This is a genomic window from Jiella pacifica (assembly GCF_010500815.1).
Classification (GTDB): Bacteria; Pseudomonadota; Alphaproteobacteria; order Rhizobiales; family Rhizobiaceae; genus Jiella; species Jiella pacifica.
This window is the reverse complement of the sequence record NZ_JAAAMG010000003.1, coordinates 55,070-285,755: the sequence shown is the minus strand read 5'-3', so window position 1 is coordinate 285,755 and position 230,686 is coordinate 55,070. Positions and strand designations below refer to the sequence as shown.

Genomic DNA, 230,686 nt, shown 5'->3' with positions numbered 1-230,686 from the left:
GTGGCGGGATCCCGCCCCTCAGCCAACCCGCTCGCAGCCTCCTTGGCGGTCATTTCTCCGGACGCGCGAGCGACCGCACCAACCGGACCGGCCAGTGCCGGGAACCGGGCGGCAGCGATCCGCACAGGCTCAACACGCGTGAAACGCATCGTCCCGATCGTCCTTGCCGTCGCGCTGTTCATGGAGAACATGGACTCGACCGTCATCGCGACGTCGCTGCCGGTCATCGCCGACGACATCGGAACCAGCCCGATCGCCCTGAAGCTCGCCTTGACCAGCTACTACGTCGCGCTGGCGATTTTCATCCCGATTTCCGGGCGAATGGCCGACCGCTTCGGCGCGCGGCTGATCTTCCGTCTGGCGATCGGCGTGTTCATGGCCGGATCGCTCGCCTGCGCCACGGTGAATTCGCTGGAAGGCTTCGTCGCCGCGCGGTTCCTGCAGGGCATGGGCGGGGCGATGATGACGCCGGTCGGCCGGCTCTTGCTGGTGCGCGCGGTGCCGAAGTCCAATCTCGTCGACGCCATGGCCTGGTTCACCATTCCGGCGTTGATCGGCCCGCTGCTCGGCCCGCCGATCGGCGGCGCCATCGCCACCTATGCGGACTGGCGCTGGATCTTCCTGATCAACCTGCCGATCGGCATCACTGGAATCTACCTCGCCGGCCGCTATCTGCCCTGGATCGAGACGCTGCCGTCGATGCGCTTCGACATCCCCGGCTTCCTGCTCTCCGGCTTCGCCTGCGCCGGTCTGGTCTTCGGGCTCTCGGTCGTCTCGCTGCCGGCGCTGCCGCCGATCATCGGCGTCGCGATGGCGACGGCGGGGCTCGTCGCGGGCGTCTTCTTCGTCCTGCATGCGCGGCGCGCGGCCGATCCTCTGCTGCGGCTGACGCTGCTGAAGGTTCCGACGCTGCGGGCGGCGATCGTCGGCGGCTCGATCTTCCGGGTCGGTTCGGGCGCCGTGCCCTTCCTCCTGCCTTTGATGCTGCAGATCGGCTTCGGCTACACGCCGCTGCAGTCCGGCCTGACCACCTGCCTGTCGATCGGCGGGGCGATGATGATGAAGTTCCTCGCCAAGCCGATCCTCAATCGTTTCGGCTTTCGAACCACCCTCGTCGCGACGGCGCTGATCGGCGGCGGCATGACGGCGCTGATCGGCTTCTTCCGGCCCGACACCGCCATCGTCCTGGTCCTTCTGGCGCTGCTGGTCGGCGGCTTCTTCCGCTCCTTGTTCTTCACCTCGATCAACACCCTCGCCTTCGCCGACGTCTCGAACCGGGAATCGGGCGATGCCACCGCGATGATTGCGGCGATCCAGCAGGTTTCGGTGGCGATGGGCGTGGCGCTGGCGGGCGGCGTGCTCGAGGCGGGCATGGTGCTCGCCGGCAGCGACACCGTCAGCCTGGCCGACTTCACCCTCGCTTTCGCCGTGGTGGGCGTGGTCACGGCCGCCTCGGTCTTCGCCTTCCTCGCCCTTCCGGCCAATGCCGGCGACGAAGTCGCAGGTCGGCGCGTCGCCGCCGAATAGCGCCGCGCCTCAAGCACGGCCGAAGCTCCGCCGCCGGGTGGAGACGTCAGCCGAGCGGGCCGGCCTCCTCGTCGTCCTCGGCGATTTCCTCCGCCGGCTCGTCACGGGCGAGATTGAGGCCCTTGAAACCCTTGGCGAGGATATAGAGCTCCACCGAGCCCTCGCGCGACGCCGGCGGCTTGACGTGATGGATCGAGGTGAAGTTCCGCTTCAGCAGCGTCAAAAGGTCGTTCTCGGTCCCGCCCTGGAAGGTCTTGGCGAGGAAATGCCCGCCGGGCTTCAGGGTGCGGATGGCAAAATCCGCCGCGACTTCGCACAGATGCATGGTGCGAAGGTGATCGGTGCGCCGATGCCCGGTGGTCGGTGCCGCCATGTCGGAGAGGATGACGTCCGGCGCTCGGCCGAGGGTCTCGATCAGCTTCTCCGGCACGCCGTCGTCGAGGAAGTCCAGTTCGAGGATGACGGCACCGGTCACCGGCTCGACGGGCAGATAGTCGATGCCGACGACCGAAATATGCTCATTGGTCGACTTCACCCGGTCGACGGCGACCTGCGTCCAGCCGCCGGGAGCCGCGCCGAGATCGACCACCGCCTGGCCGGGCTTGAAAAGCTTGTAGCGGTCGTCGATCTCGATCATCTTGTAGGTGGCGCGCGAACGGTAGCCGTCGGCCTTGGCGCGGCGAACATAAGGATCGTTCAACTGCCGCTCGAGCCAGCGCCGTGACGAGGCCTTCACGCCGTGCTTCTTCTTGACCCGGACGGTCATGCCCCGATCGTCGCCGCGTCCCGCCATCAGTTGGCCCGCCTTCCGTCGCGCCGACGCCAGACCCCGTCGGCGACCATCATTTCGGTCAAGATACCCTCCCTGAGGCCGCGATCGGCGACCCGCAGCGCCGGCGCCGGCCAGACCCGGCGGATCGCTTCGAAGATGGCGCAGCCGGCCAGCACGAGATCGGCCCGGTCAGAGCCGATGCAAGGGTTGGCGACGCGCTCTTCGAAGCTCCAGCCGGCGATCGTCTTGACCAGCGTGTCGGACTCCTCGTCGGTGAGCCAGAGCCCGTCCACCTGGCGCCGGTCGTAGCGCTCGAGACCGAGATGGACGCCGGCCAGCGTGGTCACCGTGCCGGAGGTTCCCAGGAGGTGGAAATGCTCGGTGCCGACCAGATCGGCCAGTTGGTCCCGCCCCGGGAATGCCTCGATCATCGCCACGGTCTCGGCGACCATCGTCTCGAAGAGCTCAGGCGTGACGTTGCGCCCGCCATGGCGTTCGGCAAGCGTCACGACGCCGACCGGCAGCGAGGTCCAGGCGACAATGCGGCTGGCCAGCCGCCGCGTGTACGGGCCCCTGAGATCGAGAAGCGCGATCTCCGACGACCCGCCGCCGATGTCGAACAGGACGGCGCCCCGCGCCTTGCGGTCGATCAGCGAACCGCAGCCGGAGACGGCCAGCCGCGCCTCGGTCTCACGCGGGACGATGTCGAGGGAAAGGCCGGTGCGCGCGGCGACTTCCTCGATGAACTCCGCTCCGTTCGCCGCCGCCCGGCAGGCCTCGGTGGCGATCAGCCACGAGCGGTCGACCTCGCGCGCCGAGATCTTCTGGGCGCAGACGGCGAGTGCCGCGGCCGCCCGGTCCATCGCGCCGCGCGACAGGCTTCCCGTCCGTCCCAGCCCTTCGCCGAGCCGGACGATGCGCGAGAAGGCATCGATCACCCGGAATTGCCCCGGCCGGGTCGGAACCGCGATCAGCAGTCGGCAATTGTTCGTGCCAAGGTCGAGCGCCGCATAGACCGGCGCCGGGTTGGCCTCGCGTCTCGCTTCGGTTCTTGAATCAGAAGGGCTGGTCCGCGCGGGCTTCTGCGCTGCGTAGGACACAGCTTTCCCGGCCGCGCCCGGTGCTTCCGGGCGGTTCTGGGGCGATGCATCACCGGCGGGCGAATCGCTGCGTCGGATGCGCCGATATTTTCGGGCACCGCGCGGCGTCGCGACCGGGCCGGACGTCTCCGTCTGGACTGGGGCTGCGGCAACTGCGCCAGACTTCTTCCGCCCTTTGCGGCGACGCCGGCGCTGCCGCTTGGTCAGCCGCGCCTCGTCCTCCTCCTTGGGCTTCGTCGTCTCGTGCTCGTGGCCGTGCGTCGCGCCGCCGCCCGGCTCGCTGGACGGCTTCTGGTGATGCTCCGCGCGACCGGCGCCGCCGCCACGCCGATTCTCGGCGTCGACGGCAAAACTTTGACGAGCTATGCGCGGCTGATGCCGATATCTCCCCGCTTCATCATGGTCACTCACACGATCTCTCCGGCGCGGAACTGCCTCTGGAGCGTTCCTCGGCGCCTTTCGTTACTTACGTCACCGCCAGTGTAACAGCCGATAGGGGAAGCACAAGGGCGGCAGGCGCCCCCCCCCCGCCTCGTCGTCCGGGGATCGACGAGCGCGATGCGCCGCCGGCGGCAACCCGAACATTCGGTCAGATCTTGTGCGGCGCCGAGCCGATCTCTTTGCTCAGGCATCCAATGACTTGCCCCGGCATGATCGGGCCGCGGATCGGGCCCATTCGACGAATCGCGCGGCAAGGTGCGAATCGATGCGGCTCGGCCTACAATCCCCGGCCATGGCACCCAACATTCTCTCGATCCCGCCCGGCCGGCCGTTCCTCAAGACCCTGGCGGCAGGGCTGCTTTCGGGACGGATCGTCGAGAGCTTCCGCTATGACGGCGATCCGCTGGCGCTGGCCGGGGTCACCGTCTACGTGCCCAGCCGGCGCGCGGCGCGCAGCCTTTCCAGCGCATTCACCCAGGTGCTCGGGGAGAGATTCGGCGTCCGCTCGGCGATCCTGCCGAAGATCCGGCCGATCGGCGAGGGCGACGAGGCGGCGATCTTCGCCACCAGGGAGAGTTCGGCGGGCACGATGCTGCCGGCGATGCCCGAGCTGGAGCGCCGGCTCGCCCTTGCCCGGCTCGCCCGCCAATGGCGCCGCCTCGCCGAGAGCGCCGCCACAGCGGCGCTTTCCGGCGAGCCGGCGGAGGCACTGTCGGAGCGCCCCGCCTCCGCGGCAGAGGCGCTGGCGCTCGCCGGCGATCTCGGCACCCTTCTCGACGAGATCGAGACCGAAGGCACCTCCTTCGCCAAGCTCGCCGGCCTTGCCCCGGACGCGCTGGCCGCCTGGTGGCAGACGACCCTGTCCTTTCTCGAAATCGTCACCGAGCACTGGCCGGAGCATCTGAAGCAGCGCGGCGTTACCAGCGAGGCCGCCGCCAAGAACGTCTGGCTGCGGTCCGAGGCCGCGCGGCTTCTGTCGGGCGAGGCCAAGGGCCCGGTGATCCTCGCCGGCTCGACGGCAACCGCGCCGGCGACGCTCGACCTCATGCATGCGGTGGCGAACCTTGCCGAAGGTGCGCTGGTCCTGCCCGGCCTCGACCGGCACATCGGCGAGGTGGGCTTTGCGGCGATCGATCGCGACGTCTCGATCGCCGCGCCCGGCCATCCGCAATACGGCCTGAAACGGATCCTGACGCGCTTCGCCCTGCCGCCCGAGGCCGTGCGGCATCTCGACGAGGACCTCTCGCCGGCCCTGGCGCGGCGCGAAGCCTTCCTCGCCAGCGCCCTTCGCCCCGCCGAGACGACGGCGCTCTGGGCCGAGGAGGCGCCGGCATTCGGCCGGGATGCCCTAGGCCGGGAGGTTCTGGACGACGTCGCCTTGATCGAGGCGGGCGAGCCGCGGATCGAGGCGCTCGCCATCGCCGCCGCCATGCGCGAGGCCCTGGAGCAACCCGAAGCCAAAGTCGCGCTGATCACCCCGGACCGGCGGCTGGCACGGCGCGTTCTCGCCGAACTCGAACGCTTCGGCATCACCGCCAACGATTCCGCCGGCCGGCCGCTCGGCACGACGGCGCCCGGAAAGCTGCTTTCGGCGGCCTTGAAGGTGGCGCTGGAGCCCGGCGATCCCGTCGCCCTGCTCGGCCTCCTCAAGCATCCGCTCTGCCGGCTCGGCTGCAAGGCGATCGATGCCCGCAACGCCGCCCGCGCCATCGAACTGATCGCCATTCGGGGAACCGTCGACGTCGCCGACGGCGCAAGGCTCGGCGAGATCGTCAACCGCCGCATAGAGGCGATCGAAACGCTCCCCGCCGGCGAAGTCGGGCGGCTTCTGACCCGCCCTGCCCGCAACGTCAAAGCCGCCGAATACGAGGCCGCCCGGCGCTTCGCCGAGGATTTCGCGGCGGCACTGAGGCCTCTGGCGGCGCTTCGTGGCACAGAGCCACGCGAGATCGCCGACTACGCCGTGCCTCTCACCGAAGCCCTGGAGGCCTTGGCGCGGGACGAAAAGGGCGCGCCGAGCGAACTCTATGCCGGCGAGAACGGTGCGGCGCTGGCGGAGTTTCTGGCAAAGCTCGTCGCCGCGCCGCAGACGGGCTTCGCCTTTCCGGCCGAGGAGCTTCCCGACGCGGTCGAGACGTTGATCTCCGGCGTCACGGTGAAGCCCCGCGGCGGCCTTTCGGCCCGGGCCTTCGTCCTCGGCACGCTGGAGGCGCGGCTCGAAAGCGTCGACGTGGCGATCCTCGGCTCGCTGAACGAGGGGGTGTGGCCGGCCGGGGCGACGAGCGGCGCCTTCCTGTCGCGGCTGATGCGCCGGGAGATCGCCCTCGATCCGCCCGAGCGTCGTGTCGGCCTTGCCGCCCACGACTTCTGGATGGCGATGGGCGCCCGGCACGTCGTCCTCACACGGTCGCGCCGCATGGACGGAGCGCCGACGATCGCCTCGCGGCTGCTGCAGCGGGTGACGACGCTCGCCGGCGCCGACGCCACCGGCAAGATGAGCGAACGCGGCGAGGCCTATGTCGCGGCGGCCGAAGCGCTGGAGACGGCAGATGATCGCCCGCGCATCGCCCGGCCGCAGCCGCGCCCGCCGGTCGAGACGCGGCCCCGGCGCTATTCGGTCACCGAGGTCGAGACGCTGATCCGCGACCCCTACGCCGTCCATGCCAGGCGCATCATGAAGCTCGACGCCCTGCCGCCGCTGATGCGGGCGCCGCACGCGCGTGAGCGGGGCGAACTGATCCATGCCATCGTCGCCGATTTCGTCCTCAAGGCGATTGATCCGGAGGAGCCGGAGGCGGCCGAGGAGCTGCGGCTGATCGCCGAGGAGCATTTTGCCCGCGCAGCCCTGCCGGGCGACGTCGCCGCGGTCTGGTGGCCGCGGATCATCGGCACGACGGCGCGGTTCCTCGAATGGGAGAAAGAGCGCAATGCGGCGGTGCGCGAACGGCTTGCGGAGCGCTCGGGGCGAAGCGAGTTTCCCGCCATCGGCGTGACGCTGTCCGGCCGCTCGGACCGCATCGACCGACTGGCCGACGGATCGATCGTCATCCTTGACTTCAAGACCGGCACCAAGCCTTCGGTGAAACAGGCGCGCACGCTCCTGTCACCGCAGCTGGCTCTGGAAGGCGGCATGGCGATGCGCGGCGACTTCGAGGGCACGAGCCCCGGCGAGACCATCGCCGACCTCGTCTATGTCCGCTTGCGCGAGCGCGAACTGAAGAGCGAGGGGCTGGAAACACCCGGCACGAAAACCACGCTGCCTTGCGATCCCACGGAGCTGTCCGACAAGGCGATGCGGCGCTTCGAGGGGCTGGCGGCGCTGTTCCTCAAGGAGGAAACCGCCTTCGCCTCGCGCACCCGCCCCATCCTCGCCGGCGACTTTACCGGCGATTACGACCATCTCGCCCGGGTGAAGGAATGGTCGGTCTCGGGCGGGGAAGACGACGAGGGAGAAGCCGAATGACCGGTTCCGCAAACGCTCCTCTCGGCTTCTATGTTGATGCCGAAACCAAGCGGCGGCAGGCGATCGCCTCGGACCCTGAGCGCTCGGTCTTCGTCTCGGCCAATGCCGGCTCGGGCAAGACCCACGTCCTCACCCAGCGGGTGGTGCGGCTGCTTCTGTCGGGCGTCGACCCGTCGAAGATCCTCTGCCTCACCTTCACCAAGGCGGCGGCGGCGGAAATGTCCGCCCGTGTCTTCGCGAGGCTCGGCGCGTGGGCGACGATGCCCGGCGAGGCGCTGGCCGAGGTCCTGGCGAAGCTGGAAGACGGCCGGCGGCCGGACGTAAGGAGGCTCGGCGAGGCGCGCCAGCTCTTCGCCCGCGCCCTGGAGACGCCGGGCGGGCTGAAGATCCAGACGATCCACGCCTTCTGCGAGGCGATCCTCCACCAGTTCCCGCTGGAGGCTGACGTTCCCGGCCATTTCGCGGTGATGGAGGAGGCCGAGGCGGCAAGGCTCCTCGCCGAGACGCGCAAGCGGCTTCTGACGGGCTCGGCACGATTGCCGCAGCCGGAGGCGCGGCGGCTCGCCGACGCCTTTGCCGAGGCGCTCCAGACCGGCGGCGAGTTTGGCCTCGACAGGCTGCTCGCCGACATCGCCTTCAAGCGCGACGATCTCGCCCGGCATCTGGAAGAGGCCGGCGGGCTGGACGAAGCGATCGGGCTGTTGGCCCGCGCGCTCGGCGTCGACGATGCCGAAACCGAAGAGCCGATCCTCCTTTCGGCGCTGGACTGCCCGCATCTCGATCGGGCAACCTGCGAGACCATGAGGATCGCCGCGCTGGCCTCGAAATCGACCTCGGACGCTAAGTTCGCCGAGCGGCTTCAGCTCCTCGTCGACGCGCGCGCGGCGCCCCAGGAGCGCTTTGCCGCCTATCGCGCCTTCGGCCTGGATTCGAAGGGCGAGGTCCGCGGTTCTCTTCGAGGCCTCGTCACCAAGGCCGTCGCGGAATTCGTCCCCGATTTCCTGGAGCGCGTCCAGGCGGCGGGCGGGCGGGCGAAAGTCATCGAAGAGCGCCTCGCGACGCTGAGGCTCTACCGCGCCAGCCGCGCGGCGCTCGTGATTACCGACGCCTTCGAACGGGAATATGCCGCTTTGAAGCGCCGTCGCGGGCGGCTCGACTTCACCGACCTCATCGCCCACACCGCCGATCTCCTGTTGCGGTCGGAGGCGGCGAGCTGGGTCCACTACAAGCTCGACAAGGGGATCGACCACATTCTCATCGACGAGGCGCAGGACACCAGCCCGCGCCAGTGGCAGGTGATGCGCGAACTCGCCGAGGAGTTCTTCGCCGGCGTCAGTGGCCACAATCGCCAGCGCACCCTGTTTGCCGTCGGCGACGAGAAGCAGTCGATCTATTCCTTCCAGGGCGCCTCGCCGCACATGTTCGACGAGGAGCGACGGCGGGTCGAAAGGCGGGCCGGGGGGGCCAGCATTCCCTTCGAGGCGATCCAGCTCAACCGCTCCTTCCGCACGGTGGAGACGGTGCTGGCCGCCGTCGACCGGGTGTTCGCCGATCCCGCCAACCGCAAGGGCCTGTCGGCCGGCGACGAGGCGCCCGCCCACTCCGCGGCGCGGCGCGACGGGCCGGGTCTCGTCGAGGTCTGGCCGGCCTTTCAGGCGAGGACGCAGGAAGAGCCCGACGACTGGACGAAACCCCTCGACGTCGAGCCGGAGAGCTCGCCCGCCCACCGCCTCGCCGGCCGGATCGCCGACCAGATCGCTGCCTGGCTCGGCGATCCGATCACGGTGAAGGGCGAGCGGCGCGCTCTGACCCCCGGCGACGTCATGGTGCTGGTCCGAAAGCGCTCCGGCTTCGGCGCGGCGCTGGCGGCGGCGCTCAGGGACCGGCATGTCGCCGTCGCCGGCACCGATCGGCTGGCCATCACCGACCACATCGCCATCGAGGATCTGATGGCGCTCGGCCGGGTGGCGGCGAATTTCGACGACGACTTGTCGCTCGCGAGCGTCCTGAAGAGCCCGCTCTTCGACTTTTCCGACGACGAGCTGATGGCTCTGGCTCTGTCCCGCGACGGCTCGCAGCCGATGTCGCTGGCCTTGCGTCTTCTCGCCGACGAGGCGAAGGGGCCGGCCCGCCTGCCCGGCTTCGTGCCGGACGGCGCACCGGCGACGGCGCTGCTCGCTAAAGCCCGACAGGCAATTGCCCGGCTCGACGAATTGCGCGCCCGGGCGGGCTTTCAGGGCGTCTTCGAATTCTACGCGCGCATTCTCGGGCCGGAGGGCGGGCGGCGGGCGCTGGTCTCGCGGCTCGGCCGCGACGCCGGCGAGGTGATCGACGCCTTCCTCGATCTCGCTTTGGCCAAGGAAGAGGCGGGCGTCGCCGGTCTCGACGCGTTCCTCGCCGAACTCGCCGACAGCCCGCCGATCCTGAAGCGCGAGCTCGGCCACGGCCGCGGCGAAGTGCGGATCCTGACGGTGCATGCCTCCAAGGGGCTCGAGGCGCCGGTGGTCTTCCTGGTCGATCCGGGGTCGGCGCCGTTCTCGGCCAGCCACGGTGCCAGCCTGATCGCCTGGGAGGCGATGCCGGGCGTTCATCACGGCGGGGCGCCGGGCTTCCTCTGGTGCCCGACCAAGGAGCTGCGCAACGCCGCGGTGGGCGAGTTGAAGGCAACGGAAAAGGAACGCGCCGAGGACGAGTATCGCCGGCTTCTCTATGTCGGCATGACCCGGGCCGCCGACCGCCTGGTCGTCTGCGGGCTCGCCCCCCAGCGCGGGCCGAACGAAGCGACCTGGCTGCAACGCGTCGCATCGGCGCTGGAAAGCGAGGCGGAAAGCGTCCTCGACGCGTCCGGCGAGACGATCGCTCTGCGGCTCGGCGCAGCGCCCGGCGGCGAAAAGCTCGCTCCCGAACGGCGGGCGTCGCCGCCCGTCCCAGACTTGCCGCTGTCGAAGCTGCCGGCGGAGGTTCTGCCGCCGCGCCCGCTCTCGCCTTCCGTGGCCGGCACGGCTGCGGAGCTGTTGCCCGAGGCGGACATCGGCCCCGAGCCCGACGAAGAGGCCGAAGCTCCCCCGGCGGCGCCGGCGCCTTCGCCGGTTCTCTCAGTGAGTGCCGCCCCGTCTTTCGCGATCCGCCGCGGCCTCGCCGCCCACCGCATGCTGGAGCTTCTGCCCGATGTCCCGGCAGTCGAGCGCGACGCCGCCGCCCGGCTGATCCTGTCCGCCCTCGCCCAGGATCTTCCGGCGAAGGACCGCGAGCAGCTGGCCGAATCGGTCCTGGCGGTCATGGCAGAGCCGGCCTTCGCGCCGATCTTTGCCGCCGGCAGCCGGGCCGAGGTGGCGGTCGCGGGCGAGGTGGAACTGCGCGGCCGGACCTTCACCGTCAACGGCACGATCGACCGCCTTGCCGTGACCGGGGACAGGGTTCTGATCGTCGACTACAAGACCAACCGGCCGCCGCCGGAGGAACTCTCGGCCGTGCCGCAGCCCTATATCCTGCAGCTCGCGCTCTACCGCGCGATGATCGCCCCGCTCTATCCGGGACGGCGCGTCGAGGCGGCACTGATCTTCACCGAGGCGCCGCGGCTCATCGCCGTCCCCGCCGAGCGGCTCGACGCGGCCCTCGCCGGCCGGGCCGCCGTTTCCCATGCGGCGACACCGCGTTCGCCGAACGCGGACCTTGCTTGAATTGCCCTCCCGCGAGGGCTACCTAGGCAATGAAACATTTGACAGGAGCCGAACATGGCGACGAAGAAAGTCGATACCCAGAGTTTCACGACCGACGTCCTCGAAAGCGGCAAGCCGGTGGTCGTCGACTTCTGGGCCGAGTGGTGCGGGCCTTGTAAGATGATCGGGCCGAGCCTCGAGGAAATCTCCGAGGAGATGGCCGACATCGAGGTGGCCAAGGTCAACATCGACGAGAACCCCGACCTCGCCGCCAAGTACGGCGTGCGCTCGATCCCGACGCTGCTTCTGTTCAAGAACGGCGAGCCGGCGGCGGTGCAGGTCGGCGCCCAGTCGAAGTCCAAGCTGGTCGACTGGATCAAGGGCGCGGCTTAAGCGCCTGAAACATTTCGGTGAGTGCCGAAGAGGGCTCGCGCGACAGGCGCGGGCCTTTTTGTCACAGTGCATTCAGAAATTGCAGGGCTAGCGGCAGAACCGTTTAAAATCCTCGAAGGTTACCCCTTCTTCCTGAATGCCTAGACCTCCTGCGATAATGGGGTCTCCAGTTTCTGGATAAAATACGATCGACGTGAAGAGCCGTCGAATTGTGATATCACCGGTCGGATGTGTCACGAAAACGTACCCGCAGACCGCTCCAGCATTTCCGTCTTTTCGATTGGACAGGAACTCGACACTGGTCGGGAACTCGAGTGCATCCTTCAACTTCCGCTCGATAACGCGTTCAGCTCTTTTCTGACTCCCGACAGTAGAACGAGATTGCTTAGCCGCGGAAGATGCACGGTCGACGCTGCTTTCTACCGCTGCGGCTTCGCGGCCAACCCCCACATCCCCTTGCGTTCCGTTTGAGAAGTTTGCCGTTCCTCGTGCGGAGGTCAAGTCAGCCTGCAACTTCGCCGTGAAGCTCGCGCTGCGCCCGTCGGAGCATCTAACGGCTGGGGCACGAATGGTACGATACTGATCAGTGGTGTAGCGACCGGCGCATGTCGTTCCTCGCTCAGACTGAAGCCGAACCTCACCGTTGAATGGCGGACCGTAAGTGGAGCCCGTAAAAAGCTCCCCCTGAGTGGTTCGCACGGAGACAGGAAGTGATATCGGAGAAGCGCAGGATGCAAGTGACGCGACGCTGAGGAGCAAGCAGAGTTTGTTGATACGCATGATCACGAGATGGACGAATTGATGCCTGAATCGAGCCATAATTCGAGTGGCGCGACATTGAAAGCCCGAGTGACCGGCGACGTGGCGTTTTGGTCGATGCGAGTTGCAATGATACCGCTTCTGGCCCTGGGGATAGTCACCGTGGAGGGTCGGCTGGCTGCGGCGGCCCCCCTCCCGCGTTACGATCCTCCAGGCTACTGTATGCAGGTCGCGGATGTCGTCGGTGGTTCCTCACAGATCCTGAATACGTGCATCGGGCAGGAACAGGAGTCCTATGACTGGCTGAAGGCGCGATGGTCTGGCATCCCAGAGCGCATGCAGGCCTATTGCGATGATGTCGCTCGCGCTGTCGGGGGCACGTATCAGATCCTGGAGACTTGTCTCGAGCAGGAGGCGGAAGCCGATAGATCGATGCCGAAGTTTGAGTTCTAGCAAAGAGAGGGAGCGTCGTCTTCGGCGTCGAGGCGAGCGGCGGGACACCGACGAGGGCGTTGCAGACAAGCACTTTCGCCTGCCAGGAAGAAAGTGGAGTACGGTAACGTCGATGCCTCCGTCCTGTCGTCCCTGACCTCGGTCACATGTGCCGTCAATGCAGGGGCATTTCTTCAGCACAGGATTGCGCGGCGACCTCCATCGCTTTGCCGGCGGACAGTGATGTTGTGCCCGTTTAGCCGCCCTAGATTGTACGAGATTTGGATTACCCCTCGCCCTTCTGGAGGACGAAAATCTGTCCGCCTTCCTCGCCCGCGTCTTTGCCGCGCTCTTCGGCGGCCTCCTGTTCAGCCAGTCGGCTGAGTTCAGCCAGCAATATCTGCAGCGACTCGGCGGCGCGGCGGACGAGATGAAGGTCGTCGTCGAACGGTTCGAGGAGAGTGCGCGGGCCGCCGATCTCGCCCCGGAGGCGGCAATCGAGCGGCTGAAGCGAAACGCCGACGACATCGCCGCGCGACAGGGCACGGATGCCGAGGCGAACCGCGAACGCTACGCCGCCCTGGAGCGACGCTACCGCGATCTCATCGGCACCACCCCGCTGTTCCGGCCGTTCGAGATCGTCGTCGATCCGGACTGGTCGATCGCCGGGCGGGCGGCCGAGGACTATCGCCCGGCCATTCCCGCGACCGGCGACGGCATCATCCTCGCTCTCGCCGGCTTCGTCCTCGGCTGGGGGTGCGGCGGCGGCGCCCATGGCGCCGCGGCGATGGCGAGGCGCCGTCGGGAGAAGCGCGCTTCGGCGGCCGATTCGAAGGCCGACATCATCGCGTGAGGGTCGTCTTGCCGCGGCCGAGTTTCGAAAGCCGGTTCTATCGCGGCGCCATGCCGTTTTTGCCGAGCACCTCGCCGACGAGATAGAGCGAGCCGCAGATCAGGAAGCGCGGCGCGGGCGTCGCCTGCCAATTGGCCGAGACGAGGCGGATCGCCTCCTCGACCGAATTGGCGGGCTCGGCGTCGAGGCCCGCCTCGATCGCCGCGTCGGCGAGTTCGTCGGGATCGATGCCCGCCTCGCTCATGGTGATCGGCACGGTGAAGACCCGCCGCGCCATGCCCGAGAAGGCCGAGAAGAAGCCCACCGGCTCCTTGGTGTTGATCATCCCGGTGATCAGGAACAGCGGCCGCTGCACCCGCTCCTCCATGTCGGCGAGGGTTTCGGCGATGGCGACGCCGGCGCCGGGATTGTGGCCGCCGTCGATCCAGATCTCGGCGCCCGCAGCGGCGATCTGAAGGAGCGGCCCTTCGGTGATGCGCTGCATCCGGCCGAACCATTCGACGCTCGACAGCCCCTCTTCCACCGCAGCGTCCGAAGGCGGAAACGGCCCCTTGCGCAGGGCGGCGATGGCGGTCGCGGCATTGCCGATCTGGTGGCGACCCGGCAGACGCGGCAGCGGCAGGTCGAGAAGGCCGTGCTCGTCCTGATAGACCATCCGGCCATGCTCTTCGTAGGCGAAGAAATCCTGGCCGTAGACGGAGACCGGCGCGCCCTTGCGATCGGCGATGCTGGTCAGGACCTCGAGCGCCACCTCTTCGGCCTGCTGCCCTATGACCACGGGGACGCCAGGCTTGATGATCCCGCCTTTTTCGGCGGCAATGAGCTCGACCCGGTCGCCGAGGAAGGACTGGTGGTCGAGCGAGATCGGGGTGATCACGGTGAGGGCAGGTCTGGCGATGACGTTGGTCGCATCGAAGCGCCCGCCGAGCCCCACCTCGACGATCGCGAGATCGGCCGGATGCTCGGAAAACAACAGGAAGGTCACGGCCGTCAGGATCTCGAAGACGGTGATGGGCTTGCCGGCATTGGCCTTCGCCGCGACCTTCACCGCCTCGGCCAGCACCTGGTCGTCGACGAGGCGAGAACCGCCCTCGGGCGCGGCCAGCCGATAACGCTCGTGCCAGTTGACGAGATGCGGCGATGTGTGGGTGTGGACGCCCCGGCCGTCCGCTTCGAGGATTGCCCGCGCGAAGGCCGTGACGGAGCCCTTGCCGTTCGTGCCCGCCACATGGATGGTCGGCGGCAGCCGCAGATGCGGATCGCCAAGCACCGTCAGAAGCCGGGCGATCCGCTCCAGCGTGAGGTCGAAACCCTTGGGATGGCGACCGAGAAGCGTCTCGATTTCCGCCGCGGCAAGTGAAGTCGTGGTCATCGCGGCGTGTTACGCCAGACCTTTCCCGGATGCAAAAGGATAGCTCAGTGGGCGGGTGCGTGTTCCGTCTGCTCCGCCCCGGATCGCGTCTCGTCGGTCTCGGCGCCAAGCGTCTCCGCCGTGTCGGCGCCGTTCTCGATGCGACCGGCGACCTCCTGCGCGGGGGCCTTGGTGAGGAGCTTCAACAGCGTGGCGATGCGGCTCTTCAGCTGATGGCGCGGCACCACCATGTCGACCATGCCGTGTTCCATCAGATATTCCGCCCGCTGGAAACCGTCGGGAAGCTTCTCGCGGATCGTCTGTTCGATGACGCGGGCGCCGGCAAAGCCGATCACCGCGCCGGGCTCGGCGATGTGGACGTCGCCCAGCATGGCGTAGGAGGCCGAAACGCCGCCCGCCGTCGGATTGGTCAGGACGACGATGTAGGGAAGCCCGGCCTCCTTCAGCATCTCCACCGCGACCGTGGTGCGCGGCAGCTGCATCAAGGACAGGATGCCCTCCTGCATGCGCGCCCCGCCCGAGGCGGAGAACAGGACCAGCGGCCGGCTCTCGGCGATCGCCGTCTCGAAACCCTTGATGATCGCCTCGCCGGCGACCATGCCGAGCGACCCGCCCATGAAGGCGAAATCCTGCACCGTCGCGACGATCGGCAGGCCCTCGATCGACCCCTTGCCGACGATGACGGCGTCATCCATCTCGGCCTTGGCCCGGTTCTCCTTCAGCCGGTCGACATAGCGCTTCTGGTCCCGGAACTTCAAAGGATCGACCGCCGCCGTCGGCAGTTCGACGAGGTCGTAGGCGCCATCGTCGAAGAAGTGGTTCAGCCGGTCCTTGGCCCTGATGCGCATGTGGAAGCCGGAAGACGGCACCACCCACTGATTGGCTTCGAGATCCTTGTGGAAGACCATCTCGCCGGTCTCGGGGCATTTGATCCAGAGGTTTTCCGGCACCTGACGAGCGGCCAGAAGGCTGGAGATCTTCGGGCGGACGTAGTTGGTGATCCAGTTCACGGGCGATGATCCGTTTTCAGGTCTTCAAAAATGGCGGGGCAGCAGCCCTTCAGATGGCCGCGCGATCAGGCCTTGGCAAGGCGGGAGGTCCTGACGCCTTCCGCGAGCCTTGCGACGATGTCGGTCACGGCCTCCACCGCCGGCGTGCCGCCCGGCTGCAGCGAGGCCTCGATCGCCGAGACCAGTGCGGAGCCGACGACGACGCCGTCGGCGCCGCGGCCGATCTCGGCGGCCTGCTCGGCGCTGCGGACGCCGAAGCCGACGCAGACCGGCAGGTCGGTGTGGCGCTTGATCCGCTTGACGGCGGAAGCGACCTTGCCCGCATCGGGCGCAGCCGCCCCGGTGATGCCGGTGATCGAGACGTAATAGACGAATCCGGAGGTGTTCTTCAGAACGGCCGGCAGGCGCTTGTCGTCGGTGGTCGGCGTCGCCAGGCGGATGAAGTTCAGCCCGGCGTCGAGCGCCGGCAGACAGAGCTCGTCGTCCATCTCCGGCGGCAGATCGACGACGATCAGCCCGTCGACGCCGGCCGCAAGCGCATCGGCGACGAAGGCGTCGACGCCGTAGATGTAGATCGGGTTGAAATAGCCCATCAGGATGATCGGGGTTTCGCCGTCGCCTTCGCGGAAAGCCCTCACCAGCGACAGCGTCTTCTTCAGGCTCTCGCCGGCCTTGAGCGCCCGCAGGCCGGCCTTCTGGATCGCCGGCCCGTCGGCCATCGGATCGGAGAACGGCATGCCGAGCTCGATCAGATCGGCGCCGGCACCGGGAAGCGCCTGGACGATCTTCAACGCCGTCTCGTGGTCCGGGTCCCCCGCCATGACGAAGGTGACGAGGGCGGGCCGGGCTTCCTCTTTCAATCGGGCGAAACGGGCTTCGATGCGGGTCGTCATGGAAATCTTTCGACAGGGGCGTCCGGCAGCGGCGATCGCCGGGCACCCGACATTTTGAAAATCGTCCTCGATGTGAGGGGCGTTCTTACGCCATCCGGCAAGGCCCTGCCAAGCGGGGCGGCCAAGCCGTCGCCGCCGCCGCGGCGGAGCGACCGACGATTGGCGCCGGCCGGGGTGCATTGCGATCGCTCGCTGGGCGCCGAGCCTTCCCGCCACTCAATCCGCCCGACAGGATTCCGCCACCCAGGCCGCCGTCGCCTCGTCGGCGAAATCGACCTTGAAACCGAAGATCGCCGGCGTCTCGTAGGGATGCGCCGCGCGGATCGCGCTCGCGCAGGCGTCGAACAACCCGGCCCGCGTCTTGACGATCAGCCGCCACTCGTCCTGGCGCTCGCGCTTGCCCTCCCACCAGAAGCGGCTGTCGACCTCCTTGACCGGGATGTTGCAGCAGGCCGCCAGCCTCTCGTCGAGCAGCTTGCTGGCGATCTCCCTCGCGTCGAGCAGCGAGGGACAGGTGACGTGGATTTCGACGATGTCGGTCAAAGTGCACTCCCGGAACGGGTTTCCTGCTTTATTCTACGGCCAGTCCTCGGACCGGCCGGCGCGCTGGTCCCACACGCGGATGATCTCGACCCTGTCGTTGCGCACGACGTACACGAACATGAACGGCGTTCGTCCGACAAGAATCTCACGGGTGCTTTCTTCGCCCTGCCGGCCAGCGAGCGGATGGTCCCGCAGCGTTTGAAGCGTCTTTTCGAACTGAACGCGGGCCTTCAGGGCACCGTCCGGAAAAAACCTGCTCATAGTAGCGCCGAAACCAGCCGAGATCGGTCACTGCGCGCGGCAGGAAGACGACGTCCATCAGCGCGGGAAGATATCAGGCTCCGGGGGCGGAAGTTCGTCCGCTGTTCCCCAGCTTTGCACCCATTGCGAGACGGCCTTCTCCGAAACGAAAACGCCATCCTCAGCCTCCTTCAAGGCCTGCCGGATGGCTTCGCGCTTGAGCTTTCGCCGAGAAAGATATTGCGCGATGGCCGCCTCGGCGATTTCGGCCGCCGTCTGGTTGGACAGGCGAGCTTCCGCTTCGAGGTCCGCCCTCACGGCCGGCTCGAGCGGAACGGAGAAATCGGCCGATGCCATCGAACACCTCCTTCCAGGTGCGGGTCGCGGGCCAGAATGGCGGCCCCGTCCCCGCGTCTGGATATCGTTACAGCTCCATCCCGAGATGCTTGGCCACCGTATGCACGTCCTTGTCGCCGCGGCCGCAGAGGTTCATCACGATGATCTGGTCGCGGCCCATCTTCGGCGCGCGCTTGATCACCTCGGCGAGCGCATGGGCCGGCTCCAGCGCCGGGATGATGCCTTCGGTGCGGGTCAGCATCTGGAAGGCGGCAAGCGCCTCGGTGTCCATGATCGGGACGTATTCGACCCGGCCGGAATCCTTCAGCCAGGAATGCTCCGGGCCGATGCCGGGATAGTCGAGGCCGGCCGAGATCGAGTGGCCTTCCTTGATCTGGCCGTCGCCGTCCTGCAGGAGATAAGTGCGGTTGCCGTGGAGAACGCCCGGCGAGCCGGCCGTCAGCGAGGCGCAGTGCTCCTCGCCGTCGAGCCCCTTGCCGCCCGCCTCGACGCCGACGATCGCAACGTCCTTGTCGTCGAGGAAGGGGTGGAACAGGCCGATGGCGTTCGACCCGCCGCCGACGGCGGCGACCAGCATGTCGGGCAGCCGGCCTTCGGCTTCCAGCATCTGCTCGCGGGCTTCCTTGCCGATGACGCTCTGGAATTCGCGGACCAGCTCCGGATAGGGATGCGGGCCGGCGGCGGTGCCGATCAGGTAATAGGTCGAATCGACATTCGTCACCCAGTCCCGCAGCGCCTCGTTCATCGCGTCCTTCAGCGTGCCGTGGCCGGCGGTGACGGGGCGGACCTCGGCGCCGAGGAGCTTCATGCGGAAGACGTTCGGCGCCTGCCGCTCGACGTCGGTGGCGCCCATATAAACGACGCAGGGCAGGCCGAACCGGGCGCAGACCGTCGCCGTCGCGACGCCGTGCTGGCCGGCGCCGGTCTCGGCGATGATGCGCGTCTTGCCCATCTTGCGGGCGAGCAGGATCTGGCCGAGGCAGTTGTTGATCTTGTGCGAGCCGGTGTGGTTCAGCTCGTCGCGCTTGAAGTAGATTTTCGCGCCGCCCAGCTCCTCGGTCAGCCGCTCGGCGAAATAGAGCGGCGACGGCCGGCCGGTGTAGTGCTTGTTCAGCCCGTCGAGCTCGGCCTTGAAGGCCGGGTCGCTGCGCGCCGTGTTCCAGTGCTCCTGTAGGTCGAGGATCAGCGGCATCAGCGTCTCGGCGACGAAGCGCCCGCCGAAGATGCCGAAGCGGCCCTCTTCGTCGGGGCCGGCGCGGAAGGAATTGGGCAGTTGCTGGTTCACGGCTTTGAGCCTTTCTGGCTGGCGATCCGGTCCAGCTCGTCGAAGAAGGTGTTGATGCGGCCGACGTCCTTGATCCCCGGCGCGCTTTCGACCCCGGAGGATACGTCGATGCCGGAGGGCCGTGCAACGCGCAGCGCCTCGGCAACGTTCCCGGCGTCGATCCCTCCGGAAAGCATGTAGGCGAGATCCCGGTCAAGTGCGCCGAGCAGCGTCCAATCGAACGAAACGCCGTTGCCGCCCGGCAGGTTCGAGCCCTTGGGACGCTTGGAGTCGAGCAGAATGCGGTCGGCGACGCCGCGATAGGCGGCGACGGCATCGAGATCGGCGGCTTCTGCGACCGGCAGCGCCTTCATCACTTTCAGTCCTGTCCGCGCCTTGATCTCGCCGACGCGCTCCGGCGTTTCCTTGCCGTGGAGTTGCAGCCAGTCGGGCCTCACCTCCTCGGCAAAGCGCGCAATCAGCGTGTCGTCGGGATCGACGGTGACAATGACGGTTTCGGCGCGTCCCGCAACGAGGCGCACCATCTCGGCCATCGGTTCGACGTCAAGATGCCGCGGGCTCTTGGCGAAATGCACGAAGCCGACATGGCTGGCGCCCCGCGAAAGCGCGGCCTCGAGGGTCTCGGGCGTAGACAGGCCGCAGATTTTGACGTCGGGTTTCATGAGACGGCAAGTGGCATCAAAGCGTCGCGATGTCGAGGATATTGCGCCTTCTACCCCACCCCGACCGCATGCAGCCCCGACCCGTGCCGCTTCAGCCAGGCCTTGCCCGCCTCCATCTCCGGGCAAAGCTCGCGGCAGAGCGCCCAGAACTTCGACCCGTGGTTCATCTCGCGAAAATGCGCCACCTCGTGGGCGGCGAGGTAGTCGAGGACGGAGGGCGGGGCCATGACGATGCGCCAGGAAAAGGCGAGGCGCCGGTCGTGGGTGCAGGAGCCCCAGCGGCTGGTCGTGTCCTTGATGGTGATGCCGCGGGGCTCCAGGCCGACCACCGCCGCGTGAGTCTTCACGGCCGCTTCGAGATCGCGCCTCGCCTCGCGGCGGAGATAATCCAGAACGCGGCGGGAGAAATGCTCCGGCGTGCCGCCGACGAGAAGCTGCTGATGCGGGTCGGTCGGGGCGCGTTGGCCTGCTTCGGACACCAGGGCCTCCAGCCGGGTGACAAGCCTGCCGCCGCGATGGACGAGCAGGGTCGCCTCCCCGCGAAGGGGGACGATGGCGCCGGGTGCGATCACGACGCGATCCGGTGCCCGCGACACCCGCTCCTCGACCCAGCCGCGATGGCGGTCCAGGAACTCGCGGATCTTGCGGGCCGCCATGCCCCGCGGCACGGTGACGACAAGGCCGCCCCCGCCGGGGGCGATGCGCATGATCATGCGCTTGGCCCGCGGGTTCTGCCGGACGGTCAGCGGCAGCGGGCCGCCCGCCACGTTGATCGTGTCGGGCAGCGGCGGCTCTGGTTTGCGGCGCAGGAGCTGAGGCATCGAGGACGGCGATCCGGCTTGGGTCTCACGTCGGAAATGGAGTGGGAAACCGCTTGCGCGGCTCGTGCCCGCTCCAGTCGCCGACGGAACCAGTCTAGCTCACAACGCAAGGCGGCGGCACCCCGAAGGATGCCGCCGCGCAGCTCAATCAACAATCGCTATCGACGATGACGGCCGGCAATCACCACGTCGTCTGTGAATGCTGGCAAGACCGCATGGCATCGCCATGCCGGCAGTTCAGGCCGGATGGCCGTCGACGATCGGTCGATCGTTGCCATTGTCGCGGGTGTCGCGGGACCTGCGGTCGCGCATGAAGCGGTCGAACTCTTCCTGGTCCTTGGCCCGGCGCAGTTCACGGGCGTAGGCTTCGAACTCGGCGGCCGCCTCGTTCAGCTTGCGGCGCTCCTCGTCGAGCCGGCGCAGCTCGGTGTCGCGCCAGTCGTCGAAGGCGACGTTGCCGGTGCGCTCGGCGGCGAAGGGCTGCTTGAAGCCCGAACGTTTCATCGAATACATGAACTTGTCCGTCGTTGTGTTGACATCGCGCTTGAAGCCTTCGAGCCGCTCACCCCAAAGGATGTAGGCCAGCATCGCCAGACCGAGGGGCCACCAGAGGAAGAACCCGCCGACCATCACGGCAATCGTCACCGGCGTCCAGGCCGGGCGTATCAGGGCTTGTGAAGTCATCGCAGTCACGTTCCTTTCGAATATGGCCGCGACGGCAAGCATCGCGGGAGAGCAACCTCTCGTTTGTTTCCGATAACAAACAGATGGTGAGAGATTTTTCGCCGTTCAATGGTTTTCCGGCGAAAATCGATCGCTCCAACGTCGATTTTCAAAACGGCTTGCCGTCCGGGCCCTGGCGGGTCTACGCGCCGTCGAAAGCCAAGGCCGCGCCCACCGCCCACTCCCTTGGTCTACTCGGTCCGGCCGGCCGGTGCTTCGCTACCGCCCGACGACGCCCAGTCCGGGATTTCACCGACGGTCACGCCGAACAGCGTCGTCAGGGCGAGATAGCCGACTGTCGAGATAACGACGAGGGCCGCGAGATTGTGGAACGCGCCGTAGCGAACCATCTGCGGGATCGTCACCTTGCCGGAGGCAAAGACCAGCGCGTTGGGCGGCGTCGCCACCGGCAGCATGAAGGCCATGGAGGCGGCAAGCGCCGCCGGAATGCTGAGCATCAGCGGGTTCTCGCCGAGATCGAGGGACAGCGCCGCGACGAGCGGCAGGAAGGTCGCCGCCGTCGCCGTGTTGGAGGTGAACTCGGTCAGGAGCAGAATGACCAGCGCGACGACGAGGACGAGGCCGATCAGCGGCAAAACGCCGGCGAAACTGCCGAGCGCCTCGCCGATCCATTCGTCGAGGCCGGTGCTCGACACCGCCTTGGCGAGGCTGAGACCGCCGCCGAAGAGAAGCAGGACGCCCCAAGGAATGTCGGCGGCGGTCTTCCAGTCGAGCACCGCGCCGCCTTTGGCCCCGGCAGCCGGGACGAGGAACAGGACGAGCGCGGCGCCGATGGCAATGCCCGTGTCGTCGAGGCCGGGGATGATGTCGTCCAGAAAGGACCGGCCGATCCACAGAAGCGCCGCAAGGACGAAGACGATACCGACGATTGCCTCGCCCCGCGACCAGTTGCCGAGCTCGGCGATTTTCTCCGAGATGAGCTGCGAAGCCCCGGCGATCTCGCCGCGGTCCAGCCTGACGAGAAAGCGCGTCAGGAGCAGCCAGGAGATCGCCAGCATGATGACGGCGACGGGCAGGCCGATCAGCATCCAGCGGCCGAAGCCGAGATCGTAGCCATATTGCTGGGAAAGGCTGCCGGCGAGGAGCGCGTTGGGCGGCGTGCCGATCAGCGTCGCGACGCCGCCGATCGAGGCGGCATAGGCGACGCCGAGGAGCAGCGCCAGCGCGAAGCTGCCGATGTCCTTGCCCGAGCCGGTCTCGCCTTCCAGCAGCCTCGCGACGGAGAGCGCGATCGGCAGCATCATCACCGTCGTCGCGGTGTTCGACACCCACATCGACAGGAACGCCGTCGCCAGCATGAAGCCACCGACGATCATGTGCTGCCTGGAGCCCGTCCGGGCGACGATGTTGAGGGCGACACGGCGATGGAGGTTCCACTTCTCCATGGCCCGGGCCAGCATGAAGCCGCCCATGAACAGAAAGACGATCGGATCGGCATAGGGCGCCGCGGCGGCGTCCATCTCCACCGCCCCGAGCAGCGGAAACAGGACCAGCGGCACCAGCGCCGTCGCGGCCACGGGGATTGCCTCGGTGATCCACCAGACGATCATCAGGCTGGCGACGGCGACCACCCGCCAGGCCTCGATCGACAGGCCCTCGGGCGACGGAAGAAGCAGAAGGACGACGAAGACGGCGAGCCCGGCCAGCACCGAAAGCGGCTTCAGTGTCGGTGCTGTATCCTCGCTCGTTCCTTCCGCCTGCGATTTTCCGCTGCTGCTCATGCACCCCAACTCCCAGAACCAATCCCGCCCGACCTGCCGGTGGCGCGACCCGGCCCATCCATGACCGCTCCCGCCGAAAGCCCGATGTCCTGATCGTCACCGGCCCGGTTGATCTGGCGGCCGCTAACGCGAGGGCAAGCCGCGCGAATTCCCGTTCTGCCGTCGACACCGAAAAGTCTCGGACCTGTCGCCGCGCCGTCGCCGGTATCCGTTAGTGTCGCCGGGCATAATCCACGAACTCCAGGAGACGTCGTGATGCCGAGACTTCAGCGCGCCATCCTTCTTGTCGGCAGCCTCGCCGCCATGGCCTTCCCCGCCGCCGCGCAGGACGGCAATCTGCCGCCGGCTCCCGAAGCCGCCCTCGTCGGCGTCCGCCCGCTCGCCCTCCTCGACGCCCTCGAGGACGGCCCGCTGAAGGAGAAGCTGGCACAGTGCGTCGGCCAGCCGATGCAGGTCAGCGACTGGTCGATCGGCCACCGCGGCGCCCCGATGCAGTTTCCCGAACATTCCCGCCAGTCCTATCTCGCCGCCGCGCGCATGGGCGCCGGCATCATCGAATGCGACGTCGCCTTCACCAAGGATCGCGAACTCGTCTGCCGCCATTCGCAATGCGACCTGCACGCGACCACCGACATCCTGACCCGGCCGGGCCTTGCGTCGAAATGCACCCAGCCCTTCACGCCGGCGGATGCGGCGACGGGCACGGAGGCAAGCGCCAAGTGCTGCACCTCGGACCTGACGCTGGCCGAATTCATGTCGCTGAAGGCCAAGATGGATTCGTCCGACAAGACCGCGACGACGGCCGAGGCCTATCAGGGCGGCAACGCCACCTGGCGCACGACGCTCTATGCGCCGGGCACGGTGATGAGCCACAAGGGTTATATCGAGCTGATCAAGTCCCTCGGCCGCAAGTTCACCCCCGAGCTGAAGACGCCGGAGGTCGCGATGCCCTATGAGGGCGACTACACCCAGGAAGCCTATGCGGCGCAGATGATCGCCGACTACCGGGACGCCGGAGTCCCGGCCTCCGACGTCTTCCCGCAGTCCTTCCGGCTCGACGACGTCAAGTTCTGGATCAGGAACGACCCCGAATTCGGCAAGCAGGCGGTCTATCTCGACGATCGCGACGAGACGCTCGAGGGCTTCGACGCGATGAACCCCGAGACCTTCAAGCCGACGATGCAGGAACTGGCCGATGCCGGCGTCAAGATCGTCGCCCCGCCGCTGTGGATGCTGGTGAAGAGCGGCGAGAACGGCGCCATCGTGCCCTCGCCCTATGCCGAAGAGGCCAAAAAGGCCGGGCTTCAGATCATTACCTGGTCGCTGGAGCGCTCCGGCCCGCTCGCCGGTGGTGGCGGCTGGTACTACCAGAGCATTTCCGACGTCGTGAACGACGACGGCGACATGCTGCGCCTCCTCGACACGCTGGCGAGCGATGTCGGCGTCATCGGCGTCTTCTCCGACTGGCCGGCGACCACCACCTTCTTCGCCAACTGCATGGGCCTCGGCGGCCAGCGGGCATCGATCGACCGGAACTGACGCCGGTCGGGTTCATTTCGTCGCAGGCGCAATGGACAGGGCCGGCCAGATCACCATAATCCCAGGGGCCGCGGTGACGAGCTGCGGCCTTTTCGTTTTGCAGTTCCTGGAAGCCCGATGACCTCCTCCGTGATCCCCACCCTCCGCTATGCCAATGCCGGGGCGATGATCGGCTGGCTGTGCTCGGTCTTCGGCTTCGAGCGCCGCGCCGTGCATGAGAGCGAGGACGGCGGTATTCTCCATGCCGAACTCGTCCATGGCGACGGGATGGTGATGATCGGCGATGCCCGCGACGACGGGTTCGGCGCGCTCCAGGCGCCGCCGCCGGCCGGTGGCAAGGTGACGCAGAGCCCTTATGTCCTCGTCGAGGACATCGACCAGCTCTATGCCGCGGTGAAGGCGGCCGGGGCGACGGTGGTGATGGACCTCGAGGACAAGGACTACGGCTCGCGCGAATTCTCCTGCCGCGATCCGGAAGGCCATCTGTGGAATTTCGGGACATACGATCCGTGGCGGACCGGCGCGTGACGATTTTCGACCACGCGAACGGCTGAAGCGGACAAGAGCATGGATTGGTCGGCCTCGATCGACGCCTATTGCGAGCGCACGAGCGCGCAATTCTGGGCCGAGCCCCTGAATGCCTGGTCCAACCTCGCCTTCATCGCCGTCGGGCTCGTCGGCCTCAGCCTGTGGAAGATGCGCGGCGGCCGCGATCTTCCCGCCTATGCGCTCTGCATCCTGGTGCTGGTGATCGGGGCCGGCTCGTTTTTGTTTCACACCTTCGCGACGAGCTGGGCGAGTGTTGCCGACGTTTTACCGATCGCCGTCTTCATCTACGGCTATTTCGCCCTCGCCCTCAGTCGCTTCCTGGGTCTGTCGAAGCTGATCGCAGGCCTTGGCACCGCCGGCTTCCTGGCAGCCTCGATTCTCGTCGAGCCTGCCTTCTCGACGCTGGTCGGCTCGTCGGCCGGCTATATCCCGGCGCTGTTCGCCATGCTGATCATCGGCGGCATTCTCGTTTACCGCAAAGAGGAGCCCGGCCGTCTCGTCCTCGTCGCCGGGGCGACCTTCCTCGTCTCCCTGACCTTCCGCATGCTCGATGCGCCGCTCTGCGAGATCTGGCCGCTCGGAACCCACCCGCTCTGGCATCTCCTCAATGCCGCGACGCTCGGCCTGCTTCTCGCCGCGGCGATCGACGCCGATCGCCTCGTTCCCCGGCAGCCCGTCGCGGGCGCCCCGTCTGTTGCCGGCCGATGAAGTGAGCCCCTCCCGGGGGCACGGTCAAACCGGCGGCGGCGCGGCGAGGAGATCGTCGACGCGCCGGTCACGAAGTTCAGCGACATTGTCGACGTCGGCGATGTCGAGCACGCGCAAGATGCCCTTCAGGATGCGGGCCGGCAGATGCGGCCCGCCATAGACGAGGCCGGTATAGAGCTGGACGAGATCGGCCCCCGCCTCGATCTTCATGATCGCTGTTCGGGCATCCTCGACGCCGCCGACGCCGATCAACGGGAAATCCGGCCCGACGGCGCGCCGGAACCGGGCAAGCACCCAGGTCGAACGGCGCATCAGCGGCCGGCCGGAAAGCCCGCCGGCCTCCGCCGCGGCCCTGTGGCGCTCGACGCCGTCCCGCGCGAGCGTGGTATTTGAGACGATCAGCCCGTCGACCCCCCGATCCCTGGCCACGTCGGCGATCTCCTCGATCTGGTCCTCGGTGAGATCGGGGGCGACCTTGACGAAGATCGGCTTGCGGTTCGTCGCGGTGATCGCCGCATAGCCGTTGCGGGCAGCCACCACAGCCTTGAGCAGCTTGCTGAGCTCGTCGCCGGACTGGAAACTCCTCAGCCCCGGCGTGTTGGGCGAGGAGATGTTGACCGCCAGATAGCTCGCGAAGCTCTCGAAGACGTTCACGCCTTCCACATAGTCGGCGATCCGATCCGCCGAATCCTTGTTGGCGCCGATATTGACGCCGACGATCCCCATCTTCCCCGCCCGTGCCGCGAGCCGCTCGGCGGCATCGGCATGGCCGTCATTGTTGAAGCCGAGCCGGTTGATCACGGCGTGGGCTCCGGGCAGCCGGAAGATCCGCGGCCGCGGGTTTCCCTCCTGGGGCCGCGGCGTCAGCGTGCCGACCTCGACGAAGCCGAAACCGAGCCGCAGGGCCTCGTCCGGCACCTCGGCGTTCTTGTCGTAGCCGGCGGCGAGCCCGATCGGATTGGGAAAGCGGATGCCGGCGACCTCGACGTGCAGGCGCCCATCCACGGGAATGTCGAGGTCGCGGATGAGGCCCCGCTTCAGCGCCCGGACAGACAGTCCGTGGGCACGCTCCGCCTCGAGCCGGAACAGCGCCGGCCGCGCCAGCCGGTAGAGCAGGCTCATGATCGGGAAAATCGCGCGAACGAGGGAATGCTTCTCACCGCATCGCGCCCGGAAACAGGTGATGACCATCCGGACCGATCGGCAGGTCCTCGACCCACAGCACCGCATTCACCGGAAGGCTGGCGTAGAGATGCGGAAACAGCGCGCCGCCGCGGGATTTTTCGTATTTCAGCGCGTCGCCGAGCGGCACCGGATCGACCGCGACGAGCACCAGATCGTCGACCCCGCCGAAATGCTTTGCCGCCGTCTCGCGCACCTGGGCGCTGGTCGAGAAATGGATGAAGCCATCGGCGAGATCGACTGGCGCGCCATCGAGCCGGCCGTTCGCCTTGGCCTCTTCCCACAAGGGACGGGGCAGGATTTTGTAGATCGTCTGGGTCATGGCACTTCGGTGCCAAACAATCGGGGAAAAATCAATTCCGCCGTCACATCGAGGCCACCGAAAGCTGCAAAGCCTGTTCGTCCGGCGGACACCCGATCGCCGGCCGAACGCTTCAGGCCGCCCGCGCCGGAACGGCAAGGCCGTGATCTGGAGCACGCCGGAACCGGCAAGACCACGTGAGGGGAAAAGCATGGCACGAGAGATCTCCGTCCGGAGGCTGGCGGCAGCGATCGCCCTTGCTCCGGCGCTGCTGGCGGCGCCGACCGCGAGCGCCCAGTCCGGCCTCGGCCAGATCGAGACCGGGGAAGCGGCCGGCCGCTACCAGATCGTCAGGATCGACGGCGTCGTCGCCCGCCTCGACACGGCGACCGGGCGGCTCGCCCCCTGCCGGGTGGTCGGCGAGACGATCGACTGCGGCGACGACGGGACGAGTTCGGCGGCCCCCTCCGACGCGCGGGGCGGCTCGGCCCTCACCGGCAGCGACGAGACGGACATCGCCATCGAGCGGATGCAGAAGCTGTTCCGCGGCTTTGCCGACATCGTCAAGGAGCTCGACGACGACCGCCGCGACGATGGCGGGGCGAACGGTCCGGAACCGGGGCGGACCTGACGGCCGCACGAATCGTTACCCGACGTCCCGCTGCCCCCGCGGGCTCCGCCCCGGCAGCGCCACATGGGGATGGCCCGGATGGAGCTCGGCTCCTTCGCGGTGAGCGCTGGACCGACCCGGCAGGCAGCGCTCTCGGACACTCCTGCACAGCATTCGGAGAGCGGAACATGGCTCGCGCCCGGAGGTTTTCGCGCCATCAAGGCTGGCGGCTCGCGGCGCGTCTGGAAATCGGGGCTTGAAGCGAAGCGCGTTCTGTCATATTCCCCCGCCGTTCGAAGATGGTCCGGCATGTCGGACCCGGGCGCTTCATCCGCAATGGCGAGCGTCAAGTTTCGACCCGACAACGGCCCGAATCGGCCGCGGCCGGGCCGGTCGCGTCAGCTTCGAACGATGGTGAGGTGGCCGAGTGGTTGAAGGCGCACGCCTGGAACGCGTGTATACGGGAAACCGTATCGAGGGTTCGAATCCCTCTCTCACCGCCATTCCCGATTTATTTCTATAACCCTCTGTAATCGTTGACTTTTTGGTGGCCGAGATTTTTATCTCAGACCAATGATTCAGACCAATGTGGGCATCTTCATACGTTGCAGCGGACGCGAGCCTTTCGACCCGCGCCCTGCTGACTGACAGCGCTCCCGATCGGGCTCAGTCCTTCACCGGCTCCCAGCGAACCGACTTCTCACTGGCGGACCAAGTGACGACCGGCTTGACCGTGCGCGGGGTGGCGAACGGGTTCCAAGTCGACGTCTTCTGCTGCCAGCGGCCGTTGAGGGAGTCGTAGTAGATGTTGTCGGCCTCGGCCTGCCGCTTCACGTAGGCGTCGACCGCGTCCTGTTCCTTCTTGTCGGCGAGGAACTTCTTGGCCTGATCCGGGGTCATGTTCGAGCTGCGGACCTCGAAGCCGTTTAGGCCCCAATTCAGCACCGCACGGGCGTAGCCTTCCGACTTCACCTGCCGGCCCCACTCGGCCTCCTTGACGGCCTGCTGGTCTTCCTTGTGGGCCCTGAAGCCCTCCAGGTCCTTGAACGTCACGACATCCATGTCCGCGATCCCCGCCTTATTCATGATCACGAGGCGGTCGGTCCCGTCGTTCATGCCGACAAGATAGAGGTCCTCGCCGGTCGCCTCGGGGTCCCCCGTCTTCGTCTGAGCGAAGTGCTGGAGGTAGCCCTCGGCCAACTCGCCGAAGTCCTTCGGGAACACCCGGCCGGTCTGGAGGAGCGCCACGCCGTTCACGTAGACGGCCCGTTCCTTCATCTCCTCGGAGGCCCGCTTGACGGCCTTGTCCTTGCCCATGCCCATGCGGGCGTATTTCTGAGCCAGGTCGATCGCCATGCGGAGGTTCTGGGGGTTCTGGCGGTAGTCGCCGTCGATGCTCGGCCCGAAGAACCAGCCCTCCTTCATCGCGTCGTCGACCACGTCCTCGGCCTCTTTGCGCCCCATGACCGACATTCGGCGCTCCTCAGGGGTCCGATTGGCGACCCTTGCGGCTTCGAGAAGGGCGTCCTCGTGGGACATCCCCTTGCCGATGGTGAGGTCCGACCGGGCGTCGGCGTAGGTGTCGAGGAATTCCTCTGCCCGGCTGTCCTTGACGTGCGCGGCGGCCAGCGCCGGGTTGAGCTGCTTGAGGCGGAAGTAGTCCTCCGCGACCTTGCCGAGGCTCTGGGAGACCTCGCCCTTCTCGGCCATGCGGGTGGCAGCGCCGACGATCGCCGAGGCGTTGAAGACGTTCTCCCACTCGGGGTTCGAGATGCCGTTGTCGGAGAAGAACCGAACCTTCTCCCGCATGACGACCTCATGGGCCTCCTCAGGGGAGCGTCCCTCGGCCTGAAGCTGCTGCTCCTCGCTCGCCCACCGCTGCCGGTAGACGTCGAGGGCCTTGGCCTGAAGGTCGGCCTTGGACATGGTGCGGGTGCCACCGCTCGGGGTGGCGACCTCGACGTCCTTGAGGCGAGCGCCGCCGGCCACCGTGGTCATCTGCTGCACGGCGTTGGCGACGGCCTGCTGCTCGGAGCGTGTGGCCTCTTGGGCGAGCACCTGCTTGGCGTCGAACTTGGCCTGCTTCTCCTCGGCCACGCGGCGGTTGTTCGTAGACTGCTGGACCCACGAGGAGACCTCGGAGGCCCGCTCCTTGAGCCACGGGTTGGCCTCCATGTACTCCTTCGCCTTCTTGTCGGTGAAGGAGCCCTCGGCGATCTGCCGGTCGATGTCGACCCGGAGGTCGAAGGCCTGCTCGGAGGCGGTCTTGTTCTGGAGGTTGCCGGCGGCCTCGACGAGTTGCGCCGACTTGACCGCATACTCGGCCGACTTGGAGACGGCGCCGACGCCGCCTCGGTCGTTGTCGAGGATCGCCTTCACCACGTCCGGGCGCCCCTGAAGCGCATATTCCTGCGCGAGGGCGTAGAGCGTGGCGTTCTGATCCTGCCCGTTCAGGCCCCGGAAGGACCTGTTCATGCCCGACTGGCGGACCACCTGATCGGCGATGGTCTTGGCGTCGAGGCCCTTGGTGAGACCGTCGTCCACGATCATGCGGAACTCGGAGACCACCGCGTCATTGCGGGCCGACTGCGCCTCGCCGATCTTGCGTTCGAGGTCCTTGCCGATGACCTGTTGCGTCCACCCTTCGGTGCCCTTGAAGAAGGACGCTCGGGCGGCATCGTCAGGAAGCGATCCGGCGAACTGCTGCCGGCGCTGCTCCAGCTCGGCGGCGAAGTCGCCACCGTTCTTGTCGAACTCCTCCTCGTACCAGCGGACGGTGTCCTGCCGGAAGTCGGAGGCGGCCTTGGACCCGAGGAGCGTCTTCAGCCCGTCCTCTTGGATGAAGTTCGCTTACTCTCCGTTCTGGGCCATGAGCTGGAGGTCCGCAACCGACTTGCCCGGCAGGCTGTCGAGGAACGCCTTGTTCTCCCGGTTGTCCGGGTTGCGGGACTGCTGGTCCTTGACGTTCGCGTAGTTCTGGAGCGCCTGTGAGAGCCCCGAAAGGCTCCTCGCGAGGGCCTCTGCGTTGCCCCCTGCGGCGACCTGCTGCGGCCGGACGAACGTGGAGCCCGGAAGGGGCCCCGGCTGGATCGGCACGGGGTTGATGGAAGGGGCCGCTTGGGCGGTCCCGAAGAGTCCGTTGGTGTTGTTCGGCATGTTGTTTCCTTGGTGCTGTGGGAAATGAAAAAGGGCCCACGAGGGGCCCTAGAGGGAGTGGTGGAAGCCGGGGAATGTGACGCGCAAGGTGCGCCTCCGCCGGGGATGGTCGTCGCTTCAGGCGGCGAAGAGGCTGGCGAACTGCTGTCGGCGGGCTTCCTCCTGGGCCAGTTTGTCGGCCGCTACGTTCCATCGAATGCCCGAATGGCCTCGCACCCACGTCCATTCGATATTTCGGCCGTGCGACAGCGCCTCCAGTTCCAGCCACCGCTCCCGATTGGCGACCGGCTTTCCATCGGAGGTCTTCCACCCCCGCCGCTTCCAGCCGGAGAGCCATTCGGTCATACCCTTGACGAGGTATTGGCTGTCGCTGACAATCTCGATTGACTTGACAGACACCGCCTTCAGCGCCTCGACCGCGGCCGCCATTTCCATTTGGTTGCTTGTCGTCTCGGAGGCCCCGCCGACGATCGTTCGGGGTGCCGACGCCTCGCCGTCTTGGCCGACCTCCCGGATCACGAGCGCCCATCCGCCCGGTCCCGGGTTGCCGACGCAGGCCCCATCAGTATGAACGACCACGTACTCGTGGCCGCATTGATCGTGTTGCAACTATCATCCTTTGCGTTTTTGAATTGTGGAATTACGGACGTACCTATGCGCGAGCACATACAGAGCGGCGCATAGGCAAGCGGTCAGAACGGCAGGTCATCGAACTCCGACAGGAGCCCCGAGTGGTCCGCGATGGACTTCACGAAATCCTCGCCCCACGTGCGAGCGAGCGCCTCGGCGAAGACATCGGCCCGGTTGATCATCCGCCCCCGCCGCCCGAAGGTCTTCACGAGGCTCGCTCCGATCCTTTCGATCTCCACTTCACGCATCTCGTCGGTGAACTCGCCCGGCCGACGCCCTTCCTGAGCAGCCACGGCCTCCCGGTAGGAGCCCCATTCGCCCGCCGGGTCGTTCTCCAGAAGTTCCCGGAGGAGCCTCCGCAGCTTCGCAATGGTCGACTGCGACACGCCGCAAGCCTCCGCCTGCTGAGCCTTGGAATGCGAGGCGAGGCAGACCAACCGCCACGCGGCATCCATCCGCTCGGCGTGGGTGAGCGGCAGGACGACCTTCGTGTTCGCCTCGATCGCCGCCGAGATGGCATCTTCAAGGCTCCCCTCAAAGAATGTGACGGGCACCGAATGCGTGAGGCCGTGCGTTTGGTAGGCCGCGATCCGGTAGTGTCCATCGATGCAGTAGAAGCGGCTGCCGATCGCGGTGACGAGGATCGGGTCTAGGAATGGCCGCTCCTCCGGCTTGCTCTGAAGCGCCCTGACGAGGTCCTGAAGATGCCGCTCATCGACGCCGCCTTCCTCACCCGCCCGCTCCCGCACTTGGAAAACCTCGGGAGAGAGCGCAATCTCGTCGAGGTCAAGCCGGGCGGGCCTGTCTGGTCTGGTCCCCGCGTGCTGCTCTTGCCGGAGCCACGCGAGGGCTTCCTTGAAAGAAGCCATCTTCAGGCAGCCAAATCCATCGCCCGGCAGTACCCCGCGTCGTACCGCTTCGCTTTGCCCGGCTCGACAGTAAGGTTGCGCCTGCGAAGGTCGAGACGATCACCCGAACGATAGGAGACGATCTCGCCGGGACCTGCCCCCATGATCACCCGAGCGACCATGACGAGGCCCCCCGAAGCCGCGCTGCTATGCGCCTTGACGTAGCTCCAGCGCTTCTTCGGCCCCGCCGAATTATAATGCCACGTCAGGCCGAGGCCCTCAGCGACGACTTCGTCGAAGTCGGCCGCGTCGAGCGTGGCCCATTTCTCGCCCCTCGCGTCCACCGGGACACGGACGATCGGCTTTCCTTGTTCGTCGACTCGCCTCTCCGGCGCGGGACGCTGCTGTTTCCTCATAGATTTCCTTTCGTTTGGTCTGATGATTGCCGGCCGGCTGTCGCCAGTCCGGGCACGAAAAAGCCCGCCTGGAGGGGCCAAGCGGGCGATGCAGGGTTGTTGTTGTTCGGGGGCTCGGCAGGGGCGCCGAGGCGGTCACCTGAAGGTCGATGGCAGCCACCGCGCACCGCGCATTGCCGCCCCCCGATCCTGCCGGACAGGCGCGAAGGGGTCCTCGTGCCGCTTCTTGCCCTTTGCGATCCTGTCGCGGATGGTCTGGTAGCGTCGAAGGTCGTTGAGTGCCGCCCGACTTCCCGCCACCGCGTCACGCCATCGGGTTATCAGGGCCGCATCGTCCAGCGGCTCCTCGCATTCCGCCGAGTTGCCCCATTCGTCGGGGCCGTCTGCGACCTCCAGCATCTGTTGCGCCATCGTGGCCTCGATATCGGCTTCGTCAGTAAAGCCTGCGTTTCGAAGGTCGAGCAATGCCCGCAGTCGCGCAATTTCGATGTCCCGCATCACGGTCTCCCGCAGGGATCGTTCGAGTTCGGCTAGGAGCATGGCAACGGTGTCCGTGCGGGGATTTGGGAGTTCGGGAGGCGTCTCGATCATGATCTTCCTTTCGTCTTGGGGGTCAATTCGTCGGGCCGCTCCCGCCCCTACATCCCTAAAAATAGATAGCCTGGCGAACGAGCCGGCGGGGCGCGGGGTGAAGGGTGGAGTGCGAGGACTACATGCGGGACCTAGAGGATGGGGGAATGCAAAACGGCCCCGCCGATGAAAGCGAGGCCGTCGTTTCAAAATGCCCTGACTGCTGGAGTCCGAAGGTCAGCTCGCCCGGGCCGCTTTCCGACGCCTGACGGCAGCCTTCGACGGACGCTCCCCTAGGAACTCGGAAAGCAGCCTTTGCGCCCATACGGCGGTCTCGCGCACCCTTGGGTGAGCTGGCGGGCAACCGATCGCCATCATCCGGGCCGATGCCGCGGCGAACTCGATCGCATTCAGCAGGCCCAGAATGGCGTCCGCATGGGGATGTGGCTCGATTGGTCTATGCGGTTCTTGCTCCGTCACGTGGTGCCGCCCGTAAGCGCCTCGACGGCCTCTTCGTCGTCATCGTCGGCAGCCGACCACGCGCCGTAGATCGAGAGATCGGGATGCGGCAGCGCGGCGGACGCTTCGCGAAGGAGCACCTCCTTGCATGTCTCCAGCCTTTCGAGGGCGTCGTGGAGCTTGCTGGCGAAATGCCCAACTGTTCCGTCCGCTCTTCCGAGTTCGCCCATCCCGGCGACGAGGTGCGCCGTGGCGCCATAGACGATACCTGTCACGGCACCGCGGAGTTCGTCAGTGATCGGAGCTTGAAGAGCTTGCCGCCTTGCGAGCGTCCTGCCGATGACTGCGCAATGATCGACTTCCATTTCTCGGGTCCTTTCCCTCTCAGGTTCATTCCTGCGCCCACGAGAAAGCACGGCCCGGATTCCTCTGTCGAGCCGCGTGAAGCGATGAAAGTCATGGTCTTTCAGTGACTTAGTTCCTTTGTGGGGACGACTTCGGCTGGTCATGCAACGCCCCTTGAGGAAGGCCCGACGAACCTTGGAGCATCAGCGGTGCTCCGCTGCCGCGGTGCGGCGAAAGACCGTCCCCACGAGGGGAATCAACAATTATTTCACGGTGAGGACGGTGCATGGCAATGCGGCGCTGCTGTCACGTCACTCGTGTTGAAGCGGCCCTATTTGTGCCAGAACCACTTGATCAGCAGATAGACAACGCCGGGGCCCGAACAGAGCAGGCAGGCGGCGATGACAACGATTGTCTCGGCCGTCATTGTGCGACCCCCTGTTCGGACGCCGAGGTGGTGGCGTCGGCGAGGACACGATAGACGCTCGCCCGTGCGATCTTTAGTCGCTTTGCGATCTCTGAAGCGCCTACGCCCTGTGCCTTCAGCCGCTTTATCTCCTCGCCATCGATCTTTGCAGGCCGGCCCTGATAGACGCCACGCGCCTTCGCGCTCTCGATCCCCTCCATCTGGCGTTCCCTGCGGAGGTTGGTCTCGAACTCGGCGAAGACCCCGAGCATCTGGAGGAACGCCTTGCCGGCGGCGCTGGCGGTGTCGACAGGTTGATCCGTTGCCTGAAGAGCGGCCCCCTTCTCACGAACCGCTTCAACGATCTTGAGGAGGTCCGAAAGGGACCGCGCGAGGCGGTCGATCTTCGTCACGACGAGGACATCGCCGGGGCGGATGAAGGACAGAACAGTGTCCAGTTCCTCGCGTCCCCTGGTGCTCGTCCCGCTTCGCTTCTCACTTCTGATCACGTCGCATCCGGCCCGGCGCAGCGCTTCTTCCTGAAGGCTGCAATCCTGGTCCGTCGTGCTGACACGCGCATAACCGATCTTAGTCATTGGATGGACTGTCTCATTTGGGTTTAGACCTTGAGACGATGATGTCTCGAAAGCCGAAAGTCAACCCAAAAGAGACGATTAGAACGTCTCCGTGCCCTGTCCCGTTGAGGTATACCTTTTGAGACTCGGCATCAGAGTTCGGCGGAACCATCACCCACTGTGGGCGCACCGCCGCCGACCCTGTCCCTCGTCAAGTCACGATAGATGGCCGCTGCTTCGTGGTGAAACCGCGTCCGTTGCGAGCGGCAGTGGGACCAAGGAAGGGCAAACCTTGAGGCCGCCGCTAAGGCTGAGACGATCTTCAAATTTCCCCCGCCTTCTGGTTCGATCACTCCAGGCACCGCCATCACGGCCCCGATGCCGGCACGATCGGGTTCGTACCTTGGCGGCGGGAAGCGCCTGGCTGCCGCCTCTTCGGCCTGTCGCATCGCTTCGCGGTCGTACGTCATCCGAGTACCCAAGATGTTGCCGGTGAGAGGAGCCGTTCTAAGCCGGCACGGCATCCGCGCCAGGCCGCGTCTGGCTTGCGAGAGGGGGGACCGGGGGGGGGACTTTTGCATTCTCGTCGTCGAGGGGGGCGCCTCGAATTTTTCTGGTATTTTTGAAGCGCTCTGCAAACTTCTTAAAGTCCCAACACTGTTGAAATCGGGCTATCCTTTCCAAGGAAATACATAATCATCCACAACGTCCATGTGACTGGCCAAATCATTGCAAGGAACGCGTCTATCGATAAAGCTATCAATATCTTGACGAGTACAGACGCGTTACCTTGCCATGTGTCGATGACACCTATTATGTATGTGATTGGTCCAGCAAAAAGAAACAAAACCCCTAGTGGTCCATGCAAAATATAACGCATCTCAACTCCAGACATCGCTCTTAGGCTGTCATCATGTCAAGCTTGTGCTTGAGTCGCCCGAGAACGATATACAAGCACAACTTTCGCCTGTGCGCTACGTGGTGGGTTTACGCAGGCGAAGGCGGACAGCGTCCGTGCCGAAGCGCAGGCTGCGGCCGAGGCAACCCGGCTCAAGGGTGACGCCGAGGCGGCAGTGATCGACGCCCGCGGCAAGGCCCTCCGGGACAACCCGCAGGTGGTCGAGCTGATCCGCGCCGAGCGTTGGAACGGACAGCTTCCGACGACCATGGTGCCCGGCGGCACGATCCCGTTCGTCAACCAGTAAGGGGAACCTACATGAAGACCAATCTCTCCCCCTTCGACTTCAACGGCAACGGTCTGCGGGTCATCGACCGGGACGGCGAACCGTGGTTCGTCGCGGCTGATGTTTGCCGGTCTCTCGGCTTCAAGATCGGCAATGACGGTTCCGCCAGATACCTCAAGGCCATCGGGTCCGACGAGAAATTTGTCGTCCGGCGAGGGGAGGACCCCCGCGATCTGTTCGAGGGGGTCGGTCGGAGGTCCAGCCACTACTCCCTCATCTCCGAAAGCGGCCTCTACAAGCTCGTCATGCGCTCCGACAAGCCGGAGGCGAAAGCCTTCCAGGATTGGGTGACGAAGGAGGTCCTACCGGCGATCCGCAAGGACGGACGGAAAACGACCGCCATCTTATTCATTCCGAATGAATTTCACTCTTTGATCGAAGTACAGGTCTGCTCCTCTGAACTATCTGAACCGTGGGAAGCCTCGGGAGCGTCATCCTCAGCACCCAAAAGACCGTCATGTTCCGGATAGTATGAAGCTTCAGGCCACTCCCTTTCGCGCAACCAGTATCCGACATTTCGCAGATGAATGACGCCGTGTTCCTCGCGTGTGCGCCACAGCATCGTATTCAGGACACCCTCCGGGTCGGCTCCCTCGACTCGAAGACCGGCTTTGGTGAGAGCATCGTGAAGCTCATTCCGGGGCACGGGGCGCCCTTCATCTTCGATGACGGCACGAGACATTTTGGCGACGTCCTCCTTTGAAGAGTTCCGTCGCGCTTGTTTCGTCCGCTCATTGTTCGCAGATGCCACGGCGCCCACAGTGTCTCCCATCTCGCTTGGAGACGAGCCTGCGGCGAACACCTCCCAATCCGCCAGAAACCGGTCAATTCGGTCTATCCTGCGTCGCCAGTCGTCCAGTTTTTGCTGGGTTTCGTTGACACGTTGGGCGAGCTCTTCTCGCTGGCGACGAGCATTCTCAACAGCAGCGTCCGACATTCGGAAGTTCCCCCGTTGTTCCGATCCATGCTGTTCATTACAAGTTTCTGGGGAAGGTGTCACGGTCCATTCAGGCGCACTTGAATGAACGAAAGGAATCGGCTACGGAAATATTGAGCCGCCGGAAATAGAACGGCCCCCAGAGGTGTTTGCCGCACCTAAGGGAGCCGATTCCGGTCCCGCTGAGGATTTTGAGACTCAGTCAGCGGGGAGAAGGGAAACTGCGCTTCCCGTTCCGCGTAATTTTAGCGCAAGTCTCTTATTGGTTCAAGAGTCCTCCTTTAAAGGAGGCACGCATGGTTACTCGGTGTTGCCACTGGGTTGCCCCGTACTGCCGCGTCCGCTTTGGACGACTGGAGTACGTGTGCGGTCACTGGCGCTGCTGCTGACGGCTAGCCGTTAGACGATGGCGTCGATGCATCTGCTTGACGGCGCAGCCGTTTGGCGGTGCCAAGGCCGCCGGGACAAGGTCTCGGCGGTCGACCACTCAAGCCTGCGGCGATTGAGTCCAGCTCAACGGTGGCGCGAATTAGCGCTTGCCAAATCGCTTTTCTTTCTGCGTCCATTATTGGGAGTATCATGCAGAGAAGCGCTCCCGCCTATGACGCCGCACGAGTTCATCAAGAAGTGGTCCAACTCCAAGCTGAAGGAGCGAGCGGCGGCGCAGGAGCATTTTCTCGATCTCTGCCGCCTTTTGAATGAACCGACACCGGCCGAGGTCGATCCGTCGGGGGAGGACTACGGCTTCGAGGTTGGCGCCACGAAGACCACTGGCGGCCGGGGGTTCGCCGATGTCTTCAAGCGCGATCATTTCGGCTGGGAATACAAAGGCACCCATTCAAACCTCGACGCCGCCTTTGCGCAGCTCCAGCGGTACGCCGTCGCCCTCGACAATCCGCCCCTCCTCATCGTCTCCGACATCGGCACGACGATCCGCATTCACACCAATTGGACCAACTCGGTCTCCAAGAAGTACGTCATTCCAATCGTCGATCTGGAGGACGCCGAGAAACGCCAGTGGCTGAAATGGGCCTTCAGTGAGCCCGACCTCCTCCGCCCCAAGAAGACCCGGCAGGAGCTGACTGAAGAGGTCGCGGGGGAGTTCGCCGAGCTGGCGAAGTCGCTGCGCTCGCGCGGCCACAAGCCCGAAGAGGTAGCGCATTTCATCAATCGCCTCGTCTTCTGCATGTTCGCCGAGGACGTGAAGCTTCTGCCCAACGGCATCTTCACCAAGATGATCGAGCGAGCCCTCGAGGAGCCTGAACAGTTCGAGGACTTCGCTCGCAAACTGTTCGTCGCGATGAAGAGCGGTGGTCGGATCGATTTCGAAAAAGTCGCATGGTTCAACGGCGGCCTGTTTGACGACGACCTTGTGTTCGCGCTGACGAAGGAAGAGCTGGGAATCGTCCATCGGGCTGCCGTCCAGTATTGGGGCGACATCGATCCCTCGATCCTCGGCACTCTCTTTGAACGTGGTCTCGACCCGGACAAGCGCAGCCAACTCGGGGCGCACTATACCGACCGCGACAAGATCATGATGATCATCAATCCGGTTATCGTGGAGCCGCTGACGGCTGAATGGGAGGCGGCGAAGGGAAATATTGCAAGACTCCTTTCGCGGGCCAATTTGCTCCAAGGCAATTCCGAGCGCGTTCGAGGGCGGGCGGGCAGCATTATGCAAGCTCAGGCTACAAAATCAAAAAATGATGCTCAGGCCATACTTGATAAATATCTCCAGCGGCTCGCCGATTACCGCGTTCTCGATCCCGCCTGCGGCTCCGGCAATTTCCTCTATCTCGCTCTTCGTGCCCTGAAGGACCTGGAGCACCGGGCGCAGGTGGAAGCCGAGGCCCTTGGCCTGCCCCGCCGATTCCCGCAGATTGGGCCGGAGGTCGTCAAGGGAATCGAGATCAACCCCTATGCGGCCGAACTGGCGCGGGTGTCTGTCTGGATCGGTGAAATCCAGTGGATGCTTCGGAATGGGTTCGCCGCCTCAGCTAATCCCATCCTGAAACCTCTGGAGACCATCGAATGTCGGGACGCGCTAATATCCATTGCGGGAGGGGGTGCTGTTGAAGCCGATTGGCCGAGGGTAGACGCCATCATAGGCAACCCGCCGTTTCTCGGCGGAAAGATCATGCGCTCGGAGCTTGGCGACGAACTCATCGAGCAGCTATTCAGGCTATATCGAGACCGCGTCCCTGCCGAAGGCGATCTAGTAGTCTATTGGCTGTCGAAGGCCGCAGAGGCAATAACCTCGGGACAAGCGAGGAGGGCCGGACTGGTCACGACCAACTCCATACGCGGCGGAGCAAACCGTCATGTCATGGACCGCATAGCGGAGCACATTGGCTTCGTATCTGCATGGGCTGACGAACCATGGACGGTCGAAGGGGCGGCGGTTCGGGTTTCGCTTGTGGCCTTTGGGTCAAGGCTGAAGGATGAGACGCCGCATCTAAACGGTCTGCCGGTTGAGCATATCAATGCTGATCTCACCGGTACGGCCATCGATCTGACGAAGGCCATGCGCATCAAGACGAACGCCGCGACCGCCTTCCAAGGCCCGGTCAAAGTCGGATCGTTCGAGGTTTCGGAACTGCAGGCGCGTGAATGGCTGCTTGGAGGATACAACCCTCACGGAAAGCCGAATTCTGACGTCCTTCGCCCTTGGGCAAACGGTATGGATATCGCTCGAAGGCCGTCACATAGGTGGATCATCGACTTTGGCGATCTGTCGGCTGAAGCCGCCTCTCTATATGAGAAGCCCTTCGAGCACGTTCGAATTCATGTTCGTCCTGTCCGAGAAGCCAACCGCGATGAGCAACGGAGGCGAAACTGGTGGCGGCTTGGTCGCTCAGGCAGCGATCTGAAGAAGGCCACAGCTCCGCTTTCGCGAATTATTATAACACCGAGAGTGTCAAAGCACCGTATTTTCGTCTGGGCACCCGGGCGCTTGCTGCCAGATAGCCGCCTTGTTGCGATCTCACGCGACGACGATACGGCGTTCGGAATTCTGCACTCTCGTTTCCACGAGCTTTGGTCTCTGCGCTTGGGGGGATGGCATGGGGTCGGTAACGATCCACAATATACGCCCTCTCAAGGCTTCGAGACCTTTCCGTTTCCCGAAGGGCTCACCCCGGACATCCTTGCTGCCGACTACGCCGACGATCCCCGCTCCATCGCCATCGCGAAAGCTGCCGCTCGCCTGAATGAGCTTCGCGAGAGTTGGCTCAATCCCGCGGATCTCATCCGCCGCGAGCCCGAGGTCGTTCCCGGCTTCCCCGATCGCATCCTACCAGTGGACGAGGAAGCCGCCGCGATCCTCAAGAAGCGGACGCTGACGAACCTCTATAACGAGCGGCCGGCATGGCTTGACAATGCCCACAAGGCGCTCGACGCCGCCGTTGCGGCTGCCTACGGGTGGCCCGCTGATCTCTCCGACGACGAAGTCCTCGCCCGCCTCTTCGCCCTCAATCAGGAGCGAGCGGCGGCACAGAAGGGCGACTGACGGGCCGCTGACGAGCGCGAGGAGTGGGCCCTAAGCGACCCCCTCCGGCAACCGCACGGCCTCGACACAAGACCGCATTTGCGCCTCCGATGGCCCTCCCCGGTTATAGACGCCGAGTGTGATACCGTCCCGGCCCTCGGCATGTCCAACGACCCATGACACGACGTGCTGGGGAATCTCTGCCCTGATTGCGTTCTGGACGAACCGCCGCCGGAAGGAGTGAAAATTGACCTTAGACCGGCGATGCCCTTCCCGGATGTCCGCGGCGCCAACAGCCCGAATGAAGCGTCCGAATTGTTTGCTGAGGGGGTCCGAGAGGGAGACGCCCCTTCCCCTGACGTCCGAGAACAGGCGCTCGTCGTCCGCCTTCCCTTCACAACGCCTCTCCACGAGAGGGACCAGCGCCGAGTGAATTGGGAATGTACGAGAGGCGGCAGCAGTCTTCCCCTCCCGGATCGTGAAGTTACCGCCTCGGCAATCCTCTACAGTTAGCCGACAGATTTCCTCGATCCGCATTCCTGAGAGTGCGGCAACTCGCATGGCGTCGCCAAGGCGAGACGCGTTTTTGCCGCCCGCTTTCGATAGCCGGTTGAAGAGTTGCCGGATTTGGTCGTCTGTGAATTCCCGCTCGGCGTCCGGGCCTTTCGCGGCGCTCGAATTTCGCCGCTAGGGGAACCGAAGGCGCTCCCATGGGCTGTCTTCGAGATAGAAGTCTCGCTCGATCAACCATCGCCAGTAGGCTTTGATATTCGAGAACTTCGTCTCGGCGGTCTTGCGGTTCATCTGCAGCAGGACCTCGGCGAAGAAATCCGCAGCGGCCCGCCTGTCGATCGTCCGAACCGTCGATCCTCGCTTTGTGGCCCATGCGGCAAAGAGCAAGATATCCGCCCGCCGCCCTTGGATGGTCTTCGGCTTCAGGTCGAGTTCTGAGAGATATGTCTCGACGTGCTCTTCAACTGTGGTGCGATTGTGCAGGCGGTCGAGAAAGCGCCCCTTCGCGACTTCGCCTTGCTCAGTGCCAATGCTCTCGATTTCGTACTCTATGACATCGTGCGGGCTAAGTACGTCCTCTTCCCGATCGACGACTACGCCCGCTTTGGCGGACCAAGCGATCGGGTCGTTCTGGTACGCTGCGATCTCCTCTTTCCACCGATCGGCGATTTCTTCCACACGCCCCATCGGCTTCGAAAGCCGCCCGTTGCGGGCTTCCTCGAACAGTCGATCCGTTTCTCTGACAAACTCGTCGCGGCGCCTCTTGGCGACCTTCGTGTCAGACGTTTGCAGCGGCTGGATAATTGCGGTCTTGCCGTCGAAATGGTCGCGAAGCGCGACAGGGATTTCACGACGAAACTGGTACTTGTCACCACGCCTCTTGAGGAAGCGTTCGCTGCTGCTTCTCGCCATTCAGACCAATCTCTCCGACCAACATTAGGCATTGAAAGCACTGATCTGTATGAGAAACAACGCGCCATTTCAATATGCCGGACAGTCCCTCTCTCACCGCCACAAAACGCCTTGTCCGCCCCAAGCGCGGGCGCCAAACCTCTGACGAACATCGAGTTTCGGGAACCCGCGCGCGCGATGGCGGCGGCTTCATCGTTTGCGGAATGATACGAGCGCGATGTGCTGGTTGAGCGTTGCCCAGTGCGGGCGGACGATCCAGGCTCCTTCAACCGAACGGAGCCTTCCCATGACGAGCCTTCAGTTTCCCTCGCTCCGATCAGCCCGCTGCGCCAGCGACTGATCGACGACATGACCATGAGGCGTTTCTCCCGGGAGACGCAGCGCAACTATCTGGGTGATATTGGCCGCCTTGCCGCCTTTCTCGAACGCTCGGCCGATACGGCTAGCACCGAGGATCTGCGCCGCTTTCAGGTCGCCATGCAGGAGGGCGGTGTCGGCGTGCCGACGATGAACGCCGTCGTCTCTGCCCTGCGCTTCTTCCTCGTCCATACGCTCGATCGGCCCGATCTGGCCCGCAAGCTGGTGCGGTTGCGCTATCCACGGACCCTGCCGGACGGCGCCCTCAGCCGCCCGGCTTGGCGGCGCGGATCGCATAGCGGTGTTGGATCTGGCGGGCGAGGCCTTTGACGAGCGGCATGGCCCGGGCCTGTGCCCGGTGGATCGGCCCGAGCCGACGATCGATCACCACATCGGCGAAACCGGCTTCTGTGAGCATCCGCGCGACCTCGTCGGCGCGGGCGCCGTCCTTGAAATGCACCCGCGAGAGAATGCTGCGGTGGCGCTCGGCGAGATCGCCCGGCAAGGCGGGACCGGGCGCGCCCCCGCGCCGCTGTACGAGCCGCTCGAGCCTCGCGATCAGTCGCTCGAGCGGTCCTTGGCTGACGAAGTCGCCGTCGATGACGAGCAGCGTCCCGCCGGGCTTGAGCACCCTGAGCCACTCCGAAAAAGCGATCTTCGGGTCGACCAGCGTCCAGACGAGGTGGCGGGTGACGACCACGTCGATACTGCCATCCGTCTCGAGAATGCGCTCGGCATCACCGAGCCGGAAGGTGATCCGTCGCCCGCGCGAGGCCGCCTTGGAGGCCGCCCGCTCCAGCATCGCCTCCGACCAGTCGAGCCCGGTGACGTCGAAGCCGAGATCGTCGAGGAGATGGGAGACGACACCCGTCCCGCTCGCAAGATCCAGCGCGCTGCGGCCACCGGCCTCGCCGAGATGGCGTTCGAAGAGCGCGTGCCAGGCGCGGCGCTCCTGCTCGGTGAAGATTTCGTGCCCGGGGAACTGGTCGAACGTTTCCGCCCGTTCCGACCAGAACTCGCGGATTTCGTCACGCAAGCCGTAGTTTGCCCCGCCTGTTCCCGCGCTCATGCCTGCCCTTTCTGGATTGCCTCTAAAAGATATTTCTTGACCGAACTACTCATGAATTCCAAGAGGGCTTCGTTCGTCATTCAGGGGATCAAGACCATGCGGGCCCTAACCCATCTCGTGGCTGTTGCAGCATCATTTCTCGTCTTGACGGTCGCTCGAGGTCACGCCGAGACGGTCACCGTCACCGACGTCACCGGGCGCAAAGTCGAGGTGGAGACGCCGGTCGAGCGCGTCATCCTGGGCGAAGGCCGCCAGATCTATTTCGTGGCCGCTCTCGATCGCGATGCGCCCTTCGGCCGGATCGTGGGCTGGCGCGACGATCTGCCGAAGGCCGACCCCGAATCCTACGAGGCCTATCGCTCGCTCTATCCTCAGGTCGCCGACCTGCCGACCTTCGGTGGCATGAAGGATGGCACGTTCGATGTGGAGCAGGCCGTCTCGCTCGATCCCGACGTGATCCTGATGAATGTCGATGCCAAGACCGCGACCGAAGAGGCGGGCTACATCGAGACCTTGGAGAAGGTCGGCATTCCGCTCGTCTACGTCGACTTTCGGGAGAAGCCGATGGTCAACACCGAGCCGTCCATGCGCCTGATCGGCAAGCTCTTCGGAAAGGAACAGGTCGCCGAAGACTTCATCGCCTTCCGCCAGAAGAGCATCGCCGCGGTGACCGACGTCCTGGAGCGCGAGAAACCCGAACGCCCGCTCGTCTTCATGGAGCGCGCCGGCGGCTATTCCGACGATTGCTGCATGTCCTTCGGCGACGAGAACTTCGGCAAGATGGTCGAAATCGCCGGCGGCATCAACATGGCGAAGGATATCATCCCTGGAACCTTCGGAACCGTGAATCCGGAGCAGATCATCGCCTCCAACCCGGATCAAGTCATCGTCACCGGCGGGAACTGGGAGGGCTACGTCCCGGGCGGTAACTGGGTCGGCGTCGGCTATGGAGCGGACGAGGCGGAAGCGCACCGCAAGCTGGAAGCCCTGACCAAGCGACCCGCCTTCACCGGGATCAAGGCCGTCGAGAACGGGAAGGTGCACGCGATCTGGCATCAGTTCTACAACAATCCCTATCAGTTCGTGGCGATCCAGGAGATGGCCAAGTGGCTGCATCCCGACCTGTTCGAGGACCTCGACCCGGACGCGACCTTCCGGGAACTCCACGCCCGCTTCCTGCCGATCGAATACAAGTCCGGCTACTTCGTCTCGCTGTCCGAGCCAGAATGACCAGCGTCGCGGCCAGGGCGAGCGTCCAGGAAGGTCGGGACCGCTATCGCGGTCTCGCCCTTCGGCGCATCTTTCTCCTTGCAGGGCTGAGCTTCGCGCTGTTTGCGAGCGTGTGCGTCGACATGGCCCTCGGCCCGGCGAACTACACGATCGCCGAGGTTCTGAGGGCGATGTTTGACGCCGATGCCGTGAGCGACCAGCTCCGGGTCGTCGTTTGGGACATTCGCATGCCGATCGCGCTGATGGCGGTGACGGTCGGGGCCTCGCTGTCGGTCGCCGGCGCGCAGATGCAGACCATTCTCGCCAATCCGCTGGCCAGCCCCTTCACCCTCGGCATTTCGGCTGCTGCTTCGTTCGGGGCGGCGCTGGCCCTGGTGGCCGGGACGGCACTCGTGCCGATTGCGGTGAACTACATGGTGCCGATCAACGCCTTCGCGATGGCGATGATCGCGGCGCTCTTCATCCATTTCGCCTCGACCATGCGCGGCGTCACGGTCGAGACCATCGTTCTCCTCGGCATCGCCCTGGTGTTCACCTTCAACGCGCTTCTCTCGCTGCTGCAATATCTTGCCTCGGAACAGGCGCTGGCGGCCGTCGTCTTCTGGACGATGGGCAGCCTGACCAAGGCGACCTGGCCGAAGGTGGCGATCACCGCGGCGGTGCTGGCGGTCACCGTCCCGTTGTTCGCCCGGCAGGCCTGGGCGCTGACGGCGCTGCGGCTCGGCGAGGACAAGGCGGCGAGCTTCGGCGTCAACGTCCGGCGCCTGCGCCTGTCCACCATGATGACCGTCAGCCTTCTTGCCGCCATTCCCGTCTCCTTCGTCGGCACGATCGGCTTCATCGGGCTGGTCGGCCCGCATATCGCCCGCATGCTCGTCGGCGAGGACCAGCGCTTCTTCCTGCCGGCTTCGGTTCTTTGCGGCGCGCTTCTTCTGTCGGTGACCTCCGTCGTCTCCAAGACGCTTCTGCCGGGCGCCATCCTGCCGATCGGCGTGATCACGGCGCTCGTCGGCGTTCCGTTCTTCTTCGTGCTGATCTTCAGCAGCCGGAGGCGCGCATGGTAGCCATTGCACTGGACGATCTGGGCGCTGCCTATGGTCGCCGCACGGTCCTGTCCGGCTTCTCGACGCCCATCCTGGAGGGCGGCGCGCTGACGGCGGTGATCGGTCCGAACGCGGCCGGAAAATCCACCCTCTTCAAGCGCATCGCCGGCCTGATCAAAGGGCCGGGCACGGTCCATCTCACGGAGACGGCGCGGGGCCGGGACGCCGTCCGCTACATGCCACAGGATACCGGTGGCAATGCTGTCCTGACCGTCTACGAATCCGTGCTCCTGGCTGCCAAGCAGGGTTCGGGCTGGCGCGTCAGCGATGGGGAACTGGCAGAGATAGATCAGATCCTGGCCGCGCTCGATCTTCATGATCTGGCGTTTCGGGGCCTCGGCGAATTGTCGGGAGGTCAGCGCCAGCTCGTCGCCATCGCGCAGGCGCTCGTGCGCCGGCCGGAAGTGCTCCTGATGGACGAGCCCACATCGGCGCTCGATCTCTACCGCCAGATCGAGGTGCTCGCCTTCATGCAGCGCCGGGCGCGCGCCTCAGGAATGGCGGTGCTGATTGCCTTGCACGATCTCAACCACGCCCTGCGCTATTGCGACAACACGATCGTCGTCGCCAATGGCGCGATGCAGGCGGCCGGACCGACCAGCGAGGTGATCACGGCCGAAATGCTCCGTGAAGTCTACCGTGTCGACGGGCGTGTCGAGCGCTGCTCTCGCGGGCGTCCGGTGCTGATCGTCGACAGCACCGCCACTTGAGCGGCGACGCCGGCCCATCGGCAGGTGGGCTCGTGCGGAGATGGATGCCCGTCCGAACGATTTGTCGAGACGGACGGGAAGCATCTCGGCCTTCAATGCGCACAGGCGCGAGTTGATGTGCCCTTGGTCGGGGCCGCGCTTCCGGCAAAATCGAGTTCGAGGGACACGCCGTCGACCACGATCTTGACGGTGACCCGCAAGGGATCCTCGGAGAACCCGCCTTTCGCCTGTGTGAAAAGCGTACATCCGGCAATTCATCTCGCGCAATTCAATAAATTTGCTTCTTTTCGGCGATTTGGTTGACGAAACAAGACCGCGAGAAACGACCCCTCTTCGCCTCGCCGAACGTCGTGCCCCGTCTTGCTCCCGGACCAGCCGCCGCCGGCGGCCGCGCAAAGCTGCGGGCCGTTCACCGATGCGAATATGGGAGCCTGTTCAAACGACCGCATCGATCCTTCCTTCGGAAGTCTCTTGCTGACCGCAACGACGAGCGCGTGCACCCCGCTCGGCACGCGCTCGAAGACCGAGGCTGCCGGCCCCGACGCAGCCGATCCGGGAGAATTTCTACAGGAAGGTTCCCGGATCGACGGCTTCCATGCCGTGCGCCTCGGCGACCGGCGCGCAGGTCACGCGCCCCTCGCAGACATTGAGGCCGTTGCGCAGATGCGCATCGTCGCGGAGTGCCTGGCGCCATCCTTTGTCGGCGAGTGCGACGATGAATGGCAGTGTCACATTGCCGAGGGCGAAGGTGGAGGTGCGGGCGACCGCGCCGGGCATGTTGGCGACGCAATAGTGGACGACGTCGTCGATGACGTAGGTCGGATCGGCGTGGGTCGTGGCGCGGGACGTCTCGACGCAGCCGCCCTGGTCGATTGCGACGTCGACGATGACACTGCCGGGCTTCATGCCGCTCACCATCTGTTTCGTCACGAGCTTGGGCGCCGCTGCGCCCGGAATGAGGACGGTGCCGATGACGAGGTCGGCCTCCCCGACCAGATCCTCGATCGCCGTGCGGGTCGAGAACTGCGTACGGATCCGGGCGCCGAAGTGGGACGAGAGCCGCTTCAAGGTCTCGGCCGAACGGTCGACCACGGTGACATCTGCGCCCATGCCGACGGCGATCGTCGCCGCATGGGTGCCCGATACGCCGCCGCCGAGGACGACGACATTGGCCCCCGGCACGCCCGGCACACCGCCGAGAAGGACGCCGCGGCCCCCTTGTGACTTTTCCAGCGAGTGCGCCCCGACCTGCGGCGCGAGCCGGCCTGCGACCTCCGACATCGGGACGAGGAGCGGCAACGAACCGGTCGGCGAGGTGACCGTCTCGTAAGCGATCGCGACCGCTCCCGAGGCGACGAGATCTTCAGTCTGGGGAAGGTCCGGGGCGAGATGGAGGTAGGTGAAGAGAATCTGGCCAGCCTTGAGACGCTTCCTCTCCTCGGCGAGCGGCTCCTTGACCTTGACGATCATCTCGCAGGCGAAGACCTCGTCGACATGGCCGGCGATCGTAGCGCCGGCGGTCCGGTAGCTGTCGTCGTCGAGCCCGATGCCGGCTCCGGCATTCGTCTCCACAACCACCTGATGGCCACGATGGACGAGCTCGGCGACCGCTCCCGGCGTCATGCCGACGCGGTATTCGTTGTTCTTGATTTCCTTCGGAACGCCGATGCGCATGCTTTGTCTCCAGCAGTCGTGTTGCAGTGCCGCGTCAGGCAGCGGCTTCGATGGCGGCGCCGAGGATCTCGACGATCTCGCCGATCTGTCCGCGCTCGACGATGAGCGGCGGCGACAGGGCGATGATGTCGCCCGTCACGCGAATGAGAAGTCCCTTGGCGAAGCAATCGACGAAGACGTCGTAGGCGCGGGTGCCGGGCGCCCCTTCCCGCGAGTCGAGCTCGATTCCGGCGATGAGGCCGATCGTGCGGATGTCGGTGATGTGCGGCAGGCCCTTCAGGGAATGGATCGCCGCGTCCCACTCGGCCTGGATCTGCTTCGCCCGGCCGAGAAGACCCTCGCTCTCGTAGATGTCCAGCGTGGCGATGCCGGCGGCGCAGGCGGCGGGATGACCCGAATAGGTGTAGCCGTGAAACAGCTCGATGGCCCCTTCGGGCCCCTGCATCAGCGCGTCATGGACCTTCCGGCTGGCAAAGACGGCGCCCATCGGCAGCGCGCCGTTGGTCAGGCCCTTCGCCGTGGTGACGATGTCGGGCACGACCCCGAAGAAATCGGTGGCGAAGGGCGCGCCGAGGCGGCCGAAGCCGGTGATGACTTCGTCGAAGATCAGAAGGATGCCATGGCGGTCGCAGATCGATCGGAGACGCTCGAGATACCCCTTTGGGGGCGGCAGAACGCCGGTCGAGCCGGCGACGGGCTCGACGATGCAGGCCGCGATCGTTTCGGCGCCGTGGAGGGCGACGAGGCGCTCGAGATCGTCGGCGAGTTCGGCCCCGTGCTCGGGCTGGCCCTTCACGAAGCCGTTGCGGACGGGATCGAAGGTGTGGCGCAGGTGATCGGTGCCGGGAAGCTGTGGGAAGACGCGGCGGTTGTTGACGAGACCGCCGACCGAGATGCCGCCGAAGCCGACGCCGTGATAGCCCCGCTCACGCCCGATGAGGCGCGTCCGCGTGCCCTGGCCGATGGCGCGCTGGTAGGCGACCGCGATCTTGAGGGCGGTGTCGACCGACTCCGAGCCCGAGCCGGTGAAGAAGATGCGATCGAGCTTGGCGCCTTCCGGCCCCGGGGCGATCGCCGCCAGGCGCTCGGCGAAGTCGAAGGCGATGGTGTGGCCCATCTGGAAGGACGGAGCATAATCGAGCGTGGTGAGCTGGCGTTCGACCGCTTCGGCGATCTGACGCCTGCCATGACCGGCATTCACACACCAAAGGCCGGCAGTTCCGTCGAGGACCGTCCGACCATCGACGTCGGTGTAGTGCATGCCTTGCGCCGAGGCAAAAAGTCGAGGCGCCTTCTTGAATTGCCGGTTCGCGGTGAAAGGCATCCAGTAGCTGTCGAGCACCGGGACGTTGGGCTTGGCGTGAAGGTTCATCGGGGACCTCTGAGAGTGATGCCGAAAGGAAGCGCTCGATCGAGGTCGCAAACAAGTCCTTTTCTTTTCGTCTGCAACGGATTGACGAAGATGGGCCACGATGGCGAAGTGTTGCGGATTTCGAACAGGAGAAACGGGCGACATGAGCGATGGGGCGATGGTGGATGTGGGCGGCAGGCTGCGGTATCTGCGCATGGCGCGCGGGCTGTCGCAGCGCCAGCTCGCGAAGAAGGCGGGCGTCACCAATTCGACCATCTCGCTGATCGAGGCGAACGCGACGAACCCGTCGGTCGGCGCGCTGAAGCGCATCCTGGACGGGTTGCCGATCGGCCTCGCCGAATTCTTCGCCTTCGAACCGGAGCGGCCGCAGCGGGTCTTCTATCAGGCGGAGGAACTGGTGGAGATCGGCAAGGGGGCAATCTCCTATCGTCAGGTCGGCGAGAGCCTCTTCGGCCGGGCGCTGCAGATCCTGAAGGAGTGCTATCAACCCGGCGCCGACACGGGAAAGGTGCCGCTGTCCCACGAGGGCGAGGAAGGCGGCGTCATCCTGTCGGGACGGCTCGAGGTCACCGTCGACGACGAGCGCCGCATCCTCGGCCCCGGCGACGCCTACTATTTCGAGAGCCGAAGGCCGCACCGTTTCCGCTGTGTCGGATCGAACCCCTGCGAGGTCGTCAGCGCCTGCACGCCGCCAAGCTTCTAACACCCGGCCGCCCGCGGAAAGCCGATCTCCTTGAGAGAGCGCTCTCCACGCAGTGTGACGTTCGATTTCGATCCCGCTCCTCCGGAAAACCCGGAACGCTTCAGAGCTTCAAAAGCTTCCCGGACTGTCCTCGACCACCGCTTCCATTGCCACGTAGCTGGCGGTGGAGCTGAGATAGGGCAAGGCGGAGATCTTCTCCGCCATCACCTGCCGGTAGTGGGCCATGTCGCGCGAACGCAGCTTGATCTGGTAGTCGAATCCGCCGGCGATCATGTAGCATTCTTCCACTTCGGGAATCAGGCGAACGGCCGCGTTGAACGCTTCGAGCGCCTTCTGCCGCGTGTCGGACACACGCACCTCGACATAGGTGACGTGCTGCAGGCCCAGCTTGAGCGGCGAGAGGATCGCCCGGTAGCCGGTGATCAGACCGATGTCCTCCATGCGCTTGATCCGCAGGGAGACGGGCGTCTTCGACAGGCCCACCTTCTTCGACAATTCCGCGATCGATATCCGGGCGTTGATGACCAGCGCTTCGAGAATCTTGCGGTCGATGGCGTCCAGAGTGTCGTTCATCCTAAAAGCCTTCGAAATTTTGGTCTTTCCGTCCATGCCAACGCGCATGTTTGAGCGATCCGGCTAATCCTGTCGCGGTATATCAGGTCGAGCAACGTCGCGATGGAGATCTGCGTGGCCGCCTGTGATTTTCCTGCCCTCGATTTCTCTGCGAAGTTCGCGCCGGAACGCCCCTTGCTGGAGGCGCTGATCGCCGAAGCCGATCTCGACGCCGCGATCCGGCGGCGGATCAGCGATCGTGCCGCCGTTCTCGTCGAGCGGATCCGGACCGAGGCCCCGCCGACGCTGATGGAGCACTTCCTGGCGGAGTACGGATTGTCGACGCGCGAGGGTGTGGCGCTGATGTGCCTCGCCGAGGCGATGCTGCGGGTGCCGGACAATTTCACCATGGACGCGCTGATCGAGGACAAGATCGCGCCGTCGGAGTGGAACAAGCATTCCGGCGCCGCCGCCTCGTCGCTGGTCAACGCCTCTACCTGGGCGCTGATGCTGACGGGCAAGGTGCTCGACGATCGGCAGCCGGGAATGGCGGGCGTGCTGCGCGGCGCGATCCGCCGCCTCGGGGAGCCGGTCATCCGCACCGCCGTCGGCCGTGCCATGAAGGAGATGGGCCGCCAGTTCGTCCTCGGCGAGACGATCGAGGGCGCGCTGGAGCGCGGCAAGATCCGCGAGCGCCAGGGCTATACCCATTCCTTCGACATGCTGGGAGAGGCGGCGCGAACCGAAGCGGATGCGAAGCGCTATGCCCGGGAATACGCCAACGCCATCGCCGCCGTCGGCAAGGCCGCGACCCATGAGAAGATCGTCGACAATCCGGGCATCTCGATCAAGCTGTCGGCTCTCCATCCGCGGTACGAGGTCGCCCAGGAAGACCGTGTCATGGCCGAGCTGGTGCCCGTCGTCCTGCGGCTGTCCCGCCAGGCGAGCCAAGCCGGCATCGCGCTTCACATCGACGCCGAGGAGCAGGATCGGCTGGCGCTGTCGTTCAAGGTGATCGAGGCGGTCCTTTCCGACCCCGGGCTCGCGGGCTGGGACGGATTCGGCGTCGTGGTGCAGGCCTATGGCAAGCGCGCCGGACCGGCAATCGACGCGCTCTACGAGATGACACGCCGCCACGACCGCAAGATCAATGTGCGGCTGGTGAAGGGCGCCTACTGGGACACCGAGATGAAGCTCGCCCAGGTCAACGGCATGCCCGATTTCGCGCTGTTCACCTCGAAGCCTGCGACCGACGTCTCCTATATCTGCCTGGCCAAGAAACTGTTCGGCATGGGCGACCGGATCTTCCCGCAATTTGCCACGCACAATGCGCACACCGTCGCGGCCATCCTGGAATTGGCCGAAGGGCGGCCTTACGAGTTCCAGCGGCTGCATGGCATGGGTGAGGGCCTCCACGACATCGTCTTGAAGGAGACCGGGGGCAAGTGCCGCATCTACGCGCCGGTCGGCGCACATCGCGATCTCCTCGCCTATCTCGTGCGGCGCCTCCTCGAAAACGGCGCCAATTCCTCCTTCGTGCACCAGATCGTCGACAAGGCCGTGCCGGCGACGAAGATCGCCCGCGATCCGTTCGAGGCCCTGAGCACCGCCAAGGCGCCCTCGGCCCTTCGCGCGCCCGCCGCGATCTTCGGGGAGAAGCGGCGCAACTCCAAGGGCTTCGATCTGTCCGACCGGGGCGTTCTCGCCGCGATCGAGACCGAACGCACCAAGCCCTTGCAGACGGCCCATCCGCTGACGGTGTCCGATCCATCGGGTGCTGAAAAGCCGGTGACCAACCCCGCGACCGGGGAAGTCGTCGGCACGGTCGTCGAGGCGGATCCGGCGACGGTGGCGCGGGCGCTGGCCGACGCGCGGGTCTGGGACGCGCCGGCACCGGAGCGGGCCGCCGTCCTCGAGCGGGCCGCCGACCTCTTCGAGGAGAATTTCGGCATCCTGTTCGCGATCCTGGCGAAAGAGGCCGGCAAGACGCTGCCCGATGCGGTGGGAGAGCTGCGCGAGGCGGTCGACTTCCTGCGCTACTATGCGAGGGAAGGCGAAGACGTGTCGCGCGGTCCGCGCGGCATCATCGCGGCGATCAGCCCGTGGAACTTCCCGCTGGCGATCTTCACCGGCCAGATCTCCGCCGCGCTTATGGCCGGCAATGCCGTTTTGTGCAAACCGGCGGAGCAGACGCCGCTCGTCGCCTTCAAGGCGGTCGAGCTTCTGCATGAAGCCGGCATCCCGAAGAGCGCCCTTCAGCTTCTGACGGGGCGCGGCTCCGTCGTCGGCCAGGCGATCACCGCCGATCCGCGGGTGAAGGGCGTCGTCTTCACCGGCTCGACCGACACCGCGCAGCGCATCGCGCGCACGATAGCCGAGAACCTGGCGCCGGGAACGCCCTTGATCGCCGAGACCGGCGGTCTCAACGCGATGATCGTCGACTCGACCGCTTTGACCGAGCAGGCGGTACGCGACGTCGTCGCCTCGTCTTTCCAGTCGGCCGGGCAGCGGTGCTCTGCCCTGCGCTGCCTCTACCTGCAGGAGGACACCGCTCCGCATGTGATCGAGATGATCAAGGGCGCGATGGACGAGCTCGTGATCGGCGATCCTTGGCTCCTGCCGACGGATGTGGGCCCGGTGATCGATGCGGATGCCTGCGACGAGATCGCGGCCTACATCGCCAACAATGCCAATGCCGTGCTGCATCAGGTCGACGTGCCTGGAGGCGGATTCTTCGTCCCGCCGACGATGCTGCGGGTCGACGGGATCGCCGATCTGGAGCGCGAGATCTTCGGCCCCGTCCTGCATGTCGCGACCTTCAAGGCGAGGGAGCTCGATCGCGTCGTCGAGGCGATCAATTCGCGCGGCTTCGGCCTCACCTTCGGTCTCCATACCCGCATCGACAGCCGTGTCCAGCAGATCGCCGAGGCGATCCGGGTCGGCAACATCTACGTCAACCGCAACCAGATCGGCGCCGTGGTCGGCTCTCAGCCTTTCGGGGGCGAAGGACTTTCAGGCACGGGGCCGAAGGCCGGCGGCCCGCTCTATCTGCCGCGCTTCTTCGCGCCGGACCCCGCGCCGGCGGGGGCGGACGCCGCCCCGGGCTCCGGCGCCGGCGACGCCAAGCCGGAGGCCGCGCTGTCGAACGCTGCGGCCGAGCGTCGGCTCGAGGACCGGCTCATGCCCGGACCGACCGGCGAACTCAACCGCCTCGCCTATTACAGCCGCCCACCGGCGCTGTGCCTCGGCCCGGGCATGGAAACGGCATTGGAACAGGTGGCAGCGGTCGAGGCGCTCGGCGGCAGCGCCGTTGCGGTCGAGGGTGATCTGGCGCCCGAGCGGCTCGTCGATCTCGAAGGCTTCTCCGGCGTGTTGTGGTGGGGCGACGAGGGGCAGGCGAAGGCCTACGCCAAGGCGCTGGCATCGCGCGATGGCCCGATCGTCCCGTTGATCACGGCAAGGCCCGATCGGGCGCATGTGGTGCACGAACGCCATCTGTGCGTAGACACGACCGCCACCGGCGGCAATGCCGAACTGCTCTCCGGCGGCTGATCGGAGCACGGGAAGAGCGGGCGCTCGTCTCGTTGACGGGTGCCCCGCTCCCCGGCGCGTCGCCGGAATGCCGGCGTTCCGCGGGCATCTCCGCCCACTTTCGATCGGGCCTTCGTCAGTTCTGTACGGCCTGGACCGAGCCGCCGTCGACGCGAAGGTTGGCGCCGTTGATGAAGGAACCACGCTCCGAGACGACCAGCGCGATCGCCGCCGCGACTTCCTCGACACGGCCGCGTCGCTTCAGCGCGATGCCCGGTCGCTCCTCGTCGAGGAAGCTTTCCACGGCTTCGTCGAAGGAGACGCCCATTTCCTTGGCGCGCTTTTCCATCATCCCGTCGGTCATGTCGGTCTCGATGAAGGCCGGCGAGACGGTGTTGCACAGGATCCCGTACTTGGCCTCCTCGTAGGAGAGGTTCTTGACGAAGGCGGCGAGCGCCGCCTTGGCGGTGTTGTAGGTCGCCTCTTCCCAATAGGGCTGGACGGCGTTTTCCGAGGTGATGCAGACGAAGCGGCCCCAGCCCTTCTCGCGCATCGCCGGGAAGGTCGCGCGGGCCATGCGCACGGCGGACATGAAGTCGATCTGCCAGGCCTCCAGATAGTCCTCGTCGGTCATTTCCAGCGGGTCGCCCTTTGCGCCGGTGATGCCGGACGTGTGGACGACGATGTCGATCGCGCCGAATTTTTCACGACCCTGGCGGGCGAGCGTGTCGACGGCGGACTGGTCCGTGACGTCGGCTGCGATGCACAGCACCTCGGTCGGAAGCGCTTTCGCATCTTTTTCCAGTTGGTCGATCTTCAAATCGGAAAGGACGAGCTTCACCCCCTCCTCGGCGAGGATCTTGGCGGTGGCAAAGCCCATGCCACCCGTCGCCCCGGTGATCAGCGCGACCTTGTTTCGGATCTGCAAATCCATGAAACGTCCCTTTCGAATGAATGGATGATTGCGGCGACAACGGCGCGCCGCGCCTTAGGTTGCGGTGCGAGAGGAAGCGAGACGAAATGCCCGACTACGACTTCAACAGCCCCAGGCTCTTCGTCGCGGACGCCCTGACCGCGGGCGGTACGGTTTCCCTCGATGCGACCCAGGCGAACTATCTTCTCGCCGTGATGCGGCTTGCCGACGGCGCAAACGTCCTCGCGTTCAACGGCCGCGACGGCGAATGGCGCTGCCACATCGCAAGGACGGCGAAGAAGAAGGCCGATCTTGTCGCCGAGGAGCGGCTGCGTCCGCAGACGCCCGCCCCGACGCTCGCCTATCTCTTCGCGCCGCTGAAGCACGCCCGGCTCGACTACATGGTGCAGAAGGCCGTCGAGATGGGCGCCGGCATCCTGCAGCCGGTGATGACCCAGCACGTCCAGGCAAGCCGGGTGAATGTCGAGCGCATGCGGGCGAACGCGATCGAGGCGGCCGAGCAGTGCGGCATCCTGTCGATCCCGGAATGCCGCGAGCCGATGAAGTTCGACGCGGCGCTTCAGGCCTATCTGCCGCGCGGGCCGTTCATCTTCTGCGACGAGCGCGAGGACGCCGAGAGCCCGATCGAGACGCTTCGCCGCCTGGAAAAGGGACCGCTGTCGCTCATGATCGGCCCCGAGGGCGGGTTTTCCACCGAAGAGCGGACACGGCTTCATGCCGAGACGGGCGTCACCGCAATCTCCCTCGGACCCCGGATCCTCAGGGCCGACACCGCCGCCGTCGCGGCACTGGCGGTGGTGCAGGCGGCAATCGGGGACTGGAAATGTGTCTCCTGAGCGAGCCGCCCTTCGCCCACTGGCCGCACCGTCAACCGATCCAATCTTGCGCCCTCGGCAAATTCGGGGCACCACGCGATTCGTGGAATGGCGGGTTCCGCGCGCCGGAGGGACGGCGCTTGCGCAACGAATGGAACGAGAACAATGGCGCGCGATACGACCGATCTGGCCCCCATTTCGTCGATGGACGATCTCGTCGGGCATATGAAGGGCGGCGAGAAGCCGGCCGAAAACTTCCGCATCGGCACCGAGCACGAGAAGTTCGGCTATTATGTCGACGATCTCTCTCCCGTTCCCTACGACGGTGAGCGCGGCATTCGCGCTATACTCGACGGCATGCGCTCGCTCTCCGGCTGGGAGCCGATCGTCGACGACGGACGGCTGATCGGCCTCTACAGCGAAGAGGGAATGGGCGCCATCTCGCTGGAGCCCGGCGGCCAATTCGAGCTCTCCGGCGCGCCGCTCGAGACGATCCACGCGACCTGCCGGGAATCCAACGCCCATCTCGCCGAGGTCCGGGCTGTCGCCAAGGAGCTCGGCATCGGCTTTCTCGGCATCGGTTCCTCGCCCTCCTGGACGCTCGCCGAAACGCCGATCATGCCGAAATCGCGCTACGACATCATGCGCCGCTACATGCCCAAGGTCGGCACCCGCGGCCTCGACATGATGCTGCGGACGGCGACGATCCAGGTCAATCTCGACTTTTCCGACGAGGCCGACATGCGCCGCAAGATGCGCGTCGGCATGAAGCTGCAGCCGGTCGCCTCGGCGCTGTTCGCCCATTCGCCCTTCACCGAAGGCAAGCCCAACGGCCTCGTCTCCTGGCGCTCGGAGGTCTGGAAGGACGTCGACAACCAGCGTTCGGGGCTCCTGCCCTTCGTTTTCGAGGAGGACTTCACCTATCGCCACTACGCCGAGTGGGCGCTCGACATTCCGATGTATTTCGTCACCCGGAACGGCCGCTATCACGACGCGACGCATGTGACCTTCCGTCAGTTCATGGATGGCGCGCTGAAGGGCGAGATCGACGATCCCGAGCCGCAGATGGGCGACTGGACCAACCATCTGTCGACGCTCTTTCCGGACGTCCGGCTGAAGCGCTTCCTCGAAATGCGCGGCGCCGACGGCGGGCCGTGGCGGCGCATCTGCGCCCTGCCGGCCTATTGGGTCGGCCTGCTCTACGATCCGGCGACACTCCAGGCGGTCGACGATATGACTGCCGACTGGAGCTTCGAGGAAGTCCAGGCGATGCGGGACGCCGTTCCTCGGGATGGTTTCCGCACGAAATTCCGTGACGGCGTCGTGCTCGAACTCGCCCGGGCCACGGTCGAGCTCGCCAGCAAGGGGCTGAAGGCGCGCGGCCGGCTCAACGAGGAGGGCAACGACGAGAGCTTTTTCCTCGCCCCGCTGGAGGAAGTGGTCGCCAGAGGCACCACCTCCGCCGAAGAGCTGGTGCGGCTCTATGAGGGTCAGTGGGAGCGCTCGATGCCGCGGCTGTTCAAGCATCTGTCCTACTGAGCGCGCCGTCTCGCCGGCCGGCGGCCCGGCGCCGCCTCCCCGGTCCGCCGGGCATCGGACGGCCTCCGCCGCTCCGAGGGAGCTTCGCCGCCAGGGAGCCTATCGCCGGCGAAATCGCATTCCGGCGTGAAATCGCCCCTTTCTCACTACGCATTCCCGCCGACCGCCCTATTCTTCCGCGATCAGTCACGCACTGATTTTGCTTTCGGCGGAGATGCGATAGCATCGAACCGTCGAGTGGATGGGCATCCAGCCGGCAGGGCCGACCATGACGGACTTTTTCGACTGGCTGACGGCGAGCGACTCGGGCGTCGCGGCCGACCGGCTCGCCGACACCTTCAAGCTCAGTCACGAAGAGCTGCGCAAGACGATGACGGCGCTCGCCCCGGCCTTCGCGCTGGCCCTGCAGCGGGCGATGATCGTACCGGGCGCCTGGAGCGAGATCTCCCGTCACTACCAACCCTTCGTCAAGAGCGAGGCTTCTGATCTGTCGGTCGGTGCGACCAACAGTCCGCTCGGCCGCGATCTGTCCAACGCGCTGTTCGGTTCGAAGGATCTCGTCTCAAGCGTGGCGCGCCACGTGTCGGTGGCGAGCGGCGTCGCGCCGGACACGGTCGAAATGATGATCCGCAACGTGTCGGTCATGACCATCGGCACGATGCTGCGGATGATGATGGCCAATCTGACCCGTGGCCAACCGAAGGAACTCGCCGAGGGCGACTATCCTGGCGCGATGGCCGAGATGCTGAGGCGTAGCGCCAACGCCGTCGAAGCGATGGGCCGGCCGTCGAGCGAAGCATCCCGCCGCGCGCCGCCGCAACTGCCCGGTTCGGATTATCTCGCCCGGCTCTTTTCCGACGCGCTCACCGGCACGGTGCCCTGGCTTCCGCCCGAAACGGCGCCCAAGGCCAAGCCCCCCAAGCCGGCGGCGGGCAAGCCCGACGAGCAAGCCGGCAAGGCGTTCTTCTCGCTCTATCCCACCTTGATGGAGGAGTTTGCCCGCGGTTTTGCGCCCGGAACGTCTCCATCGGCCGGCGGTCCATCGGCGAACGCGGCGCCCGCCGGCAACGTTCACTCGACACCCGCTTCCGCTTCGAAAGCCGAGGGTGACGCATCGCCGGCCGCCGTGGACGAAACCATTGCGGAAGCGGCACTGGCCTACCATAGGGACTATGCGCGGCGGATGATGGCGATTTTTTCCCCGCTTGCGGCCGGCAAAGTGGAGACGAAAGACGGCTGATACCCTGCGGACGTGGGAAAGCTTACTCGAGGATCATTTCCCGACCCTCTCGAAAGGAAACGGCCGGAGCCCAGAAGCTCCGGCCATTTTTATTTCCAACGGTCCATCCAGGACTTGGGTCGAAAGGCTATTGCGTCAGAATTTGTAGCTGACGTGGGCCGACACGGTGTGCAGGTCGACGTCCTGATCGCGGTCCGTAAAGGTCGCGTTTCGCGACAGGTAATCGGATTCGCCGAAGTCGTAGTAGCGGTACTGCGCACCGACGATGATCGCATCGGTCACTGCGTAGTCGAGGCCTGCGCCGACGGTCCACCCGACGTGGTTCTCGTCCTCCGAGAAAGAAGTACCGAGAGCGTCCTGGCTCGTATCGATATTGGCGAAGGCGATACCGCCCGTGCCGTAGAGCAGGACCCTGTCCCATGCATAGCCGAGCTTGGCATTGGCCGAGCCGAACCAGTTGATGTCGGTGCCGATGACGTTTCCGGGTTGGACTTCGTCGGTTCCGCTAATGTCGGACCAGTTCATTTCGCCCTCGACGCCGAGGACCACCGAACCATACTGCCACTGAGCGCCGACCACGCCGCCGAGAAAGCCGCCGTCGATGTCGAAGGTGGTGTCGAGGCTGGAAAGTCCATTGTCGTCGACATTGGAGTCGCCCCAGCCCCACCCGCCTTGCGCGCCGATATAAAGGCCCGACCAGTCGTAGACGCTCGCCACCGGAGCAACCGGGGGCGCGGGTTCGTAGGATACGACATCGGCAGCGTTGGCGGCCGAGGCGGCAGAACAACCGATTATGGTTGCAAATAGCATCCGTCTCATTTGCTGAATCCTCATTTCTCTCCAGCTGATCTTAATTCTTCTTAGGCGCATTTACTCATGTAACCCGGTGATGAATACATCAGGCCTTCGCGTGAAACCGTCACGGGCCGACACCCAAAGCACTGCCAGCTCGCAGGGCATTCAACGTCATCAAGTTTGATTGGCACTTTGATGAACCACCAGGATAACCCTACGATATTTTTCGCAGAACTCCTGTATTAAATTCGCAACATTACTCTGGGCAAGTCCATTCATCGCGAACAATCGTCTCAAATTCTAAAGTTGAAAAAATTAACCATATATTTTTTCAATCATCTTGTCTTGCCACGACCGACTGAAGGAACTGCGGCGAGGTCGTCGCGGTTGCCCTTGGGCGGCGAGACCGGCCGGCCCGGCAAGCAGGCATGCCGGTGCGCGAAGCATCACCGGTCCCGTAGCACTCGCTGCGATGCCCTCTGTCGCCTGCCGCAGCGCGCCTATATATCCGCTTCTTTGCGTCCCTCGGAAACCGGCGAAAGCCAATACCGCTTGGGCGACCCCGTTAGTTCAGGATTACCCTTGCTCTTCGTCAACGCCGCCATCGTCTTCGCCCTGATCGTCCTCAACGGCTTCTTCGCGATGTCGGAACTCGCGATCGTTTCGGCGCGAAAGAGCCGGCTCGAACAGATGTCGCGAAAGCGCCGGCACGGCGCGAAGGCGGCACTGAAGCTGGCCCAGAATCCCACCACCTTCCTCTCCTCGGTGCAGATCGGCATCACCCTCGTCGGCATTTTCGCCGGCGCCTTCGGCGGGTCGGTCTTCGCCGGTCCGCTGGCCGAGGTCATGGTCGACTGGCCGGTCGTCGGCCCGGTCGCGGACGATCTCGCCTTCGTCCTCGTCGTCGTCGTCATCACCTATTTCTCGCTGGTCGTCGGCGAACTGGCGCCGAAGCGCTTCGCCCTGTCGCGGCCGGAGGCCGTGGCCTGCTTCGTCGCGCCGACGATGCGGCTGGTGGCGATGATAGGCCGGCCACTGGTCGCCCTTCTCGAAATCTCGACGCGAACTTTGACCGCCATCTTCGGCCTGACCGAGGACGAGAGCGACAAGGTGACGGAAGAGGACGTCCGGGCGATGATCGCCGAGGGAACCGAGACCGGCGTCTTCAAGGAGAAAGAGCGCGAGATGTTGGAAGGCGTGATCTCGATCGCCGACCGCAACGTCCGCTCGATCATGGTCCCGCGCCCCGACGTCGACTGGCTCGACGCCGGCGACCCGGCCGAGGAATCGATGGGCGAAATGGTGAAGACCGGCCACTCGCGCTATCCGGTGCTCGATACCGACGAGGATGCGGTCGTCGGTATCGTCCAGACCAAGGACATCCTCGAACAGCAGCATGTCAGCGGCAAGGTCGCACTCGGCGAAATCATGCGCCAGCCGCTCTACGTCAATGAAAGCATGCCGATTCTGAAGCTGCTCGAACGGTTTCGCGCCCATGGGGTGCACATGGCGATCGTCCTCGACGAGTACGGCTCTTTCGAAGGCATCGCGACGCCGCAGGACATTCTGGCCGCCATCGCCGGCTCGCTGCCCGAGGGCAACGAGGACGAGGTGCCCGAAGCGTTCCTGCGCAAGGACGGGTCCTGGCTGGTCGACGGCTCGATGGCGGTCGACCGGCTGGCGCTGAAGATCGAGGAGCTCTCCTTTCCGGTCGAGCGCGAATACGAGACCGTCGCGGGCCTGGTGCTCGACCAGTTCGGACATATTCCGGAGATCGGCGAGCGGATTCAATATGCCGATTTCGAGATCGAGGTCGTCGATCTCGACGGGCGCCGCATCGACAAGCTGTTGTTCACGCGGCTGACCCGGCCGGAAGACGAGAATGAGGAAGCGGCCGAGACCGAGGCTTGAGTCGGTCGCTTCCGAGCCTGCCGCTGGCTGCAAGAGGCCGGCCGGACACCTTCCAGCAGCGCCGCAAACGGTTGCGGCCGGCCAGGGGGAATGGCCGGCCGCATGGAAGGGCATCGATGGCCGGCGGGGCGGATTGCCGCCGGGCTTCGGGGGGTCAGCCTTCCAGGGTGCCGCGGCGCCGCTGCGCCGCGATGAGCGCCAGCTTGTAGCTCGGATCCTCGCGCCACTCGGCGCCAAGGGCGACGGAAATGTCGTCGCGCCGGATGCCGATGTCCTTCAGCACATAGTCCGGCATGTCGGCGAGCCGATGGACCCGCCGGCGGTTGATCATGGTTTTGACGATCGCGCGGGCGGCGGTGGCGAAGACGCGGGTACCGGCCACGAGGCGTCCGGCGGCGGGATGGGTGGTCGTCTGTCTCGCAGTGATCGTCATGGCTTGATCTCCTTTCGCAGCCATCGTCGGGAAAAAGCGGGGCCGCTCTTCCCATCGCGTGATGCGATGGGCAGCAGCGACCCCCGAATTGTTCCTGACTTGATCACCTTACGTCTGTGACATTGATCACACCAACGAATGTTCGTAATGTGTGAGATCAGTTTCGTTCATAGGTGACCCTAATGGTCTCTCCGCTCGATCTCGACCAGCTCCGTACCTTCGTCGCCATCGTCGACACCGGCAGCTTCACCAAGGCGGCCGAGGACGTCTTCAAGACCCAGTCCGCCGTGTCGATGCAGATCCGCCGGCTCGAGGAGCGGCTCGGCACCTCGCTGTTCGAACGCAACGGCCGATCCATTCTGCTCACCGATGCGGGCTCCCGCCTCCTCGCCTATGCGCGGCGGATGCTGACCCTCAGCCAGGAAACCCTGTCGGCCTTCGATCAGCAGGCGATGCAGGGCCATGTGCGGATCGGCCTGCCGGACGATTACGCCGAGCGCTTCCTGCCGGAGATCCTCGCCCGCTTCACCCGCTCCAATCCCCTGGTCGAACTGCAGATCGCCTGCGAGCCGTCGTCCAATCTCGCCGATCATGTCGACAAGGGCCGGCTCGACGTCGCCCTCGTCGCAGATTGCGCGATCAGCCAGGTAGTGCCGGAAATCGTCCGGCGCGAGCCTCTGCATTTCATGACCTCGGCGGCCCACGACGTGCACGAGGAAGAGGTGCTGCCGCTGGCGCTCGGCCGGCCGAACTGCTGTTGGCGCGCCGAGGGGCTGAAGGCGCTCGACGACTCGGGGCGGCGCTACAAGGTGCTGTTCTCGTCCTGGTCGGCGCAGATCGTCGCCTCGGCGGTGCTCGCCGGGCTCGCCGTCGGCGTCCTGCCGGAATGCGCCTTGCGGCCCGGCATGCGGGTGCTCGGCGAGGCGGAAGGCTTTCCGCTGCTGCAGGACAACGAAATCGGCGTCATTCGGGCGCGCAACGCGGAAAGCCCGGTGGTCTCCGCCCTCGTCGATCACATCCGCGACAGCCTCGCGAACCTGCCGCCGTCGGAGATGACGGCCAAGCCCTCGCACCTTCCCGATACCCGGCTGGTGCGCCCGCAGCGGCCGAGGCCCGTCCGGGCGGGCATTGCCGCGGAGTAGGAAGGCCACCGAGGTATGGGCGTGGCGGGCCGACGGCGCTGGCGGCCGACCCGCTATTTCGTGCCGGTTCGAAGGTTCTTCGAGGCACCGAGGAGACCGCCCAGCGCCGCCGAGCGAAGATCGGCGTCGGTGAAATCGGCGCCTTCGCCATTGGCACCGTCGAATTTCGCTCCGGCGAGTTCGGCGCGCCGCAGGTCGACGCCCTGGAGATTTGCGCCGGAGAAATCGGCGAATTCCGCCGCCGCCCGCGACAGGTTGGCGCCGGAAAGATCGGCCCCGGTCAGGTCGGCCGAATTGAGGGTGCCGCGCATCATACCCATCGACTGGTTGCGCATGTCGGCGGAAAGGTCGGCGCCCTTAAGATTCGCGCCGACCAGACTGGCGCGTGAGAGATCGGCGACGAGGCGCGTCTTCGACAGATTCGCGCCGCTGAAGTTCGCGTCCATCAATTGCGCCTGGAAGAGATTTGCGCCGGCAAGATCGGCGTCGGTGAAGTCGGCCTTCAGCCCCCAGACCTGATCGAGCTTGGCGCCGGAAAGATCCGCACCGGAGAAATCGGTGCCGTTCACCGTGGCTGCCGTCAGATCGGCGCCGGCGAGATTCAGGCCGGAAAGATCGAGACCGTTGAGCGCCTTGCGGGACAAATCGATCGGCTTGCCCTGGCCGGCCGCTGCGATCAGCGCCTCGACCTCGGTCCGGCTCATCTCGGCCTTCGTCATCCGCGGCGAGGTCATGTCGAGCCCGCTCAACATGCCTTGCGCGAAGAGCGGCATTGGCATCAAGGCCGCGAGAACGAAGGTGGCGGCGGCCACGATCGGCAGACGTTTTGGCGGCATGGCTTATCCTCCCGGGGTCCATCTCCGCGGACCTCGTTACCCTCCTAACGATCTCGGTGGCGGCGGGCAAAACGCGAGGCCGTGATCCCTTTCCGCAACCTCGATGCCGTGGCTTTGCGCTTGCCGAGACTTGCCCGCCGCACGGCCTCGCCCCACACTGGGGCCCATGAGCCTCGTGTCCGAATCGATCCCGCAGAGCAACGTCGCCGAATATACGGTGTCGGAAATCTCCGGCGCGCTGAAGCGCACCGTCGAGGAGACCTTCGGCCATGTGCGCATCCGCGGCGAGGTCTCCGGCTATCGCGGGCCGCATTCTTCGGGGCACGCCTATTTCACCCTGAAGGACGACAAGGCACGGATCGACGCGGTGATCTGGCGCACGAGCTTTGCCAAGCTCGCCTTCAAGCCGGAGGAAGGCCTCGAGGTCATCGCTACGGGGCGGCTGACCACCTATCCAAACTCGTCGAAATACCAGGTGGTGATCGAGGCGATCGAGCCGGCTGGCGCCGGCGCCCTGATGGCGCTCCTCAACGAGCGGCGGCTGAAACTGGAAGCCGAAGGGCTGTTCGCGAGCGAGCGTAAGCGCCGACTGCCCTTCCTGCCGCGGGTCATCGGCGTCGTCACTTCGCCGACCGGCGCCGTCATCCGCGACATCGTCCACCGCATCTCCGACCGCTTTCCGGTGCATGTGCTGGTCTGGCCGGTCCGGGTGCAGGGCGAGACGAGCGGGGCGGAGGTCTCGGCAGCGATCGAAGGCTTCAACGCCATCGAGGCCGGCGGCAAGATCCCGCGGCCCGACGTCGTCATCGTCGCGCGCGGCGGCGGCAGCCTCGAAGACCTCTGGGGCTTCAACGACGAGGCGGTGGTGCGGGCGGCGGCAGGATCGGCGATCCCGCTGATCTCGGCGGTCGGCCACGAGACCGACTGGACGCTGATCGACCACGCCGCCGACGTCCGGGCGCCGACGCCGACGGGCGCCGCGGAGATGGCCGTGCCGGTGCGCGCGGAACTGCTGGCGCAGATCGCCAGCCACAATGCGCGGCTGTCGGGGGCGGTGTCCCGCCGGCTCGACCAGGAAAAGAAGGGCCTTGCCGCCCTCGCCAGGGCGATGCCGGGCATCGACGCGCTGCTCGAACAGCCCCGCAGACGGCTCGACGAGGCGACGACGGGGCTCGGCGGCAATCTCCGCCATGCCGTCGGCGAAAAGCGGCGGCTGTTCGCCGGCGCCTCGGCGCGGCTCGTCCCCGCGACGCTCGACGCCGCGCTCCGGGACAAGCGGGCGACGCTGCGCCACCACGCCGTCCATGCCGACCACGGCATGCGGGTGCGGCTCGATGCGGCGCGGCGGCGGTTCGACCGGGTGGCAGCGGACCTGAAGCCGCACACGCTGCGGGCCCGCAGCGAGGCGGCACGACTGTCGCTCGTCCAGCTGTCGGAGCGGCTGGAACGGACCGAGGCGCAGGAGCGGGCCCGCCGGCGCCAGCGGGTCGAGACCGCCTGGCGGCTCGCCTCCAGCCTGTCGCCGCTGAACGTCCTGGAGCGCGGCTACGCAATCGTCCGCGACGAGGCGGAGCATGCCTTGACGCGGGCGGACGAACTCTCCGCCGGCATGGCGGTGACGCTGGAATTCGCCGGACGCCAGAGGCGCGGGGCGGTGGTCACCGACGGCGAGGCGTCCCCCTCGCCCCGCTCCGCCGGGCCAGCCTCCGGCGATCTCGGGCCCGGCGGCACCGAGCAGCCCGGCCCCAGGCCCGCCCCGGCGAAACCGCGCAAGCCGCGGACGAAGCCCGTTGTCGAGGGCCAGGGCACGCTGTTCTGAGAGGCGCCCGCTACGGGTGCCTCGCTGGATCGGTCCTTCGCCGACGATCCGCCGCCGGCACAGCCTCTCCTCGCCGTCCCTCGAGGCCCGGCTGACACCCTTCGTTACACATCGATACCGGCCGCGCATGGAAGCAGCGGGCCCGAACATCTATCTTCGGTGGTGTCCCGAAGATGCCGACGAGTATGTGCGCCGATGAGATTCCTTGCGAGCAGATGGAGCCTTTTGTCCGTCGTGATCCTGGCGGGCCTCGTCGTGCTGGCCGGCTCGATCGACTTTTCCCGGAAGAACGGCGAGCGGGAGGCCGCGGCCAGCACCCCTGCTGTGATCACGAGCCCGCAGAGCCAGCCGGCGAACCTTACCGTCACCACGGACACCGTGCGCCGCGACACCCTCGGCCGGACGATCGTCGGCAACGGCGTCGTCATGGCTCATCGCGAGGTCATCGTCGGATCGGAAGCGAGCGGCCTGCGTCTCACCGACGTTATGGTGAAGCAGGGCGATCGTGTCGAAGAGGGGCAGGTGATCGCGCGGCTCGACGATGCCCTCCTCAAGGCCCAGCTGGCCGAGCAGGACGCGGCGATCGACAGCGCCGAGGCAACGCTCGCCAATGCCGTCTCGACCAGCGAGCGCAGCCAGCGCCTCGTCGAGTCGGGCACCGTCTCACGTGAGACCGCCGAGCAGAACGCCACCACTGTCGCCACGGCCCGCGCCGCCCTCGCCCAGACCCAAGCCGCCCGCAAGACCCTCGAAGTCCAGCTTCGGCGCACCGAAATCCGTGCGCCTTTCGCCGGCATCGTCTCGGCGCGGCCGGCGGTTCCCGGCATCATCGTCCAGGCCTCCACCGAGATCGCCCGCATTCAGGAGAATGGCGCGCTGGAGGCGCGGATCGACCTGCCCGAACATACCGTCTCCACCCTCCAGCCGGGGAGCGAAGCGGTCGTCACCGCGCCCGATGGGAGCCGGATCGACGCCAAGCTGGCCTCGATCGACGAAGTCGTCGACATCGACACCCATCTCGCCCTCGCCGTGATCCCGCTGCCGGAAGGGACGGGGCTGAAGGCCGGCATGTTCGTCACCGCCGAGATTTCGATGGGTGGCGCCGAGAGCCTGACGGTCGCCGATAAGGCGCTCACCTGGCAGGAGGGCAAGACGGCGGTCTTCCGCGTCGGCGCCGACGACACCGTCGCCGCGGTGCCGGTCGAGGTCGGCCTGCGCAGCGAGGGCCGCGTCGCGGTCGCCGGCGATCTCGCCCCCGGCGACCGGGTGGTGACCAGCGGCGCCGGCTTCCTCCAGGACGGCAACAAGGTGCGGCTCGTCACCGAGCAGGCAGCGACGGAAGGAGAGTCCCAGTGAGCAACATCTCCGCCTGGGCGATCCGCCACCCGCTGCCGACCATCGTGCTGTTCCTGGCGCTGGCGATCGCCGGCATGTGGGGCTTCACGCAGCTGCGCATCAACAACATGCCGGACATCGACTTTCCGATGGTCCGGGTGACGATCACCCAGACCGGCGCCTCGCCGACGGAGATCGAGACCCAGGTCACCGACCTCGTCGAAAACGCCGTCGCGTCGATCGCCAACGTCGAAAGCGTCACCTCGACGATCAGCGAGGGGGCCTCGGTCACCGCGATCGAGTTCCAGCTCGGCACCAACCTGATCGAGGCGACGGACGACGTCCAGAACGCCATCGACGGCATCCAGAGCCAGCTGCCCGACGCTGCGGAAACGCCGATCGTCTCGCGGGTCAACGTCGGCGACAACGCCATCCTCACCTATGTCGTCGATGCGCCCGGCATGAGCCCGGACGAATTGTCCTGGTATGTCGACGACGCCCTCTCCAAGTCGCTCCTCGGCGTCGAGGGCGTCTCGAAGATCGAGCGCTCGGGCGGCGTCAACCGGGCGATCCTGGTCAAGCTCGATCCGACCCGGATTGACTCCTACGGCACCACCGTCGGCGCGGTGACGACGGCGCTCGCCGCCCAGAACCTCAATCAGGCCGGCGGGCGCACGATCATCGGCGGCACCGAGCAGTCGGTGCGCACCCTCGGCAGCGCCGGCTCGATCGCCGAACTCGCCGACACGCCGATCGCCATCGGCTCCGGCAAGTCCGTCCGGCTCGCCGATCTCGGCGAGATCGTCGACGGCTGGGAAGACCCGCGCAACCGGGCCCGGCTGGACGGCAAGGAAGTCGTCGCCTTCCAGGTCTACAGCGCCAAGGGTTCGAGCCAGATCGGCGTCACCGAGGCGGTGCGAGAAGCCGTGAAGACGATCGGCGCGAAGAACGCCGCGGTGAGCTTTTCCGAGGTCACCTCCTCCTCGGACTTTGTCCAGGAGAGCTACGACGCGGCGATCGAGGCGCTGTGGCTCGGTGCGCTGCTTGCGGTCGCCGTGGTATTCCTGTTCCTGCGCGATCTGCGCGCCACACTCGTCGCCGCGACGGCCCTGCCGATGTCGCTGGTCCCGACCTTCTTCGTGATGGAGTGGCTCGATCTGTCGCTCAACAACATCACGCTGCTCGCCCTCTCGCTGGTCGTCGGCATCCTCGTCGACGATGCCATCGTCGAGATCGAGAACATCGTCCGGCACATGCGCGAAAGCGGCAAGAGCGCCTATCAGGCGGCGATCGAGGCGGCCGACGAGATCGGCCTTGCGGTCGTCGCGACGACGGCGACGATCATCGCCGTGTTCGTGCCCGTTGCCTTCATGCCCGGCATTCCGGGCCAGCTCTTCGTCTCCTTCGCCATCGCCGTCTGCGTCTCGGTGCTCTTTTCGCTGATCGTCGCCCGGCTTTTGACGCCGCTGATGGGCGCCTATCTGGTCAAGGCCGGAAGCGGCCACTCCGAAGACGACGCGCCGCGCTGGGTGCCGGCCTATCTTGCCGTGTTGCGCCATGCCCTGCGGTTCCGCTGGCTGACAGCGCTTCTCGGCATCGCCTTCTTCGCCGGCTCCGTTTATGTCGCGGTCGGCCTTCCGACCGAGTTCATGCCGGCCTCCGATCGCGGCCGCTCCCTCGTCTCGGTCGAACTCGTTCCCGGCTCGACGCTGGACGATACCGATGCGGTGGTGCGACAGGTCGGCGAAATCCTGCAAAAGCAGCCGGAGGTCGCAAGCGTCTTCGCCTCGATCGGCACGGCATCCGAAGGCGGCGGCGGCCCGCAGCGAAGCACCACGGCGAGCGTCAATTCGGCGACGGTGACCGCCAATCTCGTCGCCCGCGATCAGCGGGACGTCTCCCAGCAGGAATTCGAGAAGCGTCTCGCCGACGTCTTCGACGGCATTGCCGGCGCCAGGATCCAGTTCGGCGCCGACAACCAGTCGGGCTCGAAGGTCAAGATCACGCTTGCCGGGGCGGATAGCGAGAAGCTCTCCGAGACCGCCAACCAACTCGCCGCCGAGATGCGCGCGGTGCCGGGCCTTCTCAACCCGATCTCGGACGCGGCGGCGGCCAAGCCCGAACTCGTCGTCAAGCCGGACAAGCAGCGCATGGCCGAACTCGGCATCACCGCCAGCGACGTCGCCAGGCTGCTGTCTGTCGCCACCATCGGCGCCAACGACGCGGCGCTCGCCAAATACAGCCTCGGCGACCGGCAGGTCTATATCGTGCCGACCCTGACCGACGACGCCAGGGGCGATCTTACCCGGATCGAGGCGCTGAAGATCGCCGGCACCTCCGGCACGGTGCCGCTCGGGGCCATCGCCAGCTTCGAGTTCGGCGCCGGGCCGACGACGATCACCCATTACGGCGGCGACCGCACCGCCAGCGTCGAGGCGGAACTCTCCGGCCTGACGCTGGGCGAGGCGCAACAGGCGATCGCCGCCCTCCCCGCCATGAAGACCCTGCCGGACGGCATCTACGAAAAGGCCCAGGGCGACACCAAGCGGATGAACGAGATGTTTTCCGGCTTCGTGATGGCGATGGCGACCGGCGTCCTCCTGATGTTCGCGACGCTGGCGCTGCTGTTCAATTCCTTCCTGCAGCCGGTCACCATCCTGACGGCCCTGCCCCTGTCGATCGGCGGCGCCTTCGGCTTCCTGTGGCTGACGGATTCGGCGGTGGCGATCTCGGTCCTGATCGGCGTCCTCCTCTTGATGGGCATCGCGGCGAAGAACTCGATCCTCCTCGTCGAATACGCCATCGTCGCGCGCCGCGGCGGCCAGGACCGGTACGGCGCCCTGATGGACGCGGCGAAAAAGCGCGCCCGGCCGATCGTCATGACCTCGATCGCCATGGCCGCCGGCATGGCGCCGCTGGCGCTCGGCCTGGGCGCCGACGCAGAGACCCGGGCGCCGATGGCGATCGCCGTGATCGGCGGCCTCGTCTCCTCGACGCTTCTGTCGCTCGTCTACGTGCCGGTGATCTATACGCTCATGGACGACCTGGAGCGGGTGCTGGGGCGCTGGCTGGGCAAGCTATTGCCGAAGGAGAGAGCCGTGACTACGCTGAATGCCGAAACTGACCCGGCAAACGGCACCAATGAAAGTCTCGTATGATGCCGCGAAGCGGTCGACAACTTTGAACGCACGAGGACTGGACTTCGAAGATGCGGCACTGATCTTCGAAGGCCCGACATTGACGATTGCAGACGACAGGCGCGACTACGGAGAAACGCGGTTTCAAACCTATGGCCTGTTCGAGAACCGTCTCGTCATGATCGTCTGGACACCGCGGCCACCGGCGCGCCACGTAATTTCGATGAGGCACTGCCATGAACGGGAAGCCCGAAAAGTCCGACCAAGACTGGTTCGACCCGGATGACGGAATTGAACTGACCGAGGAGCAACTCGACCGCGCGGAATACGCCATCGGCGACAAGATCATCCGTCCCGCGAGGGGAACCCTCACGCAAACCTACGCCACCGCGACCGTCCCCGCTCGCGAAGAGATCAGCCTGAGTGTCGACCAGGACCTCGCCAATGCCCTTCGCGCGACAGGGCCGGACTGGCAATCGAAAGCTGCCGACGCTCTTCGAGAGTGGCTGGATCACCGCAGGTCCTGATCGAATGGCCGACCGGGCGGATCGATGCGTCGGCGAGCTTCCGCCCGCGCCATCCGGCCCTAGCTTCTTTCGGGCAACCGCGAAGGAGCCGCACGTGACGCCAATTCGCTCGACCCTCGCCGCCGTCCTCGCCGGCTTCCTCGTCACCACCACGGCCTTAGCCCAGCAGGCGGCGGACAGCGTTCAGCCGGAAGCCGCCAGCGGCATGCGGTCGGCGACCGCCGAGCCCGCCAGGGCCAAGAAGTTCATGGTCGCGGCCGCCAATCCGCTGGCCGCCGAGGCCGGTGTCGCCATTCTGAAAAAGGGCGGCAACGCCATCGACGCGATGGTGACGGTCCAGCTCGTCCTCAATCTGGTCGAGCCGCAGTCCTCCGGCATCGGCGGCGGCGCGTTCCTCGTCTATTTCGACGCCAAGGCCGGCCACCTCACCACCTTCGACGGCCGCGAGACGGCGCCGGCAGCCGCCGGCCCGACGCTCTTCCTCGACGAGGCCGGCGATCCGCTGACATTCTACGACGCGGTGGTCGGCGGCCGCTCCGTCGGAACGCCCGGAACGCTCCGCCTTCTCTACGACACCCACGAGCGCTTCGGCGCGCTCGACTGGGAGAGCGTCGTCCAGCCGGCGATCGACCTCGCGCGCACAGGCTTCGAAGTGTCGCCGCGACTCGAGCAACTCGTTTCCGAGGACGCCCAGCGGCTGAAGCGCTTTTCCGGCACGCGGGACTATTTCTTCGACAGCGAAGGCGAGCCGCTGAAGGCCGGGAGCGTCCTGAAGAACGAGGCCTTCGCCGAAACGCTCCGGACCATCGCCGAAGCGGGCGCCGAGGCCTTCTACGACGGCCCGCTCGCCGAGGCGATCGTCTCCACCGTGCAGGAGGCGGAGGGAAATCCCGGCCGCCTCGCTCTCTCGGACCTTCAGAATTACCGCATCGTCGAGCGCGAACCGGTCTGCATCACGTACCGCGTCCACGAGGTCTGCGGCATGGGCCCGCCGTCATCGGGGGCGCTCACCGTCGGCCAGATCCTCGGCCTGATCGAACCCTTCGACTTAGCTGCGCTCGGGCCGGAGAGCGCGAAGGCCTGGCGGCTGATCGGCGACGCCTCGCGCCTCGCCTTCGCCGATCGCGGCCGCTACATGGCCGACGTCGATTACGTGCCGATGCCGATGAAGGGTCTCCTCGACGCGGACTATCTCGCCGAGCGCTCGAAGCTTCTCCAAGGGGAGAAAGCCATGACCGAGGATCAGGTCCAGCCCGGCACGCCGCCCTGGGACCATGCGATGCTGCTCGGTGACGACACCGCCATCGAGCTTCCCTCGACCAGCCATTTTGCCATCGTCGACGGCGCCGGCAACGTCGTCTCGATGACGACGACGATCGAGAACGGCTTCGGCTCGCGGCTGATGGTCGGCGGGTTCCTGCTCAACAACGAGCTGACCGACTTTTCCTTCGAGACCCATGACGAGGCGGGCCACGCCATCGCCAATGCCGTCGCGCCGGGCAAGCGGCCACGCTCCTCGATGGCACCGACGATCGTCATGCGCGAGGGCAAGCCGGTCCTTGCCGTCGGCTCGCCGGGCGGCAGCCAGATCATCGGCTATGTCGCACAGGCGCTGATCGCCGTCCTCGACTGGAACATGAACGTCCAGGAGGCGGCGAACCTGCCGCATCTCGTCAACCGGTTCGGCCCCTTCGAGATCGAGGCCGGCACCGGCGCGACACAACTATCGGATGCATTGCGCGACGTCGGCTTCACCGTCAAGGAGACCGACCTCAACTCCGGCATCCATGCCATCGCACTGACACCGCAGGGCCTCGAAGGCGGCGCCGATCCGCGCCGCGAGGGTGTCGCTCGAGGCGAGTGACATCGAAGAAAGCCATTGATCTTCAAAGTCCTATCGTCGCGCCGCAGCCGCACGACCATGATCGCGGTGGAAGGCCTGCTTGCCGTCGATTTTCTTTACCTTTCATTGACCGACTGTGGTCAATGTCCCGTCTCGCGACGCAACCTTCGGAAGCGTCTCCGGCTTTTTGCTGAGGACAGCGAGGATGCGTGCACATGGACAACGATCTGAGGGACGCGGCGGCCCCGCAGGACGGCCCCTCGCACGACATCAAGCCGCTCCCCGCCGCCCGGGTCGAGTTCGATCCCGACGGTAGGCTTCTTTCCGCCTGCGACGAGTTCCTCCGGCTGACCCAGTATGAAAGGGAGGACGTTCTCGGCCGTCCGGAAGCGATGCTGCTCTGGCCCGAGGATCGCGACGACCCGCAGTATCACGCCCTATGGGAGCTTCTGCGCTCGGGCGAAGTCGTCCAGCGGGAGCTGCGCCGGATGACCCGCAACGGCCAGGAACTCTGGCTGCAGGGCAGCTACGATCCAGTCCTCTCCGAGGACGGGAAGGTGACGGCAATCCGGCTGATCGCCACGAACGTGACGGCAAAACGGCGACAGGCGACCAATCACGAGAACATCCTGGCGGCGATCTCCCGCTCGACCGCGATGGTGGAATTTGCCATGGACGGCACGATCATCGCCGCCAATGCCAATTTCGCCTCCCTGCTCGGCTACGACGTCGACGAGCTTCTCGGGCGCAATCATCGCGAATTCGTCGCAGCCGAAATCGTCGAAAGCCCAAGCTACGGCGCCTTTTGGAACCGGCTTCGAGCCGGCGAATTCGTTCAGGCGGAATTTCCCCGTCTTGCCAGATCCGGACGGACGATCTGGCTGCAGGCGAGCTACAACCCAGTCGTCGATGCCGCTACCGGCCGGCCGACGAAGGTGGTGAAGATCGCCACCGACATCACCGAACGAATGCATCAGAACGCCGAAGCCGAGCGCCTCGCCCTGCTCGATCCGCTGACGGGTATATCCAACCGGCGCGGGTTCGATCTGGCGCTCGCCGCGGCTCTGGACGACTTCAAGCGGGGCCGTGAACCGATCTCGCTCATTTTTCTCGACGTCGATCACTTCAAGTCGTTCAACGACATCTACGGCCACCAGATCGGCGATCGCTGCCTGCGCAGGGTGGCGAAGGCGGTCGAGCGGAGCGTGCGACATCCCGAGAGTCTGGTGGCCCGCTATGGCGGCGAGGAATTCGCCGTCCTGCTGCCAAACACGACCCGCCTCGAAGCGGCACGGATCGCCGAAGCCGTGCGTGCCGCCGTCCAGGGCCTCGGCATCGACCATCCCGGCAACACCGGCTGGGGCACCGTCACCGCCAGCCTCGGGCACGTGACCTTCGAGGCCGGCCGCGACGAGCGCTTCCACACCGCGACCGAACTCGTCACAGCGGCGGACCGGGGGCTCTATACGGCCAAGCGGCTCGGTCGCAACCATGTCGCCGATGCGGTCGATCCGCGCGCGAACGAGCCCTTCGCGGTGTTCCGGATCTTGCCCGGCGACGAGCTTTTCGGACCGGAGCCCGAAAGCGCCGCCGCGCGTCAGATCAGAAGATCGGCGACGATCTGATCCTCGGTGATGTCCTGATAGCGAATGCCGCCGGCCTCGAACCGAGCGAGCAGGGCCGGGAAGTTCGCCGGGTCGCGGGTCTCGATGCCGAGCAGGATCGAGCCGAAGTCGCGGGCGGACTTCTTCAGATATTCGAAGCGGGCGATGTCGTCGTCCGGCCCGAGAAGGTTGAGGAAGTCCTTCAGCGCGCCTGGACGCTGGGCGAGCCGGAGGATGAAATACTTCTTCAGCCCGGTGAAGCGGAGCGCCCGCTCCTTGACGTCCGGCAGGCGCTCGAAGTCGAAATTGCCGCCCGAGACGACAAGTACGACGGTCTTGCCGTGAACCTCGTCCTTCAGGCTTTCGAGGGCATCGATCGCGAGCGCTCCGGCCGGCTCCAGCACGATGCCCTCGAGATTGAGCATTTCGAGCATGGTGTTGCAGAGCCGGCCTTCCGGCGCCAGCACCACGTCGTCGGGCCGGAAGCGCCGCAGCGCCTCGAAGGGGATGGTGCCGATCTGGGCGACCGCGGCCCCGTCGACGAAACCGTCGACCTGCGGCATGCGGGTGAGTTCGCCGTTTTCGAGGCTGGTGCGAAGGCTCGGCGCACCGAGCGGCTCGACGAACTTGAAGGCCGGCGGGCTGCCAGGCTCCTCGGCGAAGAAGCGCGTCATGCCCGAGGCGAGGCCGCCGCCGCCGACCGGCATGACGACGAGGTCGAGCGTCTCGCCCGCCAACTGCTCGCGGATCTCCCGGGCGACGCTCGCCTGGCCCTCGACGATGTCCTCGTGATCGAAGGGCGGCACGAATTCGGCACCCTCGGCCAGCGAATAGGTCTTGGCCGCCGCATAGCAGTCGTCGAAGAAGTCGCCGGTGAGTTCGATCTCGATGGCCGCACCGCCGAAGACGCGGGTCTTCTCGATCTTCTGCTGCGGCGTCGTCACCGGCATGAACACCCGGCCCTTCACGCCGAAATGCTTGCAGGCGAAGGCGAAGCCCTGGGCGTGATTGCCGGCCGAGGCGCAGCAGAACTTGCTGCTCGCGCTGCCCGCCGCCATCGTCTTGCGCATGAAGTTGAAGGCGCCGCGGATCTTGTAGGAGCGCACCGGCGTCAGGTCTTCGCGCTTCAGGAAGATGCGGGCACCGTATTTCTTCGACAGATGCTCGTTGAGCTGCAACGGCGTGGCAGGGAACAGGTCGCGCAGCGCTTCTTCGGCTGCAGCGACGCGAGCGGTGAAATCGGTCTCGGTCATGGATCGTCTCGTCTTTCGTCTCGTCCGGTCGGCCGCTTCGGGGCTGCGGCGCCTCACGCTGGTTGATGGCGGGGCGGTGGGACGCACCGGGACCGGAGCAATGCCGCGCTAGGCGCGGCGGAAAATTGCGTGAAATCGTCGGCGAAGCGGTCGGAGGCGCTGCGCGGGACGGCCGGTCGCGGCCGGGCGATCAGTTCGTGAACGAACCGTCGGCCCGAGCGGCGCCGGCGCCGATAATCGAAATGAGCGCGATGATGATCTGGAGCGAAACCTCGTTCGCGAACCGACCAACCGTCATCGCAGGCGCTCCTTTCCTCGGGCGAAAGCCGAATATCGTCGCGGCGGTTGATGCGCCAGCACGACCGATTTGTCAAAGCCTCGCCCGCCGGACGGGTCTGGAGCCGAGGACCAGGCCGCCGACGCGTCCTCCGGCGAATAACCCAGCCCAAGCGGGGGCGCGCCCCGAGAGTCTTCATGACAGGAAGGAGCGAGACCAAACGGCGTTCGACCTTCGGCAGCGCCCTTCCGGCACTTCACCGGCGTTCATCAGCGTCTGACCGTTGCCGTAACAATGACGAAACAATGGCGAGGCTGCGGCGCCATCGCCGCGAAACATGGCGGGGCTAACCTTCTCCCATCGCAGCCACCACATCCGCCCAGGATGCCGCATACGAAGTCAAAGGCTGCACAAATCTGCCCGGAACGCATGCCGCTGCGATCCGGGATGGACGGCTCCGACGATCAACGCCCCAAATCGTCGGAGCCGCCGCCTTTGTTTCGTTTCCGCGACGCGCGGCGATGCAAGCGGCGATCCTCTCCCTGAAATCCGGGAAAGCGCCCGGTCGACGCCAGGCGTCCGCCTTCGCCTGGCGCCGTCATCGCCACCGGCCTCGCCGCCACCGCGCGGAAAAGGCGGCCACCTCAAACGAACAGGTCGACGATCCGAAAGTTCTCGCTGTCGACGATGCCCTTGTCCGAAATGCGCAGGGCCGGAATGACCACCAGCGCCAGCAGCGAGTGCTGCATGTAGGCGTTGTTGAGGCCGCAGCCGGCTGCGCCCATCGCGGCGATCAGCCGATCCGCCTTGGCGGCGACGATCTCGGCCCGCTCGTTCGACATCAGGCCCGCAATGGGCATCTCGATCAGTGCCTTCTCCTCGCCGTCGGCGAAGAACACCACGCCGCCTCCGACCTCGCCGAGACGATTGGCGGCGAGTGCCATGTCCGTGTCGCTGGTTCCGACGACGATCATGTGGTGGCTGTCATGAGCGACGGTCGAGGCCATGGCGCAGTGCCCGCGATAGCCGAAGCCCGAGACGAAGCCATTGGTGAGCGCACCGCTCGCCCGGTGCCGCTCGACGAGCGCGATGCGGCAGACGTCGGCGTCCGGATCGGGCATGACAATGCCGTTCTCGACCGGCACATGCGCCGTCATCGCCCGGGTCGGCGCCTGGTTCTCGACGACGCCGATAACCCGCACCTCGGCGCTGTTCGCGTCGCCCTCGGGCGCCTTCACCCGGAAGTCCTCGGCGACGAGTTCGCGCCCGAGCTTCACCGTGTCGATCGCGCTCTTCGGATAGGCATGGGCCGGCATGTCCGCCTCGAGCCGGCCTGCCGAGGCGAGGCGAACCCCGCGGCCGTAGACGGCGTCGATCGAGAATTCGGCAAGGTCGGAAACGATCAGGAAGTCGGCGCGGCGGCCCGGTGTCACCGAGCCGATCTCGCGCTCCAGCTTGAAATGCTCGGCGGTGTTGACGGTCGCCATCTGGATCGCCGTCATCGGCCTCAGCCCCTGCGCGATCGCATGGCGCACCACCCGGTTCATGTGGCCGTCGCGCACCAGCGTGCCGGAATGGCAGTCGTCGGTGCAGAGAATGAAGTGGCGGGAATCAAGGCCCATCTCGGTGATCGCCTTGACCTGCGCGGCGACGTCGTACCAGGCCGAGCCGAGCCGCAGCATCGCCTTCATGCCCTGGCGCACCCGCGCGGCCGCATCCTCCATCCGCGTGCCTTCGTGGTCGTCCTCGGCGCCGCCCGCCACGTAGCCGTGGAAGGCGAGACCGAGATCGGGCGAGGCAAAGTGGCCGCCGACGGTCTTGCCGGCCGCGCGGGTCGCGGCGATTTCGCCGACCATGGTCGGATCGTTGGCGGCGACGCCGGGAAAATTCATCACCTCACCGAGACCGATGATCAACGGCCAGCCCATCGCCTCGGCGACCTCCTTCGGACCGAGCGTGGCGCCGCCCTCCTCCAGCCCCGGGGCCGAGGGCACGCAGGACGGCATCTGTACCCAGACGTTGACCGGCTGCTTCGCCGCCTCGTCATGCATCAGCCTGACGCCCTCGAGGCCGAGGACGTTGGCGATCTCGTGCGGATCGACGAACATCGACGTCGTGCCGTGGGGAATGACCGCGCGGCAGAATTCGGTCACCGTCACCATGGAACTCTCGACATGCATATGCGCGTCGCAGAGCCCCGGCACGACGTAGCGCCCCGCCGCATCGACGACCTCGGTGCCGGGCCCGATCGCGTGGGAGGCGTCGGGCCCGCAATAGGCGAAGCGGCCGGCGACGACGGCGATGTCGGTTCCGGGAATGATCTCGCCGGAATGGACGTTCACCCAGCGGGCGTTCCGGACGACGAGATCGGCCTTGGCGCGGCCCATGGCGACGTCGACGAGCCTCGGCGCCGCCGCCTCGAAGCGTTCGATCCCACTGTCGTTTCGCATTTTCGCCATGACCGTTCCCCGCTGACATTCGCTGTTCTGTCGTCATGGATAGTCGACGGGCGAGAATTTGCCATCCACTTTACCCCCCGCCGAATGCTGCAAATTCGAGATCGGCGCGAAAACGTGGCTTTTCGGAGCGCCAGGTTCACATCCATGGCCGGTCCGCGAAAGCCATCCGTTTCGACCGTGCGACACCGAGAATCTCGCCAGGATCCCGGACCAGAGAGATCAAAACCTCTCCGCCGGCGAGTAGCTGGATGCGGACGGGGCTGGCGCCCAAAAGAGTGCCGCGAGCCCCGGACGCAGGAGCGGCCGGTCACCGGCGCTTTGCGGAGCTTGCACCGCAGGTCGGACGAGAGAGGAAGGTCATGTGCACTCTGGTCGATCCCAGAAGAAATACTTCTGCAAGAACCAGAGCTGATTGGTTACAAATACAATCGAATAGACCGTTGATCCAGACGACGGACCTCATTGTGGAGATGGTCTGTGATCGTACAGAAACGATTTTTTTATTCATCTAAGCAAATATTATCGCAAACTCCCGCAAGTGCGGCGCCCGGCTGCTCTGCGCGATCTCAAGATCTCAGTCGTATCCATTCCATCGACAGGTTTTCTCGATGCTCAGATCCAGCCTCTCGGCCAAAGTCTCCGCCATGGTTCTTGGCGCGATCGCGATCGTTGCCGTCATCCTCTCCCTCGTCGCCCTGATGGAGGTGCGAAACGACGGTTCGCAGAGAGCGGCGGAACGGCAGGAAGCCAACATGCGCGTCGCCTGGGACGTGATCAACCGCTACGGCAGCTTCTTCAAGATCGACGGCGACAGGCTCTATGCCGGGTTTCAGCCTCTGAACGACTTCAACACCCCCGTCGACCGCATCAAGGAACTCGTCGGCGGAACGGCCACCATCTTCATGGGCGACAAGCGAGTGGCGACGAACGTCACGAAACCCGATGGTGACCGGGCGACCGGGACGACCCTGGCGAAAGGTCCCGTCTACGACACCGTCATCACGGCGGGGCAGCCCTATCGCGGCGAAGCCGACATTCTCGGCACGTCGTTCTTCACCGCCTACGACCCGATCAAGGACAAGGACGGGGCGACCATCGGGATTCTCTATGTCGGCGTCCCGAAAGCCGAATTCCTGTCCTCGGTCGACGCGCTGCAGCTTCGCTTCGGCCTCATCGCCATCCTCGTCGCGCTGGTCGTCGGCCTGCTCGCGCTCGTCGTCTCGCGCCGGATGTTCCAGCCGCTCGAAAGCCTGGCGAGAACCATTACCAACGTCGCGGCAGGCCAAACCGACGGCCGTGTCGAGGGTCTCGACCGCAACGACGAGATCGGCCAGATGGCCCGTTCCGTGGAAAGCCTCCGCCACGCCGTCGACGAGCAGCAGAGGCTCAAGCAGGAAGCGGCCGAGGCCGCGGCGCAACAGGAGATCGAGCGCCGTCAACAGGAAGAGATGGGCGAGAGCTACGTCAAGGCGCACGAATTCTTCATGGCGCAGATCCAGGCCGGCTTCGGCAGGCTGGCCGCCGGCGATCTCACCGTGCGCCTCGATAAGGCTTTCTCCGTCGACTACGAGGGCGTCCGCAAGCTCTTCAACGACAGCGCCTCGGCTCTGGAACAGGCCTTCGGCGAAGTCATGCGGCTGATCGACTCCAATCGGACCGGCATCTCCGAAATGATCGTCGCGACCAACGACATCGCCCAGCGGACAGAACAGCAGGCCGCAAGCCTCGAGGAGACCGTCGCGGCCCTCGGCGAGGTGACGAGCGCCGTCAACCACACCGCCGAAGGCGCCGACCATGCCCGCAAGACCGCTGACGGCGCGCGCCAGAAGGCCCAGACCGGCGGCGAAGTCGTCGCCGAGGCGATCACCGCGATGGGCGCCATCGAGGGGTCTTCCCAACAGATCAACCAGATCATCGGCGTGATCGACGAGATCGCCTTCCAGACCAACCTGCTCGCCCTCAATGCCGGGGTGGAGGCAGCGCGGGCCGGCGAGGCCGGCAAGGGTTTTGCCGTCGTCGCCCAGGAAGTCCGTGCGCTGGCCCAGCGTTCGGCCGAAGCCGCCAAGGAGATCAAGGGGCTGATCACCGCATCGTCGGAGCAGGTCGATCGGGGCGTCAAGCTGGTGACGGCTTCCGGACGATCCCTGGACGAGATCGTCGCCGAAGTCGCCGCAGTCAGCCGGATCATCGCCGACATCGCGGCGAGCGCCGGCGAGCAGGCGACGAGCCTGAAGGAGGTTTCGGTGGCGGCCGACCAGATGGACAAGGTCACCCAGCAGAACGCCGCCATGGTCGAACAGGCGACGGCGGCCTGTCAGGCGCTCGGCAGCGACACCGACAGGCTGGTCGCCATCGTGGCGAAGTTCCAGATCCGTGACGATCGGTCCTCGGACGCCCCTCGCAGGTCCGCAGCGTCGAAGCCGAAGGCCGTCGCGCAAATGCGCAGCGGCACCTCGGCCAAGGCAGCCGTCCCGGCTCCTGCCAACGACGAGGAGAGCTGGGAAGCGTTCTGACCGCCGATCCCGGATGGCGATCCTCACGAGGGTGAGGATCGCCGCCGCAGGCCTCGTGAACGACGGCGTAGCCCGCAGGCATGGCACCACCGACCTGGTTTTCCGCCGCGAGCGAACCGGAACGGCGGCTGAGATCGAGAGAGCCGACGCGCTTGCTCCGGGTATGATGCCGCGATTTCGCCATGCCTCTGGCTCGGCAACGCCGACCGCGACGGAGTCTGCCGCCGAACGTCTCAGCGTGCCCACTCGTGACACGGTCTTTCCACGCGCCGCGAAGCCTTGCCGCTCCGGCGATCCCGGGGGCCACTCTCGCCACTCGCGCCCGCAGGGGACGAGGGCGCCCTCGAAGCCGGGTGAGCCGCGGCGGCGCAATCCGGCCGCTGGCACCCTTCCCCAGTGCCGCGTCGCCAGCGGAACGCTGCCAGTGTTCGGAAAGGCGCGAAGCGCTCGTCCACGCCACGCGGCAAGCCGCAGCAGCGCCCGATGCAACGCGGCCGCCGAGCGATAAAAGGCTGCCTCGGTCGCGTCACGCTCGAAAGGGGCTCGATCTTCGCTTGGACGTGCCGGCCTACTCATGAAGCGGTGCTTCGCTGCGCAAGCCGAGACGGGCCCGGTTGCCGACCGCAAGACGGAAGCTGCGAGAAGGCTCCGGCGTCGATGTCTTGCTGTCGCCGGAACACTGGCCGGCGTTCGGGAGCCCCCTTTGCCGGCCGTGGCGTCGGCGCGGCTGCCGAGGCCGAGGTCGGTCAGCCCATCCTGGTGGCGTGCACGATCCCCGGGGCTGCCAGCGGGCCTTCGACGGGTGCCGGTCGGCCGAGGTAGAAGCCCTGAGCGAAGGGAACGTTCGCTTTCTTGATGTAGTCCATCTGCTCCTGCGTCTCGACACCTTCGAGGACGACCGACAGGCCGCGATTCCTGACGAGCTGCAGAATGTCCTGCAGGAACTTCGCCCCCTCCTCGGTCTCGCAATTGTGCAGGAAGCGCTGGTCGATCTTCACCAGGGTGAACTCGACCGCCTGCAGCCAGGACAATCCCGCATAGCCGGTGCCGAAGTCGTCCAGCCAGATCTCGACGCCGATCCTTTGCAGCGCCGACACGGTCTGCAGGACCTTCGAATCGGACGCGATGTCGAATCCTTCGGTGATCTCGAGCGCGAGAGCCGAGGGAGCCAGCTTCATTTCGGTGAGGACACCGGCGACGAACAGCGCGAAACTGGCCTCGCGAAGCTGGACCGGCGAGACGTTCACCGACACCTTCTTGGCGACACCGGCGGCGAGGATCTCGGAACAGGCGGTGCGGATCGCCCAGCGACCCAGCTGGATGATCGCGCCGGTCCGCTCGGCGACCGGGATGAAGATCGCCGGCGAGATCGCCACGCCGTCCGGGCCCCGCAAGCGCATCAAGGTCTCCACCGCGTGGACCCCGCCCCGCTCGACGTCGACGATCGGCTGGTAGACGAGGGAAAGGTGATCGCGCTCCACCGCCTGTTCCAGAATGACCGCCAGGTTGCGGTCTTCGTTGTCGGTCAGCGAGGCTTCCGCATCGAAGACATGGGTGCCGTTCCGGCCGTTCGCCTTGGCCGAGTAAAGCGCGTTGTCGGCCTCGCTGCACATCCGGTCGAGATGGGAATTGGCGTCGGTGCGGGTGATGCTCGCGCCGATGCTGACGGTCACAACATTGCTGCTGTCGCGTCGCTGGGAATGCGGCAAGGCGAGCGCCTCGACGGCTTTGCGAAGCGACTCTGCAAACTGATACAGCTCGTCGGTATCGGAAACATGCGTGAAGGCGAGGAATTCCTCACCGCCGTAACGGCCGAGTATTCCGCCCGCCTTCGCGGCTGCGGCCTGCAGGGCGTGCCCGACATCGATCAGACAACGATCGCCCGACTGGTGGCCGTAATGGTCGTTATAGGCCTTGAAGTGGTCGACGTCGACGAGAAGCACGCCGATCGCCTTGCCGTCCCGCAGCCAGCGTTCGCGGAATGAGTCGTATTCCTGGACGGCGGCGCGGCGATTCTTCAGCCCCGTCAAATGGTCGGTGTTGGCGATGCGGGCGAGCTGCAGCCCCTTCTCGCGGTCGGCCATCTCGTTGAGTTGCGCGCGCGTCGCATTGAGGAATGTGACGTATCGCTCGGCCGCCAGCTGCCAGGACAGATACAGTGCAAGCCCGAGAAAGTTGAAGAAGAAGACGACGAGAATGACCTTGAAGCTGACATCGACATCGGCGTTGACCGCTGCAAACGCAAACAACAAGGTGATCAGCGTCGAACTCGAGGCAGCGACCGAGAACCGGATCCGGAAGAACAAGCTGGAACTGAGGACGAATACCGTACCGAACACCATGAAGTTCGCAAAGTTCGTCTGGTGGCTGGTGTGACTGACGACCAACAGCCAGCAAAGCGCCGCCACAGCGAGACTTGATGCGCAGGTGGCATTGATGGTGCGCATGCTGCGCTCGTGCGAGACCTGCCATTCGACGATGGCCAGGAACCCGAGACCAACCGTCATCCGCGTCAGAACGCCGTAGAGCCCGACGTCCGGAAACAGCCACAAATCGAAGCAGCCGAAAAGCAGAAAGCAGGCCACAGCCGCTCGCATGCCGAACCGCACCGATTTGCGGTCGACCAGATCATTGCTCTCCTCGAACTCCCGATAGAGGATCGGAAGGGCTCGCCCCCACCGCCGCTGAGAAAGGGCCAACTCGACCTTGTTGCGAAGTTCCTCCTCGTCTTGGATCATTCAGATCGCCTTTTGTCTTCCAGAGAGGAAAGTCGCAAAGGCCGATATCGGCGCGACCGCCCGCGCGAGCGACGACTGTCACCAGTCAGGCTGATCATAACGAGCGAACCTTACCGACCGTTGAACGGCCGGAGGGGTCGCGCCTCGTTGGGACGATTTTAACCATTTTCCATATTAATGCTTCCTTAAATATGTAATTCAAGTTTTAATCAATTGTGCCCTTGCCGTTTTGGAGAGCCACCATGGTCGCAGCAAAGTCTTTGGTCAATTTCGACGAACATAGCCTTATCACCAATGAGCTCTTCAACCGTCATTCCCTCGATGCGATTGAAGCGGCTGGGGACGACGATCTCCGTGAAGCGGCTGGTCAACTTTCAATTATTCTTGAGCTTGCTCGGCAGAGCTTCGAGAAAAGCACCCCAGCTGTCAAAATCGTCCCCAAGCTCGTGGCCGATTTGCACCGCGTGCGCGGATCCTCCTCTACGGCAGTTTGGCAGAAGCTGGTGCCGTTCGTCCAAAATCACGCCGTCGGGCAGTTCCTGTTCCAGGATCCGCTGACGCACTGGTCGTTCACCAAGCCGCGAGGCTATTCGGGAGACGCCAGCCTTCTCGATATCTATTACAAGCACCCGAGCATGAACGAGCATATCGGCGAAGCGTCGGCGCTCGGCAAGGAAATCTACGCGTGTACGGTCAACGATCCGGCCTGCGCGGCCGGTCGCGAACGCTGTGAGATCCTCGCACGCACCGTCGACGAGACGGCGGAGCGCACCGGCGGGACGGCGGAGATCCTGGCCGTGGCCGCCGGCCATCTGCGCGAGGCGCAGATCTGCCGGAGCCTTTCCGCCAATCGGATCAAGCGCTGGGTGGCGCTCGACCAGGATCCTGTCAGCGTCGGCACCATGACCCGGGACGTCGGCGGAGCGGTGGTCGAACCGATGATCGGCTCGGTGCTCGGCTTGCTCAAGCGCTCATACGATCTCGGCCAGTTCGATCTCGTCTACGCGTCGGGGCTCTACGACTATCTGCAGCAGAAGATCGCTGTGAAGCTCCTGCAGCGCCTGGCCGAGTTCCTGCGCCCGGGGGGGCAGTTCCTGTTCGCCAATTTCAGCGACGAGGTGACCTCAGACGGCTATATGGAAACCTTCATGGACTGGCAGCTGATCCTGCGCTCGGCCGACGACATGTGGGAGATCATCAACATGAGCGTCGATCGCAATCAGTTCGATTGCGACGTTTTTTACGGCGAGAACCGGAACATCGTCTACGGGACGCTGCGGCGGAAGTGACGCGCCGGCGCTCGTAAGTCGGCTCCGGAAAAGCGCGGCCTTTAGAGTTTCGCCGCTCCGCCGGCCGCAGCGCGATCACCTCTCCGGCTTGGTTCCGCGAGACGTGAATGCAAAGGCCCCGAAGATCGGTGACGATCTCAGGGGCCTTTTCGATGCGACGTTCCGGTGCCGTGACTTCGAGCCGGAAGCAGCGGGAGCCGGAAGCAGCGGCCGCCGTTTCAGGCTCGCCGCCGCCGTCAGCCGTAATGGTTGCGCACCAGCGCGTTGGCGATCTCCTCGCGACCGATGATCCCGACGATGTCCTCCGGCCGGGGCAGACCGCGGCTCTCGCGCACGACGATCGCATAGGTTCGGCCCCGCCGGTTCATCCGGGTGATCACGGTGTTGAGGTTGTTGCCGTTGGACGCGATGATGAACTCCGACGAGGCGATGTCGCCGAGCGTCTGCCGAGCGAAGCGATCGGCCTGATAGGCGATCGTGCCGAAGCGCACGAAGCCGGTGATGCGGGTGCCGTCGGTGGTGATGACGCGGGTCTTGTGGACCTCGATCTGCTTCAGCGCCTCGGTGACAGTCATCGAGCCGGGCAGGACGACGAAGTCGCGATACATCACCTCGCTCGCCTGGCGCACCAGGAACATGTTGGTGGTGCGATCGGTCGGGATCGGCTTGCCGCGGTTGCGCAGCTTGATCGTGTAGATGTCGGCGGTGGTCAGCGCCCGGCGAACGCCGATCGCCAGCGCGACGGAGAGCACCAGCGGCAGGATGATCTCGTAGTCCCGCGTCATCTCGAAGATCATCACGATCGCCGTCATCGCCGCCGAGGTGGCGCCGCCGACCATGGCCCCCATGCCGATGATGGCGAAGGTCGTCGGCGTGATGCCGGCGCCCGGAAGCAGTGCCTCGCCGACCACCCCGACCGCCCCGCCGAGCGTCGCGCCCATGAACAGGCTCGGCGAGAAGATGCCGCCGGAGGCCCCCGAGCCGAGGCTGAGGCAGGTGGCGAAGAGCTTGCCGACGAACAGCAGCAAGAGCAGCCAGGCGGTGGTCATGCCGCCGCTGAGAACGTCCTGGATGGTCGAATAACCGACGCTGTAGACGTGGTAATGGCCGGTGAACTGCAGGAAGCCGTAGCCGAGGAGGCCGACGGAGAGCATGCCGATGACGTTCTGCAGATAGGGGTTGATGCCCGATTCCTCGAACACGTCCTCGGCTTTGGCGAGCAGTTTGACGAAGGCCCAGGCCGCCAGCCCCATGAGGACGCCGAGAAGCGCTGCCAGAAGCAGTTCCGCGCCGTTGACGACATGCCCCTGGGCGAGCCCGTCGAAGGGCACCACGAAGGCCGATTCGACACCCATCACGGCGCGGTAGACATAGGTCGACGTCGCCGTCGCCACGACGACGGGCAGGAAGGTGCGGGTGGAGACCTCCGGGAGCAACACTTCCGAGGCGAACAGGACGCCGCCGAGCGGGGTGTTGAAGGTCGCCGCGATGCCGGCGCCGGCGCCGGCCGACAAAAGCGTGATCTTCTGATGCTGGACGAGGTTCAGCGCCCGGGCGAAGGTCGAACCGAAGGACGAGCCGATCTGGATGATCGGCCCCTCGCGGCCGACCGAGGCGCCGGTGCCGATCGAGATCGCCGAGGCCAGCGACTTCACCAGGGCGACGACGCCGCGGACGTTGCCGTTCTGGTGGTAGATCGCGAACATCACCTCCGGCACGCCGTGGCCCTTGGCCTCCGGCGCGAAGCTTCGCACCAGCCAGACGACGACGAGGCCGCCGATCACCGGAACGAGGATAATGCCGGCGCCCCACGGGCTTGGCGGCCCGTAGGCGTTCGGATCGAGGTGGAGGGTGAAGACGCCGTAGAAGGCGAGGTTGTAGATGACCGCGATCAGATATTTGAAGAAGATCGCACCGACGCCCGCGACGATGCCGACGACGAGCGCAAGAACCAGCATGACCTTCAGCGTCACCTCCCGCTCGGGCGGCGCCTCCGCCTCCGATGCGGTGGTCGCAGCGGAAGAAACGGGAGAATCGACGACGGACATGAGGCTGGACTGACTTGCGGCTGGGAGTTCACGGAGGCCCCCTCTATTTCATCCTTCGCCGCCAAGCGGAAGGGCGAAGCGGCAAAAACTGGCCGTTCCCGTCAGTTATTTCCACGATCTGCCGGACGGACCGGTGCTCGGCCGTCGATACGGTCCCGCTCCGCCTGCCGCGCACCGGGCCGCCGCCGCAAAGTCCGGGCCCGCGGTCTCGAAGCCGCCCCGATCCTCAGTCGCGCCAGGCGGCGAGCGCCCCGGGCGCCTCACCGCTGACGGGATCGCGATCCGGCAGCGTCAAGGTCGCGATCTTTCGCTCGGCCTCGTCGATCGCCATGCCGCCCGCCTTGGTGATGGCGCCGCTCTGGCCGGGCGGGTATGCACCCACGACCTGGAAGCCGTCGCCGCCGGACAGCCGCTTGTGGCCGACCCCGGCCGGAATGATCACCACGTCGCCGGGCTTCATCGCGATCTCGGCTCCGCCGTCGCCGTCGCCGCCGAAGCCGATGACCGCCTCGCCGGAGACGCAGGCGAGAACCTCGTGGCCCTCGGCGTGGTAGTGCCAATAGTCGAAGACGGTGTAGACCCAGGTGCCCTGCCAGCCGTTCTGCTGAAGGCGCGCCATCACGGCTTCGGGCTCTGCCGCCTCGGGTGCGATCGCACCCGGCAGGACGACAAGCGGCAACGGGTTGTTGGGGATCGTGTCGGTCGGGGAAAGCTCGATCGTCTGCATCACGCAGCCTTTCGTTCCGACATCGTCTCGGCGCTTACCATGACGCCTGGCTTCAGCGCGCCTCGATCCGCAGCGCCTGGCCGGCGACCTTGGCGAACTGCTGCAGCCGGCCTTCCGGCCGCTCGCCGATGAGATCGGCGAGAGCTGGCGGGATCGCCAGAGTGAAGCCGCCGCGTGGATCCTGCACCCATTTGAACTGGTCGAGGACGCCGGGCATCGACGCGGTCAACAGGTAGGTCACACGGAACAGGAGGGCGAGGATCTGGGCGCGCCTGAGCAGACGGTCGCCGGCAAGCGTTTCCAGCTCGGGAATGTGCTGCTGTTCGAGGCTGCCCTCGTGGCGGTAGAAATTGGTGAGGCCGAGAAAGGCCCGGCCGCGGTGATCCACCGCCGGCATCGCCGCATGGGCGATGATCGACAGCGCCTGCTTGCCGCGATAGTCCGGATGGGCGCGCCAGCCGATGTCGGCGAGAAGACAGGCGGCGATGCGCAAGCGCTCCTCCTCCGGGGTCTCGTCGATGCCAAGCGCCTCGAAGCTGCGGCGGCTCCAGTCGACCAGCTCGCGCGCATGCTGAGGCGAGCGTGACCGCAGGATGGCGAGTTCCAGGGCGCTTTCGAGTAGCGGGTCCTTGGCGCGCTCCTCCTCGCTCAGCTTGGCGTAGAGGAACCCCTCCCGGAGGCCGAGGGCCGACAGAACGATCCTGTCCGGTTCGACGAAGCGGATGACGCTTCGCAGCGTCACGGCACCGAAGGCGAGAAGCGCCCGCCGGGACTTCGAAACCGCCGCGATGCCGGGCAGCTTTTCCGGATCGGATTTGACCACGGCATCGAGGAAGCCGTCGAGCCCCGCCGTCGGGATCTCATAGGCGTGCATCACGTGCAGCGGGTAGCCCTGCTGCTCCATGTGAAGCTTGGCGAGGTTCCGCCAGGTGCCGCCGACGGCGTAGAACGGCCGGCCCACTCCCCTGCCGGCGAGGCTCGAGGAGGAGATGTGGCTGTCGGCGATGCTCTGGGCCTTGGCGAGGTCGCCGCCGGACAGATCGCGCAGACGAAGCCCGCCGAGCGGCGTCGTGATGCCGGTGCCGAGGCCCTCCACCGTCAGTTCGATCAGTTCGAGGCTGCCACCGCCGAGGTCGCCGACGATGCCCTCGGGCCGGTGGAAGCCGGCCAGCACGCCATGGGCCGCCCCGTCGGCCTCGTCGGACCCCGATAGGATGGTGATCCCGCGACCGAGCGCGGCCTCGGCCGCCTTGATGAAGTCCGGCCCGTTCTGCGCCTCGCGGGCGGCAGCCGTGGCGATCGGATAGACGTCCTCGACGCCCGCCTGCTTGGCGAGCAGGGCGAAGCGGCGCAGCGCCGCAAGGGCGCTTTCCACCGCCTGGCCATCGAGCCGGCCGGACTGGGCCAGCCCCTTGCCGAGACCGCTCAGGACCTTCTCGTTGAACAGCACCGTCAGCGAGCGCGCCAGACCCTCGTAGATCACCAGACGGACGGAATTGGAGCCGATGTCGATGACTGCGACCGGCTTCATTCCAGGCAAGCGACCGAGAGCGGGAAGCTCAGTCAAAGCGGCCGTGCTCGGCCTTTTGTCTTGCGATGAGTCTTGGAGCATCCGTCTTCAGCGCTTTGCCCCGGCCCGACAAGCTCGGGTTGGTCATGAAGTAACGTTGGGCATTGAACGGCTGTTCCCCCGGCGACGCGACGATGCGGCGCGATGACCCGTCCGCAGCTACCGACCAGCTCTGCTGATTGTCAAGGATATTGCCCAGCATGATCTGCGACAAGACCTGGCTGTGGACCGTCGGGTTGGTGATCGGCACCAGCACCTCGACCCGCCGATCGAGATTGCGCGGCATCATGTCGGCCGAGCCGAGATAGACGATCGCCTGTTCCGATGGCAGACCGTGGCCGTTGCCGTAGCAGAAGATCCGGCTGTGCTCGAGGAAGCGGCCGACGATCGACTTGACGCGGATGTTGTCGGACAAGCCCGGCACCCGCGGCTTCAGGCAGCAGATGCCCCGCACCACGAGATCGATCTCGACGCCCGCCTGGCTCGCCCGGTAGAGTGCGTCGATCACCGCGCCATCGACCAGCGAATTCATCTTCATCCAGATCTGGCCCGGCCGTCCGGCCTTCACATGGGCGATCTCGTCCTCGATGTGGCCGATGATCTTCGAACGCATCGTCACCGGCGAGACGGCGAGCCGCTTCACCTCGGAAGGCTCGGCATAACCGGTGATGTAGTTGAAGACGAGACCGACGTCGTGGGCGATGCCCGGATCGGCCGTGAAGTAGGACAGGTCCGTGTAGATCTTCGCGGTGATCGGATGATAGTTGCCGGTGCCGATGTGGCAGAAGCTGACGAGCCGCCCCTCCTCCCGCCGGATGATCAGCGACAGCTTGGCATGGGTCTTCTTCTCGATGAAGCCGAACACCACCTGGACGCCCGCCCGCTCCATGTCGCGGGCCCAGCGGATGTTCGCCTCCTCGTCGAAGCGCGCCTTCAGCTCGATCAGGGCCGTCACCGATTTGCCGGCCTCGGCGGCGTCGATCAGGGCGCGGACGATCGGCGAGTCGTTCGAGGTGCGGTAGAGCGTCTGCTTGATGGCGATGACGTTGGGATCTGCCGCCGCCTGGCGGACGAACTGGACGACCACGTCGAAGGATTCGTACGGGTGGTGGACGATGATGTCCTTTTCCCGGATCGCCGCGAAACAGTCGCCGTTATGCTCCCGGATCCGCTCGGGGAAGCGCGGGATGTAGGGAGGGAACTTCAGATCGTCGCGCGGCAGCTTGCACAGCTGCGACATGGAATCGAGCGCCAGCATGCCGTCCATCACCGAGATGCGCGCTTCCGGCACTTCCAATTCGGCGGCGACGAAGTTGCGCAGGGTCTCCGGCATCACCGAATCGAACTCGATGCGGATGACCGAACCCCGCCGGCGGCGCTTCAAGGCGCTCTCGAACAGCCGCACGAGGTCTTCGGCCTCTTCCTCGACCTCGATGTCGCTATCGCGGATGATGCGGAAGGTGCCGGATCCCTTGACCCGGTAACCTGGGAAGAGCTTGCCGATGAACAGGGCGACGACGCTCTCGATCGGCACGAGCCGCGCGACACCCGCATCCGTCACCGGCATCTCGATGAAGCGCTGCAGGGCGACCGGCAGACGCAGCAGCGCGTTCATGCCGGCGGAATCACGCTCGCGCACCAGGGAGAGGGCGATCGAGAAGCCGAGATTGGGGATGAAGGGAAACGGATGGGCCGGATCGACCGACAGCGGCGTCAGGATCGGGAAGATCCGTTCCTCGAAGACGCGCTGCAGCCAGGCGCGGTCCTCGCCCTTGAGGTCACCGGCGCCGACGATCATGATCTTCTCGGCCCGCAGCGCCTTCATCAGCCCGGCGAGGGAGGCCTGCTGCTCGCTCTGCAGCTCGCTGACCGCCTCAAGGATCCGGTCGAGCTGTTCCTGCGGGGTCATCCCGTCGATCGAGCGCACCGGCACCTTCTCGCGCACCTGCCCGGCGAGGCCGGCGACGCGCACCATGAAGAACTCGTCGAGATTGTCGGCCGAGATCGACAGGAACCGCACCCGCTCCAGCAGCGGATGGGATTCGTTCTGGGATTCTTCGAGAACCCGGCGATTGAATTGCAGCCAGGACAGTTCGCGGTTGATGTAGCGGTCCGCCGGCAGTTCGGCGTCGCCGCCGGCCGGCCTGTCGGACTGCTGATTCGCTGCGGGAACGTCGGCGAGGATCATCGCGGCTTCGGAGACCAGCGCCGCGGTCGGATCCGTCGTCTCGTGCATGGCCGGCTCGATGTTGATGGCCACGGCTGCCGAGCGCCTGTCGGCGTCGGGCTCGGCCTGTTTCGCCTTGGATGCGGCGGCGGCGGAGGTCCGGGTGCGAGTGCGGGTGCGGCTGGCGGCAGGGGCCGATCGCTGGCGCCGCGGGGCCCGCTTGGCGGGGGCCTCGGGCTGCGAGGCTTCGCTCGCCGGCGTCCCCTCCGCCGAGGTCTCTGCCGGGCTCTCCGGGGTGCGGGTGCCGTCCTCGTCGCTCATCGTCTCATCCCCTTCATCTGCCCCTCGCCTAACCATCGGGCAAGACGGTTTCATGACATGGCGATCAGCCCGTATGCCAGCCCCCCTGCTCCAGAACGCGGCGCAGCAACGGCCGCGTGACCCGCCGTTTTTCGGCCAGCGCCTCCCGGTCGATCGCCGCGACGATTTGCCGGGCCGCGTCGAGCGAGCGTTCCATCCGGGCGACGAGATAGCCCAGCGCCGCCGCCTCGACCTCGATCTGCCGATCGGCGAAGAGCTTTGCCAGGACCCCGGTAAGCAGCGCGTCGTCGGGCGCTCCGAGGCGGGCGGTCGTCGCGGCGGCGAGACGCGAGCGCAGGTCGGGCGTCGCGAACGGGATCGCCGACGGCGCGATCCGGCTGGTCAGAAGCAGCGACCCGCCGCCGAGCCGGGCGGCATTGACCAAAGCGAACAGCGCCGGCTCGTCGAGGTTGCCACGATCGACGTCGTCGACGACGACACGAAAATCGCGCTGCGACAGGATCGATCCGACGGCGTCGCGGCCCGCAGCGACGGCCCCCGCCTGCCCGGCCCAGACCGCGGCGAGATGGCTTTTGCCGGAGCCCGGCGGACCCGAGACGAAGAGCACCGGATGCGGCCAGGACGGCCAGGCGTCCACCGCCTCGACAGCCAGGCGGTTGGCCGCCGACAGGACGAGATCGTCACGCGAATGGGAGGGGCTGTGCGGAAGATCGAGCGGCAGTTGCCTCGCCATCGTCCGCCTCAGACCGGCCGGTCGACGCCGGCGGAGCCGGGCCGCCCGGGAATAGCCGGCGGTACGATGTCGTTGTCGATCATCACCGCCTCCTCATGGGTCGGCTCGCGGCCGAAATACATGGCGCTCTGCAGATATTGGGTGAGGGCGAAACGGACGAGGACGCCGACGGCGGCCGCCGAGGGAACCGCGATCAGGAGCCCGACGAAACCGAACATCGCGCCGAAGGCGAGCAGCGCGAACATCAGCCAGACCGGATGCAGCCCGACGGAGGCGCCGACCAGCTTGGGCTGCAGGATGTTGCCCTCGAAGAACTGGCCGACGAAGAAGATCGCCGCGACGGCGACGATCCACGGCCATTCCGGCCAGAACTGCACCAGCGCGACACCGACCGAAAGCAACAGGCCACTGATCGAGCCGACATAGGGAATGAAGGAGACCAGGCCGGCGAAGAGGCCGATGAGCAGCCCGAAATTCAACCCGACGAGCGACAGGCTGACGCCGTAGAAGGTGCCGAGGATGAGGCACAGGCTCCCCTGCCCGCGCAGGAAGCCGGCGACGGAGCGGTCGATGTCGCGGAACAGGCGCCGCACCGTGCCGACGTGCTGGCGTGGCACCCAGTCGTCGATCTTGTCGACCATCCGGTCCCAGTCGAGCAGCATGTAGAAGGCGACGACCGGCGTCACGACGAAGAGCGAGACGAAATTGACGACGGCGAGCGACGACGACCAGAGCGAGGCGATGAAGGACGAGATGATCCCCGATCCCTCACTGAAGAGAGTTGCGAGATCCTGCTTCAGGTTCGCCTCGCCCTCCGGCAACAGCCATCCGATCGAGCTCGAGCGGATGCTCTCGATGATCGTCTGGATCCGGTCCACATATTCGGGGACGCGAGTGGCGAGGCCGCCGATCTGGTTGGCGATCACCGGCACGAGAATGACGAGAACGCCGGCAAAGATCAGCACGAACAGGCCGAGAATGAGAACCGTCGCCCAGAGCCGCGAAACCCCGCGCCGCTCCAGCCAGTCGGCCACCGGATCGAGGAAATAGGCGATCACCATGCCGAGGACGAATGGCAGGAGAATGCCGGAAAACAGCCAGAGCAGCAGCACCGCCACGAAGGCCGCGACGCTCCAGAACAGAACCTGACGCTTGATCAGCGCGCTCTGGTCGGTCATGGGTCCTGGTGTCCTGATCTGGAGAGTTCGTGAGAGGGAATGCCTGCCCGACTGGCGGATCCGCAGGACATTCGTCGGACATATGGCGGCATGCGGGCTCGAAGTCGAAGGTCTCGCCAAGCTCCCGGGCGGATGCGACGAATCTTGAACCCGCTCCACTCGCCGTCTTTGCGTTCTAGCCGTTCCGGCGTTCAGGCCCGCCTGGCGAGGCCATGTGCCGGAGCCAGTCGAGGAGATAGGCAACCGCGGAGGCGACGGTCAAGATCAGCGTCACGACGAGAAGAATATCGGTGACAAGTCCGAGGTCGATCCCGAACGCCGCTTCGCCGAGAACGGTGGCGGCCAGAACGATCTGCGCCGCCGTGGTCGCCTTGGAGACGAAGAGCGGGCGCACCTCCATCGGCCATCCCATGACATAGGAGAGCAGGAAGGCCGAGACGATCAGCACGTCGCGGCTGACCACCGCGATGGCCAGCCAGTCAGGCAGCCGCCCGAGGACGCCGAGGCTGATGAAGACGGCGGCGAGCAGCGCCTTGTCGGCGATCGGGTCGAGATAGAGGCCGAGCGTCGACTGCTGGTCGAAATGCCGGGCGATGGCGCCGTCGACCGCATCGGATATGCCGGCGACGACGAAGATGACGAAGGCGAGGCCGAATCGGCCGTCGATCAGCGCCCAGATCATCACCGGGACGGCGAACAGTCGGGCGATCGAGATGAGGTTCGGGATGGTCATCGGGCGCCTCGGTACGGGTGATCGTTCGCCGCCTGCCGCAGCACCCTCGACCGCTGCGTCCTCACCCGCTGCGCCGCCCCCTCCGGCACCGCCCGCCGCGGCGTCGACCACCCTTGCAGAGCGGGCATTCCCGCCGGCCGCGACAGCGGGCGGGCCCTTGGAGCCACTGCCAAAACACTGCTTGCGAGAGCCTGGACCATCCTGCGGGTCTTGCTCGCAGCTTTCGATCGTGTCAACTCCCGTCCAAAGGGGCGCGGAGCGAGATGGCAGACAAGCGCAATTCATTGACCTATCGCGACGCCGGCGTCGATATCGATGCGGGCAACGACATGGTCCGGCGGATCAAGCCCTTCGTGCGTTCGACGGCGCGGTCCGGCGCGGACGGCGAGATCGGCGGCTTCGGCGGCCTGTTCGACCTCAAGGCGGCGGGCTTTGCCGATCCGATCCTGGTCGCGGCGAATGACGGCGTCGGCACCAAGGTGAAGATCGCCATCGAGACCGGCCGGCACGAGACGATCGGCATCGATCTCGTCGCCATGTGCGTCAACGACCTGGTCGTCCAGGGCGCCGAGCCGCTGCTCTTCCTGGACTATTACGCCACCGGCCGCCTCGATCCGGCGGAAGGCGCCGCGATCGTCAAGGGCATCGCGGAAGGCTGCCGGATCGCCGGCTGCGCGCTTCTGGGCGGCGAGACGGCGGAGATGCCGGGCCTCTACGCGAAGGGCGACTACGATCTCGCCGGCTTTGCCGTTGGCGCCGCAGAGCGCGGCGGCCTGCTGCCGCAGACGGAGCTGCTGGCCGCCGGCGACGTGATCCTCGGCCTTGCCTCCTCGGGCATTCACTCCAACGGCTATTCGCTGGTCCGGCGCATCGTCGAGACGAGCGGCCTTGCCTACGACGCACCCGCCCCCTTCGAGGCCGGCCGCAGCCTCGGCGAGTCGCTGCTCGAGCCGACCCGGATCTACGTCAAGCCACTGCTTCAGGCGATCCGGGGCGGCGCCGGCATCAAGGCGCTCGCCCACATCACCGGCGGCGGCTTCACGGAAAACATCCCGCGCGTCCTGCCGGACCATCTCGCCGCCGAGATCGATCTTGCCGCCCTCGCCATGCCGCCGGTGTTTTCCTGGCTGCAACGAACGGGCGGCATCGCCACGCCGGAGATGCTGCGCACCTTCAATTGCGGCGTCGGCATGATCGTCGTCGTCACTGAAGCCGACGCGGCCACCGCCGCCGCCATGCTGCAGGGTGCCGGCGAGAGCGTCGTCTCGCTCGGCCGGCTGGTGCCGCGGGACGGCGAAGGTGTCGTCTTCACCGGCGAGCCGTCGGCGCGATGAGCCGGACCGGACGCAAGCGCATCGCGGTGCTGATCTCGGGCCGCGGTTCCAACATGAGGGCGATCATCGCCGCCTGCATGGATCCGGACTTTCCGGGCGAGGTGGTGCTGGTGATCGCCAATCGGCCGGATGCCGGCGGCCTCGAGATGGCCAGGCGCCACGGCATCGCCGCCCACGCCATCGACCAGAAGGCCTATGAGAGCCGCGAGGCCCACGAGCGTGCCGTCCTCGACGTGCTTGAGGCGGCGCAGCCGGACGTGATCTGCCTCGCCGGCTACATGCGGCTCCTGACGGACGACTTCGTGCGCCGCTTCGAGGGCCGGATGATCAACATCCATCCGTCCCTCCTGCCGTTGTTTCCCGGTCTCGACACCCATGCCCGGGCGCTTGCCGCCGGCATGCGCATCCATGGCTGCACGGTCCATTACGTGACCGAGCGCATGGACGAGGGGCCGATCATCGCCCAGGCGGCGATCGCCGTCGAACCGGGCGACACCGCCGAGATGCTGGCCGAGCGGCTGCTGCGGGCCGAGCACCGGCTCTATCCGCACGCCTTGAGGATGGTGCTGAACGGCGAGGTGAGGATGGTCAACGGCCAGGCCGCCCATCGCCGGCGGGCGCAGTTGCCGCCCGACGAGGAGGAACCTGCGCGGATGCCGCAGATCCTGCTGTCGCCGGATGCGAGACGAAACTGACGCGCGACCGGAACAATTGCCCGGTTCGCGGCTAGACCATGACGTCCGTAGTTGCAGAGGTTTGCCGGAACGATCGAACCGGATCGCTCGAGCCGGACCGACCGGGCCGCCGAGCTGCCACCCGCGGCGACATGAAGACGAGATGAAGACGCAAGCACGCGAAGCGACAGGAGAGGCCCCATGCCGAAGCCACTAGCCACCGCCGCCATCATCATGATCGCCCTTGCGAGCGGCGCCTGTTCGAGCACGGACCGGCGTCCCGCACCGCTGCCCACCGCCGGAGCGCCGCTTTCCCCTGCCGGCAGTTCGACGCTCGGCGGGCAACCGGGCGGCAGTGTCGCACCACCGGCAGGACAGGGCGCCGCGCTCGGCGGAACGGGCGGCAGCTGCAATGCCTCCGCCGCGAGCTTCGTCGTCGGCGAACTCGCCACCAGCGTCACGGCCGACCGGGCCAAGGAGGCGACGGGGGCCGAGGAGGTGCGCATCCTCTTCCCCAACCAGCCGGTCACTCAGGAATTCCTTCCCGGCCGCCTGAACCTCGACACCAACGACGAAAACAGAATCACCAGCGTCCGCTGCGGCTGAGCACGCCACTTTCAGCGCACGGCGCGACCGGAAGTTGGCGGCCGTGCAGGCGAGCGCGGCCCCAAAGCCCCCGCCATCGACGCGCGGCCGCAAGAGGATTGCGGCCGTCTTCGGATCTTTGGCCTTGAGTTACCACCGCGCAGAACGACCCCGCCTCCCGGCTCATGATGTCACGAGGTCGCATATTGCCCGGCGGTCGGCCAGGCGCATTGGGCGGCGAGGTCGGCATAGAAAAGATCGGCGAGACGTCGACGCTCGGCTTCGATCAGCGGACCGTCGACGGCGATTTCCCGGCAGCGGCCGTGCTGGCCAGAGGGGATCAGATCGGGATCGGCAAGCACGTCGTCGAGATCGTCGTCGAACCAGCCGCGCGAGCCCATGTCGAAGAAGCTTTCGGCCGGCAGGCCGTCGGCAAGCAGGATGTCGTGCTGGTCGAGTTCGACATGCCAGTAGGTCACGGATGGCATCGACGTCCGCTCGATGGTCGTGCCGTTGATCAGATTCATGATCGGGACGAGCACCTCGACATCCCCCTGCCTCACCAGCACGGGATGGCCGGGCGACACGAACACGTCGCGCTTTGGAACGCCTGCGCCGAAGGCCCCTGCCCGGACCCGGACGGGAGCCCTGTGGGCGTTTTCACCGGTGCAGTCGATCGTCCGCCGGCCGATCCAGAGAATGGGACGCTCCGCCGCACCGGCGGTCACGGCCATGTCGCCGACAAGCAATCGCTCGACGGGAACCTCGCCGCGCGCCGTCGCAATTTTGGTGCCCGTCGTGAAACACTGGATGGTGAAGGGTTGGTCGAGCACCGAAATGGCCTGACCGGACGGGTAATCGGAGTAATATTGAAAGAGATAGTATTTCCCGTTCCCGGTGAACTTGCCGATGAACCCGTCGCCGTTGGCCGTCGCTGCGACATAGGTGAAGGTGAAGGCGGTATCGGACGCCGAGACGGCGACGAAGGACTCGTCGGCGACGTCACCCAGCTGCGTGAGGGAGTCGGTCGCGTCCTCCTGGACATTGTCGCTGACGGTGTACCAGGCGATGCCCGTGGACGCGGTGAAGGATCCATCCGGATTGACGATCGCGGCAGCCAAGTAGATTGGTTTGGTCTCGGCCATCACCCACACTCTCAGGGAGGAACGGTTCACCTGAGATACTATAAGCGAAAATTACCTTCAATCGGAAAGCGACTGCCCGCAGGGTAGGAGGTATGCCCCCTCGCAGCCCATCGCAGACCTCGCGGTCGACGCCGTGACCCGAATGAGCGGTGATGCGCGGTGAAACCAGCGAAGCGAAGGACGACGGTCAGAGTGGGTACGAGCCGCCGTCAGGGACGTCGATGGGCGGTTCGAGAGAATGGGCGGTTCAGGAGCGGGTCGATCACGGACGATGGGAACGGCGACCGATCGATGGGCCGGACCCGGCCCATCGAAGCTGACGGTGCAGGGCACGTCACCTTCCAATGAACGACAGGTTTAGTTGTCCGTGTCGATGCGGAAGTCCTCGTGGCAGCCCTTGCAGTTCTGCGCGACCATGCCGAAGGCCTGCTTGAAGGTGTCGACGTCCTGCGGCGCGGCGTCGACCGCTGCCTGGGTGTCTTCCTGATATTTGGCGAGGGCGGCCTTGAACGCCTCCGGCTTTTCCCAGATGGCGGGCGCGGCCTCGGTCTTGCCGCCGGTCTTGGAATCCTCCGGGAAATAGTCGCCGAACTTCACCGAGATCTCGTGCATCTGCGTGAAGATCTCCGTCGCCTTGTCCGGCGAGAATTCGGCCTCACCCTTCAGAATCGCGCCGGCCGCCTTGGCGGCCTTGCCGTTGTCCTTCATCAGCTGCTGGCGCTTTTCGATCGCGTCGAGATTTTGCGCGAGCGCCGGGACGGCGAGCACCGCAGCGCCGCAAAGGGCGAGGACGGCGAGGCTGAAAGGGCGTCTGTTCGTCATGTCTGGAAGCTCCTCGGCTACACCGCGTCATCTGCGGCACCGTGGCAGAATTTGGAAGTCTTCCAGTCTGCGGCAACGGGGGAAGGACGAAGAGCCGGCTCACGAACGCTTGTCCGGATCCGGACGGGCGCCTGCGTCGGTCATGGGGGGCAGACAGTCAGGAACGTTTCTCTGCGTCTGCCCCGGCGCCACCGACGTCTTTCGACCGAGACATTCCGTGGGGACGCGATGCCAGAGACGAACGATCCGCCTTCCCCTTCAAACCCGTCCTGTGAAGCGAAAACGGCCCCGGCGATAACGCCGGAGCCGTTGCGACATCAGGAAAGCTGCGGGACCTGCCCCGCCGGCAGCAGCCTCAGCCGGCCGCCTTCTCGTAGCATTCGAGGACGTAGTCCCAGTTGACGAGGTTGTCGACGAAGGCCGAGAGGTACTTCGGCCGGGCGTTGCGATAGTCGATGTAGTAGGAATGCTCCCACACGTCGACGCCGAGGATCGGCGTCGCGCCATGGACCAGCGGGTTCTCGCCATTCGGCGTCTTCATGATTTCGAGCTTGCCGTTCTTGACCGCGACCCAGGCCCAGCCCGAGCCGAACTGGCCGGCGCCGGCGGCCTCGAAATCGGCCTTGAACTTGTCGTAACCGCCAAGATCCGAGTCGAACGCGGCCTGCAGCTTGCCGGGCAGGCTCTTGCCGCCGCCGTTCGGCTTCATCCACTTCCAGAAGTGGATGTGGTTGTAATGCTGGCCGGCATTGTTGAACAGCGCCTGGTCGGTGCCGTAGGACTTCTTGACGATCTCTTCCAGCGAGAGATCGGCCATGCCGGCCTTCTCGGCGAGCTCGTTGCCCTTGGTCACATAGGCCTGGTGGTGCTTGTCGTGGTGGAACTCGAGGGTCTCCTTCGACATGTAGGGGCCCAGCGCGTCATAGGCGTAGGGAAGCTCGGGCAATTGGAAAGCCATGGTCCGTCTCCTTCTGAAGTGATTGGTCTTTGCGGGGCACCCTCACGAAGGCGCATCCGCTTTGGGGAGAAACATAGGTGGCGATGATTGTCCGTCCACCGCTCGTCGGCCACTCGGAAGCACTTCGGGCCTCGGGTGTTCGAGAGGCCGGCCGTCGGCGGGATCGGCGGCTCAGTGGCCCTTTCGGGCAAAGGCCATGTAGGCCTCGCGGGCCTGCCGGTAGACCGGCCCGGGCTGCAGTTCGCGGCCCTCGATCCGGCTGATCGGCACGACCTTGGAGTGATTGCCCGTCGAGAAGACCTCGTCCGCCGCCATGAACTCGGCTGGTGTCAGGCTCTTCTCGATTACCTCGCGGCCGGCCTCGCGCAGGAGCGCGATCACCCGCTGCCGGGTGATCCCGTTGAGAAAGCAGCCGTTCGGGATCGGCGTATAGACGATGCCGTCCTTCACGCAGAAGACGTTCGACGTGCCGGTCTCGGCGACGTTGCCGAGCATGTCGAGGACGAGGGCGTTGTCGAAACCGCGATCCCGGGCTTCCAAGATCGCCCGGGCGTTGTTCGGGTAAAGGCAGCCAGCCTTGGCGAGCGTCGGCATCGTTTCCGGCGTCGGCCGGCGGAACGGCGAGACGGTGACGGAAAAGCCGGCCGGCTCGAGCATCGGCGTCTCGTAGAGGCAGAGGCAGAAGCGCGTCGAATCCGGATCGGCGGTGACGCCCATGTAGCCGCCGGCCTCGGCCCAGTACATTGGACGGATGTAGACCGCCGTCTCGCCGGAAAAACCTTCCAGGCCCTGTCTCGCCAGCGCCTCGATCTCCTCGGCCGCGACGGTGGCCTTCAGGCCGAGCGCCTCGGCCGAGCGGTTGACCCGCCGGCAATGGCGGTCGAGGTCGGGGGCGACGCCGTCGAACCAGCGGGCCCCGTCGAACACCGAGGAGGCCATCCACATGACGTGGCTCTTCGGGCCGACCAGCGCCGGGCTGCCATCGTGCCAGGTGCCGTCGACGAAGGTGCGGGTGCGAAGCTCCGAGGCGTTGGACGCGTGCGACATCGGTATCTCTCCTCTCGGCCCCCTTGTGCGGCGGCGCGTCGACCTCTGCAGGATTTCCTCGCGCGCAAACCGCTTCGGCGACGATGAGCGCCCGGGCCATGGTATCGGCGTAGCGCCGACAGCGTGACTTTTCAATCGCCGTGCCGTGGCGACAAACGACCCCTGCACCATCTTCCCGCTGCAACCTCCCGCCGCCAGCCGAAAAGGGACCTCGCCTTGCATTCGGTCTATGTCTTCGACGCCTACGGAACCCTGTTCGACACCGGCGCCGCCGTCGCCAAGCATGCCGGCGAGATCGGCGAAGCCGGCCGCGAACTCGCCGAGGTGTGGCGGCGCAAGCAGCTCGAATATTCCTGGGTTCGGGGGCTGATGGGCGACGGCAGCCGGAATTTCTGGCAACTGACCGAGGACGCCCTCGATTACGCGTTCGAGAAAGTCGGAGGCGTCGATCCGAAGCTCCGCGCACCGCTCATCGAGGCCTATCGCGATCTCGACTGCTACGAGGAAGTGCCAGGAACGCTGCGCGCGCTGAAGGAGCGCGAGGCGCGCGTGGCGATCCTCTCCAACGGGTCGCGCGACATGCTCGCCCGGGCGGTTCGCTCCGCGGGTCTGGAAACCCTGGTCGACGAGATCTTCTCGGCCGAGGACTGCGGGACCTACAAGACGGCGCCGGCCGTCTACGAGATGGTGACGACGCATTTCCGCCTCTATCCGGATGCCGTGTCCTTCCAATCATCGAACCGTTGGGACGTCGCCGGCGCCAGACGCTTCGGCTTCCACACCGTGTGGATCAACCGCCGGAGCGAGCCCGACGAATATCTCGACCTTGCACCCGACGCGATCCTGCCCGATCTGAAGACCTTGCCTGCAAGGCTCTGACATCGACCGGCGGGCACGGACCGCCCGCTCCGGCTGCAGCCGCCGAACCCGCAACCTCCCCACCTGTCCGCAGTCATGGCATCACTGCCACACCAACGATTGAAGTCCCGCAATTTCAACGGTCTGTGATCGCGGAACCGAACGGCCCGATGATTGTTCGTGTAGAATGATTTGCTAAAGGCTCGGCCCTACGATGGCCGAGATCCCAACAAGAAGAATTAGGCTGGACAAATGACCGCAAACAACGATCGTGCCCTGTCGCGGCGCGGCTTCCTTTCGATTGCCGGCATCGGCGCATTGGCTGCTGCCTCCGGCTGCTCCAGTTCGACGCGCGCCCGCATCGCGTCCCTCACCGCCTTCTCCGGCGGCGGAACCTACGGGAGTTCGCGCTACCAAGCCATGTATGGCCGGATGGTCGACAATGGCGAGGTCATTCCGGCCGTCAACCTCAACCGCGTCCCCGAACAGTTCCTGCGCCGCGAAGTCGCTGACCCCACCGGCGAAAAGCCCGGCACCGTCGTCGTCGATACCGATGCGAAGTTCGCCTATTACGTGATGCCCGGCGGCCGGGCGATGCGCTACGGCGTCGGCGTCGGGCGCGAGGGCTTCGGCTGGAGCGGCCGCGCGGACGTGCGGATGAAGCGGATCTGGCCGACATGGACCCCGCCGCGCGAGATGATCCAGCGCAAGCCGGAACTTTCCGAATATGCGGGCGGCATGCCCGGCGGCATCATGAACCCGCTCGGCGCCCGGGCGCTGTACCTCTTCCAGGGCGGGCGCGACACGCTGTATCGGCTGCACGGCTCGCCGGAATACTGGACGATCGGTACCAACGAGTCCTCCGGCTGCATCCGCTTCATGAACCAGGACATCATCGACCTGTACGATCGCGTGAAGGTCGGCTCCCCGGTGCTGGTGCGGGCTGGCGTCTACGTTTAAGGCGCCGGCGAAACAGCGTCCGACGACGAGCGAATGACGACAGGCGAGCGGCTCCGGCAGCTCGCCTTTTTCGTTCGCCGCCCTGTCTCGCCGCTTGGAACCCCCGGCCAGCGGCACCGTTGGCTTCGAACCATTCCAGACAGACAGGACGGGTTCGATGCAACACGACGTCGCCGCTTTTACCGACCTTGCCGAGGACGGCCTTCACGAAGTCGAGGCCGGCGGGATCAAGATCCTGCTTGCCCGCGATGGCGACCACGTGTTCGCCACCGGCGCCCATTGCACTCACAAGGGGGCGCCGCTGAAGAACGGCACGCGCGTCGGCAACCGCCTCATCTGCCCATGGCACCACGCCAATTTCGACCTTGCGACCGGCGATCACATCGAGCCGCCCGGCCAAGGGTGCCTCACCGGCTTCGAGACGGCGGTGATCGACGGCCGCGTCCTCGTCGAGTTGCCGGAAGGTGCCGGCGAGCATCGGCCGGAGGTCGATCCCTCAGAGCGCAGGGCCGGCGGCAACCGGATCTTCGCCATCGTCGGCGGCGGCGCGGGCGGTCTCGCCTGCGCGCAGGAACTGGTGCGCCAAGGCTTCGACGGGCGCATCGTGATGTTCTCCGACGACGGCGAGACGCCCTACGACCGCACCGCGCTGTCGAAGACCTATCTGGCGGGCAAGACCTCCGACGACGATCTTCCCCTCGTCGGCACAGGAGGGCTGGACGCGATCGGCGTCGAGCGGATCACCGAGAAGGTCGAACGGATCGACGCGGAGAACCGCACCATTCACTTCACCGGCAAGACGGGCGTCGGTGAGGGCCTCGTCTATGATCGCTGCTTCGCCGCGCCGGGCAGCGATTCCGCCAGCCTCCCCGTCAAGAACGCCGATCTGCCGAACGTCTTCACCCTGCGCACCCATGACGACGGCAAGAAGCTGAAGACGGCGGCCGATGCAGCGCAGGCCATCGTCATCGTCGGCTCCGGCTTCATCGGGATGGAGGCCGCCGCAGGCTTCGCGTCAAACGGCAAGACCGTGACGGTGGTCTCGCAGGAAACGCTGCCGTTTGCGAGCAAATGGGGCGACGCCGTCGCCGGGCAGATCGTCGGCCAGCACCGGGCCAAGGGCGTCACCGTCAAGACCAACACCGGCGTCGCGGCATTCGAAGAGAAGCGCGGCCATCTCAGCGCCGTGCATCTTTCGAGCGGCGAGGAGGTGCCGGCCGACATGGTGCTGATCGCCGTCGGCGCCAAGCCGCGGCTGTCGATCTTCGGCGAGGCAGCACAAGTGGCCGGCGGCGTCGACGTCGGGCCGGATCTGTCAGTGGACGCCAGCCTCTATGTCGGCGGCGACGTCGCGAACTTCCCGCTGCACGGGCGCGATTACGCGACACGGATCGAACACTGGCGTGTCGCCGAACAGCACGGCCGCCATGCCGCCCGGGCGATGCTCGGCGAGACCAGCCCCTTCACCGGCATCCCGTTCTTCTGGTCGGCGCAATACGGGCCGATCCACTATGTCGGCCACGCCAAGGACTATGACGAGTGCCATATCGAGGGCGATCTCGACGCCGGCAGCTACACCGCCTTCTACATCAAGGACGGCCGGGTAATCGCCGCCCTCGGCCGCGGCAAGGCCGACGTCACAGCCGACCTCCACGGCCTGATGCTGACGTCGGACCCGACCCCGTCGAAGACCAGCCTCGACGCGGTCGGGTGGCAGCCCAAGCAGCTGCTTTGAGGACGGCGTTGCGGGAGGCGATCCTGCCTCCCACGCCTCAGAGCCCGTCCGGAATGGCCTTCTGGTCGGCTGTGCGGCGCTCATCTTCAGCCGAGGACTTCCTGGACGGACTTTCGGGTCAGATGGGGCGCGTTGCGGGCCCGCCGCTGCCGGACGGCCGCTTCATCAGCAGCACGTCCAGCGAAAGCCTGCCGCCGCCATAGACGACCAGCGCGAGGGCCATCGCCGCCCAGGGCAGGTGAAAGTTCGCCCAGCCGTCAGGGATGGTCAGTTGGATCACCACTGTCATCGCCATGATCGCCACGGCGGCAAAGCGCGTGCCGAGGCCGAGGACGAGAAAGATCGGCAGGACGATCTCGGCGATGCCGGCGAGCGATGCCGAGACGAGCGGCAACGGATAAGCGAACTGGCCTCCGAGGATGTGGAGCTTGAACTCCTGCTGAAACAGGTATTTCGCGCCGGGATGCAGCTGCAGGAAGCCGTCCCATCTGGTCAGGTCCGACTTGAAGAAGGGGACGGCGAGGGCGAAGCGCCTCGCTCGAAATTCCGTTACGACGTCACCTTCCCTTCACGCGCAAGTGAAGGCAAAGCGATGCCAGCAACGAAAAAAATCGGCATGCTCGAAACAAAGTCCCGGACCGCTTCGAAAGTACCCCAATGCAGCCTGCCTCCTCGTCAAAGCTTCAGGGGCTCGACGACCTTCTGCGGCGCGCGCTGGCGGGCGACGAGAAAGCCTATCGGACGTTTTTGACCGATGCGGCGATCATCGTCCGGCGGTTTGCCGCGCAGCGCATGCCGCGCCATTCGGCCGGCTTCGACGTCGAGGACCTCGTCCAGGAGATCCTCCTGGCGGTCCACGCCAAGCGCCACACCTGGCGGCCGGGCGAGCCGGTGGGACCGTGGCTCTTCGCCATCGCGCGGTACAAGGCGATCGATGCCTACCGCCGGCGGGGCAAGCGAATCGAGATCGACATCGCCGGGATGGGCGACGTGTTCGAGGATCCCGCCGGCGCGCCGACCGCAGTCGCCCATGACGTCAGCCGGGCGGTCGCCTCGCTGGGCGGACGGCAGCGGGCGGTGGTGTCGGCGCTGTCGGTGGAGGGCAAGTCGATCAGCCAGACGGCCGAGGAGCTCGACATGAGCGAGGGGGCGGTCAGAGTGGCGTTTCACCGGGGTCTCTCGGCGATCGCCAGGAAATTCGGAAGAAATTGATGCAGACGGACCAGTTGATCGCGGATCTGGCAGGCCAGGCGACCCGCCGCAGACAAGAGCTCGCACTGCCGCTTTGGCTTGCGGCCGTGCTAGCACCATTGCTCGCCTTCGCGGTCTTCATGCCGATGCTCGGCCCGCGGGCCAACTTCGTCGCATCGCTCTCGACGGTCCGCTTCGACATGAAGTTCGTCTTGGCGGGGCTCCTCGCTGTGGCCGCGCTGGCAGTCCTCGCCGCTCTCGCTCGGCCTGGCCGGCCGGTTTCGTCCCGCATGAAGTGGCTGGCGATGCCGGCGCTGGTGCTCCTGATCGCCGTCGGGGTCGAACTCCTCGTCGTGCCCGAGGCATTTTGGCCGGCGCGGGCGATCGGCCGGAATGCGATCAACTGTCTGATCGCCATTCCCACGATGGGAGCGCCCGTCCTCGTCCTGTTCCTCTACGCCCTGTCGCGGCAGGCGCCGACACGGCCTGCCATGTCAGGCGCCGTGGCCGGGCTGGCTGCATCGGGCATTTCCGCGTTCTTCTACGCCGCGCACTGCTCGGACGACTCGCCGCTCTTCGTCGCCATCTGGTATCCGCTGGCGACCGCGATCCTCGTGGCTGCTGGTGCGTTCGCCGGCAGCCGGCTCCTGCGCTGGTAGCGCCCCCGGGCGCACTCCGCCCGGGACGACGAACCCGCCTCAGGCCTCGCCTTTCGGCTCCATCTGGCCGAAGGACGGCATCTCGTCGCGGATGCGGGACAAAACGCCGACGAAGGCGCGCGCGAAGCCGTGGAAGCGGTCGCCGACCTCTTCGCGATCGGCCACCCGCATCGCGTCGCCATCGGCGTTGAGCACGGCGAAGAACACCCGCCCACGGCTCTCGCCTGCCTCGCCCATATGGATGGCGGCGATCTCGCTGGCATCCTCGAAGGAGCCGTCCGTCGGCATGGCGAAAAGGAACTCGCCGCCGATCATCTCGGCAGCCCGCCGCACGCAGTCCTCGAAGCCGGTTTCGCCGACATCGCCGGCGCCGAGCGCCAGTTCGAACTCGACCGCCTCGACGCCCTCGCCGGCCTCGAACGGATCGCCCTCGACCGCTTGATCCATCTGCATGTCGAACCCTTCGTGTTTTCCGACCCTTGACGGCGGTTGTGACGGCGGGAGGTGTCCAAACTTTGTCCACCTGAGCGCGACTGGACAAGGCGCTGCAATTCGCCACACTCTGCCGGGAGGAGAAGCGGGGCCGGGAGAGCCTTGCATCGAACGGGGAGGAACAAGCATGCGCGGACTGATGCAGGACTGGCCGCTTCTGTGCTCGAAGGTCATCGACCACGCGGCGAACGAGCACCCGCTGCGCGAGGTCGTCAGCCGCTCGGTCGAGGGGCCGATGCACCGGACCAACTATCGCGAGGTGCGCGGACGGGCGCTCAAGATCGCCCAGCTCCTGGAGCGCGAGGGGTACGGCCTCGGCGACCGCATCGCCACCATGGCCTGGAACACCTGGCGGCATCTGGAATGCTGGTACGGCATCATGGGCATCGGGGCGATCTACCACACGCTGAACCCGCGGCTGTTCCCCGAGCAGCTCGCCTGGATCATGAACGACGCCGAGGACAAGCTCGTCTTCGTCGACCTGACCTTCCTGCCGCTGATCGAGGCCCTGGCGCCGAAGGTGGCCAGCCTGAAGAAGGTGATCGTCCTCACCGACGCCCAGCACATGCCCGAGACGAAGCTTCCGAACGCCGTCGCCTACGAGGAATGGCTGAAGGGCGCCGACGGCGACTTCGCCTGGAAGGAGTTCGACGAAAACACCGCGGCCGGCATGTGCTACACCTCCGGCACGACGGGCAATCCCAAGGGCGTCGTCTATTCCCACCGCTCCAACGTCCTGCATTCGATGATCGCGCAGGCACCGGACGCGATGAACATCTCCTCGTCCTCGCGCATGCTGCCGATCGTGCCGCTGTTCCATGCCAATGGCTGGGGCATCGCCCTGACGACGCCGATGACCGGGGCGACGCTGGTCATGCCCGGCCCGAAGATGGACGGCGCTTCGGTCTATCAGCTGCTCACCGAAGAGCGGGTGACCTGCACCGCCGCGGTGCCGACCGTCTGGCTGATGCTCCTGCAGCACCTCGAAGCCCATGGCGGCGAGCTGCCGGACCTCGAACGCGTCATCATCGGCGGCTCGGCCTGCCCGCGCCGGGTGATCGAGGCCTTCCAGAACCGCTACGGCGCGCAGGTCGTCCATGCCTGGGGCATGACCGAGATGAGCCCGCTCGGGACGCTCTGCGCCATCAAGCCGGAATATGCGGGTCTGACCGGCGACGACCTCCTCGCCGTCGAGGAGACGCAAGGGTTCCCTCCCTTCGGCGTCGAGATGAAGGTGACGGACGACGAGAACCGCACGCTGCCACGCGACGGCAAGACCTTCGGCCGGCTGAAGGTGCGCGGGCCGGCCGTCGCGAAAGCCTACTACAAGGACCAGGGCGCCGAACTCTTCGACGACGAGCGCTGGTTCGACACCGGCGACGTCGCCCATATCGACCAGCACGGCTACATGAAGATCACCGACCGGGCGAAGGACGTCATCAAGTCCGGCGGCGAGTGGATCTCGTCGATCGAGATCGAGAACGTCGCCGTCGGCCATCCGGACGTCGCCGAGGCGGCGGTCATCGGCCTTTCTCATCCCAAGTGGGACGAGCGGCCGCTGCTCGTGTGCGTCAAGCGGGAGGGGCGGGAGCCGACCAAGGAGGACGTGCTCGGCTTTCTGAACGGCAAGATCGCCAAATGGTGGATGCCGGACGACGTCGTCTTCGTCGACGAGATCCCTCATACGGCGGCCGGCAAGATCCGCAAGACGGCGCTGAGGGACGAATTTCGCGACTATGTCCTGCCCACGGCGTGATTGGCGGCGGCTGGATGGGGAAGCGCCGAGGCGCGAGGAGGAACGATCCGTACGCATGATTCCGGCGCGTGTCCCGGTGCAACTGGTTCCCACGTCCGGCAGTCATGGTCTAGAATGGCCCCCATGAACTTCCACGGGCGCGTCCGATGACGATGGCATTCGCCAATCTGCCGGTTTCCGGCCATTACGTGCACAAGCGGCTGAAGCTGGCAGGCTTCGCCCGCTGGCTGGCGCTGTTCGCGATCGTCGTCGTCGTCGCCGGTTTCGCCGTCTTCCGCTTCGGCGGCATCGACCCGCAAGGCCTCGCGGGCCTCCTGCTGCTTTCGGCCGTCATGGCCGCCGCCGCCTTTCTGATTGCCGTCTACAGCCTTGTGCGGGTGTGGTTCTCCGGCCTCCTCGGCGGCGGCAGGGCGATCGCGGCATTTGCGCTTTCGCTCGTCGCCCTCGCGCCCTTCGCCCTCGCCGCCTGGCTGGCGGCCGAAAATCCCCGTGCCAACGTCGCCTATACGGAGGGCATGGAACCCGACGCCGTCGCCTTGGTGATCGATTCCCCAAGCCAGACCGTGCCCCGCTGGCAGCGGGCGATCAGCGCCGAGGATCCGCCGAGCGTCGTCACCGGCCGGCGCTATCTCGCCGCCGCCCCGGAAATCTACAAGGCGGTCCGCCTCGTCCTCGCCGACAAGACATGGAAAGTCGACGACGTCGCCCTCGGCGATCCGAACGTCCCGGAGAGCGAAACGGAAACCGGCGATCTCGGCGTCAGCGGGACGGTGGACGTGCCGCTCCCGACATTCCGCGAACAGGCCGAGCAGCTGAGCGCCGCCGATCTCGTCGGAACGCGCGACAGCGACCAGTACACGATCGTCGCGACGGCGCGCGATTTCCTCCTCGGCCTGCCGAGCACGGTGACCATCCGCGTCGTCGAGGACGGCAACGAGACCTTCGTCGATGCCCGCTCGACATCAAGGGACATGGACGTCGACTTCGGCCAGAACCGGCGCTTTCTCGAAGGGCTGTTCGCCGATCTCGACGAGGCGCTCTCCGGCCAGGTGTCGACCTCCCCCTGAGCGTGCGGCCCCGGCTCGGCCATCACGTGGCGGCGAGACGGTAGATCCGCTCGTCGATCGTGGCCGCTTCAGCCTTGTCCTCTCGTACCGTCCCCTGCTTTTCGAGTTCGAGGAGATGCGCCAGTACGGACAGACCGGCGGCGCCGAAGAGCCTGGGGTCGAGGCGGGGATAGATCGCCGCGACGACGGCCGGGATCGTCTCGTCGCCGGCTTCGAGGCGCCTGAGGATCGCCGCCTCGCGCATGCGCCGATGGTGGATCAGCCCGCGGACGAAACGCTCCGGCCGCTCCACCGGCCCGCCATGGCCCGGCAGGTACCGGCTCTCCTGCCTCGCCAGCAGCCTGTGAAGCGAAGCCATGTAGTCGCCCATCGACCCGTCCGGCGGCGCGACGACGCTGGTCGACCAGGCCATGACGTGGTCGCCGGACAAAAGGATGCCGGCTTCGGAGAGCGCCAGCGCCACGTGGTCCGAGGCGTGGCCTGGAGTCGCCACGACCTCGACGGCAAGGCCGCCGAGAGAAAGCGTCTCGCCGTCTTCCAGATGACGCGAATAGGCGATGCCGCTCTTGGCGGGCGCGTCCAGACGGTGGACGGCCTCGCCCGCGGCAACGGCGGCCGGCCGCGCGCCGAGGAGCGGCGCCGAGACCTGCGAGGAAAATTCGTTCGCCGACGCCGAATGATCGGCATGGCCATGGGTGAGGACGACCGCTTCGACCGGCCGGCCCCCGACGGCGGCGAGCAGTGCGGCGAGATGCACCTCGTCCGCCGGGCCCGGATCGACGACGAAACAGCGATCCCCGTCGCCGACGACGTAGCTGTTCGTTCCGGCGAAGGTGAAGGGCGACGGGTTGTCCGCCGTCACCCGGAGGATGCCGGGCGAGACCTCGACGGCGCGGCCGTAGCGAGGGTCGAAGGCGGTGGTGAATTCCGGCTCCGGCGAGCCATCGGACGATGCGTCGGTCATGGGGTGAGACTACCAGAAGAATGAGGCGGGCGCTCGATGCAGGGAGGTCGTCGCAGCGAGGGGCTATGACGTCGGAGCCGGTCGGCGGAAGGGGTGTCGACGGTATCCTAGAGTTGCCGTTGGAGCCGATCCGCAATAGATTTAGGGAGCGGGAGCCGGAGCGCTAACTCCGCCCCCCTGTGCTTACCGGAGAAGTTGGACCCGGATCTCGACAGCCCAGCCGGTCCGGATCCTTTCGAAACTAAGCACGACGGTCAGCGGAATCATCCGCATAGCCGTCACTCCTTCGAGAGCAAAGCCGTTGCCTCGGCCGCGGTGGCTCGTCCTCCGCGGTCCGCGGGCTGGGACGCGGCGTTGCTTCTGCCCTCTTTACAATTCATGTCGCGGGAATACCGGGCGACGCAACTTCTAATCAGCCGCATTCGGTCAGACGCAGCGCACGGTCTTGGCGATCGGAAAGGACGTCAGACAAGTCCGGGTCGAAAGCTCGACAACCACTTCTCGCCACGATCGGCGAAGCGCGGGCGGCGGCCCCGGGCGCGATCCCGATCATCCCTGCAGATCACGCCGCAATGTCGGCAGGCCGATGCCGGCGGCGTCGAAGCCGCCGTCGACCCCGAGAATCTGGCCGGTGATGTAGCTCGCCCGCCCCGAGCAGAGATAGAAGATCGCGTCGGCGAGTTCCTCTTCCAGGCCGTAGCGCTCCAGCGGGATCGTGTCGCGGTAGTCGGCGCGGATCGCGTCGCTGTGGACGGCCTTGGCCATCGCCGTGTCGACCGGCCCGGGCGCCACGGCGTTGACGCGGATGCCGAGATGGGCGAGCTCCACCGCCTGCTGCTTGGTCAGGTGCTTCAGCCCCGCCTTGGAGGTGCCGTAGGCGACGCGCAGGGTGGAGGCCCGGAAGCCGGAGATCGAGGTGATGTTGACGATCGCCCCGCCGCCGGTCTTCGCCATGACGGGCGCACAGGCGTTGGTCATCAGGAATGGCCCACCGAGATTGACGGCAAGCACTCGCTGCCACTCCTCGTGGGTGGTTTCGAGCAGCGGCTTGAAGACGGCGGTGCCGGCATTGTTGACGAGGGCGTCGATCCGGCCGAAGCACGCCTCGGTGGCGGCGACGGCGCGCGCCACGGCTCCCGGATCCGAAACGTCGGCGGTGATCGCCATGGTGTCGTCGGGCCGGCCGAGCGCCTCGACGGCCGCCTCCTGCGCCTCGCCGTCGATGTCGAGCAGCGCGACCTGCCAGCCTTCTTCCAGAAAGCGCTTCGCCGTGGCGAGGCCGATGCCCCGCGCCGCGCCGGTGACGAGCGCGACCTTGGTGGATTGTGTCATTTGATGCTGTCTCCCTGTAATTTGGCGCAGACCGGAAACGCTGCGCATCCGGTTACCCCCCTCTGCCTGCCGGCATCTCCCCATAAGGGGGGAGATCGATCGTGTTCGAAGCCTCATGCCATTTCGGACACGACATTTCCGTGCATCCAATCTTCGCCCCGATGACCAGCAGCTCTCACTATGGGTTGCCACTGGCGAAGCTGCCGATCTCCCCCCTTGTGGGGAGATGCCCGGCAGGGCAGAGGGGGGTGCCTCGGCACATCCACCACCCCGCCACGCCGCACCGACGCCCTCACCCCTCCGGCACCACCACCAGCTCGAAGGTCACGCAGACCGGATTGTCGCCCCGCGCCAGAACGCCGTCGAAGATCGCCCCGTCCATGGCGACGACGGCGACGTCCAGCCGCACGCGCTCGTTCTCCTGTCGCCCGTCGCGGATCAGGAGTTCGGAGGCGTAGGAGCGCATCGGCGGGCCGTCCTCGAACCGCGCCTCGTTGAGGCTCCCAATGCCGTGGATGCGGGCGCGGGTGATACCCGCCTCGGCGCAGACGGCCTCGATGGCGTGGCAGACGTCCTGGTTCGGCCGGAGCGTCAGGGCCAAAGCTCGGGAACCGCCCGATACTTGGCGAGCCTCGTTGTTCAGATCGATATCGGCCGGCTCGGCGGCGAACAGGCGAAAATTCGTCTCGTCGTCCTGCCGCGATTCGAACGCCGCGCCGCGAAGGCCGATGCCCGTGACCCGGACCGGCTCGGCGGCGCGGCTGTCGGGCGGCAGCATGTGGCCCATGGCGAGCGGCTCGCCTTCCGCCTGCCAGAGCCCATGACAATGGACGAAGGGGGCGCCGTCGCGGCGGCCGACGATGGCGCCGGCCTCGGTCACGGTGACGACGCCTTCGGGCGCGAAGGTCCGGGAGTACCAGGCCGCATGGCTCGGGCCCGGCGAGCCAGCCGGCATGACATAGCGGAACGGGTCCAGCCGCGCGCCTTGCAGGGAGACATAGGCGGCCTCGCAGCCGGCTTCCGCCACGCCGCGGCCGAGGCCCGCCTCCATGGTCTCGCCGGGCGCAACGGTGAAGTTGAGGGCCACCGCCTCGCCCCAGGCCTTCGCATGGCGGATCGGCGCGACGGGGCCGGGATGGCGGATCGTCCGCATGGTGGCCGCCATCTCAGGCGGTCGCCCGGGCGGTCAGGACGCCGCGCTCTTCCAGTGCCTGGCGCACCAGCTTCTTGGTGATCTTGCCGTAGGCCGACTTCGGCATCTCGTCGAAGAATACGAAGCGCTTCGGCATCTTGTAGCGGGAGATCTTGTCGGCGAGGAACGCGCCGATCTCGGCTTCCGTGACCGTCTCGCCGGGCACCGCGACGAGGACGGCAATGCCGACCTCGCCCCAGTCGGGATCCGGCACGCCGACGATGGCGGCTTCCGAAATCTTCGGATGGGCGAGGATCTTCTCCTCGATCTCCCGCGGATAGACGTTGGAGCCGCCGGAAATGTACATGTCCGATGCCCGGCCGGTGATGTAGAGATAGCCGGCCTCGTCCCTGTGGCCGAGATCGCCGGTGCGGAACCAGCCATTGCGGAAGGCTTTCGCATTGGCTTCGGAGTTGTCGTAGTAGCCGGCGAAGACGGCCGGGCCGGCTACGCAGATCTCGCCCGTCTGGCCGAGCGGCAGCTCGGCGCCGGCCTCGTCCTGGATCGACAGCTCCATCCCGGTGCGTTCGAAGCCGCAGGTGCCGAGGCGGGCGGCCTCGTCGTCGAGGCTGTGCTCGCCGCAGGGCAACACGGTGATGTTGCCGGTCACCTCGCCGAGGCCGAAATACTGGACGATGACGGGACCGAGCTTCTCCAGCGCCCGCTTCTGGTCGGCCCGATACATCGGCGCGCCGGCATAGATGACGTAGCGCAGCGAGGAATGGTCGAAATCGTCAACCGAGGGATGCTCGACCAGCCGTTTTACGATGGTCGGCACGGTGAACATGTTGGTGACCTTCAGGCGCTCGACGAGGGCCCACGCCTCCGCGACGTCGAAGCGCTCCGACGGCAGGAGCACCGTCGTCGCCCCGGCCGCCACCTGGGTCAGCTGATGGACGCCGGCCCCGTGGGAGAGCGGCGCGACGACCAGCGAGACGTCGTCCGGCCCGGTGCCGGGCATCAGGTCGTTGAGGTGGTTGACGGCGACGAAGGCCATCTGTCCGTGGGTCAGCACCGCCGCCTTCGGTCGCCCCGTCGTGCCGGAGGTGAAGAAGAACCAGCACGGGTCGTCCCGGTCGACAACGGTATTGGGAACGTCCTGACCGAGATGGGCATCGACCAGCGCGTCGTAGTCCTCGCCGAACGCCGCTTCCCCGATCGAAAGGGTGAAGCCCGGCGCGCGCGCCGATCGCTGGCAGGCCTCGGCATGGGCCGGAAAGCTGGCATTGCAGATCAGGCCGCTCGCCCCGCTCGCCTCCAAGAGAAAGGCGACCTCCTCCGGCGTCTGGCGGAAGTTGGTCGGCACATAGACCGCCCCCAGCCGGAAGCAAGCGAACATCGCCTCGAACATCTGGTTGCAGTTCTGCGACTGAACCAGGATCCGGTCGCCCTTGGTCACGCCGAACCGATCCTTCAGGGCCACCGCCATCGCGCTGACGCGGGCGTCGAAATCACGCCAGCTCCAGGTCTTGTCGCCCCAGACGAGGGCGGGCCGGTCGCCCAGCCGACGCGCCGCCCTTGTGACGAGATGGGCGAGGTTGGAAACCCGGGTCGATTGCGGCGCGACGCCACCTTTCGGGTCGCCCGCGATCGCGTCGGCTGCCATCCGGTCGGCGTCGATCACTTCACGCGCTCCAGGATCGAGACGTAATTGGCCACCGCCGCGCCGCCCATGTTGAAGACGCCGGCGGTCCTGGCGTCCTTGATCTGCATGTCGCCGGCCTCGCCCATCAGCTGCATCGCCGCCATGACATGCATGGAAACGCCGGTCGCGCCGATCGGATGGCCCTTGGACTTGAGCCCGCCCGACGGATTGACGGGAAGCCGGCCGTCCTTGCGGGTAATGCCCTCGCGGACGACCTTGTAGCCCTCGCCACGTTTCGCCAGCCCCATGGCCTCGTATTCGATCATCTCGGCGATGGTGAAGCAGTCGTGGGTCTCGACCAGATCGAGATCGTCGAGGGTCAGCCCCGCCTCCTCCAGCGCCTTCGCCCAGGCCGTGCGGGCGCCGGCGAATTCGGTCGGGTCGCGGCGCGAGATGGCGAGAACGTCGTTGGCGTGGCGCCGCGCCCGGAAGGCGATCGCCCGCTCCAGGGTCTCGGCGGTCTCTTCGTCGGCGAGAACGATCGCCGCCGCCCCGTCGGAAACCAGCGAACAGTCGGTGCGCCTGAGCGGCCCCGCGACATAGGGGTTCTTGTCGGAAACGGTGTTGCAGAAGTCGAAGCCGAAGTCCTTGCGCATGTGGGCAAAGGGATTGGCCATGCCGTTGGAATGGTTCTTCGCGGCGATCATCGCCAGCTCTTCCGAGCGGTCGCCGTATTTCTGGAAATAGGTCTGGGCGATGCGGCCGAAGATGCCGGCAAAGCCGCCTTCCACCTCGGCCTCCTCCTCGCGGTAGCTGGCGCCGAGGAGGATGTCGCCGACCTCGACGGTCGGGATCGCGGTCATCTTCTCGGCGCCGACGACGACGGCGATGCGGCCCCGGCCGGATTCGATGAAGTCCATCGCCGTATAGAGCGCCGCCGAGCCGGTGGCGCAGGCGTTTTCCAGCCGCACCGCCGGCACCTGGCCGAGCCCCTCATGGGCCATGCCGACGAGGGCGCCCTGAAAATCCTGCTTGGAAAAGCCGTTGTTCATGACGCCGACGAAGATGCCGTCGACGTCGGCCGTCTCGATGCCGGCATGTTCGATGGCGGGGCCGACGACCTCGCCCATCAGGGCCTGGGTCGAGGGAGCCTCGACCTTGCCGAAATGGCTGTGCGACCAGCCGACGATGCGTGCCTTGCTCATGATCCGATACCTCCCAGAAAAACGGTTTGGCGGGGCGCCCCGGCGGGCGCGATTTCGGCTGCCGGCCGAGCGTTCGCCGCAGGCGGCGCAAAGCGTCGCCGCAGTCGGGCCTCGACCTTCGCGACCTCGGCTCCGAGATGCCGAAAGAGTTCGCTCTGGCGCGGCTCGCTCATCCGCCCGTCGATCGCGGCGATGGACAAGGCGCCGGCGACATGGCCGTCCGGATAGCGCACGGCCATGCCGATCGCCCAGGAGTTGGTCAGGACGCGGCCCGGATTAAGGGCATAGCCGCAGTCGCGGGCGAAGGCGATGTCGGCCTGCACCGCATCGGGCGTATAGGCCGGGTATCCGTCGGCGAGAGCGTCGGCGTTGGCGGCAAGGATACGCCCGATCTCCCCATCGGAAAGCGCCGCCAGCATCGCCATCGCGCCGGCGCCAACGCCCAGCGGATGACGGTGACCGGGCAGCAGCGCATGGGTGCGGATCGGGAAGGCGCCCTCCTCCCGGTGCAGGCAGACGGAAAAGTCGCCGCGCCGGACGCAGGCGAAACTCGTGTCGCCGCTGATCCGCGACAGGTTTGCGAGGCTCTCGAGCGCGCAGTCGAGAAAGCCGAAGCGGTGCGAGGCCAGAACGCCGAGGACGTAGGCCTCCTCGCCGAGGAAATAGCGGCGCGTCAAGGCGTCCTGCTCGACGAGGCGCGAGCGGATCAAAGCGAGGACCAGCCGGCGCGCCGTCGGGCGGTTCAACCCGCTCTCCTCGACGATGGCGGCGAGCGTCGCCCCCTTCTCGCAGTGGCGGCCGATCAGCGACAACAGCGTCAGCGCCCGGTCGACGCTCTGCGCCCCGCCGCTCTCCATCGTGGCCTTCTCCAGCGTATCCAAGCACCCACCGTCCAGATTGTGGACATCTATTTGCCGCGATCATTGTCGCGGAACCGAAATGAACTTGCAAGCGCCGGGCCGGGATGGCAACTTGCGCCACCTTGGCGACATCGGCTGTCCACATTGTGGACCTCTGGAGGAGAGCTGGCCGACGTCGCAGTCCGCATTTGCCCGGCGAGGCTTTCATGCACGCCGGGCAGCTGTCCATTCTGGGAGGAAGCCTATGAAACTGAAGCATCTCACCGCCGCCGCGGCCGTCGTCGCCGCCTTCGCGACGACCGCACTGACGCCGGCACTCGCCGAGACGTTCCGCCTGTCGCACAACACCAACGACACCACGACCTGGCAGAAGGGCGCCGAGAAGTTCAACGAGCTGCTCGAGAAGGGCTCGAACGGCGAGATGGACGTCAGGATCTTCCCGAACGCCCAGCTGACCGGCGGCGACCAGATGAAGCAGGCCGAGATGGTCGGCCGCGGCGCCCTCGACTTCGTCGTCACCTCGGCGATCAACGTCACCCCGCTGGTGCCCGAGATGGCGGTGTTCTCGCTGCCCTACCTCTATTCGGACTATGACGACGTCGACGCGACCACGGCGGGCGAGCCGGGCGAGCGGATGACCGAGATCATGGCGAAGAAGGGCATCGTCGTCCTCGCCTGGGGCGAGAACGGCTTTCGCGAGGTGACCAACAACGTCCATCCGATCAAGGCGCCCGCCGACATGAAGGGCCTGAAGATGCGCGTCGCCGGGCCGATGTATATCGACGTGATGAACGCGCTCGGCGCCAATCCGCAGCAGATGCAGTGGACCGAGACGTTCTCGGCGCTGCAGCAGGGCGTCGTCGACGGCCAGGAGAACCCGATCGGCGCGGTGATCATTCCGCAGCGGGTCTACGAGGTGCAGAAGTACATCACGCCCTGGCATTACTCCTACGACCCGATCTTCATCGGCGTTTCCCAGAAGCTGTGGGATAGTTGGGACGCCGAGAAGCAGGCGATGGTCCGAGACGCGGCCGAGCAGGCGATGACCTACCAGAAGGAAGTCACCCGCGAGGACACCGCCAAGGGCCTGGAGTTCCTGAAGGAAAAGGGCATGGAGGTCTACGAGCCGAGCGCCGAAGAGATCGACGCGTTCCGCCAGGCGACGAAGCCGGCCTTCGACACATGGGCCGCAAAGGTCGGGCCGGATCTCGTCGCGCTGTTCCAGGACACGATTTCGGCCGGCGACAAGCCCGCCAACTGAGGCAGGTAGCGGCGGCGACCGGTCGGCCGCCGCCGCTTCTCGGCCTTAGGACCCCGTGGCTTCGCCGCAGAGACCCGACGGGGCCGGCGAGGCCCGACTTTCACCAACCCGAGAAGCCATCATGCGTCACCTCCTCGACGAGGCGGAAAAGATCGTCTGCGCCGGCATCTTCCTCGCCATGACGGCGCTCGGATTCGTCAATGTCGTGGTGCGCTATCTGACGAGCTACTCCTTCGCCGCGACGCAGGAGCTGCTGCTCGACGGCTTTCTGCTGATCACCGTCTTCGGCGCGGCCATAGCGGCGCGGCGCGGCGAGCATCTGGCCGTGACGCTCGCTACCGACCTCCTGCCGCCGGGCGGCCGCCGGGTGGCGGTGGCGTTCTCGGCGGCGCTGTCGATCCTGCTGCTCGCTTTGTCGGCCTGGTACACGTTCGATCTCGTCCAGAACCAGTATCAGAGCGGCGTCACCTCCTCGGGCATGCAGATTCCCGAATGGTACGTTTCGCTCGGCCTGCCGGTCGGATTCGCGCTGATCGCCATCCGTCTCGTCCAGGCGGGGATCGCCGAGTGGCGCGCGGCCGGCGCCGCCCGCGAATACGGTCGCGGCGACGGCAAGGGGGAGATCTGACGATGCTCGGACTCGATCCCGGCACGGCGATGGTCGTCCTGTTCTTCGTGCTCCTCGCCCTGCGCGTGCCCGTCGCCTTCGCGCTCGGCCTCTCCTCGCTCTGGGCCATGTGGGAGATCGGTTTCGGCCTCGACCTCGTCGGCGACCTCCTGGCCAGCGGCATCGCCAAGTTCTCGCTGCTCGCCATCCCGTTCTTCATCCTCGCCGGCGCCCTGATGGGCACAGTCGGCATCGCCGAACGGATGATCCGCTTCTTCCGGGTGCTGGTCGGCGACCTGCCCGGCGGCATGGGCGTCGTCGGCACGGTGGTCTGCCTGTTCTGGGGCGCCGTCTCCGGCTCCGGCCCCGCCTCTGTCGCGGCGATCGGCCCGCTGATCATCCGCGGCATGGAGGAGGACGGCTATCCCCGCCCCTTCGCCGCCGCCCTCGTCTGCACCGGCGCGGCTTTGTCCATCGTCATTCCGCCCTCGATCGGTCTCGTCATCTACGGCGTCATCGCCGAGACGTCGATCGCCGAACTCTTCATCGCCGCCATAATTCCGGGTCTCGTCATGGGCCTGTTGATGATCGCGACGCTGCCCTTCGCCGGCAAGGCCCGCCACGCAGCGGCGCGCGCGGCTTCCGGCGGCGGCCTCGCCGCCCTCGCGCCAAAGCCCTATGCGGGTCTGTCCTATCCGGCTCGACTCGGCCGCGCCTTCTTCGATGCCTTCTGGGGCCTGCTCACGCCGGTCGTCATTCTTGGCGGCATCTATGCCGGCGTCTTCACGCCGACGGAGGCGGCGATCGTCGCGACGGTCTATGCGCTCTTCGTCGGCCTCGTCATCTATCGCAGCCTGACGGTGAAGACGCTCTATACCGCCCTCGTCGAGGCCAGCGCCTCCTCCGCCGTCGTCATGCTGGTCGTCACCTTCGCCAGCCTGTTCGGCTGGGTGGTGACGGTCGACGATCTCGTCGGCAAATATTCCGGCGCCCTTCTGGCGATGAGCGACAACCAGTGGGTCATCCTCGCCGTCATCATGGTGGTGGTGCTGATCGCCGGCATGTTCATGGACGCGATCACCATCATGTTCATCGCCCTGCCGATCTTCCTGCCGGTGGTGCGCGAACTCGGCTGGGATCCGGTGTGGTTCGGCGTGGCGCTGATGGTCAATCTCGCCATCGGCCTGTTCACCCCGCCGGTCGGGATCAACCTCTTCGTCGCGGCCAACATCACCCGCATGTCGCTGGAGAAGATCGCCCTCGGCGCCATCCCCTTCCTCATCACCAGCCTGGTCGGCCTGGCGATCATCGCGGCCTTCCCGGAGATCTCGCACGTCCTCCTGCAGTTCATGCAGTGAGGCGGGCCGGGCCGCGGGCGCGGCCAAAGAACCCCGGTCCGAGCCTCGGAAAGCGGACTCCGCGGGTCGGACCCTCGGAAGCACCCTCCCGCCGGGGTGGAATCAGCTGACGATGCGCAGCTTCTTCACCCGCTCGGCGATGTCCTGGAAGACCGAACTCAATTCGTTCGCGTTCTTGACCGAGTAGTAGTGGCCCTCGTCCGTGGCGCACTGCTTGAGCAGCGTCTCGTTGCCGTCGATCACCCGGATGGAATAGAGTTCGAGGTCGGTCCCGTCGGGATTTTTCATCGCCTTGGCATTGCCGCAGGCGATCTCCGTCCGATCGTCGATCTGAGAGGCGTTCGAGCTGTCGTACCAGCGGTCCTCTGTGTTGTCGCCGTCGGTCAAAACGACCATGATCTTCTTCGTCCGGCCGTCGATGTTGGCGCCCACGAGGGGCGATGCGCCTTCGAGCGCCTCCATTCCCCATTGGACGCCGATGGCGATATTGGTGTTGCCGGAGGGTTTGAGCGCCTTCACGGCGGTCCTGAGGGTGTCGAAGTTCTCGGTCAGAGCGACGACCGGCTGGAGCGTGCCGCTGCATTCGGCGGCGCGGGTATAGAGCGTGTCGACGCTGCTCGACACGGCGGCGTCGGACTGCGTGTCGTAGGGCTGAAAACGGTCGAGGATGCAGCCGGAATAGCTTCCGGTGACCTTCGTCTTGGTGATGCTCCGACTATAGATCGTCGACGTCGAACTCGAGCACTTCTTGTAGGATGCGCTGGGGCAGCTGTCCGTCCTGCGCGTGACCGTCAGCACCTGTCCCGGCGTGTCCTTCGCCTCGTAGACATACTGGATGTAGCGTTTCGACGAACTGTCCTTGCCGAGTTGGTAGGTCTTGGAGGTGCCGAGAAGGAAGCCCTTCTCGTCGTCTTTGCAATTGGCCTTGTCGGGCGAAGACAGATAGTCGCACTGGGCTTTCGGCGTGGCGAGCATGGTCATGCTCGCATTCTGGATCTTGATCTGCGTGTCGAAGGGGATCATCGCGACCTGGATCTTCGCTGCCCCCGCGGCGTCCTCGAAATTGTCGAGAAACAGTTGCACCGCCGCCTGGAGCTGCGCCATCTTGCCGTAGTTCTGCATCGACCCGGTGGAGTCGAGAACCAGCACGATGTCGAGGGGAGTATCCGACTGCTTGACCGCCGACTGGACCGACATGTCGAGCTTCTTGACGTCCATCAGCCCGAGAAAGGTCGTGGGCATGGAAAAGCTCGCATCGTACACCCACGAACCATCGACCTTCTTGAGGGAGGTCGACTTGATGTCGATCTCCGCATCGAGATTGGCCTTGAAGAACATGTCGGCCCGCGCCGTGCGCGCTTTCTCGTCCGTTCCCGAAAACTTCGCGGCACTGAGGGCGGCGGCATCGGCTGCCGCCTGGACGCCCGCCTTTTCCCGCAGCGCATTGGAATAGTCGATCGCCCCGCCGATGGCGACGATCAGCGGGACGGCGGACAGCCCGAGAATGATGCCGAAATTGCCGGCGTCGGCCTTCGCAAGGCGCCGCATTGCCCCGAGCACGCCTCGGCGCGAACCCATGCCATTTTGACGTAAGGTCATCCAAAGTGCTCCGGTCGGGCTGACGATCGCCGGAAACGATCCCAGATATTCCCTAAGGAAGACTTTGCGAAATGCTTCGATTTGCGCTGAAGGGCGACGAAACCTCCGCACGGACGGGAATCTCGTCGCAGTCCGGCCGACAAGCAGCAGCTTGGTCAATCCTGTCTTCGACGCGGCCCAAGAAGTCCCGTCACTTCGTCCAGTAGGCCGAGATATAAGTCTGTTCCAAGGGTACACCGAGCCCGTCGCGGAAATGCAGACGCGCCTTGCGGGCGACGTCCCGCTCGGCGGCGATCCACACGAAGCGGCTCTCGTCCGCACCGGGAAACGGCACGGCGAGGACCTCGTCCCACAGGCCCGGACCTTCGCCGCGGGTGAGCCACGTGACCTGCATGCCGGCGGGCGCGGCGATCTCGATCCGATCGGCCGGATCGCCGAGTTCGACGAAGACCCGCCCGCGCCGGCCAGCCGGCGAGCACTCGAGGATGCGACGGATCGCCGGCAGCGCCGTCTCGTCCCCGGCGATCAGCAGAAAGTCGCCCGGCGGCAGATCTCCACCGCCCGGTCCGGCGACGCCCACCTCCTCGCCCGGCCGAGCGGACATGGCCCATGTCGTCGCGAGCCCGCCCTCGTGAAGATAGAGATCGAAGGAAAAGCGTCCTTCGTCCGGATCGATCTCGACGAAGGTGTAGGCCGGGCGATGCAGCGCATCCTCGCCCTTCGGCCAGACGGTGCGGCCGCCCGCGTCGAGGCGCGGCCAGACCGGCGCACGGTCCTTCGGCGGGATCGCCAGGCGGAAATGCATGCCGCCGCCCCGGAGGCCGGACGCGACCTCACAGCGGAGCGTCAGGCGCAGGAAGTTCGGCGAGATCCGCTCCCTTGAGATGAAGCGCGCCGTGCGGAAGTTCGGCGGGAAGATGCCGCTCGGCAGATCACCGCGCCAGGACATGCGGTCCGACAGCTGCGGGGCCGCGTGGTCGAGGAGATGCAGGAGCGCCTCGCGCATCTCGTGGATCTTGCCGACGTCGGTGGCCGCGATCAGGACCTCGAAGTCGTTGCCGCTCACCTTCGCTTCGATCCGCCCGACCGGCAGGGCGACGGCAAGGGCATCCTGCTGCCGGGTGAGGGAGTAGCCATGTTCGGCGATCTCGGCGGCAAGATCGCCGATCAGGGTCTCCGGAAACGGGCGCGTCGCCTGGCCGGTCGCAGTGGCGGGAAACGTCATCTTCTTTATCCTTCGAACATCGACAAGGAGCGACGATGGGTGTTTCGAGCCGCGGTCGGCTCGGGCTTCAGGTCCGGTTGCGTCTTCATCGGGCGCCTGCCCGCCTCTCCTGGCGTCCGGCCAGAAGAATGAAGCCGAGACTGCCGAACAGCCCTGCGACGAGACCGCCCGGCAGCTGCCAGGGGCTCATCGCCACCCGGCCGACGAAGTCCGACGCGACCATGACGATGGCGCCGAAGAGGACCGTGGCGACGACATGCTGCGCGAACAGCCGGGTCCTGAACAGCCGGGCCAGATGCGGCGCGATGAGCCCGACGAAGCTGAGCGGCCCGATGACCATCGTCGCCGCGCTGGCGAGCAGGGCGGCGAGGATCAGCGTCGCGGCCTGGACCGCGCGCACCTTCAGGCCGAGCGACTGCGGCAGTTCGGCGCCGAGATCGAGCAGCGCGATCGCCCGGCTGCCGGCGAGGACGAGGCCGAGCGCCAGCGCCAGGAAGACGGCGAGCCAGAGCGTTTCGGGCAGCGAGACCAGTACCGTCGAGCCGGACAGCCAGGTGAGCAGCGAGACCGCCTGCATCGAGGCGTTGGCCAGGGCGATGCGGACGATGGAATCGAGGAAGACGCCGAGGGCGATGCCGGCAAGGAGGACGGCGGCGATCTGATCCCTGTGCCGGCGGGCGAACCACAAGACGATGAGCGTCGCGCCGATCGCGCCAACAAAACCGCAGAGAAGCAGCGTCGTCCGCGACAGGACGCCGAGGGTCAGGGCGGCGAGGACGATCGCCGCCGCCGCGCCGCCGCTGATGCCGAGCAGCTCGGGGCTCGCAAGGTCGTTGCCGACGATCTTCTGGACGAGGAGGCCGGACAGCGCGATCGCCGCGCCGGCGAGGCCTGCGCCGAGGACCCGCGGCAGCCTGGCGAGGAGCAGCGTGCCGTCGCGGGCGGGATCGAGCAGCTCCCAGCCGGCGCCGGTCCGGCCGATCGTCAGGGCGGCCAGGGCGAGGAGACCGAGGACGATCGCGAGTTGCAGGAACAGGCCGGGGCCGGCATCGTGGAACGTCCCGACCGAGATTTTCGCCGCCGGCTTCGGGCGGCTCGCGAGCCGCGTGCGGGCAAGCAGCAGGAACAGGACCGGGGCGCCGAACAGCGCCGTCACCGCGCCGGCCGGAACGAGCCGGCCGCTCGACCCGGACAGAAGCTGGGCGAGCGCATCGGCGGCAAACAAGGCGAGGGCTCCGAGGCCGGCCGAGGCCAAGAGCGTCACGGCGACCGAACGCGGCCGGCAGAGCCGGACGACCGCCGGGATCGCCAGCCCGACGAAGCCGACGATGCCGACCTCCGCCACCACCGCGGCGGTCAGCGCCACCGCTACGATGAGGATCGCAAGGCGCGCCGTCTCGGTCTTCAGGCCAAGGCTTTCGGCCAGCGTGTCGCCGACGGCGAGCAGCCCGATCACCCGGGAGGCCGCGACGAGCGCGGCGGCGGCGAGGAGGAAAGCGGCGAAGAGAACGACGACGCCCGTCCAGTCCGACTGGGCGAGATGGCCCGATCCCCACAGGAACAGGAAGGCGAGCTGCTGCTCGTTGAACAGGACGAGCGCGGCGGAGGCGGCGGAGAGGAACAGGCTGATCGCCATGCCGGCAAGGGCGAGCCGCGCCGGCTCGAAGTCGTGCCGCTTGCCGATCAGATAGACGAGGCCGCCGGCACCGATGGCGCCGATGAAGCTCCAGGCCTCGCGGGGCAGGAACGCCGCCGCGGGGCCGGCGAGCGCTGCCAGCGCCAGCGCAAACTGGGCTCCGGTGGCAACGCCGAGCGTGGTGGGCGATGCCAGCGGATTTCTCAACACCGCCTGCATCGCCGCGCCCGCCAGTCCGAGCGAGGCGCCGGCGAGCAGCGAGACGACGAGCCGCGGCAGCGTCGCATAGTGGAACATCACCGCCGCGAAGACGTCGCCCGGCGGGTCGAACAAGCCGAGCCGCACGACGTCGAGCGTCACCCGCGGGTCCCATCCGGCCGCAAGCGCAGCCGCGCCCAAGACCGCCAGCGCCAGGGCGACGCCGGTGATCCTGGCCGCAGGTGCCGAGGGTGCGGAGGTGGTCAGCGGCCCGTCTCCGTCAAAGCGGCGGCGATCGCCTCCGCCATCGTCTTGGCGGAAGGAACTCCGCCGAAGGTCCAGGTGACCGGCAGATCGTAGACCCTGCCCGCCCGGACTGCCGGCAGAGCCTTGCCGAGCGGCGTGTCGAAGACGGACGCCATGGCCTCGTCGGTCACCGGCCCGGCAACGACGATGGCGGCCTCCGGATCCTCGGCGAGCGCACTCGGCTCGAGGAGGGCGAAGCCCCATTCATTGACCTCCCCGGTATAGGCATTGGTCAGGCCGAGCCGCGACAGAACCGTATCGGCGACCGAGCCTTGGCCATGAACGCGGAGCGCATTCGGCCCGATGATCCGGACGAAATAGACATGGCGGCCGGCAAGGCCCGCCGATCGGAGCGCCTTTGCCGCCTCCTCGAACGTCGCGTCGGCAGAGGCGACCAGCGCCTCGGCCTCCGCCGTCTCGCCGAGCAGGTCGCCGATCTTGCGCGTGCCCTCGACGACGGTCGCGTAGGCATCGCCGCCGGTGCCGTTGAACGTCACCTCCTCCACCTTGGCGAGCGCGGCGAGCTTTTCCTTCAGCGGCTTGAGATGCACGTGGGACAGGATGAGATCGGGTCTCAGCCGGGCGATCTCCTCCAGATTGGGTTCCTGGCGCGAGCCGACCTCGGCGACGTCGGCGGGAAGTGCCGGCTCGCCGACCCATTCGCGGTAGCCGCCCGCATCGGCCGCGCCCACCGGGGGATGGCCGAGAGCGAGCAGCGTTTCGAGCGCCGCCCACTCCATGACGACGATCCTTTGCGCCGATGCGGTCTCGGGCACAGAGCCGGTCTCGGCTGTTTCCTGCGCCTGGCCGGACGCCGGAGCGCCGGCGAGCATGGCCGCCAGAAGGGCGCCAGCGGCGAGGCGGATCGGGGAAGACAATGTGAGCATGGTCGTCGGCCCTGTCTAAAGCGGGTAGACGACGGTCGGCCCGCTTTCCTGCGGGCGAACCGTCGCGATCGGAAGGTCGAAGATCTCGGACAGGATGCCGGGCTCCGTCAGGGCCTCGGGCGCGCCGTCGAAGACCGGCCGACCATGTTTCAGCGCGATCAGGTGGTCGGCGAAGCGCAGCGCCATGCCGACGTCGTGGATCGCCATGACGATCGTGAGATCACGCCGCGCCCCGAGGTCGCGCAGGAGCCGCAGCACCTCGATCTGGTGCCTGAGGTCGAGGGCGGCGGTTGGCTCGTCGAGCAGGAGGCAGGACGGTTCCTGGGCGAGCAGCATGGCGAGCCAGGCGCGCTGACGCTCGCCTCCCGAAAGGCTGGTCATCGCCCGTTCGGCCATGTGTGTGAGGCCGACCTGATCCAGCGCATCGGCGACGGCGCGGAAATCCTCTTGCCGGTGACGGGCGAAGGCGCCCCGCCAGGGATAGCGGCCGAGCCGGGCGACCTCGGCCACCGTCATGTTCGCCGCCTCGGGCGGATGCTGCGGCAACCAACCGACCCGCCGGGCAAAATCCCGCGTGCCGTAACGCGAGACCGGCTCCCCGACGAAGGAGATCTCCCCCTCGCTCGGCTCGATCTGGCGCGCCAGGAGCGACAGGAGCGTCGACTTGCCCGAGCCGTTGTGGCCGAGCAGCGCGACGAAGCGCCCGGCCGGAATGGTGAGGTCGAGAGGCGACAGGATCCGCGTGCCGCCGACGGCATAGCCGGCGCCTTTCAGCCGAAACAGGTCGACGCCCGCGGCTGGAGGACCCGCGGGCGTCGTCTCGCCGGTGATGGAAGCGATCTCCATCTGCGGTCAGAACTCCTTCGTCATCGAGACGGTGAAGGTGCGGCCGCGGCCCTTGTAGTCGAATACTTCCTCGCTGGCGTAGGCGCCGTAGAAGATCTTGGCGCGCTGGCCCCAGATCGTCGTGTAGTCCTTGTCGAAGAGGTTGAGGACGCCGAAGTTGACGGTGAGATCGGCCGGCTCGTATTTGTAGGAGCCGACGAGGTCGAACAGCGTGTAACCTTCGAGCTCCAGGTCGTCGTCGTCCTCGTAGTCGAAGATGTGCTGGCCGTTGAGCGCCACCTTGAAGATCTCGTTCGACCAGCCGATGTGGCCGCCGAGCGTCGAGGTGCTGGCGTCGGTGACCGCGGAAGCGACCCAGTCGCCCCCATCCTTGACCTCGGAGCGGACGTAGTGGCCGATCACGCCGGTGTCGAAGCCGTGCGGCAGCTTCACGTCGAGCTTGCCTTCGACGCCGTAGACCCGGCGTTCCTGATCGATAAGCGACAGCAGCAGCGAGGTCCGGTCGTAATCGACTGTCTTGTCGGACAGCGAGTAGTAGCCGGCGATCTGGCCTTTGAACGTGTCGTCGGCATAACGATAGCCGAGCTCGTAGGAGTCAGTCTTGATCGCGCCGAGGGCGGAATCATCGACATTGATCGACGAAAGGAGGACGTATCGTCCACCAGAGAGAGCGTAGTTGCCCTGGCCGTAGTACTTGGCGGGATCGGGAAGCTCGAAGCCCTGGCTGAAATTGCCGTAGACCTGGCTGCCGCCGCCGACGTCGACGGTCGCGCCGACGTTGAAGAGGTTGGCGGAATAGTCGACCGACCCGCCCGGAATGCTGTCGGCGCCGGTGGCGAGGCCAAGTGCGATCGCCGCCTGCTGCGTCGTGGCGACGAAGTCGTCGATCTCGGTCTTGGCGTATTGATGGCGATAGCCGCCCGACAGCGTCAGCCAGTCGGTCGCCTCGTAGCTCGCCTGGACGAAGCCGGATACCGTCGAGACCTTGATGCCCGGATAGCGACCGATCGTGGCGAAGTCTTCCAGCTCCATCGCGCCGGTGGCGGCCGACAGAACCGGATCGAAGATCGTCTGGCTGGCGGAGAAGTCGTCGACGTCGCCGTCGGTGCCGAAGGTCAGCTTCAGCCCGTCCAGCGGCTGGGTGACGAGCGCCGCCTTGTAGCCGTAGAAGTCCGTCTCCTGGCTGGAGGCCGAGAAGAAGCGGGCGCTACTGTCCGGAAACGGGTTGAAGTCGAGGGTCTCGGAGCGCCAGAAGCCCTGCAGGATCAGCTGCTGGCCGAAGAGATCGTCGTTCGAGTAGTTCGCGGTGACCATCTTGCGCTTGGTCGCCGGATCGACGTCGGACGAATAGCCGTCGCGGATCTCGATGTCGTCCGGGTTGCCGCGCAGGCCGGAATAGTTGGTGCCGAAATAGAGGCCGTAAGGGCTGTCCTGGCCGCTGTCGTAATATTGCGCGGTGATTTCCAGCCGCTGGTTGGCGTCGATCTGCAGGCCGACATTGCCGAAGAGGTCCACCACGGTATTGAACTGGGTGGATGTCTGGGTGATGTCGGGGACGATCATGTCGCCGTTGCCGTCGAAGAAGGCTTCCGTATCGGCCCCGGCGATCGACAGGCGCATGTCCCATGTCTCGTCGTTGTAGGTGACGGCCGCGGCGCCGTTGAGGTCGCGGTCCTCGTCGGAGTTGAAGCCGGACCCGATGCCCGCCTGGACCTCGCCATGCAGGCCGGGCGCGGCGTCCCGGCCCTTCTTGGTGATGATATTGATGATGCCGCCGGAAGCGTTGCCGCCATAGAGCGACGTCGCGCCGGAGAGAACCTCGATGCGGGCGATGTTGAACGGATCGATCGAATCGAGCTGCCGGCTGATCGCCCGGGCAGAATTCAGCGATACGCCGTCGATCAGCACCAGGGCGCTGCGGCCGCGCAGGTTCTGGCCGTAATTGGTGCGGGTGCCGCGGCTGCCCGGATCGAAGGCCGGCACTTCCTGGCCGAGAATGTCCTTGAGAGACAGGCCGGCGCGCGCCTCCTCCCGGATCGTCTCCTCGTCAACGACCGTGATGGTGTTGGCGATCTCCGAAATCCGCTGCGGCGCGCGTGACCCGGTGATCACCACGGTGTCGAGCGAGATCATCTCACCCTCTTCCTGGGCCGCTACCGGCGACGCCGCCGCCACCAGTGCGGCTGCGAGCGCGCTCGAGCCGCAGAGGATGACGCGAAGGGTCGGTGCTTTGACACGCATGATGATGGCCTGTGTGGGGCGGCCGAAAGCGATCCCGCATGCGCGGGGCCGCTCGGCAAGGGGTTGAAGGCGGCGACCATTTCAACAGACATTCCAAAGAGATGCAGGAAAGTCGCGAGGGTCTCGACGGACAGTGCTATTTATCATGACAAGCGGAGTCAACAAATCATCGGCCGCTTTTGAGCCGCATTTCCCCTTGCGACTTTTTTGCAACGGGTTTTAGAAATGCTCGAAATTTCAAGGCCGGCGGAGACCGCGCGACGAAGTGGCCGCGGATCGACTTTACAGCCGGACCGTGGGATGCCGCTGTTGCGGCAACCGTCGAACCTGGGAAGACTGTTCATCGGGAAAGTCGGAGACCGTCGCTTCCGGATGGCGTCGGTGATCGACATCGATCACGCGTGGCTGGTTGCTGTCGCGACGGCCCGCATCGGTTCCGTCTGCCGTCGTGCTTCGTTGGGATGAAAGGGGTGTCGAGGAGGTGGCCGGGTAAAGTGTCAACCGAAGTTTACTCTCCAGCAATCCTCTCTTCCTAAAATTCCGTTTGCCGTTCCGTCAAAAGCGAAGGCTTGCCGTGTCCAACCTCCCCAACATGCAGATGAAGGATTCGCCGCCGGCAGAACCCGGCCAGATGATCGCTCTGCCCGTCGTCTCGAAACGGCCGATCGCCAAGATCACCGCGTTGGAGGCTAGGATTGCCGAGCAGGAAGCGGTGATCGGCCAGTTGAAGGCGGAGGTCGCGCACAGCCGGAAGATCTTCGATCGCGCCTCCGCCGCCGCTAGGATCGGCGTCTGGGAATGCGAGCTCAACGATTGCAGCCTGCGCTGGAGCGACGTCGTCTACGACATCTTCGATCTGCCGCGTGGATCGGCTCTCGACCGCGGGCGGACCCTCGAATGCTATCCGCAAGCCACCCGCGACGAGTTGGAGACGATCCGCTCGAAAGCCATCGAGGACCGGACCGGCTTTTGCCTCGACGCCGAAATCGTCACCGCGCGGGGCACCCGGCGCTGGATCCGCATCACCGCGTCGGTCGAATGCGTCGACGGTGAGCCGGTGCGCATCTTCGGCATGAAGCAGGACATCACGGCCGAAAAGGCGGCGACGCTACGCCTTCGCTATATGGCGGAATTCGATTCCCTCACCGGCCTCGCCAATCGCAGCCGCTTCCAGGCGCTGATCACCGGCGAACCGGCGGATGGCGTCGAGGCTTTCCCGGCGGGCGCCGTCATGCTGATCGATCTCGACCGCTTCAAGGAGGTCAACGACGCGTTCGGCCATCTGGTCGGGGACGACTGCTTGAAGGAAGTCGGGCGGCGACTCTCCCTCCTCGGCTCCCGCAGCGAATGCGTCGCGCGGATCGGCGGGGACGAGTTCGCCGTGGTTTTCGGCCCGCAGACGCCGCGCGCGACGATCAGGCGCCTCGGCGCGGCGGTGGTACGGCTGATGCGGCGGCCGATGCCCATAGGAGGGCGACGGGTGGACATCGGCGCTTCCGTCGGCATCGCGTTCTCGAACGGCACGATCGGGGACACGCTCTACTGTCAGGCCGACGCGGCACTCTATGCCGCAAAGGCTTCCGGCCGCGGGACGGTGAGCGTCTTCGACGGCCGCCTCTCGATCGAGAGCCGCGCGCGGCTGACGTAGCGCCCGCTTCCCACAGCCCTGCTTTCAGCGCCCCTCGACGGCACCGACCCGCAGCGCCGGCTGTAAATCGGCCGCATGGCCCGGCAGCTCCTCGTCCTCGAAGAGCTCCGGAAAGGCCTTGGCGAGCCGCGGCAAAGCGAGCAGGATCTCGCGCAGATGGATGCGCACGGCCGCCGCCGCGCCGTCGGCATCGCCGGCCCGGATGGCGCGAAGAATGTCGCGATGCTGGTCGATCAGAAGCGACATCGGCGAAGCCTCGGGAAGCGAGAGATAACGCACCCGGTCCATCTGCGCCTTGCCCATCTCGATCACCCGCCACGCCTCGCTGCAGCCGATCGCCTCGGCGAGACCCTTGTGGAATTTTTCGTCCAGCGCGAGGAAGCCGGCATGGTCGTTCGCCGCAGCGGCCTCTTCCTGGCCCGCAACGACCTGCTCAAGCGCATCGAGCGCTGCCGCGCTCGCCGACAGGCAGCAGTGCCGCGCCACCGCCACCTCCACCGCCTCGCGCACGAAGCGCGCATCGGCCACCTGGCGGGGCGAGACCTTGACGACGAAGGTGCCGCGCTGCGGCAGGATGCGGACGAGACCGGCCTCGGCCAGCTTGATGAAGGCCTCGCGCGCCGGCTGCCGGCTGGAGCCGAAGCTGAGGGCAATCTCCTTTTCCGAAAGCGCCTGCCCGGGCTTCAGGGCCATGGTGATGATCGCCTGGCGGAGCGCCCCGTAGATCTGCGGCGCGACGGCCCCCTTTTCGTCGATCTTCAGCATGCCGAAAATTCCACTTGCCAATCCGGCATTCATACTACCATACTAGCCAGATCAGGCAAGCGACCGGAGGGAGAAGTCCGCCGCTGCCATGAATCGGGAGGTTCCTCACCATGTTTCGAACGGCTTTCGCCGCGGCGGCTCTCGTCGGCTGCCTCATCGTCGGCTCGGGGCAGACTGCCCTCGCCCAGGACTACCAGCTCAACGTCAACACCGCCCTGACCCAGCAGGACCCGATCTACAAGGGCCTCGAGACGTTCCGCGACAAGGTCGCCGAGCGCTCCGGCGGCAAGGTCGAGATCCGCATCTTCCCGAGCTCGCAGCTCGGCAAGGACGAGGACGTGCTCGAACAGGCCCGCGCCGGCGCCAATGTCGCCGTGCTGGTCGATCCCGGCCGTCTGGCGGTCTTCGTCAACGACATCGGCGTCCTCGGCGGTCCCTATCTCGCCAGCGGCTTCGACGAGTATCGCAAGATCACCACCTCCGATCTGTTCAACGGCTGGGCCGAGGAGCTCAATTCGACGGCAGGCCTGAAGATCCTGTCCTTCAACTGGTGGCAGGGCGCCCGCCATCTCGTCACCCAGAACGCCGTGTCGAAACCGGCCGATCTCGCCGGCGTGCGCATGCGCACCCCCGGCGCGCCGGTATGGATCGAGACGATCAAGGCGATGGGCGCGACCCCGACGCCGATGGGCTGGACCGAGGTCTATCCGGCCCTGCAGCAGAACGCCATCGACGCCGCCGAGGCGCAGGACACCGCCGTCTACGGCGCCAAGCTGTTCGAAGTCGCCAAGCACCTGACCAAGACCGGCCATATCGGCCTCCTCACCGGCCTCGTCACCTCCGGCCAGTGGTTCGACTCGCTGCCTGACGATCTGAAGACCATCGTCTCGGAAGAGGCGCTCGCCGCCGGCGACGTCGCTTCCAAGGGCACCGAGGACGCCATCGCCAGGGTCGATGCGGAGATGGAGAAGGCCGGTATGTCGATCGACGAGATCGACGTCACGCCCTTCAAGGAAGCCACCGCCGGCGTCTACGAGACCCTCGGCTACGCCGATCTGAAGAAAGAGGTCGACGCGGTTCTCGCCGGCAACTGAGCCGACACTCCTCGACACCGGGATCCGGCGGCGTCCTTCGGGGCGCCGCCAACTCCTCGCCCTCTTCGAACCGGCGCAATCACCCCCATGTCCGCATTCGTCACCCGCCTGGAAGACGCCATCGGCCGCGTCCTTCTCGCCGCCGTCGTCGTCCTCGTCTTCACCGGTGCGGCGTCGCGCTTCGTGGGGCATCCGATCATCTGGTCGGTCGACATGGCCCAGGCCGCCTTCGTCTGGCTCTGCTTCTTCGGGGCGCTGAAGGCGATGCGCCGCAAGGCCCATATCGGCGTCGACTACTTCGTCGCCAAGCTGCCCTTCCCGGCCCGCCGGGCGATCGAAATCCTGCTTTCCATCCTGGCTCTCGCCTTCCTCGCCACCATGGGCTGGTTCGGCATCCAGCTGACGCTGCTCAACACGGCGCGGATCTTCGGCGACAGCGGCATCTCCTATGCATGGGTCACGGCCGCCGTCCCGGCCGGCTGCATCGCCCTCGCCCTCATCCTCCTCGCCCAGCTCGTCCGCGCCATCCGCTCCGGCGGCCTCGTCTATTCGCCCGAGCCGCGCAGCGACGCCGGCGAGACCCCGGACGACGGCCACGCCCCGAGCGTGCGCACCGCCGGCGAATTGTGAGCCAAACCCCATGCTTCTGCCGACCATCCTGTTCTTCGCGCTGATGCTTCTCGGCATGCCGATCGCGTTTGCGATCGGAATCGCCGGCTTCAGCTTCTTTTTGACCAGCCAGTTCATCCCGGTCTCGATCGGCATCCAGCAGGTCGCCACCGCCTCGCAGAGCTTTCCGCTGCTGGCCGTGCCGCTGTTCCTGCTCGCCGGCCACATGATGAACAAGACCGGCATCACCCGCCGGCTGATCGACTGCTCCAACGCCCTCGTCTCCTGGATGGCCGGCGGCCTCGCCCAGGTCTGCATCCTCCTGTCGACCTTCATGGGCGGCGTCTCCGGCTCGGCCGTCGCGGACGCTGCGATGGAAGCTCGGATCCTCGGGCCGGAGATGATCCGCTCCGGCTATGGCAAGGGCTTCACCGCCGCCACCATCGCCGTCGGCTCGCTGATCACCGCGACCATCCCGCCGAGCCTCGGCCTCATCCTCTACGGCTTCGTCGGCAACGTCTCGATCGGCCGCCTGTTTCTCGCCGGCGTCATTCCCGGCCTGATGATGATGGTCGCTCTGATGGCGACGGTCTGGATCGTCGCCAGGAAGCGTGGCTACGGCGCCGAGACCAAGGAGCTCCCCAGCTGGCGCACGGTCGTCGCGACGCTGGTGGATGCGATCTGGGCGCTGCTCTTTCCGGTCGCCCTGCTCGTCTCCATCCGCAGCGGCGTCTTCACGGCCTCGGAAGTCGGCGCCTTCGCCGTCGTCTATGCCATCGTGGTCGGCTTCTTTCTCCACCGCGAGCTGACCTGGGAGGGCTTTCAGGATGCCTTGGGCGAGACTGTCGTCGACGTCGGCGTCATCACGCTGATCATCCTGTTTTCCGGCATGGTCGGCTATGCCATTGTCTTCGAACGCGCGCCCCAGACCATCGCCGAACTGTTGCTCGGCCTGTCGAGCGAACCGATCGTCGTCGTCTTCCTGATCCTCCTCTTCGTCTTCCTCTGCGGCCTTTTCATCGAGGCGACGGTGCTGGTCCTGCTTCTGACCCCGATCGTCCTGCCGATCGTCCAGCCGCTGGGGGTCGACCCGGTGCATTTCGGCATCCTGATGATGACCATCGTCACCCTCGGCGGCATGACGCCTCCCGTGGGTGTCGCCATGTATGCGGTCTGCAGCATTCTCGACTGCCCGATCGAGGACTACGTCAAGGAATCGCTGCCCTTCGTGGCGGCCATCCTCATTGTCGTGACGATCCTGGCCTTCATGCCCGGGCTCGTGCTCTTGCTGCCAAACCTATTGATGTAAGCCGGCGCAATCCCGGCTTTTCAACCCAACCTGAGTGAGGAGAAACGATGCGGCAGACCTGGCGTTGGTTCGGCCCCGGCGATCTCGTGAGCGTCGACGACATGCTGCAGGCCGGCGTCGAGGGCGTCGTTTCGGCGCTCCACCACGAGCCGACCGGCAACGTCTGGACGCCGGAGGCGATCGCAAGGCGCCAGCGCGAGATCGCGACGCGCAAGGACCGCTCGCCCTCCGGCATCGCCTGGGAGGTGGTCGAGAGCCTGCCTGTCTCGGAAGACATCAAGAAGCAGACCGGCGATTTTCGCACGCATTTCGAGAACTACCGGACCAGCCTGAAGCATCTCGCGGCGGCCGGCATCGAGATCGTCTGCTACAATTTCATGCCGGTGCTCGACTGGACCCGCACCGACCTCGCCTATCGCGTCTCCCATGGCGGGACGGCCATGCGCTTCGACCTCGTTGACTTCGCCGCCTTCGACATCTTCATCCTCGAGCGCCCCGGCGCCCGCGAGAGCTTTCCGGAAGCGGTCGCCGCGGATGCCGAAAGGCGCTTTGCCGAGATGGACGAGGTCCGGAAGGCGAAGCTCGCGGAAAACGTCGTCTTCGGCCTGCCTGGTGCTGCCGAGCATTTCACGCTGGCGGACGTTCGCGCCCATCTCGCCGAATACGGCCCCATCGGCGAGGACGGGCTGCGGCGGCATTTCGTCGACTTCCTGTCCGAGGTCGCGCCGCTCGCCGAAGAGCTCGGCATCCGGCTGTGCTGCCATCCCGACGACCCGCCCTTCCCCCTCCTCGGCCTGCCGCGCATCATGTCGACGGAGGCGCACTACCGGACGATCATGGACGCGGTCGACGTTCCCGCCAACGGCATCACCCTGTGCTCGGGCTCGCTCGGAGTGCGCCCCGACAGCGACCTGCCCGGCATGATGGAGCGGCTGGGCGACCGGGTGCATTTCCTGCACCTGCGCAACACCATCCGCGAGGGCGACGCCCTGCCCGCCTCCTTCTACGAGGCCGAGCACCTGTCGGGCGACACCGACATGGTGGCGCTGGTCGCCGCGGCGCTGAAGGAAGAGGCGCGGCGCAAGGCGGCGGGCCGCGCGGACGTTTCGATCCCGTTCCGACCGGATCACGGCCAGGACATTCTCGACGACCTGTCGCGCAAGGCCCAGCCGGGATACCCGGCGATCGGGCGACTGAAGGGGCTGGCGGAACTGCGCGGGGTGATCGCGGGGCTGGGGTACCGGGCGGGGTGAAGATCCTGCGCGATCGACGCCAGGCGGGCGTACGGCTCGCGTCTTTCGCGACGGGGCGGCGAATGGCAAGCCGCCCTCTCTCCCCCTTGTGGGAGAGAAGGTCATTCCAAGGAGTTGGTCCTCGGCCTGCCGAGGTCCAAACCTTGAGAATGACAAGAGAGGGGTTTCACCGTTGACGCCGCCACCGCCGGCTCGGTCAGGCGCCGGGACCTTCTGCAATGCCGGGACGGAGGGAACCGGTGAACCCCTCTCTTGCGATTTCTATCGCTTGGCTTCGCCAAGACGATGAAATCGCTTTCTCTCCCACGAGGGGAGAGAGGGCGCCTCCGCCGTTCCCGTCACCGCTCTGGACCTGCGCGAATCCTTCCGACTTTGACAAGGAGGAGGATGTCCCTCACCCCGCCCCATCCCCCAGCGCCGTCTGTGTTCGCGCGGCGCCGAGTTCGATGACGGTGCGCATCGTCGCCCGCGCCCGGTCTTCGTCGCCCGAGGCGATGGCCTCGACGATCAGGCGGTGATTGTCGGCGCATTCGCGGATCATCTCGGCATCCTCGGCCGGCGAGGATAGCCGCAGGACGCAGGCGAGCGCCGCCTCGATCAGACCGCTGGTCGCGCGCATGAAGGGGTTTTGCGAAATATCGGCGACGGCGAGGTGGAACTTCAGATCCACTTGGGCGATCGAGGTGCGGTCGTGGCCGGGATCGCCGAGTTCCTCGACGATCCGCCCGAGCCTTTCGATGTCCGCCGGCCCCGCCCGCCGGCATGCGAGCGCCGCCGCCTCGGGCTCGAAGGCGAGCCGCATCGTCGCCAGATCCTCGATGAAGCGGGCGTCGAGGCCGGTCTCAACCCGCCAGCGCAGGACATCGGGATCGAGGAAGTTCCACTGCTCGCGTTCGAGCACCTTCGTCCCGACCCGGGTCTTCGCCTCGATGAGCCGCTTGGCGGCGAGCGTCTTCATCGCCTCCCGCAGCACCGTGCGCGACACCCCGAAGACCTCGCCGAGCTCCTTGTCGCCCGGCAGGATCGAGCCCGGCGGAAAGCGCCCGCCGACGATCTCGCGGCCGAGGGTCGCCACCACATGGCCATGGCTCGAGCGGATCGTCCGCCCGGCGCCGGTGATGGCGAGGAGGCCGGTCATGCCGGCATGGCGGCGCCGCGGCGACGCGCGCTGAGCCAGACGAGGCCGCGCTGCAGGGCGATGAAGCTGAACAGAAGCAGGCCGATGACGATCTTCGTCCACCAGCTCGACAGCGTCCCGTCGAAGACAATGTAGGTCTGGATCAGCCCCATGATCAGGATCCCGAGCAGCGTCCCGGCGACATAGCCGGACCCGCCGGTCAGAAGCGTGCCGCCGATGACGACGGCGGCGATCGCGTCGAGTTCGACGCCCACCGCCGCCAGTGAATAGCCGGCTGACGTATAGAGCGAAAAGGCGATCCCGGCGAGGCCGGCGAGGAAGCTCGACAGCGCGTAGATGAGGATGGTCGTGCGGGCGATCGGCACGCCCATGAGCTCGGCCGACTGCCGGTTGCCGCCGATGGCGTAGACGTTGCGGCCGAAGGAGGTGAAATGGGCGATCAGGATGCCGAGGAGGACGACGGCGAGCATCGACAGGCCGACGAAGCTCAGGCGCCCGCCCCCCGGCATGCGGAAATAGAGACCCTGCAGCGTATCGTAGAGCTCGACCCTTATCGGCACGGATTCGATCGACAGCAGGAAGGCCATGCCTCTGGCGAAGAACATGCCGGCCAGCGTCACGATGAAGGGCGGCATGGCGAGATAGTGGATCATCGCCCCCATCACCGCGCCGAAGGCCGTGGTCAAAACGAGGACGATCACCAGGGCAAGGACCGGCGGCAGGCCCCAGTCGCCCATCGCCACGGCCAGGAACACCCCGGTAAAGGCGATCACCGAGCCGATCGACAGGTCGATGCCACCGGACAGGATGACGAAGGTCATGCCGACCGCGGCGATGCCGAGAAAGGCATTGTCGGTGAGGAGATTGCCGACCACCCGGGTCGACAGCATGTTGGGGAATTCGGCGATGCAGAGGCCGTAGGCGATGAGGAAGATGACGAAGGTCGTCGCCAGCGGAAACAGTCTCGACGAGGTCATCGCGCGGCCTCTTCCTTGGTCTTGGCGGCGGGTGTCGGAGCCCCGATGGTGCGGCCGGGACGGTTCTTGACGAAGGCAAAGAGCGTGTGGCTCGCCGGCGACTGGACGACGAGAATGACGACGATGATCGCCGCCTTGATGACGAGGTTGAACTCCGGCGGGAAGCCGGCGAGCAGGATGCCGGTGTTGACCGACTGGATGATCATCGCGCCGATCAGCGAGCCGGCGATCGAGAAGCGCCCGCCCATCAGCGAATTGCCGCCGACGACGACGGCGAGGATGGCGTCGAGCTCCAGCCACAGGCCGGCATTGTTGGCGTCGGCGCCGCGGATGTCGGCGGCCGCGACGATGCCGGCCACGGCGGCGCAGAGGCCCGATGCCGCGTAAACGGCGAGAAGCAGCGCCGAGGTGCCGATGCCGGCCAGCGCCGAGGCCCGGCGGTTGATCCCGATCGCTTCCACCAGGAGCCCGAGAGCCGTCGTGCGGAAGATGAGCGTCGCAGCGATGCCGAGGACGACCCACAGGATCACCGGGAAGGGCAGGCCGAAGACCGAGCCGCTGCCGACGAAGATCAGGCCTGGGACGTTGAAGGTGAGGATGACGCCTTCGGTGATCAGCTGGGCGATGCCGCGCCCTGCCACCATCAGGATAAGCGTCGCGATGATCGGCTGGATGCCGAGGAACGCGACGAGGGCGCCGTTCCACAGCCCGCACAGAATGCCGACGCCGAGCGTCATGAGGATCGTTGCCGGCAGCGAGTGGTCGCTGGTGATCAGCGCCGCGGCGACGGCGCCGCAGATCGCCATGACCGCGCCGACGGACAGGTCGATCCCCCGGGTGGCGATGACGAGGGTCATGCCGATGGCGAGCAGCGCCACCGGCGCGCCGCGATTGAGGATGTCGATCAGGCTGCCATAGAGCCGGCCATTGGCATAGGCGATGTCGAGAAAGCCCGGCGCGATCGCGGTGTTGAGCGCCAGGATGACGAGGAGCGCGATCAGTTGCGGCAGAACCCGCTTGAGCGTGGCAGGCATGGTCACGCGGCGCCCTCCGCCATGATTTCGGTGGCGCGGCCCTGGCCGCCCCGATCGCCCGGCGTCTCGTCCTCGCCAGCGGCGATCGCCCGCATGATGGTGTCGGGGGTGATGGCGCCGGCCTCGAGCTCGCCGGTGTGACGCCGGTCGGCGAGCACCCGCACCCGCGTCGCATAGGCGACGAGTTCTTCGAGTTCCGAGGAAATGACCAGCAGCGACATGCCGCGCTCCCGAAGTTCACCGATCAGCCGGATGATCTCGGCATGGGCGCCGACGTCGATGCCGCGGGTCGGCTCGTCGAGGATCAGCAGTCGCGGGTCGGTGGCGAGCCAGCGGGCGAGGATGACCTTCTGCTGGTTGCCGCCGGAAAGGAACTTGATCGGCTTTTCCCGGTCGCTCGTGCGGATGTCGAGGGCGGCGATGTAGCGGTCGGCGATCTCTTCCTGTTCCTTTCGCGACAGGGGCTTGGCCCAGCCGCGCCGGGCCTGCAACGCGAGGATGACGTTCTCGCGCACCGACAGGTCTTCGACGATCCCGTCCAGCTTGCGGTCTTCCGGGCAGAAGCCGAAACCGTGGCGAATGGCCTCGCGGGGCGAGGAGAAACTCACCGGGCTGCCGTCCACCGAAATCCGGCCCTCGTCGGGCTGGGCAATGCCGAACATCAGCTCGGCCGTCTCGGTGCGGCCCGAGCCGAGCAGCCCGGCGACACCGACCACCTCGCCGGCATGCATCGTCAGATCGAACGGCGCGATCCGCCCCCGCTTGCCGATGCCCTGAAACGACGCGATGACGGGTTTTCGGGAATAATCCACCGGTTCGGCGGCATGCGCCTCCTGTTCCTTCAGCTCGCGGCCGAGCATCATCGAGACGAGCTCGAGGCGCTCCAGGCCCTCGATCGGCCGCGTCGCCACCTTCTGGCCGTTCCTCAGGATCGTGACGCGGTCTGCGATGCGATAGACCTGATCGAAGAAGTGGGTGATGAAGACGATGCCGAGGCCCCGCGCCTTGAGGCCTTCGAGAATGGCAAAGAGCCGCGTGACCTCGGCGGCGTCGAGGCTGGCCGTCGGCTCGTCGAGGATCAGCACCTTGCCGGACAGATCGACCGCCCGCGCGATGGCGACGATCTGGCGCACCGCGACGGAATAGGTCGCGAGCACCGCCGTCACGTCGATGTCGAGCCCGTATTGCGAGAGGATCTCACGCGAGCGGCGGTTCGCCTCGCGGTGGCTCGTCAGGCCGAAGCGTTTCGGCTCGCGGCCGAGAAACAGGTTCTCGGCGACGGTCAGATTGGGCAGGAGGTTGACCTCCTGATAGACGGTGCCGATGCCGAGCTTCTGCGCATCCTTGACGTCGGCGGGATCGACGGGCTCGCCTTCGAGCGTGATCTTGCCGCGATCGCGGCGATAGGCGCCGGTCAGGATCTTGATCAGGGTCGACTTCCCGGCGCCGTTTTCGCCGACGAGGGCGTGAATCTCGCCCGCGGCAAGCTCGAAGTCGACATTCGAAAGCGCCGTGACGCCGAAGAATTCCTTGGTGACGCCTTCTGCGCGTAGCAGCGGCTCGCTCCTGGCCATAGCCTTTTCCATAACGATGGAAGGCGCCGCCCACCGCCAGGCGCGCCCGAGCCGTTGCGCGTCAGGCCTGCCGTCGGGCGGCGATCTCTCCCGGAAGGTTGCATCGAGGCGGCAGCATCGGGCGCGGCGAACCTCGCCGCAATCAGGGGCTTCCGGCCGGAACCCCTGCCCCGGCCGGAAACGCGCGAATAAAAAACGTCGGCCGGCCTATGTCCAGAATGCCGGCCGGCCGACGGAACCAATGATGGCTCAGTAACCCTGGTTCTTCTTCTCTTCGTAGACGGCCTTCGGATCGTCCGACTGGGTGAAGAGCTTCGATTCCGTCTGGATGAACTTCGGCGGCATGGTGCCGTCCTTCTTGTAGGCTTCCAGCGCATCGAAGGCCGGGCCGGCCATGTTCGGTGTCAGCTCGACGGTGGCGTTGGCCTCGCCCGCGGCCATGGCGAGGAAGATGTCCGGAACCGCGTCGATCGAGACGACGAGGATGTCCGAGCCCGGCTTCAGGCCGGCTTCCTTGATCGCCTGGATGGCGCCGACGGCCATGTCGTCGTTGTGGGCGTAGAGGGCGCAGATGTCCTTGCCGCCGTTCTCCGCCTTCAGGAAGCTCTCCATGACTTCCTTGCCCTTGGTGCGGGTGAAGTCGCCGGTCTGCGAGCGGACGATCTCGATGTTGTCGTGGCCCGCGATCGCCTTTTCGAAGCCCGCCTTGCGCTTGATCGCCGGCGAGGAACCGGTGGTGCCCTGCAGCTCGACGACGTTGCAGTCCTTGTCGCCGACGTTGTCGACCAGCCACTGGCCGGCGACCTCGCCCTCATGCTCGAGATCGGAGCCGACCGCCGTCAGATAGAGATCGTCGGACGAGTCCACCTGCCGGTCGAGCAGCACGACGGGGATCTCGGCGTCCTTGGCCTCTTCCAGCACCTGGTCCCAACCGGTTGCGACCACCGGCGCGAGCAGGATCGCATCGACGCCCTGCGCGATAAAGGAGCGGATCGCCTTGATCTGGTTTTCCTGCTTCTGCTGGGCGTCGGCGAATTTCAGGTCGATGCCGCGCTTCTCGGCCTGCTCCCTGGTCAGCGTCGTCTCGGCGGCGCGCCAGCCGGACTCCGATCCGATCTGCGAGAAGCCGACGGTCATGTCGGCGGCGACGGCCGATCCGGCCATCAGGCCAGCCATCGCCACGGCGCCGGCAAGCGTCTTCAAAATCTTCATGAATTCCTCCCGAAAACGTCCGGCCTCCACCGGATGTCCGCAAGGATACTATTATATGATAAATGATGTCCAGTGGTCTCGCGCACGCCTCTCGCCGGTTTTCCAGCGCGCCGGCTACCCGCATCGATTGCGGGCAGAACCGCGCCGTCCGGACAGGTGCCGGACGCGGAGCCAGACCGACCGTCGCCCGATCCCGTCAGGTTTTGCTTCTGCGGCAGGAGCCAGGCCGCCACAGGACGGCCAAGAGGATCACGCCACTGCAACGCCAGGATGATCGGTCCGGCGATGCAAGCCGTTCCTGCGTCGGCAATCTCCCACCAGCGCCGCGTCAGCGCGCGGCGGCGCGGCCGACGAAACGCGCCGGCGACGCCCCACCGGAGGACGCGGACGGCACGTCGAATGTGACCAGGATGGGCAGGTGGTCGGAGGCAGTGGCCGGCTCGGTCGCCACGGAAACGAGGCGTACCCCGTCCGAGGCGAGGACGTTGTCGAGCGGCAGACCGACGAGCCGCCGCAACGGGGCGGGCAGTGCGCTCGGCAGCCATGTCGGACCGATGCCGGTCGCCGGCGTGGTGCGGGAGGCTCCGGCATAACGCTGGACCGTCGCACTCCAGGGCGCGGCGTTGAAATCGCCGGCGATCAGCAACGGCATCTGGAGCTTCGGCAGCACCTCTTCGCCGAGGGCGGCGACCTGCCGGCCCTGGCGAAACGGCCAGGGCCAGGCGAGATGTTCCGATACCACCGTCAGCTCTTGGCCATTGCCGAGATCGAGGCGGCGGGAGACGAAGCCGTCGTCGACCCGGCAGGCCGCATCGGCCTGGACGAACGGGACCCGCGACAGGATCGCGACGCCGCCGACGGCCTCCCCGACGCCGCAGAAAGCGGCATAGGGATAGCCCGAGCGCAAAGGTTCGATCGCCTCCACCCAGCGGCGGTTGATCTCCTGCAGCGTCAGGACGTCCGGATCCAGCCGGGCGATGGTGGTGACGGCAGGCACGGGATCGGCGTTGAAGCGAAGGTTCATCTGCAGGAGCTTCAGCGGCCCCCGCCCGACCAGCGCGGTATTGGCGGGCGCCACCCGATGCGGTTCGCCCGCCGGGCGCGGCATCAGGAAGGGCGACACCGAAACCGCCGCATAGGCGGCAACGATCGTGGCGACGGTCGCCGCCGCGACGGAGCGCATGACGATCAGGAGAAGCGCGAGCACGAAGAGCGCGACGGTGAGATGGGCGCGGAACTGCGCCAGGGAATCGAAGAACGGCACCGTCCTGCCGAAGAAGCCGGCGACGAGAGCCGCCGCGGCGACAAGCGCCACGCCGATGATGATGCTTGCCGCGATCCGGGAGAGCGAAGTCTTCAACAGAGGGGATCCGCCGTCACTGGAAGGCCGTCTCGAAGAAGGAGCGCAGCTTGCGCGAATGCACCCGCTCCGACGGCAACTCGCTCATCAGCTGCAGCGCCCGCATGCCGATCTTCAGATGCTGAGAGACCTGCCGCCGATAGAATTCAGTCGCCATGCCCGGCAGCTTCAACTCGCCATGCAGCGGCTTGTCGGAAACGCAGAGCAGCGTGCCGTAGGGAACGCGGAAGCGAAAACCGTTGGCGGCGATCGTCGCCGATTCCATGTCGAGGGCGATCGCCCGCGACTGCGACAGCCGCTGCACCGGCTCGCGCTGGTCGCGAAGCTCCCAGTTGCGGTTGTCGATGGTCGCGACCGTGCCGGTGCGCATGATCCGCTTCAGATCGTAGCCGGAGAGGCCCGTCACCTCCTCCACCGCCTTTTCCAGCGCCACCTGCACTTCGGCCAGCGCCGGGATCGGCACCCACAGCGGCAGGTCTGCGTCGAGGACATGGTCCTCGCGCACATAGGCATGGGCGAGGACGTAGTCGCCGAGCGCCTGGCTGTTTCTGAGGCCGGCGCAGTGGCCGAGCATCAGCCAGGCATGCGGACGCAACACCGCGACATGATCGGTGATCGTCTTGGCGTTCGAGGGGCCGACGCCGATGTTGATCATGGTGATGCCGCTGCCATCGGCGCGCTTCAGATGATAGGCCGGCATCTGCGGCAGTCTGAGCGGCGCCGTTCCCGACACCGGCTGCTCGAAGCCCGCCGGCGTCACCATGTCGCCGGGCTCGACGAATTCCTCGAATCCCTCGCCGCCGCGGCGCATCATCTCACGCGCCAGCATGCAGAACTCGTCGACATAGAACTGGTAGTTGGTGAACAGGACGAAGTTCTGAAAATGCAGCGGCCGCGTCGCGGTGTAGTGGGAGAGCCGGTGCAGCGAATAGTCGACGCGCTGCGCCGTGAAGGGGGCGAGCGGCAGACGTTCGCCCGGGTATGGCTCGAAGGTGCCGTTGACGATCCTGTCGTCGGTGGCGCCGAGATCGGGAACGTCGAAGATGTCCCGCAAGGGGTGGTCGAGCTTCTCCGCCATCCCGCCGTCGACATGGACACCGTCGGGCAGCGCGAAATGCAGCGGGATCGGCGTCGTCGAATCGCCGATATGGACCGGCTGCCCATGGTTCTTCAGGATGAGATCGAGCTGCTCGGCGAGATAGCGATCGAAGAGATCGGGCCGGGTGACCGTCGCGGCATAGTCGCCCGGCAGCGGCACGTGGCCGAAGGCGAGCCGCGAATCCACCCGGGCGTGGGTGCGGGTCGTCACCGAGACTTCCGGATAGAAGGCCCTGTAGCGCCGCGAGGCGCTCGCGCTCGAAAGGACCTCGTCGAAGCTCTTCGAGAGAAAGGCGACCGAACGCTCGTAGAGGCGCCGCAACTCGGCCACCGCTTCGTCGGCATTGCCGAACGGTCGGGGGGGAGCGGCCTCGGGGGAGACGATCGGCAGGTGTTCGGTCGGGGTGTCGAAGACTGTCATGGCATGAGCTGTAATGCCGGTCGATGGCGCCGGTAAGACGGGGGAAGCGTCAAAATTTCGCCTGCACGCCGGGTCCGGCGCGATTGATGCGGCAGAGCGTTCCGGAGGAATAGTCGCAAGTGCCGCCCGAAACCGAAGCGACGAAGCTGGTGGACGTTGCCGGGGCAGGCCGCTGGACGAGGTAGCTCATGCCGAGACCGAACAACGCGATCAGAATCGTCAGGACGGTAAGGCGTGTGTACATCGTGTGATCCGCTTCTTCGTACCAGATGTTGAAGGGTTCACCACCCTCTTCGGGCCATAGGCCAGTTCATGGCCGAACGCGACCCGTCCGATTGCGCCCGACGAGGGCGCCGAAACCGCCGACCGTCGCATGTTCGTTGCGCTGCACGGCATCAGCGGCCTCTCCTGCAGCGGCAAACTTACGCGAAGATTGCGCCCGGGTCGACCACTCTGCCGCACTGCGAGACCAGCGGCGCGCGGGGAACTGCCCCGGCGGAGAGCGATCGGCTCCGGCAGGGCTCGGCCGAGGGCGGCGAAACTGCCGGATGCGGGAGTGGTTTTCGCGTCCTTGATCGGCCGTCGGGCGCCATGGCTCGCCCGCCGTGGGCGTCCGGCGGGCGTCTCGCTGACATCGGCAGAACGGAAAGAGAAAGAGGCCCGGGAGCGGCGCCCGGGATGTAAAGTCGGCCACCGACGAACGGCAATCGCCGTCGCGCACCGAGACGGCGCCGATCCGAACCGGACGGCCGGTCGCATGGTCTAGCCCAGTGAAGCACGGATCGACCGGAAAGCCCCATCCGTTCGAGCAGGAACGGATCCGCCGCGCCTCTGCAGGGGCGCCGGCCCTAAGGGCGGCACCAATGCGGATCGCGGCCGGAAAAAAGAGGGTGGGAGGCTGGCACGATGACCCGTGCCATAGCTCGTTGGGGCTGCTTCCTTCCGGACCTGACCCGGTTGGCGAGTGGCTCGTCCACCACCAACCTCCCGGGGCTCCATATCGGCGAAAAGACGCCTAATTGCAAGCGGGGTACCGAAAAGGACCGACGGGAGGCACGCGACCCCATGCACCAGTTCCAACTCGACCCGCGACTTGCGGCCGACACCGTGGAGGTCGCCACGCTCGGCCTCTGCACGGTCCGCCTGATGAAGGATCGCCGCTGGCCGTGGCTGATCCTCGTTCCCCAGAGGGATGGAATCACCGAGTTGCACGATCTCACCCCCCTCGACCAGACGACCCTGACCTTCGAGACCTGCATGGTCGCCAAGGCGCTGAAGGGCTTCGCCGGCGCCGACAAGATCAATGTCGGCTCGCTCGGCAACATGGTGCCGATGCTGCACGTCCACGTCATCGCGCGGCGCGCCGGGGATCCTGGCTGGCCGGGGCCGGTCTGGGGCTTCGGGCAAGCCGAGCCCTATGGGGACGAAGCCCTGGCGACGACGCGGGACGGGCTTGCCAAGTCGTTGCATTCGGAGAGATAGCAGCGCTACGACACGGGTGATCGCCTCGGGGTGATCCGGTTCCGACACCAGGGTTCACGTCGCTCGAAGGCACAAGCCGGGTGCCCGGTGCCCCCAGCAGAGTGATTTTCCGCTGGCGCCTACAGATTTGGCCGCCTTACGGCCGGATCGCGGGGCCGGCATCGATGACAAATGACGAATTCACGCCACCAGCGGAGACCACGGATGAGCGAGATCGAGGGGCAAACCGCCTTTTCGGAGGTCAGCACGCGGACCGGCTTTTCCGGCAACACGCTTCGCCGCGACGGCGAATTGCGAACGGCCGAAAGCCTTGCGGACGCCCTCGCCCATGGCGAAGCCGGCCTTTATCTCTCGGCCGGCGGAAAGTGGCTGGTGAAGACCGAGGGGTCGGCGCTCGATGCGAGGTTTTCGGTTTTGGAGGCACGGGCGCTCGCTGCCGATCTCGGCGAGGCAATCCTGCTCGGCTTCGATGCAGCCGGCCGGCCGGCGCTCGCCGCGCTCGTCGCATCCGCCGACGACGATACGCCGGCCGGCGTCGCGGCCGTGGATCTTCGCGGCATCGCCATGGAGGGGCGGCTGGATCCCGATACGGAGGGCCGTCTGGCACAGGGCGCCCATCTGATCGGCTGGCACGCCAAGAACCAGTTCTGCGGCGTCTGTGGAAAGCCGACCCGCTCGGCCGCGGCGGGCTATCGACGCGAATGCACGGCCTGCGACAACGTCATCTTTCCGCGCACCGATCCGGTGACGATCATGCTCGTCCATGACGGAGAGGGGCGCTGCATCCTCGGCCGCCAGCCGCGATTTCCGGAGAACTTCTGGTCCTGTCTCGCCGGCTTCGTCGAACCGGGGGAGACGCTGGAGGATGCGGTGCGCCGCGAAACCATGGAAGAGGCCGGCGTCGCCGTCGGCGAGATCACCTTCCTCGCCTCCCAGCCCTGGCCGTTTCCCTGCAATCTGATGATCGGCTGCCTGGGGCTGGCGACCAGCCGCGACATCACCTTCGACACGACGGAACTCGAGGACTGCCGCTGGTTCTCCCGCGACGAGGTCCGGGCCATGCTGGCGGGCAACCATCCGGATGGGCTGATGGTGCCGAAGCCCTTCGCCATCGCCCATCACCTCATCAAGGCCTTCGCCGATTCTTAGAGGTGTCGAAACCCTTGGGGGCGACGTTCCGGTACCGCTTCTCTTCCGACTGCCGCCCCGGCCTCAGGCACCCTTCTTGTCGTCCAGCGCCTCGAGCCGCTCCTGCATGCGCTGGAGCTGCTCGCGCATCGCCTTGAGATCGTCGTCGCGATTTTGACCGGTGCTGCCGTTGCTGCGCGGATCGCCCGCCTCGCCCCCCGGTTCGACGTCGCCCATCGCACCGGCGACGAAAGGATTGAACATCATCATGGCGCGGCGGAACATCTCCGTGTTGCGCCGCACCTGGGCTTCCATGATCTTGATCGGCGTCTGGGTGATCGCACCCGTCACCTTGTCGCGGAACGCTTCCTGCTCCTTGGCGAAAGCCGACATCGAATGTTCGAGATAGCCCGGGATGACCGCCTGCATCTGGTCGCCGTAAAAGCGGATCAGCTGCCGCAGGAAGGCGATCGGCATCAGATTCTGGCCGCCCTTGTTCTCCTGCTCGAAAATGATCTGGGTCAGCACCGAACGGGTGATGTCCTCGCCGGTCTTGGCGTCCTGGACGACGAACTCCTCGTTGTTCTTGACCATGACGGCAAGGTTTTCGAGGGTCACGTAGGTGCTGGTTCCGGTGTTGTAGAGCCGCCGGTTGGCGTACTTCTTGATGACCGTCACTTCGTCGTTTCTGGCCATTGGCAACTCCTTCGAACCCGCCGAGACTTGGAAACGCCGCACTTTTGTGCGGACGCTCATGTGCGCCGCATAAAGGATAGGCACAAGTTGCGGCATAATCCAAATGGTTCCATGGTTCATGGGCGCTTCGCAAGCGCGAAAGAGCGAAGCACCGGCTGCCATCCGCCCTCGTCTCGGCGGCGGCCCGCCACGGTGGCTCCCGAGATCTGACCGTGCGTTCGGAGGGCGTGATGTCGGCCGGCCCCGACCTTCGCGCCCTCGCCCGCCAACCGGGGCCTTCCGGGCAAGCGGCGCGCTTCGACCCCGCCCCCGGCTTGACGAATGCCGCCCCTTTTGCCTTCGTGCCTCAGCCCTATCTGAAGCGCGAAGACGCGAATGCCGGAGGAAATGACAATGAGCAATACGCAATCCGTGGTGATCGTCGGCGCTGCGCGTACGCCGGTCGGCTCGTTCAACGGCGCCTTTGCGCAGGTTCCGGCCCACGAACTCGGCGCGGCCGCGATCAAGGAAGCCCTGTCGCGGGCGAATGTCGAGGCCAGCGATGTGGACGAGGTCATTATGGGCCAGATCCTCACCGCCGCCGAGGGCCAGAACCCCGCGCGGCAGGCGGCGATGGCCGCCGGCTGCCCCAAGGAGACCACCGCCTGGGGGCTCAACCAGCTCTGCGGCTCAGGCCTTCGCACCGTCGCCATCGGCATGCAGCAGATCGCCATGGGAGACGCCAAGGTGATCGTCGCCGGCGGCCAGGAATCCATGTCGATGGCCCCGCACGCCGCCTATCTCAGGGCCGGCCAGAAGATGGGCGACCTGAAGATGGTCGACACCATGCTGAAGGACGGGCTGATCGACGCCTTCAACGGCTATCACATGGGCAACACCGCCGAGAACGTCGCGCGGCAGTGGCAACTCACCCGCGAGATCCAGGACGAGTTCGCGGTCAAGAGCCAGAACAAGGCCGAGGCCGCCCAGAAGGCCGGCCGCTTCCAGGACGAGATCGTCCCCTTCACCGTCAAGGGCCGCAAAGGCGACACGGTCGTCGACAAGGACGAATACATCAAGCACGGCGTCACCATGGAGGGCATCGCCAAGCTGCGCCCGGCCTTCGACAAGGAAGGCTCGGTGACCGCCGCCAATGCATCGGGCATCAATGACGGCGCGGCCGCGACCGTCCTGATGAGCGAGGCCGAGGCGGAGAAGCGCGGGCTGACGCCGCTGGTGCGCATCGTCTCCTGGGCGACGGCCGGCGTCGATCCGGCGATCATGGGCACCGGCCCGATCCCCGCTTCGAAGAAGGCGCTGGAAAAGGCCGGCTGGTCGGTCGACGATCTCGATCTCGTCGAGGCCAACGAGGCCTTCGCGGCCCAGGCCTGCGCCGTCAACAAGGACCTCGGCTGGAACCCGGACATCGTCAACGTCAATGGCGGCGCGATCGCCATCGGTCACCCGATCGGCGCCTCCGGCAACCGCATCCTCAACACGCTGATCCACGAGATGATCCGCCGCGACGCCAAGAAGGGCCTCGCGACGCTGTGCATCGGCGGCGGCATGGGTGTCGCCATGTGCTTCGAACGGATGTGATCCGAGCCGCGTATATCTGAAAGGAGCCGGAAAGGAGCGCCTGACTTGGTCGACGCCCCCTTCGAACAACTCGTCTTCTCCGGCGGCGGCACCCGCTGCTTCTGGCATGGCGGCTTTCTCGACACGGTGCGCCGGCCGCTCGATCTGAAGCCGGAGCGCATCGCCGGTGTGTCCGGCGGCGCGCTGGCGGCCGCCTGCTTCATCGGCGGGCGGGACGAGAAGCTGCTCGAGGTGATGGGCACGGCCTTCGACCGACGCGACTGCAACGTCTCGATCGACTGGGACGAGTTCGAGGAAAACGGCCTCACGCCGCACCAGCAGATGTATCGCGAGGTGGTGCGCGAGACCCTCGACGACGAAGCGGTGGCACGGATCGCTGACGGCCCTTGTTTCGAGGTGCTGCTCGCCCATCCGCCGCATAGCGGCTTTCCCAAGCTGACGACCTTTCCGATGATGGTCGCCTATCTCGCCGATCTCGCCATCCGCTCGACCCCCCACGTGATCTTCCCCGAAAAGCTCGGTGCCCACCAGCAGCTTGTCGACGCGCGGCAGGCGGCCCGGGACGGGCTCATCGTCGACCTCATCTGCAATGCCGCGGTCATTCCGCCGGTGTTCAACCTGCAGGGCTGGAACGGCCGGAAGGTGATCGACGGCGGCATGACGTCGAAGGCGCCGATGCCGAGCGGCAACCGGGGCCGCACGCTGGTGCTCCTCACCCGCAAGTTCCGCAACCTGCCGGACCACCCCGATCGCGTCTATGTCGAGCCGTCGCAAGCCGTGCCGGCCGACAAGATCGACTTCACCGACCGCGGCAAGATCGTCGCCACCTGGAACGCCGGCGTCGAGGACGGCAAGGCGTTTCTCCACGCCTTCGGCGCGACTTCCCATCTCGTTGCGGCAGATTCCGCGGCCTTTCGGGCCGATCGGGCGAATTCCGGCTAGCCACGGCCACCCGCCGCCCCTAGTCTTTCATGGAAGGTTACCGCCGGCATCGACCAACCGCCCGGCGGATCCATCGAAAGGGAGGAAAAATGGCCAGAACTGCAATCGTCACGGGTGGCTCGCGCGGCATCGGCGCGGCGATCTCGAAAGCTCTGAAAGCCGCAGGCCACACCGTCGCCGCCACCTATGCCGGCAACGACGAGCGGGCGAACGCCTTCAAGGAAGAGACCGGCATTTCGGTCTATAAGTGGGACGTCGCCTCCTACGACGCCTGCGCCGCGGGCATCGCCAAGGTCGAGGCCGAACTCGGCCCGATCGACATCCTCGTCAACAATGCCGGCATCACCCGCGACGCCATGTTCCACAAGATGACGCCGGAGCACTGGCAGGCGGTCATCAACACCAATCTCAACGGCCTCTTCAACATGACCCGGCCGGTCTGGGACGGCATGCGCGCCCGCTCTTTCGGCCGGATCGTCAACATCTCGTCGATCAACGGCCAGAAGGGCCAGATGGGCCAGGTGAACTATTCCGCCGCGAAAGCCGGCGACATCGGCTTCACCAAGGCGCTGGCCCAGGAAGGCGCCCGCAAGAACATCACCGTCAACGCCATCTGCCCCGGCTACATCAACACCGACATGATGGCGACCATCCCGCCCGAAGTGATGGAAAAGCAGATCGTCGCGAACATCCCGGTGGGCCGGCTCGGCGAGCCCGAGGAGATCGCCCGCTGCGTCGTCTTCCTGACCTCCGACGACGCCGGCTTCATCACCGGTGCGACCCTTTCGGCCAATGGCGGGCAGTATCTGGCCTGAATGCCGGCGCAGGCGGTATCGGATCGTCCGATGCCGCCGGCCACGCGTCGCGCCGACCGCTCATGCGCCATCCATAACCGCCTGCCGATTCCGCCGCCACGATGGGCAGGCCGCATCGATCATCCGCCAATTCACAGCGGAACCATTCGCAAAATCAGCAGTTTATCCTCCACTTTCACGCAGCGACAAGCCGGCGAGACCGACGGCGGAGGAGACTGAACATGCGCAGATCATATTGGACCCACGGCATGATCGTGGCAGCTGCCCTCGCGGTCGCGACACCGGCACTTTCGCAGCAGATCCAGATCGGCCGCGACGGTGTCAGGATCGTCCCGCAGGAGGACATGCGCCGGGGTGGCGACCGCGACTATCGGCATCGCCGGGACGAGCGGCGCGACGTGCGCGAAGGCGTTTCCGAGCGCGAGGCCATCCGCATCGCCCGACGCCAGGGATTGCGCGAGGTCGGAGCGGTGACGAAGACTCGCCAGAGCTACCGCGTGGCCGGCACCGATCGCCGCGGCCGCAGGATCCGGGTGGACATCGACCGCGACAGCGGCGCCGTCATCCGCGTCCGCTGACGGCCAAGACGAGCAAAGGCGATGACAGGCGGTGGACCGATGCGTTCATCGCCTGTTTCTTTGCCGGCCATCGTCGCTCGACCATGAGACCTGAGTGGCGCGAGCCGGTCTGGCGAAAACAGTCGGCGTGAACGACCCGTGAGGACGAGTCCGACGTCGCTCGCGTCGCGCTCTGCAGCGCCCACGCATCTCTGCCGGGCAGATGTCGCCCATCCGGCGATGATCAGAGGTAGGAGGACGAACTGCCGAGGATCGCCAGTGCCGGGCTGCTGCTCGAACTGGTGTCGTTGGCCAGATCGTACATGGCGAGGAAGCGGTTGAGCATCCGGTCGACGTATTTCGGATCGGACAGCTGTTCCAGATCGACCTTTTTTTCGAGATTGCGGGCCTGGACGTCGATGTTGCTCGAGGAAAACTCGTCGGGCAGGCCGAAGGTCGTCTTGACGAACTCCAGCAGGGCGTCGTCGGCGAGGAACTCGTAGATGTTGGTGATGTCTTCGGCCGAGCGCTTGAAATAGAGGGCGAGGCGCACGCCGTTGCTCTCGCCGCCGGCTTCCTCCTCCATCTTCTGGCGAAGATAGAGATCCTGCGTGGTCAGCATGGCGGTCACGGACTGGACGCGCATGGCGTCCCGTTCGATCGTGCCATCGGTGTCGAAGTTGAAGGCGGCGGCGAATTCGAGGTAGCGCTTGTCGCCGTACTTCCCGGCGACGCTTTCGGAATCGGACAGATCGCTGGTCAGAATCGCTCGGATGTCGGCCGTCGACAGTTTCTCGCCGTCGAGGTCGAAGGCCTTCAGGGCGAAGTTCACCACGTCGCCATCGGCGAGGAAATCGTCCATCGTCGCGACGCTGGGCAGGGCGACGTTGTAGGCGAGAATCCCGCGGGCTGCCTCAATGAGGTCGGTATTGGCGCTGCCGAGCACCTTGCCGAAATAGGTGTCGATCATGCGCGAGCTGCCGTCGTCGTTGGTGGCAATGGAGATCTTGCCATAGGCGTCGACGTCGAAGGCCGAGGCGAGCGCCGTATAGGCCGGAATCTTCAGCTTGTTGACGAAGCTGTTCGGATCCGAAAGGTCGCTCGTCACCACCCGGCGGATGACGTCGGCGTTCTGGGTGTCGGGATTGAAGCCGATCGCCTTCATCGCGTAGTCGAATGCCGTCTCGTTGGCGATGAATTCGTCGACGGTGGAGATCGACCGCATGGCCGTCTTGAAAGCCTGCGAATCCTGGACGGCGGTGGTGACGGCGGCCTTGCCCTCGTCGTCGTCCTCGTCGATGCGCTCCAGATAGCGGTCGATCGTGTCGCCCTGGGCGGTCTCGGTCTGGACGCGGCGCATGTCGGCGAGCTTGCCGTCGCTGCCGAAGTTGAAGGAGGCCGCCAGGCGGATGTACCGGTCGTCGCCGAGCTTGGCGGCATAGCTCGCCGGATCCGACGGATCGCTGCGCAGAACCCGCATGATCGTCGACTTGCTGGTGGTCTCGGGGTCGAGGCCGACGGACTTCAGCGCATAGTCGTAGACGGCGGCATTGGCGAGGAAACCGGTGACGGTCGTGACGTTCTTGACGTTCGCCGCATAGAGCGACGCGCTCACCTTGTCGGCGGAGGCCGTCGCATTGGCGTATTTTTCCAGATAGCCGTCGGTCAGCGCCTCGACCGCCTCGGTGGTCTGGGCGCTGTCGCCATCCGCCAGGCTGCCGTCCGTCTGGAACTGGAACATCTTGGCAAGGGCGATGTACTGCTCCTTGCGCGTCTTGTCGGTGGTGGTCGCCTCGGACATCTTGTTGACGACGCTCTTCGGGTTCGAGAGGTCGCTGGTCAGGACGTTCCAGACGAAGGCGGAGGATTCGATCTCGGGGTTGAGGCCGACGGCTGTCAGGGCGACGGAGGCCAGCCGCGGATTTTCGATGAGATCGTCGGCCGTCTCGACATTGCCGATCTCGGCTTCGTAGTAGGAAACCTGAAGCGCGGCGGCCTGCGGCGAGTTCTCGAGGCCCTTCCTCTGATAGTACAAATAAGCCGTGCTGTTCCTCTCCGAAGCCGATTGCAGGCCCTCGGCCGGTGCCCGTCCAATCTCGTCGAAGGGCAGCATCGCCGCCAGAAGCAGATAGCGATCGTCGCCCTTCTTCGACATTTCGTCGGCCTTGGTGCCGGTGAGGACGTCGCGGATGAAGCTGACCGAAGCGACCGAAGCGTCGATGCCGGCGGCCTCGAGCGCGACGGTGAACAGCTTCTCGTCGGCCAGGAACTGGTTGACGGTCTTGACCGTGCCGATGGTCTCCATGAAGTGGTTGGCATTGGCGGCGCTTGCCTGACCGGCCTTGACCCGATGCTCGGAATAGCTCTCGACCATCACCTGCATCTGGGCGTTGGTCTGGGCGGCAGGATCGGTCTTGGTGCTCGTCGCGTTGAAGCTGAAAGCCTTGGCGAAGTCGCGATAACGCTCGTCGGAGAGCTTGTTGGCAAAGCTCTTCGGATCCTCGAGGTCGCTTTCCAGCACCTTCCTGATCAGCGCCCGGGAATCGATCTGGTCTTCCAGACCATAGGCCGTCATCGCGTAGGAATAGAGCTTGTAGTCGCCCATGAACTCGTCGACGGACGTCACCTTGCCGATGTTCTCGCGATAGTAGCTCGCGAGCCGCGTGTTCACCGGATCGGCGGCGATGCGGTCGATCACCCGGGACTGATCGCGCGTATAGAGCTGATAGGTCGTGAAGGTCGAAAGCATGGCCGCCCCGTTCGCGCGAGGCGCGTCGCCGACCGGCGGGCGCATCCCGTCGGTTCGAAGACATACGGAATCATGCTTAACGTTATGTTAAGACCAGCCGAAAGCCTGAAGGGATGCTTTCCGCAACGTGAACGGGCGCCGTTCCACCAGCCGCGCGCATCGGCGGCGCCTGGTGCGAAGCGGACGGCGGACGCCGGCGGCGTTACGCGGGCCGCAGCACCACCGGCAGCATCCGCCGTTCGGCATCGGAAACGAAAGCGAGGTCGAGCAGCTTCTGCACCTCCGCCGCATGGCGGAAATCCGGCTGGCCGTTGACGCCGGACAGGAGCGCCAGCACGAAGCGCTCGGCATTGAGCGGCGTCGGCGGGCATTCGACCGGGCGCCAGGTCTGTGTGTGGATGTCCTCGTCGAGACAGGCTTCGAGGCTGGACTCGGTGGTGTTCGACCAGATCTTGAGGGCGCCTTTGGTGCCATGGATCATCAGGTCGAGATCGTTGGCCTTGCCGGTGGCATAGCGGCTCATGTGGACGACGCCGAGGGCGCCGTTGTCGAACTCGACGGTCATCGCGCAGCTGTCGTTGGCGTCGAGCGTATAGGCGCCGATCGCTCCGCCCTCGGCCTTGTCGAAGGTCTTCAGCCGGGCCTGCAGCGCGGCGATGCCCTGCCCCGACCCGTAGGTGACGAAATCGAGGATGTGGACGCCGATGTCGCCGAGGACGCCCTTCGAGCCGTGCCCGGAAGACAGCCGCCAGAGCCAGCGCTCGTCGGTGTGCCAGTCGCCCCAATGGGTGCCGGTCAGCCAGCTCTGCAGATAGCTGGCATCGACATGGCGGACTTCGCCGATCTCCCCCGCCTCGACCATGCGGCGGGCCAGCTGGATGGCATGGGCGTTGCGATAGGTGAAGTTGACCATGTTGATCAGCCCCGCCCGTTCGGCCGCCTCCACCATCTCGAAGGCGTCCTCGGCGTTCAGCGCCAGCGGCTTTTCGCAGAAGATCGCCTTGCCGGCCGCGATCACCTGGAGCGACGTCGCCTTGTGCACCTGGTCGGGCGTCGCGTTCACCACGGCATCGAACTCGCCCCAGGCGAGCGCCTCGGTGAGATCCGCGAAGGCGCGGTCGATGCCGTGTAGCGCGGCGAAGGCCCGCGCCCGCTCGGCATTGACGTCACAGGCCGCGACGACCAGGCAGCCGGGGATCGAGATGAAATGCTCGGCATGGCGGTGGGCGATCGCGCCGGTGCCGAGGATCATGATCCGCTTTTCGCCGGCGGGGGTGGCGCCCCCCTCGGTTGATACTTCACTCATCATTGCGGGTGTCACTCGTTGGTATGTCGATGCCGTGCAGCTTCCGGCTCCGCCGTTCGGCCGGGTCGATCGCCGTTTCGGCAAGCGAACGTCGAAAGCCCCTTTCCGCGCCTAGCGGTAGCCTTGCTCGCCCGGCTTGTGCAGCGAGCCGCCCTTGCGCTCGATCTTCTCCGGCGCCTTGTCGACGGGCACGTTCGGCGCGGCCGCGACGTCCGTCCATGCGGCGGCCGGATTGTGGGCCCAGCGCACGGCATTGACGATGACGCGCTGGATCTGCGGATGGTGATAGATCGGATAGGTCTCGTGGCCGGGGCCGAGATAGAAGATCTTGCCCGCACCGCGCTGATAGGTGAGCCCCGAACGGAACACCTCGCCGCCCTCGTACCAGGAGATGAACACCGTCTCCAGCGGCTCGGGGACGAGGAAGGGCTCGCCATACATCTCGGAATTGGGCAGTTCGATCGAATGGCCGATCCCTTGCACGATCGGATGGGAGCGGTTGACCGCCCACAGCCGCTCGCGCTCGCCGGCCTCGCGCCAGCGCAGCGAACAGGGCGTTCCCATCAGGCGCTTGAACGGCTTGGAAAAGTGCCCCGAGTGCAGGACGATCAGGCCCATCCCCTGATGCACGCGCTCGGCCACCCGCTCGACGATGGCGTCTTCCACCTGGCCGTGGGCCTTGTGGCCCCACCACAGGAGCACGTCGGTCTCGTCGAGCCTTTCCTGCGGCAAGCCGTGCTCTGGCTCGGGAAGCGTCGCGGTCGACGCCTCGATGCCCTCCTCCTTGCCGAGGAAGTCGGCGATCGTCCGGTGGATGCCGTCGGGATAGATCGCCTTGACGGTTTCATTGTGCTGTTCGTGAAAGAACTCGTTCCAGACGAGTGCGCGAATGGTCATTGTCGTCTTCCCACATGACGAGCGCTCCGATCGGGCCGGGGCGACATCAGCTTCGCTCCGGCCCCTGTCGGGGCGACCCTCACAGCGCCTCGAGGATGGCAACGGGCAGGTCCTTGAACACTGCCGCCATGTCGAAACCGCTCGTCGGCGCGATCGTTTCGCCGGTGAAGATATTGCGCCATCCGCGCATCGCCACCCCCTCCGGCAGCGGCAGGGCCGTTCCCTCCCAGCCGGTGACCGCCTGGCGCAGATCCTCGGCGTCGTCCAGAAGCGTCAAGGTCAGGCGCGGCGCGATGACGACCACGGTCTTGCCGCTCCCGTCCTCGAGATCCTGCCGCGCGAAGGCGACGAGATGGGCCGCCCGCGGACCGGCGGCCGACAGCGGCACATAGGCGGCCTTGGCGAAGAACTCCGGCATCCTGCCGCGAAGCGCCAGACCTGCCGCCGTCATCCGCGCCTTCAGCGCGCCGGAGCGCCAGTTCGCCAGATCCTCGGCGAGGCTCCCCTCGGCGCCGATCACCGCGTTGCAGGCGTCAAAATCCACCGGCCGGCGATTGTCCGGATCCACCAGCGAGAAGTCGTAGAACTCGGTGCCCTGATAGATGTCGGGGACGCCCGGCGCCGCGAGCTTGATCGTCGTCTGCGACAGGGAATTGAGCGCCCCGGCGGCGACGAAGGGCCGGGCCGCCTTCCAGAACGTCTCGATGAACGGCGTCTCTCCGCCGCCCTCGAGCATCGCGGCGACAAAATCTGCCAGCGCCTTCTCGTAGGTCTCGGCCGGCGAGGTCCAGCTCGTCCAGCGCTTGGCTTCGCGCACCGCCTTCTCGGCGAAGGCTGCCAGCCGCCCGGCGACTTCCTCGCGCAAGGCATCGTTCGCCGGGTCGAAATCGGCTGGCAGAACGCCCAGCAAGGATTGATAGAGGCCCCATTCGGTCTCGGGATCGGGCGAATGGACGCCGGTATCGATCTCGATCCGGTAGCGGCTCATGGCTTCGGAGAATTCGCCGACCAGCGCAGCCCAACGCTCCGGCGCCTCCGACAGGGTGTAGAGCCGCGCCCGCGCGTCTTCGCCGCGCTTGGTGTCGTGGGTGGACGTGGCGAGCATCCCGTCCGGCTGGTCCTCGAGCCGGATCTGCATCGCCTCGTGGAAGGCTTCGAGGTCGGCGCCGTAATGGTCCGGCTCGCCGCCGACCTCGTTCAGCGCGATCAGCCGATTGTAGCGGTAGAACACCGTGTCCTCGACCGCCTTGGCCATGACCGCGCCGGTGGTCTGCTGAAATCTTCGGGTGAAGTCGAGCGCGCCGGCAATGTCCGCGCCATCATCGAAATCGAGCTTCAACAACCGGCCGATGAACTGGATCGGCTCGTCGGCCTCGACCTCGCGGGAGGTCATGGCCCGGTCGACCGCCTCGTCGATGATGGCGATGTCGCGGCTCGGCACCCCGTCGACGGAAACATAGGTGCGGTAGACCGGAAGCGCCGCGGCCACCTCGACGATCGCCCGCGACATGGTATCGGGGCCGAGATCGCGGGTGGAGAGCCCGCGCGAGGCGACGGAGAGGGCAAGGCCCGTCAGGGCGGTCAATTCGCCGGCCAGATTGCGCTGGAAGATCGAGCGCTTCTGGCGAAGGATCATGCCGCGCAGATCCTGCTCCTCGCCGATGAAGCCGTGATAGGCCGCGGTCATCGCCGCTTCCTTCTCTGGATCGACGTAAAGACCGGACAGCGCGGTGATGAACTCGTATCCGGTCGTCCCCTCGATCTCCCAGCTGGTGCGCAGGCGCTCGTCGCCGGTGAGGATCTTCTCGACGTGGATGGTCGGTGAGCGGCGCACCGACTGGAAGGCCTGGCGCAGCTGTTCGAGATAGCCCTTCGGATCGGCGAGGCCGTCGACATGGTCGATGCGGATACCGTCCAGCCGGCGTTCGCGGGCAAGGCGGATGATCAGCTGATGGGACTCGCGGAACACCCGGCGCGATTCCTGGCGCACGCCGATGAGGTCGGCGATCTCGAAGAAGCGGCGATAGGTGAGCTTCTCGCGCGCCGTCCGCCACCAGGCGAGGCGCCAGGCCTGCGCCTCATGAAATTCGTGCAGCGCCCCATGGTCGGCATTGATGGTGTCGACGGCCCGCCTGAGAGCGACGGCGAACTCCTCGTCGGCGAGGTGTTCGAGCAGGCGTTCGACGAGTTCGTCGGCTTCCGCCGGCGTCGCCACCGAAAAGCGCCGCACCAGCCGGTCCTTCTCGGGATGATCGAGCAGGCCGAAGACGTGGCCATAGGTGCGCGGGTCGATCGGCAGGCCGTAGCCCGAGGCGTCGAAGCGCAGCGCCCCGGACTTCTCGTCCAGCCGCACCGACAGATCGCTTGCCTCGAGCGCCTCGCCATAGGGCTTGCCGAGGACCGGGACGAGGATCTTCTCGGCCTCCCAGGCGATGTCGAAATTCGGCGCGTAGCGGCTTTCCGAGCCCCAGCGCAAGACGTCCTCCCACCAGTGATTGGCCGGAGAGACGCCCATGTGGTTCGGCACGAAGTCGAGCAAAAGGCCGAGATCGGCCGAAGACAGCGCGTCGCTCATCGCGGTGAAGCCGGCGACGCCGCCGAGGCCCTCCTCGAGGGTGTTGTAGTCGGTGACGTCGTAGCCGTGGGTGGAATTGTCCGCCGCCGCGAAGATCGGCGCGGCGTAGAGATGGCTGACGCCGAGCTTCTTCAGATAGGGCGCCAGCGACGCGGCCGTCTGGAAATCCGTGCCTTCCCGGAACTGCAGACGATAAGTGGCGACGAGCGAATGGCTCATGAAGCTTTCGGCCTTTCTGCGCGCATGGCCGCGGCAAGCCCGAGAAAGCGGCTGTTTTCGCCGAGTTCGTCGAGGCTGACGGGCGTCCGGATGCGCCAATTGGGATATTCGTCGGTAGTGCCTGGCAAATTCGCCTGGCGGCGCGAGCCGATCATGTCGTCGAGCTGAACGGCGAACAGCAAGGCGGCGCTCTTTGCCAGATGGCGGTGGATCGCAGCGGCGAGGTCCTCGGAGAGGTCCGCCGGCATCGCCACGTCACCGCGCTCCTCGGCCTCGAGCTCGTCCGGCAAGAGATCTGCGTCGACCAGCGCCCGGAGCAGCATGCGCTTCTCGTTCTGCCGGGAGGCGTGGTCGCGGCTGGTCGCCGCCTCGTCCTGGGTGCCCGCCTCGAAGCGCAGGGCGACGTCGCTCCCCGTCCACCAGCCGGCGAGGGTGGCGAGGTCATGGGTGGAGATGCAGGCGAGCGACAGGCGCGGATAGGCGTCGGGGGCGATGAAGCTGCCGTCCTGGTGGCGCTCGAAATAAAGGACGCGGTAGGAGAAGACGTTGGCCGCGGCCATCACTTCGCGAAAGCCCGGCGGCACCGTGCCGAGATCCTCGCCGATAACCAGGCACCGGTTTTCATTCGCCGCCCTGGCGACGGCGTCGATCATCCGGCCCAGATGGTAGCGGACGTAGCCGCCGCCGGCCGAGCGCGCCTCGTTGGGGATCCACCACAGCCGGGCGAGGCCCATCGCGTGATCGATCCGCACCGCGCCGGCATGCCGCGTCAGCGCCATGAAGGCGTCGAAGAGCGGCTTGTGGTCGCGCTCGGCGAGGGCCTTCGGGGAGAGCGGCGCGAGGCCCCAGTCCTGGCCCTGGCTGTTGAACATGTCGGGCGGCGAGCCGACGCGCGCGGAATTGACGGTCAGCGCCGGATCGGCCCAGGTCTCGGCCCCGTCGGGCGCGACGCCGACGGCGAGGTCGAGATAGAGGCCGATCGCCATGCCGGCCGCCTTGGCCCTGGCCTGGGCGCTGGCGAGCTGCTCCTCGGCCTCGAACTGCAGCCAGAGATGATAGAGGACGCGCTCGCCCTTTTCCTCGGCGAAGCTTGCGACCTCTGCCGAATCCCGATCCTTCAGCGCCTCCGGCCAGTGATGCCAGCCGGCATGACCGCCAGCGGCGACCTGATGCTCGGAGAGCGCCTCGAACAGGGCGAAGCCCTTCAGCGCTTCCCCGCCGTCCTGAACGAAGCGCTGGAACGCCTGCTCGTCTTCGAGCTCGGCCTTGCGGCTTTCGAACACCGCGGCGAACAGCGCCCGCTTCAGGCGGCCGACGCCGACATAGTCGACGAGGTCACCGTCGCCCGTGTCGAACAGTTCGGGCGACCGTTGCCGCAGGGCCGCGATCGCCTCGGGGCCGCGCTCCATATGGTCGACCGCGATGTAGAGCGGATTGAGAAACCGCCGGGTCGAGGGCGAATAGGGGCTGTAGCGAGAGGGGTCGGCCAGAAACAGCGCATGCAGCGGATTGACGCCGACGAAGGCGGCACCCTGCCGGCCGCCGAGGATCGCCAGCTGGGCAAGATCCTCGAAATCGCCGATCCCGAGATTGCGGGAAGAGCGCAGCGCATAGAGCTGGCAGGCGATCCCCCAGTGGCGATGGCCGGCGACCGACTCCGGCAACGGGCAGGCGAGCTGCGGCCGCTCCAGCCCGTCGTGGAAGTCGCCTTCGGCGCCTTCGTCGGGATCGACGCCGAGGGCGGACAAGAGCGCCCGCTTGGCCGCGTCGTCGATCACCTTGTTTTCGCCAAGCTCCGAGACATAGGCAATCTGGATCCCATGGCTTGCCGCGAGGCGGTCGAGGCGACCGGTCATCGGCCGGCCCCGGCGAGCAGCTTCTGGCCCTCGAGGCGGAAGACGACGGAGGGGCCGGGCAGGACGCCGGACTTCAGCGTCTCTTCGGCGTCCTTCGGGTGGGCGTGGAGCAGTTCGCCGCAGGTGAGGTCGCCGGTGACGACGTCGGACGGAAGCGCCCATGGCTCGTCGTCGAGATTGGCGAAGAGATGCAGCACGGCGCCGTCCTTCAGATGCCAGGCGACGACGAAGGCGAGGGTGTCGTCGGAGACGTGATACTCGCCGCTCTGGCCCGGCAGTTCGCCGCGAAGCAGCGGCACGATCAGTTTCTGACGCTTTTCGAGCAGCCGCTTCACCATTTCCAGGCGCCGCCGATAGGTCGGCCGCGAGATCGCCGACCAATCGAGCTTCGAGGCCTCAAATGTGGTCTCGGCGTTCGGATCAGGGATCAGCTTGCGGGCATCCTCGTCATGAAAGGCCGCGAACTTCTTGAACTCGGCACGGCGCCCCTCGCGCACGGCGGCTCCCAGCTCGCCGTCGAAGTCGGTGAAGAAGCAGAACGGATCGGTGGCGCCGAACTCCTCGCCCATGAACATCAACGGGATCTGCGGTGACAGCAGCAGGATCGCCTGCAGGCACTCGACCACCCGGCGCGAGGCGAGATCGGCCAAACGGTCGCCGAAGGCGCGGTTGCCGATCTGGTCGTGATTCTGCAGGAAGTTGACGAAGGCGGTCGGCGGCAGATGGGCGGAGGAGACGCCCACCTCCCGTCCGCGATGCTTCGAATGCTCGCCCTGAAAGACGAAGCCCGTGGCCAGGGCCTTGGCCATCTGGGCAACGGATTTCTTCGAATAGTCGGCGTAATAGCCCTCTTCCTCGTGGGTCGCGACGACATGGGCGGTGTGGTGGAAATCGTCGTTCCATTCTGCCGACACGAGGGCCGGCTGGCCGCCTTCGCGCTCGATGTGCCAGGTGATGTTGCGGTCGTCCTCGGTGGTGAGATGGACGTGGCGGCCCGGAAAGGCCTGCCGCACCCGGGCGGCGAGTTCCTTCACCAGCGGCGTATCGGTCGTGTCCTTGATCGAATCGATCGCATCGAGACGCAGCCCGTCGATGCGGAATTCCTCCAGCCAGAACAGCGCATTGTCGATCATGAACTCGCGCACCGGCTGCTCGTCATAGGCGATCGCCGCGCCCCAGGGGGTGTGGATCTCCTCGTGGAAGAACTCCGGCGCATAGGCCCCGAGATAGTTTCCGTCCGGGCCGAAGTGATTGTAGACGACGTCGAGGAAGACCATCAGGCCGCGCTCGTGAGCGGCATCCACGAGGCGCTTCAGCCCCGCTTCGCCGCCATAAACCTCGTGCGGGCAGTAGAGCAGCACGCCGTCATAGCCCCAGCCGCGACGCCCGCCAAACTGGGCGACGGGGAGCAGCTCGATGGCGGTGATGCCAGTCTCCTTCAGATAGTCGAGCTTCTCGACGATGCCGCCGAAATCTCCGCTCGGGCTGAAGGTGCCGGGGTGGAGCTCGTAGAAGACGGTTTCTTCCCAGGCGCGGCCATTCCAGTTGGCGGTTTTCCATTCGTAGTCCGTCGGATCAACGAGGACCGAAAGGGAATGGACGTCGCCGAACTGCCGGCGCGAGGCCGGATCCGGCACGACGAGGCCGCCTTCGAGGCGAAAGCCGTAAGTCTCGCCCGGCTTCACCCGGTCGGTGACGATCCGCCACCAGCCCTCAGCATCCTTCTCCATCGGCAGGAAGTCGGCCGGCTTGCCGGCCGCATCGCCGAGGGCGAGCTCGATCGACGGCGCGGACGGCGCCCAGAGGCGGAATTCGGTCCCACCTTCGACGGGCCGCGGGCCCCAATGCGTCTCGAATGCGTAGCGATCGGCAGTTCGTGCCATGTGGTCAGTCCCCGTCGTGTGTGGCTTTTTCGCCGTGCGGGCACTCGTCCCTTCGAGGCCGAGGGCGCTCATCTTGCGTGAATCGCCCATGCACTTGCCCTTAACTAAAGCTGCGGCCGCCGCTTCCAGCCCTCAGGCGGGATGAAATTTCGTTGTACGGCTTTGCTGATGGGGAAACCCATCTGATCGGACAGGAGAATTGCAAGTTGTAGACCTTGTCCGGTGTTCCTGAACTTTCGCAAGCGCGTCTGCATGAAAATCGCGGGTGTCGACTGAGACTCAGGGAATTGGCTCAAATATGGAAAACGTGTGATCCAGGCGGACATCGAAACCGCCTTGTTCACGATGACACTGCGCGTCGGTCGCTCGAGCGACCATGCAGATGCCGTTTCGGCAATTCGAAGCCATCAAGTCCGAAGCGGCGCTGCGGGGGATAGAGTATCCGCGTTTCATGCGCGAACTGCTCGACCGCGGCTTGCGGTCATTGCGCCCCTGACGGGTCATGAACCAGATGCTGTTCCGGCGACTTGACGACCCAGAACAGCGATCGAGGATCCCTCAGCTCCCCGCCCTGCCCCGCACCAGATCGTGGATAAAGCCGAGCTTGTCGCGGACCGTCGCCGAGATGACGAAGGGGTAGAGGTCCTGATGGCCCATGGAGCGGTTGAAGGAGTTGAGCGCCGCGGACAGCGCCAGCCAGGCTTCGTCGATGTCGCCGATCACCGCCTGGCGGTCGAAGACGTCGAAGTCGATCGTCGTCGTCAACAGCCCGGAGTCGCGCACCCGGGGGTCGACGGAGACGCCCCACCAGTGGCCGGTCTCCAGCGTGTCGACGATGTGGAGATAGTGCGCCCAGGTCTCGGCGAAGTCTTCCCAAGCATGTGCGCCGGCATAGGACGAAACGTATTCGTCCTGCCAGTTCGCCTTCGGGCCGTTCTGGTAGTGCCGTTGCAGCGCCTCGCCGTAGTCCTCGCTGTCGTCGCCGAAGATCGCCCGGCAGGCTTCGAGGGCGCCGGGATTGCCGTCGCGCACCAGCCGGTCCCAGTACCAGTGGCCGACCTCGTGGCGGAAATGGCCGAGCAGGGTGCGGTAGGGCTCGCCCATCGAGGTACGCCGCTTCTCGCGCTCGGCGTCATCGGCCTCGGTGAGGGCGATGGTGATCAGGCCGTCGTCGTGACCGGTCATGACATGCGGCTCGCCCGGCGTCTCGGCGAGGAAGTCGAAGCCCAGCCCGTCGGGATTTTCGTCGCGGGTGATCAGCGGCAGCCCGAGACGGATCAGCGTATAGATCATCCGCCGCTTGGCGATCTCCATCCTCCGCCAGCGCGCGACGTTGTCCGGGTCGGAAGTGTCCGGCACGGTGACGTTGTGGCTGCAGGCCCGGCAGAACGGATCGACGCTGTCGCCGGCGACCAGCCAGTTGCAGACGCCGTACTGGTAGTTGGCGCAGTATTTCCAGCGTGAGCCATCCGAATGGGTGCCGGCGGAAACGAAGATGCCGTCGTCGGGCTCCAGCGCCAGCATCCGGTTCGTGTCGGGCTCGTAGCCGAGGGCATGGCCACAGCGCTCGCACAGAACGTTCTCGAAGAACACGACCTGGGAACAGGCGGGGCAGGAAAACAGCTTCATCGAAACCTCGGCGCGCGCGCACCGCGCGAAAAACGTTGCGCCTTTCAATGTTTGGAAGGGTGGCTGGTTCCGGCCAAAAGCCCGGCCGACGCGAATATCGCGGCGTTACGTCCGCCCCTCGTCCGCCCCGTGGCGACGTAGAAGCGCGAAGACGCCTTGCCGCACCGCAAGATGACGGTAAGCTTACGGGGGAAACGAAACGGGACGTTCCCCGAAAAGACGAAAGCGACCATGTCGATACTTGCCGCGCTCAACCACCTGACGCACTACAAATACGACCGTCCCGTCACCCTCGCCCCACAGGTCATCCGGCTCCGTCCCGCCCCCCATTCGCGCACGAAAGTGCCGTCTTATTCTCTGAAGGTCTCGCCGGAAAACCACTTCATCAACTGGCAGCAGGATCCGTTCGGCAATTATCTCGCCCGCTTCGTCTTCCCGGAAAAGGCGACGGAGTTCCGCATCGAGGTCGATCTCCTCGCCGACATGACGGTCTACAACCCGTTCGACTTCTTCGTGGAAGAAGCCGCTGAGGCCTGGCCGTTCGAATACGACCCCATCCTGAAGAGCGATCTCGCCGCCTATCTGGTGCCCGAGCCGATGGGCCCGCTGGTGGAGCGGTTCCTGAAGGATCTCGACCGCTCGGAGAGCCATACGGTCAACTTCCTCGTCGGGCTGAACCAGGCGATCGCCAACCGCGTCGAATATCTGGTGCGCATGGAGCCGGGCGTGCAGACGCCCGAGGAGACGCTGGAGAAGGGCTCCGGCTCCTGCCGCGATTCCTCTTGGCTGCTGGTCAACGTCATGCGGCATCTCGGCTTCGCCGCACGCTTCGTCTCCGGCTATCTGATCCAGCTGAAACCCGACAAGGTCGCCCTCGACGGCCCGGCCGGCACCAGCGTCGACTTCACCGACCTGCATGCCTGGGCGGAGGTCTATCTGCCCGGCGCCGGCTGGATCGGCTTCGACCCGACCTCCGGCCTCCTCACCGGCGAAAGCCACGTGCCGCTCGCCGCGACGCCGCATTATCGCTCCGCGGCGCCAATTTTCGGCGCCGTCGACTATGCCGAGGTCGAATTCGATTTTGCGATGACGGTCACCCGCGTCGCCGAGCGGCCCCGCGTCTCCTACCCGTTCACCGACGAGAACTGGGAAGAACTCGACGCCCTCGGTGCCAGGGTTGATGCGGAACTGAAGGCCGCCGACGTCCGCCTGACCATGGGCGGCGAGCCGACCTTCGTCTCCATCGACGATTTCGAGGCGGCCGAGTGGAACGCCGACGCGACGGGTCCGACCAAGCGCGGGCTCGCCGACGATCTCATCCGCCGGCTCCGGGATCGCTTCGCGCCGGGCGGCTTCCTGCATTTCGGCCAGGGCAAGTGGTATCCCGGCGAGACGCTGCCGCGCTGGACCTTCTCGCTCTACTGGCGCAAGGACGGCGCGCCGATCTGGCGGAATCCGCAGGCGATCGCCCGCGAGACCGACGCGGCGCCCGTCGGCGCCGCCGAGTCCGAGCGCTTCACCAAGGCCGTCGCCGAGGCGATCGGCGTGCCCTCCGAAAACGTGCTTCCCGCCTTCGAGGACGCCGGCTACTGGCTGCTGCGCGAGGCCCAGCTGCCCGAAAACGTCGAGCCGACGGATTCCAAGCTCGAGGACCGGGAAGAGCGGGCCCGGCTCGCCAAGGTGTTCGAGCGCGGCCTGCCCAATCCGACCGGTCACGTCCTGCCGGTGCAGGCCTGGCAGGCGCGGGCGCGGCGCGTTCGCTGGCTCTCCGAGCGCTGGTCGACCCGGCGCCGGCATCTCTTCCTGGTGCCGGGCGATTCCGCCATGGGCTACCGCCTGCCGCTGGCGGCGCTGCCGCATCTCGGCCCGGCCGATTTTCCCTTCATCCATCCGGACGACCCGACCCAGCCCTTCCCGCCTCTGCCGCCCCAGAACCGCCAGCAATGGGGCCGCGTGGAGATGCAGCAGCACATGGGCGGACCGACCGACGCGCCGCAGGACGGCGCCGGCGGTGTGACCCAGTCGATCGGCGGGATGTCGCAGAGCGCCGACCGTGATGGCGGCGGGCGCCAGAGGATGCAGCCGCTCGGCTCTCTGCCTGCGGGCACGGCAGCCGGCAGCGCGGCGTCTTCCGGCGGTCCTGCCTCGCCTGTCGTCGGCGAGATCGTCGGCCATGTGCGAACCGCCCTCTCCATCGAGCCGCGCGACGGCAAGCTCTGCGTCTTCATGCCGCCGTTGGAATCGACCGAAGCCTATCTCGACCTTCTCGGTGCGATCGAGGAGATCGCCATCCGGGAAGACCTGCCGGTCCAGATCGAGGGCTACGCACCGCCGACCGATCCGCGCCTCAACGTCATCCGCGTCGCCCCGGACCCCGGCGTCATCGAGGTCAACGTCCACCCTTCCGCGTCCTGGGAGGAGGCCAAGGCGATCACCATGGGCGTCTACGAGGACGCCCGGCAGTCGCGGCTCGGCACCGACAAGTTCATGATCGACGGCAAGCATGCCGGCACCGGGGGCGGCAACCACGTGGTCGTCGGCGGGGCGACGCCGCTGGATAGCCCTTTCCTGCGCCGGCCGGACCTTCTGAAATCCCTCGTTCTTTACTGGCAGCGCCATCCCTCGCTGTCCTACCTGTTCTCCGGCCTGTTCATCGGCCCGACCAGCCAGGCGCCGCGCGTCGACGAGGGCCGCCACGACCAGCTCTACGAGCTGGAGATCGCCATGGCGCAGGTGACGCAGGACCAGTTCTCCACCCCGCCCTGGCTCACCGACCGGCTGTTCCGCAACCTTTTGATCGACGTCACCGGCAACACCCACCGGGCCGAGATCTGCATCGACAAGCTCTATTCGCCCGACGGGCCGACGGGCCGCCTCGGTCTCGTCGAGTTCCGCGGCTTCGAGATGCCGCCCGAACCGAAGATGAGTCTCGCCCAGCAGCTCTTGATCCGAGCCCTGATCATGAAGTTCTGGAAGGAGCCGGAAGAGGGCCGGTTCGTGCGCTGGGGCACCGAGCTGCACGACCGCTTCATGCTGCCGGAATTCGTCTGGGCGGATTTCCAGGGCGTCCTCGCGGATCTTTCCCGCTCGGGCTATCCGATCAAGCCGGAATGGTTCGAGGCGCAGTCCGAGTTCCGCTTTCCCTTCTGCGGCCGGATCGAGCGCGAGGGGATGACGCTGGAGCTGCGCCAGGCGCTGGAGCCGTGGAACGTCATGGGCGAGACCGGGGCGATCGGCGGCACGGTGCGCTTCGTCGATTCCTCCGTCGAACGGCTGCAGGTAAAGCTGTCGGAGTTCATCCCGGCTCGCCACATCGTCACCTGCAACGGCCGCGAGGTGCCGATGATGGCGACCGGCCGCGGCAAGGAGGCGGTCGCGGGCGTCCGCTTCAAGGCCTGGCAGCCGGCCTCGGGCCTCCACCCGACGATCCCCGTTCACGCGCCTTTGACCTTCGACATCTACGACCGCTGGTCGAAGCGCTCGCTCGGCGGCTGCGTCTATCACGTCGCCCATCCGGGCGGCCGCAGCTACGAGACCTTCCCGGTCAATTCCTACGAGGCGGAGGCAAGGCGCCTCGCCCGCTTCGAGGACATCGGCCACACGCCGGGCTCCTACGAGCCGATCCGGGAGATCCCCGATCCGTCCTTCCCGGCGACGCTGGACCTCAGGCGGCCGGCGGGGCTGGCGGTGATGTGACGCAAAGCCGAAGAGAGAGAGAGGGAGAGAGGATTCGGGCGTCGCAAATGACGTCCTTGCGGCCGCGTCACAGCGGCGTTTCTCAACGCGTCACTGTCTTGCGCTCGCCGCTCGCAACTCCGCGATCTCTGCGCGCATCGCTTTCACCTCGGCGAGGATTTCCAGATTCTCGTCGTGGCGGTGCGACTGTTCCGCCTCGGCATTCGCCAGCTGTTCGTCCTGCATCGCCGAGACGATGACACCGATGAAGAGATTGAGCACCGCATAGGTCGTGCACAGGATGAAGGGCACGAAGAACAGCCAGGCCGTCGGATGCGCCTCCATCACCGGCCTGACGATGCCCATCGACCAGCTTTCGAGCGTCATCACCTGGAAGAGGGTGTAGAAGGACGCGCCGAGCGTGCCGAACCAGTCCGGAAAGGTCGGCCCATAGAGCTTCGTCGCCATCACGGCGAAGATGTAGAAGGTCAGAAGCAACAGGCCGATGATCGAGCCCATGCCGGGAAGCGCCGCGACGAGGCCGCCGACGACGCGGCGCAGCGACGGGACGACCGAGATCAGGCGGAGAACCCGCAGGATGCGCAGCGCCCGCAACACCGTCAGCGGCCCGGTCGCCGGCACCAGCGCGATGCCGACGACGAAGAAGTCGAACAGCGACCAGGGCTGCGTGAAGAACCGCCAGCCGAAGGCATAGATGCGCAGGGCGATCTCGACGACGAAGAGCCCGAGGATGAAGGTGTCGAGGGCGATCAGGACATGGCCGAAGGAAGCCATGATCGAGACGTCGGTCTCCAGGCCGAGGATCACTGCGTTGACGATGATCAGGGAGACGATGAAGCGTTCCCAGGGGTTCGACAGCAGAATGGTCTTGAGGCGCGCGCGCATGCGATTTGTACTCTATGATCGACGGGTCGGCAGGCATGTAGCATAGCCGACCAACAGTCATCACGCGGATTCACGTGCTCTCCGAACCCAATCTCCTCCGTCGCTATGCCACCCTCGCCGCCAAGGGCCTGGACGAGATGATCGCGCCGGACGGCAAGGTCCGGCCGCATTACGCGCCGTTGATGGCAAAGCTCGGGACCATGCCCGGGGCAGAACTTGCCCGCCGTTTCGCCTCCTCGCGGCAATATCTCTCCGAGGCGGGTGTCTTCCACCAGGTCTATGGCGAGGGCAGCGAACAGAGCCACGACTGGCCGCTCGGCCATCCGGCGCTTCTCATCGACCGGGGCGAATGGGCCGAACTCAGCGCCGGCCTCGTCCAGCGCGCCGGCTTTCTCGAAGCGCTGCTCGCCGACCTCTACGGCGAGCGACGGGTGGTCGCGAGCGGGGTCTTGCCGGGCATTCTCGTCGGCCGCAATCCCGAGTTCCTGCGGCCCCTCGCCGACCAGGCAAGGCTCGGCGCGCCGCTCCTCTCCTTCATCGCCGTCGATCTCGGCAGAGGGCCGGACGGGCGTTGGTGGGTGCTTGGAGACCGCACCCAGGCGCCGTCCGGAGCGGGCTTTGCGCTGGAAAACCGCGTCGCGACCTCGAAGGCCTTTCCGGACGTTTCCAGAGCCCTCAACGTCGAGCGCCTCGCCGGCTTCTTCCGCAGGTTCCGGGAGATGCTGTTCGCACTCGGCGGGCCGGAGCGGGCCCGCATCGGCCTTTTGACGCCGGGCCCGCACAACGAGACCTATTACGAACACGCCTACCTCGCCCGCTATCTCGGCCTGCTGCTCCTCGAAGGCGGCGACCTCGTCGTCCATGGCGACCGGGCAGAAGTGCGGACCGTCGACGGCTTCCAGCCGATCCGCGTCCTGTGGCGGCGGCTCGACGCCGATTTCTGCGACCCGCTCGAACTCTTCGGCGGCTCGCGCATCGGCACCCCCGGCCTCGCCCGGGCGGTGCGCTCCGGCGCCCTGACGCTGGTCAACGCTCTCGGCTCCGGCATTCTCGAAACCCCGGCTCTGCTCGCCTTTCAAAAGCCGCTGGCACAGGCCCTGATCGGCGAGGACCTGAAACTGCCGACCATCGCCACCTGGTGGTGCGGGCAGGAAAAGATCCGCCGCTTCGTCGAGGAGAATGCCGCGCGCCTGCAGCTCGGCCCGGCCTTTCCCGGCGCCCCGCATTTTCCGGTGATGGGCGAGACCGCGACCCGGCCCGGCGCGGGGGACCAGACGGTTCCCGCCTCGACCCGCGAGGGCGTCACCCTCGTCGGCCAGGAGATCGCCGCTCTGTCGACGACGCCGGTTTGGGGTCAGAAGGGGCTGGAGCCCCGCCCGGTGACGCTGCGCGCCTTCCTGATGCGCGACGAGGAGGGCTGGCACGTCATGCCGGGCGGCTTTGCCCGGGTCGCCGATTCGCGCGATGCGCGGGTGATCTCGATGCAGCGCGGCGGCGGCTCGATCGACGTCTGGATCTCCTCCGAAACGGCCGCAAAGCCGGTGACGCTGCTCGGCCCGAAGGGGGACCGGTTCTCGCGGCGCCTGCCCGGCGCGCTTCCCGCCCGGGCGGCGGACAATCTGTTCTGGCTCGGCCGCTATGCCGAGCGCGGCGAGGTGGCGGCGCGGCTGTTGCGCCTCCATGCCGGCCGCGCCGGCGAGGGCTGGAGCGAGGGCGAACTCGAGACGCGCATCGCGACGATCCTCGAGGACTACGGCGTCGAGATCGACGGCGGGCATCCCGAACGCGGCCTTCTTGCCCTCGCGCGGCAGGCGGCCGACACCGCCTCGCGCATCCGCGAGCGCTTCTCACCGGACGCCTGGCGCACGCTGAAGGACATCGTCGCCCTCATCCTCGACGCCATCGCCGAGAAGGACGGTGACGTCGTCGGCCTGACCAGCGCCATCCTCACCCATCACTCGGGCTTTGCCGGCCTTGCCCACGAAAACATGTACCGCTTCACCGGCTGGCGCTTCATGCAATGCGGCCGGGCGCTGGAGCGCGGTCAGGCGACGGCGGCGACCGTCTCGGCGCTGCTTTCCGAAGAGCCGCCCGCCGGAGCGCTGGAGGCGCTTTTGACCTTTACCGATTCCTCCGTCACTTATCGCCGGCGCTACTCGGTGGACCTGTCGGAGGAGACGGTGGTCGATCTCGCCGTCCTCGACCCGCTCAATCCCCGCTCCCTCGCCTTCCAGGTCAACACCCTCGCCGAGGTCACCTCGGCACTGCCGGGCGTGCATCTCGGCGAGACGCCGGACCTGTTGTTCCGCCGCCTCGCCCGGCTGAAGGTGCGGCTGCAGACGGCCGACGCCGTCGAGGTCGACAGCGCCTTTCTCGATCGCATCGTCGGCGATCTCGCGCTGATCTCCGACCTCCTGACCCAACGCTATCTTTTGTCGAGCCCACGGGCGGCGGCCGAATGGAGCGGGGGACCGGAATGAAATACGCCATCCGCCTGAAGATCACCTACGACTATCCCTCCGCCGTCAGCGACGCCCGCCACCTTTTGCGCGTGCGCCCGCGCGACGGCGGCGGTCAGACCCTCCAGAGCATCGACGTGGCCATCGCGCCGCGCCCGGGCGAGCATGCGCGGGAGACCGATTTCTTCGGCAACGGCGTTGATGCCATCGCCTTTTTCGCGCAGCAGACCGAATTGTCGGTCGTCATGGAGGCGAAGGTTACGGTCGACCGGCCCCCGGCGCCCCTCGACGCCTCGCCGAGCCTCGACGCGGTCGCCGACGAGGCCCTGCATGGCCGCTCGGCCGAAGGCGCCTCGCCGATCCACCATCTCGGACCCAGCCGACGCATCGCCCCGCTCGCCGCATTGACGGCCTATGTCGCCGAGACGTTCGAGACGGCGAAGCAGCCGGCCGGCGCGGCCGTGATGGCGCTGACCAAACGCATCCGGGCCGATTTCGCGTACAAACCCGGCTCGACCAGCGTCGGCACCACCGTCGCCGAGGCCTTCGCCCAGAAGCGCGGCGTCTGCCAGGATTTCTCCCACGTGATGATCGCCGGGCTGCGGGCGAACGGCATTCCCGCCCGCTATATCAGCGGCTTCCTGCGCACCGAGCCGCCGAAGGGCCAGCCCCGCCTCGAGGGCGCCGACGCGATGCACGCCTGGGTCGACGCCTGGCTCGGCAACGACATCGGCTGGGTCGGCTTCGATCCGACCAACGGCATCCTCGCCGGAAACGACCACATCGTCGTCGCCGTCGGCCGGGACTATTCGGATGCGCTGCCGATCGCCGGCGCCTTCGTCACCGCCGGGCCGCAGGCGACCGATCATTTCGTCGACGTGGTGCCGATCGGCTGACGACACCGAATCCCGATCCTTAGAGTCGGGGCACCCGGCGCGAACAGCGGAAAGACGCCCACCCGCAGCCGGGCTGGCCGGTTCGTTGCTGCTGGCTGCGGAGCACCGACCGGCCGGCTTAAAGCTTTCTAGAGACATGCGGCCGATGATGGCGGCAAGACTTCGATCGCGCCAGTGAGATGGCTTTCGCGCGCGAGCATGCAGGCGTTGCAGTCGTAATTCTTCCCGGGCGCTGGGTGCCGTGCGGCCCCAGGTTCCGGCGCTTTCGTTGAGCACAGATGACACCATGATCGGCAACGCTCAGTTCATCTTTCTTCTCGGGATGGGGACCTTCGTCATCGCTGGGACGGCGCTGTTTTACGAATGGCGGCGATCTCGAGATCCGGCTGCTGCATGGTGGAGTTTCGCTTTCCTGGCGTGCACGATCGCTGCCGGCACCTTCCCGCTGCGCCAGTTCGACGGCCTGGACGTCGTTTCGATCGGCCTGGCAAACGCCATGTTTCTTCTGTCCTACAGCGCTATCTGTGCCGGGATCTGGAAATATTACGGCCGGCGAGTGAATGGTGCCGTTGTGGTCGCACCGAGCGTCTTGTGGCTGCTGTTCTGGTCCCTTTGTCCGCTCGCTTCCGATTTCGACATGCGGGTCGCCGTCGGGTCTTTCCTCGCGGCAGTCGTGTCGCTTGTCACCGCCCGGGGGGCGCTCTTCGGCAAGGCCAGGATGCTGGGCCGGGCCCTCGTGCTGCTGATGGCGTTCCGCACCGGTTTTTTTGCGGTCCGCGCCATCTGGGCGAGCACGATCCTCGGGCCGATCTCCGACGCTGAAAGAGCGATCGGTTTCGAGATCGTCCTCGTTGAAGGCCTTTGGAGCTCGGTCATCTCGGGCTATCTACTGCTCGCGCTGCTGCGCGAGAACCGCGAGCGCTTGCTCGTCAAGTTGTCCGAAACCGACTACCTGACCGGCGCGGACAACCGCCGGGCCTTCCAGTTGAAAGCGGAAGCCGCTTGGCAAAACTCCAGCGATCGCCGGGAAACGACGCTGTTGATGTTTGATCTCGACAATTTCAAGCACATCAACGATGCCCACGGCCACGCCTTCGGTGACGGAGTGCTCAAGGACTTCGCTGCAATCGTCAGCGCCCGGGTCTGTGCCGGCGACGTTTTCGCAAGACTCGGCGGGGAGGAGTTCGCTCTCCTGCTTCCCGGGCGCGACGCTGCCGCAGGAGCGCGTTTCGCCGAAACGCTTCGAGCCGACTTCGCGGAGGCCATGCTGGCGCGCACGGTGGACAAAGTCCGCGTAACGGTCAGCATCGGCATCGCTTCGACCCGCCATGCGACGAGCCTTGATCGTCTCCTCGGCATTGCCGACGAAGCGCTCTACCGGGCCAAGGCGAACGGGCGCAACCGCATCGAATGTGGGCCATGCTCGCAGAAAGTCGTGGCGGCGCCGGCCTACGGCACCGCCATCGCCTGCTAATCCTTGGCCAGATCGCGAGCGCAGTCTCGGTTACGAAACACCGCCTGCGCCGGCCCGGGTCAGCCCTCGTGGACCATGACGACGGTCGCCAGCGGCGGCAGCGTCAGGGAGATCGAATAGGGCCGCCCGTGCACCGACGGTTCCTCGGCCGTCTTGCCACCCATGTTGCCGACGTTCGAGCCGCCATAGATCTCCGCGTCGGTGTTGAGGCGCTCGGTCCATGTGCCCGGCTTCGACACGCCGACGCGGTAGCCGTGCCGTGGGATCGGCGTGAAGTTCGAGACGATCAGCACCTGCCGGCCCTCCCGGTCCTTGCGCAGGAAGGCGATGACGCTCTCCTCGACATTGGCGGTGTCGACCCATTCGAAGCCCGCCGGATCGCAGTCGAGCTGATGCAGCGCCGGGATCTCGCGATACATCGTGTTGAGATCGCGCACGAGGCGCTGGACACCGGCATGGTTCGGCTGTTCGAGGAGATGCCAGTCGAGCGACTGGTCGTGATTCCACTCCGCCGCCTGGCCGAACTCGCAGCCCATGAACAGGAGCTTCTTGCCCGGGTGGCTCCACATGAAGCCGTAATAGGCCCTCAGATTGGCGAATTTCTGCCACTCGTCGCCGGGCATCTTGCCGAGCAGCGAGCCCTTTCCGTAGACGACCTCGTCGTGCGAAAGCGGCAGGATGAAGTTTTCCGAATAGGCGTAGACCATCCCGAACGTCATGTGGTGATGGTGGTAGCGCCGGTTGACCGGGTCCTCCTGCATGTAATGCAGCGTGTCGTGCATCCAGCCCATGTTCCACTTGAAGTGGAATCCGAGACCGCCCGCATAGGTCGGCTTGGAGACGTCCGGGAAAGCCGTCGACTCCTCGGCATGGGTGGTCGCCCGGGGGAAATACTCGCCGATCCGCTCGTTGGCGTCCTTCAGGAAAGCGATTGCCTCGAGGTTCTCGCGCCCACCATGGATGTTGGGTTCCCATTCGCCCTGATTACGCGAATAGTCGAGATAGAGCATCGAGGCGACGGCATCGACGCGCAGGCCGTCGATATGGAACCGGTCGAGCCAGTACATGCCGTTGGCGACCAGGAAGTTCTTCACCTCTGGCCGGCCATAGTCGTAGATCAGCGTGTTCCAGTCCTTGTGGAAGCCGCGGCGCGGGTCGGGATGCTCGTAGATCGCCGTGCCGTCGAAGCGCACGAGGCCGTGGACGTCGGTCGGGAAGTGGCCCGGCACCCAGTCGAGCAGGACCCCGATTTCCGCTTGATGCAGCGCATCGACGAGGCGGGCGAAGCCTTCCGGCGAGCCCCAGCGCGACGACGGCGCAAAGAGGCCGATCGGCTGGTAGCCCCAGGAGCCGTAGAACGGGTGCTCGGAAACGGGGAGGAACTCGACATGGGTGAAGCCCATGTCCTTGACATAGGCGACGAGTTCACTCGCGAGATCGTCGTAATCGAGCACCGCATTGTCGGCGCCCCGGCGCCATGAGCCGAGATGCACCTCGTAGATCGAGATCGGTTTCTCGCGGTTCTGCCACTCGGCCGACTGTGAGCGGAACGCATCGTCCTGCCATTCGTGCTCGACCAGGCCATCGACGACCGAGGCAGTTGAGGGCGCCGTCTCCTGCAGGAAGCCGACCGGATCGGCTTTCAGCGGCTGGATGTTGCCGTCGGCCCCGATGACCTCGAACTTGTAGACCTCGCCGCGGCCGAGATGCGGCACGAACAGCTCCCAGACGCCGCATTCGTGACGCTTGCGCATCACCGAGCGGCGGCCGTCCCAGGAATTGAAGTGGCCGACCACCGAGACGCGGCGCGCATTGGGTGCCCAGACGGCGAAGGCGACGCCGGGCGTTCCGTCCATCGTCGCCGGATGGGCGCCGAGCTTTTCATAGAGGCGGTAGTGGCTGCCCTCGGCGATGAGATAGACGTCCTGGTCGCCGAGGATCGGGCCGAAACGGTAGGGATCCTCCTCGTCCCAGCCGGCGCCACCGCCATGGCTGTAGCGCATGCGGTAGGCTGACGTGCCATCGAGGCCGGCGACGTAGCCGGTGAAGAAACCCTCCGGCCCGAAGGGCTCGAGGGCCGCCAGCTCCTTGCCGGCGCCGTCGATCACCGTCGCCGAATGGGCGCCGGGACGATAGACCCGCACGATCGCGCCGCCTTCGACGCCGAACCGGCCGAGGACGGAGAACGGATCGCCATGGACGCCGCGGCCAATCTCCCAGGCTTGATTCTCGTCGGGGCGATGCTCGATGCCGGCAGGGGATGTGGCGGGTGTGGAGATCATTTCAGAACCTGTCGTTTCTCGAGGAGGGCGACGATGCCGCGCAGGGGAATCGACAACCAGGCGGGCCGCATGGCGGCCTCATAGCGAAGTTCGTAGAACGCCTTTTGCAGGACGAAGAGGTCGAGAAGCTGCCGCGTCGGCTCGTCGAGGGGGATGTGGGAGGCCTCGCTCCAATGCTGGAGGAACTGCTCCGTCACCTCGTCGCGCCAGCTCGTCGCCATCTCGCGCAGCCGCTCGCCCGTCGTCTCGTCGACGGGCCCGGCCCGATCCCGCGCAGCAAAGGCGGCATAGTCGAAGGACCGGACCATGCCGGCGACGTCGCGCAGCGGCGAGGTCTTGGCCCGACGTTCCTCCAGCGAGCGTCCGGGCTCGCCTTCGAAGTCGAGGATCACCACGTCGTTCTTGGCGACGAGGATCTGGCCGAGATGGTAGTCGCCATGGATGCGGGTGCGATGGGCGCTCACCTTCAGGCCGCCGAAGCGATCGAACCAGGTGAGGATGTCCTTCTCCGCCCCGAGCAGCCGCTCGACGTTCTCCAGCTCTTCCGACGGCAGGTTCGGCTTGGCCTTGGCGAGCACCGCCAAGGCGTCGCCGGCGTCGTTCTTCGCCTCCCCGACGATCGTCATGTAGCTCTCGTCGTCCAGCGGCTCGGGATCGAAGGCTGCATCGCCCGTCGTCGTCGCGAGTGCGGCATGCATCTCGCCGGTGCGCCGGCCGAGAACCTCGGCCGGGTCGATCTGGATCTGCAGCTTCGGCTCGCTCGACGCGCCGACTTCCAGGTTTTCGTCGGCCATCGGCGGCTGGGTGTAGGCATGGTCGCGCAGGTAGCGGGCCAGCGCCTCGACGATCACCGTCCAGGCATCACCCTGATTCTGCACCTGCTCGAAAAGCGCGGCGATGGCCGTGCGCGTCCCGTCTGGCCGCACCAGCTGGATCGAGCCATAGAGAGCGGGCGCCGCCTCGAAGTCGGTCTTTTCGGTCAGGAACCGGGTGACCTCGAGTTCCGGCTGAATGCCGTCGCGCAGCCGGCGGTAATATTTCAGGATCGCAACGGCGCCGATCAGCAGCGACGTGTTCGACTGCTCGCCCGAAAGAACGCGGATCGCGTCGGTATCGACCAGCAGCGCCTGGGCGAGACCTTCGCGCTCGGTGTCCGATGCCTCGACCACGAGCTGCCCGCCGGCGAGCTCGACGTTCACATTGGCGGCGATCAGCGCGATCATCACCTTGGCGAAGTCGGCGCTGCGGGTCCCGTCGATCAGCGCGCCGATGCGCGGACCCTGCCGGACCTTGGCGATCGTGTAGGGCAGGTCCGGATCCTGCGACGACAGATGCTGCTCGCCCCAGCGCACCGACAAAGGCAGGAGATAATTCTGCGCCCCATCGGCGGTTTCGACCGTCAACTCGGTCAACAGATGCCGCCGGCTGTCCGGGGTCGGCGGGCCGAGCACCGCGACGTCGCGCACGCGCGGCCGGGCCGCCTTGCCGGCAAACCAGCGCTGGTTTGCGACATAGCTCGGCAGGTCGGCTTTCAGCTCGGTCAGGTTCCGCCCGCCGATCGTCGCCTTCAGGTCGCCCTGCGCGACCAGGGTGGAAAACGCCGGCAGCGGCGTTGGAGCACTGCTGTAGCGCTGCTGCGCCGTGCCGCCATCGGCCAGGTCGAACCAGAAGAAGCCATAAGCCGGGAGTGTCAGCACATAGGGGGTCGTGCCGATCGGCGGAAAAGCGGAAAGGCCGAGCATCTCGATCGGTACGCAGCCGACATGGTCGGACAGATCGAGTTCCACCGCCTGGGCGGAGCCCGACAGATTGGCGACGCACAGCACCCGCTCGTCGGCATGTTCGCGTAGATAGACCAGGATCTTGCGGTTCGACGGCAGGAGGAAGTTGATCTCGCCGCGGCCGAAGGCTTCCTTGGTCCGGCGCACCTGGATCAGCCTGCGCATCCAGTTGAGCTGCGATGCCGGATTGTTCGACTGCGATTCGACGTTGACCGCCTGATAGCCGTAGACCGCGTCCTGGATCACCGGCAGATAAAGCCGCTGCGGATCGGCCCGCGAAAATCCGCCATTGCGGTCGGCCGACCACTGCATCGGGGTGCGCACGCCGTCCCGGTCGCCGAGATAGATGTTGTCGCCCATGCCGATCTCGTCGCCGTAATAGACGGTGGGCGTGCCGGGCATCGACATCAGGAGCGCGTTGAGCAGTTCGACCTTGCGCCGGTCGTTGCCCATCAGCGGCGCAAGCCGGCGCCGGATGCCGAGATTGATGCGGGCCCGCGTGTCGGCCGCATAGGTCGACCAGAGATAGTCGCGTTCCTCCTCGGTGACCATTTCCAGCGTCAGCTCGTCATGGTTGCGCAGGAAGATCGCCCACTGGCAGTTCTCGGGGATCTCCGGCGTCTGGCGCATGATGTCGGTGATCGGATGCCGGTCTTCCTGAGCGAGCGCCATGTACATGCGTGGCATCAGCGGGAAGTGGAACGCCATGTGGCATTCGTCGCCGTCGCCGAAATAAGGCCGCGTATCCTCCGGCCACTGGTTCGCCTCTGCCAGCAGCATCTTGCCCGGATAGTGCTTGTCGAGATCGGCGCGGATCGCCTTCAAGACGTCGTGGGTCTCGGGCAGGTTCTCGTTGTTGGTGCCCTCGCGTTCGACGAGATAGGGAATCGCGTCGAGCCTCAGCCCGTCGACGCCCTTGTCGAGCCAGAAATGCATGGTCGAGAGCACTTCCTCCATCACCTTCGGATTGTCGAAGTTGAGATCCGGCTGGTGCGAGAAGAAGCGGTGCCAGAAATACTGTCCGGCCACCGGGTCCCAGGTCCAGTTGGAGGTTTCGGTGTCGGTGAAGATGATGCGGGTGAGGTCGTAGCCCTTGTCGTCGTCGGCCCAGACGTAGAAATCGCGCTCGGGCGAGCCCTTCGCCGCCCGGCGGGCCGCCTGGAACCAGGGATGCTGGTCGGAAGTGTGATTGATGACCAGCTCGGTAATCACCCGCATGCCGCGCTTGTGCGCCTCTTCGATCAGCCGCTCGACGTCTTCGAGGTTGCCGTAGGACGGGTTGACCGAGCGATAGTCGGAGATGTCGTAGCCGTCGTCGCGCAGCGGCGATGGATAGAACGGCAGGAGCCAGATCGCCGTGACGCCGAGCTCCTGGATATAGTCGAGCCGCGACAGGAGGCCCGCGAAATCGCCGACACCGTCGCCGTTAGAATCGACGAAGGTCTTGACGTGCACCTGATAGATGATCGCGTCCTTGTACCAGTCCGGAGCATTGAGATCCGGCCCTGAGGACGTTTCGGGCGTGACGATGGTGGCAATCTCGTTCATGGAGCTGATGCGCTTTCGGCGTTCTTGGTTCTATCGCGTGAGCTTGAAGACGGCGTAGGGCCGATCCTGCGGATTCAGCCACCAATGCTGGATCTTGCCGGTCCAGTTCAGGATGTTGCCGCTCACCATGTCGGTCGCCTGGATCGTCCCGTCGTCGGGCAGGCCGAACTCCCAGAGCGGCACTTCGAAATGGCCGCCCTGATCGTGGTGCGGATCGAGGTTCACCATGAAGAGGAGATAGGAGGAGAGGTCCTTCGTCCGCTTGCCGAAATAGAGGACCTGCTCGTTCCAGAAATTGAAGAAGGCGAGCGATCGGAAATCCTTCATCGCCGCTTCGTCGTTGCGCAGCTTGTTGAAGAAGGCGATGTCCTCGCGAATGTTCCCTTCGGCGTGCCAGTCGAAGGCGCGGACCTCGTATTTCTCCGAATTGAGATATTCCTCCTTGCCCGGCACGGGCAGGAACTCGCAGAGCTCGAAGCCGGAATAGACGCCGTAATTGCCGGCGAGACCGGCTGCCAGCGCCAGCCGCGTGCGAAAGCCCGGGCGGCCGGAGGTCTGAAGATAGAGCGGGTTGATGTCCGGCGTGTTGACGAAGAAATTCGGCCGCATGTATTCGGCGCATTCCTCGGTCGTCAGCTCGGTCAGATATTCCGTCAGCTCACCCTTGGCGTTCCGCCAGGTGAAGTAGGAATAGGACTGGTTGTAGCCGACCTTGCCGAGCCGCTTCATCACCTTCGGCCGGGTGAAGGCCTCGGCGAGGAAGATGGCGCCGGGATCGACCTTGCGCACTTCCGCGATCATCCACTCCCAGAAGGGAAACGGCTTGGTGTGCGGATTGTCGACCCGGAAGATTCGGACCCCTTTGTCCAGCCAGAACAGGACGATGTCGCGCAATTCGTACCAGATCGAGGGCAGCGCGCCGCGATAGAAATGGACGTTGACGATGTCCTCGTATTTCTTCGGCGGATTCTCGGCGAACTTGATCGTCCCGTCCGGCCGCCAGTCGAACCATTCGGGATGCTGCTTGATCCAGGGATGGTCGGGCGAGCACTGGATGGCGAAGTCGATGGCGATCTCGAGCCCGTGCTTCTTCGATTCCTCGATCAGCCGGGCGAAATCCTGAAACGAGCCGAGCTCGGGATGGATCGCGTCGTGGCCGCCCTCCTTCGAGCCGATCGCATAGGGGCTGCCGGGATCGGTCTCGCTCGGCGTCAGCGTGTTGTTCTTGCCCTTGCGATTGGTCTTTCCGATCGGATGGATCGGCGGGAAATAGAGGACGTCGAAGCCCATCTCCTGGATGTCCGGCAGACGCGCGATGACGTCGTCAAAGGTGCCATGGCGGTTCGCGTCGCCAGATTGGGAGCGCGGAAAGATCTCGTACCACGCGGAAAAGGCTGCCCGTTCCCGATCGACCCACACCGGAATGGCGCCGGGATAGCGCGACAGATTGGTGCGCACCCCGGCCGCTTCGAGAAGAGCGATCGCCTCGTCCGACTGCATCAGCGCGTACTGCCCGTCGGCGTCGCGCTTTTCGGCGAGCTTGTCGAGCCTTTCGCCCAGCTTGGCGAGGCCGCGCTGATCCGCCTTGGAGCCGCGGCCCGATCCCGCCGCCGCCTTGACGAGTTCGCGGGCCTCGATCAGCTCCAGATCGGTCAGCTTGCCGGCGTCGCGCTTCTTCTTCGCCTCGTCGCGCCACGTCGCGTAGAGATCGCGCCAGGCGATGATCGAGTAGCGATAGGGCCCCGGCCGATCGAAGGTGACCGTGGCCGCCCAGCGATCGTTCTCGACGAACTCGAACTTCACCTCGGACCATTTCGACGGATCGACCTCGGCGGGGCCAAAGATCAACGCCGCGTCGATCTCGTCGTGACCGTCGCAGAAGATGTCGGCTTCGACCGTCAGCGGCTCGCCGACGAAACGCTTGACCGCAAAGCGGCCGCCGTCGACCTCGGGCTCGACACCTTCAATGGCAACGCGGTTCTCCGCGAGGGCCATGAGCAGCGCTTCGCTTTCGGGATTCCGAGCCTTCGCGGGTTTTTTCGGCTTCTTGGGCTGCAGATCGGCATCGGCCATGCACGAACCTTCTTCAGAGGTTTCGGGTCAGGTGAAGACCGCCATTCGAAACGCAAGCGGTCGCTGAGCACAGGGTTAAGGGATAGGCGGGCTGGATCGCATGTCCAGTCGCAACGCCCCAGCGCCGGGGAAGTTCAGGCCGAGGTGCGGAAAAAAGGATTGCCGAGCAGCCCTTGATATTGCTTCGCGATCCCTGGCGAAGGGCGTCGGACGGAAGCGAGGTCGGAGCCGCAGATTTTTACCGCACGGGCGAAGCGTGACGACCTTATTGGGCGCTTTCGCCGGCTTGCGGGCCTTTCGGCGGCGGCGCCTGGTCGAGCTTCGGCGCCAGTTGCCGCGGCCCGCCTTGATAGCGGTCGTAGATCCGTCTTCCAGCCGCATAGGTCGCGACGGTCGTCCGCTCGTCCCCGAGGATCATCAGGGCGAAGAGTTCCTCGGCCCGGGTCTCCACCCGCTCCATCCGCCGTCTGAGCGGCGCCGTCGCCCGGCTGTCGAGCACGACGAAATCGGCTTCGAGGCCCGGCGCCAGACGGCCCACCTTGCCATTGATGCCCATGGCTTCGGCATTGCCGGCGGTCAGCATGTGAAACGCCTCGAAAGCCGGCCATTTCTGGCCCTGCAGCGCCAGCACCTTGTAGCCTTCGGCCGCCGTCGTCAGCATGGAATAGGACGTGCCGCCGCCGATGTCGGTGGCGATGCCGGTCTTCAGGCCGAGCGCGCGAGACGCGGCGAGGTCGTAGAGCCCCGAGCCGAGAAACAGGTTCGACGTCGGGCAAAAAACTGCCGAGGCACCCTTCTCTGCGAGCACCTGCCGCTCTCGTTCGGAGAGATGGATGCAGTGGCCGAACAGCGCCCGAGGCCGCACGAGGCCGTAGCGCTCGTAGACGTCGGTATAGTCCTTCGACCAGGGGAACGCCTCGGCGACATAGGCGATCTCGGCGGCGTTCTCCGACAGATGCGTCTGGATCGGCAGGTCCGGATGCTCGGCGGCGAGCGCGGCCGTCGCCTCCAGTTGTGCCTCGCTGGAGGTCGGAGCGAAGCGCGGGGTGATCGCGACTTCCAGCCGCCCGCGCCCGTGCCAGGCGGCGATCAGCTCCTTCGACTGCTCGTAGCCGAGTTCGGCGGTGTCGAGCAGGCCCTCCGGCGCGTTGCGGTCCATCATCACCTTGCCGGCGATCATCCGCAGGCCCCGCCGCTCCGCCTCGGCGAAGAACGCCTCGGCGCTCACCGGATGGGTGGTGCAATAGACCGCCGCCGTGGTCGTACCGTTGGCCGCCAGCGTATCGAGGAGGAAGCGCGACGCCTCCCCCGCGACGGCGCTGTCTCCGTAGCGCAGCTCTTCGGGAAAGGTGTATTTCGCCAGCCACTCCATCAGCTCGGCACCGTAGGAGGCGATCACCTGCGTCTGCGGCAGGTGGAGATGCGGGTCGATGAAGCCCGGCAAGACGAGATGCGGCCGATGGTCGACGAGCGGCGTGCCGGGATCGAGCCGCCGGACGATGGCGGGCCCTTCACCGACCTCGACGATCACCCCGTCCCTGACGACGACGATACCATCCTCGATGAAGCGAACGGCCTCCGCCTCCCCCGCGACTGCCGGATCGGCGTCGAAGGAGAGGAGCCGTCCGCGAATCGCGATCGTGCCGGTTCTTGCTGTCATCGGCGCGAAGATAGCGCCGTCCGCCGCATTCTCACAGCCCCCTGCCGAGGCCCGGCGCCGCGCCATCGGCGAGCCAGCGGGCGAGGGTTTCGCGTTCGGCAGGTTCGAGGCCGGTGACGTTGCCGGGCGGCATGGCATGGCTGCGCACCGCTTGGCGCTCGATTAGCGCCGCGTAGTGGACGAGGTCATCCGAGGTCTCGAGCGGGATGTTCTTCGGCGGGTGGATCATGCCCGGCCAGAGCGGCTCCCTGGCATGGCACATGGAACAGCGCGACAGGACGATCGCCTCCGCCGCCTCGAAATGCGCCGAGTTGGCGAGGGCAACTTGCGGATCGCCGCGCCAATCGCGCTGCGTGGTCTCGGCGTCCGCCGTTCGCCAGCCCGGCGCGCCGGAAAGCGTGATGACGACGATGAAGCAGATGCCGGCGAGCGGCCAGCACCACCAGAGTTTTTCGCCCGTCGCATGCATCGTATTGAAGAAATGCCGGACGATGGCGCCGATCAGAAGCACCAGCCCGGCGATCGCCCAGTTCCACTCGGTCGCAAACGTCAGCGGATAATGGTTGGAGAGCATCAGGAAGATGACCGGCAGGGTCAGGTAGTTGTTGTGCAGCGAGCGCTGCTTGGCCGCCTTGCCGAGCGCCGGATCCGGGCTCTTCCCCGCCTTGAGGTCGGCGACGACGATCTTCTGGTTCGGAATGATCAGAAGGAAGACGTTGGCCGTCATGATCGTCGCGATCAAAGCGCCGGTGTGGAGCATCGCCCCGCGGCCGGAGAACACCTGGGCGAACAGATAGCTGGAGACGACGACATAGACGAAGAGGATGGCGAGCAGGGCCGTGTCGTTGTTCTTCAGGGGCGACTTGCAAAGTGCGTCGTAGACAACCCAGCCGAGCGCCAGACCGGCGATCCCGATGAGGCTGGCACCCCAGACCGGCAGGTCGGCGATCTCAGGATCGATCAGATAAAGATCGGCCTGGACGTAATAGAGGAGGAACAGCAGCGCTGCGCCGGAGAGCCAGGTGGAATAGCTCTCCCATTTGAACCAAGTCAGTTCGTCCGGCATCTCGGGCGGAGCGACGGTGTATTTCTGCATGTTGTAGAAACCACCGCCATGCACCTGCCAGGCTTCGCCCGAAACGCCCTCGGGCAGCTCCCGCCGGCGCCGGAGGCCAAGGTCGAGGGCGATGAAATAAAAGGACGAGCCGATCCAGGCCATGGCGGTGATCACATGGATCCACCGCACCGCGAACTGCAGCCATTCGGAGAGGTATGTCCACATGCGGGGTCGGATTCCTTGGGTGGGGACGGCGTTCGGGCAGGCACTGGGTGTTTATTTCAAGCAGGAAGCGCCGCGCCTCGGGAACCCCCCTCTGTCCTGCCGGACATCTCCCCCTCAAGGGGGGAGATCGGCAGCTTTGCCAGTCGCACCTTTATCCCAACGGCTGCTGCAGGTCCCGGCATTGAAGGTTGGTTGAAGCGCGTCCGCAGGTTCGATCTCCCCCCTTGAGGGGGAGATGCCCGGCAGGGCAGAGGGGGGTGCCTCTGCACGAACGCTGCAGAAGACCGGGGTGCACTGCCCCCTAGCCATTCGAGACTAAGCCAATCTGTCGACCGGCTTAGTCTCTCGGGAAAAGACCGACGCCTTAAGTCCCGCTTCTCAGCTCTGCACGCCCTCGACGTACCAGTCCATCTTCAACAGGTCGCCCTCGGGGACAACCTCGCCCTCGGGCACCTTGACCTCGCCGGACTGGTCCTTGATCGGGCCGGTGAAGACCTCGTAGGTGCCGGCCTTGGTCTCGTCGACGATCTTCTGGGCGGCTTCCTTCACGTCCTCGGGCATCTTGGCGTTGAATGGCGCCATCTCGACCTCGCCCTCCTTCATGCCGAGCCAAACGTTTTCCGCCTCCCAGGTGCCGTCGAGCAGCGCCTGGACGCGGCCGGTGTAATAGGGGCACCACTGGTCGACGATCGCCGTCATGTGGGCGTTCGGCGCGAAGCTCTCCATGTTCCAGGCCTGGCCGAAGGCGATGGCGCCGGCCTCTTCCGCGGCCTGCAGCGGCGCCGGGGAATCGGTGTGTTGGGTGATGACGTCGGCGCCCTGGGAGAGCAGCGCCCGGGTGGCGTCGGCTTCCTTGGCCGGATCGTACCAGGAGTTCACCCAGACGACCTGTGTCTTGAAGTCCGGATTGACCTTCTGGGCGGCCAGCTGAAAGGCGTTGATGCCCATCACGACTTCCGGAATCGGGAAGGAGGCGACATAGCCGGCCTTGCCTGACTTCGACATCTTGGCAGCGATGGTGCCGAGGACGGCGCGGCCCTGGTAGAACTTGGAATTATACAGGCCCATGTTCTCGTTGCCGCCGGTGGTGTAGCCGGTGGCGTGCTCGAACTTCACGTCCGGAAACTGCTTGGCCACCTTGATCGTCGGGTTCATGAAGCCGAAGGAGGTGGTGAAGACGATGTCGTTGCCGTCCTGGGCGAGCTGGCGGATGACGCGCTCGGCGTCCGGCCCCTCGGCGACGTTCTCGACATAGCTGGTCTCGACCTTGTCGCCGAGGTTCTTTTCCAGGCACTGACGCGCCTGGTCGTGGGCATAGGTCCAGCCATAGTCGCCGACCGGCCCGACATAGACGAAGGCCGCCTTGACCGTCTCCTTGCCGTCCTGGGCGAAGGCCGGCGCGACGGACGTCGCGGCGAAGCCGATGGCGGCGCCGGCGGCGAGAAGCTTGCGTCTCGAAAGTTCGAACATCGAATGTCTCCTGGTATGGTCTGGATCAGGCCGTCGCCCGGAAGGATTTTCCGAGACAGGCCGGGGCGTTGGCGCCGCCGCGCTTGGCGGCGGAGATGATCGCGAGGACGGCGATCGTCGCGACGTAGGGAAGCGCCGCGAGAACCTCGGGCGCGAACATGTTGAAGCCGGCGGCCTTGGCCTGCAGTTCCATGGTCATGACGAGGCCGAAGAGATAGGCGCCCGCGAGCATCCGCCCCGGCTTCCACGAGGCGAAGACGACAAGCGCGATGGCGATCCAGCCGCGCCCCGCCGTCAGTCGCTCGGCCCACATCGGGGTGAGGACGAGCGAGTAATAGCTGCCGGCGAGCCCGGCCATCGCCCCGCCGAAGAGGACGGCGAGATAGCGAACCTTGAGCACCGGATAGCCGATCGCATGGGCGGCGGTGTCGGATTCCCCGACCGCCCTGAGGATCAGCCCGGCCCGGGCCCGGTTGAGGAACCACCACACGGCGAAGGTGAGGAAAAGGCCGAAATAGACCAGCGGCGAGTGGCCGAAGACGAGGCGCAGGAGCGGCGAGGCCGTCAGCGCCTCGGGAAAGATCGGGCCAAGGGTCGGCGTGGTGATGCCGACGAAGGGCGCGCCGATCAGGGCCGAGACGCCGGTGCCGAAGATGGTGAGGGCGAGCCCCGTCGCCACCTGGTTGGCCATCAGCGTGAGGACCAGGACGGCGAAGATCGCCGCAGCCAGCGCCGCCGCGCCCATCGCCGCGAGCGCGCCGAGGACTGGCAGGCCGGTGGAGGTGGCGACGGCAAAGCCGGTGACGGCGCCGATCAGCATCATGCCCTCGACGCCGAGATTGAGGACGCCGGATTTTTCGACGACAAGTTCACCGAGCCCGGCGATGAGCAGCGGCGTTGCCGCGCCGGCCACCGTCATCAGGATGGCCACGAGAAGGTCGAGACTCATGCCGCCACCGCCTTTCCCTTGCCGCCAGCCGCCGTTTCGGCCTCGCTCTTGCTGGCCGGTGCGCCGAGAGGCGCCGCACGGCCGGAGACGAGGCGATACCGCACGAGGATGTCGGTCGCCAGCAGGAAGAACAGCATCATCGCCTGGAACACGCCGGTCGCCGCCGACGGCAGGCCGATCGTCGTCTGGGCGCTTTCGCCGCCGACATAGGTCAGCGCCAGGACGAGGGCCGCGAGGAGAATGCCGAGCGGGTTCAGCCGGCCGAGAAAGGCGACGATGATCGCCGTGTAGCCGTAGCCGGTGGGAAATTGCGGCACCATCTGGCCGAACGGGCCGGCGGCTTCCAGAATGCCGGCAAAGCCCGCGAGGCCGCCGCCGACGAGCATGGCGATCCACACCGTCGAGGCCGCGCCGAAGCCGCCGAAGGCCGCCGCCTTGGGGGCAAGGCCGACCACCTTCATCTGAAAGCCGGTGACCGTGCGCGCCATCAGCAGGAAAGCGGTCAGGGCGACGGCCGCCGCAAGCGGCACGCCGAGATGGATCAGCGTGCCGGGCACCACCATGGGCAGCGTCTGGTCGGACGAGAACATCGCGGTCTGGGGGAAGTTGAACCCCATCGGATCCTTCCACGGTCCGCGCATCAGGTAATAGAGGATCTGGATCGCGACGTAGTTGAGCATCAGGCTCGACAGGATCTCGTTGACCCCGAGCGCCGTCTTCAGCGCGGCCGGGATCGTCGCCCAGGCCATGCCGCCGAGAATTCCGGCGGCGAGCATCAGCGGCAGGATCCAGGAGCCGGTCATGTCGAGGGTCGCCAGCGCGACACCCGTCCCGGCGAGGCCGCCGAGAATGTACTGCCCCTCGGCGCCGATGTTCCAGACATTGGCCCTAAAGCCAATGGCGAGGCCGATCGCGATGATCGCCAGGGGCGCGGCCTTCACCAGGAGATCCTGCCAGCGATAGGGGTTGAACAGCGGCTTGACGAAGATCTCGAAGATCGCGCCCAGTCCGTCATGGCCGAGCAGGGTGAAGAGCACGGCGCCGACCAGCAGCGTCAGGGCCACGGCGATCACCGGCGCGGCCAGCATCATCACGCGGCTTTCCTGCCGCCGGGGCTCCAGCCGAAAAAGGCTCACAGGGCAGGCTCCGGCTGCTTCACACGGCCGGTGGCCGGGGCGCGTGCCTCCTCCGGCTCCGCGCCCTCGCCGGAACCATGGATGCCGCCCATCAAAAGCCCGACCCGCTCGATCGATATTCCCTTGACGTCCATCGGCTCCGACAGGCGCCCCTCGTTGATCACCGCCAGCCTGTCGCAGAGCTCCAGAAGCTCGTCGAGATCCTGGCTGACGACGACGACGGCCGCGCCTTTGGCGGCGAGATCGATCATCGCCTGGCGGATGAAGGAGGCGGCGCCCGCATCGACGCCCCAGGTCGGCTGGGAGACGACGAGGACGGCCGGGTTCTGCATGATCTCCCGGCCCATGACGAATTTCTGCAGGTTGCCGCCGGACAGGCTGCCCGCTGCGGCTCCCGGCCCGGTCGCCTTCACAGAGAAGGCGTCGATGACTTTCGCGGCATAGTCCCGCGCCGCCTTCGCCCGGATGACGCCGCCGGAGGCGAGCCCCATACGGCTGCGGGCGGACAGGATGGCGTTGTCGGCAAGCGACATGGCCGGCACGGCGGCATGGCCGTTGCGCTCCTCCGGCGAAGAGGCGAGCCCTGCCCGCCGCCGCGCTCCGACCGAAAGACGGGAGAGTTCCGCTCCGTCGAGGCGGATCGAACCCGAGACGCCTCGCTGGTTTTCGCCCGATACCACGGCCAGAAGCTCGTTCTGTCCATTGCCGGCGACACCGGCGATGCCGAAGATCTCGCCCGAGCGGACGGCGAAGGAGACCTCCTTCAGGCTGGTGCCGAAGGGCGGCTCGCCCGGCGCGGACAGCGAGGCGACGACGAAGCGGTCGTCGCCATAGGTGCAGTTCGACTTGTCGGAGAGATCCTTCAAACTGCCGCCGATCATCATCTCGGCCATGGACCGTGCCGACTCTTCCCCCGGATCGCAGGTCGCGACCACCTTGCCGCCGCGCATGATGGTGGCGGACTGGCAGAGGGCTTTGATCTCGTGCAGCTTGTGGGAGATGTAGAGGATCGAGCAGCCTTCCGAGGCAAGGCGCCGCAGCGTCGTAAACAGCTGCTCCACCTCCTGGGGCGTCAGCACCGAGGTCGGTTCGTCCATGATCAGCAGCTTCGGCTGCTGCAGCAGCGCCCGGACGATCTCGATGCGCTGGCGCTCGCCGACGGACAGGGTGTGGACGTGGCGGTAGGGATCGAGCGACAGGCCGTAGGTGTCCAGCACCTCGCGCACTCGCATTTCCAGTTCACGGCGCGGCGGCGGCTCGTCCATGCCGAGCGCGATGTTCTCCAGCACCGTCATCGCCTCGAACAGCGAGAAGTGCTGGAACACCATGCCGATGCCGAGCGCCCGGGCTTCCCGCGGCGAGGCGATCTGCACACGCTCGCCGTCGAAGACGATCTCGCCCTCGTCGGCCTGCTGCACCCCGTAGATGATCTTGACGAGGGTCGACTTGCCGGCGCCGTTCTCGCCGAGCAGCGCGTGGATCGCGCCAGCCGGGACTCCAAAGGAGACATGATCGTTCGCGACGACGCCGGGAAAGCGCTTGGAAATGCCCTTCAGCTCCAAACGTGGCGCCCTCGCCTTTACCACCATGGATTCCTGCCTCGCCTCAGCCTTCCGACCCGCCGGACTATGGCATCCGAGGACGCCCCCTGCCAAGCTTCACGGCAGGGATTATTCCTGATGTTTTAACAGGCATGTGGCGACCTCCGCGGCCGTCAGTGCCGCAATGACTTCCGGGCGCTTGTCGCGCAGCTCCGATCCGCCGATCGGCAGAGTCAATCGCGCGGCCTCGGCCTCGCGTCCTTCCTCGGCCAGGTGGCGGCGGAAGCGCTCGCGCTTGGTCGCCGAGCCGATCATGCCGACATAGGCGGCGTCGCTTCTAGCCAGCGCCGCGGCGGCGACGAGGAAATCCAGCGCGTGGTCGTGGGTCATCACGACATAAGCGGCGCCGGCCGGTGCCTCCTCGACGACGGCTTCGGGCATGGCGGCGGCAACACAGCGCACGGCTTCGGGCAATCCGGCGAGAGTCTCAGGCCGCGAATCGATCAAGCTGACGGCGAGCGGCAGCGGCGCGAGCGCGGCGGCCAGCGCCCGCCCGGTGTGGCCGGCACCGAAGATCATCACGGCAGGCAGCGTTTCGCGCTCGCGCTCAGCCTCTCTCGCAAGCTTTTCGAGCAGGACCGCATCGACGCGCCGAAACGACAGGTGAACCCTGCCGCCGCAGCACTGGCCGATCTCCGGCCCGAGGGGCACGTCGCTGGCCCCGACCGCCTCACCCGCCTCAATCATCCGGCGCGCCTTGTCGATCGCATCGAATTCCAGTCGTCCGCCGCCGATCGTGCCGGAGACGGCGTTTGCCTTGACGAGCATGCTCGCCCCGGCCTCGCGCGGGGTGGAGCCGAGGGCGGTCTCGACGGTGACGAGGATGGCGGGTTCGGCGTGCTTGGATGCGGCGCGGGCGGTGTCGTGGAGGGTGGTCACGCAGCTGGCCCCGAGTCGACGCCGAACCTGACGCGGCGGCCTTCTCGCCTGTCGGGCATCCGTGCCCCGCGGTACCCCCCTCTGTCCTGCCGGACATCTCCCGCACAAGGGGGGAGATCGATCTTGCGCCGACGCAGCGCTCTTCCTTCGATTGATGAGGCCTGCTGCAGAATCGGTTCCCATGGCTCGAACGGATATGAGGACGCACCGAACTGCCAAGCTGCCGATCTCCCCCCTTGTGGGGGAGATGTCCGGCAGGACAGAGGGGGGTGCCTCGCGGCCATCGGTTCAAGTTTCCGAAGCATCCAGCGCTCCAGGCTGCCACCCGCCCCGCACGGCTTCCACCGCCCACAGCACCCGCTCCGGCGTCGCCGGCGCGTCGAGCCGCGGGAACGCCTTTCCCTCCCCCGCAGCACACACCGCGTCGGTCAGCGCCGAGAACACCGAGATCGCCAGCATGAAGGGCGGCTCGCCGACGGCCTTGGACCGATAGACGGTCTCGGAGCGGTTCTCGCCCTTCTCCCAGATCCTGATGCGGAAGTCGTCCGGCCGGTCGTTGGCGGTGGGGATCTTGTAAGTGGAGGGGGCGTGGGTCTTCAGGCGGCCCTTGTCGTCCCACCAGAGCTCTTCCGTGGTCAGCCAGCCCATCCCCTGGATGAAGCCGCCCTCGATCTGGCCCATGTCGATCGCCGGATTGAGCGACTTGCCGACGTCATGGAGAATGTCGGCGCGCAGGAGCCGGTATTCGCCGGTCAGCGTGTCGATCACGACTTCCGAACAGGCCGCCCCATAGGCGAAGTAGTAGAACGGCCGGCCGCTCGCCGCCTCCCGGTCGTAAGTGATCTCGGGGGTGGCGTAGAAGCCCGTCGAGGACAAGGAGATGCGGGCGAGATAGGCCTCGCCGACGAGGTCGGAGAAACGCTTCTCCATGTTGCCGATCAAGACGCGGTTCGGCTGGAACACCACCTGGTCGCGCGGCACGTGATAGCGCTCTGCGGCAAAATCGATCAGCCGGTCCTTGATGGTGCGGGCGGCGTTCTGGGCCGCCATGCCGTTGAGGTCCGAACCCGAAGAGGCGGCCGTCGCCGAGGTGTTCGGCACCTTGGCCGTCGTCGTCGCGGTGATCTTCACCTTCTCGAGGTCGATCTGGAACTCCTCGGCGACGACCTGCGCCACCTTGACGAACAGCCCCTGCCCCATCTCGGTGCCGCCGTGGTTCAGATGCACCGAGCCGTCCTTGTAGACATGGACGAGGGCGCCGGCCTGGTTGAGATGGGTGGTGGTGAAGGAGATGCCGAATTTCACCGGCGTCAGGGCGAGACCCTTCTTGAGGATGGCGTTCCGGGAATTGAAGGCCTTCACCGCCTCGCGCCTCGCGCGGTAGTCGGACGAGGCTTCCAACTCGTCGACGATCTCGCCGATGACGCTATCGGTGACGGGCATGTGGTAGGGCGTGACGACGGGCTCTTCTCCGGCGCCGGGATAGAAGTTGCGCTTGCGCACGTCGAGCGGATCGAGCCCTGTGAGGAAGGCGATCTCGTCCATCGCCCGCTCGATGCCGACCATCCCCTGCGGCCCGCCGAAGCCGCGGAAGGCGGTGTTGGAGACCGTGTGAGTCTTCAGCCGACGGGAATGGATGCGCGCCGCCTTCAGGTCGTAGGCGTTGTCGGCGTGGAACATCGCCCGGTCGGCGATGGCGGCGGACAGATCGCGCGAATAGCCGCAGCGCACGAAATGGGAGAAATCGGCGGCGCGGATTGTCCCGTCTTCGCTAAAGCCGAGATCGTAGTCGATCCTGAGCTCGTGGCGCTTGCCGGTCATCTCCATGTCGTCGTCGCGGTCGAGCCGGCATTTCGCCGGCCGCCCGGTCTTGACCGCCACGAGAGCGGCGACGGCGGCAAACAGCGCCGGCTGGCTCTCCTTGCCGCCGAAGCCGCCGCCCATGCGCCTGAGCTCCACCGTCACCGCATGGTCGGGCCGGCCCAGCATCTTGGCGACGTTGTGCTGGACCTCCGAGGGATGCTGGGTGGAGGAGCGCACGAAGACGTCGCCGTCTTCCATCGGCGCGGCCGTGGCGATCTGGCCTTCGAGATAGAAATGATCCTGGCCGCCGATTTCGATCCGACCCTTCGCCCGCATCGGCGCCGCTTCCAGCGCTGCGGCCGCATCGCCGAGCCTCATCTCGTAAGCCGGCAAAAGATCCTCGCCGGCGGCATCGGCATGGGCGACCGCGTCGTCGATCGAGATCGCCGCCGGCAGGTCCTCATAGTCGACCACGGCAAGCTTCGCCGCAGAGCGGGCCGCGCGCTCGGTCTCGGCCGCCACGGCGAAGATCGGCTGGCCGACATATTGCACGACCGCCCCGTCCCCCGTCAGCGGCGGAAAGATCGGGTCGTCGCCGAAAACCGGCGAATAGTCGTTCTGGCCGGGAATGTCCTCGGCGGTGAGCACGGCGGCGACGCCCGGGGCGGCCCGCACCGCCGAAACGTCCAGCCGGACGATGCGCGCATGGGCGTGCGCCGACATGGCGATGAACACCTGCAGCGTGCCCGGCAGTTCCGGCTCGTCGTCGGCGTAGCGGGCGGCGCCGGTGACGTGCTTCATGCCGCTGTCATGGGCGATGGCCGCCGCGACGCCGCCCCTGATCTTCGCCTCGTGGGTCGGCGGCCGCTCGTTCAGTTCGGCAAGAGCCGGCTGGCCGGCGCCGGAACGGTCCTGGATGCGAGTCTCGTCCATCATGCCGCCCCGCCGATCGCCTGAAGGTCGAGCGCCTGCGGGCCGATGACGGCGATGCGGCCGGAGACGGCGCCCGCCTGTTCGAGCTGAAAGCGCTTCAACAGGTTCTGCGCCGTCTTCAGCCGGTATCCGCCGGTCGCCCGCATGTCCGTCAGCGGCGAGAAATCCCCCGCCATCGCGGCCATGGCGTCACCAGCCGCCGCCGCGTCGAACGGCCGGCCGACGAGCGCCGCCTCCGCCTCCCTGGCCCGCTTCGGGACGCCCGCCATGCCGCCGAAGGCGAGCCGTGCCTCGCGGACAACGTCGCCGTCGAAGGTCAGGCAGAAGGCGGCCATCACCGCCGAAATGTCGCTGTCGAAGCGCTTCGAGATCTTGTGGGCGAAGAAGCGCTGGTCGTCGCCGAGCCGCGGTACCTCGATGGCGGCGACGAACTCGCCTTTCGCCCGGTCCTGCCGGCCGTAGTCGATGAAGAAATCCTCCACCGGCAGGATGCGCAGATCGTCGCCCTTCCTCAGGAACAGCCGTGAGCCGAGCGCGATGAGACAGGGCGGCAGGTCGCCGATCGGCGAGCCGTTGGCGATGTTGCCGCCGATCGTCCCGGCATTGCGGATCTGCGCGCCGGCAAACCGCCTGAGCATCTCGCCGAGATCCGGATGGATCGATCCGAGAACCGCCTGGGCCGCCCGGTGGGTGACGGACGCGCCGAGATAGACCTTGTCCTGCCGCTCCTCGATCATCATCAGGTCGCGGACCTTGGACACGTCGATCAAGAGCGGCAGCTCGCGGTACTGCTTCGTCACCCAGAGCCCGACGTCGGTCGCCCCGGCAACGAGGATCGCCTCGGGATGGGCGGCATAGGTGTCGGCGAGATCGTCGACATTGGTCGGCGCGAACCAGCGACCACCGCCGGCCTCATAGGCAAAGATGCCCTCGCCTTCGAGCTCAGTGAGGCGTGTCGACAGCTCTGCATCCGCTTCGCCGGTGTCCGGCACGGGCTCTGCGGCGAGTTCCAGCCCCGCCTCGACGATCGGGCCGTAGCCGGTGCAGCGGCAGAGATTGCCGGAGATGACGTCCTTCACCGACTGGCGATCGGTGAGCGCGCCGGTGAGCCAAGCGGAATGCAGCTGCATGACGAAGCCGGGGGTGCAGAAGCCGCACTGGCTGGCATGGTTCTCGACCATCGCCACCTGCAGCGGCGTCGGCCCGTCCCGACCGAGATGCTCGATGGTCTCGACCGCCCGGCCGTTCATGGCGGGCAGAAACTGGATGCAGGAATTGACCGAGCGGCGGGCGATGCCGCCATCGCCGTCCGGCTCGCAGAGGAGCACCGTGCAGGCGCCGCAATCGCCCTCGGCGCAGCCCTCCTTGGTGCCGGTCAGTCGCTCGGGGCCACGCAGATAGTCGAGCAGCGTCGTCGTCGGGAGCGTATCCGACACCTCCCGCGTCTCGCCGTTGAGGACGAAGCGGATCGGCCGGCTCGCCGGGGTCGTCGCCTGCGCCATCAGCTGCCCCTGTAGGTCGAATAGGCGTAGGGGGAGACGAGCAGCGGCACGTGATAATGCGCCGGCTCGGCGATGCCGAAGCGGATCGGCACGACATCGAGAAATGCCGGCTCGGGCAGATCGACGCCGAGGCCACGGAAATATTCGGCGACGAAGAAGGTCAGCCCGTATTCGCCCGGCTGCATCTCCTGACCGGACAGCAGCGGCGTATCGACCCGCCCGTCCGAATTGGTGGTTACCGTCTTCAGCGGCTGCACCGCGCCATCGGCGAAACGCGCGAGCTCGATGCGGATGCCGGCGGCAGGCCGGCCCAGCATCGTGTCGAGGACATGTGTGGTGAGCCGCGCCGCATCCGGCATGAAGGCACCCTTTGAAATTTGACCATTCGGTCAGCAATTTGCACCGTAAAACGACACAGGCGCAAGCACAGACTCAGCATGGACTTGGCGGGCGAAATCCTGCCCCGGAAGGGCCGAGGCGAAGTCCCGGAGCCGGCGACGCGCCGCTAGCCCCCATTCAGCTTTGCTACGGCGACGGATCGACGATATTGCGAAAATCTTCGACCGCATCCATCAATGTCGTGGCAAGCCGCCGGGCCGCCTCGATCGACGGACCCGCGAGGGCGGGTTCGAAATTGTCGTAGTCGTGGGTCGCCCGGTGCCTGAACCGGCGCGATTCGTCGACATCCCTGGCGACGTCGGCCGGCAGGATCGCCGGCCTGACCCGAATGGCTGCAGGCGGCCGAGACCTCGTCCTCGACCTCGCTCCAGCGCGTATCGCTCATGGAACGACCACACCCTTGGCGCGCACCCGTCCAAGGAACGGCGCCGTCATCGTCCGCGCGTCGTGAATGTCCGCCGGGATCCGATGGAGGGCAGAGGTCTCCTCGACGAAATCCCAGGCCTCGGCCGACCGGTCCGCCGGAAAATCGACGAGAATGTCGAGATCGCTGTCGAAACGCATGGTCTTCGTCACATAGGATCCGAAGACGGTGAAGGTGCCGCCTTTTCCTCGGGCGTAGGCCGCGAGGGCGTCGACGACCGCCTCCGCCGCGCGCTCGCGGCGCGCCGCCTCGCTCGCCTTTCGCTCAGTGAGGGTAGTGACCTGCATGGCGACGAACCCGATGGTTTCGACCTGATGGCTTTGGCGCCATTTGCGCATTTCCGCAAGTTGCGGCCGAGGCTGTTCGAGACGTGGCACACCGCTTTGCCCGGCCAGCCGCCTATTCCTGCCGCCGCGGTCGGATCAGCCCCTCCTGCGCGACCGAGGCGATCAGCGTGCCGTCGAGGCCGTAGAGCGAGCCGCGGGTCAGGCCCCGGCCGCCGGAGGAGGACGGCGAATCCTGTGTGTAGAGCATCCAGTCGCAGACCCGCGCCGGGCGGTGAAACCACATGGCATGGTCGAGGCTCGCCGCCTGGACCCGCTCGTCGAAGACCGACAGGCCGTGGGCGAAGAGCGCCGTGTCGAGCAGCGTCATGTCGGAAAGATAGGCGAGGACGACGGTATTGGTCACCGGATCGTCGCCAATCTCGCCGCGGCAGCGCACCCAGACATGCTGATACGGGTCGAGCTTCCGGCCGGAAATGTAGTGGTCGAGCACGACGGGACGGAACTCGATCGCCCGCGGCCGCTTCCAATAGCGTTGAACGGCGCTCGGGGCGTTCTTCAGGATTTCCTCCAAGGCCTCGCCATGCGGCAGTTCGTCGGGCTTCGGGATGTCCGGCATGGTGATCTGATGCTCGAAGCCCTCCTCGTATCTCTGGAACGAGGCCGAAAGCGAGAAGATCGCCTCGCCGTGCTGCATCGCGACCACCCGGCGGGTGGTGAAGGAGCCGCCGTCGCGGATCCGGTCGACGGTGTAGACGATCGGCACCTTGGGATCGCCCGGCCGCAGGAAATAGGAATGCAGCGAGTGGCAGGTCCGCTCCTGCGGCACCGTGCGGATCGCCGCAGACAGGGCCTGGGCAATCACCTGGCCGCCGAACACCCGCTGCCAGCCGACATCCGGGCTGGTGCCGCGGAACAGGTCCTCTTCGAGTTTTTCGAGGTCGAGAACGGCCAGAAGCTGTTCAACGGGTTCGGTCATCCATAGATACTCCGTCGGGTTTCGCCATTCTCGTATAGCGTGCCCGGAGGCATGGCAAAGCCTCGCCCCATTGTCGGCCCGCAGCCGGCACGAGATCAAGCGTGAGAAACGAGACGACGATGAGCGACACTCCCTTCGAGACCCCCGCCGAGATGGTCGACGTCCTCGTCGCCGGCGCCGGCTATGTCGGCCTGACCACGGCCGTCGCGATCAAGCAGGCGGCGCCGCATCTTGCCGTCACCATCGTCGACGCCGCGCCCGCGGGCGTCTGGGAGCGGGACGGCCGCGCTTCGGCGATCGCCGCCGCCGCCGTCCGCATGCTCACCCAGCTGCAGATCTGGCGTGAGATCGAGGCCGAGGCCCAGCCGATCACCGAGATGATCGTCACCGATTCCAGGACCGGCGACGCCGTCCGCCCGGTCTTCCTCACCTTCGGCGGCGAGGCGCGCCCAGGCGAGCCCTTCGCCCACATGATGCCGAACGTCGCCCTCAACGGCGCGCTCAGACGACGGGCGGAAGAACTCGGGATCGCAATCCGCCAGGGCGTCGCCGTTTCGGGCATCTCCGAAAGCGTAGGCCATGTCGAGGTCCGGCTGTCCGATCGCAATGCGCTCGGCGCGCGGCTGCTCGTCGCCTGCGACGGCGTCAAGTCGGCGATCCGCGACATGGCCGGCATCCGAACCTTGCATTGGGACTACGGCCAGTCCGGCATCGTTACCACCGTCGCCCACGAGCGCCCGCACGAAGGCCGGGCCGAGGAGCATTTCCTGCCCTCCGGACCCTTCGCCATCCTGCCTTTGAAGGGCAACCGCTCCTCGCTGGTCTGGACCGAGCCGACCCGCGAGGCCGAGCGGCTGGTCGCCTCCGACGACATGGTCTTCGAGACCGAACTCGAACAGCGTTTCGGCCACAAGCTCGGCGCCCTCACCGTCGAAGGACCGAAGCGGGCCTTCCCGCTCGGGCTGACGCTCGCCCGGGAGTTCGTGCGGCCGCGCATCGCGCTCGCCGGCGACGCCGCCCACGGCATCCATCCGATCGCCGGCCAGGGCCTCAATCTCGGCTTCAAGGACGCCGCGGCGCTGGCAGAGACCGTCGTCGACGCCGAACGCCGCGGCCTCGACATCGGCGCCCTCGACGTCCTCGAGGGCTACCAGCGCTGGCGGCGCTTCGACACGCTGCAGATGGGCGTCACCACCGACGTGTTGAACCGCTTGTTCTCCAACGACAACACCGTCCTGCGCATGGCCCGCTCCTTCGGCCTGTCGCTGGTCGACCGGGCACCGGCGCTGAAGGACTTCTTCATCGGCCAGGCGGCGGGGCTGACCAAGGGACCGAGCCCGAGGTTGCTGAGGGGCGAGGCGATCTGAGCATGGCGGCACTACGACCGCTCCGCATAGCCGAAGCCCTCGACACCTCGTCATCCCGGGCTTGACCCGGGATCCATTCCTCAGCGGGTAAGCGCCGATCCGGTTCAGGATGGGCTCTCTGGTTGAATGCGGTTTGGCAGCTCGAAAGATTTGGAATGGATCCCGGGTCAAGCCCGGGATGACGAGGTTCTGACGCCTTTGCGCCTTCTTCAACTTAGAGCAACCAGGTGATCGGTTACGGACGAGTGCGACGATCTTGACCGGGTTCGATCAGCCCCCCGATCTTCCGGTCACGATGCCGACGCACATTTGGCTACGGACGCAGCGGTCCGGCCTCTCGAAGCGACCGCAAGCGTTTGGGACGCGCGCAAGACCGACGTGGCCCGCGAGCCGAAGAGCCCGCGAACCCCTGGCCATCCTTTGTCACATCACTGAGCCTTCTTCGCCACCTCGCACAAACCATCCTCGATCGACTGGAAAGCCTGGTCGCCCGGGATCGTGCGGATGATCTTGTAGTAGTCCCACTTTTCCTTGCTCTCGCCCGGGGTCTTGACCTGGGCGAGATACATGTCGTGGACCATCAGACCATCGGCGCGGACCTTGCCGTTGCGGGCGAAGGCATCCTCGATCGGCATCGTCTTCAGCTGCGCGATGACCTTTTTCGGATCGTCGGTTCCGGCCGCGTCCACGGCCTTCAGATATTGCAGCGCCGAGGAATACATGCCGGCCTGCACCATAGAGGGCTTCGAGCCGGTCTTCTCCTCGTATTTGGCGCTCCATTCCCGCGCCTTGGCGTCGAAGTCCCAGTAGAAGCCCGTGGTCAGCGTCAGCCCCTGCGCCGCGTCGAGGCCGAGCGCGTCGACGTCGGTGATGAAGAGCAGGAGCGATGCGAGCTTCTGGCCGCTCTGGACGATGCCGAATTCCTGCGCCTGCTTGACCGAGTTCTGGGTGTCGGTGCCGGCATTGGCAAGGCCGATCACCTGGGCGCCCGAACCTTGCGCCTGCAAGAGGAAGGACGAGAAGTCCGCCGTCGGGAACGGCGCGGCAACCTGGCCGACGACCTCGCCGCCATTCGCCTTCACGGCGTTGGCCGCGGTCTTTTCGAGATTGTGGCCGAAGGTGTAGTCGGCGGTGATGAAGTACCAGGACTTGTTGCCCTCCTTCACCATCGCCACCGCCGTCCCGTTGGCGAGAGCATCGGTGTCGTAGGTCCAGTGCAGCGCCGTCTCGGGGGCGCAGTTCTCGTTGGTCAGCGCGTTGGAGGCGCCGCCATTGTTGATGTAGGCGACGTTCTTCTCGGCGGTGATGCCCTGCAGCGCGATGCCGACGCCGGAGTTCGCCCCGCCAAGGATCAGGTCGACATTGTCCTGGTCGGCCCATTGCCGGGCGATGCTGGTGCCGATGTCCGACTTGTTCTGGTGATCGGCCGACAAAAGCTCAATCGGCTTGCCGCCCAACGTTCCGCCCATCTCGTCGATCGCCATCTGGACGGCGGCGACCGAGCCCTGACCGTCGAGCGATGAATAGGCGCCGGACATGTCAAGGATCATGCCGATCTTGACGGCGTCGTTGCTGATGCCGCCCCCGTCCTGAGCGCTGGCCGCACCTGCCAGCGCCGTCGCGGCGCCGGCCAGAAGAACCGTTTTCAGAAATTTCATGCTGCTTTCCTCCCAAGAAAACCCTTTGGGCTGTCTGACGACCGGTCGCCGCTCACATTCACGCTTTGCGCGGATTGAAGCGTCGAGCACGCCCCGATGCCCGGCGCCATAGTGACCGGCTCCTGCCGCCAGGGCAAATCGGTCGATCCGAGGCCTTCGATGCCAGCGATCTCCTCGCCGGCCGGGCGCAGGATCTTCACCGCGCCGCACAGATCGCGAAGTCGCTGAGGGACGAAGGGGCAGCGTGGTTACAGGGAAGTCGCTCAGGGTGCCTTGTTCATCCGGCCTTGGCGTCGAGGGAGCAGACCGAACGCCGAACGCCCCCCACAGTCGGCGAACTGAGCTCACATTCGGCGCATGAAGGGCCGCGCGTGAAGGGCTCAGGCGGAGCCGCCACGCCGTGGCTCCTGGCATCGCCCGGGAAAATAAACTGCCTACCCGCCTTGCGCTGGCCACAATCAGCGGTCATATAAGTCCCATCGATCTTGCTTGTAAAATTTCGGTTCCGCGCCAGCCGCTTCGGCATCAGGTGCCTCAGGGCATCCCTATCGGACAGAGGCGCACCGACTGATCTTCTCTTCAAAATCGAAAAGCCAAGGAATGGGCACTCGGTCCACTCCACATCACTATGTCGATACGAAGGAGATCGTCATGCCCGTCGGAACCGTTAAGTTCTTCAATACTCAAAAGGGCTTCGGCTTCATTGCTCCGGAAGGCGGCGCGACGGACGTTTTCGTCCACGCCACTGCCGTCGAGCGCGCTGGCCTCGGCACCATCGTCGAGGGCCAGAAGCTGCAGTTCGAAGTGGTCACCGACCGCCGCACCGGCCGTTCCTCGGCCGACAATCTGCAGGCAGTCTGAGCCATTCACTCTGGAGCGCTGACCACGGATGTACTGGCAGCGCGCGTGAGTGACGAAGGAAGGTCGGGTCCGCCCGGCCTTTTTTATTGTCTGCCGGCCGGCGCACGTCGCTCATGCGACGCGTCGAGAGCCTGAAAAACCACTGGGGCTGCGGCTGTTCGAAAGCCGCCTGACGCCCTATGTTCATGGCTGCGGCCGGCTCACGAGAAAGCGAGACGATCATGAACGAGAAAGTCCTTGCACGGGCCGAACGAGTTTTCGGCGCGCCGGCGGATCGCCATGAAAAAGGGTCGGCAATGACCCTCATCCAGCAGGAATCGGACGCGACCCGGGAGAAATCGGCGCGGCTGAAGGCCCTGCGGATCGCCCAGGAGGCGGACGAGACTCCCGTCGCAGCACCGGCCAAGCGCGAGCCGAAAAAGAAGATCAAGCGCGGTCGCACCTGACGGGCCAGACTGCCGCACTCCGAATTGACATCGCCACCGGACGGAACGGTCGCTCCGCGGTTTTGGACGACCGTTCGCAGACACGCCTCGTAGCCGCCGCCGTGGCCCGCGAGCCTTGCCGGACGTCTCTGCAGCTCCTCGCGGCAGTCATCGGCCGTCGGCGATCATCGCCTTCCGCTCCATCCAGCCGAATTCGCTCCCGTCCTCATGCGATCGATGAAACGATCGTGAAAACGGTGGAGCTTCCCTCATCGTCGCCGATCATGGCCGAACGAGCGGTTTGCGCATGCGACCGCCTTCGACGCTGCCACCGGCCCGGACGGACAGCCGCGGGTGCGGCTGGATGCTCCCTCGGCGGCGTCGCTCCGACGGAGCTGGAGTAGTCCCCCTCTCTCGCACGAATCTTCCCCGCATCTCCGTCCACCGGGAAATTTGTTTCCCTCAGCGACCCGACAAGGCAATCACCATCGGTGATCGCGAGCCCGTTCCGGCCTATCTAGAACATCACCTGACTGGCAGGCCCGGCGGTTGCGATCGCGACGGGCGCTGTAGCGGGCGACTTTGGCGCGACAGCGCGTGTTGCGCATTCATCGCGGCACCGCGTGAGCGCCCCTGATACGAGACGGAGACGAATGATGGCGAAGGACCACCGGGCGGGATCGAAGGTTCGCGGCGACAAGCTGCCGGCAATCCTGATGGCAAGCCATCTCCTCGAAGGCGACACGGTCTTCCTCGGCGACAGCGGCTGGACGATGGATCCGACCGCCGCGAAAATCGCCCACGACGCAGAGACCGCCGCCGTGATGGAGGCCGAGGGTAAGGCGGCCGCGGCCGCGAACACCGTCATCGATCCCTATCTCGTGCCCGTCGACCTCACCGACCATGGCCTGCCCGTCGCCCGGCATTTTCGTGACGCCATGCGCCAGAAGGGCCCCTCGATCCATCCCGACATGGGCAAGCAGGCCGAGTTCACGCCGCTCGACTGAGCCGGGTTCGATGCCGGCCGCGCTGGCCCGACGGCGCGGCGAACGCCGAAGACAGACGACAAAGGACGCTTGAATGTACCGCTACGACGAATTCGACGAACGTTTCGTGCGCGAACGCGTCGCCCAGTTCCGCGGCCAGGTGGAGCGCCGCCTCGACGGCTCCCTGTCCGAGGACGAGTTCAAGCCGCTGCGCCTGAAGAACGGCCTCTACCTCCAGCTCCACGCCTACATGCTGCGCATCGCCGTGCCCTACGGCACGCTGAACTCGCGGCAGCTGCGCATGCTTGCCCATATCGCCGAGACCTACGACAAGGGCTACGGCCACTTCACCACGCGCCAGAACCTGCAGTTCAACTGGCCGAAGCTGAAGGACGTGCCGGACATTCTCGGCCTCCTCGCCGACGTCGAGATGCACTGCATCCAGACCTCCGGCAACTGCATCCGCAACGTCACGAGCGACCAGTTCGCCGGCGTCGCCAAGGACGAGGTCGAGGATCCGCGGCCGACGGCCGAGCTGATCCGCCAGTGGTCGAGCCTTCATCCGGAATTCGTCTGGCTGCCGAGGAAGTTCAAGATCGCCGTCACCGGCGCCGAGCACGACCGCGCGGCGATCAAGGTCCACGACATCGGCCTGAAGCTGAAGCGCAACGATCAAGGCGAAGTCGGCTACGAGGTCATCGTCGGCGGCGGCCTCGGCCGCACCCCGATGATCGGCAAGGTGGTGCGGGAGTTCCTGCCGAAGGACGAGCTGCTCGCCTATCTCGAAGCGGTCATGCGGGTCTACAACTCGGAAGGCCGGCGCGACAACAAGTTCAAGGCGCGGGTGAAGATTCTCGTCCACGAGACCGGCGAGGAGGAGTTCCGCGCCCGGGTCGAGGAGGAATATGCCAAGCTCGACGGGCCGACGATCAATGCGCCGGAGGAAGAGGTCGAGCGGATCGCCGCCTATTTCGCGGCCCCGACCTATGAGGACCTGCCGGAGACGTCGCAGGTGCTGGAACAGGCGCGGGCGATCGATCCCGAGCTCGACCGCTTCGTCGCGCAGAATTCCTTCGAGCACAAGCAACCGGGCTACATCGCGCTGACCATCGCGCTGAAGGAGATCGGCGCGGTGCCCGGCGACATGAGCGCCGACCAGATGCGCGCCTTCGCGGACATCGCCGAGAAATATTCCTTCGACGAGTTCCGCGTCACTCACTCGCAGAACCTCGTTCTGCCGCATGTGAGGAAGGATGACCTCCCGGCCGTGCATGCAGCGCTCAAGGCGGCGGGCCTCGCCTCGGCCAATGCCGGTCTGATCACCGACATCATCGCCTGCCCGGGCCTCGACTACTGTGCGCTGGCGACGGCGAAGTCGATCCCGATCGCCCAGGCGATCGCCAAGACCTTCGCCGATCAGGAGCGCCAGAAGGCGATCGGCGAGCTGCCGATCAAGATCTCCGGCTGCATCAATGCCTGCGGCCATCACCATGTCGGCGCGATCGGCATTCTCGGCCTCGAAAAGGGCGGCCGCGAAAACTACCAGATCACCGTCGGCGGCGACGCGACCGAGCATGCCAGTCTGGGCGAGCGGCTCGGCCCCGGCATCGACGCCGAGGACGTGCCGGCGGCGATCGAGGCGATCGTCGAGACTTATCTCGCGGAGAAGACCGGCGAGGAAAGCTTCATCGAGACCGTGCGCCGCACCGGGGCGGAGCCCTTCAAGGCGGGCTTCGCGGCCTTCATCGAAAGCCGGACGGCGCAGCACGAGGCGGCCGAATAATGACGCTGATCACAGAAGCCGGCGCGGTCGAGGATCGCTTCACCCGCGCCGACACGATCGAGGCGGCGCTCGCCGTGGAGGGCCCGGTGCTGATCCCGTTGGCGATCGCCGATGAATTCGCCACCGCCCGGCCGGATACCGAGTTCGGCGTCTCCCTCCCCGGGTCGGCGCCGATCGAGGACGTGAAGCCGCATCTCGCCAAGGCTTCGCTCGTCGCCGTCGAGTTTCCGGCCTTTGCCGACGGCCGCGGCTTCTCTTTGGTGAAGAAGATCGTGCGCGAGGGTTTTTCGGGGACGCTGCGCGCCTCCGGCCCGCTGATCGCCGACGAGTTCGCCGATGCGCTGGCCTGCGGCTTCACCGAGGTGGAATTGCCGGAGACCATGGCAAACCGGCAGCCGGTACAGCAGTGGATGGCCGCCAAGGACACGATGAGCGAGCACTACCAGAGCGGTTACGGACGCGGCCCGAGCATCCTTCAAAAGCGCCTCGCCGCACGGAAAGGAGCATGACCATGATCCAGGATCCGAACCTTCTCGCCGAGACGCTGAACGCCGAATTCGCCGCCCTCTCCCCGCTCGACCGGCTGAAGAGCCTGCGCGAGAAGGTGAAGGGACGCATCGTCTTCACCACCAGCCTCGGCCTCGAAGACCAGATGCTCACCCATCTGATCTTCTCGAATGCCATCAAGATCGAGGTCGTCACCCTCGATACCGGCCGGCTGTTCCCCGAGACCTACGATCTCTGGCGGGAGACGGAGGAAAAATACGGCAAGCGCATCCACGCCAAATATCCGAAGTCGGAGGCGCTCGAAAACCTCATCGAGGAACAGGGGATCGACGGCTTCTACTACGCCAAGGAGTTCAGGCTGAACTGCTGCGGCGTCAGGAAGGTCGAGCCGCTCGGCCGGGCGCTCGAAGGTGCTGCAGCGTGGGTTACGGGATTGCGCGGCGACCAGTCGCAGAACCGGCTCGGCATGGCCTTTGCCAGCTACGAGACCCAGAAGAAGCTGATCAAGGCGAACCCGCTCCTCGACCTCTCGCGCGAGAAGATCGCCCATTTCAACGACGATCACCACGTGCCGATCAACGCGCTGCACGCCAAGGGCTTTCTGTCGATCGGCTGCGCCCCCTGCACCCGGGCGATCCAGCCCGGCGAGCCGGAGCGTGCCGGCCGCTGGTGGTGGGAGGACGACACCAAGCGCGAATGCGGCCTGCACGTGCCGGATCGCACGGCGGTGGCGGAGGGCGCGGGGATCTGAGGCTGAGGCATGCGGCAGCCCTCGTCCTTCGAGGCCGCCTCCGGCGGCACCTCAGGATGAGGGGGCGACGGTGCGGCGCGCTGGCTAGCGGCTCGTTCGAAACTCCGAGGCCGGAAGTTCCGAAAGGGCAGAAAGCGGACCGAACGACGAGCGGACCTGCATAGTGCTGATCTGAGTTCTTTGAGCGGACGCAGTCTCGGCGCGGCATCCCAGTAGCCCCTCATCCTGAGGTGCGAGCGCAGCGAGCCTCGAAGGGCGAGGGGCGCTCGGCACCAACCGGTCCAGCGTAATGCCACTCAAGGCAGCCAAGTCCTGCCCGCGAAAGCTCCCTCGCCCTTCGAGGCTCCCCCGGCCTGGCCGGGCTCGCACCTCAGGATGAGGGAGCTTTCACTCCGCCGACGCATTTCACGACCGGGAACGAGCCGCCCGCGAAACCCTGACTGACAGACGACACTCCCCTCTGCGGCCCCACTGCCGCCGCCCGAAACGAAAAGGCTTCGACCATGAAGCACATGACCCATCTGCAGCGGCTCGAGGCCGAGTCGATCTTCATCATCCGCGAGGCGGCGGCGAGCGCCGAGAATCCGGTGATGCTGTATTCGATCGGCAAGGATTCGGCCGTCATGCTGCATCTCGCGATGAAGGCCTTCAAGCCGGGCAAGCCGCCCTTCCCGCTCTTGCACGTCGACACGACCTGGAAGTTCCGGGAGATGATCGAATTCCGCGACCGGCGGGCGAAGGAGCTCGGTCTCGATCTGATCGTCCACACCAATCAGGAGGGCGTCAGGGCCGGGATCAACCCGTTCGCCTCCGGTTCGCGCGTCCACACCGACGTGATGAAGACCGAGGCGCTGAAGCAGGCGCTCGACAAGTACAAGTTCGACATGGCCTTCGGCGGTGCGCGGCGCGACGAGGAGAAGAGCCGCGCCAAGGAGCGGGTCTTCTCGCTGCGCACACCGGAGCACCGCTGGGACGCCAAGAACCAACGGCCGGAGCCCTGGCGCCTGTTCAACACCCGCAAGAAGAAGGGCGAGAGCTTCCGCGTCTTCCCGCTGTCGAACTGGACCGAGCAGGACGTCTGGCACTACATCGCCATCGAGAACATTCCCGTCGTGCCGCTCTATTTCGCCGCGCCGCGCCCGATCATCCGGCGCGACGGTGCGCTGATCATGAAGGACGACGACCGCATGGAGCTGAAGCCCGGCGAGAGCGTCGAGACGATGATGGTGCGCTTCCGCACCCTCGGCTGCTATCCGCTGACCGGCGCTGTGGAATCTTCCGCCGCATCGCTCGACGACATCATCGGGGAAATGCGCTCCTCGCGCGTTTCCGAACGTCAGGGTCGGGTGATCGACCAGGATTCCGGCGCCTCGATGGAAGAGAAGAAGCAGGAAGGCTATTTCTGATGACGAGCCCCATCACCGCCCGCCGCCTTCCCGACGAAGCCGACCTCGCCCAGGGCTCGATCCCTGCTGCGCTCGAGGACGAGACCTTCGCCGGCCCGGCGCCGGACAGCGCGACCGACGGCGAAGTGATCGATCCGCAAGGCGCGATGAAGCCGCTCGTCTCGCCCGCGGCCTCGCTCCTGCGCTTCATCACCTGCGGCTCCGTCGACGACGGCAAGTCGACGCTGATCGGGCGCCTCTTGTTCGAGACCAACTCGGTCTTCGACGACCAGATGGAAGCGCTGAAGCGCGATACCAAGAAATTCGGCACCACCGGCGAGGATCTCGACTTCGCGCTGCTCGTCGACGGCCTGTCGGCGGAGCGCGAACAGGGCATCACCATCGACGTCGCCTATCGCTACTTCTCGACCGGCAATCGCGCCTTCATCATCGCCGACACGCCGGGTCACGAGCAATATACCCGCAACATGGCGACCGGCGCCTCCCAGGCGGAGCTGGCGATCATCCTGGTCGACGCCAGAAAAGGGATCCTGTCGCAGACCCGGCGGCACTCCTTCATCACCTCGCTGGTCGGCATCAAGTCGGTGATCGTCGCGATCAACAAGATGGATCTCGTCGATTACTCCGAGGCGCGCTTCGAGGAGATCAAGCGCGGCTACCAGGCGATCCTGCCGACGCTCGGCTTCACCGACGTGACCTTCGTGCCGGTCTCGGCGAAGGCCGGCGACAACATCGTGGCGCCTTCGCCGAATACGCCTTGGTATCGCGGCGAGACCCTGCTCGAACGGCTCGAAACCGTCGAGCCGGAGACTTTCGACGCCGGCGCCGAGCCGTTCCGGCTGCCGGTGCAGTGGGTGAACCGGCCGAATCTCGACTTCAGAGGCTTCTCCGGCTCGATCGTCGGCGGCAAGGTCGCCAGGGGTGACGCGATCGTCGCCCTTCCCTCGGGCGGACGCAGCCGCGTCAAGGGTGTCTTCGGCCCGGATGGCGAGGTGGCAAGCGCCGAGGCGGGCGAGGCGGTGACGATCACCCTTACCGACGAGATCGACGTCTCGCGCGGCGACGTGATCACCGCCGCAAATGCGCCGACCGGCGTTTCGCGGAGCTTTTCCGGCGACCTCCTGTGGATGGCGAACCGGCCGCTGATCAAGGGTGGGCGGATGATCGTCAAGATCGGCAGCGCCCAAACGCCGGCGACGCTGTCCTCGCTCGACGGCGCGATCGACATCCATTCCTACGAGACGAGGCCCGCCGACGCCCTGACGATGAACGAGATCGGCCGCGTCAAGCTGACGGCCGAGCGGCCGGTGGTGGCTCTGCCCTATGGCGAGAATCGCGATCTCGGCGCCTTCATCCTGATCGATCCGGTGTCGAACGAAACGGTGGCGCTCGGCGTGGTGCGGACGGTCGGCGAGCCCGAAGCCGTGGCGCCGGAAGGCCATGCCGAGAACCGCTCCGGCCTTGCCCGGCTGGCCGATCTCTGGCTCGGCGAGGCGGCTCGCGGCGGCGCAGAGCACCGGGCCGAACACCGGCAGGCGAAGATCAGAGCCCGGATCGCCGGGTCCGTTCTGGTCGGCTTCCTGGCGCTGATCTTCCAGATGCCGCTCCTTCTGGTGCCGGTGCTGGCGCTGCTGGACTTCCTGCTGCGGCCCTTCCTCGCGGTCGCCTTCGGCGCCGACCGCCTGCCGGAGGAGCGCAAGCTCGACCCGACCGTCGTCGACGAGGGAGGCGGCATATGACGGCCTGCTGCGCCGAGGCTACCGACGGCGCGGAAGAGGCCGGCTTTCGCCCGATCGGCGGCGATCGACGCCGCTATCGGCCGGCGAAGCCGGTGATGGAACTCCTGCAGCTCGCCGCGGCGGTGCTCGTCTGCGCCGCCGTGATCTGCGGCTTCATCGGCTGAGCGACATCCGCGCTCCGGCGGACTTCCTCGGCCCAGCCGGGCGCAGCTGCGGCGCCGCCGCGCCTTGCCGCCCGTCCCGCGTTCGGCCATAGGCTGCGCCCATGTGCGACATCGTCCTCATCGGCGGCGGCCACGCCCATCTCTTCGTCCTCGAAGCCTTTGCGAAGAAGCCTCTGGACGGCGCGCGGCTGACGCTGGTCGCGAAAGAAGCCTTTGCGCCCTATTCCGGCATGCTGCCCGGCCGTGTCTCGGGCCAGTATCCGATCGACTCCGGCGAGATCGACCTCGAACGTCTCGCCAAGCGAGCCGGTGCGCGCTTCGTGCATGGGGAGGCGACGGCGATCGACAGGCAGCGGCGCGAGATCCGCGTCAAAGATAATTCCCCGGTTGCCTATTCGCTGCTCTCCCTCGACCTCGGCATCGTCCCGGACGTCTCGGCGATCGAGGGCGCCGCGAGCCACTGCCTGATCGTCAAGCCGATCTCGACGTTTCGGGAGAAATTGGACCGGCTTCTCGCCGATCTTCGCAGCGGTCGCATCGTGAACCTCGCCGTCGTTGGCGGCGGGCCGGCGGGCTTCGAGCTCGCTCATGCCTTGCGAAAGCGCGCCGACGCCGAAGGGCGGATCCCCGGAGATGGCGGGTCCGTCGCAATCACCCTGATCGCCGGCAACGGCCTGCTTGCCGGCCTGCCCGGGCGTGGACGCCGGCTGGCGCGCAATGCGCTCGCCGAGGCGAGGATCGACCTCGTCGAAGGCCGGCGGGCCGCGCGGATCGAGGAGCGAGCCGTGGTTCTGGACGATGGTCGCCTCGTTCCGGCCGACGCGGCGCTGGTGACGACGGCGGCCGCCGCGCCGAAGTTGTTGCGGCGATCCGGCCTCGGCATCGACGAAGCCGGCTTTCTCGAAGTCCGCCCGACACTCCAGGCAAAGGACGACGACACGCTCTTCGCCGCCGGCGACTGCGTCACCCTGATCGGCCAGGAGCGGCCGAAGGCTGGTGTCTTCGCGGTTCGGCAAGGGCCGGTGCTCGCCGAAAACCTTCGCCGAGCCGCCCTCGCCCGCCCGCTACGCCGGTATCGGGCGCAGACCGCCTATCTCATGCTGCTTGCGCTTGCGAGCGGCGAGGCGATCGCCGTTCGAAACGGCATCGCGCTCCAGTCGCGGTTTTTTCTTCGGCTGAAGGACTGGATCGATCGGCGGTTCGTCGCTCGCTTCGACAGGCTTTGATATCGACTGGCAAGGGCGCCGAAACGTCCGCCCATCGGACACGGCCCGCCATCGTCGCCCGCCGGGATCGACGGGCCGGATGCCGGGTTCGGCGCCGGTCGTCGTCTCCGGCCGGCCGGGTCACAGCCCATGGGGCCAGCACGGCGATTGGCCTGTCGAGCCGGACGGGCGAAGCGCCCCCAGGAACGGCCCCGCGATGTCGGTGGGTGGTCAGCGCGTCGCCAGGACGCTCGCGGTATTGGCGACGGAGAGGGCCGGCGAGACGACGCCTGAGAAGGCGTCGAGGGCCTGCTTGACCGGGACGAATGGGGCGGTCGCGACATAGACCATGTCGCCGTCGTGGATGCGGAAGTCCTGGGCGTTAAGGAGGCCGGACGGCTGGCGCAGGTCGAAGCGGTAGATCACCGGGATCTCGCCGGCAAGGCGGGTGGCGTCCTCGCCCGGCCCGGCGCGGGTGAAGGCCTGGCCCTCGTAGCGGGCGACCATCTCCGCCCCCGGCTCGCGCCTGAGCACGAAGACGCCCTTCGGATTGGCGAGGGTGGGGTTGAGACCGCCGACCTGGGCGAGCGCCTCGGCCAGCGACATCTCGTAGCCCTGCAGCGGCAGCTGGTCGCTCTTGCCGGTCGCGCCGAGCGCCACGTAGGTGCGCGGCTGGCGGGTCAGAAGCACGACGTCGCCGGGGCGCACATAGACGTCCTCGGTCGGATCGTTGGCGAGTTCGGAGAACGGCATCTGCACCGTCCGCCCGCCGCGGGTGAGCGACACGGCGGTCTCGTAGATCGGCGTCTTCGGCCCGCCGACCCGGGCGATCAGGTCGAGCAGCTTCAACCCGGAGGCCGGGATCGGCACCGAGGCGCCGGTGACCGCATCGCCGGTCACCGTCACCGTCGTCGAATTGCCCTGCGCCACGGCGACGACGGCCTGCGGCTCGATGGCGCGATCTCGCAGGGCGGCGACGATGCGTTGCTCGACGGCCGAGGCGGTCGAGCCGGCGACGCGGACGCGGCCGGCATAGGGAATGGTGATCGAGCCGTCGCGGGCGACCTGCTGCTCGGGCAGACGCACCGAGGACGAGCCCTGGCCGCCGGCATTGAGCGAGGAGAACAGCCCGCCGACGCCGGCCTCGAACAGCGTCACCTGGACGACGTCGCCGACGCCGATGCCGGTGTCGGAGGGCAGCGACTGGCTGGCGATGCCGCGAAAGCTCGGCCGCGGCTCTTCCTGCTGATAGGCGAGGACGGTGTCGTCGACCGGGACCAGCAGATAGCCGTTGCGCCACTGCACCGCCGTCTCGTCGACATTGCCGACGAAGGCACCCGCCGTCGGCCCCGCCGCCGGCAGCGCCGCGCAGCCCGACAGGAGCCCCGCCGCCAGCGCCGCCAGAACCACCCGCGCCCCGCCGCGCCGATGCGGCCTCGCCCGCCCGGCCACCCCGCCCAGCGCCGCCGTCGAGGAGTTCACTTGCGTCGTCGCCATCTTCGAATGCCTCTCTATGCCCGTCGTCACAATGCCGGTCGTCACCAACTGGGGGCCGGTCTCGAGCCGCACTCCCCTTCCCGCGCGTCGAAGCAGCGGGGTTGCGACGGACACCGAACCGGCCATCGGCACCCTCCTTCGTTCCTTCGATCTCCCGCAAAACCGGGATCTCGTCGGCGCCGGAGAGTGTCGGCGGCCGGCAGACCACGGCACCCTTCTGCCACAGCCTGAAGCGCCGAGGGTAAACGCAGGCCTTTGTCACCCCCTCAGATCCCCGGTTTGACGAGCTCCTGTTGGTTTCCTGCAACAGTCGCGTCGCGGCCCATTTCCGGGTATGTTCAGTGAATGTCGTCCAGGTCGCAGCGGGCTGGCCGCGCCATCACAAAAACGGCACAAGCGCTGCATATGCGCCTTCGGGGACGGCTTGGCATGGTCCTTGCCGTCGAAGCGCTTGCGGACAGCGCCTTGGAACCGGTATCGGAAAGAACTCGGCGCCGCCATGCACGGCTCGCCCCGCTGTCTGCGGAAGTGTCGTTGGTGTGACGAGGTGGTCCTGAGAGGCAGACCGATGACAGTTGCAACGGAAACGAACGATAGGCGCAATGCCACCGCTCGCCTCGCCAGATATGGCGATGGGTTGCGCGATTTCCTGTCGAGATTGGCGACGCAGTGGCGGGTGATCAGGGCCCTGATGATCCGCGACATGATGGCCCGCTATGGTCGCGAGAACATCGGTTTCCTGTGGTTGATCGGCGAGCCCGTGCTGTTGATCGGCGGGATCATCATCCTCTGGTCGGTCATGAAGGGCTCGGTGACCCACGGGGTCTCGGTGATCGCCTTCGCGCTGACCGGCTATTCCATGCTGACGATCTGGCGGCACATCGTCAGCCGCGGCACGAATGCTCTGAAACTGAGCACCGGCCTGCTTTTTCATCAGAATGTGCGCGTGCTCGACACGATCCTCGCCCAAATCCTGATGGAGTCGATTTCGACGTTCCTGTCGTTCCTGTTCTGCTACCTGCTTCTCTATCTCTTCGGTTTCGTCGAACTCGTCCACGACCCGCTGCTGATGGTTTTGGCATGGGTGCTGATGACGCTGTTTTCCGGTGGCTTCGCGTTGTGTCTCGGCGGCCTCGTCGAAATGTCCAAGCCTATCGAACGGATGATTCAGCCGGTCATGTACTTCATGCTGCCTCTCACCGGCGCCTTCTACATGGTCGACTGGATGCCGCAACGCGTCCGCGACTTCCTCCTGCTGTTCCCCATGGTACATGCTCAGGAGATGTTCCGGGCCGGCTTCATGGGCCCACGGCTCACCTACTACTACGATGGCTGGTATCTTTTCGTTTGTGGCATCATCGCATTCTGGCTCGGGCTGGCTTTCATCAAGCATGCCGAGCGCAATCTCCATGTCGCTTAGGGTGCGGATGTCTTCTTTCCTGACACGCAAGGGCAAATCGCGGAAACCCGCTTCGGCGGAGACGACCGCCAAGTCGCGGGCGCGTGAACTGCCGAAACCCTCGCCGCGATCGGCCAAGGCGCCGCGTGAGCCTGCTTCCGATCCGCTCGGCAAGTCCGGCAGGAGCCTGTCGACGACGGTTCGAACCGCCCCGCAGGGCCGGCCGAGCGACGATCGCAACGGCCCCCTCGCGCGTGTCGGGAAAGCGCTCAACGCCCCCCTCGTCAGCGTCAAGAACGTCTTCGACAAGATCGAGGCCCTGGAGTTCCAGGCCCTGCATCGGCGTCGCACACCCGGCGACGGCCCGGCGGGCGACGGTCGACGGCGCGACCCCGTCCTGAAGAACGGCCGGGAACCGTCAGTCGGCGCTCCGAGGCGCGATCCCCGGCAGGACCCGCAACTGGCCGACGCGCCCACGCTCGGGCCTGCCGACCGTCTACCCGAGGTCGCGGCGCCGGTCGCCAGGACCGCGCCGGGCGACTACGTCTCGCCGCGGCCGCTCGCAGATCCCTCGAAGCGCTCTCCGGCGACGGAGCACCATGCGCTCGAGCCGGGAACCGTCGGCACCGTGCGGCGGCTGGACGAGCCCATCGCCAAGACCGGCGGCGGCCGCAAGCCGCCCTGGCTGTTTCTGGCCTTCGTCGTTCTGCCGACCCTGGTCACCGGGATCTATCTCGGCTTCTTCGCCGCCGACCGCTACACCTCCGAGGCGAGCTACGTCATTCGCAAGGGCGGCTCTCCCCTGACGGCGGGTGCTGCTCTGCCGGGGCTGGGACGCTCCGACGATTCCAGCGAAGCGATCGTCGTCTTCTTCCAGTCGCGCGATGCGACCGATCACCTGGCCGAGGACGTCGACCTCAAAGCCAAGCTGATGCATCCGTCGGCGGATGTGATGAGCGGCTATCCCGGCATCTTCTACGACGAGACCAAGGAGGGTCTGTACGAGGCGATGCGCGACGCCATCGAGGTCCGCATCGACGCCGACACCGGCATCTCGAGGCTCGAGGTCACCGCCTTCACCCCCCAGGACGCCCAGGAACTGGCCACCGCCCTCCTCAAGGAGGCCGAAATCCTGATCAACCGGCTGAACGACCGGGCGACCAACGATGCCATCGCCTTTGCCAAGAACATCGTCGCCGAGGACGAAGATCGCGTCCGGGACATTCAGAATCGCATGACGGACTTCCGCAATACGGAAAAGATCCTCGATCCCTCCGTCCAGTCCACGTCACAGATCGAGCTGATGACCGCGCTCACCCAGCAGATGACCGGCATCGACACCGAGATCGCCCAATTGAAGGCGTCGGCCCCGAAGAATCCCCGCCTCAGAAGTCTCGGGGAGCAGCGCCAGGCATTGCAGGATCAGATCCAGCAGATCCGTCTCGGTCTTGCGGGCGCGGACTCCTCCCTGGCATCGAAGATGTCGAGCTACGAACGGCTGAACCTGGAGCGCGATCTCGCCATCCAGGCTCTGACCCATGCCTATGCGACCTTCGAGGAAGCCCGCCAGGACGCCTTTGCCAACCGGCTCTACCTGCAGACCATCGCCGCGCCCAATCTCCCAGACCGGCCGTCCTTCCCCACCCCCCTGTTCTGGACCGCGGTCGTCGCAGCCGTCGGATTCGCCCTGTACAGGATCGCCAGAACGGTGACGAAGGAAACGATGGAACACGCGGCATGACCATCCTCGCCAAGCCAGTCGCGATCGCGAGAGCGGCCAGCCGGGCACTCGACAAGACCGCCACGACCAAGGGCGCGTCCGCGGCTACGCCACGGGTCAAACCGCTCGAGGACGAGCGGACCGTCCGCCCCGCCGCGCCGGTCGCGCGCCGGGCGCCGGGCGGGCGGGCCGTGATCGTCGACAATCTGATCAAGACCTATGACGGCGAGGCGGGCAAGGTTCGCGTCCTGGACGGCATCAGTTTCGACATCGGCCCCGGCGAAAAGATCGCGGTGCTGGGGAAGAACGGCGCCGGCAAGTCGACCCTCGTGAAGCTGATCGGCGGTGTCGAGCAACCGACGAGCGGCGTCGTGCATCGCGGCCTCAGCATGTCCTGGCCGCTCTCCTTCGGCGGCGGCGGCATCGCCAACACCATGAGCGGGCTCGACAACACCCGCTTCATCGCGCGGATCTACAATCGACCGATCGACGAGACGATCGACTTCGTCGCCGACTTCGCCGAACTCGGCAAGTATCTGCGTTATCCCGTGCAGACATATTCGTCCGGGATGCGCATGCGTCTTGCTTTCGCCCTGTCGATGGCGATCGATTTCGAGTGCTACCTGATCGACGAGGTCCTCGGCGTCGGCGACCAGCGATTTCAGAAGAAGTGCCGCGATGCCTTGTTCGGCAAGATCGACAATTCGGCGATGATCCTCGTCAGCCACCACCGCCAGACGATCCTCGAATACTGTACCAAGGCCCTCGTCCTGAAGCGCGGACGCAGCCGGCTTTTCGACGACGTCGAATTTGCCCTCGATCTCTATTCCACTCTCTAGGGTCCACATCCTATCGGCCCGCTGACAGCGCCGGGACGGGACGGACCTTCACGTCGACACTCCACGAGCCGGGCATCGGGTCCAGCGCGAAAGGCTTCTCCATGACGCTCTTCCTCGATCTCACGCGGATCTCGTCGCGGCTCCTTCGAGGGGCTCCGACGGGAATCGATCGGGTCGAGTACGCCTATGCGGAGGAGCTGGTGCTGAACGAGCGCTATGGCCCGGTCGTGCCGATCATCACGACACCGCTCGCCGTCGGCGCCATTCCCGTTCCCACCATGCGCGACCACCTGAAGAAGATCGAGGCGGGCTGGCTGCGCGACCGGGTGAGCGCGGCCGACGATCCGTTCTACATGGAACTCAAACAGGTCATCGAGACGCCGAGCGAGGCGGGCCAGACCGGCGCGACGCGGCTGAGGCGCCAGACCCGCCGCCAGGCGGCTGCCAAGACGCTGCAGTTTCCCTTTCGCCAGATCGCCGCCGCACCCGGCCTGTTGCGACGCACCCTGACGGAGACACGCCAGACGCGGCGGTGCTATTTCCATGCATCGCATACCCAGCTCGACAAGCCGGGTCGCTTCGCCTGGCTCGGGACCAACGGGATGCCCTCGGTCTTTCTGATCCACGACGCCATTCCCGTCGACTATCCCGAATTCTGCTCTCCAGGCTCGGCGGAGCGCCACCATCGGCGGCTGAAGACGGTCTCCGATCGCGCCGATCTGGTCATCGTCAATTCCGCCGCCACCGAGACGGCGGTCGCCCGCTACATGAATCAGGAAGGCTGGCGCGTGCCGAAGACGGAGGTCGTCCACCTCGGCGTCGACCGGTGGTTCACGCCGGCGACGATCGACACCTCGCCGACCCCGCAGACCCCCTATTTCGTCTGCGTCGGCACGATCGAGCCGCGCAAGAACCTGATCTTCCTCATGAACGTCTGGCGCGGCGTGGTCGAGCGGCTCGGCCGCCAGGCTCCCAAGCTCGTCCTCGTCGGCCGCCGAGGCTGGGAGAACGAGAACATCGTCGACGTCCTGGAGCGATCGCGCGAAATCGGCGGGCATCTCGTCGAAGTCGCCGACTTGTCCGACCTCGGACTTTCGGCCCTGATCAAGGGCGCCCGCGCGCTCTTGGCGCCGTCCCTGGTGGAAGGATTCAGCCTGCCGGTCGCCGAGGCGCTCGCCCTCGGAACGCCGGTGGTCGCCTCCGACATCGCCGTACACCGCGAGATCGCGGATGACCGGGCGCTGCTCGTCGGCACCCTCGACGGAAATTCCTGGGTCGACGCCATCGCCGCGATCTGTCCGCCGGACAGCGCGCTGAGGGCCGAATGGGCCGGCCGGGCGTCGGGCTACATGCCGATGACCTGGGGGCGCCACGTCGAACGCACGATGGCGGCGATCGATGCCGTGCGAACGGAGCGGACGTGAAAATTGCGAGCCATCTGCGAAGCACTCCTCGACCCGGCCCATTGCCGGCGCTCCCGGCAGGGCGGTCCTTCGACCGTTCCCACGGCAATTGTCTTGCCTGCCAAAACCCCTTAAGCGGTATGGCCTCTCCCCGATGACATCCCCACCTGATCGCGGAACTCCCATGTCAGCACCGGTTTTGATCGAGGGCCGCAACCTCGCCCTCAAGGACGGCACGGGAATCGCCTCCTACGCCCGCAACCTGACCGAGACGCTGCGCAGTCTCGGCTACGAGCTCGATCTCCTGTTCGACACGGAATTCCGGCTCAGCCGGGATCGCGCCGATTCGAACGAGATCCGGCTTTACGACATGTCGCTGCGCCAGGGATCGCGGATCGGCCGCATGCAGCGCTACCGGCGGGCGTTCCGCTATGTGACCGTTCCGCCGATGGCCCTCGAGGCGCGGGAGGTGGCTGAGACCAACCTGATCGCCGATCGCAGCGTCTTTCCGGGGCTGCATGGTTTCGGCCGGCGCATGGCGATCGAGATGCTGTTTCTGCGGGCCGATCAGCATCTCTTGCGCTACGGCCGGAGGCTGACGGTCAAGCCGTTGCGCCAGCCGCGCCTGTTCCATGCCACCCATCCCGCCGCGATCGAGATCAAGGGCTGCCCGAACGTCTACACGGTCCACGATCTCGTTCCGCTTCGGCTGCCGCACATGACGCTCGACAACAAGCGGGCATTTCACAAGACCCTGAGTACGCTGGCCGAAAGCGCCGACAAGATCCTCACCGTCTCGGAAAATTCGCGGCGCGATTTCCTGCATTACTTCAAGGTCGACGAAAGCCGGGTCGTCAACACCTATCAGGCGGTTTCGCTGCCGGCCGAATATCTCCAGCGTTCGACCGAGGAGAAGACCCGCGAGGTCAACGCCTTCGGTCTGACGCCGCAGAAATATTTCGTCTTCGTCGGCGCGCTGGAGCCCAAGAAGAATCTCGAGCGGCTGCTCGACGCCTATCTCGCCGCCGGGTCCGACCATCAGTTGGTGATCGTCGGCAAGCTCGGTTGGGGATTCGAGACCATCCTCGAAAAGCTGAAGCGGATTTCGGACCGCCCTCCGGTCATGCCGGACGGCTCGCCGTCGCCGCTCGGCGAGCGGATCATCCATCTGTCCTACCTGCCCTTCACCCAGGTTCTCTGCCTGATCGAGAATGCCAGGGCCCTGTTGTTCCCCTCGCTCTACGAAGGGTTCGGGCTGCCGGCCCTCGAAGCCATGCTGCTGGGCACCCCGGTCGTCTCGGCGAATACCAGCTCGCTGCCGGAAGTCATCGGCGAAGCCGGCCTCCTGGTCGATCCGTACGATCCGGTCGCGATCACCCGGGCGATCCGGAGCATCGACCACGACGCCGACCTCAGGGCCGAGCTGAAGCGCCGCGGTCCGGAGCAGGCGGCGCTGTTTTCTCCGGAGCGCTTCACCGAACGCATGAAGGCGATCTATGACGACTTGACGTGAGGCAGCCGGGTGGTGCTTCCCTGTCTGCGCATCGTCGCCGACGAAGCGGCGGCACGATGCGCTTCGCCTTCGAGGAGCGGACGAATTCTCTGCGACGGCCGGCGGGGCCGCAATCCTGCCGGATTGACGCCGCACCCCGTGGGTGCGGCGGACTGCGGGTCGACGCGGCGAAGCCGGCAGGCCCGACGCGAGCGGGCGGGCCGCGGCGCGAGTGCCGAATTGACCTATCGTCAGGACGCGAAATAGCGTTCAGTCCGCTGCATGATGTGTTGAAAGGTTGAGGCGTGTCTGCGCTCACGGCATTCGAGGATCTGAAGACGAAAGCAGCGGGTCGGCCAGGGACGCGCAGGCGCTCGCTGCGGCGCTATTTCAGCCTCGGTCGAATCCTCTTCTATCTCATCGTCCTCGTGCCCTTGTGCCTGTCGATCCTCTATTACGGCTTCGTTGCGTCCGACCGCTACGTCTCGGAAAGCCGGTTTCTGGTCCGCAGCGCATCCACCCAGGACGTCAGCGGGCTTTCCTCCATCCTTCGAACCTTCGGCATCAGCCGGGCCGACGACGACAGCTACGCGGTGCAGAGTTACATTCTCTCCCGCGATGCGCTCCGGGATCTGATGAAGACGCTGCCGATGGAGACCATTCTCAATCGCGACGGCATCGACACGCTTTCGAAGTGCTACATGCCCTGGTCGAGCCACGACTTCGAGAATCTCTACCAATGCTACATCGATCGCGTCTCGGCCGTTCGTGAGGAGACGACCGGCATCAGCAGGCTCGAGGTCGATCTCTTCACGCCCGAGGATTCCAAGCGCGTCGCGGACGCGCTGCTGGAACTCGGCGAGAGCCTCGCCAATCGGATGAATCGCCGGGCCGAGGCCGACGCCGTCTCCAACGCCAAGGAATTCATGTCGCAGGCCGAGGCGCGGCTGGTGGAGGCCAGCAGGAACCTCACCGAATTCCGCAACCAGGAGAACATGCTGGACATCCAGGGCGGGGCGGCGCCGACATCGAGCGTCATCGCCGGATTGACCGCGGAGCTCGCCGGAACCCAGGCGGAGATCCAGCAGCAGATGCGGGTGTCGCCGGGCAATCCCGGGCTCGCCTCCCTGAAGACGAAGGCCCAGGTGCTCGAGGAGCAGATCGTCTTGGAACGCGCCAAGCTGACGGGAACGGGCGACGCTCTTTCCAATCAGATTTCCAACTTCGAAGATCTCACCCTTCGCAAGCAGATCGCCGATCAGGCGCTGTCGATCGCCTCCAAGGCGATCGATCAGGCGCGGCTCGAAGCCAAGCGGCAGCGGATCTACATCGAGACCGTCGTGACACCCAACCTGCCGGACCAGGCGACGCAGCCGAGAAGGCTTCGAATCATCGTCACGGTCCTCGTCGTTTCGCTGATGTTCTTCGTTTCGATCTGGATGATCATGATCGGCGGGCGCGAACATCTCAACCGCAACGATGCATGAACACTCTTCGCCACACGGCCTGGTACACGGACCGCCCCGACGCGAACCCAGATCCGAGCCCTACCCGATCATCCTCCGATACCGATGGGCAAGGGTGCCGGGGCGTCCCGTGTCCGTCGAACACGGCGCTCGCAGGCAAACTGCCTCGGCGGCCCTGCCCGGGTCGTGCCGCGCGACCCGGGCAAGGTCGCCGGGTTTGCAGGACATGCTGTCTCACGAGTTCGGCCGAAGAGAAGCGCCAACACGGGCCCGTTCGGAAATGGCGAGACGATCGCGCGGGAAGCACCCCCGCAACTCGTCCGGTCGAGCGAGAACCGGCAGCAGACGGCACCTGGCTCGAATAGTCGAATACTTGTTCCCGGCCCGGCCACGACTTCGACGGTCCATTCGCACCTGCGAAATCCGCCAGATCCTGCGCGGCTTCAGTTAGCCCCGCCGAAACATGGGCTTGCGCCCTACGCCCCGGTCGCGGGCGCGCCCGCTGCATTCACGGTTTGCAATGTTGCGGTGCGAAAAGTGAGCGTGGCATTCCTCCTGGACCCGTGCTACACTTTGCCTTAATGCGGGTCGTCCTGCCCCTGATATCAGTCTCGTCGTTTCGAATTGCTTGCGTCACCATCCAAAATTCGCCGCAAATTCGGGGTCACACAGGACAATCATGGGAGTGGCGATCAACTTCCGTAACGTCATTGACGGATCGCACAAGTATGTTGCGATCTTGCATCGACGAGCGTAAATCATCGCCACGGCCCTTAGATCGGGGAATCTGGGGGCGACGTCGGCGACGTAGTTCGGCTATCGCACGAATGAGCGAGCGCGTTTTGGCTTGGCGTGCGTCGGTAACCGGAAGCTAGGAGGCGCTGCAAAGTATGGCGACGAAACGCATCCTGTTCATTGGCGCACCATTTGGCCAGTTTTTCCGCGAACTTGCCGAAACGCTCGAGCGACAGGGTGCAGAGGTTTATCGCGTCATTCTCGATGGCGGGGACTGGGCCGAGACCCCGGCCCGCAACCGCATTCCTCTCAAGCGCTCGATGAGCTGGGCCCGCTTCCTGCGCGAAGTGATCGCGACGCGGGACATCCAGACGATCGTCACCTACAACGACACCCTGCCCCGCAACCGCATCGCCCTCACCGTCGCCAAGCGTCTCGGCCTGACCCGGCTCGTCCTCGAGAACGGCTATCTGAGGCCGCACCACGTCACGCTGGCGCAGAATGGTGTCAACGGCAACAGCGAACTGAGCTGCGACCCGGCGGTCATCAGCGTATCGCCGGAGCCGCCGGCGAAATGCCAGGAATTTCCGGTGCACATGCGCCCGCACGTGCTCAACACGATGCGCCATTTCTTCTGGAGCATCCTGCTCAAGCCGGTGCTGCCGTACAACTCGAAATATTACGGCGATTCGATCGCCCGTCAGGGCATCGGCTACCTCGGCGAGTACAGCTGGCGCATGTGGCACGACGAAAGCGCCAAGCTGGCGAGGATCGACGAACACAAGGCGAAGCCGGGATCGCGCCTCTATCTCGTGCTGATGCAGAAGCCGGGCGACGGTCAGATCCGCTATCACTCCCCCTTCGGCACCAACACCCGTTTTCTCGAAGAGGTGCTGAAGTCCTTCGCCGAAAACGCGCCGGACGATGCCTTTCTCGTCGTCAAGCAGCATCCCCTCGACTACGGCATCGAATGTCTGCAGCAGACCTTCGAGAAGCTCGCTGCAAAACTGAAGATCGAGGGGCGCGCCGTCTACATGCGCAAGGCCGGCATCGCCGGGCTGATGGAGCGGACCGATTGCCTCGTCACGATCAACTCGACTGGCGGCCTGCAGGCCGTGATGGGCGGCATTCCGGTCAAGTGTCTCGGCAAGGCCGTCTATGACGTCGCCGGGCTCACCTTCCAGGGATCGCTGGCGGAGTTCTGGTCGAACGCCGAGAAGCCTGATCCGGCGATGGTGCGGGCCTATCGCAGCTATCTCTTGTCGACCTGCCAGCTGAATGGTGGGTTTCACACGCCCGAGGCGCGCGACATTCTCCTGCCCGTGATGGCATCGCGGATGTTGGAGGTGACGAAGCCGAGCACGGCCGGACGCTTCGTTGCCGCTCCCGCCAGCGACGAGGACGAGGTCGAGTACTTCGCCGGCGAGGGCCTCGTCCCGGCGGAGTGATCGCCGCGGCAGGATATGTCGCGCGCCGGGTTTTTTCGCCGACCATTCCCTGCCCCATCGAGAGCCTCGAGCCGCGCCAGCGCGGCCCGGCTTCAGCCGAACATCCGGGCGAAATGCGACAGGGGCGGGCGCGCCCTTCGCGCACCCGCCCCTTCACGGTGGTCTCGATTTTCATCGGGCCTTGCGGATTGCCGCGGCCCGTTCCCCTCAGCCCTGCAGCAACGGCTTGACCGAGGGCAGATCGGCGAGCGGCGTCTGCGGCCGCGGGCCGATCTGCTGGATGATGTGGCTCGCCGCGGCATTGCCGATCCGCGCGCAGGCTTCGAGGCCGAGGCCTGCGGTGAAGCCACGCAGGAAGCCGGCGGCGAAGAGATCGCCCGCCCCGGTCGTGTCTACCAGTTTGGCGACGGTTTCGGTCGGAACGTCGATGCGCTCGTCGCCCTTGACGACCCGGCATCCCTTCTCCGAACGCGTGATGACCGCGAACTGCGAAGCGTCCTTGGCGAGTTGCGCCGAGGCGACCTCGAAGTCTTCGGTCTCATAGAGCGCCAGCGCCTCGGCCTCGTTGGCAAAGACGATGCCGACCGTGCCGGAGCGCAGGAGATCGAGGAATTCCGCCCGGTAGCGATGGACGCAGAACGAGTCCGACAGGGTCATCGCCATGGAGCGGCCGTTGGCCTTGGCGATTTCCGCGGCCTTGACGATCGCTTCCTTGGCGCGCGGCGGATCCCAGAGATAGCCTTCGAAATAGGTGACCTTGGCGGCCTTGACGATGTCCTCGTCGATGTCCTCCGGGCCAAGCTCGACGCAGGCGCCGAGATAGGTGCTCATCGAACGCTCGCCGTCGGGCGTGACGACGACCATGCAGCGGGCCGTCGGGGGATGGCCTTCGAGGGGCCTGGTCTCGTATTTGACCCCGAGGGAGCGGATGTCGTGGGTGAAGATCGCGCCGAGCTGGTCGCCCGAGACCTTGCCGAAATAGGCGCCCTTGCCGCCGAGGCTGACGAGGCCGGCAATGGTGTTGCCGGCGCTGCCGCCGGAAGTCTCGACCGCCGGCCCCATGGCGGCGTAAAGCTGCTCGGCCCGCTCGGCGTCGATCAGCGTCATGCCGCCTTTCTGAATTTTTTCGCGTTCGAGAAAGGCGTCATCCTCGCGCGAGATGATGTCGACGATGGCGTTGCCGATGGTGAGTACGTCGTATTCAGCCATGAACCTGTCCGCTGCGTTGCACATTTGCGCATCGGTAGCGGCTCCGGCCCGGCCTGGCTAGGGTCAGGCCGGCGATTTCGGGCCGGACGGCCCGCGCCGTCGAGATCGTCCGGTCAGTCGAAACTCTCGTTCGGATAGACGCCCCAGATGTCTTCCTGGCGCACGTAGCCGCCGCGGTCGGAAGCCTGGATCTCGCACCAGCCCGTGCCGCATTCCTTGACCCGGGAGACGACGCCCGGCTCGAGGCGGGCGACCAGCGGCGCGTCGAGAGCGGGGCTGGCGTGAACGTCGATCATCGTCGCCTTGCCCTTCAGCCACGGGGCGGCGATCGAGGTGCGCTCGCCCGACAGGAGCGAGTGGTAGACCCAGCCTTCCGAGCCCTCCGAATCGCGAATGCGGCGCCACAGGCCGAATTCCTGGATGATCTCGACCGGCAGGCCGGGGCGCAGATAGAGCCAGGTCACCGGATAGTCGCGGCCGGGGCCGATCCGCGCATTGACCCGGGCGGATTTCAGGCTGACATAACGCGGCAGCGGCAGGTTCGAGACCGGCCCGACTTCCAGCGAAACCGCCGGGACCGGAGCCGCCACCATCGCAAGGAGAAGGCTTGCCAGCGACAAGGACAGGCGGGTCGAAAGGCGGAATGCGGCGAACGGCATGACGTCAACTCCATGGCGTGGCCGAAACGACGAAATCGTCGCGGCCATCGGTCGGTGGCCGGCGATCAGCTGGCGCGGACGGCGGCGAACTTTTTTTCGCGCCGCCCGGCTGCTAGTTGTGGTCACCGGCTATGCCGCGGATCATCTGCGGTTTGAGTTAACAAGGTCTTAGAGGCGTGGGAGCGGGCGAGTGACGGACGAGCGCAGAAGGCCACTCGTGATCCTCACGCGCAAACTGCCGGAGGCGGTCGAGAGCCGCATGTGCGAGCTCTTCGACACGCGGCTGAACGAGACCGACCGGCCGATGACCCAGCCGGAACTCGTCGCCGCGGTGCGCGAAGCGGACGTTCTGGTGCCGACGGTGACGGACCGGATCGACCGGGCGGTGATCGAACAGGCGGGCGAAAGGCTGAAGCTGATCGCCAATTACGGCAACGGCGTCGACAATATCGACGTCGAGAGCGCCATCGCCCGCAATCTCTTCGTCACCAATACGCCGAACGTCCTCAACGAGGACACCGCGGACATGACCATGGCGCTGATCCTCGCGGTCCCGCGGCGGCTGGTCGAGGGGGGCACCCGGCTCGTCGCGGGGGGCCGCTGGCCCGGCTGGTCGCCGACCTGGATGCTCGGCCGCAGGATCTGGGGCAAGAAGCTCGGCATCGTCGGCATGGGCCGCATCGGCACCGCCGTCGCCAGGAGGGCCAAGGCCTTCGGCCTCGAAATCCACTATCACAACCGGCGCCGCGTCAGCCCGAAGACCGAAGCCGAGCTCGGCGCGACCTATTGGGAAAGCCTCGACCAGATGCTCGCCCGCATGGACATCATCTCGGTGAACTGTCCCTACACGCCGGCGACCTATCACCTCCTGTCGGCGCGGCGCCTCGCCCTCGTCCAGCCCCATGCCTTCATCGTCAACACCGCCCGCGGCGAGGTCATCGACGAACGGGCCCTCGTCGCCGCCATCGAGGCGGAAAAGATCGCCGGCGCCGGCCTCGACGTCTTCGAGGAGGAGCCGGCGGTGTCGAAGAAGCTGTTGCGGCTCGCCGAGGAGAACCGCGTCGTCCTGTTGCCCCACATGGGCTCGGCGACGCTGGAAGGCCGCATCGAGATGGGCGAGAAGGTGATCATCAACATCCGCACGCTGATGGACGGCCACCGGCCGCCGGACCGGATCCTGCCGGGGCGGCACTAGGGTCCGATCCCACCTCGCCGGGTCGTTCGGGCGCGGCGAAGGGCTGATCAGTCGGGATCGATCTCCATCTGCGTCGCGGCGAGGATGGCGCCGGGGCTGCCGTCCGGGCGCACGGCCTGCAGGATGGCGGCGCAGCCATAGGTTTCGTCGCCGTCGGGCATGACGGAGGAAACCGGCATGTCGAACGCCATGCCGTCCTTGCCGACCATGCCCATCAGCTGCCAGCCGCGCACCGGATGGGTGGTGACGAGAGTCTTGCCGGCGTTCTCGCCGCGATCGACCTTCACCTCGGCGGTATCGGCGAAGTTGACCAGGACCAGCATCGGCTTGCGCTGGCCGGGTTGGACTTCGACGCCGCTGGCGGTGATGTGGATGCTGTCGCCGATCCGGCGGATCGTCACCTCGACCGGGGACGCGGTTGCCGGCAGGCGGCTCTTCTTCATCAGCCGCTCGATCTTGCCGCCATGGGATCCGACGATGTCGTGGAGCCCGTTGATGACGAGTTGCGGCGTATAGATCATCTTGTTGGCGAAGGCCTGGGCATAGGCGCGCTGCCGCTCGCTGTTGTGGCCCGAACCGAAGGTGTCGCGCCAGCCGATATAGTCCCAGTAGTCGACGTGATAGGACAGCGCCAGGACGTGGGGCTGGTCGGCGAACTCGGCCAGGAGTTCGTCCGCCGGCGGACAGGACGAGCATCCCTGGCTGGTGAAGAGCTCGAGCACGTGGGTGATCTGGTTCTTGATGCGCTCGGCGCCGAGCACCCGCACCGGCAGGGCGACGATCGCGAGACACAAGGCGCCCTGAACCAGGCGGCGCATGAGCGGGCGGGTCCGGAAAGCCCGCATCAGAGCCCGTCCGCGAAGAACGCAGCGGGCGCCATGCCCCGGCGGTCTCGGCCGATCAGGCTCCCCGACATCCCGGCGCGCGCGACGCGGCGACCTCGTCCCTCATCGTTCGGGTAATTGATTTCCGCGGCTGACTTGGATTGCATTTCTCACTGCCCTTTTGGCGCCGGACCCTAAGGGATCGGCCATGACACGGGCTAGTCAATTGCGGGTGAAATGAGCACTTCAATTTCCGCAGGCAGGCACCGAGAGGGTTGCAGGCTCGGCTCTCTCCGGTCGCGTGAGATGGTCGACCGACAAGGGCCGGGCGACGATCGTCGCCCGGCCCTTTCGCATGCGTGTTCGCCTCAGGCGGCGAGGCGGCGCAGCACGTAATGCAGGATGCCGCCGTTCTTGTAGTATTCGAGCTCGTCCTCGGTATCGATGCGGGCCTTGAGCTTGACGGTCTCGGTGGAACCGTCCGCCCGCTCGATCTTCGCCTCCATCTCCAGGCGCGGCTTGATCGTGGTCAGCCCGTCGATGGTGACCTTTTCGTCACCCTTGAGCCCGAGCGTCGACCAGGACGTGCCCTCCTCGGCGAAGACGAAGGGCACGACGCCCATGCCGACGAGGTTGGAGCGGTGGATGCGCTCGAAGCTCTCGGCGATCACCGCCTTGACGCCGAGCAGGATCGTGCCCTTGGCCGCCCAGTCGCGCGACGAGCCGGTGCCGTATTCCTTGCCGGCGAAGACGACGAGCGGCACGCCCTCGTCCTTGTACTTCATCGCCGCGTCATAGATCGGCATCTCCTCGCCGGACGGGAAGTGCTTCGTCATTCCGCCTTCGACGCCGTCGAGCATCTGGTTCTTGATGCGGATGTTGGCGAAGGTGCCGCGCATCATCACCTGATGGTTGCCGCGGCGGGCGCCGTAGGAGTTGAAGTCGACCGGGCGGACCTGATGCGACACCAGGTAATCGCCGGCCGGGCCGTCCTTCTTGATCGAGCCGGCGGGCGAGATGTGGTCCGTCGTGATCGAATCGCCGAACAGGCCGAGGATACGCGCGCCCTCGATGTTGGTGACGGGCTTCGGCTCGGCCTCCATCCCCTCGAAATAGGGCGGGTTCTGGACATAGGTCGAGCGGTCGTCCCAGTCATAGGTCAGGCCGCCGGAGACCTCGATCTTCTGCCAGTGCTCGTCGCCCTTGAAGACGTCGCCATAGCGGTCCTCGAACATCTCGCGGGTGACCGTCTTGCGGACGATCTCGGCGATCTCCTGGGTGCTCGGCCAGATGTCCTTCAGGAAGACGTCGTTGCCGTCCTTGTCCTGCCCGAGCGGCTCCTTGGTGATGTCGACGAACATCGAGCCGGCGATGGCATAGGCGACGACCAGCGGCGGCGAGGCGAGGTAGTTCGCCCTGACGTCCGGGTTCACCCGGCCCTCGAAGTTGCGGTTGCCCGACAGGACCGAGCAGGCGACGAGGTCGTTGGCGTTGATCGCCTCGGAGATCGGCTCCGGCAACGGCCCGGAATTGCCGATGCAGGTGGTGCAGCCATAGCCGACGAGGTTGAAGCCCATTGCATCCAGATCCTTCTGGAGGTCGGCCTTCTTCAGATACTCCGTCACCACCTGGGAGCCCGGCGCCAGCGAGGTCTTCACCCAGGGCTTCACCGTCAGGCCCAAGGCATGAGCCTTGCGGGCGACGAGGCCGGCGGCGACCAGGACGTTGGGGTTGGAGGTGTTGGTGCAGGACGTGATCGCCGCGATCACCACGTCGCCGTCGGCAAGGCCGTGGTCGCTGCCCTCGACCGAATGGCGCACCGTCTCCGGCGTCTCGTTCGGCGGCACGGCGCCTTCGTCCATGTAGCGGGAATCACCGGTCGACTGCGGCGTCTCGCTCTTCTTGCGGCCGCCCTTGATCTCGGCGAGCGCGTCGACGAACTTCGCCGCGGCATCGGTCAAAGCGACACGGTCCTGCGGGCGCTTGGGGCCGGCGAGCGAGGGAACGACCGTCGAAAGGTCGAGCTCCAGCGTGTCGGTGAACACCGGATCGGGCGTCCCGTCCTCGCGGAACATCCCTTGAGCCCGGGCATAAGCCTCGACGAGGGCGATGCGGTCCTTGTCGCGGCCGGTGGCTTCCAGATAGGCCAGCGTGTCCTTGTCGATCGGGAAGAAGCCGCAGGTCGCGCCGTATTCCGGCGCCATGTTGCCGATGGTGGCCTGGTCTTCCAGGGTGAGGTTCGACAGGCCCGGGCCGAAGAACTCGACGAACTTGCCGACGACCTTCTTCTTGCGCAGCATCTCGGTGACGGTCAGCACCAGGTCGGTCGCCGTCGTGCCCTCGGGCAGCCTGCCCTCGAGCCGGAAACCGATGACCTCGGGGATCATCATCGAGATCGGCTGGCCGAGCATCGCGGCCTCCGCTTCGATGCCGCCGACGCCCCAGCCGAGCACCGACAGGCCGTTGACCATGGTGGTGTGGGAATCGGTGCCGACGAGCGTGTCCGGATAGGCGATGGTCTCGCCGTTCTCTTCCTTGGTCCAGACGGTCTGGGCGAGATATTCGAGATTGACCTGGTGGCAGATGCCGGTGCCGGGAGGCACGACGCGGAAGTTCTGGAAGGCCTCCTGGCCCCAGCGCAGGAAGGTGTAGCGTTCGCCGTTGCGGCCGTATTCGGCGTCGACGTTCTTTTCGAACGAATCCTTCTGGCCGAAGAAATCGACCATCACCGAGTGGTCGATGACGAGATCGACGGGCACCAGCGGATTGACCTTCTTCGGGTCGGCGCCGAGCTGCTTCGTCGCGTCGCGCATGGCGGCGAGATCGACGACGGCGGGAACGCCGGTGAAGTCCTGCATCAAGACACGGGCCGGGCGATAGGCGATTTCGTGCCCGGCCTTGCCCTTGTCGTCAAGCCACTTGGCGACGGCGCGCACGTCGTCGGCCGAAACGGTGCGCCCGTCCTCGTTGCGCAGGAGGTTCTCCAGGATGACCTTCATCGAGAAGGGCAGGCGCGAGGCGCCGGAAAGGCCGTTCTTCTCGGCTTCCTTCAGATCGAAATAGACGTAGTCCTTGCCGTTGACGGAGAGCGTCTTCCTGGCTTTGAAACTGTCGGGATGATTGGTCACGAGGCTCACATTCCTTCTCGAACCGATGAAATAGTCCGAAGGGCGAACGGCCTTCATGCGCCGCGGATCAGCGCGCTCGAAGATGCGGGTACGACCATTTCCGCTGTCCGCCCTGACGCCCGTCGGTGCCGTGCGGGCGCCATGAGATCGGCGCTTGATGTTTCCACGCCGGTCGCTGGAGTGGGTTGGGGGCCTTATAGGCAAGTTTGTAACGGCTATAAAGGGCTGGAGTATCCGGATGGTCGCTTTTTATGCGGCAAGGCAGCGACGCGCCCGCGCCGGCGACGGCTCTTGCCTGTCCGCCCGGACTGGGCGAGAACGGCCGGGATGCCGGGCGGACGAGGGCGCGCCGGGCGCCCGGTCGAGCCCAAGACAGCGGCATAGGCGACGAAGGATGACGGAATGAGTGCGATCACCACGATCGAGGACCTGCGGGGGCTCTATGGCGAGCCGCACGAACTGGCGATCAAGAAGGAGATGCGCCGGCTGGACGGTCACGCCAGACGCTTCCTGGAGCGCAGCCCCTTCGTGCTCATCGGCTCGTCGGCGCCGGGCAAACTGCCGGACGTCAGTCCCAAAGGCGACAAGCCGGGATTCGCGCTGGTTCTCGACGACCACCGGATCGCCATCCCCGACCGGCCTGGCAACAAGCGGCTCGACACCTTCGAGAATGTCATCGCCAATCCGATGGTCGGGCTTTTGTTCCTCATTCCCGGCATGGCCGAGACGCTGCGGATCAACGGCCGGGCCGAAATCCATGCCGATCCGGAGCTTCTCGATCGCCTGGCCGTCGACGGCAAGCGGCCGATCTCGGCGCTGGTGGTGGCGGCCGACGAAGTCTATTTCCACTGTGCCAAGGCCTTCATGCGCTCGGAACTGTGGAACCCCGACTCGCTGATCGACCGCAAGACGATGCCGACGCTGGGAGCGATGCTGAAAGATCAGATCGGGCTGGCGGACGAGACCAGCGAAATCGACAGCGCTCTGGACCAAAGCTATCGCGCGACGCTCTATTGACGGGACGCCGGCTCTCATGGCGCGACTGACGCTCGATGCCCTCGTCGTCGGTCGGGGGTCCACCGCCGTCGCCGGCCCGTTCGACATCGCCGTTGCGGCGGGCGAGGCGCTCGTCGTCACGGGGCCGAACGGCGCCGGCAAGTCGACGCTGCTGCGCACCCTCGCCGGGCTGCTGCCGCCGATCTCCGGGACGATCCGCCTCGAAGGCCCTGCCGCATCGGACGGCGAGGCCGCCGAGCGCCTCGCCGACGTCGCCCATTATCTCGGCCACCGCCACGGCATGAAAAGCCAGATCACCGTCGGGGAGAACCTTGCCTTTTGGGCGCGCTATCTCGGCGGAGCGGCGGCGGCGCAAAGCGAGCGCTCCC

The 230,686-nt window shown here is 66.2% G+C and carries 182 protein-coding genes, 1 tRNA gene, 1 other RNA gene and 2 pseudogenes (1 of these 186 only partly in view); 84 read left to right on the top strand and 102 right to left on the bottom strand.

Annotation, left to right across the window (positions count from 1 at the left end; genetic code table 11):
* Positions 1-138 precede the first annotated feature (138 nt).
* Positions 139-1,527 (top strand): MFS transporter, encoded by a 1,389-nt coding sequence (locus GTK09_RS06015; protein WP_163461874.1) that lies wholly within the window; start codon positions 139-141, stop codon positions 1,525-1,527.
* Positions 1,528-1,573: 46 nt separating this feature from the next.
* Here GTK09_RS06015 and GTK09_RS06010 read toward each other — a convergent pair whose 3' ends face one another.
* Together GTK09_RS06010 and GTK09_RS06005 are read right to left on the bottom strand one after the other, a co-directional pair.
* Positions 1,574-2,320: an RlmE family RNA methyltransferase gene (locus GTK09_RS06010; RefSeq protein ID WP_163461873.1), complete on the bottom strand. Its 747-nt coding sequence runs from the start codon at positions 2,318-2,320 to the stop codon at positions 1,574-1,576.
* Entirely contained in the window at positions 2,320-3,810 is a 1,491-nt protein-coding gene (locus GTK09_RS06005; protein ID WP_312869666.1) for a Ppx/GppA phosphatase family protein, read from the bottom strand. Before GTK09_RS06005 ends, GTK09_RS06010 begins: the two co-directional genes overlap by 1 nt.
* 322 nt (positions 3,811-4,132) lie before the next feature.
* On the opposite strand from GTK09_RS06005, the gene addB reads away from it, so the two are divergent.
* From addB to GTK09_RS05980, 5 genes are all read left to right on the top strand, one after another.
* Positions 4,133-7,303: a double-strand break repair protein AddB gene (gene addB / locus GTK09_RS06000; protein WP_163461872.1), complete on the top strand. Its 3,171-nt coding sequence runs from the start codon at positions 4,133-4,135 to the stop codon at positions 7,301-7,303.
* Positions 7,300-10,983, top strand: a complete 3,684-nt coding sequence (gene addA, locus GTK09_RS05995) for a double-strand break repair helicase AddA (RefSeq protein ID WP_163461871.1) — start codon at positions 7,300-7,302, stop codon at positions 10,981-10,983. Before addB ends, addA begins: the two co-directional genes overlap by 4 nt.
* A gap of 54 nt (positions 10,984-11,037) precedes the next feature.
* Entirely contained in the window at positions 11,038-11,355 is a 318-nt protein-coding gene (gene trxA, locus GTK09_RS05990; RefSeq protein WP_163461870.1) for a thioredoxin, read from the top strand.
* Positions 11,356-12,144: 789 nt separating this feature from the next.
* Positions 12,145-12,567: a hypothetical protein gene (locus GTK09_RS05985; RefSeq protein ID WP_163461869.1), complete on the top strand. Its 423-nt coding sequence runs from the start codon at positions 12,145-12,147 to the stop codon at positions 12,565-12,567.
* A 280-nt stretch (positions 12,568-12,847) separates the two neighbouring features.
* Positions 12,848-13,399: a DUF2937 family protein gene (locus GTK09_RS05980; RefSeq protein WP_163461983.1), complete on the top strand. Its 552-nt coding sequence runs from the start codon at positions 12,848-12,850 to the stop codon at positions 13,397-13,399.
* Between the two features lie 37 nt (positions 13,400-13,436).
* On the opposite strand, the gene GTK09_RS05975 is transcribed toward GTK09_RS05980, so the two are convergent.
* The 11 genes from GTK09_RS05975 to GTK09_RS05925 form a co-directional block, all read right to left on the bottom strand.
* Positions 13,437-14,771 (bottom strand): bifunctional folylpolyglutamate synthase/dihydrofolate synthase, encoded by a 1,335-nt coding sequence (locus GTK09_RS05975; RefSeq protein WP_163461867.1) that lies wholly within the window; start codon positions 14,769-14,771, stop codon positions 13,437-13,439.
* 44 nt (positions 14,772-14,815) lie between these two features.
* A complete protein-coding gene (accD, locus tag GTK09_RS05970) occupies positions 14,816-15,781 on the bottom strand; it encodes an acetyl-CoA carboxylase, carboxyltransferase subunit beta (protein ID WP_163461865.1) in 966 nt (321 codons plus the stop codon).
* Positions 15,782-15,846: 65 nt separating this feature from the next.
* Positions 15,847-16,674: a tryptophan synthase subunit alpha gene (gene trpA / locus GTK09_RS05965; protein WP_163461863.1), complete on the bottom strand. Its 828-nt coding sequence runs from the start codon at positions 16,672-16,674 to the stop codon at positions 15,847-15,849.
* Positions 16,675-16,890: 216 nt separating this feature from the next.
* The gene (gene cutA, locus GTK09_RS05960; protein WP_163461861.1) at positions 16,891-17,217 is read right to left on the bottom strand and encodes a divalent-cation tolerance protein CutA; all 327 of its coding nucleotides are present in this window, start codon (positions 17,215-17,217) and stop codon (positions 16,891-16,893) included.
* Positions 17,218-17,250: 33 nt separating this feature from the next.
* A complete protein-coding gene (locus GTK09_RS05955; RefSeq protein WP_163461859.1) occupies positions 17,251-17,478 on the bottom strand; it encodes a type II toxin-antitoxin system RelE/ParE family toxin in 228 nt (75 codons plus the stop codon).
* Between the two features lie 57 nt (positions 17,479-17,535).
* Positions 17,536-17,814 carry a hypothetical protein gene (locus tag GTK09_RS05950; protein ID WP_163461857.1) on the bottom strand — a complete coding sequence of 93 codons (279 nt, stop codon included), beginning with the start codon at positions 17,812-17,814 and terminating at the stop codon, positions 17,536-17,538.
* 67 nt (positions 17,815-17,881) lie between these two features.
* Positions 17,882-19,099, bottom strand: coding sequence for a tryptophan synthase subunit beta (gene trpB / locus GTK09_RS05945; RefSeq protein ID WP_163461855.1), 1,218 nt, complete (start codon positions 19,097-19,099; stop codon positions 17,882-17,884).
* Positions 19,096-19,761 carry a phosphoribosylanthranilate isomerase gene (locus tag GTK09_RS05940; protein ID WP_163461853.1) on the bottom strand — a complete coding sequence of 222 codons (666 nt, stop codon included), beginning with the start codon at positions 19,759-19,761 and terminating at the stop codon, positions 19,096-19,098. Before GTK09_RS05940 ends, trpB begins: the two co-directional genes overlap by 4 nt.
* Positions 19,762-19,811: 50 nt before the next feature.
* Positions 19,812-20,582, bottom strand: a complete 771-nt coding sequence (locus GTK09_RS05935; RefSeq protein WP_163461851.1) for a M48 family metallopeptidase — start codon at positions 20,580-20,582, stop codon at positions 19,812-19,814.
* Between the two features lie 237 nt (positions 20,583-20,819).
* Positions 20,820-21,266: a DUF2852 domain-containing protein gene (locus GTK09_RS05930; protein WP_163461849.1), complete on the bottom strand. Its 447-nt coding sequence runs from the start codon at positions 21,264-21,266 to the stop codon at positions 20,820-20,822.
* Between the two features lie 230 nt (positions 21,267-21,496).
* Complete coding sequence (locus GTK09_RS05925; protein ID WP_163461847.1) at positions 21,497-23,047, bottom strand: SLC13 family permease; 1,551 nt, start codon at positions 23,045-23,047, stop codon at positions 21,497-21,499.
* 303 nt (positions 23,048-23,350) lie between these two features.
* Between GTK09_RS05925 and GTK09_RS05920 the strand changes: the two genes are divergently transcribed.
* The 3 genes from GTK09_RS05920 to GTK09_RS05910 all read left to right on the top strand — a co-directional run bounded on the left by GTK09_RS05920 (position 23,351) and on the right by GTK09_RS05910 (position 25,843).
* Positions 23,351-24,586 carry a glycerophosphodiester phosphodiesterase family protein gene (locus tag GTK09_RS05920; protein ID WP_163461981.1) on the top strand — a complete coding sequence of 412 codons (1,236 nt, stop codon included), beginning with the start codon at positions 23,351-23,353 and terminating at the stop codon, positions 24,584-24,586.
* A gap of 117 nt (positions 24,587-24,703) precedes the next feature.
* A complete protein-coding gene (locus tag GTK09_RS05915; protein WP_163461845.1) occupies positions 24,704-25,114 on the top strand; it encodes a VOC family protein in 411 nt (136 codons plus the stop codon).
* A 39-nt stretch (positions 25,115-25,153) separates the two neighbouring features.
* Positions 25,154-25,843, top strand: coding sequence for a ceramidase domain-containing protein (locus GTK09_RS05910; protein ID WP_163461843.1), 690 nt, complete (start codon positions 25,154-25,156; stop codon positions 25,841-25,843).
* 24 nt (positions 25,844-25,867) lie between these two features.
* Here the strand turns inward: GTK09_RS05910 and GTK09_RS05905 are convergent, their stop codons facing one another.
* Positions 25,868-26,965: a quinone-dependent dihydroorotate dehydrogenase gene (locus GTK09_RS05905; protein WP_163461841.1), complete on the bottom strand. Its 1,098-nt coding sequence runs from the start codon at positions 26,963-26,965 to the stop codon at positions 25,868-25,870.
* 34 nt (positions 26,966-26,999) lie between these two features.
* Entirely contained in the window at positions 27,000-27,347 is a 348-nt protein-coding gene (locus tag GTK09_RS05900) for a DUF952 domain-containing protein (RefSeq protein ID WP_163461839.1), read from the bottom strand.
* Positions 27,348-27,537: 190 nt separating this feature from the next.
* On the opposite strand from GTK09_RS05900, the gene GTK09_RS05895 reads away from it, so the two are divergent.
* Positions 27,538-27,957 carry a hypothetical protein gene (locus GTK09_RS05895; RefSeq protein WP_163461837.1) on the top strand — a complete coding sequence of 140 codons (420 nt, stop codon included), beginning with the start codon at positions 27,538-27,540 and terminating at the stop codon, positions 27,955-27,957.
* Between the two features lie 392 nt (positions 27,958-28,349).
* Positions 28,350-28,439 (top strand) — tRNA-Ser (locus GTK09_RS05890).
* A gap of 163 nt (positions 28,440-28,602) precedes the next feature.
* Here the strand turns inward: GTK09_RS05890 and GTK09_RS05885 are convergent.
* The 8 genes from GTK09_RS05885 to GTK09_RS05850 all read right to left on the bottom strand — a co-directional run bounded on the left by GTK09_RS05885 (position 28,603) and on the right by GTK09_RS05850 (position 35,362).
* On the bottom strand, positions 28,603-30,486 hold the full coding sequence (locus tag GTK09_RS05885; RefSeq protein WP_163461835.1) for a hypothetical protein: 1,884 nt from the start codon (positions 30,484-30,486) through the stop codon (positions 28,603-28,605).
* Positions 30,487-30,786: 300 nt separating this feature from the next.
* Positions 30,787-31,092: a hypothetical protein gene (locus GTK09_RS05880; protein ID WP_163461833.1), complete on the bottom strand. Its 306-nt coding sequence runs from the start codon at positions 31,090-31,092 to the stop codon at positions 30,787-30,789.
* 117 nt (positions 31,093-31,209) lie between these two features.
* On the bottom strand, positions 31,210-31,701 hold the full coding sequence (gene rnhA / locus GTK09_RS05875; RefSeq protein ID WP_163461831.1) for a ribonuclease HI: 492 nt from the start codon (positions 31,699-31,701) through the stop codon (positions 31,210-31,212).
* Positions 31,702-31,784: 83 nt separating this feature from the next.
* Positions 31,785-32,471, bottom strand: coding sequence for a ParB/RepB/Spo0J family partition protein (locus GTK09_RS05870; RefSeq protein WP_163461829.1), 687 nt, complete (start codon positions 32,469-32,471; stop codon positions 31,785-31,787).
* 122 nt (positions 32,472-32,593) lie between these two features.
* Positions 32,594-32,986: a hypothetical protein gene (locus GTK09_RS05865; protein ID WP_163461827.1), complete on the bottom strand. Its 393-nt coding sequence runs from the start codon at positions 32,984-32,986 to the stop codon at positions 32,594-32,596.
* A 135-nt stretch (positions 32,987-33,121) separates the two neighbouring features.
* Complete coding sequence (locus GTK09_RS05860; protein WP_163461826.1) at positions 33,122-33,577, bottom strand: hypothetical protein; 456 nt, start codon at positions 33,575-33,577, stop codon at positions 33,122-33,124.
* 455 nt (positions 33,578-34,032) lie between these two features.
* Entirely contained in the window at positions 34,033-34,290 is a 258-nt protein-coding gene (locus GTK09_RS05855; protein WP_163461825.1) for a hypothetical protein, read from the bottom strand.
* A 493-nt stretch (positions 34,291-34,783) separates the two neighbouring features.
* Positions 34,784-35,362, bottom strand: coding sequence for a recombinase family protein (locus tag GTK09_RS05850; RefSeq protein ID WP_163461824.1), 579 nt, complete (start codon positions 35,360-35,362; stop codon positions 34,784-34,786).
* A gap of 1,052 nt (positions 35,363-36,414) precedes the next feature.
* Between GTK09_RS05850 and GTK09_RS27740 the strand changes: the two genes are divergently transcribed.
* The 4 genes from GTK09_RS27740 to GTK09_RS05830 all read left to right on the top strand — a co-directional run bounded on the left by GTK09_RS27740 (position 36,415) and on the right by GTK09_RS05830 (position 41,030).
* Entirely contained in the window at positions 36,415-36,546 is a 132-nt protein-coding gene (locus GTK09_RS27740) for a hypothetical protein (protein WP_281353338.1), read from the top strand.
* An 11-nt stretch (positions 36,547-36,557) separates the two neighbouring features.
* Positions 36,558-37,055, top strand: a complete 498-nt coding sequence (locus GTK09_RS05840; protein ID WP_163461823.1) for a BRO-N domain-containing protein — start codon at positions 36,558-36,560, stop codon at positions 37,053-37,055.
* Between the two features lie 53 nt (positions 37,056-37,108).
* Positions 37,109-37,288 carry a hypothetical protein gene (locus GTK09_RS05835; RefSeq protein WP_163461822.1) on the top strand — a complete coding sequence of 60 codons (180 nt, stop codon included), beginning with the start codon at positions 37,109-37,111 and terminating at the stop codon, positions 37,286-37,288.
* 835 nt (positions 37,289-38,123) lie between these two features.
* Positions 38,124-41,030, top strand: coding sequence for a class I SAM-dependent DNA methyltransferase (locus GTK09_RS05830; protein ID WP_163461821.1), 2,907 nt, complete (start codon positions 38,124-38,126; stop codon positions 41,028-41,030).
* 30 nt (positions 41,031-41,060) lie between these two features.
* Here GTK09_RS05830 and GTK09_RS28115 read toward each other — a convergent pair.
* Together GTK09_RS28115 and GTK09_RS05820 are read right to left on the bottom strand one after the other, a co-directional pair.
* Positions 41,061-41,639: pseudogene (locus GTK09_RS28115) on the bottom strand (tyrosine-type recombinase/integrase); the annotation flags it as partial.
* 57 nt (positions 41,640-41,696) lie between these two features.
* Entirely contained in the window at positions 41,697-42,434 is a 738-nt protein-coding gene (locus GTK09_RS05820; RefSeq protein WP_163461820.1) for a DUF6538 domain-containing protein, read from the bottom strand.
* 348 nt (positions 42,435-42,782) lie between these two features.
* On the opposite strand from GTK09_RS05820, the gene GTK09_RS05815 reads away from it, so the two are divergent.
* Positions 42,783-43,121, top strand: coding sequence for a phage integrase N-terminal SAM-like domain-containing protein (locus tag GTK09_RS05815; RefSeq protein ID WP_163461819.1), 339 nt, complete (start codon positions 42,783-42,785; stop codon positions 43,119-43,121).
* Here GTK09_RS05815 and GTK09_RS05810 read toward each other — a convergent pair.
* The gene (locus GTK09_RS05810; protein ID WP_163461817.1) at positions 43,057-43,860 is read right to left on the bottom strand and encodes a class I SAM-dependent methyltransferase; all 804 of its coding nucleotides are present in this window, start codon (positions 43,858-43,860) and stop codon (positions 43,057-43,059) included. The genes GTK09_RS05815 and GTK09_RS05810 overlap by 65 nt on opposite strands.
* A gap of 96 nt (positions 43,861-43,956) precedes the next feature.
* On the opposite strand from GTK09_RS05810, the gene GTK09_RS05805 reads away from it, so the two are divergent.
* From GTK09_RS05805 to GTK09_RS05795, 3 genes are read left to right on the top strand one after another with little or no spacing between them, the layout of a single operon-like run.
* On the top strand, positions 43,957-45,090 hold the full coding sequence (locus GTK09_RS05805; RefSeq protein ID WP_163461977.1) for an ABC transporter substrate-binding protein: 1,134 nt from the start codon (positions 43,957-43,959) through the stop codon (positions 45,088-45,090).
* Positions 45,087-46,154 (top strand): FecCD family ABC transporter permease, encoded by a 1,068-nt coding sequence (locus tag GTK09_RS05800; protein WP_163461815.1) that lies wholly within the window; start codon positions 45,087-45,089, stop codon positions 46,152-46,154. The genes GTK09_RS05805 and GTK09_RS05800 overlap by 4 nt, the downstream gene beginning before the upstream one ends.
* Complete coding sequence (locus tag GTK09_RS05795; protein WP_163461813.1) at positions 46,148-46,903, top strand: ABC transporter ATP-binding protein; 756 nt, start codon at positions 46,148-46,150, stop codon at positions 46,901-46,903. The genes GTK09_RS05800 and GTK09_RS05795 overlap by 7 nt, the downstream gene beginning before the upstream one ends.
* 564 nt (positions 46,904-47,467) lie before the next feature.
* Here GTK09_RS05795 and ald read toward each other — a convergent pair.
* Together ald and aptA are read right to left on the bottom strand one after the other, a co-directional pair.
* The gene (gene ald / locus GTK09_RS05790; RefSeq protein ID WP_163461811.1) at positions 47,468-48,577 is read right to left on the bottom strand and encodes an alanine dehydrogenase; all 1,110 of its coding nucleotides are present in this window, start codon (positions 48,575-48,577) and stop codon (positions 47,468-47,470) included.
* Between the two features lie 34 nt (positions 48,578-48,611).
* Positions 48,612-49,949 (bottom strand): omega-aminotransferase AptA, encoded by a 1,338-nt coding sequence (gene aptA / locus GTK09_RS05785; protein ID WP_163461809.1) that lies wholly within the window; start codon positions 49,947-49,949, stop codon positions 48,612-48,614.
* Positions 49,950-50,106: 157 nt separating this feature from the next.
* Here aptA and GTK09_RS05780 point away from each other — a divergent pair, with 157 nt between their 5' ends.
* Positions 50,107-50,652, top strand: a complete 546-nt coding sequence (locus GTK09_RS05780) for a cupin domain-containing protein (RefSeq protein ID WP_163461976.1) — start codon at positions 50,107-50,109, stop codon at positions 50,650-50,652.
* A gap of 108 nt (positions 50,653-50,760) precedes the next feature.
* On the opposite strand, the gene GTK09_RS05775 is transcribed toward GTK09_RS05780, so the two are convergent.
* Positions 50,761-51,225 (bottom strand): Lrp/AsnC family transcriptional regulator, encoded by a 465-nt coding sequence (locus GTK09_RS05775; protein ID WP_163461806.1) that lies wholly within the window; start codon positions 51,223-51,225, stop codon positions 50,761-50,763.
* Positions 51,226-51,327: 102 nt separating this feature from the next.
* Here GTK09_RS05775 and putA point away from each other — a divergent pair, with 102 nt between their 5' ends.
* The gene (gene putA, locus GTK09_RS05770; RefSeq protein WP_163461804.1) at positions 51,328-54,756 is read left to right on the top strand and encodes a bifunctional proline dehydrogenase/L-glutamate gamma-semialdehyde dehydrogenase PutA; all 3,429 of its coding nucleotides are present in this window, start codon (positions 51,328-51,330) and stop codon (positions 54,754-54,756) included.
* A gap of 115 nt (positions 54,757-54,871) precedes the next feature.
* On the opposite strand, the gene GTK09_RS05765 is transcribed toward putA, so the two are convergent.
* Complete coding sequence (locus GTK09_RS05765) at positions 54,872-55,669, bottom strand: SDR family NAD(P)-dependent oxidoreductase (protein ID WP_163461802.1); 798 nt, start codon at positions 55,667-55,669, stop codon at positions 54,872-54,874.
* 86 nt (positions 55,670-55,755) lie between these two features.
* On the opposite strand from GTK09_RS05765, the gene GTK09_RS05760 reads away from it, so the two are divergent.
* The 3 genes from GTK09_RS05760 to GTK09_RS05750 all read left to right on the top strand — a co-directional run bounded on the left by GTK09_RS05760 (position 55,756) and on the right by GTK09_RS05750 (position 59,263).
* Positions 55,756-56,505 (top strand): 16S rRNA (uracil(1498)-N(3))-methyltransferase, encoded by a 750-nt coding sequence (locus GTK09_RS05760; protein WP_163461800.1) that lies wholly within the window; start codon positions 55,756-55,758, stop codon positions 56,503-56,505.
* Positions 56,506-56,649: 144 nt separating this feature from the next.
* On the top strand, positions 56,650-58,023 hold the full coding sequence (locus GTK09_RS05755; protein WP_163461798.1) for a glutamate--cysteine ligase: 1,374 nt from the start codon (positions 56,650-56,652) through the stop codon (positions 58,021-58,023).
* A gap of 268 nt (positions 58,024-58,291) precedes the next feature.
* On the top strand, positions 58,292-59,263 hold the full coding sequence (locus GTK09_RS05750; protein ID WP_163461796.1) for a hypothetical protein: 972 nt from the start codon (positions 58,292-58,294) through the stop codon (positions 59,261-59,263).
* Between the two features lie 135 nt (positions 59,264-59,398).
* On the opposite strand, the gene GTK09_RS05745 is transcribed toward GTK09_RS05750, so the two are convergent.
* Complete coding sequence (locus GTK09_RS05745; RefSeq protein ID WP_163461795.1) at positions 59,399-60,082, bottom strand: outer membrane protein; 684 nt, start codon at positions 60,080-60,082, stop codon at positions 59,399-59,401.
* A 558-nt stretch (positions 60,083-60,640) separates the two neighbouring features.
* Between GTK09_RS05745 and GTK09_RS05740 the strand changes: the two genes are divergently transcribed.
* Complete coding sequence (locus tag GTK09_RS05740) at positions 60,641-61,969, top strand: hemolysin family protein (protein WP_163461794.1); 1,329 nt, start codon at positions 60,641-60,643, stop codon at positions 61,967-61,969.
* A gap of 154 nt (positions 61,970-62,123) precedes the next feature.
* Here GTK09_RS05740 and GTK09_RS05735 read toward each other — a convergent pair whose 3' ends face one another.
* Entirely contained in the window at positions 62,124-62,402 is a 279-nt protein-coding gene (locus GTK09_RS05735; RefSeq protein ID WP_163461793.1) for a YjiS-like domain-containing protein, read from the bottom strand.
* A 182-nt stretch (positions 62,403-62,584) separates the two neighbouring features.
* Here GTK09_RS05735 and GTK09_RS05730 point away from each other — a divergent pair, with 182 nt between their 5' ends.
* Positions 62,585-63,544 (top strand): LysR family transcriptional regulator, encoded by a 960-nt coding sequence (locus tag GTK09_RS05730; RefSeq protein WP_163461792.1) that lies wholly within the window; start codon positions 62,585-62,587, stop codon positions 63,542-63,544.
* A gap of 53 nt (positions 63,545-63,597) precedes the next feature.
* On the opposite strand, the gene GTK09_RS05725 is transcribed toward GTK09_RS05730, so the two are convergent.
* Positions 63,598-64,380, bottom strand: a complete 783-nt coding sequence (locus GTK09_RS05725; protein ID WP_163461791.1) for a pentapeptide repeat-containing protein — start codon at positions 64,378-64,380, stop codon at positions 63,598-63,600.
* Positions 64,381-64,546: 166 nt separating this feature from the next.
* Here GTK09_RS05725 and xseA point away from each other — a divergent pair, with 166 nt between their 5' ends.
* From xseA to GTK09_RS05690, 7 genes are all read left to right on the top strand, one after another.
* Positions 64,547-66,199, top strand: coding sequence for an exodeoxyribonuclease VII large subunit (gene xseA / locus GTK09_RS05720; RefSeq protein ID WP_163461790.1), 1,653 nt, complete (start codon positions 64,547-64,549; stop codon positions 66,197-66,199).
* Positions 66,200-66,433: 234 nt separating this feature from the next.
* A complete protein-coding gene (locus GTK09_RS05715; RefSeq protein ID WP_312869672.1) occupies positions 66,434-67,555 on the top strand; it encodes an efflux RND transporter periplasmic adaptor subunit in 1,122 nt (373 codons plus the stop codon).
* Positions 67,552-70,692: an efflux RND transporter permease subunit gene (locus tag GTK09_RS05710; protein ID WP_163461787.1), complete on the top strand. Its 3,141-nt coding sequence runs from the start codon at positions 67,552-67,554 to the stop codon at positions 70,690-70,692. The genes GTK09_RS05715 and GTK09_RS05710 overlap by 4 nt, the downstream gene beginning before the upstream one ends.
* On the top strand, positions 70,646-70,957 hold the full coding sequence (locus tag GTK09_RS05705; protein WP_312869653.1) for a BrnT family toxin: 312 nt from the start codon (positions 70,646-70,648) through the stop codon (positions 70,955-70,957). The genes GTK09_RS05710 and GTK09_RS05705 overlap by 47 nt, the downstream gene beginning before the upstream one ends.
* Positions 70,908-71,198 (top strand): BrnA antitoxin family protein, encoded by a 291-nt coding sequence (locus GTK09_RS05700; RefSeq protein WP_163461783.1) that lies wholly within the window; start codon positions 70,908-70,910, stop codon positions 71,196-71,198. Before GTK09_RS05705 ends, GTK09_RS05700 begins: the two co-directional genes overlap by 50 nt.
* Positions 71,199-71,292: 94 nt before the next feature.
* Positions 71,293-73,062, top strand: a complete 1,770-nt coding sequence (gene ggt, locus GTK09_RS05695) for a gamma-glutamyltransferase (RefSeq protein WP_376767951.1) — start codon at positions 71,293-71,295, stop codon at positions 73,060-73,062.
* A 194-nt stretch (positions 73,063-73,256) separates the two neighbouring features.
* Positions 73,257-74,666 carry a sensor domain-containing diguanylate cyclase gene (locus GTK09_RS05690; RefSeq protein ID WP_163461780.1) on the top strand — a complete coding sequence of 470 codons (1,410 nt, stop codon included), beginning with the start codon at positions 73,257-73,259 and terminating at the stop codon, positions 74,664-74,666.
* Here the strand turns inward: GTK09_RS05690 and ilvA are convergent.
* Entirely contained in the window at positions 74,639-75,898 is a 1,260-nt protein-coding gene (gene ilvA, locus GTK09_RS05685; RefSeq protein WP_163461777.1) for a threonine ammonia-lyase IlvA, read from the bottom strand. The genes GTK09_RS05690 and ilvA overlap by 28 nt on opposite strands.
* A gap of 921 nt (positions 75,899-76,819) precedes the next feature.
* Positions 76,820-78,634, bottom strand: a complete 1,815-nt coding sequence (ade, locus tag GTK09_RS05680; RefSeq protein ID WP_163461775.1) for an adenine deaminase — start codon at positions 78,632-78,634, stop codon at positions 76,820-76,822.
* Between the two features lie 608 nt (positions 78,635-79,242).
* On the opposite strand from ade, the gene GTK09_RS05675 reads away from it, so the two are divergent.
* A complete protein-coding gene (locus GTK09_RS05675; protein ID WP_163461773.1) occupies positions 79,243-81,147 on the top strand; it encodes a methyl-accepting chemotaxis protein in 1,905 nt (634 codons plus the stop codon).
* 746 nt (positions 81,148-81,893) lie between these two features.
* Here GTK09_RS05675 and GTK09_RS05670 read toward each other — a convergent pair.
* On the bottom strand, positions 81,894-83,885 hold the full coding sequence (locus tag GTK09_RS05670; RefSeq protein ID WP_163461771.1) for a putative bifunctional diguanylate cyclase/phosphodiesterase: 1,992 nt from the start codon (positions 83,883-83,885) through the stop codon (positions 81,894-81,896).
* Positions 83,886-84,127: 242 nt separating this feature from the next.
* Here GTK09_RS05670 and GTK09_RS05665 point away from each other — a divergent pair, with 242 nt between their 5' ends.
* Positions 84,128-85,174: a class I SAM-dependent methyltransferase gene (locus GTK09_RS05665; RefSeq protein WP_163461769.1), complete on the top strand. Its 1,047-nt coding sequence runs from the start codon at positions 84,128-84,130 to the stop codon at positions 85,172-85,174.
* Between the two features lie 236 nt (positions 85,175-85,410).
* Here GTK09_RS05665 and GTK09_RS05660 read toward each other — a convergent pair whose 3' ends face one another.
* The 7 genes from GTK09_RS05660 to GTK09_RS05630 form a co-directional block, all read right to left on the bottom strand.
* Positions 85,411-87,222, bottom strand: a complete 1,812-nt coding sequence (locus GTK09_RS05660; RefSeq protein WP_163461768.1) for a chloride channel protein — start codon at positions 87,220-87,222, stop codon at positions 85,411-85,413.
* A gap of 226 nt (positions 87,223-87,448) precedes the next feature.
* Positions 87,449-87,949 carry a cupin domain-containing protein gene (locus GTK09_RS05655; RefSeq protein WP_163461974.1) on the bottom strand — a complete coding sequence of 167 codons (501 nt, stop codon included), beginning with the start codon at positions 87,947-87,949 and terminating at the stop codon, positions 87,449-87,451.
* 52 nt (positions 87,950-88,001) lie between these two features.
* A complete protein-coding gene (locus tag GTK09_RS05650) occupies positions 88,002-89,480 on the bottom strand; it encodes a Ppx/GppA family phosphatase (RefSeq protein ID WP_246217726.1) in 1,479 nt (492 codons plus the stop codon).
* Positions 89,481-89,508: 28 nt separating this feature from the next.
* Entirely contained in the window at positions 89,509-91,725 is a 2,217-nt protein-coding gene (locus tag GTK09_RS05645) for an RNA degradosome polyphosphate kinase (protein WP_376767956.1), read from the bottom strand.
* A 346-nt stretch (positions 91,726-92,071) separates the two neighbouring features.
* On the bottom strand, positions 92,072-92,740 hold the full coding sequence (locus tag GTK09_RS05640) for an HdaA/DnaA family protein (RefSeq protein ID WP_163461766.1): 669 nt from the start codon (positions 92,738-92,740) through the stop codon (positions 92,072-92,074).
* A gap of 8 nt (positions 92,741-92,748) precedes the next feature.
* On the bottom strand, positions 92,749-93,918 hold the full coding sequence (locus GTK09_RS05635) for an AI-2E family transporter (RefSeq protein ID WP_163461765.1): 1,170 nt from the start codon (positions 93,916-93,918) through the stop codon (positions 92,749-92,751).
* Between the two features lie 175 nt (positions 93,919-94,093).
* Positions 94,094-94,651, bottom strand: coding sequence for a CDP-alcohol phosphatidyltransferase family protein (locus tag GTK09_RS05630; protein ID WP_163461764.1), 558 nt, complete (start codon positions 94,649-94,651; stop codon positions 94,094-94,096).
* Between the two features lie 263 nt (positions 94,652-94,914).
* On the opposite strand from GTK09_RS05630, the gene purM reads away from it, so the two are divergent.
* From purM to GTK09_RS05615, 3 genes are all read left to right on the top strand, one after another.
* Positions 94,915-95,985 (top strand): phosphoribosylformylglycinamidine cyclo-ligase, encoded by a 1,071-nt coding sequence (gene purM / locus GTK09_RS05625; protein ID WP_163461763.1) that lies wholly within the window; start codon positions 94,915-94,917, stop codon positions 95,983-95,985.
* Complete coding sequence (purN, locus tag GTK09_RS05620) at positions 95,982-96,680, top strand: phosphoribosylglycinamide formyltransferase (protein WP_163461762.1); 699 nt, start codon at positions 95,982-95,984, stop codon at positions 96,678-96,680. The genes purM and purN overlap by 4 nt, the downstream gene beginning before the upstream one ends.
* 180 nt (positions 96,681-96,860) lie before the next feature.
* Positions 96,861-97,265 (top strand): I78 family peptidase inhibitor, encoded by a 405-nt coding sequence (locus GTK09_RS05615; protein WP_163461760.1) that lies wholly within the window; start codon positions 96,861-96,863, stop codon positions 97,263-97,265.
* Positions 97,266-97,435: 170 nt separating this feature from the next.
* Here the strand turns inward: GTK09_RS05615 and GTK09_RS05610 are convergent, their stop codons facing one another.
* From GTK09_RS05610 to GTK09_RS05595, 4 genes are all read right to left on the bottom strand, one after another.
* Positions 97,436-98,389: a Hint domain-containing protein gene (locus tag GTK09_RS05610; RefSeq protein ID WP_163461758.1), complete on the bottom strand. Its 954-nt coding sequence runs from the start codon at positions 98,387-98,389 to the stop codon at positions 97,436-97,438.
* A gap of 357 nt (positions 98,390-98,746) precedes the next feature.
* Positions 98,747-99,211, bottom strand: coding sequence for a c-type cytochrome (locus tag GTK09_RS05605; RefSeq protein WP_163461755.1), 465 nt, complete (start codon positions 99,209-99,211; stop codon positions 98,747-98,749).
* Between the two features lie 355 nt (positions 99,212-99,566).
* Positions 99,567-100,169, bottom strand: coding sequence for a superoxide dismutase (locus GTK09_RS05600; protein ID WP_163461754.1), 603 nt, complete (start codon positions 100,167-100,169; stop codon positions 99,567-99,569).
* 171 nt (positions 100,170-100,340) lie between these two features.
* The gene (locus GTK09_RS05595) at positions 100,341-101,216 is read right to left on the bottom strand and encodes a branched-chain amino acid aminotransferase (RefSeq protein WP_163461752.1); all 876 of its coding nucleotides are present in this window, start codon (positions 101,214-101,216) and stop codon (positions 100,341-100,343) included.
* A gap of 216 nt (positions 101,217-101,432) precedes the next feature.
* Here GTK09_RS05595 and GTK09_RS05590 point away from each other — a divergent pair, with 216 nt between their 5' ends.
* The 3 genes from GTK09_RS05590 (at position 101,433) to GTK09_RS05580 (ending at position 104,769) form a co-directional block, all read left to right on the top strand.
* A complete protein-coding gene (locus GTK09_RS05590) occupies positions 101,433-102,095 on the top strand; it encodes a haloacid dehalogenase type II (RefSeq protein ID WP_163461750.1) in 663 nt (220 codons plus the stop codon).
* 231 nt (positions 102,096-102,326) lie between these two features.
* A complete protein-coding gene (locus GTK09_RS05585) occupies positions 102,327-103,034 on the top strand; it encodes a L,D-transpeptidase (protein WP_163461748.1) in 708 nt (235 codons plus the stop codon).
* 157 nt (positions 103,035-103,191) lie between these two features.
* Positions 103,192-104,769 carry an FAD-dependent oxidoreductase gene (locus tag GTK09_RS05580; protein ID WP_163461746.1) on the top strand — a complete coding sequence of 526 codons (1,578 nt, stop codon included), beginning with the start codon at positions 103,192-103,194 and terminating at the stop codon, positions 104,767-104,769.
* 118 nt (positions 104,770-104,887) lie between these two features.
* Here GTK09_RS05580 and GTK09_RS05575 read toward each other — a convergent pair.
* A pseudogene (locus tag GTK09_RS05575) lies at positions 104,888-105,307 on the bottom strand (DoxX family protein); the annotation flags it as partial.
* A 119-nt stretch (positions 105,308-105,426) separates the two neighbouring features.
* On the opposite strand from GTK09_RS05575, the gene GTK09_RS05570 reads away from it, so the two are divergent.
* Positions 105,427-105,981: a sigma-70 family RNA polymerase sigma factor gene (locus GTK09_RS05570; protein WP_163461744.1), complete on the top strand. Its 555-nt coding sequence runs from the start codon at positions 105,427-105,429 to the stop codon at positions 105,979-105,981.
* Positions 105,981-106,619, top strand: a complete 639-nt coding sequence (locus GTK09_RS05565; protein WP_163461742.1) for an NrsF family protein — start codon at positions 105,981-105,983, stop codon at positions 106,617-106,619. Before GTK09_RS05570 ends, GTK09_RS05565 begins: the two co-directional genes overlap by 1 nt.
* A gap of 39 nt (positions 106,620-106,658) precedes the next feature.
* Here GTK09_RS05565 and GTK09_RS05560 read toward each other — a convergent pair whose 3' ends face one another.
* Positions 106,659-107,072: a hypothetical protein gene (locus tag GTK09_RS05560; RefSeq protein WP_163461740.1), complete on the bottom strand. Its 414-nt coding sequence runs from the start codon at positions 107,070-107,072 to the stop codon at positions 106,659-106,661.
* A gap of 166 nt (positions 107,073-107,238) precedes the next feature.
* Between GTK09_RS05560 and GTK09_RS05555 the strand changes: the two genes are divergently transcribed.
* On the top strand, positions 107,239-108,867 hold the full coding sequence (locus GTK09_RS05555) for a long-chain-fatty-acid--CoA ligase (RefSeq protein ID WP_163461738.1): 1,629 nt from the start codon (positions 107,239-107,241) through the stop codon (positions 108,865-108,867).
* 146 nt (positions 108,868-109,013) lie between these two features.
* Positions 109,014-109,934: a DUF1499 domain-containing protein gene (locus GTK09_RS05550; protein ID WP_163461736.1), complete on the top strand. Its 921-nt coding sequence runs from the start codon at positions 109,014-109,016 to the stop codon at positions 109,932-109,934.
* A gap of 22 nt (positions 109,935-109,956) precedes the next feature.
* On the opposite strand, the gene GTK09_RS05545 is transcribed toward GTK09_RS05550, so the two are convergent.
* The 6 genes from GTK09_RS05545 to GTK09_RS05520 form a co-directional block, all read right to left on the bottom strand.
* Positions 109,957-110,898, bottom strand: a complete 942-nt coding sequence (locus GTK09_RS05545; protein WP_163461734.1) for an MBL fold metallo-hydrolase — start codon at positions 110,896-110,898, stop codon at positions 109,957-109,959.
* Positions 110,899-111,447: 549 nt separating this feature from the next.
* Positions 111,448-112,230 carry an SDR family NAD(P)-dependent oxidoreductase gene (locus GTK09_RS05540; RefSeq protein WP_163461733.1) on the bottom strand — a complete coding sequence of 261 codons (783 nt, stop codon included), beginning with the start codon at positions 112,228-112,230 and terminating at the stop codon, positions 111,448-111,450.
* 292 nt (positions 112,231-112,522) lie between these two features.
* The gene (locus GTK09_RS05535) at positions 112,523-113,395 is read right to left on the bottom strand and encodes a PCC domain-containing protein (RefSeq protein WP_163461732.1); all 873 of its coding nucleotides are present in this window, start codon (positions 113,393-113,395) and stop codon (positions 112,523-112,525) included.
* Position 113,396: 1 nt separating this feature from the next.
* Positions 113,397-115,028, bottom strand: a complete 1,632-nt coding sequence (locus GTK09_RS05530; protein ID WP_163461969.1) for an acyl-CoA synthetase — start codon at positions 115,026-115,028, stop codon at positions 113,397-113,399.
* A gap of 14 nt (positions 115,029-115,042) precedes the next feature.
* Complete coding sequence (locus GTK09_RS05525) at positions 115,043-116,212, bottom strand: acetyl-CoA acetyltransferase (RefSeq protein WP_163461731.1); 1,170 nt, start codon at positions 116,210-116,212, stop codon at positions 115,043-115,045.
* Positions 116,209-117,093, bottom strand: coding sequence for an IclR family transcriptional regulator (locus GTK09_RS05520; RefSeq protein WP_246217724.1), 885 nt, complete (start codon positions 117,091-117,093; stop codon positions 116,209-116,211). The genes GTK09_RS05525 and GTK09_RS05520 overlap by 4 nt, the downstream gene beginning before the upstream one ends.
* Before the next feature lie 223 nt (positions 117,094-117,316).
* On the opposite strand from GTK09_RS05520, the gene GTK09_RS05515 reads away from it, so the two are divergent.
* The 3 genes from GTK09_RS05515 (at position 117,317) to GTK09_RS05505 (ending at position 120,298) form a co-directional block, all read left to right on the top strand.
* A complete protein-coding gene (locus tag GTK09_RS05515; RefSeq protein WP_163461730.1) occupies positions 117,317-118,333 on the top strand; it encodes a DctP family TRAP transporter solute-binding subunit in 1,017 nt (338 codons plus the stop codon).
* A gap of 121 nt (positions 118,334-118,454) precedes the next feature.
* Positions 118,455-118,961 (top strand): TRAP transporter small permease, encoded by a 507-nt coding sequence (locus GTK09_RS05510; protein ID WP_163461729.1) that lies wholly within the window; start codon positions 118,455-118,457, stop codon positions 118,959-118,961.
* A 2-nt stretch (positions 118,962-118,963) separates the two neighbouring features.
* Positions 118,964-120,298, top strand: a complete 1,335-nt coding sequence (locus GTK09_RS05505; protein WP_163461728.1) for a TRAP transporter large permease — start codon at positions 118,964-118,966, stop codon at positions 120,296-120,298.
* A 102-nt stretch (positions 120,299-120,400) separates the two neighbouring features.
* On the opposite strand, the gene GTK09_RS05500 is transcribed toward GTK09_RS05505, so the two are convergent.
* The 6 genes from GTK09_RS05500 to rhtA form a co-directional block, all read right to left on the bottom strand.
* Positions 120,401-121,897 carry a VWA domain-containing protein gene (locus tag GTK09_RS05500; RefSeq protein WP_163461727.1) on the bottom strand — a complete coding sequence of 499 codons (1,497 nt, stop codon included), beginning with the start codon at positions 121,895-121,897 and terminating at the stop codon, positions 120,401-120,403.
* 190 nt (positions 121,898-122,087) lie between these two features.
* Positions 122,088-123,122, bottom strand: a complete 1,035-nt coding sequence (locus GTK09_RS05495) for a siderophore-interacting protein (protein ID WP_163461726.1) — start codon at positions 123,120-123,122, stop codon at positions 122,088-122,090.
* 85 nt (positions 123,123-123,207) lie between these two features.
* Positions 123,208-125,166 (bottom strand): Fe(3+)-hydroxamate ABC transporter permease FhuB, encoded by a 1,959-nt coding sequence (gene fhuB / locus GTK09_RS05490; RefSeq protein WP_281353341.1) that lies wholly within the window; start codon positions 125,164-125,166, stop codon positions 123,208-123,210.
* 53 nt (positions 125,167-125,219) lie between these two features.
* Positions 125,220-126,149 carry an iron-siderophore ABC transporter substrate-binding protein gene (locus GTK09_RS05485; protein ID WP_163461722.1) on the bottom strand — a complete coding sequence of 310 codons (930 nt, stop codon included), beginning with the start codon at positions 126,147-126,149 and terminating at the stop codon, positions 125,220-125,222.
* 15 nt (positions 126,150-126,164) lie between these two features.
* A complete protein-coding gene (locus tag GTK09_RS05480) occupies positions 126,165-126,995 on the bottom strand; it encodes an ABC transporter ATP-binding protein (RefSeq protein WP_163461720.1) in 831 nt (276 codons plus the stop codon).
* A gap of 6 nt (positions 126,996-127,001) precedes the next feature.
* Positions 127,002-129,236: a TonB-dependent siderophore receptor RhtA gene (rhtA, locus tag GTK09_RS05475; RefSeq protein WP_163461718.1), complete on the bottom strand. Its 2,235-nt coding sequence runs from the start codon at positions 129,234-129,236 to the stop codon at positions 127,002-127,004.
* A gap of 574 nt (positions 129,237-129,810) precedes the next feature.
* Between rhtA and GTK09_RS05470 the strand changes: the two genes are divergently transcribed.
* Complete coding sequence (locus GTK09_RS05470) at positions 129,811-130,884, top strand: diguanylate cyclase domain-containing protein (protein ID WP_312869644.1); 1,074 nt, start codon at positions 129,811-129,813, stop codon at positions 130,882-130,884.
* Between the two features lie 24 nt (positions 130,885-130,908).
* Here GTK09_RS05470 and GTK09_RS05465 read toward each other — a convergent pair whose 3' ends face one another.
* The gene (locus tag GTK09_RS05465; RefSeq protein WP_163461716.1) at positions 130,909-131,649 is read right to left on the bottom strand and encodes a GntR family transcriptional regulator; all 741 of its coding nucleotides are present in this window, start codon (positions 131,647-131,649) and stop codon (positions 130,909-130,911) included.
* A 110-nt stretch (positions 131,650-131,759) separates the two neighbouring features.
* Here GTK09_RS05465 and GTK09_RS05460 point away from each other — a divergent pair, with 110 nt between their 5' ends.
* The 4 genes from GTK09_RS05460 to uxuA all read left to right on the top strand — a co-directional run bounded on the left by GTK09_RS05460 (position 131,760) and on the right by uxuA (position 135,914).
* Positions 131,760-132,743 (top strand): C4-dicarboxylate TRAP transporter substrate-binding protein, encoded by a 984-nt coding sequence (locus GTK09_RS05460; RefSeq protein WP_163461714.1) that lies wholly within the window; start codon positions 131,760-131,762, stop codon positions 132,741-132,743.
* Between the two features lie 87 nt (positions 132,744-132,830).
* Positions 132,831-133,373, top strand: a complete 543-nt coding sequence (locus GTK09_RS05455) for a TRAP transporter small permease (RefSeq protein ID WP_163461712.1) — start codon at positions 132,831-132,833, stop codon at positions 133,371-133,373.
* Positions 133,374-133,383: 10 nt separating this feature from the next.
* Positions 133,384-134,661, top strand: coding sequence for a TRAP transporter large permease (locus tag GTK09_RS05450; protein WP_163461709.1), 1,278 nt, complete (start codon positions 133,384-133,386; stop codon positions 134,659-134,661).
* A gap of 47 nt (positions 134,662-134,708) precedes the next feature.
* Positions 134,709-135,914 carry a mannonate dehydratase gene (gene uxuA, locus GTK09_RS05445; protein WP_163461707.1) on the top strand — a complete coding sequence of 402 codons (1,206 nt, stop codon included), beginning with the start codon at positions 134,709-134,711 and terminating at the stop codon, positions 135,912-135,914.
* Between the two features lie 394 nt (positions 135,915-136,308).
* On the opposite strand, the gene GTK09_RS05440 is transcribed toward uxuA, so the two are convergent.
* The 9 genes from GTK09_RS05440 to ffs all read right to left on the bottom strand — a co-directional run bounded on the left by GTK09_RS05440 (position 136,309) and on the right by ffs (position 145,716).
* Positions 136,309-137,052, bottom strand: coding sequence for a FadR/GntR family transcriptional regulator (locus tag GTK09_RS05440; RefSeq protein ID WP_163461706.1), 744 nt, complete (start codon positions 137,050-137,052; stop codon positions 136,309-136,311).
* On the bottom strand, positions 137,049-138,029 hold the full coding sequence (gene yjfF / locus GTK09_RS05435; RefSeq protein ID WP_163461704.1) for a galactofuranose ABC transporter, permease protein YjfF: 981 nt from the start codon (positions 138,027-138,029) through the stop codon (positions 137,049-137,051). The genes GTK09_RS05440 and yjfF overlap by 4 nt, the downstream gene beginning before the upstream one ends.
* Positions 138,026-139,063, bottom strand: coding sequence for an ABC transporter permease (locus GTK09_RS05430; protein ID WP_163461963.1), 1,038 nt, complete (start codon positions 139,061-139,063; stop codon positions 138,026-138,028). The genes yjfF and GTK09_RS05430 overlap by 4 nt, the downstream gene beginning before the upstream one ends.
* Positions 139,064-139,065: 2 nt before the next feature.
* A complete protein-coding gene (locus GTK09_RS05425) occupies positions 139,066-140,637 on the bottom strand; it encodes a sugar ABC transporter ATP-binding protein (protein ID WP_163461701.1) in 1,572 nt (523 codons plus the stop codon).
* Positions 140,638-140,886: 249 nt separating this feature from the next.
* Entirely contained in the window at positions 140,887-141,849 is a 963-nt protein-coding gene (gene ytfQ, locus GTK09_RS05420; protein ID WP_163461699.1) for a galactofuranose ABC transporter, galactofuranose-binding protein YtfQ, read from the bottom strand.
* Positions 141,850-142,177: 328 nt separating this feature from the next.
* The gene (locus GTK09_RS05415) at positions 142,178-143,209 is read right to left on the bottom strand and encodes an endonuclease/exonuclease/phosphatase family protein (RefSeq protein WP_163461697.1); all 1,032 of its coding nucleotides are present in this window, start codon (positions 143,207-143,209) and stop codon (positions 142,178-142,180) included.
* 16 nt (positions 143,210-143,225) lie between these two features.
* Positions 143,226-144,728, bottom strand: a complete 1,503-nt coding sequence (locus tag GTK09_RS05410; RefSeq protein WP_163461695.1) for an AMP nucleosidase — start codon at positions 144,726-144,728, stop codon at positions 143,226-143,228.
* 49 nt (positions 144,729-144,777) lie between these two features.
* Entirely contained in the window at positions 144,778-144,972 is a 195-nt protein-coding gene (locus tag GTK09_RS05405) for a hypothetical protein (RefSeq protein WP_163461693.1), read from the bottom strand.
* Between the two features lie 646 nt (positions 144,973-145,618).
* An RNA gene (ffs, locus tag GTK09_RS05400) (signal recognition particle sRNA small type) lies at positions 145,619-145,716 on the bottom strand.
* Between the two features lie 77 nt (positions 145,717-145,793).
* Between ffs and GTK09_RS05395 the strand changes: the two genes are divergently transcribed.
* Together GTK09_RS05395 and nudC are read left to right on the top strand one after the other, a co-directional pair.
* Positions 145,794-146,210, top strand: a complete 417-nt coding sequence (locus GTK09_RS05395) for an HIT domain-containing protein (RefSeq protein ID WP_163461691.1) — start codon at positions 145,794-145,796, stop codon at positions 146,208-146,210.
* Positions 146,211-146,414: 204 nt separating this feature from the next.
* Positions 146,415-147,359, top strand: a complete 945-nt coding sequence (nudC, locus tag GTK09_RS05390) for an NAD(+) diphosphatase (RefSeq protein WP_163461689.1) — start codon at positions 146,415-146,417, stop codon at positions 147,357-147,359.
* A gap of 63 nt (positions 147,360-147,422) precedes the next feature.
* On the opposite strand, the gene phaR is transcribed toward nudC, so the two are convergent.
* Complete coding sequence (phaR, locus tag GTK09_RS05385) at positions 147,423-148,034, bottom strand: polyhydroxyalkanoate synthesis repressor PhaR (protein ID WP_163461687.1); 612 nt, start codon at positions 148,032-148,034, stop codon at positions 147,423-147,425.
* Between the two features lie 393 nt (positions 148,035-148,427).
* On the opposite strand from phaR, the gene GTK09_RS05380 reads away from it, so the two are divergent.
* The 4 genes from GTK09_RS05380 (at position 148,428) to GTK09_RS05365 (ending at position 151,947) form a co-directional block, all read left to right on the top strand.
* On the top strand, positions 148,428-149,612 hold the full coding sequence (locus GTK09_RS05380) for an acetyl-CoA C-acetyltransferase (RefSeq protein WP_163461685.1): 1,185 nt from the start codon (positions 148,428-148,430) through the stop codon (positions 149,610-149,612).
* 45 nt (positions 149,613-149,657) lie between these two features.
* Complete coding sequence (locus tag GTK09_RS05375) at positions 149,658-150,554, top strand: patatin-like phospholipase family protein (protein ID WP_163461683.1); 897 nt, start codon at positions 149,658-149,660, stop codon at positions 150,552-150,554.
* Between the two features lie 89 nt (positions 150,555-150,643).
* Positions 150,644-151,369, top strand: coding sequence for a beta-ketoacyl-ACP reductase (locus tag GTK09_RS05370; RefSeq protein ID WP_163461681.1), 726 nt, complete (start codon positions 150,644-150,646; stop codon positions 151,367-151,369).
* A 221-nt stretch (positions 151,370-151,590) separates the two neighbouring features.
* The gene (locus tag GTK09_RS05365; RefSeq protein ID WP_246217723.1) at positions 151,591-151,947 is read left to right on the top strand and encodes a PepSY domain-containing protein; all 357 of its coding nucleotides are present in this window, start codon (positions 151,591-151,593) and stop codon (positions 151,945-151,947) included.
* Positions 151,948-152,170: 223 nt separating this feature from the next.
* Here the strand turns inward: GTK09_RS05365 and GTK09_RS05360 are convergent, their stop codons facing one another.
* The 7 genes from GTK09_RS05360 to GTK09_RS05330 form a co-directional block, all read right to left on the bottom strand.
* Positions 152,171-154,675 carry a DUF1217 domain-containing protein gene (locus tag GTK09_RS05360; protein ID WP_246217722.1) on the bottom strand — a complete coding sequence of 835 codons (2,505 nt, stop codon included), beginning with the start codon at positions 154,673-154,675 and terminating at the stop codon, positions 152,171-152,173.
* Between the two features lie 202 nt (positions 154,676-154,877).
* On the bottom strand, positions 154,878-155,984 hold the full coding sequence (locus GTK09_RS05355; RefSeq protein WP_246217721.1) for a Gfo/Idh/MocA family protein: 1,107 nt from the start codon (positions 155,982-155,984) through the stop codon (positions 154,878-154,880).
* A 108-nt stretch (positions 155,985-156,092) separates the two neighbouring features.
* The gene (locus GTK09_RS05350) at positions 156,093-156,878 is read right to left on the bottom strand and encodes a ThuA domain-containing protein (RefSeq protein ID WP_163461677.1); all 786 of its coding nucleotides are present in this window, start codon (positions 156,876-156,878) and stop codon (positions 156,093-156,095) included.
* 79 nt (positions 156,879-156,957) lie between these two features.
* A complete protein-coding gene (gene treY / locus GTK09_RS05345; protein ID WP_163461675.1) occupies positions 156,958-159,672 on the bottom strand; it encodes a malto-oligosyltrehalose synthase in 2,715 nt (904 codons plus the stop codon).
* A complete protein-coding gene (malQ, locus tag GTK09_RS05340) occupies positions 159,669-161,528 on the bottom strand; it encodes a 4-alpha-glucanotransferase (protein ID WP_163461673.1) in 1,860 nt (619 codons plus the stop codon). The genes treY and malQ overlap by 4 nt, the downstream gene beginning before the upstream one ends.
* A complete protein-coding gene (gene treZ, locus GTK09_RS05335; protein ID WP_163461671.1) occupies positions 161,525-163,411 on the bottom strand; it encodes a malto-oligosyltrehalose trehalohydrolase in 1,887 nt (628 codons plus the stop codon). The genes malQ and treZ overlap by 4 nt, the downstream gene beginning before the upstream one ends.
* A 558-nt stretch (positions 163,412-163,969) precedes the next feature.
* Positions 163,970-165,040: a zinc-binding metallopeptidase family protein gene (locus GTK09_RS05330; RefSeq protein ID WP_163461669.1), complete on the bottom strand. Its 1,071-nt coding sequence runs from the start codon at positions 165,038-165,040 to the stop codon at positions 163,970-163,972.
* Positions 165,041-165,271: 231 nt separating this feature from the next.
* Here GTK09_RS05330 and GTK09_RS05325 point away from each other — a divergent pair, with 231 nt between their 5' ends.
* Positions 165,272-168,736, top strand: a complete 3,465-nt coding sequence (locus GTK09_RS05325) for a transglutaminase family protein (RefSeq protein ID WP_163461667.1) — start codon at positions 165,272-165,274, stop codon at positions 168,734-168,736.
* A 90-nt stretch (positions 168,737-168,826) separates the two neighbouring features.
* On the opposite strand, the gene GTK09_RS05320 is transcribed toward GTK09_RS05325, so the two are convergent.
* Positions 168,827-169,621: an ion transporter gene (locus tag GTK09_RS05320; RefSeq protein WP_163461666.1), complete on the bottom strand. Its 795-nt coding sequence runs from the start codon at positions 169,619-169,621 to the stop codon at positions 168,827-168,829.
* A 74-nt stretch (positions 169,622-169,695) separates the two neighbouring features.
* Here GTK09_RS05320 and GTK09_RS05315 point away from each other — a divergent pair, with 74 nt between their 5' ends.
* From GTK09_RS05315 to GTK09_RS05305, 3 genes are all read left to right on the top strand, one after another.
* Positions 169,696-172,101 carry a circularly permuted type 2 ATP-grasp protein gene (locus tag GTK09_RS05315; protein ID WP_312869641.1) on the top strand — a complete coding sequence of 802 codons (2,406 nt, stop codon included), beginning with the start codon at positions 169,696-169,698 and terminating at the stop codon, positions 172,099-172,101.
* Positions 172,098-172,976, top strand: coding sequence for a transglutaminase family protein (locus GTK09_RS05310; protein WP_163461664.1), 879 nt, complete (start codon positions 172,098-172,100; stop codon positions 172,974-172,976). Before GTK09_RS05315 ends, GTK09_RS05310 begins: the two co-directional genes overlap by 4 nt.
* A gap of 286 nt (positions 172,977-173,262) precedes the next feature.
* Positions 173,263-174,450 carry a GGDEF domain-containing protein gene (locus GTK09_RS05305; protein WP_163461662.1) on the top strand — a complete coding sequence of 396 codons (1,188 nt, stop codon included), beginning with the start codon at positions 173,263-173,265 and terminating at the stop codon, positions 174,448-174,450.
* A gap of 59 nt (positions 174,451-174,509) precedes the next feature.
* On the opposite strand, the gene glgB is transcribed toward GTK09_RS05305, so the two are convergent.
* The 16 genes from glgB to tesB all read right to left on the bottom strand — a co-directional run bounded on the left by glgB (position 174,510) and on the right by tesB (position 197,435).
* On the bottom strand, positions 174,510-176,732 hold the full coding sequence (gene glgB / locus GTK09_RS05300; RefSeq protein WP_163461660.1) for a 1,4-alpha-glucan branching protein GlgB: 2,223 nt from the start codon (positions 176,730-176,732) through the stop codon (positions 174,510-174,512).
* Positions 176,729-180,061 carry a maltose alpha-D-glucosyltransferase gene (treS, locus tag GTK09_RS05295; RefSeq protein WP_163461658.1) on the bottom strand — a complete coding sequence of 1,111 codons (3,333 nt, stop codon included), beginning with the start codon at positions 180,059-180,061 and terminating at the stop codon, positions 176,729-176,731. Before treS ends, glgB begins: the two co-directional genes overlap by 4 nt.
* A 30-nt stretch (positions 180,062-180,091) precedes the next feature.
* Complete coding sequence (locus tag GTK09_RS05290; protein WP_203560897.1) at positions 180,092-182,134, bottom strand: alpha-1,4-glucan--maltose-1-phosphate maltosyltransferase; 2,043 nt, start codon at positions 182,132-182,134, stop codon at positions 180,092-180,094.
* A gap of 265 nt (positions 182,135-182,399) precedes the next feature.
* Complete coding sequence (guaD, locus tag GTK09_RS05285) at positions 182,400-183,794, bottom strand: guanine deaminase (protein WP_163461656.1); 1,395 nt, start codon at positions 183,792-183,794, stop codon at positions 182,400-182,402.
* A gap of 31 nt (positions 183,795-183,825) precedes the next feature.
* Complete coding sequence (locus tag GTK09_RS05280) at positions 183,826-185,076, bottom strand: urate hydroxylase PuuD (protein WP_163461654.1); 1,251 nt, start codon at positions 185,074-185,076, stop codon at positions 183,826-183,828.
* A gap of 378 nt (positions 185,077-185,454) precedes the next feature.
* Complete coding sequence (locus tag GTK09_RS05275) at positions 185,455-186,546, bottom strand: BMP family ABC transporter substrate-binding protein (protein WP_163461652.1); 1,092 nt, start codon at positions 186,544-186,546, stop codon at positions 185,455-185,457.
* Positions 186,547-186,571: 25 nt separating this feature from the next.
* Positions 186,572-187,495 (bottom strand): ABC transporter permease, encoded by a 924-nt coding sequence (locus tag GTK09_RS05270; protein WP_163461650.1) that lies wholly within the window; start codon positions 187,493-187,495, stop codon positions 186,572-186,574.
* Entirely contained in the window at positions 187,492-188,586 is a 1,095-nt protein-coding gene (locus tag GTK09_RS05265) for an ABC transporter permease (RefSeq protein WP_163461958.1), read from the bottom strand. Before GTK09_RS05265 ends, GTK09_RS05270 begins: the two co-directional genes overlap by 4 nt.
* Positions 188,587-188,627: 41 nt before the next feature.
* Positions 188,628-190,220, bottom strand: coding sequence for an ABC transporter ATP-binding protein (locus GTK09_RS05260; protein WP_163461648.1), 1,593 nt, complete (start codon positions 190,218-190,220; stop codon positions 188,628-188,630).
* A gap of 81 nt (positions 190,221-190,301) precedes the next feature.
* Positions 190,302-191,111, bottom strand: a complete 810-nt coding sequence (gene xdhC, locus GTK09_RS05255) for a xanthine dehydrogenase accessory protein XdhC (protein WP_163461646.1) — start codon at positions 191,109-191,111, stop codon at positions 190,302-190,304.
* A 288-nt stretch (positions 191,112-191,399) separates the two neighbouring features.
* Positions 191,400-193,847, bottom strand: coding sequence for a xanthine dehydrogenase molybdopterin binding subunit (gene xdhB, locus GTK09_RS05250; protein ID WP_163461956.1), 2,448 nt, complete (start codon positions 193,845-193,847; stop codon positions 191,400-191,402).
* Positions 193,847-195,349 (bottom strand): xanthine dehydrogenase small subunit, encoded by a 1,503-nt coding sequence (gene xdhA, locus GTK09_RS05245; protein WP_163461644.1) that lies wholly within the window; start codon positions 195,347-195,349, stop codon positions 193,847-193,849. The genes xdhB and xdhA overlap by 1 nt, the downstream gene beginning before the upstream one ends.
* A complete protein-coding gene (uraH, locus tag GTK09_RS05240) occupies positions 195,349-195,708 on the bottom strand; it encodes a hydroxyisourate hydrolase (RefSeq protein ID WP_163461642.1) in 360 nt (119 codons plus the stop codon). Before uraH ends, xdhA begins: the two co-directional genes overlap by 1 nt.
* 166 nt (positions 195,709-195,874) lie before the next feature.
* Positions 195,875-196,078 carry a ribonuclease toxin HepT-like protein gene (locus tag GTK09_RS28110; protein ID WP_376767954.1) on the bottom strand — a complete coding sequence of 68 codons (204 nt, stop codon included), beginning with the start codon at positions 196,076-196,078 and terminating at the stop codon, positions 195,875-195,877.
* A 51-nt stretch (positions 196,079-196,129) separates the two neighbouring features.
* The gene (locus GTK09_RS05235) at positions 196,130-196,459 is read right to left on the bottom strand and encodes a nucleotidyltransferase family protein (protein WP_163461639.1); all 330 of its coding nucleotides are present in this window, start codon (positions 196,457-196,459) and stop codon (positions 196,130-196,132) included.
* 112 nt (positions 196,460-196,571) lie between these two features.
* Positions 196,572-197,435 carry an acyl-CoA thioesterase II gene (gene tesB / locus GTK09_RS05230; RefSeq protein ID WP_163461638.1) on the bottom strand — a complete coding sequence of 288 codons (864 nt, stop codon included), beginning with the start codon at positions 197,433-197,435 and terminating at the stop codon, positions 196,572-196,574.
* Positions 197,436-197,587: 152 nt separating this feature from the next.
* Here tesB and GTK09_RS05225 point away from each other — a divergent pair, with 152 nt between their 5' ends.
* Positions 197,588-198,802, top strand: a complete 1,215-nt coding sequence (locus GTK09_RS05225) for a ubiquinone biosynthesis hydroxylase (RefSeq protein WP_163461954.1) — start codon at positions 197,588-197,590, stop codon at positions 198,800-198,802.
* Positions 198,803-199,230: 428 nt separating this feature from the next.
* On the opposite strand, the gene GTK09_RS05220 is transcribed toward GTK09_RS05225, so the two are convergent.
* Complete coding sequence (locus GTK09_RS05220; RefSeq protein ID WP_163461637.1) at positions 199,231-200,460, bottom strand: ABC transporter substrate-binding protein; 1,230 nt, start codon at positions 200,458-200,460, stop codon at positions 199,231-199,233.
* A gap of 651 nt (positions 200,461-201,111) precedes the next feature.
* Here GTK09_RS05220 and GTK09_RS05215 point away from each other — a divergent pair.
* From GTK09_RS05215 to GTK09_RS05170, 10 genes are all read left to right on the top strand, one after another.
* Complete coding sequence (locus GTK09_RS05215) at positions 201,112-201,321, top strand: cold-shock protein (protein ID WP_083591026.1); 210 nt, start codon at positions 201,112-201,114, stop codon at positions 201,319-201,321.
* A 221-nt stretch (positions 201,322-201,542) separates the two neighbouring features.
* On the top strand, positions 201,543-201,767 hold the full coding sequence (locus GTK09_RS05210) for a hypothetical protein (protein ID WP_163461636.1): 225 nt from the start codon (positions 201,543-201,545) through the stop codon (positions 201,765-201,767).
* 632 nt (positions 201,768-202,399) lie between these two features.
* Positions 202,400-202,753 carry a DUF2849 domain-containing protein gene (locus GTK09_RS05205; protein WP_246217720.1) on the top strand — a complete coding sequence of 118 codons (354 nt, stop codon included), beginning with the start codon at positions 202,400-202,402 and terminating at the stop codon, positions 202,751-202,753.
* A 73-nt stretch (positions 202,754-202,826) separates the two neighbouring features.
* Entirely contained in the window at positions 202,827-204,515 is a 1,689-nt protein-coding gene (locus GTK09_RS05200; protein ID WP_163461635.1) for a nitrite/sulfite reductase, read from the top strand.
* Complete coding sequence (locus GTK09_RS05195) at positions 204,515-205,024, top strand: DUF934 domain-containing protein (RefSeq protein ID WP_163461633.1); 510 nt, start codon at positions 204,515-204,517, stop codon at positions 205,022-205,024. The genes GTK09_RS05200 and GTK09_RS05195 overlap by 1 nt, the downstream gene beginning before the upstream one ends.
* A complete protein-coding gene (locus tag GTK09_RS05190; RefSeq protein ID WP_246217719.1) occupies positions 205,021-205,773 on the top strand; it encodes a phosphoadenylyl-sulfate reductase in 753 nt (250 codons plus the stop codon). The genes GTK09_RS05195 and GTK09_RS05190 overlap by 4 nt, the downstream gene beginning before the upstream one ends.
* A 440-nt stretch (positions 205,774-206,213) precedes the next feature.
* Positions 206,214-207,179, top strand: a complete 966-nt coding sequence (cysD, locus tag GTK09_RS05185; protein WP_281353340.1) for a sulfate adenylyltransferase subunit CysD — start codon at positions 206,214-206,216, stop codon at positions 207,177-207,179.
* Complete coding sequence (cysN, locus tag GTK09_RS05180; protein WP_163461629.1) at positions 207,179-208,918, top strand: sulfate adenylyltransferase subunit CysN; 1,740 nt, start codon at positions 207,179-207,181, stop codon at positions 208,916-208,918. Before cysD ends, cysN begins: the two co-directional genes overlap by 1 nt.
* The gene (locus GTK09_RS05175; protein ID WP_163461627.1) at positions 208,915-209,082 is read left to right on the top strand and encodes a hypothetical protein; all 168 of its coding nucleotides are present in this window, start codon (positions 208,915-208,917) and stop codon (positions 209,080-209,082) included. The genes cysN and GTK09_RS05175 overlap by 4 nt, the downstream gene beginning before the upstream one ends.
* Before the next feature lie 101 nt (positions 209,083-209,183).
* Complete coding sequence (locus GTK09_RS05170; protein WP_163461625.1) at positions 209,184-210,308, top strand: slr1591 family oxidoreductase; 1,125 nt, start codon at positions 209,184-209,186, stop codon at positions 210,306-210,308.
* Positions 210,309-210,518: 210 nt separating this feature from the next.
* Here GTK09_RS05170 and GTK09_RS05165 read toward each other — a convergent pair whose 3' ends face one another.
* Positions 210,519-211,784 (bottom strand): polysaccharide biosynthesis/export family protein, encoded by a 1,266-nt coding sequence (locus tag GTK09_RS05165; protein WP_163461624.1) that lies wholly within the window; start codon positions 211,782-211,784, stop codon positions 210,519-210,521.
* A 568-nt stretch (positions 211,785-212,352) separates the two neighbouring features.
* Between GTK09_RS05165 and GTK09_RS05160 the strand changes: the two genes are divergently transcribed.
* From GTK09_RS05160 to GTK09_RS05130, 7 genes are all read left to right on the top strand, one after another.
* Positions 212,353-213,204, top strand: coding sequence for an ABC transporter permease (locus GTK09_RS05160; RefSeq protein WP_163461623.1), 852 nt, complete (start codon positions 212,353-212,355; stop codon positions 213,202-213,204).
* 7 nt (positions 213,205-213,211) lie between these two features.
* Positions 213,212-214,924 (top strand): KpsE/RkpR family capsule polysaccharide export protein, encoded by a 1,713-nt coding sequence (locus GTK09_RS05155; RefSeq protein WP_163461622.1) that lies wholly within the window; start codon positions 213,212-213,214, stop codon positions 214,922-214,924.
* Complete coding sequence (locus GTK09_RS05150; protein ID WP_163461621.1) at positions 214,921-215,742, top strand: ABC transporter ATP-binding protein; 822 nt, start codon at positions 214,921-214,923, stop codon at positions 215,740-215,742. The genes GTK09_RS05155 and GTK09_RS05150 overlap by 4 nt, the downstream gene beginning before the upstream one ends.
* Positions 215,743-215,843: 101 nt before the next feature.
* Positions 215,844-217,166 carry a glycosyltransferase family 4 protein gene (locus GTK09_RS05145; protein WP_163461614.1) on the top strand — a complete coding sequence of 441 codons (1,323 nt, stop codon included), beginning with the start codon at positions 215,844-215,846 and terminating at the stop codon, positions 217,164-217,166.
* 163 nt (positions 217,167-217,329) lie between these two features.
* Positions 217,330-218,658, top strand: a complete 1,329-nt coding sequence (locus tag GTK09_RS05140) for a glycosyltransferase family 4 protein (protein WP_163461612.1) — start codon at positions 217,330-217,332, stop codon at positions 218,656-218,658.
* Between the two features lie 284 nt (positions 218,659-218,942).
* On the top strand, positions 218,943-220,124 hold the full coding sequence (locus tag GTK09_RS05135; protein ID WP_163461610.1) for a KpsE/RkpR family capsule polysaccharide export protein: 1,182 nt from the start codon (positions 218,943-218,945) through the stop codon (positions 220,122-220,124).
* A gap of 869 nt (positions 220,125-220,993) precedes the next feature.
* Positions 220,994-222,286 (top strand): capsular biosynthesis protein, encoded by a 1,293-nt coding sequence (locus GTK09_RS05130; RefSeq protein WP_163461609.1) that lies wholly within the window; start codon positions 220,994-220,996, stop codon positions 222,284-222,286.
* Positions 222,287-222,493: 207 nt separating this feature from the next.
* Here the strand turns inward: GTK09_RS05130 and GTK09_RS05125 are convergent, their stop codons facing one another.
* The gene (locus GTK09_RS05125; RefSeq protein WP_163461607.1) at positions 222,494-223,495 is read right to left on the bottom strand and encodes an adenosine kinase; all 1,002 of its coding nucleotides are present in this window, start codon (positions 223,493-223,495) and stop codon (positions 222,494-222,496) included.
* 113 nt (positions 223,496-223,608) lie between these two features.
* Complete coding sequence (locus GTK09_RS05120; RefSeq protein ID WP_163461605.1) at positions 223,609-224,154, bottom strand: SH3 domain-containing protein; 546 nt, start codon at positions 224,152-224,154, stop codon at positions 223,609-223,611.
* Positions 224,155-224,413: 259 nt separating this feature from the next.
* Between GTK09_RS05120 and GTK09_RS05115 the strand changes: the two genes are divergently transcribed.
* Positions 224,414-225,349 carry a 2-hydroxyacid dehydrogenase gene (locus GTK09_RS05115; protein ID WP_163461949.1) on the top strand — a complete coding sequence of 312 codons (936 nt, stop codon included), beginning with the start codon at positions 224,414-224,416 and terminating at the stop codon, positions 225,347-225,349.
* A 47-nt stretch (positions 225,350-225,396) separates the two neighbouring features.
* Here the strand turns inward: GTK09_RS05115 and GTK09_RS05110 are convergent, their stop codons facing one another.
* Both GTK09_RS05110 and acnA read right to left on the bottom strand, forming a co-directional pair.
* Complete coding sequence (locus GTK09_RS05110; RefSeq protein ID WP_163461603.1) at positions 225,397-226,167, bottom strand: DUF1223 domain-containing protein; 771 nt, start codon at positions 226,165-226,167, stop codon at positions 225,397-225,399.
* 374 nt (positions 226,168-226,541) lie between these two features.
* Complete coding sequence (acnA, locus tag GTK09_RS05105; RefSeq protein ID WP_163461601.1) at positions 226,542-229,301, bottom strand: aconitate hydratase AcnA; 2,760 nt, start codon at positions 229,299-229,301, stop codon at positions 226,542-226,544.
* Positions 229,302-229,703: 402 nt separating this feature from the next.
* Between acnA and GTK09_RS05100 the strand changes: the two genes are divergently transcribed.
* Together GTK09_RS05100 and ccmA are read left to right on the top strand one after the other, a co-directional pair.
* Positions 229,704-230,318 carry a pyridoxamine 5'-phosphate oxidase family protein gene (locus GTK09_RS05100; protein WP_163461600.1) on the top strand — a complete coding sequence of 205 codons (615 nt, stop codon included), beginning with the start codon at positions 229,704-229,706 and terminating at the stop codon, positions 230,316-230,318.
* Between the two features lie 16 nt (positions 230,319-230,334).
* Positions 230,335-230,686 carry the beginning of a heme ABC exporter ATP-binding protein CcmA gene (gene ccmA / locus GTK09_RS05095; RefSeq protein WP_163461599.1) on the top strand. It continues 431 nt past the right edge of the window, so only the first 352 of its 783 coding nucleotides appear in the window; it begins with the start codon at positions 230,335-230,337; the stop codon falls past the right edge of the window.

What these genes read in the sequence shown, in the direction of transcription:
- GTK09_RS06010 (WP_163461873.1), bottom strand. Translation starts at nt 2,320, where the DNA reads ATGGCGGGACGCGGCGACGATCGGGGCATGACCGTCCGGGTCAAGAAG.
- addB (WP_163461872.1), top strand. Translation starts at nt 4,133, where the DNA reads ATGGCACCCAACATTCTCTCGATCCCGCCCGGCCGGCCGTTCCTCAAG.
- addA (WP_163461871.1), top strand. Translation starts at nt 7,300, where the DNA reads ATGACCGGTTCCGCAAACGCTCCTCTCGGCTTCTATGTTGATGCCGAA.
- trxA (WP_163461870.1), top strand. Translation starts at nt 11,038, where the DNA reads ATGGCGACGAAGAAAGTCGATACCCAGAGTTTCACGACCGACGTCCTC.
- GTK09_RS05985 (WP_163461869.1), top strand. Translation starts at nt 12,145, where the DNA reads ATGGACGAATTGATGCCTGAATCGAGCCATAATTCGAGTGGCGCGACA.
- GTK09_RS05975 (WP_163461867.1), bottom strand. Translation starts at nt 14,771, where the DNA reads ATGACCACGACTTCACTTGCCGCGGCGGAAATCGAGACGCTTCTCGGT.
- trpA (WP_163461863.1), bottom strand. Translation starts at nt 16,674, where the DNA reads ATGACGACCCGCATCGAAGCCCGTTTCGCCCGATTGAAAGAGGAAGCC.
- GTK09_RS05955 (WP_163461859.1), bottom strand. Translation starts at nt 17,478, where the DNA reads ATGAGCAGGTTTTTTCCGGACGGTGCCCTGAAGGCCCGCGTTCAGTTC.
- GTK09_RS05950 (WP_163461857.1), bottom strand. Translation starts at nt 17,814, where the DNA reads ATGGCATCGGCCGATTTCTCCGTTCCGCTCGAGCCGGCCGTGAGGGCG.
- GTK09_RS05940 (WP_163461853.1), bottom strand. Translation starts at nt 19,761, where the DNA reads ATGAAACCCGACGTCAAAATCTGCGGCCTGTCTACGCCCGAGACCCTC.
- GTK09_RS05935 (WP_163461851.1), bottom strand. Translation starts at nt 20,582, where the DNA reads ATGCCTCAGCTCCTGCGCCGCAAACCAGAGCCGCCGCTGCCCGACACG.
- GTK09_RS05930 (WP_163461849.1), bottom strand. Translation starts at nt 21,266, where the DNA reads ATGACTTCACAAGCCCTGATACGCCCGGCCTGGACGCCGGTGACGATT.
- GTK09_RS05925 (WP_163461847.1), bottom strand. Translation starts at nt 23,047, where the DNA reads ATGAGCAGCAGCGGAAAATCGCAGGCGGAAGGAACGAGCGAGGATACA.
- GTK09_RS05920 (WP_163461981.1), top strand. Translation starts at nt 23,351, where the DNA reads ATGGCCTTCCCCGCCGCCGCGCAGGACGGCAATCTGCCGCCGGCTCCC.
- GTK09_RS05915 (WP_163461845.1), top strand. Translation starts at nt 24,704, where the DNA reads ATGACCTCCTCCGTGATCCCCACCCTCCGCTATGCCAATGCCGGGGCG.
- GTK09_RS05910 (WP_163461843.1), top strand. Translation starts at nt 25,154, where the DNA reads ATGGATTGGTCGGCCTCGATCGACGCCTATTGCGAGCGCACGAGCGCG.
- GTK09_RS05905 (WP_163461841.1), bottom strand. Translation starts at nt 26,965, where the DNA reads ATGAGCCTGCTCTACCGGCTGGCGCGGCCGGCGCTGTTCCGGCTCGAG.
- GTK09_RS05900 (WP_163461839.1), bottom strand. Translation starts at nt 27,347, where the DNA reads ATGACCCAGACGATCTACAAAATCCTGCCCCGTCCCTTGTGGGAAGAG.
- GTK09_RS05895 (WP_163461837.1), top strand. Translation starts at nt 27,538, where the DNA reads ATGGCACGAGAGATCTCCGTCCGGAGGCTGGCGGCAGCGATCGCCCTT.
- GTK09_RS05885 (WP_163461835.1), bottom strand. Translation starts at nt 30,486, where the DNA reads ATGATCGTGGACGACGGTCTCACCAAGGGCCTCGACGCCAAGACCATC.
- GTK09_RS05880 (WP_163461833.1), bottom strand. Translation starts at nt 31,092, where the DNA reads ATGCCGAACAACACCAACGGACTCTTCGGGACCGCCCAAGCGGCCCCT.
- GTK09_RS05865 (WP_163461827.1), bottom strand. Translation starts at nt 32,986, where the DNA reads ATGAGGAAACAGCAGCGTCCCGCGCCGGAGAGGCGAGTCGACGAACAA.
- GTK09_RS05860 (WP_163461826.1), bottom strand. Translation starts at nt 33,577, where the DNA reads ATGATCGAGACGCCTCCCGAACTCCCAAATCCCCGCACGGACACCGTT.
- GTK09_RS05850 (WP_163461824.1), bottom strand. Translation starts at nt 35,362, where the DNA reads ATGACTAAGATCGGTTATGCGCGTGTCAGCACGACGGACCAGGATTGC.
- GTK09_RS05840 (WP_163461823.1), top strand. Translation starts at nt 36,558, where the DNA reads ATGAAGACCAATCTCTCCCCCTTCGACTTCAACGGCAACGGTCTGCGG.
- GTK09_RS05835 (WP_163461822.1), top strand. Translation starts at nt 37,109, where the DNA reads ATGAATGACGCCGTGTTCCTCGCGTGTGCGCCACAGCATCGTATTCAG.
- GTK09_RS05830 (WP_163461821.1), top strand. Translation starts at nt 38,124, where the DNA reads ATGACGCCGCACGAGTTCATCAAGAAGTGGTCCAACTCCAAGCTGAAG.
- GTK09_RS05820 (WP_163461820.1), bottom strand. Translation starts at nt 42,434, where the DNA reads ATGGCGAGAAGCAGCAGCGAACGCTTCCTCAAGAGGCGTGGTGACAAG.
- GTK09_RS05815 (WP_163461819.1), top strand. Translation starts at nt 42,783, where the DNA reads ATGACCATGAGGCGTTTCTCCCGGGAGACGCAGCGCAACTATCTGGGT.
- GTK09_RS05810 (WP_163461817.1), bottom strand. Translation starts at nt 43,860, where the DNA reads ATGAGCGCGGGAACAGGCGGGGCAAACTACGGCTTGCGTGACGAAATC.
- GTK09_RS05805 (WP_163461977.1), top strand. Translation starts at nt 43,957, where the DNA reads ATGCGGGCCCTAACCCATCTCGTGGCTGTTGCAGCATCATTTCTCGTC.
- GTK09_RS05800 (WP_163461815.1), top strand. Translation starts at nt 45,087, where the DNA reads ATGACCAGCGTCGCGGCCAGGGCGAGCGTCCAGGAAGGTCGGGACCGC.
- GTK09_RS05795 (WP_163461813.1), top strand. Translation starts at nt 46,148, where the DNA reads ATGGTAGCCATTGCACTGGACGATCTGGGCGCTGCCTATGGTCGCCGC.
- ald (WP_163461811.1), bottom strand. Translation starts at nt 48,577, where the DNA reads ATGCGCATCGGCGTTCCGAAGGAAATCAAGAACAACGAATACCGCGTC.
- aptA (WP_163461809.1), bottom strand. Translation starts at nt 49,949, where the DNA reads ATGAACCTTCACGCCAAGCCCAACGTCCCGGTGCTCGACAGCTACTGG.
- GTK09_RS05780 (WP_163461976.1), top strand. Translation starts at nt 50,107, where the DNA reads ATGGTGGATGTGGGCGGCAGGCTGCGGTATCTGCGCATGGCGCGCGGG.
- GTK09_RS05775 (WP_163461806.1), bottom strand. Translation starts at nt 51,225, where the DNA reads ATGAACGACACTCTGGACGCCATCGACCGCAAGATTCTCGAAGCGCTG.
- putA (WP_163461804.1), top strand. Translation starts at nt 51,328, where the DNA reads ATGGAGATCTGCGTGGCCGCCTGTGATTTTCCTGCCCTCGATTTCTCT.
- GTK09_RS05765 (WP_163461802.1), bottom strand. Translation starts at nt 55,669, where the DNA reads ATGGATTTGCAGATCCGAAACAAGGTCGCGCTGATCACCGGGGCGACG.
- GTK09_RS05760 (WP_163461800.1), top strand. Translation starts at nt 55,756, where the DNA reads ATGCCCGACTACGACTTCAACAGCCCCAGGCTCTTCGTCGCGGACGCC.
- GTK09_RS05755 (WP_163461798.1), top strand. Translation starts at nt 56,650, where the DNA reads ATGGCGCGCGATACGACCGATCTGGCCCCCATTTCGTCGATGGACGAT.
- GTK09_RS05750 (WP_163461796.1), top strand. Translation starts at nt 58,292, where the DNA reads ATGACGGACTTTTTCGACTGGCTGACGGCGAGCGACTCGGGCGTCGCG.
- GTK09_RS05745 (WP_163461795.1), bottom strand. Translation starts at nt 60,082, where the DNA reads ATGAGACGGATGCTATTTGCAACCATAATCGGTTGTTCTGCCGCCTCG.
- GTK09_RS05735 (WP_163461793.1), bottom strand. Translation starts at nt 62,402, where the DNA reads ATGACGATCACTGCGAGACAGACGACCACCCATCCCGCCGCCGGACGC.
- GTK09_RS05730 (WP_163461792.1), top strand. Translation starts at nt 62,585, where the DNA reads ATGGTCTCTCCGCTCGATCTCGACCAGCTCCGTACCTTCGTCGCCATC.
- GTK09_RS05725 (WP_163461791.1), bottom strand. Translation starts at nt 64,380, where the DNA reads ATGCCGCCAAAACGTCTGCCGATCGTGGCCGCCGCCACCTTCGTTCTC.
- xseA (WP_163461790.1), top strand. Translation starts at nt 64,547, where the DNA reads ATGAGCCTCGTGTCCGAATCGATCCCGCAGAGCAACGTCGCCGAATAT.
- GTK09_RS05705 (WP_312869653.1), top strand. Translation starts at nt 70,646, where the DNA reads ATGCCGAAACTGACCCGGCAAACGGCACCAATGAAAGTCTCGTATGAT.
- GTK09_RS05700 (WP_163461783.1), top strand. Translation starts at nt 70,908, where the DNA reads ATGAACGGGAAGCCCGAAAAGTCCGACCAAGACTGGTTCGACCCGGAT.
- GTK09_RS05690 (WP_163461780.1), top strand. Translation starts at nt 73,257, where the DNA reads ATGGACAACGATCTGAGGGACGCGGCGGCCCCGCAGGACGGCCCCTCG.
- ilvA (WP_163461777.1), bottom strand. Translation starts at nt 75,898, where the DNA reads ATGACCGAGACCGATTTCACCGCTCGCGTCGCTGCAGCCGAAGAAGCG.
- ade (WP_163461775.1), bottom strand. Translation starts at nt 78,634, where the DNA reads ATGGCGAAAATGCGAAACGACAGTGGGATCGAACGCTTCGAGGCGGCG.
- GTK09_RS05675 (WP_163461773.1), top strand. Translation starts at nt 79,243, where the DNA reads ATGCTCAGATCCAGCCTCTCGGCCAAAGTCTCCGCCATGGTTCTTGGC.
- GTK09_RS05670 (WP_163461771.1), bottom strand. Translation starts at nt 83,885, where the DNA reads ATGATCCAAGACGAGGAGGAACTTCGCAACAAGGTCGAGTTGGCCCTT.
- GTK09_RS05665 (WP_163461769.1), top strand. Translation starts at nt 84,128, where the DNA reads ATGGTCGCAGCAAAGTCTTTGGTCAATTTCGACGAACATAGCCTTATC.
- GTK09_RS05660 (WP_163461768.1), bottom strand. Translation starts at nt 87,222, where the DNA reads ATGTCCGTCGTCGATTCTCCCGTTTCTTCCGCTGCGACCACCGCATCG.
- GTK09_RS05655 (WP_163461974.1), bottom strand. Translation starts at nt 87,949, where the DNA reads ATGCAGACGATCGAGCTTTCCCCGACCGACACGATCCCCAACAACCCG.
- GTK09_RS05650 (WP_246217726.1), bottom strand. Translation starts at nt 89,480, where the DNA reads ATGAAGCCGGTCGCAGTCATCGACATCGGCTCCAATTCCGTCCGTCTG.
- GTK09_RS05640 (WP_163461766.1), bottom strand. Translation starts at nt 92,740, where the DNA reads ATGGCGAGGCAACTGCCGCTCGATCTTCCGCACAGCCCCTCCCATTCG.
- GTK09_RS05635 (WP_163461765.1), bottom strand. Translation starts at nt 93,918, where the DNA reads ATGACCGACCAGAGCGCGCTGATCAAGCGTCAGGTTCTGTTCTGGAGC.
- GTK09_RS05630 (WP_163461764.1), bottom strand. Translation starts at nt 94,651, where the DNA reads ATGACCATCCCGAACCTCATCTCGATCGCCCGACTGTTCGCCGTCCCG.
- purM (WP_163461763.1), top strand. Translation starts at nt 94,915, where the DNA reads ATGGCAGACAAGCGCAATTCATTGACCTATCGCGACGCCGGCGTCGAT.
- purN (WP_163461762.1), top strand. Translation starts at nt 95,982, where the DNA reads ATGAGCCGGACCGGACGCAAGCGCATCGCGGTGCTGATCTCGGGCCGC.
- GTK09_RS05615 (WP_163461760.1), top strand. Translation starts at nt 96,861, where the DNA reads ATGCCGAAGCCACTAGCCACCGCCGCCATCATCATGATCGCCCTTGCG.
- GTK09_RS05610 (WP_163461758.1), bottom strand. Translation starts at nt 98,389, where the DNA reads ATGGCCGAGACCAAACCAATCTACTTGGCTGCCGCGATCGTCAATCCG.
- GTK09_RS05605 (WP_163461755.1), bottom strand. Translation starts at nt 99,211, where the DNA reads ATGACGAACAGACGCCCTTTCAGCCTCGCCGTCCTCGCCCTTTGCGGC.
- GTK09_RS05600 (WP_163461754.1), bottom strand. Translation starts at nt 100,169, where the DNA reads ATGGCTTTCCAATTGCCCGAGCTTCCCTACGCCTATGACGCGCTGGGC.
- GTK09_RS05595 (WP_163461752.1), bottom strand. Translation starts at nt 101,216, where the DNA reads ATGTCGCACGCGTCCAACGCCTCGGAGCTTCGCACCCGCACCTTCGTC.
- GTK09_RS05585 (WP_163461748.1), top strand. Translation starts at nt 102,327, where the DNA reads ATGACCGCAAACAACGATCGTGCCCTGTCGCGGCGCGGCTTCCTTTCG.
- GTK09_RS05580 (WP_163461746.1), top strand. Translation starts at nt 103,192, where the DNA reads ATGCAACACGACGTCGCCGCTTTTACCGACCTTGCCGAGGACGGCCTT.
- GTK09_RS05570 (WP_163461744.1), top strand. Translation starts at nt 105,427, where the DNA reads ATGCAGCCTGCCTCCTCGTCAAAGCTTCAGGGGCTCGACGACCTTCTG.
- GTK09_RS05565 (WP_163461742.1), top strand. Translation starts at nt 105,981, where the DNA reads ATGCAGACGGACCAGTTGATCGCGGATCTGGCAGGCCAGGCGACCCGC.
- GTK09_RS05560 (WP_163461740.1), bottom strand. Translation starts at nt 107,072, where the DNA reads ATGCAGATGGATCAAGCGGTCGAGGGCGATCCGTTCGAGGCCGGCGAG.
- GTK09_RS05555 (WP_163461738.1), top strand. Translation starts at nt 107,239, where the DNA reads ATGCGCGGACTGATGCAGGACTGGCCGCTTCTGTGCTCGAAGGTCATC.
- GTK09_RS05550 (WP_163461736.1), top strand. Translation starts at nt 109,014, where the DNA reads ATGACGATGGCATTCGCCAATCTGCCGGTTTCCGGCCATTACGTGCAC.
- GTK09_RS05545 (WP_163461734.1), bottom strand. Translation starts at nt 110,898, where the DNA reads ATGACCGACGCATCGTCCGATGGCTCGCCGGAGCCGGAATTCACCACC.
- GTK09_RS05540 (WP_163461733.1), bottom strand. Translation starts at nt 112,230, where the DNA reads ATGACACAATCCACCAAGGTCGCGCTCGTCACCGGCGCGGCGCGGGGC.
- GTK09_RS05535 (WP_163461732.1), bottom strand. Translation starts at nt 113,395, where the DNA reads ATGGCGGCCACCATGCGGACGATCCGCCATCCCGGCCCCGTCGCGCCG.
- GTK09_RS05530 (WP_163461969.1), bottom strand. Translation starts at nt 115,028, where the DNA reads ATGGCAGCCGACGCGATCGCGGGCGACCCGAAAGGTGGCGTCGCGCCG.
- GTK09_RS05525 (WP_163461731.1), bottom strand. Translation starts at nt 116,212, where the DNA reads ATGAGCAAGGCACGCATCGTCGGCTGGTCGCACAGCCATTTCGGCAAG.
- GTK09_RS05515 (WP_163461730.1), top strand. Translation starts at nt 117,317, where the DNA reads ATGAAACTGAAGCATCTCACCGCCGCCGCGGCCGTCGTCGCCGCCTTC.
- GTK09_RS05510 (WP_163461729.1), top strand. Translation starts at nt 118,455, where the DNA reads ATGCGTCACCTCCTCGACGAGGCGGAAAAGATCGTCTGCGCCGGCATC.
- GTK09_RS05505 (WP_163461728.1), top strand. Translation starts at nt 118,964, where the DNA reads ATGCTCGGACTCGATCCCGGCACGGCGATGGTCGTCCTGTTCTTCGTG.
- GTK09_RS05500 (WP_163461727.1), bottom strand. Translation starts at nt 121,897, where the DNA reads ATGACCTTACGTCAAAATGGCATGGGTTCGCGCCGAGGCGTGCTCGGG.
- GTK09_RS05495 (WP_163461726.1), bottom strand. Translation starts at nt 123,122, where the DNA reads ATGACGTTTCCCGCCACTGCGACCGGCCAGGCGACGCGCCCGTTTCCG.
- GTK09_RS05485 (WP_163461722.1), bottom strand. Translation starts at nt 126,149, where the DNA reads ATGCTCACATTGTCTTCCCCGATCCGCCTCGCCGCTGGCGCCCTTCTG.
- GTK09_RS05480 (WP_163461720.1), bottom strand. Translation starts at nt 126,995, where the DNA reads ATGGAGATCGCTTCCATCACCGGCGAGACGACGCCCGCGGGTCCTCCA.
- rhtA (WP_163461718.1), bottom strand. Translation starts at nt 129,236, where the DNA reads ATGCGTGTCAAAGCACCGACCCTTCGCGTCATCCTCTGCGGCTCGAGC.
- GTK09_RS05465 (WP_163461716.1), bottom strand. Translation starts at nt 131,649, where the DNA reads ATGCTGAAGATCGACGAAAAGGGGGCCGTCGCGCCGCAGATCTACGGG.
- GTK09_RS05460 (WP_163461714.1), top strand. Translation starts at nt 131,760, where the DNA reads ATGTTTCGAACGGCTTTCGCCGCGGCGGCTCTCGTCGGCTGCCTCATC.
- GTK09_RS05455 (WP_163461712.1), top strand. Translation starts at nt 132,831, where the DNA reads ATGTCCGCATTCGTCACCCGCCTGGAAGACGCCATCGGCCGCGTCCTT.
- GTK09_RS05450 (WP_163461709.1), top strand. Translation starts at nt 133,384, where the DNA reads ATGCTTCTGCCGACCATCCTGTTCTTCGCGCTGATGCTTCTCGGCATG.
- uxuA (WP_163461707.1), top strand. Translation starts at nt 134,709, where the DNA reads ATGCGGCAGACCTGGCGTTGGTTCGGCCCCGGCGATCTCGTGAGCGTC.
- GTK09_RS05440 (WP_163461706.1), bottom strand. Translation starts at nt 137,052, where the DNA reads ATGACCGGCCTCCTCGCCATCACCGGCGCCGGGCGGACGATCCGCTCG.
- yjfF (WP_163461704.1), bottom strand. Translation starts at nt 138,029, where the DNA reads ATGACCTCGTCGAGACTGTTTCCGCTGGCGACGACCTTCGTCATCTTC.
- GTK09_RS05430 (WP_163461963.1), bottom strand. Translation starts at nt 139,063, where the DNA reads ATGCCTGCCACGCTCAAGCGGGTTCTGCCGCAACTGATCGCGCTCCTC.
- GTK09_RS05425 (WP_163461701.1), bottom strand. Translation starts at nt 140,637, where the DNA reads ATGGCCAGGAGCGAGCCGCTGCTACGCGCAGAAGGCGTCACCAAGGAA.
- ytfQ (WP_163461699.1), bottom strand. Translation starts at nt 141,849, where the DNA reads ATGAAGATTTTGAAGACGCTTGCCGGCGCCGTGGCGATGGCTGGCCTG.
- GTK09_RS05410 (WP_163461695.1), bottom strand. Translation starts at nt 144,728, where the DNA reads ATGACAGTCTTCGACACCCCGACCGAACACCTGCCGATCGTCTCCCCC.
- GTK09_RS05405 (WP_163461693.1), bottom strand. Translation starts at nt 144,972, where the DNA reads ATGTACACACGCCTTACCGTCCTGACGATTCTGATCGCGTTGTTCGGT.
- GTK09_RS05395 (WP_163461691.1), top strand. Translation starts at nt 145,794, where the DNA reads ATGCACCAGTTCCAACTCGACCCGCGACTTGCGGCCGACACCGTGGAG.
- nudC (WP_163461689.1), top strand. Translation starts at nt 146,415, where the DNA reads ATGAGCGAGATCGAGGGGCAAACCGCCTTTTCGGAGGTCAGCACGCGG.
- phaR (WP_163461687.1), bottom strand. Translation starts at nt 148,034, where the DNA reads ATGGCCAGAAACGACGAAGTGACGGTCATCAAGAAGTACGCCAACCGG.
- GTK09_RS05380 (WP_163461685.1), top strand. Translation starts at nt 148,428, where the DNA reads ATGAGCAATACGCAATCCGTGGTGATCGTCGGCGCTGCGCGTACGCCG.
- GTK09_RS05370 (WP_163461681.1), top strand. Translation starts at nt 150,644, where the DNA reads ATGGCCAGAACTGCAATCGTCACGGGTGGCTCGCGCGGCATCGGCGCG.
- GTK09_RS05365 (WP_246217723.1), top strand. Translation starts at nt 151,591, where the DNA reads ATGCGCAGATCATATTGGACCCACGGCATGATCGTGGCAGCTGCCCTC.
- GTK09_RS05360 (WP_246217722.1), bottom strand. Translation starts at nt 154,675, where the DNA reads ATGCTTTCGACCTTCACGACCTATCAGCTCTATACGCGCGATCAGTCC.
- GTK09_RS05355 (WP_246217721.1), bottom strand. Translation starts at nt 155,984, where the DNA reads ATGATGAGTGAAGTATCAACCGAGGGGGGCGCCACCCCCGCCGGCGAA.
- GTK09_RS05350 (WP_163461677.1), bottom strand. Translation starts at nt 156,878, where the DNA reads ATGACCATTCGCGCACTCGTCTGGAACGAGTTCTTTCACGAACAGCAC.
- treY (WP_163461675.1), bottom strand. Translation starts at nt 159,672, where the DNA reads ATGAGCCATTCGCTCGTCGCCACTTATCGTCTGCAGTTCCGGGAAGGC.
- malQ (WP_163461673.1), bottom strand. Translation starts at nt 161,528, where the DNA reads ATGACCGGTCGCCTCGACCGCCTCGCGGCAAGCCATGGGATCCAGATT.
- treZ (WP_163461671.1), bottom strand. Translation starts at nt 163,411, where the DNA reads ATGGCACGAACTGCCGATCGCTACGCATTCGAGACGCATTGGGGCCCG.
- GTK09_RS05330 (WP_163461669.1), bottom strand. Translation starts at nt 165,040, where the DNA reads ATGAAGCTGTTTTCCTGCCCCGCCTGTTCCCAGGTCGTGTTCTTCGAG.
- GTK09_RS05325 (WP_163461667.1), top strand. Translation starts at nt 165,272, where the DNA reads ATGTCGATACTTGCCGCGCTCAACCACCTGACGCACTACAAATACGAC.
- GTK09_RS05320 (WP_163461666.1), bottom strand. Translation starts at nt 169,621, where the DNA reads ATGCGCGCGCGCCTCAAGACCATTCTGCTGTCGAACCCCTGGGAACGC.
- GTK09_RS05310 (WP_163461664.1), top strand. Translation starts at nt 172,098, where the DNA reads ATGAAATACGCCATCCGCCTGAAGATCACCTACGACTATCCCTCCGCC.
- GTK09_RS05305 (WP_163461662.1), top strand. Translation starts at nt 173,263, where the DNA reads ATGATCGGCAACGCTCAGTTCATCTTTCTTCTCGGGATGGGGACCTTC.
- glgB (WP_163461660.1), bottom strand. Translation starts at nt 176,732, where the DNA reads ATGATCTCCACACCCGCCACATCCCCTGCCGGCATCGAGCATCGCCCC.
- treS (WP_163461658.1), bottom strand. Translation starts at nt 180,061, where the DNA reads ATGAACGAGATTGCCACCATCGTCACGCCCGAAACGTCCTCAGGGCCG.
- GTK09_RS05290 (WP_203560897.1), bottom strand. Translation starts at nt 182,134, where the DNA reads ATGGCCGATGCCGATCTGCAGCCCAAGAAGCCGAAAAAACCCGCGAAG.
- guaD (WP_163461656.1), bottom strand. Translation starts at nt 183,794, where the DNA reads ATGACAGCAAGAACCGGCACGATCGCGATTCGCGGACGGCTCCTCTCC.
- GTK09_RS05280 (WP_163461654.1), bottom strand. Translation starts at nt 185,076, where the DNA reads ATGTGGACATACCTCTCCGAATGGCTGCAGTTCGCGGTGCGGTGGATC.
- GTK09_RS05275 (WP_163461652.1), bottom strand. Translation starts at nt 186,546, where the DNA reads ATGTTCGAACTTTCGAGACGCAAGCTTCTCGCCGCCGGCGCCGCCATC.
- GTK09_RS05270 (WP_163461650.1), bottom strand. Translation starts at nt 187,495, where the DNA reads ATGAGTCTCGACCTTCTCGTGGCCATCCTGATGACGGTGGCCGGCGCG.
- GTK09_RS05265 (WP_163461958.1), bottom strand. Translation starts at nt 188,586, where the DNA reads ATGATGCTGGCCGCGCCGGTGATCGCCGTGGCCCTGACGCTGCTGGTC.
- GTK09_RS05260 (WP_163461648.1), bottom strand. Translation starts at nt 190,220, where the DNA reads ATGGTGGTAAAGGCGAGGGCGCCACGTTTGGAGCTGAAGGGCATTTCC.
- xdhB (WP_163461956.1), bottom strand. Translation starts at nt 193,847, where the DNA reads ATGGACGAGACTCGCATCCAGGACCGTTCCGGCGCCGGCCAGCCGGCT.
- xdhA (WP_163461644.1), bottom strand. Translation starts at nt 195,349, where the DNA reads ATGGCGCAGGCGACGACCCCGGCGAGCCGGCCGATCCGCTTCGTCCTC.
- uraH (WP_163461642.1), bottom strand. Translation starts at nt 195,708, where the DNA reads ATGCCGGATGCGGCGCGGCTCACCACACATGTCCTCGACACGATGCTG.
- GTK09_RS05235 (WP_163461639.1), bottom strand. Translation starts at nt 196,459, where the DNA reads ATGCAGGTCACTACCCTCACTGAGCGAAAGGCGAGCGAGGCGGCGCGC.
- tesB (WP_163461638.1), bottom strand. Translation starts at nt 197,435, where the DNA reads ATGACCGAACCCGTTGAACAGCTTCTGGCCGTTCTCGACCTCGAAAAA.
- GTK09_RS05225 (WP_163461954.1), top strand. Translation starts at nt 197,588, where the DNA reads ATGGTCGACGTCCTCGTCGCCGGCGCCGGCTATGTCGGCCTGACCACG.
- GTK09_RS05220 (WP_163461637.1), bottom strand. Translation starts at nt 200,460, where the DNA reads ATGAAATTTCTGAAAACGGTTCTTCTGGCCGGCGCCGCGACGGCGCTG.
- GTK09_RS05215 (WP_083591026.1), top strand. Translation starts at nt 201,112, where the DNA reads ATGCCCGTCGGAACCGTTAAGTTCTTCAATACTCAAAAGGGCTTCGGC.
- GTK09_RS05210 (WP_163461636.1), top strand. Translation starts at nt 201,543, where the DNA reads ATGAACGAGAAAGTCCTTGCACGGGCCGAACGAGTTTTCGGCGCGCCG.
- GTK09_RS05205 (WP_246217720.1), top strand. Translation starts at nt 202,400, where the DNA reads ATGATGGCGAAGGACCACCGGGCGGGATCGAAGGTTCGCGGCGACAAG.
- GTK09_RS05200 (WP_163461635.1), top strand. Translation starts at nt 202,827, where the DNA reads ATGTACCGCTACGACGAATTCGACGAACGTTTCGTGCGCGAACGCGTC.
- GTK09_RS05195 (WP_163461633.1), top strand. Translation starts at nt 204,515, where the DNA reads ATGACGCTGATCACAGAAGCCGGCGCGGTCGAGGATCGCTTCACCCGC.
- GTK09_RS05190 (WP_246217719.1), top strand. Translation starts at nt 205,021, where the DNA reads ATGACCATGATCCAGGATCCGAACCTTCTCGCCGAGACGCTGAACGCC.
- cysN (WP_163461629.1), top strand. Translation starts at nt 207,179, where the DNA reads ATGACGAGCCCCATCACCGCCCGCCGCCTTCCCGACGAAGCCGACCTC.
- GTK09_RS05175 (WP_163461627.1), top strand. Translation starts at nt 208,915, where the DNA reads ATGACGGCCTGCTGCGCCGAGGCTACCGACGGCGCGGAAGAGGCCGGC.
- GTK09_RS05170 (WP_163461625.1), top strand. Translation starts at nt 209,184, where the DNA reads ATGTGCGACATCGTCCTCATCGGCGGCGGCCACGCCCATCTCTTCGTC.
- GTK09_RS05165 (WP_163461624.1), bottom strand. Translation starts at nt 211,784, where the DNA reads ATGGCGACGACGCAAGTGAACTCCTCGACGGCGGCGCTGGGCGGGGTG.
- GTK09_RS05160 (WP_163461623.1), top strand. Translation starts at nt 212,353, where the DNA reads ATGACAGTTGCAACGGAAACGAACGATAGGCGCAATGCCACCGCTCGC.
- GTK09_RS05155 (WP_163461622.1), top strand. Translation starts at nt 213,212, where the DNA reads ATGTCTTCTTTCCTGACACGCAAGGGCAAATCGCGGAAACCCGCTTCG.
- GTK09_RS05150 (WP_163461621.1), top strand. Translation starts at nt 214,921, where the DNA reads ATGACCATCCTCGCCAAGCCAGTCGCGATCGCGAGAGCGGCCAGCCGG.
- GTK09_RS05145 (WP_163461614.1), top strand. Translation starts at nt 215,844, where the DNA reads ATGACGCTCTTCCTCGATCTCACGCGGATCTCGTCGCGGCTCCTTCGA.
- GTK09_RS05140 (WP_163461612.1), top strand. Translation starts at nt 217,330, where the DNA reads ATGTCAGCACCGGTTTTGATCGAGGGCCGCAACCTCGCCCTCAAGGAC.
- GTK09_RS05130 (WP_163461609.1), top strand. Translation starts at nt 220,994, where the DNA reads ATGGCGACGAAACGCATCCTGTTCATTGGCGCACCATTTGGCCAGTTT.
- GTK09_RS05125 (WP_163461607.1), bottom strand. Translation starts at nt 223,495, where the DNA reads ATGGCTGAATACGACGTACTCACCATCGGCAACGCCATCGTCGACATC.
- GTK09_RS05120 (WP_163461605.1), bottom strand. Translation starts at nt 224,154, where the DNA reads ATGCCGTTCGCCGCATTCCGCCTTTCGACCCGCCTGTCCTTGTCGCTG.
- GTK09_RS05115 (WP_163461949.1), top strand. Translation starts at nt 224,414, where the DNA reads ATGTGCGAGCTCTTCGACACGCGGCTGAACGAGACCGACCGGCCGATG.
- GTK09_RS05110 (WP_163461603.1), bottom strand. Translation starts at nt 226,167, where the DNA reads ATGCGCCGCCTGGTTCAGGGCGCCTTGTGTCTCGCGATCGTCGCCCTG.
- GTK09_RS05100 (WP_163461600.1), top strand. Translation starts at nt 229,704, where the DNA reads ATGAGTGCGATCACCACGATCGAGGACCTGCGGGGGCTCTATGGCGAG.